At 55.3% G+C, this 227,157-nt stretch carries 221 protein-coding genes, 4 tRNA genes and 3 pseudogenes (2 of these 228 cut by a window edge); 105 read left to right on the top strand and 123 right to left on the bottom strand.

All coding sequences use genetic code 11. From position 1 onward, the window contains the following. From prfC to KGP25_RS03585, 4 genes are all read right to left on the bottom strand, one after another. On the bottom strand, positions 1-1,365 hold the 5' portion of the coding sequence (gene prfC, locus KGP25_RS03600; protein ID WP_008502076.1) for a peptide chain release factor 3. 225 nt of this gene lie to the left of the window's left edge; the window shows 1,365 of its 1,590 coding nt (coding positions 1-1,365); it begins with the start codon at positions 1,363-1,365; its stop codon lies off the left edge, out of view. A 91-nt stretch (positions 1,366-1,456) separates the two neighbouring features. Next, positions 1,457-2,134: a pyrimidine 5'-nucleotidase gene (gene yjjG / locus KGP25_RS03595; RefSeq protein ID WP_045907737.1), complete on the bottom strand. Its 678-nt coding sequence runs from the start codon at positions 2,132-2,134 to the stop codon at positions 1,457-1,459. A gap of 20 nt (positions 2,135-2,154) precedes the next feature. Next, a complete protein-coding gene (gene rimI, locus KGP25_RS03590) occupies positions 2,155-2,598 on the bottom strand; it encodes a ribosomal protein S18-alanine N-acetyltransferase (RefSeq protein WP_008502078.1) in 444 nt (147 codons plus the stop codon). Continuing rightward, a complete protein-coding gene (locus tag KGP25_RS03585) occupies positions 2,567-2,980 on the bottom strand; it encodes a DNA polymerase III subunit psi (protein ID WP_045907736.1) in 414 nt (137 codons plus the stop codon). Before KGP25_RS03585 ends, rimI begins: the two co-directional genes overlap by 32 nt. A gap of 102 nt (positions 2,981-3,082) precedes the next feature. On the opposite strand from KGP25_RS03585, the gene rsmC reads away from it, so the two are divergent. From rsmC to KGP25_RS03565, 4 genes are all read left to right on the top strand, one after another. Beyond that, positions 3,083-4,111 (top strand): 16S rRNA (guanine(1207)-N(2))-methyltransferase RsmC, encoded by a 1,029-nt coding sequence (rsmC, locus tag KGP25_RS03580; RefSeq protein WP_039265277.1) that lies wholly within the window; start codon positions 3,083-3,085, stop codon positions 4,109-4,111. A gap of 172 nt (positions 4,112-4,283) precedes the next feature. Beyond that, positions 4,284-4,370: transfer RNA gene (locus KGP25_RS03575), tRNA-Leu, on the top strand. 28 nt (positions 4,371-4,398) lie between these two features. Then, positions 4,399-4,485, top strand: a tRNA-Leu gene (locus tag KGP25_RS03570). 42 nt (positions 4,486-4,527) lie between these two features. Beyond that, a tRNA-Leu gene (locus tag KGP25_RS03565) sits at positions 4,528-4,613 on the top strand. Between the two features lie 38 nt (positions 4,614-4,651). Here KGP25_RS03565 and KGP25_RS03560 read toward each other — a convergent pair. Beyond that, the gene (locus KGP25_RS03560) at positions 4,652-4,921 is read right to left on the bottom strand and encodes a DUF1435 domain-containing protein (RefSeq protein ID WP_048028591.1); all 270 of its coding nucleotides are present in this window, start codon (positions 4,919-4,921) and stop codon (positions 4,652-4,654) included. A gap of 215 nt (positions 4,922-5,136) precedes the next feature. Between KGP25_RS03560 and KGP25_RS03555 the strand changes: the two genes are divergently transcribed. Together KGP25_RS03555 and fhuF are read left to right on the top strand one after the other, a co-directional pair. Further along, on the top strand, positions 5,137-6,201 hold the full coding sequence (locus KGP25_RS03555; RefSeq protein ID WP_223539988.1) for a GGDEF domain-containing protein: 1,065 nt from the start codon (positions 5,137-5,139) through the stop codon (positions 6,199-6,201). Between the two features lie 95 nt (positions 6,202-6,296). Further along, positions 6,297-7,085: a siderophore-iron reductase FhuF gene (gene fhuF / locus KGP25_RS03550; protein ID WP_048028595.1), complete on the top strand. Its 789-nt coding sequence runs from the start codon at positions 6,297-6,299 to the stop codon at positions 7,083-7,085. An 83-nt stretch (positions 7,086-7,168) separates the two neighbouring features. Here fhuF and KGP25_RS03545 read toward each other — a convergent pair whose 3' ends face one another. After that, a complete protein-coding gene (locus KGP25_RS03545; RefSeq protein ID WP_045907731.1) occupies positions 7,169-8,515 on the bottom strand; it encodes a PTS sugar transporter subunit IIC in 1,347 nt (448 codons plus the stop codon). 328 nt (positions 8,516-8,843) lie between these two features. Here KGP25_RS03545 and KGP25_RS03540 point away from each other — a divergent pair, with 328 nt between their 5' ends. Beyond that, on the top strand, positions 8,844-9,302 hold the full coding sequence (locus KGP25_RS03540) for a YbaK/EbsC family protein (RefSeq protein ID WP_223539987.1): 459 nt from the start codon (positions 8,844-8,846) through the stop codon (positions 9,300-9,302). 38 nt (positions 9,303-9,340) lie between these two features. On the opposite strand, the gene bglJ is transcribed toward KGP25_RS03540, so the two are convergent. Both bglJ and KGP25_RS03530 read right to left on the bottom strand, forming a co-directional pair. Further along, entirely contained in the window at positions 9,341-9,976 is a 636-nt protein-coding gene (bglJ, locus tag KGP25_RS03535; protein ID WP_048028597.1) for a DNA-binding transcriptional activator BglJ, read from the bottom strand. Beyond that, on the bottom strand, positions 9,973-10,710 hold the full coding sequence (locus KGP25_RS03530) for a LuxR C-terminal-related transcriptional regulator (RefSeq protein WP_223539986.1): 738 nt from the start codon (positions 10,708-10,710) through the stop codon (positions 9,973-9,975). Before KGP25_RS03530 ends, bglJ begins: the two co-directional genes overlap by 4 nt. Positions 10,711-11,118: 408 nt before the next feature. Here KGP25_RS03530 and KGP25_RS03525 point away from each other — a divergent pair, with 408 nt between their 5' ends. From KGP25_RS03525 to KGP25_RS03445, 17 genes are all read left to right on the top strand, one after another. Further along, on the top strand, positions 11,119-11,895 hold the full coding sequence (locus KGP25_RS03525) for a threonine/serine exporter ThrE family protein (protein WP_048028601.1): 777 nt from the start codon (positions 11,119-11,121) through the stop codon (positions 11,893-11,895). Continuing rightward, positions 11,886-12,359 carry a threonine/serine exporter gene (locus KGP25_RS03520; RefSeq protein ID WP_045907727.1) on the top strand — a complete coding sequence of 158 codons (474 nt, stop codon included), beginning with the start codon at positions 11,886-11,888 and terminating at the stop codon, positions 12,357-12,359. Before KGP25_RS03525 ends, KGP25_RS03520 begins: the two co-directional genes overlap by 10 nt. Positions 12,360-12,426: 67 nt before the next feature. Then, positions 12,427-13,068 (top strand): TetR family transcriptional regulator, encoded by a 642-nt coding sequence (locus KGP25_RS03515; protein WP_008502090.1) that lies wholly within the window; start codon positions 12,427-12,429, stop codon positions 13,066-13,068. A 41-nt stretch (positions 13,069-13,109) separates the two neighbouring features. Continuing rightward, on the top strand, positions 13,110-13,562 hold the full coding sequence (locus KGP25_RS03510) for a MarR family transcriptional regulator (protein ID WP_023293337.1): 453 nt from the start codon (positions 13,110-13,112) through the stop codon (positions 13,560-13,562). 84 nt (positions 13,563-13,646) lie between these two features. Then, positions 13,647-14,075 (top strand): organic hydroperoxide resistance protein, encoded by a 429-nt coding sequence (locus KGP25_RS03505; RefSeq protein ID WP_008502092.1) that lies wholly within the window; start codon positions 13,647-13,649, stop codon positions 14,073-14,075. A 148-nt stretch (positions 14,076-14,223) separates the two neighbouring features. Then, positions 14,224-14,769, top strand: coding sequence for a primosomal protein DnaT (gene dnaT, locus KGP25_RS03500; RefSeq protein ID WP_048225551.1), 546 nt, complete (start codon positions 14,224-14,226; stop codon positions 14,767-14,769). Continuing rightward, the gene (gene dnaC / locus KGP25_RS03495; protein ID WP_008502094.1) at positions 14,766-15,503 is read left to right on the top strand and encodes a DNA replication protein DnaC; all 738 of its coding nucleotides are present in this window, start codon (positions 14,766-14,768) and stop codon (positions 15,501-15,503) included. Before dnaT ends, dnaC begins: the two co-directional genes overlap by 4 nt. Positions 15,504-15,586: 83 nt before the next feature. Then, entirely contained in the window at positions 15,587-16,069 is a 483-nt protein-coding gene (locus KGP25_RS03490; protein WP_024908282.1) for a DUF2501 domain-containing protein, read from the top strand. A gap of 270 nt (positions 16,070-16,339) precedes the next feature. Continuing rightward, a complete protein-coding gene (opgB, locus tag KGP25_RS03485; RefSeq protein ID WP_223539985.1) occupies positions 16,340-18,631 on the top strand; it encodes a phosphatidylglycerol--membrane-oligosaccharide glycerophosphotransferase in 2,292 nt (763 codons plus the stop codon). Positions 18,632-18,811: 180 nt separating this feature from the next. Continuing rightward, positions 18,812-19,450: an EAL domain-containing protein gene (locus KGP25_RS03480; protein WP_048028608.1), complete on the top strand. Its 639-nt coding sequence runs from the start codon at positions 18,812-18,814 to the stop codon at positions 19,448-19,450. Between the two features lie 178 nt (positions 19,451-19,628). Next, a complete protein-coding gene (locus tag KGP25_RS03475; protein ID WP_045907722.1) occupies positions 19,629-20,123 on the top strand; it encodes a spore coat protein U domain-containing protein in 495 nt (164 codons plus the stop codon). 2 nt (positions 20,124-20,125) lie between these two features. Then, positions 20,126-20,902 carry a molecular chaperone gene (locus tag KGP25_RS03470; RefSeq protein WP_048028609.1) on the top strand — a complete coding sequence of 259 codons (777 nt, stop codon included), beginning with the start codon at positions 20,126-20,128 and terminating at the stop codon, positions 20,900-20,902. After that, entirely contained in the window at positions 20,823-23,111 is a 2,289-nt protein-coding gene (locus KGP25_RS03465) for a fimbria/pilus outer membrane usher protein (RefSeq protein ID WP_223539984.1), read from the top strand. Before KGP25_RS03470 ends, KGP25_RS03465 begins: the two co-directional genes overlap by 80 nt. Beyond that, positions 23,102-24,058, top strand: a complete 957-nt coding sequence (locus KGP25_RS03460) for a spore coat U domain-containing protein (protein ID WP_223539983.1) — start codon at positions 23,102-23,104, stop codon at positions 24,056-24,058. The genes KGP25_RS03465 and KGP25_RS03460 overlap by 10 nt, the downstream gene beginning before the upstream one ends. 126 nt (positions 24,059-24,184) lie before the next feature. Further along, positions 24,185-24,925 carry a winged helix-turn-helix domain-containing protein gene (locus KGP25_RS03455; RefSeq protein ID WP_045907718.1) on the top strand — a complete coding sequence of 247 codons (741 nt, stop codon included), beginning with the start codon at positions 24,185-24,187 and terminating at the stop codon, positions 24,923-24,925. Position 24,926: 1 nt separating this feature from the next. Continuing rightward, entirely contained in the window at positions 24,927-25,400 is a 474-nt protein-coding gene (locus KGP25_RS03450; protein ID WP_223539982.1) for a hypothetical protein, read from the top strand. Positions 25,401-25,429: 29 nt separating this feature from the next. Next, entirely contained in the window at positions 25,430-25,936 is a 507-nt protein-coding gene (locus tag KGP25_RS03445) for a GNAT family N-acetyltransferase (protein WP_048225731.1), read from the top strand. Between the two features lie 229 nt (positions 25,937-26,165). On the opposite strand, the gene tsr is transcribed toward KGP25_RS03445, so the two are convergent. Next, positions 26,166-27,830: a methyl-accepting chemotaxis protein gene (tsr, locus tag KGP25_RS03440; RefSeq protein WP_223539981.1), complete on the bottom strand. Its 1,665-nt coding sequence runs from the start codon at positions 27,828-27,830 to the stop codon at positions 26,166-26,168. Between the two features lie 83 nt (positions 27,831-27,913). Then, the gene (gene hpaR, locus KGP25_RS03435) at positions 27,914-28,354 is read right to left on the bottom strand and encodes a homoprotocatechuate degradation operon regulator HpaR (RefSeq protein ID WP_045907716.1); all 441 of its coding nucleotides are present in this window, start codon (positions 28,352-28,354) and stop codon (positions 27,914-27,916) included. A 270-nt stretch (positions 28,355-28,624) separates the two neighbouring features. On the opposite strand from hpaR, the gene hpaG reads away from it, so the two are divergent. From hpaG to yjiA, 14 genes are all read left to right on the top strand, one after another. Beyond that, the gene (hpaG, locus tag KGP25_RS03430) at positions 28,625-29,902 is read left to right on the top strand and encodes a 4-hydroxyphenylacetate degradation bifunctional isomerase/decarboxylase (RefSeq protein ID WP_223539980.1); all 1,278 of its coding nucleotides are present in this window, start codon (positions 28,625-28,627) and stop codon (positions 29,900-29,902) included. Further along, a complete protein-coding gene (gene hpaE / locus KGP25_RS03425; protein WP_223539979.1) occupies positions 29,899-31,365 on the top strand; it encodes a 5-carboxymethyl-2-hydroxymuconate semialdehyde dehydrogenase in 1,467 nt (488 codons plus the stop codon). The genes hpaG and hpaE overlap by 4 nt, the downstream gene beginning before the upstream one ends. Positions 31,366-31,367: 2 nt before the next feature. After that, entirely contained in the window at positions 31,368-32,219 is an 852-nt protein-coding gene (gene hpaD / locus KGP25_RS03420; protein ID WP_223539978.1) for a 3,4-dihydroxyphenylacetate 2,3-dioxygenase, read from the top strand. 9 nt (positions 32,220-32,228) lie between these two features. Then, positions 32,229-32,609: a 5-carboxymethyl-2-hydroxymuconate Delta-isomerase gene (locus KGP25_RS03415; RefSeq protein ID WP_069720117.1), complete on the top strand. Its 381-nt coding sequence runs from the start codon at positions 32,229-32,231 to the stop codon at positions 32,607-32,609. Between the two features lie 105 nt (positions 32,610-32,714). Then, positions 32,715-33,518, top strand: a complete 804-nt coding sequence (gene hpaH, locus KGP25_RS03410) for a 2-oxo-hept-4-ene-1,7-dioate hydratase (RefSeq protein WP_024908290.1) — start codon at positions 32,715-32,717, stop codon at positions 33,516-33,518. Between the two features lie 9 nt (positions 33,519-33,527). After that, positions 33,528-34,325, top strand: a complete 798-nt coding sequence (hpaI, locus tag KGP25_RS03405) for a 4-hydroxy-2-oxoheptanedioate aldolase (RefSeq protein ID WP_223539977.1) — start codon at positions 33,528-33,530, stop codon at positions 34,323-34,325. 21 nt (positions 34,326-34,346) lie between these two features. Next, complete coding sequence (hpaX, locus tag KGP25_RS03400; protein ID WP_048225531.1) at positions 34,347-35,699, top strand: 4-hydroxyphenylacetate permease; 1,353 nt, start codon at positions 34,347-34,349, stop codon at positions 35,697-35,699. Next, positions 35,671-36,561 carry a 4-hydroxyphenylacetate catabolism regulatory protein HpaA gene (gene hpaA / locus KGP25_RS03395; protein WP_044597194.1) on the top strand — a complete coding sequence of 297 codons (891 nt, stop codon included), beginning with the start codon at positions 35,671-35,673 and terminating at the stop codon, positions 36,559-36,561. Before hpaX ends, hpaA begins: the two co-directional genes overlap by 29 nt. Positions 36,562-36,756: 195 nt before the next feature. Beyond that, entirely contained in the window at positions 36,757-38,319 is a 1,563-nt protein-coding gene (hpaB, locus tag KGP25_RS03390; protein ID WP_014168483.1) for a 4-hydroxyphenylacetate 3-monooxygenase, oxygenase component, read from the top strand. A 17-nt stretch (positions 38,320-38,336) separates the two neighbouring features. Then, on the top strand, positions 38,337-38,846 hold the full coding sequence (locus KGP25_RS03385; protein ID WP_196365465.1) for a 4-hydroxyphenylacetate 3-monooxygenase reductase subunit: 510 nt from the start codon (positions 38,337-38,339) through the stop codon (positions 38,844-38,846). 177 nt (positions 38,847-39,023) lie between these two features. Beyond that, positions 39,024-39,941: a WYL domain-containing protein gene (locus KGP25_RS03380; RefSeq protein WP_045907709.1), complete on the top strand. Its 918-nt coding sequence runs from the start codon at positions 39,024-39,026 to the stop codon at positions 39,939-39,941. 191 nt (positions 39,942-40,132) lie between these two features. Beyond that, on the top strand, positions 40,133-42,286 hold the full coding sequence (locus KGP25_RS03375) for a carbon starvation CstA family protein (protein WP_223539976.1): 2,154 nt from the start codon (positions 40,133-40,135) through the stop codon (positions 42,284-42,286). Positions 42,287-42,382: 96 nt separating this feature from the next. Continuing rightward, entirely contained in the window at positions 42,383-42,586 is a 204-nt protein-coding gene (locus KGP25_RS03370; RefSeq protein WP_003856610.1) for a YbdD/YjiX family protein, read from the top strand. Between the two features lie 10 nt (positions 42,587-42,596). After that, positions 42,597-43,550, top strand: a complete 954-nt coding sequence (yjiA, locus tag KGP25_RS03365; RefSeq protein WP_063622614.1) for a GTPase — start codon at positions 42,597-42,599, stop codon at positions 43,548-43,550. Positions 43,551-43,618: 68 nt separating this feature from the next. Here the strand turns inward: yjiA and KGP25_RS03360 are convergent, their stop codons facing one another. Continuing rightward, positions 43,619-44,977 (bottom strand): esterase-like activity of phytase family protein, encoded by a 1,359-nt coding sequence (locus KGP25_RS03360; protein ID WP_223539975.1) that lies wholly within the window; start codon positions 44,975-44,977, stop codon positions 43,619-43,621. A 411-nt stretch (positions 44,978-45,388) separates the two neighbouring features. Here KGP25_RS03360 and KGP25_RS03355 point away from each other — a divergent pair, with 411 nt between their 5' ends. Further along, positions 45,389-45,934, top strand: coding sequence for a YfaZ family outer membrane protein (locus KGP25_RS03355; protein ID WP_223539974.1), 546 nt, complete (start codon positions 45,389-45,391; stop codon positions 45,932-45,934). Positions 45,935-46,109: 175 nt separating this feature from the next. On the opposite strand, the gene KGP25_RS03350 is transcribed toward KGP25_RS03355, so the two are convergent. Next, on the bottom strand, positions 46,110-47,480 hold the full coding sequence (locus KGP25_RS03350) for an NAD-dependent succinate-semialdehyde dehydrogenase (RefSeq protein WP_223539973.1): 1,371 nt from the start codon (positions 47,478-47,480) through the stop codon (positions 46,110-46,112). 151 nt (positions 47,481-47,631) lie between these two features. Here KGP25_RS03350 and KGP25_RS03345 point away from each other — a divergent pair, with 151 nt between their 5' ends. Together KGP25_RS03345 and KGP25_RS03340 are read left to right on the top strand one after the other, a co-directional pair. Next, positions 47,632-48,375, top strand: coding sequence for an AraC family transcriptional regulator (locus KGP25_RS03345; RefSeq protein WP_223539972.1), 744 nt, complete (start codon positions 47,632-47,634; stop codon positions 48,373-48,375). A 47-nt stretch (positions 48,376-48,422) separates the two neighbouring features. Continuing rightward, a complete protein-coding gene (locus KGP25_RS03340; protein WP_223539971.1) occupies positions 48,423-49,061 on the top strand; it encodes a LysE family translocator in 639 nt (212 codons plus the stop codon). A gap of 30 nt (positions 49,062-49,091) precedes the next feature. Here KGP25_RS03340 and KGP25_RS03335 read toward each other — a convergent pair whose 3' ends face one another. Both KGP25_RS03335 and KGP25_RS03330 read right to left on the bottom strand, forming a co-directional pair. Continuing rightward, positions 49,092-49,394 carry a BrnA antitoxin family protein gene (locus KGP25_RS03335; RefSeq protein ID WP_023293359.1) on the bottom strand — a complete coding sequence of 101 codons (303 nt, stop codon included), beginning with the start codon at positions 49,392-49,394 and terminating at the stop codon, positions 49,092-49,094. Further along, positions 49,381-49,667 (bottom strand): annotated as a pseudogene (locus tag KGP25_RS03330) (BrnT family toxin). The gene KGP25_RS03335 and the pseudogene KGP25_RS03330 overlap by 14 nt, the downstream one beginning before the upstream one ends. A 168-nt stretch (positions 49,668-49,835) precedes the next feature. On the opposite strand from KGP25_RS03330, the gene KGP25_RS03325 reads away from it, so the two are divergent. Beyond that, a complete protein-coding gene (locus KGP25_RS03325) occupies positions 49,836-51,107 on the top strand; it encodes a DUF445 domain-containing protein (RefSeq protein ID WP_063622629.1) in 1,272 nt (423 codons plus the stop codon). Here KGP25_RS03325 and KGP25_RS03320 read toward each other — a convergent pair. From KGP25_RS03320 to KGP25_RS03290, 7 genes are all read right to left on the bottom strand, one after another. Further along, positions 51,104-52,180: a DUF2955 domain-containing protein gene (locus KGP25_RS03320; protein ID WP_048028649.1), complete on the bottom strand. Its 1,077-nt coding sequence runs from the start codon at positions 52,178-52,180 to the stop codon at positions 51,104-51,106. The genes KGP25_RS03325 and KGP25_RS03320 overlap by 4 nt on opposite strands. Continuing rightward, positions 52,170-53,237: an HlyD family secretion protein gene (locus KGP25_RS03315; RefSeq protein WP_223540535.1), complete on the bottom strand. Its 1,068-nt coding sequence runs from the start codon at positions 53,235-53,237 to the stop codon at positions 52,170-52,172. The genes KGP25_RS03320 and KGP25_RS03315 overlap by 11 nt, the downstream gene beginning before the upstream one ends. Next, positions 53,234-53,704: a MarR family transcriptional regulator gene (locus KGP25_RS03310; RefSeq protein ID WP_024908312.1), complete on the bottom strand. Its 471-nt coding sequence runs from the start codon at positions 53,702-53,704 to the stop codon at positions 53,234-53,236. Before KGP25_RS03310 ends, KGP25_RS03315 begins: the two co-directional genes overlap by 4 nt. A 146-nt stretch (positions 53,705-53,850) precedes the next feature. Then, the gene (locus KGP25_RS03305; RefSeq protein WP_196347040.1) at positions 53,851-54,546 is read right to left on the bottom strand and encodes a winged helix-turn-helix domain-containing protein; all 696 of its coding nucleotides are present in this window, start codon (positions 54,544-54,546) and stop codon (positions 53,851-53,853) included. Continuing rightward, on the bottom strand, positions 54,539-54,916 hold the full coding sequence (locus KGP25_RS03300; protein ID WP_223539970.1) for an amino acid-binding protein: 378 nt from the start codon (positions 54,914-54,916) through the stop codon (positions 54,539-54,541). Before KGP25_RS03300 ends, KGP25_RS03305 begins: the two co-directional genes overlap by 8 nt. Next, positions 54,909-55,232, bottom strand: a complete 324-nt coding sequence (locus KGP25_RS03295) for an antibiotic biosynthesis monooxygenase (protein WP_048028659.1) — start codon at positions 55,230-55,232, stop codon at positions 54,909-54,911. Before KGP25_RS03295 ends, KGP25_RS03300 begins: the two co-directional genes overlap by 8 nt. Positions 55,233-55,384: 152 nt before the next feature. Then, the gene (locus tag KGP25_RS03290) at positions 55,385-56,800 is read right to left on the bottom strand and encodes an aldehyde dehydrogenase family protein (RefSeq protein ID WP_223539969.1); all 1,416 of its coding nucleotides are present in this window, start codon (positions 56,798-56,800) and stop codon (positions 55,385-55,387) included. A gap of 100 nt (positions 56,801-56,900) precedes the next feature. Here KGP25_RS03290 and KGP25_RS03285 point away from each other — a divergent pair, with 100 nt between their 5' ends. After that, the gene (locus KGP25_RS03285) at positions 56,901-57,803 is read left to right on the top strand and encodes a LysR family transcriptional regulator (RefSeq protein ID WP_223539968.1); all 903 of its coding nucleotides are present in this window, start codon (positions 56,901-56,903) and stop codon (positions 57,801-57,803) included. On the opposite strand, the gene KGP25_RS03280 is transcribed toward KGP25_RS03285, so the two are convergent. Further along, entirely contained in the window at positions 57,790-58,269 is a 480-nt protein-coding gene (locus KGP25_RS03280; RefSeq protein ID WP_014882392.1) for a carboxymuconolactone decarboxylase family protein, read from the bottom strand. The two genes, KGP25_RS03285 and KGP25_RS03280, sit on opposite strands and share 14 nt — an antisense overlap. Before the next feature lie 101 nt (positions 58,270-58,370). Here KGP25_RS03280 and KGP25_RS03275 point away from each other — a divergent pair, with 101 nt between their 5' ends. After that, a complete protein-coding gene (locus KGP25_RS03275) occupies positions 58,371-59,759 on the top strand; it encodes a PLP-dependent aminotransferase family protein (protein ID WP_223539967.1) in 1,389 nt (462 codons plus the stop codon). Positions 59,760-59,845: 86 nt separating this feature from the next. On the opposite strand, the gene KGP25_RS03270 is transcribed toward KGP25_RS03275, so the two are convergent. After that, complete coding sequence (locus tag KGP25_RS03270; protein ID WP_022650337.1) at positions 59,846-60,007, bottom strand: DUF1127 domain-containing protein; 162 nt, start codon at positions 60,005-60,007, stop codon at positions 59,846-59,848. A 176-nt stretch (positions 60,008-60,183) separates the two neighbouring features. On the opposite strand from KGP25_RS03270, the gene KGP25_RS03265 reads away from it, so the two are divergent. Next, a complete protein-coding gene (locus tag KGP25_RS03265; protein ID WP_111967172.1) occupies positions 60,184-61,599 on the top strand; it encodes a PLP-dependent aminotransferase family protein in 1,416 nt (471 codons plus the stop codon). Between the two features lie 91 nt (positions 61,600-61,690). Here KGP25_RS03265 and KGP25_RS03260 read toward each other — a convergent pair whose 3' ends face one another. Together KGP25_RS03260 and KGP25_RS03255 are read right to left on the bottom strand one after the other, a co-directional pair. After that, entirely contained in the window at positions 61,691-62,812 is a 1,122-nt protein-coding gene (locus tag KGP25_RS03260) for a cupin domain-containing protein (protein ID WP_063622639.1), read from the bottom strand. Positions 62,813-62,947: 135 nt separating this feature from the next. After that, positions 62,948-63,550, bottom strand: coding sequence for an ATP-dependent Clp protease proteolytic subunit (locus KGP25_RS03255; RefSeq protein WP_024909504.1), 603 nt, complete (start codon positions 63,548-63,550; stop codon positions 62,948-62,950). Positions 63,551-63,638: 88 nt separating this feature from the next. Here KGP25_RS03255 and KGP25_RS03250 point away from each other — a divergent pair, with 88 nt between their 5' ends. Continuing rightward, entirely contained in the window at positions 63,639-64,025 is a 387-nt protein-coding gene (locus KGP25_RS03250; protein WP_045908085.1) for a VOC family protein, read from the top strand. A gap of 180 nt (positions 64,026-64,205) precedes the next feature. Further along, entirely contained in the window at positions 64,206-64,823 is a 618-nt protein-coding gene (locus KGP25_RS03245) for a response regulator (RefSeq protein ID WP_048028672.1), read from the top strand. Between the two features lie 3 nt (positions 64,824-64,826). Here the strand turns inward: KGP25_RS03245 and KGP25_RS03240 are convergent, their stop codons facing one another. The 5 genes from KGP25_RS03240 to KGP25_RS03220 form a co-directional block, all read right to left on the bottom strand. Continuing rightward, positions 64,827-70,409: an AAA family ATPase gene (locus tag KGP25_RS03240; protein ID WP_223539966.1), complete on the bottom strand. Its 5,583-nt coding sequence runs from the start codon at positions 70,407-70,409 to the stop codon at positions 64,827-64,829. 9 nt (positions 70,410-70,418) lie between these two features. After that, complete coding sequence (locus tag KGP25_RS03235; RefSeq protein WP_008501346.1) at positions 70,419-70,799, bottom strand: response regulator; 381 nt, start codon at positions 70,797-70,799, stop codon at positions 70,419-70,421. A gap of 20 nt (positions 70,800-70,819) precedes the next feature. Next, positions 70,820-71,083, bottom strand: a complete 264-nt coding sequence (locus KGP25_RS03230; protein ID WP_024909507.1) for a XapX domain-containing protein — start codon at positions 71,081-71,083, stop codon at positions 70,820-70,822. Next, entirely contained in the window at positions 71,080-71,301 is a 222-nt protein-coding gene (locus tag KGP25_RS03225; RefSeq protein WP_024909508.1) for a DUF1427 family protein, read from the bottom strand. The genes KGP25_RS03230 and KGP25_RS03225 overlap by 4 nt, the downstream gene beginning before the upstream one ends. Before the next feature lie 61 nt (positions 71,302-71,362). Further along, a complete protein-coding gene (locus KGP25_RS03220) occupies positions 71,363-72,049 on the bottom strand; it encodes a hydrolase (RefSeq protein WP_008501349.1) in 687 nt (228 codons plus the stop codon). A gap of 218 nt (positions 72,050-72,267) precedes the next feature. Here KGP25_RS03220 and KGP25_RS03215 point away from each other — a divergent pair, with 218 nt between their 5' ends. From KGP25_RS03215 to KGP25_RS03200, 4 genes are read left to right on the top strand one after another with little or no spacing between them, the layout of a single operon-like run. Further along, positions 72,268-74,139 (top strand): amidohydrolase, encoded by a 1,872-nt coding sequence (locus KGP25_RS03215; RefSeq protein ID WP_223539965.1) that lies wholly within the window; start codon positions 72,268-72,270, stop codon positions 74,137-74,139. Then, entirely contained in the window at positions 74,139-74,546 is a 408-nt protein-coding gene (locus tag KGP25_RS03210) for a DoxX family protein (protein ID WP_223539964.1), read from the top strand. The genes KGP25_RS03215 and KGP25_RS03210 overlap by 1 nt, the downstream gene beginning before the upstream one ends. Further along, entirely contained in the window at positions 74,543-76,162 is a 1,620-nt protein-coding gene (locus KGP25_RS03205) for an MFS transporter (RefSeq protein ID WP_024909511.1), read from the top strand. Before KGP25_RS03210 ends, KGP25_RS03205 begins: the two co-directional genes overlap by 4 nt. 30 nt (positions 76,163-76,192) lie before the next feature. Further along, positions 76,193-77,014 carry an alpha/beta hydrolase gene (locus tag KGP25_RS03200; RefSeq protein WP_032675870.1) on the top strand — a complete coding sequence of 274 codons (822 nt, stop codon included), beginning with the start codon at positions 76,193-76,195 and terminating at the stop codon, positions 77,012-77,014. 41 nt (positions 77,015-77,055) lie between these two features. On the opposite strand, the gene KGP25_RS03195 is transcribed toward KGP25_RS03200, so the two are convergent. Both KGP25_RS03195 and KGP25_RS03190 read right to left on the bottom strand, forming a co-directional pair. After that, positions 77,056-78,450, bottom strand: coding sequence for an MFS transporter (locus KGP25_RS03195; protein ID WP_223539963.1), 1,395 nt, complete (start codon positions 78,448-78,450; stop codon positions 77,056-77,058). Positions 78,451-78,500: 50 nt separating this feature from the next. After that, positions 78,501-79,589, bottom strand: a complete 1,089-nt coding sequence (locus KGP25_RS03190) for a cellulase family glycosylhydrolase (RefSeq protein WP_223539962.1) — start codon at positions 79,587-79,589, stop codon at positions 78,501-78,503. Positions 79,590-79,774: 185 nt separating this feature from the next. Here KGP25_RS03190 and KGP25_RS03185 point away from each other — a divergent pair, with 185 nt between their 5' ends. Continuing rightward, positions 79,775-80,782: a LacI family DNA-binding transcriptional regulator gene (locus tag KGP25_RS03185; protein ID WP_223539961.1), complete on the top strand. Its 1,008-nt coding sequence runs from the start codon at positions 79,775-79,777 to the stop codon at positions 80,780-80,782. On the opposite strand, the gene fosA is transcribed toward KGP25_RS03185, so the two are convergent. Then, positions 80,768-81,193 carry a FosA/FosA2 family fosfomycin resistance glutathione transferase gene (gene fosA / locus KGP25_RS03180; protein WP_040020209.1) on the bottom strand — a complete coding sequence of 142 codons (426 nt, stop codon included), beginning with the start codon at positions 81,191-81,193 and terminating at the stop codon, positions 80,768-80,770. The two genes, KGP25_RS03185 and fosA, sit on opposite strands and share 15 nt — an antisense overlap. A gap of 199 nt (positions 81,194-81,392) precedes the next feature. On the opposite strand from fosA, the gene trpS reads away from it, so the two are divergent. Next, a complete protein-coding gene (gene trpS / locus KGP25_RS03175) occupies positions 81,393-82,394 on the top strand; it encodes a tryptophan--tRNA ligase (RefSeq protein WP_223539960.1) in 1,002 nt (333 codons plus the stop codon). 86 nt (positions 82,395-82,480) lie between these two features. Here the strand turns inward: trpS and KGP25_RS03170 are convergent, their stop codons facing one another. The 3 genes from KGP25_RS03170 to KGP25_RS03160 all read right to left on the bottom strand — a co-directional run bounded on the left by KGP25_RS03170 (position 82,481) and on the right by KGP25_RS03160 (position 83,878). Then, positions 82,481-82,744, bottom strand: coding sequence for a hypothetical protein (locus tag KGP25_RS03170; RefSeq protein ID WP_032649983.1), 264 nt, complete (start codon positions 82,742-82,744; stop codon positions 82,481-82,483). After that, the gene (locus tag KGP25_RS03165) at positions 82,719-83,249 is read right to left on the bottom strand and encodes a DUF2778 domain-containing protein (RefSeq protein ID WP_223539959.1); all 531 of its coding nucleotides are present in this window, start codon (positions 83,247-83,249) and stop codon (positions 82,719-82,721) included. The genes KGP25_RS03170 and KGP25_RS03165 overlap by 26 nt, the downstream gene beginning before the upstream one ends. 161 nt (positions 83,250-83,410) lie before the next feature. Further along, a complete protein-coding gene (locus KGP25_RS03160; protein WP_223540534.1) occupies positions 83,411-83,878 on the bottom strand; it encodes a SymE family type I addiction module toxin in 468 nt (155 codons plus the stop codon). A gap of 302 nt (positions 83,879-84,180) precedes the next feature. On the opposite strand from KGP25_RS03160, the gene KGP25_RS03155 reads away from it, so the two are divergent. Further along, entirely contained in the window at positions 84,181-85,050 is an 870-nt protein-coding gene (locus KGP25_RS03155; RefSeq protein ID WP_223539958.1) for a phosphorothioated DNA-binding restriction endonuclease, read from the top strand. A 54-nt stretch (positions 85,051-85,104) separates the two neighbouring features. Here the strand turns inward: KGP25_RS03155 and KGP25_RS03150 are convergent, their stop codons facing one another. From KGP25_RS03150 to KGP25_RS03135, 4 genes are all read right to left on the bottom strand, one after another. Beyond that, positions 85,105-86,283 carry a hypothetical protein gene (locus tag KGP25_RS03150; protein ID WP_047056614.1) on the bottom strand — a complete coding sequence of 393 codons (1,179 nt, stop codon included), beginning with the start codon at positions 86,281-86,283 and terminating at the stop codon, positions 85,105-85,107. 1 nt (position 86,284) lies between these two features. Then, the gene (locus tag KGP25_RS03145; RefSeq protein ID WP_223539957.1) at positions 86,285-88,315 is read right to left on the bottom strand and encodes an ATP-binding protein; all 2,031 of its coding nucleotides are present in this window, start codon (positions 88,313-88,315) and stop codon (positions 86,285-86,287) included. A 5-nt stretch (positions 88,316-88,320) separates the two neighbouring features. Next, entirely contained in the window at positions 88,321-89,580 is a 1,260-nt protein-coding gene (locus tag KGP25_RS03140; RefSeq protein ID WP_072056829.1) for a DNA cytosine methyltransferase, read from the bottom strand. A 462-nt stretch (positions 89,581-90,042) separates the two neighbouring features. Then, a complete protein-coding gene (locus KGP25_RS03135; RefSeq protein ID WP_223539956.1) occupies positions 90,043-90,840 on the bottom strand; it encodes a helix-turn-helix transcriptional regulator in 798 nt (265 codons plus the stop codon). Between the two features lie 342 nt (positions 90,841-91,182). Between KGP25_RS03135 and KGP25_RS03130 the strand changes: the two genes are divergently transcribed. Beyond that, complete coding sequence (locus KGP25_RS03130; protein WP_223539955.1) at positions 91,183-92,622, top strand: phospholipase D-like domain-containing protein; 1,440 nt, start codon at positions 91,183-91,185, stop codon at positions 92,620-92,622. 29 nt (positions 92,623-92,651) lie between these two features. Here KGP25_RS03130 and KGP25_RS03125 read toward each other — a convergent pair whose 3' ends face one another. From KGP25_RS03125 to KGP25_RS03055, 15 genes and pseudogenes are all read right to left on the bottom strand, one after another. Continuing rightward, positions 92,652-94,151 (bottom strand): DNA methyltransferase, encoded by a 1,500-nt coding sequence (locus tag KGP25_RS03125; RefSeq protein ID WP_223539954.1) that lies wholly within the window; start codon positions 94,149-94,151, stop codon positions 92,652-92,654. Positions 94,152-94,158: 7 nt separating this feature from the next. Then, positions 94,159-95,331 (bottom strand): DNA methyltransferase, encoded by a 1,173-nt coding sequence (locus KGP25_RS03120; RefSeq protein WP_223539953.1) that lies wholly within the window; start codon positions 95,329-95,331, stop codon positions 94,159-94,161. Positions 95,332-95,380: 49 nt separating this feature from the next. Next, entirely contained in the window at positions 95,381-95,563 is a 183-nt protein-coding gene (locus KGP25_RS03115; protein ID WP_105576963.1) for a hypothetical protein, read from the bottom strand. 90 nt (positions 95,564-95,653) lie between these two features. Continuing rightward, a pseudogene (locus KGP25_RS03110) lies at positions 95,654-95,895 on the bottom strand (restriction endonuclease subunit M); the annotation flags it as partial. Between the two features lie 103 nt (positions 95,896-95,998). Next, positions 95,999-96,340: a TA system toxin CbtA family protein gene (locus KGP25_RS03105; RefSeq protein WP_223539952.1), complete on the bottom strand. Its 342-nt coding sequence runs from the start codon at positions 96,338-96,340 to the stop codon at positions 95,999-96,001. 24 nt (positions 96,341-96,364) lie between these two features. Further along, positions 96,365-96,682, bottom strand: a complete 318-nt coding sequence (locus KGP25_RS03100) for a type IV toxin-antitoxin system YeeU family antitoxin (protein WP_223540533.1) — start codon at positions 96,680-96,682, stop codon at positions 96,365-96,367. A gap of 43 nt (positions 96,683-96,725) precedes the next feature. Then, positions 96,726-96,938, bottom strand: a complete 213-nt coding sequence (locus KGP25_RS03095) for a DUF987 family protein (protein WP_223539951.1) — start codon at positions 96,936-96,938, stop codon at positions 96,726-96,728. A gap of 19 nt (positions 96,939-96,957) precedes the next feature. After that, positions 96,958-97,437 carry a DNA repair protein RadC gene (gene radC / locus KGP25_RS03090; RefSeq protein WP_223539950.1) on the bottom strand — a complete coding sequence of 160 codons (480 nt, stop codon included), beginning with the start codon at positions 97,435-97,437 and terminating at the stop codon, positions 96,958-96,960. Positions 97,438-97,448: 11 nt separating this feature from the next. Continuing rightward, complete coding sequence (locus tag KGP25_RS03085; protein WP_223539949.1) at positions 97,449-97,922, bottom strand: antirestriction protein; 474 nt, start codon at positions 97,920-97,922, stop codon at positions 97,449-97,451. Between the two features lie 16 nt (positions 97,923-97,938). After that, complete coding sequence (locus KGP25_RS03080; RefSeq protein ID WP_223539948.1) at positions 97,939-98,193, bottom strand: hypothetical protein; 255 nt, start codon at positions 98,191-98,193, stop codon at positions 97,939-97,941. Further along, positions 98,193-99,011: a DUF932 domain-containing protein gene (locus KGP25_RS03075; protein WP_223539947.1), complete on the bottom strand. Its 819-nt coding sequence runs from the start codon at positions 99,009-99,011 to the stop codon at positions 98,193-98,195. The genes KGP25_RS03080 and KGP25_RS03075 overlap by 1 nt, the downstream gene beginning before the upstream one ends. A gap of 209 nt (positions 99,012-99,220) precedes the next feature. After that, complete coding sequence (locus KGP25_RS03070; protein WP_223539946.1) at positions 99,221-99,847, bottom strand: hypothetical protein; 627 nt, start codon at positions 99,845-99,847, stop codon at positions 99,221-99,223. Between the two features lie 4 nt (positions 99,848-99,851). Beyond that, positions 99,852-100,403 (bottom strand): hypothetical protein, encoded by a 552-nt coding sequence (locus tag KGP25_RS03065; RefSeq protein WP_223539945.1) that lies wholly within the window; start codon positions 100,401-100,403, stop codon positions 99,852-99,854. 308 nt (positions 100,404-100,711) lie between these two features. Continuing rightward, the gene (locus KGP25_RS03060; RefSeq protein ID WP_223539944.1) at positions 100,712-101,467 is read right to left on the bottom strand and encodes a GTPase; all 756 of its coding nucleotides are present in this window, start codon (positions 101,465-101,467) and stop codon (positions 100,712-100,714) included. A 207-nt stretch (positions 101,468-101,674) separates the two neighbouring features. Beyond that, on the bottom strand, positions 101,675-102,487 hold the full coding sequence (locus KGP25_RS03055; RefSeq protein WP_223539943.1) for a hypothetical protein: 813 nt from the start codon (positions 102,485-102,487) through the stop codon (positions 101,675-101,677). Positions 102,488-103,059: 572 nt separating this feature from the next. On the opposite strand from KGP25_RS03055, the gene KGP25_RS03050 reads away from it, so the two are divergent. Both KGP25_RS03050 and KGP25_RS03045 read left to right on the top strand, forming a co-directional pair. After that, complete coding sequence (locus tag KGP25_RS03050) at positions 103,060-103,269, top strand: AlpA family transcriptional regulator (protein WP_050863320.1); 210 nt, start codon at positions 103,060-103,062, stop codon at positions 103,267-103,269. A 743-nt stretch (positions 103,270-104,012) separates the two neighbouring features. After that, positions 104,013-104,633, top strand: coding sequence for an inovirus-type Gp2 protein (locus KGP25_RS03045; protein WP_223539942.1), 621 nt, complete (start codon positions 104,013-104,015; stop codon positions 104,631-104,633). A 185-nt stretch (positions 104,634-104,818) separates the two neighbouring features. On the opposite strand, the gene KGP25_RS03040 is transcribed toward KGP25_RS03045, so the two are convergent. The 6 genes from KGP25_RS03040 to rraB all read right to left on the bottom strand — a co-directional run bounded on the left by KGP25_RS03040 (position 104,819) and on the right by rraB (position 111,034). Beyond that, entirely contained in the window at positions 104,819-106,645 is a 1,827-nt protein-coding gene (locus tag KGP25_RS03040; protein ID WP_223539941.1) for an ATP-binding protein, read from the bottom strand. Between the two features lie 742 nt (positions 106,646-107,387). Further along, a complete protein-coding gene (locus KGP25_RS03035) occupies positions 107,388-108,659 on the bottom strand; it encodes an integrase arm-type DNA-binding domain-containing protein (protein ID WP_223539940.1) in 1,272 nt (423 codons plus the stop codon). 200 nt (positions 108,660-108,859) lie between these two features. Next, positions 108,860-108,944, bottom strand: a tRNA-Leu gene (locus KGP25_RS03030). A 106-nt stretch (positions 108,945-109,050) separates the two neighbouring features. Further along, complete coding sequence (locus KGP25_RS03025; RefSeq protein WP_060579855.1) at positions 109,051-109,773, bottom strand: hypothetical protein; 723 nt, start codon at positions 109,771-109,773, stop codon at positions 109,051-109,053. A gap of 30 nt (positions 109,774-109,803) precedes the next feature. After that, the gene (gene miaE / locus KGP25_RS03020) at positions 109,804-110,562 is read right to left on the bottom strand and encodes a tRNA isopentenyl-2-thiomethyl-A-37 hydroxylase MiaE (RefSeq protein WP_223539939.1); all 759 of its coding nucleotides are present in this window, start codon (positions 110,560-110,562) and stop codon (positions 109,804-109,806) included. A gap of 46 nt (positions 110,563-110,608) precedes the next feature. Beyond that, positions 110,609-111,034, bottom strand: a complete 426-nt coding sequence (gene rraB, locus KGP25_RS03015; RefSeq protein WP_023324077.1) for a ribonuclease E inhibitor RraB — start codon at positions 111,032-111,034, stop codon at positions 110,609-110,611. Between the two features lie 99 nt (positions 111,035-111,133). On the opposite strand from rraB, the gene KGP25_RS03010 reads away from it, so the two are divergent. The 3 genes from KGP25_RS03010 to xynR all read left to right on the top strand — a co-directional run bounded on the left by KGP25_RS03010 (position 111,134) and on the right by xynR (position 113,385). After that, positions 111,134-111,229, top strand: a complete 96-nt coding sequence (locus KGP25_RS03010) for a hypothetical protein (RefSeq protein WP_213014347.1) — start codon at positions 111,134-111,136, stop codon at positions 111,227-111,229. Next, positions 111,199-112,203, top strand: a complete 1,005-nt coding sequence (argF, locus tag KGP25_RS03005; protein WP_126817823.1) for an ornithine carbamoyltransferase — start codon at positions 111,199-111,201, stop codon at positions 112,201-112,203. The genes KGP25_RS03010 and argF (KGP25_RS03005) overlap by 31 nt, the downstream gene beginning before the upstream one ends. 423 nt (positions 112,204-112,626) lie before the next feature. Continuing rightward, the gene (xynR, locus tag KGP25_RS03000; protein ID WP_063158682.1) at positions 112,627-113,385 is read left to right on the top strand and encodes a DNA-binding transcriptional repressor XynR; all 759 of its coding nucleotides are present in this window, start codon (positions 112,627-112,629) and stop codon (positions 113,383-113,385) included. 4 nt (positions 113,386-113,389) lie between these two features. On the opposite strand, the gene KGP25_RS02995 is transcribed toward xynR, so the two are convergent. The 5 genes from KGP25_RS02995 to KGP25_RS02975 form a co-directional block, all read right to left on the bottom strand. After that, on the bottom strand, positions 113,390-115,000 hold the full coding sequence (locus KGP25_RS02995; RefSeq protein ID WP_223539938.1) for a glycoside hydrolase family 43 protein: 1,611 nt from the start codon (positions 114,998-115,000) through the stop codon (positions 113,390-113,392). An 11-nt stretch (positions 115,001-115,011) separates the two neighbouring features. Further along, positions 115,012-116,394, bottom strand: coding sequence for an MFS transporter (locus KGP25_RS02990; protein ID WP_223539937.1), 1,383 nt, complete (start codon positions 116,392-116,394; stop codon positions 115,012-115,014). Between the two features lie 226 nt (positions 116,395-116,620). Then, positions 116,621-118,588, bottom strand: coding sequence for a xylonate dehydratase YagF (gene yagF / locus KGP25_RS02985; RefSeq protein ID WP_223539936.1), 1,968 nt, complete (start codon positions 118,586-118,588; stop codon positions 116,621-116,623). Between the two features lie 14 nt (positions 118,589-118,602). Beyond that, complete coding sequence (gene yagE / locus KGP25_RS02980; protein WP_063622669.1) at positions 118,603-119,511, bottom strand: 2-keto-3-deoxygluconate aldolase; 909 nt, start codon at positions 119,509-119,511, stop codon at positions 118,603-118,605. 245 nt (positions 119,512-119,756) lie between these two features. Next, positions 119,757-120,209, bottom strand: a complete 453-nt coding sequence (locus tag KGP25_RS02975) for a YhcH/YjgK/YiaL family protein (protein WP_048027963.1) — start codon at positions 120,207-120,209, stop codon at positions 119,757-119,759. 675 nt (positions 120,210-120,884) lie between these two features. Here KGP25_RS02975 and arcA point away from each other — a divergent pair. From arcA to KGP25_RS02950, 5 genes are all read left to right on the top strand, one after another. Then, complete coding sequence (gene arcA, locus KGP25_RS02970; protein ID WP_223539935.1) at positions 120,885-122,105, top strand: arginine deiminase; 1,221 nt, start codon at positions 120,885-120,887, stop codon at positions 122,103-122,105. A 10-nt stretch (positions 122,106-122,115) separates the two neighbouring features. Further along, a complete protein-coding gene (gene arcC / locus KGP25_RS02965; RefSeq protein ID WP_223539934.1) occupies positions 122,116-123,027 on the top strand; it encodes a carbamate kinase in 912 nt (303 codons plus the stop codon). Between the two features lie 26 nt (positions 123,028-123,053). Beyond that, positions 123,054-124,058, top strand: coding sequence for an ornithine carbamoyltransferase (gene argF, locus KGP25_RS02960; protein WP_008501386.1), 1,005 nt, complete (start codon positions 123,054-123,056; stop codon positions 124,056-124,058). 46 nt (positions 124,059-124,104) lie between these two features. Then, entirely contained in the window at positions 124,105-125,508 is a 1,404-nt protein-coding gene (locus KGP25_RS02955) for a YfcC family protein (protein ID WP_045908063.1), read from the top strand. 80 nt (positions 125,509-125,588) lie between these two features. Beyond that, positions 125,589-126,068 (top strand): ArgR family transcriptional regulator, encoded by a 480-nt coding sequence (locus KGP25_RS02950; RefSeq protein WP_039024059.1) that lies wholly within the window; start codon positions 125,589-125,591, stop codon positions 126,066-126,068. Here the strand turns inward: KGP25_RS02950 and KGP25_RS02945 are convergent. Beyond that, a pseudogene (locus KGP25_RS02945) lies at positions 126,065-126,189 on the bottom strand (hypothetical protein). The gene KGP25_RS02950 and the pseudogene KGP25_RS02945 sit on opposite strands and share 4 nt — an antisense overlap. Between KGP25_RS02945 and KGP25_RS02940 the strand changes: the two are divergent. From KGP25_RS02940 to gbpA, 5 genes are all read left to right on the top strand, one after another. Then, complete coding sequence (locus KGP25_RS02940) at positions 126,169-126,273, top strand: pyrBI operon leader peptide (RefSeq protein ID WP_022646880.1); 105 nt, start codon at positions 126,169-126,171, stop codon at positions 126,271-126,273. The pseudogene KGP25_RS02945 and the gene KGP25_RS02940 overlap by 21 nt on opposite strands. A 34-nt stretch (positions 126,274-126,307) precedes the next feature. Next, positions 126,308-127,240: an aspartate carbamoyltransferase gene (gene pyrB, locus KGP25_RS02935; protein WP_032651472.1), complete on the top strand. Its 933-nt coding sequence runs from the start codon at positions 126,308-126,310 to the stop codon at positions 127,238-127,240. Between the two features lie 12 nt (positions 127,241-127,252). Next, positions 127,253-127,714 carry an aspartate carbamoyltransferase regulatory subunit gene (pyrI, locus tag KGP25_RS02930; RefSeq protein WP_045908062.1) on the top strand — a complete coding sequence of 154 codons (462 nt, stop codon included), beginning with the start codon at positions 127,253-127,255 and terminating at the stop codon, positions 127,712-127,714. Between the two features lie 73 nt (positions 127,715-127,787). Further along, positions 127,788-128,174 (top strand): 2-iminobutanoate/2-iminopropanoate deaminase, encoded by a 387-nt coding sequence (gene ridA / locus KGP25_RS02925; protein WP_008501391.1) that lies wholly within the window; start codon positions 127,788-127,790, stop codon positions 128,172-128,174. Between the two features lie 137 nt (positions 128,175-128,311). Beyond that, positions 128,312-129,763 (top strand): N-acetylglucosamine-binding protein GbpA, encoded by a 1,452-nt coding sequence (gbpA, locus tag KGP25_RS02920; protein ID WP_223539933.1) that lies wholly within the window; start codon positions 128,312-128,314, stop codon positions 129,761-129,763. Between the two features lie 85 nt (positions 129,764-129,848). Here gbpA and KGP25_RS02915 read toward each other — a convergent pair whose 3' ends face one another. Together KGP25_RS02915 and mgtA are read right to left on the bottom strand one after the other, a co-directional pair. Continuing rightward, the gene (locus KGP25_RS02915; protein WP_223539932.1) at positions 129,849-132,233 is read right to left on the bottom strand and encodes a family 20 glycosylhydrolase; all 2,385 of its coding nucleotides are present in this window, start codon (positions 132,231-132,233) and stop codon (positions 129,849-129,851) included. 199 nt (positions 132,234-132,432) lie between these two features. Beyond that, entirely contained in the window at positions 132,433-135,141 is a 2,709-nt protein-coding gene (gene mgtA, locus KGP25_RS02910) for a magnesium-translocating P-type ATPase (RefSeq protein WP_223539931.1), read from the bottom strand. A gap of 391 nt (positions 135,142-135,532) precedes the next feature. Between mgtA and treR the strand changes: the two genes are divergently transcribed. The 5 genes from treR to nrdG all read left to right on the top strand — a co-directional run bounded on the left by treR (position 135,533) and on the right by nrdG (position 142,807). Further along, complete coding sequence (gene treR / locus KGP25_RS02905) at positions 135,533-136,480, top strand: trehalose operon repressor TreR (RefSeq protein ID WP_223539930.1); 948 nt, start codon at positions 135,533-135,535, stop codon at positions 136,478-136,480. A 129-nt stretch (positions 136,481-136,609) separates the two neighbouring features. Next, positions 136,610-138,028, top strand: a complete 1,419-nt coding sequence (gene treB / locus KGP25_RS02900) for a PTS trehalose transporter subunit IIBC (RefSeq protein WP_223540532.1) — start codon at positions 136,610-136,612, stop codon at positions 138,026-138,028. Positions 138,029-138,080: 52 nt separating this feature from the next. Continuing rightward, positions 138,081-139,724, top strand: a complete 1,644-nt coding sequence (gene treC / locus KGP25_RS02895) for an alpha,alpha-phosphotrehalase (protein WP_223539929.1) — start codon at positions 138,081-138,083, stop codon at positions 139,722-139,724. Positions 139,725-140,098: 374 nt separating this feature from the next. Next, on the top strand, positions 140,099-142,237 hold the full coding sequence (gene nrdD, locus KGP25_RS02890; protein WP_223539928.1) for an anaerobic ribonucleoside-triphosphate reductase: 2,139 nt from the start codon (positions 140,099-140,101) through the stop codon (positions 142,235-142,237). 105 nt (positions 142,238-142,342) lie between these two features. Continuing rightward, complete coding sequence (gene nrdG, locus KGP25_RS02885) at positions 142,343-142,807, top strand: anaerobic ribonucleoside-triphosphate reductase-activating protein (protein ID WP_069720081.1); 465 nt, start codon at positions 142,343-142,345, stop codon at positions 142,805-142,807. 32 nt (positions 142,808-142,839) lie between these two features. Here the strand turns inward: nrdG and KGP25_RS02880 are convergent, their stop codons facing one another. Genes KGP25_RS02880 through KGP25_RS02835 form a run of 10 tightly spaced genes read right to left on the bottom strand, consistent with a single transcriptional unit; the run spans position 142,840 to position 151,414 of the window. Further along, positions 142,840-144,750 (bottom strand): PRD domain-containing protein, encoded by a 1,911-nt coding sequence (locus KGP25_RS02880; protein ID WP_223539927.1) that lies wholly within the window; start codon positions 144,748-144,750, stop codon positions 142,840-142,842. A gap of 19 nt (positions 144,751-144,769) precedes the next feature. Further along, a complete protein-coding gene (locus tag KGP25_RS02875; RefSeq protein ID WP_048027937.1) occupies positions 144,770-145,906 on the bottom strand; it encodes a lactonase family protein in 1,137 nt (378 codons plus the stop codon). Between the two features lie 25 nt (positions 145,907-145,931). Beyond that, positions 145,932-146,672, bottom strand: coding sequence for a KDGP aldolase family protein (locus tag KGP25_RS02870; protein ID WP_024907273.1), 741 nt, complete (start codon positions 146,670-146,672; stop codon positions 145,932-145,934). After that, the gene (locus tag KGP25_RS02865; RefSeq protein WP_048225365.1) at positions 146,669-147,787 is read right to left on the bottom strand and encodes a DgaE family pyridoxal phosphate-dependent ammonia lyase; all 1,119 of its coding nucleotides are present in this window, start codon (positions 147,785-147,787) and stop codon (positions 146,669-146,671) included. Before KGP25_RS02865 ends, KGP25_RS02870 begins: the two co-directional genes overlap by 4 nt. Then, on the bottom strand, positions 147,771-148,904 hold the full coding sequence (locus KGP25_RS02860) for an amidohydrolase/deacetylase family metallohydrolase (protein WP_223539926.1): 1,134 nt from the start codon (positions 148,902-148,904) through the stop codon (positions 147,771-147,773). Before KGP25_RS02860 ends, KGP25_RS02865 begins: the two co-directional genes overlap by 17 nt. 42 nt (positions 148,905-148,946) lie before the next feature. Further along, positions 148,947-149,588, bottom strand: coding sequence for a DUF4310 family protein (locus KGP25_RS02855; protein ID WP_003856081.1), 642 nt, complete (start codon positions 149,586-149,588; stop codon positions 148,947-148,949). 13 nt (positions 149,589-149,601) lie between these two features. Continuing rightward, entirely contained in the window at positions 149,602-150,378 is a 777-nt protein-coding gene (locus tag KGP25_RS02850; RefSeq protein WP_223539925.1) for a DUF4311 domain-containing protein, read from the bottom strand. A 22-nt stretch (positions 150,379-150,400) separates the two neighbouring features. After that, positions 150,401-150,700 carry a DUF4312 family protein gene (locus tag KGP25_RS02845; RefSeq protein ID WP_006810338.1) on the bottom strand — a complete coding sequence of 100 codons (300 nt, stop codon included), beginning with the start codon at positions 150,698-150,700 and terminating at the stop codon, positions 150,401-150,403. Positions 150,701-150,702: 2 nt separating this feature from the next. Next, positions 150,703-151,065 (bottom strand): SFCGS family glycine-rich protein, encoded by a 363-nt coding sequence (locus KGP25_RS02840; RefSeq protein ID WP_023293430.1) that lies wholly within the window; start codon positions 151,063-151,065, stop codon positions 150,703-150,705. Positions 151,066-151,075: 10 nt separating this feature from the next. Continuing rightward, positions 151,076-151,414, bottom strand: a complete 339-nt coding sequence (locus KGP25_RS02835; RefSeq protein WP_086374949.1) for a glycine dehydrogenase — start codon at positions 151,412-151,414, stop codon at positions 151,076-151,078. A 417-nt stretch (positions 151,415-151,831) separates the two neighbouring features. Between KGP25_RS02835 and KGP25_RS02830 the strand changes: the two genes are divergently transcribed. Further along, a complete protein-coding gene (locus KGP25_RS02830; protein WP_008501411.1) occupies positions 151,832-151,987 on the top strand; it encodes a Hok/Gef family protein in 156 nt (51 codons plus the stop codon). A gap of 69 nt (positions 151,988-152,056) precedes the next feature. Here the strand turns inward: KGP25_RS02830 and cybC are convergent, their stop codons facing one another. Continuing rightward, the gene (gene cybC / locus KGP25_RS02825; protein WP_008501412.1) at positions 152,057-152,443 is read right to left on the bottom strand and encodes a cytochrome b562; all 387 of its coding nucleotides are present in this window, start codon (positions 152,441-152,443) and stop codon (positions 152,057-152,059) included. Positions 152,444-152,484: 41 nt separating this feature from the next. Further along, a complete protein-coding gene (gene pmbA, locus KGP25_RS02820) occupies positions 152,485-153,837 on the bottom strand; it encodes a metalloprotease PmbA (protein ID WP_032643854.1) in 1,353 nt (450 codons plus the stop codon). A 95-nt stretch (positions 153,838-153,932) separates the two neighbouring features. Between pmbA and yjgA the strand changes: the two genes are divergently transcribed. Then, positions 153,933-154,484: a ribosome biogenesis factor YjgA gene (gene yjgA, locus KGP25_RS02815; protein ID WP_008501414.1), complete on the top strand. Its 552-nt coding sequence runs from the start codon at positions 153,933-153,935 to the stop codon at positions 154,482-154,484. Between the two features lie 77 nt (positions 154,485-154,561). On the opposite strand, the gene mpl is transcribed toward yjgA, so the two are convergent. Next, complete coding sequence (gene mpl / locus KGP25_RS02810) at positions 154,562-155,941, bottom strand: UDP-N-acetylmuramate:L-alanyl-gamma-D-glutamyl-meso-diaminopimelate ligase (protein ID WP_223539924.1); 1,380 nt, start codon at positions 155,939-155,941, stop codon at positions 154,562-154,564. Between the two features lie 197 nt (positions 155,942-156,138). Here mpl and fbp point away from each other — a divergent pair, with 197 nt between their 5' ends. Both fbp and KGP25_RS02800 read left to right on the top strand, forming a co-directional pair. Continuing rightward, complete coding sequence (fbp, locus tag KGP25_RS02805; RefSeq protein WP_008501416.1) at positions 156,139-157,137, top strand: class 1 fructose-bisphosphatase; 999 nt, start codon at positions 156,139-156,141, stop codon at positions 157,135-157,137. Positions 157,138-157,287: 150 nt separating this feature from the next. Then, the gene (locus KGP25_RS02800; protein WP_024907284.1) at positions 157,288-157,644 is read left to right on the top strand and encodes a LysR family transcriptional regulator; all 357 of its coding nucleotides are present in this window, start codon (positions 157,288-157,290) and stop codon (positions 157,642-157,644) included. Here KGP25_RS02800 and KGP25_RS02795 read toward each other — a convergent pair. The 5 genes from KGP25_RS02795 to ytfQ form a co-directional block, all read right to left on the bottom strand. Continuing rightward, positions 157,616-159,187: a methyl-accepting chemotaxis protein gene (locus KGP25_RS02795; RefSeq protein ID WP_223539923.1), complete on the bottom strand. Its 1,572-nt coding sequence runs from the start codon at positions 159,185-159,187 to the stop codon at positions 157,616-157,618. The genes KGP25_RS02800 and KGP25_RS02795 overlap by 29 nt on opposite strands. 93 nt (positions 159,188-159,280) lie before the next feature. Continuing rightward, positions 159,281-160,282 (bottom strand): galactofuranose ABC transporter, permease protein YjfF, encoded by a 1,002-nt coding sequence (gene yjfF, locus KGP25_RS02790; RefSeq protein WP_021240694.1) that lies wholly within the window; start codon positions 160,280-160,282, stop codon positions 159,281-159,283. Then, positions 160,269-161,294, bottom strand: coding sequence for a galactofuranose ABC transporter, ATP-binding protein YtfT (ytfT, locus tag KGP25_RS02785; RefSeq protein ID WP_181575560.1), 1,026 nt, complete (start codon positions 161,292-161,294; stop codon positions 160,269-160,271). Before ytfT ends, yjfF begins: the two co-directional genes overlap by 14 nt. Before the next feature lie 10 nt (positions 161,295-161,304). Further along, complete coding sequence (gene ytfR / locus KGP25_RS02780; RefSeq protein WP_045908045.1) at positions 161,305-162,807, bottom strand: galactofuranose ABC transporter, ATP-binding protein YtfR; 1,503 nt, start codon at positions 162,805-162,807, stop codon at positions 161,305-161,307. Between the two features lie 132 nt (positions 162,808-162,939). Continuing rightward, the gene (ytfQ, locus tag KGP25_RS02775; RefSeq protein WP_014882271.1) at positions 162,940-163,896 is read right to left on the bottom strand and encodes a galactofuranose ABC transporter substrate-binding protein YtfQ; all 957 of its coding nucleotides are present in this window, start codon (positions 163,894-163,896) and stop codon (positions 162,940-162,942) included. Between the two features lie 309 nt (positions 163,897-164,205). On the opposite strand from ytfQ, the gene ppa reads away from it, so the two are divergent. Then, positions 164,206-164,736 (top strand): inorganic diphosphatase, encoded by a 531-nt coding sequence (ppa, locus tag KGP25_RS02770; RefSeq protein ID WP_008501423.1) that lies wholly within the window; start codon positions 164,206-164,208, stop codon positions 164,734-164,736. Between the two features lie 134 nt (positions 164,737-164,870). On the opposite strand, the gene KGP25_RS02765 is transcribed toward ppa, so the two are convergent. From KGP25_RS02765 to tamA, 3 genes are read right to left on the bottom strand one after another with little or no spacing between them, the layout of a single operon-like run. After that, positions 164,871-165,215, bottom strand: coding sequence for a gamma-glutamylcyclotransferase (locus tag KGP25_RS02765; RefSeq protein ID WP_014830431.1), 345 nt, complete (start codon positions 165,213-165,215; stop codon positions 164,871-164,873). 2 nt (positions 165,216-165,217) lie between these two features. Further along, positions 165,218-168,994, bottom strand: a complete 3,777-nt coding sequence (gene tamB / locus KGP25_RS02760) for an autotransporter assembly complex protein TamB (RefSeq protein WP_223539922.1) — start codon at positions 168,992-168,994, stop codon at positions 165,218-165,220. Next, positions 168,991-170,724 (bottom strand): autotransporter assembly complex protein TamA, encoded by a 1,734-nt coding sequence (gene tamA, locus KGP25_RS02755; RefSeq protein WP_045908043.1) that lies wholly within the window; start codon positions 170,722-170,724, stop codon positions 168,991-168,993. Before tamA ends, tamB begins: the two co-directional genes overlap by 4 nt. A gap of 224 nt (positions 170,725-170,948) precedes the next feature. Between tamA and msrA the strand changes: the two genes are divergently transcribed. Continuing rightward, on the top strand, positions 170,949-171,590 hold the full coding sequence (msrA, locus tag KGP25_RS02750; RefSeq protein WP_048027915.1) for a peptide-methionine (S)-S-oxide reductase MsrA: 642 nt from the start codon (positions 170,949-170,951) through the stop codon (positions 171,588-171,590). Here msrA and KGP25_RS02745 read toward each other — a convergent pair whose 3' ends face one another. Next, positions 171,591-172,649 carry a LacI family DNA-binding transcriptional regulator gene (locus KGP25_RS02745; protein WP_048027913.1) on the bottom strand — a complete coding sequence of 353 codons (1,059 nt, stop codon included), beginning with the start codon at positions 172,647-172,649 and terminating at the stop codon, positions 171,591-171,593. 192 nt (positions 172,650-172,841) lie between these two features. Here KGP25_RS02745 and KGP25_RS02740 point away from each other — a divergent pair, with 192 nt between their 5' ends. The 8 genes from KGP25_RS02740 to KGP25_RS02705 all read left to right on the top strand — a co-directional run bounded on the left by KGP25_RS02740 (position 172,842) and on the right by KGP25_RS02705 (position 183,345). After that, positions 172,842-173,993 carry a Gfo/Idh/MocA family oxidoreductase gene (locus KGP25_RS02740; RefSeq protein ID WP_223539921.1) on the top strand — a complete coding sequence of 384 codons (1,152 nt, stop codon included), beginning with the start codon at positions 172,842-172,844 and terminating at the stop codon, positions 173,991-173,993. A gap of 16 nt (positions 173,994-174,009) precedes the next feature. Further along, positions 174,010-175,179 (top strand): Gfo/Idh/MocA family oxidoreductase, encoded by a 1,170-nt coding sequence (locus tag KGP25_RS02735; RefSeq protein WP_048225340.1) that lies wholly within the window; start codon positions 174,010-174,012, stop codon positions 175,177-175,179. 11 nt (positions 175,180-175,190) lie between these two features. Continuing rightward, positions 175,191-176,258, top strand: coding sequence for a Gfo/Idh/MocA family oxidoreductase (locus KGP25_RS02730; RefSeq protein ID WP_048027907.1), 1,068 nt, complete (start codon positions 175,191-175,193; stop codon positions 176,256-176,258). A 12-nt stretch (positions 176,259-176,270) separates the two neighbouring features. Next, positions 176,271-177,293, top strand: coding sequence for a Gfo/Idh/MocA family oxidoreductase (locus tag KGP25_RS02725; RefSeq protein WP_223539920.1), 1,023 nt, complete (start codon positions 176,271-176,273; stop codon positions 177,291-177,293). A gap of 79 nt (positions 177,294-177,372) precedes the next feature. After that, positions 177,373-178,920: an MFS transporter gene (locus tag KGP25_RS02720; RefSeq protein WP_045908036.1), complete on the top strand. Its 1,548-nt coding sequence runs from the start codon at positions 177,373-177,375 to the stop codon at positions 178,918-178,920. A gap of 364 nt (positions 178,921-179,284) precedes the next feature. Next, positions 179,285-180,106, top strand: coding sequence for a DUF4238 domain-containing protein (locus KGP25_RS02715; RefSeq protein WP_223539919.1), 822 nt, complete (start codon positions 179,285-179,287; stop codon positions 180,104-180,106). Between the two features lie 205 nt (positions 180,107-180,311). Next, positions 180,312-182,570: a hypothetical protein gene (locus tag KGP25_RS02710; protein ID WP_223539918.1), complete on the top strand. Its 2,259-nt coding sequence runs from the start codon at positions 180,312-180,314 to the stop codon at positions 182,568-182,570. Positions 182,571-182,778: 208 nt separating this feature from the next. Continuing rightward, the gene (locus tag KGP25_RS02705; RefSeq protein WP_130939675.1) at positions 182,779-183,345 is read left to right on the top strand and encodes a recombinase family protein; all 567 of its coding nucleotides are present in this window, start codon (positions 182,779-182,781) and stop codon (positions 183,343-183,345) included. 220 nt (positions 183,346-183,565) lie between these two features. Here KGP25_RS02705 and KGP25_RS02700 read toward each other — a convergent pair whose 3' ends face one another. From KGP25_RS02700 to KGP25_RS02690, 3 genes are all read right to left on the bottom strand, one after another. Then, positions 183,566-183,982: a lysozyme inhibitor LprI family protein gene (locus tag KGP25_RS02700; protein ID WP_029882383.1), complete on the bottom strand. Its 417-nt coding sequence runs from the start codon at positions 183,980-183,982 to the stop codon at positions 183,566-183,568. Positions 183,983-183,997: 15 nt separating this feature from the next. Beyond that, complete coding sequence (locus KGP25_RS02695; RefSeq protein ID WP_223539917.1) at positions 183,998-184,858, bottom strand: hypothetical protein; 861 nt, start codon at positions 184,856-184,858, stop codon at positions 183,998-184,000. A 186-nt stretch (positions 184,859-185,044) separates the two neighbouring features. Beyond that, positions 185,045-185,308 carry a helix-turn-helix transcriptional regulator gene (locus KGP25_RS02690; RefSeq protein ID WP_084833159.1) on the bottom strand — a complete coding sequence of 88 codons (264 nt, stop codon included), beginning with the start codon at positions 185,306-185,308 and terminating at the stop codon, positions 185,045-185,047. Positions 185,309-185,407: 99 nt separating this feature from the next. On the opposite strand from KGP25_RS02690, the gene KGP25_RS02685 reads away from it, so the two are divergent. Continuing rightward, on the top strand, positions 185,408-186,019 hold the full coding sequence (locus tag KGP25_RS02685) for a LexA family transcriptional regulator (protein ID WP_223539916.1): 612 nt from the start codon (positions 185,408-185,410) through the stop codon (positions 186,017-186,019). 1,275 nt (positions 186,020-187,294) lie between these two features. On the opposite strand, the gene KGP25_RS02680 is transcribed toward KGP25_RS02685, so the two are convergent. Both KGP25_RS02680 and KGP25_RS02675 read right to left on the bottom strand, forming a co-directional pair. Next, positions 187,295-187,453 (bottom strand): hypothetical protein, encoded by a 159-nt coding sequence (locus KGP25_RS02680; protein ID WP_223539915.1) that lies wholly within the window; start codon positions 187,451-187,453, stop codon positions 187,295-187,297. Positions 187,454-187,578: 125 nt separating this feature from the next. Further along, positions 187,579-188,778, bottom strand: a complete 1,200-nt coding sequence (locus KGP25_RS02675) for a tyrosine-type recombinase/integrase (RefSeq protein WP_130939679.1) — start codon at positions 188,776-188,778, stop codon at positions 187,579-187,581. Positions 188,779-188,997: 219 nt separating this feature from the next. Between KGP25_RS02675 and KGP25_RS02670 the strand changes: the two genes are divergently transcribed. After that, positions 188,998-190,335 carry a hemolysin family protein gene (locus KGP25_RS02670; protein ID WP_008501429.1) on the top strand — a complete coding sequence of 446 codons (1,338 nt, stop codon included), beginning with the start codon at positions 188,998-189,000 and terminating at the stop codon, positions 190,333-190,335. A 77-nt stretch (positions 190,336-190,412) separates the two neighbouring features. Here the strand turns inward: KGP25_RS02670 and KGP25_RS02665 are convergent, their stop codons facing one another. Further along, complete coding sequence (locus tag KGP25_RS02665) at positions 190,413-190,619, bottom strand: DUF1107 domain-containing protein (protein WP_008501430.1); 207 nt, start codon at positions 190,617-190,619, stop codon at positions 190,413-190,415. A gap of 324 nt (positions 190,620-190,943) precedes the next feature. Here KGP25_RS02665 and KGP25_RS02660 point away from each other — a divergent pair, with 324 nt between their 5' ends. Then, positions 190,944-191,501, top strand: a complete 558-nt coding sequence (locus KGP25_RS02660; protein WP_023617831.1) for a YtfJ family protein — start codon at positions 190,944-190,946, stop codon at positions 191,499-191,501. Here the strand turns inward: KGP25_RS02660 and cysQ are convergent. Then, complete coding sequence (gene cysQ / locus KGP25_RS02655; RefSeq protein ID WP_023617832.1) at positions 191,495-192,235, bottom strand: 3'(2'),5'-bisphosphate nucleotidase CysQ; 741 nt, start codon at positions 192,233-192,235, stop codon at positions 191,495-191,497. The two genes, KGP25_RS02660 and cysQ, sit on opposite strands and share 7 nt — an antisense overlap. A gap of 190 nt (positions 192,236-192,425) precedes the next feature. Here cysQ and KGP25_RS02650 point away from each other — a divergent pair, with 190 nt between their 5' ends. Then, positions 192,426-194,369: a bifunctional 2',3'-cyclic-nucleotide 2'-phosphodiesterase/3'-nucleotidase gene (locus KGP25_RS02650; protein WP_223539914.1), complete on the top strand. Its 1,944-nt coding sequence runs from the start codon at positions 192,426-192,428 to the stop codon at positions 194,367-194,369. A 98-nt stretch (positions 194,370-194,467) separates the two neighbouring features. On the opposite strand, the gene KGP25_RS02645 is transcribed toward KGP25_RS02650, so the two are convergent. Further along, the gene (locus KGP25_RS02645; RefSeq protein WP_023331869.1) at positions 194,468-194,854 is read right to left on the bottom strand and encodes a helix-turn-helix domain-containing protein; all 387 of its coding nucleotides are present in this window, start codon (positions 194,852-194,854) and stop codon (positions 194,468-194,470) included. 84 nt (positions 194,855-194,938) lie between these two features. Here KGP25_RS02645 and KGP25_RS02640 point away from each other — a divergent pair, with 84 nt between their 5' ends. From KGP25_RS02640 to KGP25_RS02630, 3 genes are all read left to right on the top strand, one after another. Then, on the top strand, positions 194,939-195,787 hold the full coding sequence (locus KGP25_RS02640) for an SDR family oxidoreductase (protein ID WP_223539913.1): 849 nt from the start codon (positions 194,939-194,941) through the stop codon (positions 195,785-195,787). A gap of 81 nt (positions 195,788-195,868) precedes the next feature. Beyond that, on the top strand, positions 195,869-196,693 hold the full coding sequence (locus tag KGP25_RS02635) for an AraC family transcriptional regulator (protein WP_223539912.1): 825 nt from the start codon (positions 195,869-195,871) through the stop codon (positions 196,691-196,693). Positions 196,694-196,768: 75 nt separating this feature from the next. Beyond that, a complete protein-coding gene (locus KGP25_RS02630; protein WP_048027884.1) occupies positions 196,769-197,734 on the top strand; it encodes a DMT family transporter in 966 nt (321 codons plus the stop codon). A 37-nt stretch (positions 197,735-197,771) separates the two neighbouring features. On the opposite strand, the gene KGP25_RS02625 is transcribed toward KGP25_RS02630, so the two are convergent. Next, positions 197,772-199,421 carry a methyl-accepting chemotaxis protein gene (locus tag KGP25_RS02625; protein ID WP_048027882.1) on the bottom strand — a complete coding sequence of 550 codons (1,650 nt, stop codon included), beginning with the start codon at positions 199,419-199,421 and terminating at the stop codon, positions 197,772-197,774. Between the two features lie 243 nt (positions 199,422-199,664). Between KGP25_RS02625 and ytfE the strand changes: the two genes are divergently transcribed. Next, complete coding sequence (ytfE, locus tag KGP25_RS02620; protein ID WP_063622702.1) at positions 199,665-200,327, top strand: iron-sulfur cluster repair protein YtfE; 663 nt, start codon at positions 199,665-199,667, stop codon at positions 200,325-200,327. Between the two features lie 86 nt (positions 200,328-200,413). Here the strand turns inward: ytfE and cycA are convergent, their stop codons facing one another. Next, positions 200,414-201,823 carry a D-serine/D-alanine/glycine transporter gene (gene cycA, locus KGP25_RS02615; protein WP_008502891.1) on the bottom strand — a complete coding sequence of 470 codons (1,410 nt, stop codon included), beginning with the start codon at positions 201,821-201,823 and terminating at the stop codon, positions 200,414-200,416. Positions 201,824-202,135: 312 nt separating this feature from the next. Beyond that, positions 202,136-202,756 carry an FKBP-type peptidyl-prolyl cis-trans isomerase gene (fklB, locus tag KGP25_RS02610; RefSeq protein ID WP_008502892.1) on the bottom strand — a complete coding sequence of 207 codons (621 nt, stop codon included), beginning with the start codon at positions 202,754-202,756 and terminating at the stop codon, positions 202,136-202,138. Positions 202,757-202,989: 233 nt separating this feature from the next. Here fklB and KGP25_RS02605 point away from each other — a divergent pair, with 233 nt between their 5' ends. Further along, a complete protein-coding gene (locus tag KGP25_RS02605; protein WP_045907977.1) occupies positions 202,990-203,634 on the top strand; it encodes an OapA family protein in 645 nt (214 codons plus the stop codon). Between the two features lie 68 nt (positions 203,635-203,702). Here KGP25_RS02605 and rplI read toward each other — a convergent pair whose 3' ends face one another. The 4 genes from rplI to rpsF are packed head-to-tail and all read right to left on the bottom strand — an operon-like array spanning position 203,703 to position 205,142. Then, entirely contained in the window at positions 203,703-204,152 is a 450-nt protein-coding gene (rplI, locus tag KGP25_RS02600) for a 50S ribosomal protein L9 (protein WP_008502894.1), read from the bottom strand. A gap of 41 nt (positions 204,153-204,193) precedes the next feature. Then, a complete protein-coding gene (rpsR, locus tag KGP25_RS02595; RefSeq protein ID WP_000135199.1) occupies positions 204,194-204,421 on the bottom strand; it encodes a 30S ribosomal protein S18 in 228 nt (75 codons plus the stop codon). Positions 204,422-204,425: 4 nt separating this feature from the next. Beyond that, positions 204,426-204,740 carry a primosomal replication protein N gene (gene priB, locus KGP25_RS02590; RefSeq protein WP_008502895.1) on the bottom strand — a complete coding sequence of 105 codons (315 nt, stop codon included), beginning with the start codon at positions 204,738-204,740 and terminating at the stop codon, positions 204,426-204,428. 6 nt (positions 204,741-204,746) lie between these two features. Beyond that, on the bottom strand, positions 204,747-205,142 hold the full coding sequence (gene rpsF, locus KGP25_RS02585) for a 30S ribosomal protein S6 (protein WP_014830397.1): 396 nt from the start codon (positions 205,140-205,142) through the stop codon (positions 204,747-204,749). Between the two features lie 338 nt (positions 205,143-205,480). Between rpsF and yjfY the strand changes: the two genes are divergently transcribed. Next, the gene (yjfY, locus tag KGP25_RS02580) at positions 205,481-205,756 is read left to right on the top strand and encodes a DUF1471 family protein YjfY (protein WP_045907976.1); all 276 of its coding nucleotides are present in this window, start codon (positions 205,481-205,483) and stop codon (positions 205,754-205,756) included. A gap of 141 nt (positions 205,757-205,897) precedes the next feature. On the opposite strand, the gene KGP25_RS02575 is transcribed toward yjfY, so the two are convergent. The 6 genes from KGP25_RS02575 to ulaA are packed head-to-tail and all read right to left on the bottom strand — an operon-like array spanning position 205,898 to position 210,305. Further along, positions 205,898-206,584 carry an L-ribulose-5-phosphate 4-epimerase gene (locus KGP25_RS02575; RefSeq protein ID WP_045907975.1) on the bottom strand — a complete coding sequence of 229 codons (687 nt, stop codon included), beginning with the start codon at positions 206,582-206,584 and terminating at the stop codon, positions 205,898-205,900. Then, positions 206,577-207,437, bottom strand: coding sequence for an L-ribulose-5-phosphate 3-epimerase (locus tag KGP25_RS02570; protein ID WP_045907974.1), 861 nt, complete (start codon positions 207,435-207,437; stop codon positions 206,577-206,579). The genes KGP25_RS02575 and KGP25_RS02570 overlap by 8 nt, the downstream gene beginning before the upstream one ends. Positions 207,438-207,446: 9 nt before the next feature. Continuing rightward, the gene (gene ulaD, locus KGP25_RS02565; RefSeq protein ID WP_008502901.1) at positions 207,447-208,097 is read right to left on the bottom strand and encodes a 3-keto-L-gulonate-6-phosphate decarboxylase UlaD; all 651 of its coding nucleotides are present in this window, start codon (positions 208,095-208,097) and stop codon (positions 207,447-207,449) included. Between the two features lie 12 nt (positions 208,098-208,109). Then, entirely contained in the window at positions 208,110-208,577 is a 468-nt protein-coding gene (gene ulaC, locus KGP25_RS02560; protein WP_050871444.1) for a PTS ascorbate transporter subunit IIA, read from the bottom strand. Positions 208,578-208,586: 9 nt separating this feature from the next. Next, the gene (gene ulaB, locus KGP25_RS02555) at positions 208,587-208,892 is read right to left on the bottom strand and encodes a PTS ascorbate transporter subunit IIB (RefSeq protein ID WP_003856022.1); all 306 of its coding nucleotides are present in this window, start codon (positions 208,890-208,892) and stop codon (positions 208,587-208,589) included. 12 nt (positions 208,893-208,904) lie between these two features. Further along, complete coding sequence (gene ulaA / locus KGP25_RS02550; RefSeq protein ID WP_032675818.1) at positions 208,905-210,305, bottom strand: PTS ascorbate transporter subunit IIC; 1,401 nt, start codon at positions 210,303-210,305, stop codon at positions 208,905-208,907. A gap of 358 nt (positions 210,306-210,663) precedes the next feature. Here ulaA and ulaG point away from each other — a divergent pair, with 358 nt between their 5' ends. Next, positions 210,664-211,728 (top strand): L-ascorbate 6-phosphate lactonase, encoded by a 1,065-nt coding sequence (gene ulaG / locus KGP25_RS02545; RefSeq protein WP_010427455.1) that lies wholly within the window; start codon positions 210,664-210,666, stop codon positions 211,726-211,728. A gap of 110 nt (positions 211,729-211,838) precedes the next feature. Further along, positions 211,839-212,594, top strand: a complete 756-nt coding sequence (ulaR, locus tag KGP25_RS02540) for an HTH-type transcriptional regulator UlaR (protein WP_045907973.1) — start codon at positions 211,839-211,841, stop codon at positions 212,592-212,594. Here the strand turns inward: ulaR and yjfP are convergent. Further along, complete coding sequence (gene yjfP, locus KGP25_RS02535) at positions 212,591-213,313, bottom strand: esterase (protein ID WP_048225304.1); 723 nt, start codon at positions 213,311-213,313, stop codon at positions 212,591-212,593. The genes ulaR and yjfP overlap by 4 nt on opposite strands. A 137-nt stretch (positions 213,314-213,450) precedes the next feature. On the opposite strand from yjfP, the gene bsmA reads away from it, so the two are divergent. The 3 genes from bsmA (at position 213,451) to KGP25_RS02520 (ending at position 216,308) form a co-directional block, all read left to right on the top strand. Continuing rightward, positions 213,451-213,780, top strand: a complete 330-nt coding sequence (gene bsmA / locus KGP25_RS02530; RefSeq protein ID WP_072052249.1) for a biofilm peroxide resistance protein BsmA — start codon at positions 213,451-213,453, stop codon at positions 213,778-213,780. A 148-nt stretch (positions 213,781-213,928) separates the two neighbouring features. Then, a complete protein-coding gene (gene yjfN / locus KGP25_RS02525; protein ID WP_008502907.1) occupies positions 213,929-214,204 on the top strand; it encodes a DUF1471 family protease activator YjfN in 276 nt (91 codons plus the stop codon). Positions 214,205-214,376: 172 nt separating this feature from the next. Continuing rightward, positions 214,377-216,308 (top strand): methyl-accepting chemotaxis protein, encoded by a 1,932-nt coding sequence (locus tag KGP25_RS02520; protein ID WP_223539911.1) that lies wholly within the window; start codon positions 214,377-214,379, stop codon positions 216,306-216,308. Here the strand turns inward: KGP25_RS02520 and KGP25_RS02515 are convergent. Then, entirely contained in the window at positions 216,305-217,927 is a 1,623-nt protein-coding gene (locus KGP25_RS02515; RefSeq protein WP_223539910.1) for an isovaleryl-CoA dehydrogenase, read from the bottom strand. The genes KGP25_RS02520 and KGP25_RS02515 overlap by 4 nt on opposite strands. A 193-nt stretch (positions 217,928-218,120) precedes the next feature. Between KGP25_RS02515 and KGP25_RS02510 the strand changes: the two genes are divergently transcribed. Further along, on the top strand, positions 218,121-219,395 hold the full coding sequence (locus KGP25_RS02510) for an MFS transporter (protein ID WP_223539909.1): 1,275 nt from the start codon (positions 218,121-218,123) through the stop codon (positions 219,393-219,395). Positions 219,396-219,428: 33 nt separating this feature from the next. On the opposite strand, the gene KGP25_RS02505 is transcribed toward KGP25_RS02510, so the two are convergent. The 9 genes from KGP25_RS02505 to rnr form a co-directional block, all read right to left on the bottom strand. Continuing rightward, the gene (locus KGP25_RS02505; RefSeq protein ID WP_048981741.1) at positions 219,429-220,592 is read right to left on the bottom strand and encodes a glutathionylspermidine synthase family protein; all 1,164 of its coding nucleotides are present in this window, start codon (positions 220,590-220,592) and stop codon (positions 219,429-219,431) included. A 2-nt stretch (positions 220,593-220,594) separates the two neighbouring features. Then, a complete protein-coding gene (locus tag KGP25_RS02500; protein WP_126534158.1) occupies positions 220,595-221,209 on the bottom strand; it encodes a DUF1190 domain-containing protein in 615 nt (204 codons plus the stop codon). A 9-nt stretch (positions 221,210-221,218) separates the two neighbouring features. Next, positions 221,219-221,611 (bottom strand): DUF350 domain-containing protein, encoded by a 393-nt coding sequence (locus KGP25_RS02495; protein WP_126534157.1) that lies wholly within the window; start codon positions 221,609-221,611, stop codon positions 221,219-221,221. A 19-nt stretch (positions 221,612-221,630) separates the two neighbouring features. Continuing rightward, positions 221,631-222,284, bottom strand: a complete 654-nt coding sequence (locus KGP25_RS02490) for a DUF2491 family protein (RefSeq protein WP_223539908.1) — start codon at positions 222,282-222,284, stop codon at positions 221,631-221,633. Next, positions 222,265-223,350: a potassium channel family protein gene (locus KGP25_RS02485; RefSeq protein ID WP_126534155.1), complete on the bottom strand. Its 1,086-nt coding sequence runs from the start codon at positions 223,348-223,350 to the stop codon at positions 222,265-222,267. The genes KGP25_RS02490 and KGP25_RS02485 overlap by 20 nt, the downstream gene beginning before the upstream one ends. Further along, on the bottom strand, positions 223,350-224,048 hold the full coding sequence (locus tag KGP25_RS02480; RefSeq protein ID WP_223539907.1) for a PspA/IM30 family protein: 699 nt from the start codon (positions 224,046-224,048) through the stop codon (positions 223,350-223,352). The genes KGP25_RS02485 and KGP25_RS02480 overlap by 1 nt, the downstream gene beginning before the upstream one ends. 15 nt (positions 224,049-224,063) lie before the next feature. Continuing rightward, entirely contained in the window at positions 224,064-224,465 is a 402-nt protein-coding gene (locus KGP25_RS02475; RefSeq protein WP_223539906.1) for a DUF2170 family protein, read from the bottom strand. Between the two features lie 124 nt (positions 224,466-224,589). After that, on the bottom strand, positions 224,590-225,321 hold the full coding sequence (gene rlmB, locus KGP25_RS02470; RefSeq protein ID WP_223539905.1) for a 23S rRNA (guanosine(2251)-2'-O)-methyltransferase RlmB: 732 nt from the start codon (positions 225,319-225,321) through the stop codon (positions 224,590-224,592). A gap of 66 nt (positions 225,322-225,387) precedes the next feature. Beyond that, on the bottom strand, positions 225,388-227,157 hold the 3' portion of the coding sequence (gene rnr / locus KGP25_RS02465; RefSeq protein ID WP_048027861.1) for a ribonuclease R. Its footprint extends 672 nt past the window's final position; only the last 1,770 of its 2,442 coding nucleotides appear in the window; its start codon lies beyond the right edge, outside the window; its stop codon occupies positions 225,388-225,390.

Raw genomic sequence — 227,157 nt, 5'->3', positions numbered from 1 at the left:
GCTCTTCAGGCGCGCAACGACCACGTCAAACTGCAGCACGCCGACCGCACCAACGATCAGATCGTTGTTCGCAATCGGGCGGAAGACCTGCACGGCGCCCTCTTCGGAGAGCTGAACCAGGCCTTTCAGCAGCTGTTTCTGCTTAAGCGGATCGCGCAGACGAATGCGACGGAACAGTTCCGGTGCGAAGTTCGGAATACCGGTGAACTTCATCATTTCACCCTGCGTGAAGGTGTCGCCGATCTGGATGGTGCCGTGGTTGTGCAGACCGATGATGTCGCCCGGATAGGCTTCTTCAACGTGCGAACGGTCACCCGCCATAAAGGTCAGCGCGTCGGAGATGACAACGTCTTTACCGATACGCACCTGGCGCAGCTTCATGCCCTTTTCATATTTACCGGACACCACGCGCATAAAGGCCACGCGGTCACGGTGTTTCGGATCCATGTTGGCCTGAATCTTAAATACGAAGCCGGTGAACTTCTCTTCTTTTGCTTCCACTTCACGGGTGTCGGTTTTGCGCGGCATCGGCTGCGGCGCCCACTCCACCAGACCGTCGAGCATGTGGTCAACGCCGAAGTTACCCAGTGCGGTACCGAAGAAGACCGGGGTAATTTCGCCGCTCAGGAACAGCTCTTTGTCGAATTCGTGAGACGCGCCCTTAACCAGCTCCAGCTCGTCGCGCAGCTGCGCGGCCAGCTCTTCCCCGACCGCCGCGTCCAGATCCGGGTTGTCCAGACCTTTCACGATGCGCACTTCCTGAATGGTGTGGCCTTTACCGGTCTGATACAGGTAGGTTTCGTCTTTATAGAGGTGATAAACGCCTTTGAACAGCTTACCGCAGCCAATCGGCCAGGTGATTGGCGCACAGGCGATCTTCAGCTCGTTTTCCACTTCATCCATCAGCTCCATCGGATCGCGGATGTCACGGTCGAGTTTGTTCATAAAGGTGAGGATCGGCGTATCGCGCAGACGGGTCACTTCCATCAGCTTACGGGTACGATCTTCTACACCTTTCGCGGCGTCGATCACCATCAGACAGCAGTCCACCGCCGTCAGGGTACGGTAGGTATCTTCGGAGAAGTCTTCGTGGCCCGGGGTGTCCAGCAGGTTCACCAGGCAGTCATGATACGGGAACTGCATCACGGAGGTGGTAATCGAAATACCACGCTGTTTTTCCATCTCCATCCAGTCGGATTTTGCATGCTGGCTGGAGCCACGGCCTTTAACGGTACCCGCAGTCTGGATCGCCTGTCCGAACAGCAACACCTTCTCAGTGATGGTCGTTTTACCGGCATCGGGGTGCGAGATAATGGCAAAAGTGCGGCGCTTGGCCACCTCTTGCAGATAAGGAGACAACGTCATAATTAAATCTTCTTTTATAAGCGCGGCAGCACGCCACGCATCATGGAATACAAAATTGCGGCTATTTTACCCATCAACGGGGGGCAGGCAATCATTGTTTACACAGGAGTTGCTCCAGTTCGTTCAACGACGTCACGGTCCAGGTCGGCTCGATGCCGTCAGGCTTCTCACGGCCATGCGCATTGAGCCACACAGTCGACAGACCGGCCTTCATGCCGCCCAGAATATCTGACTCTGCCGTATCCCCCACCATCAGGACACGATCGCGGTCGGGATTGCCGGCCTGCGCCAGCGCGTAGTCGAAAATTCGCGGATCTGGCTTCGGCACGCCAACCTCTTCCGAGATCACCAGCGCGTCAAAATGATCGCGCAGGCCGGTGCGCTCAAGGCGGATCTGCTGCAGGGCGGTAAAACCGTTGGTGATGATCCCCAGTTTCACCTTGCCTTTCAACGCATTCAGCAGGGAAACCGCGCCCGGCAGCGGCGCACAGATATCGGCCATGGCGTTAAGGAAAGCCTCGTTCAGCGTTCCCGGACTGACCTTTAAGCGTTCCGCCCAGACGTCAAAGCGCTGGTGCTGAAGCTGTAACGCGGTGATGGCACCGTTCTGGTAATCCACCCACAGCGGTTTGTTGACCGCCTGATAGTCCTGAAAATCTTCAGCGGTGAAGGTTACGCTATAGTCGAGAAACATCCGCTGCAGGCCGCCGAACGAGTCGAACGTAAACAGCGTTTCGTCGGCATCAAAGAAAATCCAGTCCCATTTCATCGTTACAACCTTATTTTTTATTATCCAATCGGCAGAGCCATTATGATGGCGTCTTCACGTCCCTCTGCGGTGGGGTAGTAGTTACGGCGGATTGTCGCCTCGTTAAAGCCTAAGCTTTCATAGAGCGCGATGGCGGCGACATTCGACGCGCGCACCTCCAGCCACAGGGTGAAAACGTCACGGGTTTCGAGCTCACGGATGAGGTGCTCAAGCAGTTCTCTTCCCAGCCCACGGCGCTGAAACGCGGGATCAACCGCGATATTAAACAGCGTCGCCTCATCAAGAACAACCTGCGTGATCGCGAAAGCGGCCATGGTGCCGTCAACGTCCAGGCGGTAGTTCAGATACCGTTCGCCCTGATTGCTGGCGAAGGTTTTTTCGCTCCACGGAAACGCGTGGGCGCGTGTTTCAATCGCGAACGCTGTGGACAGGTCAGGCGTCGTGAGGGAAGAAATCGTGTTCATATTCGCAGATTTGTTGCCATAGCGCGCTGCGCGCTTTTGGGTTGGCTTTCAGTTCGTCCAGCGCTGGCGAGCAGATCTGGCTCCCCTGAAGAGAGATCTCATTCGCCTCTCCGATACGCCAGCTGTTACAGCGACTATCAGGAGGCAGCATCGCGACACGCTCTGGCGTCAGCGGTAAAACCTGGTCGGCCGTCAGCTTCAGGCTGCGAAGGACATCATCGATCAGGGGGTCATTCAGGGCAGGCAGTTCTTCCGCCACCATCACCAGACGAACGTGCGCCGGGATGGAGATGGCGATTTCGCCCTGCAACGCCGTCGGGCGACGCAAAGCCCACTGGGTGATGCCCAGTTGCTGCAACTGCCAGTCTCGTCGGGATGTCATAGGGAAAACTCCTGTCTCTCAGGCGCGCAAATATAGCAAATGTGTCGAAAGTGCGCCATCTACCTACTATAATCCCCGCCTGAGTTTATTGAGGAACAATTCATGTCTGCATTTACCCCGGCAAGTGAAGTCTTGCTGCGTCACAGTGATGATTTCGAAGAAAGCCGTATTCTGTTTGCCGGAGATATGCAGGATGACCTGCCCGCGCGTTTCGACTGTGCTGAAAGCCGTGCCCACACCCAATACTACCACCACTGGCAGGTGCTGAGCCGCCAGATGGGCGAGCGCGCGCGCTTTAGCCTGGTGGCAGAGCAGAGCGACATCGCCGACTGCGATACGCTGATCTACTACTGGCCGAAGAATAAACCGGAAGCCCAGTTCCAGCTGATGAACCTGCTCTCCCTGCTGCCGGTCGGCTGCGATATTTTCGTGGTCGGTGAAAACCGCAGCGGCGTGCGTAGCGCGGAACAGCTGCTGGAAGGCTATGCGCCGCTGAACAAAGTCGACAGCGCTCGCCGCTGTGGTCTGTACCATGGCCGTCTGGAAAAACAGACAACATTTGATGCGCAGGCATACTGGGACGAGTACCAGCTTGACGGCCTGACCATCAAAACGCTGCCTGGCGTGTTCAGCCGTGATGCGCTGGATACGGGCAGCAAGTTGCTGCTTTCCACTCTGACGCCGCACACCAAAGGCAAAGTGCTGGACGTGGGCTGCGGCGCGGGCGTGCTCTCTACCGTGCTCGCCAGCCATTCGCCAAAGGTGCGCTTAACCCTGTGTGACGTGAGCGCCCCGGCGGTTGAAGCCAGCCGCGCAACGCTTGCCGCAAACGGCATTGAAGGCGAGGTGATTGCGAGCAACGTCTTCTCCGACATCACCGGTCGCTTCGACATGATCATCTCTAACCCGCCGTTCCACGACGGTATGGAGACCAGCCTGGAAGCAGCACAAACGCTGATCCGTGGTGCTGTCCGTCACCTCAACAGCGGCGGTGAGCTGCGTATCGTCGCGAACGCCTTCCTGGCGTACCCGAAAGTGCTGGATGAAACCTTTGGCTTCCACGAAGTTATCGCCCAGACGGGTCGCTTTAAGGTCTACCGCACCGTGATGACGCGTCAGGCCAAAAAGTAATCGCCTCCCCTGTAGGCCGGATACGCGAAAGCGCCATCCGGCTATACAGGGCGCGTCCATCGGCCATTTTTCCATCAATCAAGGCATCACGCGCACTTTTCTGTTGACGTAAAGCTGAAAACATCTAGAATGCGCCTCCGTGGTTACGATACTTTTACAGTATCGATGGTATGCGAAGGTGGCGGAATTGGTAGACGCGCTAGCTTCAGGTGTTAGTGTCCTTACGGATGTGGGGGTTCGAGTCCCCCCCCTCGCACCATAAATCACAATGATATTGCTCGCACTGGGCGAAGGTGGCGGAATTGGTAGACGCGCTAGCTTCAGGTGTTAGTGTCCTTACGGATGTGGGGGTTCGAGTCCCCCCCCTCGCACCAACGAGGCGATATCAACATAGCAATAAAAAGTAAGATGACTGTGCGAAGGTGGCGGAATTGGTAGACGCGCTAGCTTCAGGTGTTAGTGTCCTTAGGATGTGGGGGTTCGAGTCCCCCCCCTCGCACCAATTATCTTACAACCCCTCTGAATATCTTCTTTTCCCTGTTATTTCAAACTCATCAGTATCACCAGAATTCCACTGACCAGCGCGACACACGATGGCAGTAAAACAAAGTGACGCAGTTGCTTATGCCAGATCATGCCTGACGTGACTAACAGTCCTGACACAATGATGGCTTTCCAGGTATCAAGAGAGAGATCGGCAAACGTCAAACCGCCGAGAATGGCTCCCGGTAGCAATACCCCCCAACCGCTGCCCAGCGCCCTGTTCAACATGATCTGCCCTCTTTCAACGATAATGATAACTAATATCATATGACAGAGATTATCATTTGTCAGCTGAATGAATCAAAATCCATCGACCTTTACCTTTCCCGTAATGACAGGAATTGCCTAAGGTGATAAATTGCGCACCTGTTAACAACGTCTAAAGATTTTCTGATAATTACTCTTTGCGCTTTTTGCATATTTTATTGCGAAACGACATCTATTTATTTGTTTTAATTAAATTTTAATAAAAACACACGACTATGACATCACAATCCTGGCGGTCTTTGGTTCACAGAAAATATCAATTATCGTTACGTTTATTTTTATTTCTGAACGCAACCTCGGCTGTGTTCTCGGTAACAAACCCGCTCAATTCTGTACGCCTGTTTTCCGCCCCTCTGATTGCTATTTTCTCCATCAGTACCGGCCTGTTCATCTGGCACTGGAGAAAGCGCGCGCGGAAGATAAATATTCCTGTCGTTTCAGGGATCTTCGGTATTTTGTGGGCCTGGCAAATTGTCTCCAAATCCGCCTTAATTACCCATGATCATGCGACGTATTTGTTAATCGCGCTTTTAACGGTGCTTTTTATCGGCACGCTGGCGTTCGCCAGTAATATCAAAGCCTTTACGCTGCATTCACTGCCCACCTTTATTGTCTGCCTGTGGTTAAGCGATCACGATATATGGCTGAGAATGACCTATTCTTTCGCACTTCCTGTGGTGGCAATTGCTATTCATAACATTTTGCAAAGACGCAACGACCGTTTCGCTCAGGAGCTGCTCTCTCGCCTTCTGGAAGAACGAGAAACCCTTACCGATCTCAGCATGATGGACCCGCTTACCGGGCTCTATAATCGTCGCGGTCTGCAAAGCCGTCTGGAGAATCTGCCCACGGTAGAAAATGGCGAGCACTTTGTCCTGCTGATGGATATCGACCACTTCAAAGCCTATAACGACCATTACGGCCATATGATGGGCGACCAGGCGCTGAAGCGCGTCTCTGCAGCAATCCGCGATGCCGTGCGTTCTCGCGATATTGTGGCGCGTTTTGGTGGGGAAGAGTTTATGGTGCTGCTGACCAACATTTCACTCGAACACGCCCGCCAGACGGCCGAGCGGATCCGTCAGAAAGTCTATGATTTGAAAATCCCGCATCTGTTTAACGAAAGCGTCGCGACAAACGTCACCATCAGCATTGGTATCGCCATTTTCGAGGATGAAGACGTGGAAGGCGCGCTGGAAAAAGCGGACAAAGCCCTCTATGAAGCAAAGCATATGGGACGCAATAACATTCTGTTAAGTGAAGAGATTCAGACGGCGTAGACATAACGACGATGTCACCCGGACAAAAGTCTTGCCATTGGTATGAGCAATAGTTAGGATTGGCAATCATTATCATTTAGATTTCTATCTATACTATGGCCACGCATACTGCACACATTGTCGAACCTCTCCTCTGGCGAGCGCCGCTCACCAGCGGGAATGCTTCGCTTGCAGATGCGATACGGGACAAAATTGCGGAAACGCGCGCCCATCTGCTGGATTTTATCCGGCTTGATGAAGCGCCCCCGTCCCATGCAATGACACTCTCAGAGTGGCGACAGCCGTCAAAGCTGCAATCGCTGCTGGCCACCTATTCCGACCATATCTATCGCAATCAACCCACCCTTACGCGGGAAAATAAACCCCTGCTCTCTCTCTGGGCGCAGTGGTATATCGGGTTGATGGTGCCGCCGCTCATGCTGGCGCTGTTAACACAGAAGAGCATGCTGGAACTCTCGCCGGATAATTTCCATGTTGAGTTTCACGAAACCGGACGTGCTGCCTGCTTCTGGATTGATCTCCACGAGAACCACAGCGCTGAACCCCTGACGGCTCAGGAACGTATGGAGCAGCTCATCACCCAGACTCTGATCCCGGTGGTGGAAGCGCTGGAAGCGACGGGAGAGATTAACGGGAAGCTTATCTGGAGCAATACGGGCTATTTAATCCACTGGTATTTAACGGAAATGAAGCCGCTTCTCGGTGATGAGAACGTTGAGGCCCTGCGTCAGTCCTGTTTCTTTGCCAGGCAGCTTTCCGATGGCCGTGACAACCCGCTATTCCGCACCGTTGTACTCCGTGACGGGCTTCTGGTTCGCCGCACCTGCTGCCAGCGTTATCGCCTGCCGGACGTTAAGCAGTGTGGAGATTGCACGCTGAAGTAGAGCAGTGAATTGCCCGGTAGCGCTTCGCTTACCGGGCCTACAAAAACAAAAAACGGCAACCTGCGTTGCCGTTTTGTTTTCACCTATGCCACCTGTTGATTGTCCTCTTCCGCGCTACGCTGCGCTTCTTCCGCTTCCTGCTCCAGCAGCTGCTTCTCATACACTTTGAAGAACGGGAAGTAGATGATCGCCGATACGCAGGCCAGAACCACAACCAGAATCGCCGCGCGGAAGTCCCAGCCCAGGGCCCACGCAGCCCCTATCGGCGCCGGTGCCGTCCAGGGAACGACCGAGATGACGCGCCCAATCAAATCAAACGTCATCGCCGCCCACGCCAGCACGGCGTTGACCATTGGTGCCAGCAGGAACGGAATAAAGAACACCGGATTCATTACAATCGGTGTACCGAAAATAACCGGCTCGTTGATGTTAAAGAAGCTGGGAACCACGCTCAAACGGCCAATAGAGCGTAAATGCGCTGAACGACTGCGCAGATAACAAATCACCAGCCCCATCGTGGCGCCCGACCCGCCAATCACGATAAAGAACGTCCAGAACGCCTCCATGAAGATATGCGGCAGAGGCTGGCTGGCGGCCAGTGCGGTCTGGTTAGCGCCCAGGTTAGTCAGCCAGAACATCTGCAACATTCCGGAGACGATGGCAGCGCCGTGGATACCGGCGAACCACAGCAGATGACCAATCAACACGGCCAGCAGGATCGCAGGCAGAGAATCCGCCGCGGAAACCAGAGGTTTAAAGACCGACATAATGGCCTGCGGGATCAGCATGCCGAACTGAGACTGAATCACCAGGCTCAGAGGATAGAGGGTCACCACCACCACCAGCACCGGGATCAGCAGATCAAAAGAGTTTTTGATCATCGGCGGGACCTGGTCCGGCAGGCGAATGCCGATGTTATGCGCTTTGAGGAAACGCATCATTTCAACGCAGTAAATCGCCACCAGAATCGCGGTAAAAATGCCCGTTCCCCCCAGACTGTCGACAGGGAGCGTGCCTTTGGTTTTGGGTGCCGCGACCAGCAGAAACGCCATCAGCGACAGCATGGCGCACATAAACGGGTCCAGCTGATGAGATTTGACGTAGTGTTTGCCAAGGTTATAGGCAATGGCCGCACAGATATAAATGGACATAATGCCCATTGTCATATCAAACGGCGTCAGGATTTGGCCCTCAAACTGCTTCGCCATATCCAACCAGGCACGGGCGAAACCCCAGGTGGTATCAGGCGAAAAAGGTGGGTAAGCGAACACTAACAAAAACGAACCCACAATCATAAATGGCATCGCGGAGATGAACCCGTCACGAATAGCCATAACATGACGCTGGGACGAGATCCGCCCGGCTATCGGGCTGACGTAATTTTCGACGAAACGGAATATCAGGTTAAACGCAGCATGGTTGGCAGACATGGCAGATCTCCTGTCAGACGTTTGTTACGGGCACATACGCGCCGCACGTTGTTCCATACATCAGCTTCACAACCTTGCTGGCTTGCCAACCAGCGGTACTGCTCAGACGAAATGGTTTCATATTTGGCTCTTATTATTGGATACAGGGGACGTTACGTACTCAGTATTAATCTACGCTTCCCGCTCTGCAACCGGTTACTGTAACCGGTTTCTGTGATTGTGAAGAGGATCCAGAAATCAGCCGTTTGGGATATTTGTTACTTAAGAGATATTTACAGAGCATAATTTCTTATGACAGATTACGCAGGATATTTGTCAGGAGGAAACAATGAGTTTGCAGTCTGTACAGCAGTTTTTTGCCGACAACGCGCCGGATATAGACGTTATTGAGCTTAGTCAAAGTACTGCTACCGTTGCGTTGGCTGCTGCCGCCCATCGTGTCGAGCCGGGACAAATCGCCAAGACCCTGTCACTCAAGATTAAAAATGAGGTGATTCTGGTCGTGGCGAAAGGCGATGCGCGTCTGGATAACAAAAAGCTGAAAGACACGTTTGGTGCGAAAGCGCGCATGCTCAGCAGTGATGAAGTAGTGACCATCACCGGTCATCCCGTTGGCGGCGTGTGCCCGTTCGGGCTGGAAAACCCGCTCGCGGTGTATTGCGATGTCTCTTTAAAGCAGTACGCCGAAGTGCTGCCTGCCGCAGGCGCAATTCACAGCGCTGTGCGCATTTCACCTGACAGAATGGCAGAGCTGACTTCCGCAAAATGGGTGGATGTCTGTATCTGATTGACGCGCCAGAGCGTATCTGGCGCGCAAAAAACGCTTTATAAAAAGGTGGGCGTGAGGAGAGTCAAACATTGCGGCTCTCTTGCAGGAAGATGCGTAATAATATCTGCCGCATCGAGTAACCCTACGTCTGAATTCACGCCCAGTTTCACCATCGCATTAAACTTATGTGCCCGGATGGTCTTAATATTCCGTTCAAGATGTGCCGCGATTTCAGGGATGGAATACCCGCAGGACATATAACGCAATATTGCCCTTTCTGTGGGGCTCAGCATCCTGTTTTGGCTCCGGTACCAATGATTCAGCATATTGTCATTGATACGCAGCGTTTCGCTCAGCAACTCCACGAGTTCCTTCTGCAGATGCTCAAGCGTCACCGATTTACTGACGACACCGTGCAGGCGTGATGGAGAAAGATGACTAATTAGCCGTGCTTCCATCTCGTCAGAAACCAAAATGATGCGCTGGATATGGCCGTGCGTAAACGCAAGGTCCCGCAGGTGCGCCAGGCAGTTACGACGCTCCTCTCGCGCATCGGAAAGGGAATAGATCAGCGAGAAAAAATTAACGTGACGAAGTGCATTCTTAAAGCTGTCAAATTCACTAAACAGGTGTAGTTGGTAATGGCTCAGGCCGGGCATGGCAAAAAGATGCTTTAGCCCGACAGCCGTCATCGTGCAACTTTCGATGATGGCGATATGTCTTGTTGAATCGGTTTTTTCCATTCCTCGAACTCTCCATAGGCTGACAACAAACTCAGCTCTCTCACTCCCTGTGTACTGTTGATCCAGGCGTACATATCCGCATTGCTGCGTAATGAAAGCCGTCGCATCGCACTGTTTTTCTGCGCACTGATGGTTTTATTGCTCTTCTTAAGCAATGTGGCGATTTGGTTAATCCCCCATCCTTTCCCTAACAGACGCAGGACCTTACGTTCGGAGTGCGTAAGCGCGATAACGTGTTCGCTTTCATCCTCCGTGCCCTGAGGCTCCGGGGTTAATAACGTCTGGCTTATCCGCTCTGCCCGCTCACTCCCTGCCCGAATCGCGTTAACCACGCCTTCAATGGGTTCCATATCAGAAAGCAACGTACTTTCCGGGCGCATAAGTAACTCAACCGCAATAGGGTAAAGCGGACGCGAGACTAAAAAGATCCAGTGAATGTCCCGGTATTGATTCAATAAACTGTAGTATTCTTCAAGCGCACCCCGAGGATTCCTGTATTCGCCTGAAATATCGGCAATAATGACGTCCGCGCGGCGTAACTGGAGCAGCGTTAATTCCTGCAATGAGCGGCAATAGCTCAATTCAAAATCGGGGAAATGACGTGCCATCACGCCCCCTAACCCGTTTTGCATCACGGGCATCCGGCTAATGACAACGCCATGCTTACCATGCAATGACAACATAGACCCTCCGTGTCCATTTTTCATTTGATGAGTAACGTTAAAACACATCAACGTATGACTATTTCGTCCCTGAGTGTAAGACTGGTTAATACAAGCAGAAGATGAGATGTATGCTTAGTTTAAGAAATGCCTAAACAGCAGTAATATCTCACAAAGCGAAATAAAATTTAATTGTGGAGTCATTAAAATAACGACAATTTAAAATTAGAATAACTAAATACAAATATTTTATATTTTGATATTAATAATTCACGGCATTAATAAATTAATCCCACCCCCTTTCACGTCACCGCCAGCCACTGTTTGCACAAACCTTGATCTGGCCCACAGCAAGAGGGACTGCACTTTGTGCTAAAAGTACTCATTATGAGCTAACCGGCAACCTCTCCATCTTTTTCAGGACACGACATGCAGGCAGAGCGGTCAACGCAGCGTGCTATCACGCGGCTATGTATTCAGTGCGGTCTTTTTCTGCTTCAGCACGGCGCGGAAAGCGCGCTGGTTGAGGAGCTTTCCACCCGGCTGGGGCTGGCGCTAGGGATGGACAGCGTCGAAAGTGCCATCTCATCTAATGCCATTGTGCTGACCACGATTAAAGACGGTCAGTGCCTGACCTCCACGCGCAAAAACCATGACCGCGGCATAAACATGCACGTCGTGACCGAAGTGCAGCACATTGTCATCCTCGCTGAACATAAGCTTCTCGATCTCAGGGAGATTGAAAAACGGTTCAACCAGATCAAGCCATTACGTTATCCGCGCTGGCTCGTCGTGTTGATGGTAGGGCTCTCGTGCGCCTGCTTTTGTAAGCTCAACAAAGGCGGATGGGACGGAGCAATCATCACCTTTTTCGCCAGCAGTATCGCCATGTATGTTCGCCAGTTGCTGACGCATCGGCAGCTGCACCCGCAAATTAACTTCTGCATTACCGCATTTGTCGCCACCACGGTTTCTGGCCTGCTGCTGCGTCTGCCGCAGTTTGCCAACACCCCGACCGTTGCCATGGCCGCCAGCGTGCTTCTGCTGGTTCCGGGCTTTCCGTTGATCAACGCCGTCGCCGACATGTTTAAAGGGCACATCAATACCGGTCTGGCACGCTGGGCTATCGCCAGCCTGCTGACGCTGGCGACCTGCATCGGCGTGGTCATGGCCATGACACTCTGGGGGCTACGCGGATGGGCGTGATCGATTTTCTGCTGGCACTGGCGCAGGACATGCTTCTGGCCGCGATTCCGGCCATCGGCTTCGCGATGGTATTTAACGTCCCGCAACGCGCTCTGCCGTGGTGTGCCCTGCTGGGCGCGATTGGCCATGGCTCACGCATGGTGATGATGACGGCGGGTTTTAACATCGAATGGTCGACATTTATGGCCTCCATGCTGGTCGGCAGTATCGGCATTCAGTGGTCGCGCTGGTACCTGGCACATCCCAAAGTATTCACCGTTGCCGCGGTGATCCCGATGTTCCCGGGCATATCGGCCTATACCGCAATGATTTCCGCGGTGAAAATCAGCCATTTCGGCTATACCGAGCCTCAGATGATCCTCCTCCTGAGCAACTTTCTTAAGGCGTCCTCCATCGTCGGCGCGCTCTCCATCGGGCTGTCGATCCCCGGCCTGTGGCTGTACCGCAAACGCCCACGCGTTTGATATTTGTGTTATTTCGCTGCCGTGGAGATAATCCGTCTGGTCCGTTTGGTGAAAATAAGGAAAGGATGTGGCTAACCCTGGCAGCGAACACCCCGAGCACAGTGAAGAATCCAGCCTGAAAGAGAAAATCTTTCAGAGCGCCATCGCGCTTTTTGCCGAGTATGGATTGAACGGTGCACGGATGGAGCAGATCGCAGAGAAAGCGGGCACCACCAAACGCATGGTGGTTTACCATTTCAAGAATAAAGAGAACCTCTATCTCCTGGTACTGGAACATGTTTACACCCAGATTCGCGCCAGTGAAAAAGCGCTAAGCCTGACGGGAATGCCCCCGGTCGAAGCGCTGGTCAATCTGGTTGAAGCCACTTTTGACTATCATGCCGACCACCCTGACTACATCCGGATTATCTGCATGGAAAACATGCAGCGCGGCCGCTTTATGCAGCAGTCGAGCTATCTCCGCCAGGTCAACCGCAGCGCGCTCGACCTGCTGGAGGAGATCCTGCGCCGGGGGAAAGAAAAACAGCTCTTCAGTGAGACGGTAGACGCCCGCGATCTTCATCGTCTGATAAGCAGCTTCAGCTTTCACTACGTTGCCAACAGCTACACCTTTACGCTGCTGTTTGAAGAAGGCGCAGACGAACAGGCGCAGCGCCAGCACTACCGCAAAATGGCCGTTCAGGTGGCGCTCCGTTACACCTGCCCATAAAATTGCTTGCAATTAAATCGTACACTATCTATATTCATCTCATGAACGCGAAAACGAACGATGCAACCGCTGCGCTCAAGCTGGATAACCAGCTCTGCTTTGCCCTCTATTCGGCAAATCTGGCGCTTAACAAGCTGTACCGGCAGCTGCTGGCACCGCTGAACCTGACCTACCCGCAATATCTGGTGATGCTGGTGCTGTGGGAGCAGGATGATATGACGGTGTCGGACATCGGTGAACGGCTGTTCCTTGACTCTGCGACCCTGACGCCGCTGTTGAAGCGTCTGGAAAGCGCCGGGCTCATCAACCGCCACCGTTCACGCAAAGACGAACGTCAGGTCGCCGTCACCCTGAGTGAAGCGGGACGTGAGCTCCAGCAGCAGGCTTTGGGTATCCCCCATGCGGTAGGGTGCGCAGCGCAGTGTGATACTGACACCCTGCTGGCGCTCAAACAGCAGCTCGAACTTTTGCGACAACAGCTACACCGCGCGTAACGCTATACTTTACGCGTTATTATTTATCCATATATATCGCACGCTATTTAATAGTACACATTAAAACAAGATGAGGAACCTGCCATGTCTTTAGAAAAAGTTGTTTATACCGCCAAAGCAAAAGCCACCGGTGGCCGTGACGGTCGTGCCACCTCCTCCGATGGCGTACTGGACGTCAAACTGGGTGTGCCAAAAGAGATGGGCGGCATGGGGGGAGACGTGACCAACCCTGAGCAGCTGTTTGCCGCGGGCTACTCTGCCTGCTTCCTGGGCGCGATGAAATTCGTGGCCGCACGCGACAAATTTACCCTGCCTAAAGATGCTTTTATTGAAGGCGAAGTGGGTATTGGCCCGCTGCCTACCGGTTTTGGTATTGAAGCAAAACTGAACATCCATGTTGAAGGTATGGATCCTGCGGAAGCTAAAAAGCTGGTCGATGCGGCGCACATTGTTTGCCCGTACTCTAATGCAACCCGCGGCAACATCGACGTCACGCTGAACATCATCGCGTGATAACGGCCCGGCGGCGCTGCGCTTATCAGGCCTACAACTGTAGCCCCGGGAAGCGCAGCGCCGCCGGGGAAATCCCCTCCTTCCCTTTCCCCTCTCTGTGCTACCATAAGCCCATATCACGCCCGTAGTCATCAGTAGAGTAAGCGTTATGTCCTCCAGAATTCTGACCACCAGCATTGCTGGTATTGATGCCTTTATGCGCGACCCTCGCGGTGTGTTGACCCACGCCGAAGGGGGCACGGTTGCGGTTTTTGCCGACAACGCGCCAGCGTTTTACGCAATCACACCGGAACGTCTGGCACAGCTTCTGGAGATCGAAGCGCAATTGTCACGCCCGGCAAGCGATGTCACGCTGGATAACCAGTTCTTTGATGAACCGGTTAACGTTCCCGTGACCGTTCCGATGGGTAAATTCGCCCTCTATGCGGGCTGGCAGCCGGATGCAGATTTTCAGCGGCAGGCCGCGCTGTGGGGCATTGCGTTAACCCAACCCGCCACCGCGGAAGAGCTTGCCGCGTTTACCGCCTGGTGGCAGGCGGAAGGGAAAGTGTTCACCCATATTCAGTGGCAGCAAAAGCTCGCGCGTCATCTCCAGATTACCCGCGCCGGCAACAATGGCCAGCCAAAACGTGATATCAATGCGTTTTCAGAACCGGATAAACAGATCCCCAGCGGATTCCGAGGTGCGAAATGAAGAACGTCGGCGACCTGATGAAACGTCTGCAAAAAATGATGCCTGCCAACGTGAAGCCTGCTTTCACCACCGGTGAAGAGCTGCTGGCGTGGCAAAAAGAGCAAGGTAAGATCCGCGCCGCCGCGCTTGCCCGCGAAAATCGGGCGATGAAAATGCAGCGCACCTTTAACCGTTCCGGTATTCGTCCCCTGCACCAGAACTGCTCGTTCGATAATTATAAAATTGAGACCACCGGGCAGATGAACGCGCTGGCCGCCGCGCGGCAGTACGTGGATGAATTCGACGGCAATATCGCCAGCTTCATCTTTAGCGGCAAGCCGGGCACCGGCAAAAACCACCTGGCTGCCGCCATCTGCAACGAGCTGCTTCTGCGCGGTAAATCGGTCCTGATCATCACCGTGGCCGATATCATGTCCGCGATGAAAGACACCTTCAGCAACCGCGAAACCAGTGAAGAACAGCTGCTTAACGATCTGAGTAATGTCGACCTGCTGGTCATCGACGAGATTGGCGTTCAGACGGAATCCCGCTATGAAAAGGTGATCATTAACCAGATTGTCGATCGCCGCTCCTCATCCAAACGCCCCACCGGCATGCTGACAAACCACAACATCGACGAGATGACCCGCTTGCTGGGGGAACGCGTCATGGACCGCATGAAGCTGGGCAACAGCCTGTATGTCATCTTCGACTGGGACAGTTACCGCAGCCGCGTCACCGGGAAAGAGTATTAAGACAGTTCCAGGAATCGCCGACAGGTCGCAGGTATATACTGGAACCCCTTCGGCCCAAAACGGACCTTTTTGAGAGAGCCATGATGAAAAAACAGATTCTAATCAGCACCTTTTTAGGTGCGCTGCTGGTAACCGGTGCAGCGCAGGCGGCGTCCTGGCAGGAGTCCCTGTCAAGCGCAGCAAACGAGCTGACCAAAGAGAGCAGCAGCACGCAGGGCGGACTCTCCGCCTCTTCCCTCACCAGCCTGCTGGGCAACAGCGGTCAGAGCCTGAGCGCGGGCACGATGAACAACGCGGCGGGGATTCTGGAATATTGCGCGAAGCAAAAACTGGCCTCCGTGACCGACGCGCAAAACGTGAAAAACCAGGTGCTGGGTAAACTGGGTCTGGATACCCAGGAGCAAAAAGCGGACACCAACTACATGGACGGCATTCAGGGCCTGCTTAACGCGCAGAACGGGCAGCAGCTTAACCTGAGCACCCTCGGCAACTCTTCTCTGGCCAAACAGGTGAAAACCAAAGCCTGCGATCTGGTGCTGAAACAAGGCGTTAATTTCATCTCCTGATCCACCCCATTTTCTGCCACAACACGCCGCGTTTAATGCGATAGTCTTGCAGCGCGGCGCTAAATGAGCGTTTTTCCTGCCTGCCACCGTCTCAGCGTCCGTTTGTCAGGATGTGCACGTCTTCATAAAAACGATTTTCTAAACCAAATCCTAACAACAGCACACTTTCGTGACACTAAAATTGCAGCTTAACGACATCGCAATTACATTGTATGACCCAAAAAATAAACAGTTAGCCAGCAAAGCATCTGGCGTCACGAGGATATGCTGTTGTCTGAATTCCTGTCTCTTATCCTTTTTCTGGCTTCTGTCGGCGTTTACGCCTGGAAAGCCGGCCGTCACACCTGGTGGTTTATCGCCACGCTGGTGGTGCTCGGCATTTTTATTATTTTAAACATTACCTTATACGCCAGCGATTACTTTACCGGTGACGGCATTAACGATGCGGTGCTCTACACGCTAACAAACAGCCTGACGGGCGCGGGTGTAAGCAAGTACATTCTGCCGGGGCTCGGCCTTGTCGTTGCGCTGGTCACCATTTTTGGCGCACTGGCCTGGGTGCTGCGTCGACGTCGCCATCATCCGCACCATCATGGCTACAGCCTGCTGGCGTTATTCCTGGCGCTGGCCTCCGTCGACGCCAGCCCGGCGTTCCATCAGATTACCGAACTGGTGAAATCCCAGTCGCGCGACGGCGATCCGGATTTCGCGGCTTACTACAAAGAGCCGTCGAAAACGATCGCTAACCCGACGCTCAATCTGGTCTATATCTACGGTGAAAGTCTGGAGCGCACGTACTTTGATAACGATGCCTTCCCGGACCTGACGCCAGATCTGGGTGCGCTGAAAAATGAAGGTCTCGATTTCAGCCACACCATGCAGCTGCCCGGTACGGATTACACGATTGCCGGTATGGTTGCCTCCCAGTGTGGTATCCCGCTGTTCGCGCCTTTTGAAGGTAACGCCTCAGCCTCCATGTCGACCTTCTTCCCGCAGAATATTTGCCTCGGCGATATCCTGAAAAACTCCGGCTACGAAAACTATTTTGTGCAGGGAGCAAACCTGCGCTTCGCCGGAAAAGATGTGTTCCTGAAATCCCACGGTTTTGACCACCTGTACGGCTCAGAAGAGTTAAAAACGACGGTTGCCGATCCGAGCTACCGCAACGACTGGGGCTTCTATGACGATACGGTACTCGACGAAACCTGGAAGAAATTCGAGGAGCTGTCCCGCGCGGGCAAGCGTTTCTCTCTCTTTGCGCTGACGGTGGACACTCACCATCCTGACGGGTTCGTCTCGCGCACCTGCAAGCGCAAAAGCTATGACATTGATGGTAAAAACAATAAATCATTTAGCGCCGTCACCTGCAGTCAGGAGCACATTGCCGCGCTGGTCGAGAAAATCAAAGCCTCGCCCTGGTTTAAAAACACCGTCATCGTCGTCTCGTCTGACCATCTGGCGATGAAAAACAGCGCGTGGGACCAGCTCAACAAGCAGGATCGCAGCAATCTGTTCTTCGTCCTGCGCGGCGACCAGCCGCAGCAGGAGGAGATCGCCACCAAACGCAACTCCATGGATAACGGCGCCACCGTGCTAGACATCCTGGGCGGCGACAACTTTATTGGCCTGGGCCGCAGCACGCTGTCGGGGCAATCCCTGTCGGAAGTGTTCCTCAACATGAAGGAAAAAATCCTCGCCTGGAAGCCCGACATCATCCGTCTGTGGAACTTCCCGAAAGAGATGAAGGACTTCACCGTCGATCGGGATAAAAACACCATTGCCTTCTCGGGCAGCAACTTCCGCCTGCCGCTGCTGGTACGCGTGTCGGAGGGTCGCGTTGAGCCGCTGCCAGAAAGCGAGTATTCCGCGCCGCTGCGCTATCAGCTGGCCGATTTTGCGCCACGCGATAACTTCGTCTGGGTCGACCGGTGCTACAAAATGGGCCAGCTCTGGTCGCAGCCGCTGGCGCTCTCTACCGACTGGTGTGTTTCTCAGGGCCAGCTCGGCGGCGAGCAAACCGTGCAGCACGTGGATAAGGCAAACTGGAAAGGCAAAACCGCCTTCAACGATACGGTGATTGATACCGCGCGCTATCAGCGTAACGTCGACATGCTGAAAATCGTCGACAACGATATTCGCTACAAAGCGGACAGCTTTATCTTTAACGTGGCCGGCGCGCCGGAAGAAGTGAAACAGTTTAGCGGCATCTCGCGGCCGGAGTCCTGGGGACGCTGGTCCAACGCGCAGCTGGGCAATGAGGTGAAAATTGAGTACACCCATCCCCTGCCGGAACAATTCGACCTGGTGATCACCGCCAGGGCCTATGGGCCGAATGCTAACAAGCCCGTCCCCGTGCGCGTGGGCGATCGGGAGCAGACGTTAACGCTTGGAAACGACGTGAGCACGCACACGCTGCATTTTGAGAATCCTTCACGCAGCAATACCCTGGTCATCGTGCCGCCGGACCCGCAGTCCACGAACGAGGGGAATATCCTTGGGCATTCACCGCGCGAGATCGGGATCGGCATGGTCGAAATCAAAATCATCAGCAAAGCGGGTTAATGCGCGTCGCGCCCGGCGTTCTGCCGGGCGCTTATGAAAATAAATAATCCTATATAATTCTTATAAATTAGATAAAAACACCTTATATAAGCCATTTTTATCTATAAATATCCCGCCAAAAACCAAATCCATAAAATGTGCAGCTCCTGAAATCACCACGGAGCGTTACGCACGTTTATCATGCTAACCGGCTATAAGTTCGAATCCATCCGGGCACTGCGCAGTGAAAATGTGATTGCCTGGGAGGTATTGTCCACGGCAAAGCCCAACGTCAATCTTGAAGATTACTTTGGCTCGATGTCGGCGACGCAGCGTAAAGCGCACTTCTTTGCGCAGCTTCGTCACGCCATGTTTTGCAAGGATGGCGACAAGTATTATCTCAATGCGACATCGGATTTACTGCTGGAAACGGACTTCCTCGACAGGCTAAAAGAAGAAACCCCGTGCCCGGAGAGACTTGCTATCGAGATCACCGATCTCCATACGATGGTCCAACTCGACGATACGCAAAGCCGGGTGCTGCAAAAATGCATCGCGACGCTCCATCAGTGGGGGATAGAAGTGTGGGCAGACGATGTCTGCGAAGACCTTCTTCCCGACCTGCTGACCAGCCAGATCCGCTTCTGCGGCATCAAAATTGACAAACATACCTTCTGGAACGGACGGACCGAGCAGGCGAAGTTTCTGCATCTCACCCGCGAGTGCAAGCGCGTCGCCAGCAAGGTCCTGATCGAAGGCATCGAAACCGCGGGTGATTTCGCGCTGGCCCGCGCCAGCGAGGCCGATTACGGCCAGGGCTATCTGTGGGGGAGAAAATGACCCCTTTCATTCCGAATGCTGGCGATCGGGTCATCGTTTTGCGCGGCAACGCCTGTTTATGGCCCTGCCCCACTTTTTGCTGCCACAACCTGGCGAAATGCCATCAAAAACGCTGCCTGCTGGACGCTCAGTCATTCGCTTTGTAATTGCACTGTTACTCACGTCAGGAAATAAGATCATGAAAATTATTCCCACCGTTGTATGTTGTTCCGCTCTCCTGCTTCCTGCTGCTGCGATCGCCGCAGACAGTACCGCAAGCGCGACGATGCACGTCTCACTTGAGGTCGTGAAGTCGTGCACCCTCAAAGCCAACGATCTTAACTTCTCGCGTCACGGCTCCGATGAGTCGAGTGAAATCCAGGCCAAAACGCAGGTCGATATCGTTTGTACCAACGGCACGCCGTTCACCCTCACCGCCACCAGCAACGACGGCGAAAACGGTACCTTCTGGCTGAAGCCGGAAAATGGCGAAACGGGCGCGCAGAAGATTGCGTGGAAGCTCTTTGCTGACGAAGGCAAACAGACGCAAATCACCGGTACGAATGGCCTGGACGATACCGGCAACGGAGCGGAACAGGAGGAAACGCTGTATGGCGTCATTGACGCCGGGGCGCTGACAACCGCCCAGGCAGGGAACTACAGCGACGATATCACGTTAAAACTGGAGTATTGATCGTGCGTCGTTACCTTCCCTGCTTCATTTTGTGGCTCATGATGCTGGCGCTGCTGTCGCGCTACGCGCTGGCCGCCACGCTTCAGGTGGCCCCGGTAACGCTCGATCTGCAGAGCGACCAGCGGGCAGCGGCGGTCTATCTCACTAACAGTGGGAAAGCGGCTATCCATGCGCAGATTCGAGTATACGAATGGACGCAAAAAAACGGTAAAGATGTGCTGGTGGCCACCGGGGAGGTGGTCACCAGCCCGGCGATGACATCACTGGCGCCGGGCCAGCAGCAGCTGGTGCGCATTATCGTCATGCAGCCCGGCAACCGTGCGCAGGAACAAAGTTACCGGCTGGTCATCGACGAACTGCCGGACGCCGCGTCCCGTGCCGCCAACCCCTCCGCGGTACACTTCCTGCTGCGCTACTCGATTCCGGTGTTTATTGCCGGGAACCAGAGCGCGCCCGTCAGCCACGATGCCCTGAGCTGTGAGCAGGCAGACATACCGGCCACTCTCCGCTGCTTTAACGCCGGAAACCGCCACATCCGCCTGAGCCACCTTGAGGCCCTGACGGCCGATGGGAAAGTTGTAGGGTCGATTAAAGGCCTGGCGGGCTATGTGCTCCCGGGACAAACCGCCCTTTTATCGCTCAAGCAGCCCACACGTCACGCGCTCAGCACGCTGCGCGTCTATCTCAATGATGACCATCATGCCAGCCAGATACCTCTGCGCCCGCTCGCTTCTCGCGCTCCTGTTTTGGCTACCGCTCATGCTGTCAGCCCGGACTGACCCCGCCGACACCGTGCAATGGCTGGCCATTACCGTGAACCACGCCCCGCGAGGCGAACTTTGGGCCTGCCGGGTGGTGGATAATGCGCTATGGATAAGCCGCAGCGACATGAAAAAGCTGGGGCTTCACGCCCCGGAGGATCGCGCCGGGTGGGTTGAGCTGACCTCCCTGCCGGGCCTGAAGGTCAATCTCGACGTGCTGTCCCAGCAGGTGTCAATTACCGCAGAGGCCGACGCGCTCGAAGGCCAGCAGCATCTGACCGTCTCAAAGCCCGCGCCGATGTACCGCTATCCCGATGCGCAGCCCGTCAGCGCCTATACGCTCGGATACGCGCTCTACGCCAGCGACGTACAGGGGAAGCGCCAGCTTAACGCCCAGACCATGCTGACCGCGTCCGGCGGGCTGCCCGGAACGTTCAGCAGCAGTTTTTCAAGCCATGCCGGGGAGGAAAACAGCGCCGGTCGACCGACCCACACGCGTCTCGAAACCCGCTGGCAGTGGGACAACACTGACTCGCTGACCACGCTGGCGCTGGGCGACAGCGTCACCACCGGCACCCGCTGGAGCCGACAGGTGCGCTTTGGCGGGCTGCACTGGGCACGTAACTTTGAACTCAATCCCCAGCTCAATACCGAACCGCGCAGTCGCTATAGCGACACCGCCGTGCTGCCTTCCACAGTCGATCTGTATATCGACGGCCTTAAGCAGAGCAGCCAGCGCGTCACGCCGGGAGACTTTCTGCTGGATACCCTGCCCTCCTTCACCGGAAGCGGGCAGGCGGAGGTGGTCATTACCGATATCAACGGCCAGCGTCGCGCCGTACAGCTCGATCTCTACGGCGCGCCGGGCATGCTGGCGGAAGGGCTCAGCAGCGGTTCGCTGGACATCGGCTGGATGCGCGAAAACTACGCCCTGCACTCCGACGACTATGCCGCCTCGCCGCTGCTGGACGCGGGCTGGCGCTATGGGGTGAATAATCACCTGACGCTGGCGCTGCATACGGAGCAGCAGCGTAGGCTGCACAACGTGGGCACGGGTGCTGACTGGCTGGTCTCTCCCGCCGTAGGGGTGGTCAGCCAACACGTTGCCGTGAGCGACAGCCCTTACGGTCAGGGCATTCAGTGGGGCCTCGGCTGGCAGTGGAACGGCAGAGGAACGGGCATTTCTGCCAGCACCGTCCGTACCGAAGCGGATTTCGCCGACAACGCCCGCATGAGCGGTGCCGCGCCCGTCAGGCGCAGCGACAGCGTGTGGGTAAGCCAGTCCATCCCCCATTTCGGTACCGTGGGCGCGGGCTGGGTACAGCAGAACATTCAGGGCAGCACAGAGCGCTACCTCAACGCCTCCTGGTCGGTGTCGCTGCCGGCACACATCTCCACCACGCTGAGCTACACCCGCTCGTTTACGGATGCGTCGAGTCACGTTCAGCTGCTGTTTTCCGTCCCATTGGGTCGCGAGGACACGCTCTCCGCTCAGGCCAGCCGGGATACGCCGCGCATGGATTACCGCCACCAGCCGGACGATGAGGCCGGCGGCTGGTCATGGGAGTTGGGCCAGGGCTTTGGCGAACGACGTGAAAAATATGCGGACGTAGGCTATCTGGGCCGCGCGGGCGAATGGCACGTTGGGCTGCAGCAAGGTGCCAGCCAGGGCAACCAGTACGCCTCCGCCGAAGGTAGCCTGACGCTGCTCGACGGCAGCCTGCACGCGCTGCGCTACATCCAGCAGGGCATGGCGCTGGTCTCCACGCACGGTATTGGGCACGTACCGGTGATGCTGGAAAACCGCCCGGCCGGTGAAACGGATGAGGACGGTTATCTCCTGCTGACCGATCTGCCGCGCTACCACAACAGCAAAGTCAGCATTAACCCGCTCGATCTGCCCGCCGATGTGATCGCCCCCGTCACCGACATGCATGCCAGGCCGGGCAACAGCAGCGCGGTCAAAGTCGAGTTTAACGTCCATCACGCCGTCACGGTTCAGGCCCGGCTGGTCGACGGCCGCCGCAGGCCGCTCCCGCTGGGCAGCGTCGTGTCAACGCCGCAGGGTGCCACCATCGTGGGACGCGACGGCTTTATCTGGCTTGAAGATCCGCCCCTGCCGGGTGAGCTGGTGGTGAAGACCGGTGAGGGGGAGTGCCGGGTCACGCTTCCGGCGCCGCGCACCGGGTCATCTATACAGAATATCGGAGAACAATTGTGTCATTAAAAGCACCGTTATTATTGCTGCTCGTCCTGTCCGTGAAGGCGATGGCGGCAGCCTGCTGGATAACCTCCATGCCCGCCATTAACTTTGGCAACGTCGTGGCGGGCAATACCACCTCCGTCAACACCGAGGTCAAGTTTAGCTGCCAGGCCGACAACGAGGGCAAGACGGAATATCTCAACGTCTGCCTGAGCAGCGTAGACGCCCCGCCCTTTGAGATGATCTCGCCGGGGGATCAGGAGGGGAAACAGTACACCCTCCTCTTCCGCCTGCTGAACGGTGCAGCGCGATCTCAGGAGCTGGGGCCTGCCAGCAGCGGGAACCTGATTCAGCAAACCCTGGCCGCGGAAAGCAATGCCAACGTCAGCGGTACCTTTCCGCTTATCGCTACCATTCCGGCAGGGCAAAGCCAGCTTCCGGCCTACCACTATTACAACTACAACATGAATCTGCGTATCGCCTGGCACAGCGCCCTGCGTCAGGATGCCCTGCAAAACTGCTCGGACGGTTCCGCAGAGGGGGAGCAGGTGCAGGGCGGCACCAGCGCGCAGGCCGAAATCAGCCAGGGATGCTACATCGAGCGCGTGACGCCCCTTAACTTCGGCACCCTGACCAGCACCGCGACCCTGCATCCGACGCGTTCCACCGCCACCCTCACCACGCGCTGTCCGGCCGGAACCGCGTTCACCCTTGCCATGGGCAAAGGCAACCATGCCAGCGGTAACCAGCGGCAGCTCTGCAACAGCGAGGGCCAGTGCCTGCGCTACGGGCTCTGGCAGGATGAGGCGGCCACGCAACGCTGGGGAGATCAAAGCAGCGGCGATGCGCTGCAGGTCACCAATCCCGCAGGCGGCACCCAGAACTACACCGTTTACGGCGAGGTCCCGGCGCAGCCGCTAACCGGTACCGGGGAATTTATTGATGACGTGATTATCACGCTGACTTATTAAACCACCCAAAATCCTGCCTGGATCAATGTTATCGGTAACAGTGGCGTTAAAATAGCCAGCAATGCAGCCCGGAAGGCGTAGGCCTTCTCTTTTTATTTTTTATCTCTGTTTTTATTACAAGAACTTATGAAATACCTGCTTGCTGACGCCATCGTCTACAACGACGAGGACGGTTCTGTTTCTCTTATCAATGCGCCGGACGAGGATGCGCAGCTCCTCACCTGTACGGCCAATACCATCATGAAGCTGCTGGTTCAGCATCATGGGAACGTGGTTGAACGGGAAACCTTTCTCCAGGAAGTCTGGGATCGGCGAGGGCTCCAGGGGTCTAACAACTCCTTAAACCAGTACATCAGCATTCTGCGCAAAATGCTGGCGACCCTGCTTCCCGACGCGCTGTTTATCGTTACCGTACCGAAAACGGGCTTTATGCTCAGCGCAGACGTCACGGTCACTCCGCTGGAGGAGGCCCCACCGACCGCCGAAACGGCGAAACCTGCATGGCGCGTTCGCCCGGAATGGCTGTTCTGCGGCGCGCTCACGCTGGTCGTCGTTGCGCTATGCCTCTGGATCGCGCTCATCAAGCCGGAAAATTCACAGCGGGAGATCCATCTGCTGACGCATATTGGCACCTGTCCAGTCTACACCTTTACGCCGCTGGCGGACGTGTTTCACGGGAAGGCGATTACGCTGGCGCAAACGCTTCAGAAGGACGGCCATCTTCCGTGCCTGAAAAATTCAATTTTCTACATGCACATTCAGAGAACGCTTTTCTACGGCCACGAAGGGCGGCTGGTGCTCTCCCAATGTTCCCTCACGCAGGGTAAAGCCAGCGCCTGTCGTACGCTTTACTATTACGAGTGGTGATATGAGACACAAAAAAGTTTGGCTAATCCTGCTCCTCAATCTGCTGCTGCTGGGCACCGTGCTGGCGTGGTACTTTTACACACCCCCGCTGTCGGTGGCCTGTGACGGAAACCTGACCTTCTCCGACCGGCGCGACAGTCACGATTTCACCTTTGACGGTGAGATCATTATGCGTTTTCATCCCGACAAAACGGGGTACATCACGGTTAACGGCAGTGTGGTGAATGCCCCGCGCAGCTGGGAGGTTTCCCGCCAGGAGATGTTTAAATGGCGTCACGTGGAAGGCGAACTGTATGAGATCGTTATTCAAAAAGTGGAGCGTTTTAGCCATGACGCCATGCCGCCCGGGGTCTTTGAAAAATACGTTGCCGGCCTGACGCTGGGCAATAAAAGGCTTCTGACGATCGAGCGCACGCCGGAAGACGCGCTGGTGATCAGCAATTTCTATTCGCCGGTGCTGATCTGCTCGGAATAATGTCGACGAGTCAGGTTATACTTGCCGCCATGACTATTCGCATTCGCCCCACCACTCTCAACGACGTTGCCGCCCTGCCCGCCATTGAACGCGCGGCGGCCGGGCGCTTCCGTGACTTCCCGGAACTCGCCTGGCTTGCCGACGGCGAGGTCATTTCCGCTGAGCAACACCTCGGCTATGTCGAACGCGGGCTAAGCTGGCTGGCGCTGGCAAACGACCACCCCGTCGGGTTTATCCTTGCCGAAGCCCATCCGTCATCACTGTTTATTGTCGAACTCTCGGTTGATCTGGACTGGCAGGGAAAAGGGATCGGCAGGCAGCTCATCGCCTGCGTGGCAGACCATGCCCGTAACAGAGGGCTGACAGCGCTGACGCTGACGACGTTCAGGGACGTCCCGTGGAATGCGCCGTTCTATGCGCGGCTGGGGTTTGAAAAAATGACGACGCTGACGCCTGAACTGCGTCAGAAAAGGGAAGAAGAGACAGCGCACGGTTTCGCATATGAAACGCGCTGCGCCATGCGCCTGCCTCTGTAATATCGCCCGGTGGCGCTGCGCTTACCGGGCCTACAAAACCCTGAACCGTAGGCCGGGTAAAGCGCAGCCGCCACCCGGCAAAACCAAGAACCGTAGGCCGGGTAAGGCGCAGCCGCCACCCGGCAAAAGCCACGAACCGTAGGCCGGGTAAGGCGCAGCCGCCACCCGGCAAAAGCCACGAACCGTAGGCCGGGTAAGGCGCAGCCGCCACCCGGCACAACATACGGCGTTAGAAGGTTTCCCAGTTATCACCTGCATCAGCGGTAACCGTTTTACGCGCCATCGCCGGTACTGCAACGGTTTTCGCAGAAGCGAATTCGCGCGCTTTCATCTGCTCCTGCTGAATGCGGAACACCGCCACGGCCTGCGTCAGACGGCTTGCCTGCTCTTCCAGTGCGGCTGCCGCTGCGGCAGACTCTTCCACCAGCGAGGCGTTCTGCTGGGTCACGCGATCCATCTCTGCCACCGCCAGACCGACCTGGTCGATACCGCGGCTCTGCTCGTCAGATGCAGAGGCGATTTCACCCATGATGTCCGTGACGCGGGTGACCGCATTCACGATCTCACCCATGGTTTCACCGGCGCTTTCGACCAGCGTTGAACCCACTTCCACGCGCCCCACGGAGTCTTCGATCAGGCTCTTGATCTCGCGTGCCGCCTGGGCGCTGCGCTGGGCCAGGTTACGCACTTCACCTGCTACCACCGCGAAACCACGGCCCTGCTCGCCCGCACGCGCCGCTTCTACCGCCGCGTTCAGTGCCAGGATGTTGGTCTGGAAAGCAATGCCGTCGATCACGCTGATAATGTCGGCAATTTTCTGCGAACTGCCCGCGATATCGCGCATGGTCTGCACCACGTTATCCACCACCTTGCCGCCTTTCTGCGCGGTTTCAGAGGCGCTCAGCGCAAGATGGCTCGCCTGACGGGCGTTCTCGGCGTTCTGCTTAACGGTCGCCGTCAGCTGCTCCATGCTGGCAGCGGTCTCTTCCAGGGAAGCGGCCTGCTGTTCAGTACGGGAGGAGAGGTCATTGTTGCCCATCGCGATTTCACTCGCGCCGCTGTAGATCGCATTCGCGCCGTTACGCACGTCGCCAACGGTACGCACCAGCTCGCCCTGCATATGGCGCAGCGAGTCGGCCAGTTCACCCATCTCGTTGGTGCCCTGAACTTCAATACGCTTCACCAGATCGCCGCTGGCGATATGGCGAATGTTGTCGATCAGACGATTCAGCGGGGAGATCAGCGTCTGCTTGATGTTCAGCCAGACGGCCACGATCACCACCAGCACGGCAATCAGGACGCTGATCAGCACCCAGATAGCCTGGCTGTAGGAGCTGTTGCTGTCTTCGACCGCCATCTGGTACAGCTTGTCGTTCTGCTGCAGGTAGCTCACGTACTGCTTCTCAAAACCGTCCTGGTAACTCTGGGTCGGCTGGTCGAAGAAGGCGTTGATTTTGCCCGCGCCCAGCAGCTGGATCAGCTCCGCCAGCGCGCCGTGGTAAATATCATAGTTACGCTTGATCTCCATGGCATCCGCATCGCTTTGACGCGGATCGCGCGGCAGGGCTTCGTAGGCAGCCCAGTTTTTTTCCGCCTGTTTCAGAGACACAGAGGCGATTTGCATCAAATCGTTCACGGTCGCGCCGCTGCCGATATTGCTCTGATCCATCATGTAGCGGATACCCGCGCGGTTCAGGGTATTACGGGTTTGCAGCAACGCTACCCAGCTGGCGTTCAGCGTGGACTGTTGCTGGCGAATGGTTTGCAGGACGGTGAAATTCTCTTTGTCATTCTTCAGAGCATTAAAGAAAAGACCACCGGATGTGAGTTGTAAAAGGCCAAATATCGCTAAAACCAGCATTAAGCTGGTGACAATCTTGATACGGTTTAACATGTTTTCTCTTTCCTCAGACAGATACAGAATTTTCGGCCTGGAAAGGGAAAACTTTACGAAATTCATCCTGGAATTTGTGGTTTTTACTCTTCATCCCGCGCTGCGTTATGACGGTTTCCGAGTTCAATAAACTCTTCCAGCAGCGCCGTCAGCTGTTTCATCTTCTCCGGCGTATATTCCGCCTCAATCTGCTGATACGCCTCTTCCACCTGCGCCTGGGCGTGCTCATACAGCGCATTGCCCTCTTTGGTCAGCGAAACGTACAGCTTGCGCTGGTCGTTCACCGGCTTTAAGCGCAGCACCAGACCGTCGCGCTCCATGCGCGTCAGGATGCCGGTCAGGCTCGGGCGCAGGATGCAGGTGCGAAACGCCAGATCGTGAAAATCCATCGACGGATGTTCAGCCAGCACGCGCACAATACGCCACTGCTGCTCGGTAAGATTATGGCGCTTCACAATCGGGCGGAAGTAGGACATCGCCGCTTCCCGCGCCTGCAGCAGCGCGATGGTTAATGAATCATGCATAGCCTGTTCCCTTCACATCATTAACAAGTAAACAAACACTAAAAGATATTTTTATAAACAACACGTTTTCTTCCAAAAAGTCTAACAGAAACCCATTAATTTTATTAACCACCTGATTTTACTATACATAAAAAAGAATATGTAAATTTATTGTTATTCATATCACAAATTTTTCACTTCTGATTGCGAAATAAACAGCAAAAGCATAAAACCAGATCATTAACATATTAATGAAATCCAAACCGGACATCCGGCCTGAGGAGTATGTGAATGAAAGGTACCGTTTTTGCCGTCGCCCTAAACCATCAAAGCCAGCGCGAAGCCTGGCGTGAGGCGTTTGAAAAAGCCCCCTACAACACGCCGCCGAAAACGGCGGTGTGGTTTATCAAACCGCATAACACCGTGATTCGCGCGGGCGAGCCCATTCCGTTCCCGCAGGGGGAAACGGTGCTGAGCGGCGCCACGGTGGCGCTGGTCGTGGGCAAAACCGCCAGCAAGGTGCGCGTGGAGGACGCCGCGGAATATATTGCGGGATACGCGCTCGCCAACGAGGTGAGCCTGCCGGAAGAGAGCTTCTACCGCCCGGCCATCAAGGCCAAATGCCGGGACGGATTCTGCCCGCTTGGCGAACCGGTCGCCGTTGATCACGTGGACAACCTGACCATCATCACCGAGATCAACGGCCGCGAAGCGGACCACTGGAACACCGCCGATCTGCAGCGTAACGCTGCCGAACTGCTGAGCGCCCTGAGCGAGTTCGCCACCCTTAACCCCGGCGATGCGATCCTGCTCGGTACCCCGCACAGCCGCGTTGAGATCCGCCCGGGCGATCGGGTGCGTATTCTGGCGGCAGGTTTTCCGCCGCTGGAAAACCCGGTGGTAGATGAACGCGACGTCGCTCACACGCACCGCACGCCGCCGCACGCCACGCTGTTTGCCCTCGGTCTGAACTATGCCGATCACGCCAGCGAGCTGGACTTCAAGCCGCCCACCGAGCCGCTGGTCTTTATCAAAGCGCCAAACACCTTCAACGGCGACAACCAGACGTCGGTGCGCCCGAACAATATCGAGTACATGCACTATGAAGCGGAGCTGGTGGTGGTCATCGGCAAAACGGCGCGTAAGGTGAGCGAAGCCGAGGCGATGGACTATGTTGCGGGCTACACGGTCTGCAACGACTACGCCATTCGTGACTATCTCGAAAACTACTACCGCCCGAACCTGCGGGTAAAAAGCCGCGACGGGCTGACCCCCATCTCCCCAAACATCGTGCCAAAAGAAGCCATTCCCGACCCGCACAACCTCGCCCTGCGCACCTTCGTCAACGGCGAGCTGCGTCAGGAAGGCACCACGGCGGATCTGATCTTCAGCATCCCGTACCTGATCGCCTACCTGAGCGACTTTATGACTCTGCAGCCGGGAGACATGATTGCCACCGGCACGCCGAAGGGGCTGTCCGACGTGGTGCCGGGCGATGAGGTGGTGGTGGAAGTGGAAGGCGTGGGACGCCTGGTGAACAGAATTGTGAGTGAGGAGACGGCAAAATGAAAAAGATTAACCACTGGATCAACGGTAAAAACGTCGCGGGCAGCGACTACTTCCACACCACTAACCCGGCCTCCGGCGAGGTCCTGGCAGAAGTGGCCTCCGGCGGTGAAGCCGAAATCCATCAGGCCGTTGCCGCCGCCAAAGAGGCGTTCCCGAAGTGGGCCAACCTGCCGATGAAGGAGCGCGCGCGCCTGATGCGTCGTCTGGGCAATCTGATCGACCAGAACGTGCCGGAGATCGCCGCCATGGAAACCGCCGATACCGGGCTGCCGATCCACCAGACCAAAAACGTGCTGATCCCGCGCGCCTCGCACAACTTCGAATTTTTCGCCGAGGTGTGCCAGCAAATGAACGGCAAGACCTACCCGGTCGACGACAAGATGCTCAACTACACCCTGGTGCAACCGGTGGGCGTCTGCGCGCTGGTGTCGCCGTGGAACGTGCCGTTTATGACTGCCACCTGGAAGGTCGCGCCCTGTCTGGCCTTAGGTAATACCGCGGTGTTGAAGATGTCTGAACTCTCCCCGCTGACCGCCGACCGTCTGGGCGAACTGGCCCTCGAAGCGGGTATTCCGGCGGGCGTGCTGAACGTCGTTCAGGGCTACGGCGCGACGGCAGGCGATGCGCTGGTGCGGCATCACGACGTGCGCGCCGTCTCTTTCACCGGCGGCACCGCCACCGGGCGCAACATCATGAAAAACGCCGGGCTGAAGAAGTACTCCATGGAGCTGGGCGGCAAATCCCCGGTACTGATTTTTGAAGACGCGGATATCGAGCGCGCGCTGGACGCCGCCCTGTTCACCATCTTCTCCATCAACGGCGAGCGCTGCACCGCCGGCTCGCGCATCTTTATCCAGCAGAGCATCTACCCGGAATTCGTCAAGCGCTTTGCCGAGCGCGCCAACCGCCTGCGCGTGGGCGACCCGACCGATCCAAATACCCAGATTGGCGCGCTGATTAGCCAGCAGCACTGGGAGAAAGTCTCCGGCTATATCCGCCTCGGCATCGAGGAAGGCGCAACCCTGCTGGCGGGCGGCCCGGACAAACCGGTCGATCTGCCTGCACACCTGAAAGGCGGCAACTTCCTGCGCCCGACCGTGCTGGCGGATGTTGATAACCGCATGCGCGTGGCGCAGGAGGAGATCTTCGGGCCGGTGGCCTGCCTGCTGCCGTTCAAGGACGAAGCAGAAGGGCTGCGCCTGGCCAACGACGTGGAGTACGGCCTGGCGTCGTATATCTGGACGCAGGACGTCAGCAAAGTGCTGCGCCTGGCGCGCAACATCGAAGCGGGCATGGTGTTCGTCAACACCCAGAACGTGCGCGACCTGCGCCAGCCGTTTGGCGGCGTGAAGGCCTCCGGCACCGGCCGCGAGGGGGGCGAGTACAGCTTCGAGGTTTTCGCGGAGATGAAGAACGTCTGCATCTCCATGGGCGACCATCCGATTCCAAAGTGGGGGATCTGAAAATGGGTAAATTAGCGTTAGCGGCAAAAATCACCCACGTGCCGTCGATGTATCTCTCCGAGCTGCCGGGTAAAAACCACGGCTGCCGCCAGGGCGCTATCGACGGACACAAAGAGATCAGCAAGCGCTGCCGGGAGCTGGGCGTCGATACCATTATCGTCTTCGACACCCACTGGCTGGTGAACAGCGCCTACCACATCAACTGTGCGGACCATTTTTCGGGCGTCTACACCAGCAACGAGCTGCCGCACTTTATCCGCGACATGACTTACGACTACGACGGCAACCCGGAACTCGGCCAGCTGATTGCCAACGAGGCGGTGAAGCTTGGCGTGCGCGCCAAAGCGCACAACATTCCGAGCCTGAAGCTCGAGTACGGCACGCTGGTGCCGATGCGCTACATGAACGCGGATAAGCACTTCAAAGTGGTCTCTATTTCGGCGTTTTGCACGGTTCACGACTTCGCCGACAGCCGCAGGCTGGGCGAGGCCATCGTCAGCGCCATTGAAAAATACGACGGCACCGTGGCAGTGCTCGCCAGCGGCTCGCTGTCGCACCGCTTTATCGACGACCAGCGCGCGGAAGAAGGGATGAACAGCTACACCCGCGAGTTCGACCGCCAGATGGACGAGCGCGTCGTGAAGCTGTGGCGCGAGGGTCAGTTCAAAGAATTCTGCAGCATGCTGCCGGAGTACGCCAACTACTGCTACGGCGAGGGCAACATGCACGACACGGTGATGCTGCTGGGCATGCTCGGCTGGGACAAATACGACGGCAAGGTGGAGTTTCTCACCGAGCTGTTCGCCAGCTCCGGCACCGGCCAGGTCAACGCCGTTTTCCCCCTGCCCGCGTAAGGAGCCACCATGCCGCACTTTATTGCTGAATGTACCGACAACATCCGCGAGCAGGCAGACCTGCCGGGGCTGTTCGCCAAAGTGAACGAGGCGCTCGCCGCCACGGGCATCTTCCCTATCGGCGGTATCCGCAGCCGCGCCCACTGGCTGGACACCTGGCAGATGGCCGACGGAAAACACGATTACGCCTTTGTCCATATGACGCTGAAGATTGGCGCGGGGCGCAGTCTGGAGAGCCGGGAGGCCGTGGGGGAGATGCTGTTTGGGCTTATCAAAGCGCACTTCGCGGAGCTGATGGCGAGCCGCTACCTGGCGCTGTCGTTTGAGCTCGACGAGCTGCACCCGACGCTCAATTACAAACAGAACAACGTGCACGCGTTGTTTAAGTAGCCGTCTGCTTGCCCGGTGGCGCTGCGCTTACCGGGCCTACAACGGCTCGAACGTAGGCCGGGTAAGCGCAGCGCCACCCGGCAACAGCCGCATAAAGGATACGCCATGCTCGACAAACATACCCATACCCTGATCGCCCATCGTCTGCATCAGGCGGAACAGTCCCGGGAGCAGATCCGCGCGATCTCGCTGGACTATCCGGAGATTACGATTGAAGACGCCTACGCCGTCCAGCGCGAATGGGTGAGCCTCAAGATCGCCGAAGGCCGCGTGCTGAAGGGCCACAAGATCGGCCTCACCTCCAAAGCGATGCAAGCCAGCTCGCAGATCAGCGAGCCGGACTATGGCGCGCTGCTGGACGACATGTTCTTCCATGACGGCAGCGACATTCCCGTCGATCGCTTTATCGTCCCGCGCATTGAAGTGGAGCTGGCGTTCGTGCTGGCAAAACCGCTGCGCGGCCCGAACTGCACGATCTTCGACGTCTATAACGCCACGGATTACGTCATCCCCGCGCTGGAGCTGATCGACGCCCGCTGCCACAACGTCGACCCGGAGACCCAGCGTCCGCGCAAGGTCTTCGACACCATCTCCGATAACGCCGCCAACGCGGGCGTGATCCTCGGCGGCCGTCCGATTAAGCCCGACGAGCTGGACCTGCGCTGGATCTCCGCCCTGCTCTACCGCAACGGCGTGATCGAAGAGACCGGCGTGGCCGCAGGCGTCCTGAACCACCCGGCCAACGGCGTGGCGTGGCTGGCCAACAAGCTTGCGCCGTACGACGTGCAGCTTGAGCCTGGCCAAATCATTCTCGGCGGCTCGTTTACCCGTCCGGTGCCCGCCAGCAGAGGCGACACCTTCCACGTCGACTACGGCAATATGGGCTCCATCAGTTGCCGCTTTGTCTAGGAGAGCACGATGCAAAACGCATTTAAAGCGGCGCTGAAAGCAGACCGTCCGCAAATTGGGTTATGGCTGGGACTGACCAGCAGCTACAGCGCCGAGCTGCTGGCCGGAGCAGGCTTCGACTGGCTGCTGATCGACGGCGAGCACGCGCCGAACAGCGTGCAGACCGTCTTAACCCAGCTGCAGGCTATCGCCCCTTATCCCAGCCAGCCGGTGGTCCGCCCGTCGTGGAACGACCCTGTGCAGATCAAACAGCTGCTGGACGTGGGTGCGCAAACCCTGCTGGTGCCGATGGTGCAAAACGCCGACGAAGCGCGGCTGGCGGTACGTGCCACCCGCTACCCGCCTGCGGGCATTCGCGGGGTGGGCAGCGCCCTGGCACGCGCGTCGCGCTGGAACCGCATTCCCGATTACCTGCAGCAGGCCAACGACGCCATGTGCGTGCTGGTGCAGATTGAAACCCGCGAGGCGCTGAAAAACCTGCCGCAGATCCTGGATGTAGAAGGCGTCGACGGCGTGTTTATCGGCCCGGCGGATCTGAGCGCCGACATGGGCTTTGCCGGCAATCCGCAGCACCCGGAAGTGCAGGCCGCCATTGAGCAGGCGATCGCGCAGATACGCGCTGCCGGTAAAGCTCCCGGCATCCTGATGGCGAATGAACCGCTGGCAAAACGCTATCTTGAGCTCGGCGCGCTGTTTGTTGCCGTCGGGGTCGACACTACCCTGCTTGCCCGCGGCGCGGAAGCGCTGGCGGCACGCTTTATCGAAACACCGGTTACGTCAGTTCATAACAATAAATCCGTCTACTAAACGTAAGATCTGGAGCGCACCATGACGACCTCTACCCTGCAAACCCATGATAATAAAGCTGTTGAACATCGCGTCATTCACAAGCTGTTCCGACGCCTGATCGTCTTTCTCTTTATCCTGTTTGTCTTCTCGTTCCTCGATCGCATCAACATCGGCTTCGCCGGGCTGACAATGGGTAAAGATCTCGGCCTCACGTCAACCATGTTTGGCCTGGCTGCGACGCTGTTTTACGTCACCTACGTGCTGTGCGGCATCCCGAGCAACATCATGCTGGCGAAGATCGGCGCACGCCGCTGGATCGCCGGGATCATGGTGGTGTGGGGTGTGGCCTCCACCTGCACCATGTTCGCCACCAGCCCCGAAACCCTTTACGTCCTGCGCATGCTGGTGGGCATTGCCGAAGCCGGTTTCCTGCCGGGTATTCTGGTCTATCTCACCTGGTGGTTCCCGGCCTATCACCGCGCCCGCGCCAACGCGCTGTTTATGATTGCTATGCCGGTCACCATGATGCTCGGCTCGATCCTCTCCGGGTACATTCTGGCGATGGACGGACTGTGGAACCTCAAGGGCTGGCAGTGGCTGTTCCTGCTGGAAGGACTGCCGTCGGTGGTGCTCGGCGTGGTGACCTGGTTTTACCTCAACGACACGCCGGATCAGGCCACCTGGCTGGATGAGGACGAAAAGCAAGCGCTCAAAACGATGATCGCCCGCGAGCAGGAGGTCGCGATTGCCCAATCCGTCACGCCGCGTTCGACGCTGCGCGAGGTGCTGACCCCGGCGGTGCTGCTCTACACGCTGGCCTACTTCTGCCTGACCAATACACTGAGTGCGATCAACATCTGGACGCCGCAGATCCTGCAAAGCTTCAACACGGGCAGCAGCAACATCGTCATCGGCCTGCTGGCGGCGATCCCGCAGTTCTGCACCATCCTCGGGATGATCTGGTGGAGCCGCCGTTCCGACAGGCTGAAAGAGCGAAAAAAGCACACCATCCTGCCGTACCTGTTCGCCGCGGCGGGATGGATGCTGGCCTCCGCGACGGATCACAGCCTGATCCAGCTGCTTGGCATCATCATGGCCTCAACCGGATCGTTTACCGCCATGGCGATATTCTGGACCACGCCGGATCGGGTTATTAGCCTGCAGTCCCGCGCGGTGGCGCTGGCGGTGATCAACGCCATCGGCAACGTCGGCTCCGCCGTCAGCCCGCTGCTGATTGGGATCCTGCGCGACGCGACCGGCAGCTTCAGCTCGGGGCTGTGGTTTGTGGCCGGGCTGCTGGTGGTCGGCGCGCTGGTGCTGACGCGCATTCCGATGACGCAGCGGGATCAACAGAGGAACGATCATGTGCCAGAACCCTATCGCCAACATTGATATCAGCAAGGAGTACGACGAAAGTCTGGGCACCGACGATGTGCACTACCAGTCGTTCGCCCGCATGGCGGCCTTTTTTGGCCGCGACATGCAGGCGCATCGTCACGACCAGTACTTTCAGATGCACTTTCTCGATACCGGGCAAATTGAGCTCCAGCTCGACGATCACCGCTATTCGGTGCAGGCGCCGCTGTTTGTCCTCACGCCGCCGTCGGTGCCGCACGCGTTTATCACCGAATCCGACAGCGACGGTCACGTGCTGACGGTGCGCGAGGATCTGATCTGGCCGCTGCTGGAGGTGCTCTACCCCGGCACGCGGGAGGCCTTTGGCCTGCCGGGGATCTGCCTCTCGCTTGCCGACAGGCCGGACGAGCTGGCGGCGCTGAAGCACTACTGGCAGCTGATTGCCCGGGAATCCACGGAGCAGCTGCCCGGGCGCGAGCATACCCTGGTCCTGCTGGCGCAGGCGGTGTTTACCCTGCTGCTGCGCAACGCGAAGCTAGACGACCACGCCTCAGGCGGCATGCGCGGCGAGCTGAAGCTGTTCCAGCGCTTTACCCAGTTGATCGACACCCACTACCACCAGCACTGGACGGTGCCGGAATACGCCAGCGAGCTGCACCTGACCGAATCCCGACTGACCGATATCTGCCGCCGCTTCGCCAACCGCCCGCCAAAACGCCTGATCTTCGACCGCCAGCTGCGGGAGGCCAGGCGCCTGCTGCTCTTCTCCGACAGCACCGTCAGCGAGATTGCCTGGCAGCTGGGGTTCAAAGATCCGGCCTATTTCGCCCGCTTTTTTAACCGCTTAGTGGGGTGCTCGCCCAGCGCATACCGGGCGCAGAAAGTACCGGTTTCCTGAACGCATCACGGTTCGTAGGGCGGGTAAGCGCAGCGCCACCCGCCGAAAAGCCGCCCAGATCACAAAACCACATCCCACCCGAAAAGTACCCGTCGTTGTCCCAATCGTCCCTTCACGTTACGTCCCTCTCAGGCTTCAATTAAACAACAAAAACAAAACATAAATTTAACAACCCTATTCCGATACGAGGTCCCTATGAAGCCTGAAGATTTCCGCGCAGACGCCAAACGCCCGTTAACCGGTGAAGAGTATTTAAAAAGCCTGCAGGACGGACGCGAGATTTATATCTACGGCGAGCGCGTCAAAGACGTCACTACCCATCCGGCGTTTCGCAATGCGGCGGCCTCCATCGCGCAGATGTATGACGCGCTGCACAAGCCGGACATGCAGGACACGTTGTGCTGGGGCACCGACACCGGCAGCGGCGGCTATACCCACAAGTTCTTCCGCGTGGCGAAAAGCGCCGACGACCTGCGCCAGCAGCGCGATGCCATCGCCGAGTGGTCGCGTCTGAGCTACGGCTGGATGGGCCGCACGCCGGACTATAAAGCCGCGTTCGGTTGTGCGCTGGGCGCCAACCCGGCCTTCTACGGCCAGTTCGAGCAGAACGCCCGGAACTGGTACACCCGCATTCAGGAAACCGGCCTGTACTTCAACCACGCCATCGTTAACCCGCCGATCGACCGCCACAAGCCAGCGGACGAGGTAAAAGACGTCTACATCAAGCTGGAGAAAGAGACCGACGCCGGGATTATCGTCAGCGGCGCGAAAGTGGTGGCGACCAACTCCGCCCTGACCCACTACAACATGATCGGCTTTGGATCCGCGCAGGTGATGGGCGAAAACCCGGACTTCGCGCTGATGTTCGTCGCGCCGATGGATGCCGAGGGCGTGAAGCTGATCTCCCGCGCCTCCTACGAGATGGTGGCAGGCGCAACCGGATCCCCGTACGACTATCCGCTCTCCAGCCGCTTTGACGAGAACGATGCCATCCTGGTGATGGATCACGTGCTGATCCCATGGGAAAACGTGCTGATCTACCGCGATTTCGACCGCTGCCGCCGCTGGACGATGGAAGGCGGCTTTGCGCGAATGTACCCGCTGCAGGCCTGCGTGCGCCTGGCGGTGAAGCTCGACTTCATCACCGCCCTGCTGAAGAAATCCCTGGAGTGCACCGGCACCCTGGAGTTCCGCGGCGTGCAGGCGGATCTCGGCGAAGTGGTGGCCTGGCGCAACATGTTCTGGGCGCTGAGCGACTCCATGTGTTCCGAAGCCACGCCGTGGGTCAACGGCGCGTATCTGCCGGATCACGCCGCCCTGCAGACCTACCGCGTGATGGCCCCAATGGCCTACGCCAAGATCAAGAACATCATCGAGCGTAACGTCACCTCCGGGCTGATCTACCTGCCGTCCAGCGCCCGGGATCTGAACAACCCGCAGATCGACCAGTATCTGGCGAAATACGTGCGCGGCTCCAACGGCATGGATCACGTCGAACGCATCAAGATTTTGAAACTGATGTGGGATGCCATCGGCAGCGAGTTTGGCGGCCGTCACGAGCTGTATGAAATTAACTACTCCGGCAGCCAGGATGAGATCCGCCTGCAGTGTCTGCGCCAGGCGCAGAGCTCCGGCAACATGGACAAGATGATGGCGATGGTCGACCGCTGCATGTCCGAATACGACCAACACGGCTGGACGGTGCCGCACCTGCACAATAACAGCGATATCAACATGCTGGATAAGCTGCTGAAATAGCGCAGCGGGAGGTTTTCATGCAATCAGAACAACGCCTGCGTTTTCGCGACGCGATGGCCAGCCTGTCGGCCGCGGTCAATGTTGTCACCACCGAGGGTGAGGCCGGACGCTGCGGCATCACCGCCACCGCCGTCTGCTCGGTCACGGACACCCCGCCGTCGGTGATGGTATGCATCAACGCCAACAGCGCCATGAACCCGGTATTCCAGGGCAACGGCAGGCTGTGCGTTAACGTGCTGAACCACGAGCAGGAGATTATGGCTCGCCATTTCGCCGGGATGACCGGTATGACGATGGAGGATCGCTTTGCCCTCTCCTGCTGGCAGAAAGGGCCGCTGGCGCAGCCGGTACTCAAGGGCGCGCTGGCCAGCCTTGAAGGCGAAATAAGCCAGGTGCAAACCATCGGCACGCATCTGGTTTATCTTGTTGAAATTAAAAACATCATCCTGAGTGATGCGGGCCATGGCCTGATCTACTTCAGGCGACGTTTCCACCCGGTCATGCTGGAGACGGAAGTCGCCGTGTGATCTCCCTCGCGCTGGCCTTTTTTCCGGCCAGCGCCGCTTTCTGCAAAAACTCCTAAGGTTTCCGCTAAATCACGCCGTTATATACCCATAAGAGAAATTTTCTGTGCCTGAATACTGACAGGTTGTGTCAGTGCACCCGCATCATTCAGCGCATGCCTATATATACAGGATGACCTTATGGCTAAAACGACGCGGAGCCGCTCGGCTGAACGTCTGGTCGATATTCTCCTTGAGCTACATTTAAACGGTGTGGTAAACCGCAGTGCGCTAATGGAGAAATTTAAAATTACCGAGCGCACCGTCTATCGGGATTTAAATGCACTCTCTCCCATTGTTGAACATACCGGTAACGGGCTATATCGTCTGATTCATTCTGCACAATCGCCCGGCGGACAAGGATTGCACCACACTCTGGCTAACTTTCTGAATGCCGACAGCTTTTTCCCTGAAAGAAATACGGAATTCTGGCAAAAGCTTGAAACGCGCGTAGACGAAAACCATATTCTTATTCTTGGTAATGAAGCGGAACACACGTTAGAACGCGATATTCGCCGTCATTTAACGAAAGTCGAGAAATCGATTAAAAACCATAATGTTTGCCAGATCGTTTATAAGGGCAAAACCCGCCTGATTAATCCCTATAAACTCATTAACAAAAAAAATATATGGTATTTACAAGCCACCGAAAATAGCCGGCTGAAATCCTTCTCATTAAGCCAGATTAGCTGGTTTGATATTCAGAAAACGACCTTCACTCCCGAAGAAAATGTCCTTGAGCTGCTGGAAAAAAGCCTTGATCCCTGGGTGTCCGAAGATACTTTCGCGGTGAAAATATTCATTAAAGATAATATTTCACATTACTTCCTGCGCCGCGATCTTCTGCCGGAACAGGAGCTGCTGGAGGAGCAACAGGGCGGCGTCACGCTGCGCTGCCAGGCGGCCCACGAGAACCAGATCCTGCCGCTGCTGTTCTACTGGCTGCCTCATATTCAGATACTGGAACCGAGCTGGCTGAAGGAGAAGCTCATCAGGACGCTGGAAAGCTATCTGGCCGTGGAGCGTACCCCGAATAATCAAGTGATCTCAATCACATAATTTCGCCCCCCGGCGGCGAGCCGGAACCGCTCGTCGCCCCCTTTGACCGCTCACCTGTCACTTTCAACCACTCATTCATTTACCGTCCTTTACGCGCGCGGGGATCTGGCACGATCGCTCCAGCATTAATCAATACCTCCTCACAACGAACCCTGACCCTTTTTTCTTTACATAAAAAACCAGGTCTTACTATGGATACTAAAAAACTACTGAAGCACGTGCCCTGGGCCTTACTCGGGATCCTCGGCGCTTTTTGTCTGGCGGTTGTCGCATTACGCCGGGGCGAACACGTAAGCGCCCTGTGGATCGTGGTCGCGTCGGTTTCCGTCTATCTTGTGGCTTATCGCTACTACAGCTTATACATCGCGCAGAAGGTCATGAAGCTCGACCCGACGCGTGCCACCCCGGCGGTCATTAACAATGACGGCCTGAACTACGTGCCAACCAACCGCTACGTGCTGTTTGGTCATCACTTTGCCGCGATCGCCGGTGCGGGCCCGCTGGTCGGCCCGGTACTGGCCGCGCAGATGGGCTACCTGCCAGGTACGCTCTGGCTGCTGGCGGGCGTGGTGCTGGCGGGTGCGGTGCAGGACTTCATGGTGCTGTTTATCTCTTCTCGCCGTAACGGCGCCTCTCTGGGTGAGATGGTCAAAGAGGAGATGGGCCGCGTGCCGGGAACTATCGCCCTGTTCGGTTGCTTCCTGATCATGATCATCATCCTTGCGGTGCTGGCCCTGATCGTGGTGAAAGCGCTGGCCGAAAGCCCGTGGGGTGTCTTCACCGTCTGCTCTACCGTACCGATTGCGCTGTTCATGGGGATCTACATGCGATTCCTGCGTCCGGGACGCGTGGGTGAAGTGTCGGTGATTGGTATCGTGCTGCTGGTCGCCTCCATCTACTTCGGCGGCGTGATTGCGCACGACCCGTACTGGGGCCCGGCGCTGACCTTCAAGGACACCACTATCACCTTCGCGCTGATTGGCTATGCGTTTATCTCCGCGCTGCTGCCGGTCTGGCTGATTCTGGCCCCGCGTGACTACCTGGCCACCTTCCTTAAAATCGGCGTTATCGTCGGTCTGGCGATCGGCATCCTGCTGATCAACCCGGATCTGAAAATGCCTGCGGTAACGCAGTACATCGACGGTACCGGTCCGCTGTGGAAAGGCGCTCTGTTCCCGTTCCTGTTCATCACCATTGCCTGCGGTGCGGTCTCCGGCTTCCACGCCCTGATCTCCTCCGGTACCACGCCTAAGCTGCTGGCGAACGAGAAAGACGCACGTCTGATCGGCTACGGCGCGATGCTGATGGAGTCCTTCGTAGCGATCATGGCGCTGGTTGCCGCGTCCATCATCGAACCGGGTCTGTACTTTGCGATGAACACCCCACCGGCGGGTCTCGGCATTACGATGCCTAACCTGCATGAGATGGGCGGCGACAACGCGGCGCTGATTATGGCGCAGTTGAAAGACGCCAGCGCACACGCGGCGGCGACCGTCAGCTCCTGGGGCTTCGTGATTTCGCCTGAGCAGATCATGCAGACCGCGAAAGACATCGGCGAACCGTCCGTGCTGAACCGCGCCGGTGGCGCACCGACGCTGGCCGTCGGTATCGCACACGTGTTCCACAAAGTGCTGCCATGGGCGGACATGGGCTTCTGGTACCACTTCGGTATTCTGTTCGAAGCGCTGTTCATCCTCACCGCGCTGGACGCCGGTACCCGTGCGGGCCGCTTCATGCTGCAGGACCTGCTCGGTAACTTCGTGCCGTTCCTGAAGAAAACCGACTCTCTGGTGGCGGGCATTCTGGGTACGGCGGGCTGCGTCGGCCTGTGGGGCTACCTGCTGTATCAGGGCGTTGTCGACCCGCTCGGCGGCGTGAAGAGCCTGTGGCCGCTGTTCGGTATCTCTAACCAGATGCTGGCTGCCGTGGCGCTGGTGCTCGGCACCGTGGTACTGGTGAAGATGAAGCGCACCAAATACATCTGGGTCACCGTGGTTCCTGCGCTGTGGCTGCTGCTCTGCACCACCTGGGCGCTTGGCCTGAAGCTGTTCAGCGCCAACCCGCAGCTGGAAGGCTTCTTCTTCATGGCTAACCAGTACAAAGAGAAGATTGCCGCAGGCGGCGCAGACCTGACTGCCCAGCAGATTGCCAACATGAACCATATCGTGGTGAACAACTACACCAACGCGGGTCTGAGCATTCTGTTCCTGGTGGTGGTGTACAGCATTATCTTCTACGGCATCAACACCTGGTTGAAAGTGCGTAACGCTGAAGGCCGCACGGATAAAGAAACCCCGTACGTGCCGGTGCCGGAAGGCGGCGTGAAGACTTCTTCACACCACTAACACAATGGCGGGTGGCGCTGCGCTTACCCGCCCTACAACGGTACTGTAGGCCCGGATCGCTGCGCGCCACCGGGCTTTTTCTTATCAGGACACGTTATGTTTGGTAACTTAGGCGAAGCAAAAAAATACCTCGGTCAGGCGGCGAAAATGCTGATTGGCATTCCGGACTATGACAACTACGTTGAGCATATGAAGACCAACCATCCGGATAAGCCGTACATGACCTACACCGAATTCTTCCGCGAGCGTCAGGAAGCGCGCTACGGTGGAAGTGGAGAAGGCGGCGTCCGCTGCTGCTAAAGGAGAGACCATGACCCCGATTGCCGTTACCCTGCTGACCGGTTTCCTCGGCGCCGGTAAAACCACCCTGCTGCGCCACATTCTGAACGAGCAGCACGGCTTCAAAATCGCCGTCATCGAAAACGAATTTGGCGAAGTCTCCGTAGACGACCAGCTGATTGGCGATCGCGCCACGCAGATCAAAACCCTGACCAACGGCTGCATCTGCTGCACCCGCTCTAACGAGCTGGAAGACGCCCTGCTGGACCTGCTCGACAGCCGCGATCGCGGTGAAATCGACTTTGACCGTCTGGTGATCGAGTGCACCGGCATGGCTGACCCCGGCCCGATTATTCAGACCTTTTTCTCTCACGAAATCCTCTGCCAGCGCTACCTGCTGGACGGCGTCATTGCCCTGGTCGATGCGGTCCACGCGGACGAGCAGATGAACCAGTTCACCATCGCCCAGTCTCAGGTGGGCTACGCCGACCGCATCCTGCTGACCAAAACCGACGTGGCGGGCGAAAGCGTTAAGCTTCGCGAGCGCCTGACGCGCATCAACTCCCGCGCGCCAATTTACACGGTGACGCACGGCGATATCGACCTGTCTCAGCTGTTCAACACCAACGGCTTTATGCTGGAGGAGAATGTCACCGCGAAACCGCGCTTCCACTTTATGGGAGACAAGCAAAACGACGTGGCGTCAATTGTGGTGGAGCTGGATTATCCGGTGGATATCAGCGAAGTCTCCCGCGTAATGGAGAACCTGCTGCTGTCGTTTGCCGACAAGCTGCTGCGCTACAAGGGTATGCTGTGGATTGACGGCGAGCCCAACCGCCTGCTGTTCCAGGGCGTGCAGCGCCTGTACAGCGCCGACTGGGACCGACCGTGGGGCGATGAACCGCCGCACAGCGTGATGGTGTTTATTGGTATACAGCTGCCGGAAGAGGAGATTCGGGCGGCGTTTGCGGGTCTGAAGAAATAGCCTCCCCGCTTAACTATGCGCTCCGAACAATCCCCTCTCCCCTATGGGGAGAGGGGTGAGCGGTAAACTTATTTCACCGCCTCCGGCAGCGTCACAATCCACAGCTCGCTGTCGGACTCCGGCTTCTTCAGCGGCTTCACGCTGAGCGTGGTTTCCACCGGTTTATCATCCAGCGTCAGCTTGCCTTCCGCGTTTACCCGGTAATCCTTGAGCTTCTTGCCCTCGACCGGGTTTTGCATCGCGACCTTCACGCCAAAATCGTTATCGTTCGCCACCGCAAGCGTTTTGCTGTCGATCAGCGCCAGCCCTTCAGCCTTCTCCTGCTGCCAGCCCAGCGCGCGGAGATCGACCACCTGCGTTTTTGACGCAAGGGTAATGCCGCGCTGCGCCAGGGTTTTCTCATCATCAAACTCTGGGTACTCGCCCGGCTTGTCAAAGGCGGAAAGATCGCTCGCCTTGCTGAGATCCACCTTGTAAATCAGGTTACGCATTCCGTCGTTTTTATCGCTTCCCTGCTCAATCAGCAGGATGTGCTGATTATCGAGCGCCACGATGTCGCCGATTTTGGCGTCGCTGTTTTTGTCGTAGGCCGCGCTGTCGATAGGGTAACCGTACATCGCGGTTTTGCCGGTCGCCGGGTCAAAGCTCACCAGACGGGTGAACAGCGCCTGCTTTTTGCTCTTACCGTCGATGTCCAGCGTGCTTTGCACGGCGGCGATAATGCGTCCGTCCGGCATCCGGGTCAGGCCTTCAAAGCCCCGGTTGGGCTGGCGCCATTTGATGATGTTTGGCAGACCGCCCGCGATGGATTTTTCCCCTTCCGCGGCCTGCGGCCCGTGGATCGCGAGGATCTTGCCTTTGCTGTCGACGTTAATCAGGAACGGGCCGTACTCGTCGCACAGCCAGTAGCCGCCTTTGCCGTCCGGCGTGATGCCTTCCGTATCCAGTCCGCGATTGTCACCCTTGAGCGTCTTTAAGGTATCGCTGAACGCCACTTCATTGGTGGAACCAATCACGCCGCTTTGCAGCGGCAGACCGTTAATCTCGCCTTTATCGTCATGCAGCGGGCGGGCATCACCCGCCTCCGCTTTGCCGTTCTGGACGCGAATGGTCATCAGCAGCGGCGCGAAATCTGGCGTGACAAATATTTTGGCTTCGTTTTTACCCATTTTGGGCGCATCGGCGTTGGGACCGCGATCGGTCACGGTCGCAAACGTCAGGGCATCGCCCTGCTTGCCCGTAAACAGCAGGCCAGAGCCAATCCCCACCGGGAGCCCGTTCGGGAACGCATCGGCAAACGCGCCGCTGTATTTCACATGGGAACCCTCGGGGAAGCTGACGACATAGCGCTCAGCGGTAGGCTGTGCCGCCAGGCCAGAGAAAGAGAGCGCACAACCGATAAGCACAGGAATAATTTTTCTTTTCATATTGTTAGCATCCAGTAAGTGAAGCCAACAACGTAAAGAATAAACGTGTCAGAAAAATGACATGGAAAGGCAATCGGCATGGGCGAGTGAACGTATATTCATTGCCCGGAAATGTAAGGTTATGTTGTATTGTGTGTCATCTGAAATACTTTTGGAAATTATTAGAAACTCAATTAATTCGCCTCTAATCACTATCCCTTCCTCGTTCAGTTTATGTTTAGTCAAAAAATTAAACGATGCCTAAACGTCCAAACATCACGCATTGACACCTCGACAATCAAACATCGATGCAACATTTCAAATAAAAAAGTTAACAATATCAGTATAAAACAGCGACCTTCATCACATTTGCAGTCATAAACATCGCTTGTTAAGGTGCCCCCAGATGAATTTAATGACGAGGCATAAAACATGAAAAAACTGAATATCCTTCTTCTTTCTGCTCTGACCGCCCTCTCGGGTTCAGCTCTGGCAATGGGTGGCAGCATTGAGCAGGGTAAAAACTTTACCAACCTCAACCTGGAAATGGGGAAATCCTCATCCGGCCTGTATGCCGAAAGCAACTGGCTTAAAAACACCGATGACGGTACCCAGACCGGCGGCGTGGGCGCAGGCTACAACCTGGAAGTAGGCCCGGTAATGCTGAATGCGGGTGCCAAAGCCATCTACATCGGTCCGAAAAAAGGCGATAACGGCGTGGCGTTCCCGATCGGCGGCGGCGTAAACATTGCCCTGACCGACAGCATCCACGTGTACGGTGAAGGCTACGTTGCGCCAGAAGGGCTGAACAACAGCGTGAAAAACTACGTGGAAGCCAACGGTGGCGTAAGCTGGACGCCGATCGCGCCGGTGACCCTGAAAGTGGGCTACCGCCACGTGAGCGTTGATGGTAAAGACGGTCGTCCGAACCACACGCTGATTGACGGCGCATATGTAGGTGGTGGAGTGTCCTTCTAAGCCTGTTTGTGCATTTCGCCAGGCGGCGCTACGCTTGCGCGGGCCTACAATGAAAGGGGCAATATATTAAAATTGTTGCACATTGTAGGCCGGGTAAGCGCAGCGCCACCCGGCAAGAAAAGCGATGACATTGTTCATAGTAAACCTGCCGGCTGGCAGGTTTTTTTATGATCTCTTACTGACGCACCACCACCAGCTTCTGGTTCACAAACTCTTTGATCCCCAGATCCGACAGCTCGCGTCCGTAACCGGAGCGCTTCACGCCGCCGAACGGCAGTTCTGGCGCGGTATCGGTAAGCCAGTTGATGTACACCATCCCGGTCTCGATCCGCGACGCCATTTTCTTCGCGCGCTCGATATCCTGGCTGAATACCGCCCCGCCCAGGCCGTAGTGGGAGTCGTTCGCCAGCGCAACTGCCTCGTCGTCGTTTTTCACCACGTACATCTGCGCTACCGGGCCGAAGAACTCTTCGAAGTACGCCGGGTTGTCGCGCGAGATATTCGTCAGGATCGTCGGTTCAAAAAAGCTCCCGTCGCGCTGCACCGGCTTGCCGCCATAGTGCAGCGTCGCGCCGTTTTTCACCGCCTCGTTAACCTGTTTGGTCAACGTTTCAAGCGCATCTTTCGACGACAGCGGCCCCAGCGTGGTGCTTTCGTCCAGCGGATCGCCAATCTTCACCTGCTTAAACGCCTCGGTGAATTTGCTCAGGAAGGCGTCGGCGATCTTTTCATGCAGGATAAAGCGCTTCGCCGCGGTACAGACCTGCCCGGCGTTGTTAAGGCGCGCATTCACGCCAGTCTTGACGGCTTTGTCCAGGTCCGCATCGTCCAGCACCACGAACACGTCGTTACCGCCCAGTTCAAGGGTGGATTTCTTGATGTGCTTCGCCGCCTGCGCGGCCACCACGCTGCCGGCTTTTTCGGAGCCGGTTAATGCGGCACCCTGCACGCGATCGTCGGCAATGATGTTCGCCACCTGCTCGGACGAGATAAACAGGTTAGTCCATGCGCCTTCCGGCGCCCCCGCCTCGCGCACCAGGTGGGCAAAGGTCTCGGCGCAGTGCGGCACGATGCTGGCATGCTTGGCGATCACCGGGTTGCCCGCCGCCAGGTTTGGTGCCAGGACGCGCATCAGTTGGTAATACGGGAAGTTCCACGGCTCAACGGCCATCAGCACGCCGATGGGATGATGCTCCACCCACGCTTCCCCGAGTTCGGATTGATACTTCACCGGAGCCAGGAACTGCTTCGCGTTGTCAGCGTAATAGCGGGCGATCTGCGCGCACAGCTTCACTTCGCCGCGGCTCTGTTCGATGAGCTTACCCATCTCCTTACTGGCAATTTTCGCCAGCTCCTCGGTGCGCTCGTCGATCAGATCGGCAAGCTTATGCAGCACCGGCAGGCGCTGGCTGATGTCGCCTTTCGCCCAGTCCGAATGGTAAAGCGCATCGGCCGCCTTCAGCGCCGCTTCGATATCCGCGTCGGTATGTGAGGGGTATTCTTTGATGAGCTGGTTAGTGGCAGGATTTACTGTCTGATAAGCCATGTCGAATCTCCTTGTTTTACCGCTTAGGGTATTAAGGGTAGTCAACATGACTGGCCGTGGACGTAAAGTTGGGTATATCCGGAAGGTTCTTAATGAAGCGCTGCCAGACGGTTCGCTGACGTGGTATAAAAAACGTCCAGAAGGAGGGCTTATGACCGATACCCGACACATCCGTCAGACTTTTCAACGCGCCTCAGGCCTTGAGCTGCGCAGCACGTGGCAGAGCACGCAGGCGTACAAACGCCACAGTCACCCTCAGCTCTCTATCGGCGCGATTATGGAAGGCCAGACCTGCTGCATTTGTCATGACAAAGAATACATTCTTAACCCCGGGGACCTCATTGTGATCCCGGCCTCTGCGCCGCACAGCTGCAACCCCGTCGCCGGGCAACCGCGCAGCTACCATATGCTCTATATCGACACCGATATTCCTCTGGCGCTCCAGGTGATTCGCGACCCTACGCTGTTTAAGCGCTACCTTGATATTGTTGAGATGATGTCGCCTGTATCCGTGGACAGGCTGCTTTCAGCCCTGCCCCGCTGCGTGGAAAACGCAGATGCGCTTCGCTCAACCAGTCAGCACGTGCGGCAGGCGTTTCTTGCCGACCTGACCGCACCGCCTTCCCTCGACGAACTTGCCCAACGATTCTCGCTGCGCAAGGAGACGCTGATCCGCACCTTCCGGCAGGATACCGGCCTGACGCCGGGCAGCTTCCTCAACATCTCCCGCGTGGAGTTCGCCAAAGCGCGGCTACGTGCCGGGGACGACATCGCCGACGTCGGCTACCAGAGCGGCTTTGCCGACCAGAGCCATTTTCATAAGACCTTCGTCAGCTATACCGCCGCCACGCCGCGCCAGTACGCGACGGGCCGATCAATATCAGACAATAAATAACGTTGGCATCACCGTAGCCTGACCTCAGATTGTTAACCGAGGTTGCTATGGAACTGTTCTTCCCTTCTGCTTTTCTCGCCCTGGCGCTGGCGCATTTTGTTGCGCTGTTGAGCCCGGGTCCGGATTTTTTCCTGCTGGTGGGCTACGCGGCGCGCTACCGACTGCGCGGCAGCGCTGGATTGTGCGTCGGCATCGCTGCGGGCAACGGGCTGTATATCTTACTGGTGATTATCGGCTGGAGTGCACTGCGCCAGTTTGCATGGCTGTTTACGCTCATCGAGTTATCCGGCGCACTGTACCTGCTGTGGATCGGCTCGCATCTGGTGCGCAGCCAACCGCAGGCGATGAGGCTGAATGAAACCCATCAGGGCTGCCCTTCGCTGCGCAAGCAGATCCTGCTGGGGCTCGGCTCGGCGCTGCTTAATCCGAAGAACGCGTTGTTCTATCTGGCGCTGATGACGGCGCTACTGGGGCCGGACGTGACGCTGCTTCAGCAGGCAACGTGCGGCGTCTGGATGGTGATGGTGGTGCTGGCGTGGGATCTGGCGCTGGTATCGCTGATGGGGCTATCGTCGGTGCAACAGAAGCTCAGCCGTGCGCTGTGGCTGATAGAGCGCACGGCGGGGGTGGTGCTGATGGGGTTTGGCGGGTGGGTGCTGTGGCGGCTGCTGGAAAATATACGCTGAGATAGCGGGCAGCCAAACGCTGCCCGCTATTTATTTTTTGTTTTGATCGCGCAGCATTGCTTCACGCAAAATGGCATTGAGCCGCGTCTGATAACCTTTCCCAGGCCGTTTAAGCCACTCCATCACATCGGCGTCAATGCGTACAGATGCCTGAGTTTTGAGTGGTCGATAGAACTTCCCTCGCACCGCCCCTGACCACTGTTCATCGTCCGTGGCAGGAATATCGCTGTAATCAATCTCCGCATCTGGTTTTTCAGCTAATGCTTTGAGCTCAGCCACACGACGAGCACTTACCTCAGGCGCACTACCTCGTTTATGTTTAACGATGCTCATAACGGCTCCTCTCTTTACGGTCCGCCTTTCGTGCGCTAATGATACGGATGATTTCTCCTCCGCTTTCAAAACGTACCGTATGTGCGACCAAAATAACAAGAAGGCCTTGCACAAGGCCGATGGTTTGCCAGCGAAATTCACCGTTTTCATAGCGATCCTGAACAGACAAATGATAAGGATCGTCGAAAACCATAACCGCATCCTCAAAACGTATGCCATGTTTTTGCAGGTTATTTTCGCCTTATTGCTATCCCACTCATACTCCATTGGCATAGTGTACCCTTCCCTGATTGTATATACAAAAAAGCATATACAAATTGCACAATGATTAAACCAAATATGTAAAAAGGTGTTTAATTCCGGAAGGTAGATTCCAGAAGCGGGAATGACATAACGCTCCCTGCTTTGCACATTCCCCCCGTATCCCTCTATCCTTAACCCATGGAAAAAATTGCTGAACTCAAACGCGCCAAGCTGTTGGCGCTGTCGCTGCTGCTGGTTGCCGCCGCGGCCTTTATCACCACCCTGTTCCTGCCGCAGACCTTCTGGGTGCGCGGCGTCAAGGCCATTGCCGAGGCGGCAATGGTCGGCGCGCTGGCTGACTGGTTTGCGGTGGTCGCGCTGTTCCGCCGGGTGCCGATTCCCTTTATCTCCCGCCATACGGCGATCATCCCGCGCAATAAAGACCGGATCGGCGACAATCTCGGCCAGTTCGTGCAGGAGAAGTTTCTGGATACCCAGTCGCTGGTGGCGTTGATTCGCCGCTATGAACCTGCCCAGATGATTGGTGCCTGGTTCAGCAAGGCTGACAACGCCCAGCGCGTCGGGCTGCATCTGATGCAGGTGATGAGCGGTTTTCTCGAGCTGACCGACGACGGGCGCATTCAGCGCCTGCTCAAACGCGCGGTGCATAAGGCCATCGACAAGGTCGATTTCACCGAAACCAGCGCCGTGATGCTGGAGAGCATGACCAAAAACAACCGCCACCAGGTGCTGCTGGACACCATCATCAACCGGCTGATTACGCTGATTCAGCGGGAAAGCACGCGGGACTTTATCGCCGACCAGATCGTCCACTGGCTCAAAACCGAGCATCCCCGCAAAGCGATGGTGCTGCCCACCGAGTGGCTGGGCGATCAGAGTGCGGAGATGGTATCGAACGCGGTCAACACGCTGCTGGACGATATCAGCCACGACCGCACGCACCAGATCCGCCAGGCGTTTGACCGCGCCACGCTGAAGCTTATCGACAACCTGAAAAACGATCCGGACATGGCGGCCAAAGCCGACAACATCAAGCATTACCTGAAAAACGATGAGGCGTTTAACCGTTATCTGGGCGAGATGTGGGCCGATCTGCGCCAGTGGCTGAAGGCGGATATGCAGAGTGAGGACTCGCGCGTGAAGCAGCGCATCGCCAACGCCGGGCTGTGGTTCGGTGAAACGCTGACGAACGACGCGAACCTGCAGGCCTCGCTGAACGAGCATCTGGAGCAGGCCGCGCACCGCCTCGCGCCGGATTTTGCCGCGTTCCTGACACGCCACATCAGCGACACGGTGAAAAGCTGGGATGCCAAAGACATGTCCCGCCAGATTGAGCTGAACATTGGCAAGGATCTGCAGTTTATCCGCGTCAACGGCACCCTGGTGGGCGGGACGATTGGCCTGATCCTGTTTTTACTCTCGCAGCTGCCTGCCGTGTTGGGACATTAATCCGCTTTGGGCGGCGCGATGACGTAGCGCGTCGCCTCGAAGCGGTTCAGGATCAGGTGCACCAGAAAGACCATCGTCAGCGTCGCCACCAGCGAAAAGGTAACGGAGGTGATGCGGTACAGATCGCTGAACACCAGGTCAGTGTCCGGGTGCATGTTCTGCCCGAACATTATCCCGATGGTGGTGATGCTGGAGAAGCCCACGCCCGCCCCCACCTTCTCCATCACGTGGAGTCGCGCACCAAACGCCAGCCCAAGGCCGATCAGCGGCATCATCAGCAGCATATGGCTGCTGTGATCGTAGAGGATCAGCTGCACCACCAGAATATAGAGACAGCCCAGCACCACGCCGACCACGCGCCAGATGGAGCTCATCACCGCGCCGCGATAGTGCATCGGGAACAGGATCAAAATCCCTGCCATCAGCGCCGAAAGCGAATCGCTTAAGTCGCTGATCTGAAAAACGACGAATATCAGCGTCGCGACGGTACCGGAGAGCAGCGACTCGTGGCGCACGCGGGCGTCATCTTTCTCAATCAGCGGCGGCGGCTTGCGGGGTTCCACATCCGGCAGAAGATAGTTCATCAGCGCGCTCAGGCACACCGCCATTACGCTCGCTTCGATGTTGGAAAACAGCAGCGTGTGCCAGTTGGTGGTGGGGTAGCTCATAAAGTTGAGCATCACGCTCTGGCACACCACGCCCATCGAACCGAACAGAAACAGCGGGCCTTTACTCATAAAGCGAAAGCGCATCACGTACAGGGCAAAGACCACCAGCGTCATGATGATCGGCCATTGCGACAAATAGCCGATGATAATCACCATTTCGACGCAGTTGAGCGATGCGCTGAAGATAAACTGCTTCGCCACGTGGCGGTTAAACACCGGCACCAGCGAAAGCAGCATGATCGGATAGACCACGAAAAAGACGCCGTAGCTGGTGTTATAGAAACTGGAGATGCTGAGCGCAATCATCCCGGCAAAGACGATGCGCAGGGTCTGGCGAAAGTCGTTTGCCGTATAGACGATGTTGCCGTGCGGGGTAAAGACCCGCGCCAGGGTACTAATAGACATAGTGAAGCAGGCTTACCAGGTGGATCTGCATCCCGGAGAAGAAGCGCGCAAACGGCCCTTCGCTGTTGTAGAGCTGCACGGTCGCGCGGGCGCCGGTCGGCAGATGCTTCGGCAGCGCCTCGTCCAGCGTCACGTGAATGCGCATGCGCTGGGCGTCGCGCACCCAGCGGTTGGAGGTTTCCGGCTCGGAGAGTTGGCCGTTAACGGCCTCCTGACCTGCCAGGATCCCCGCGTCGCTGCTGGTGACGTGGGCGCGGAAAACGTGTCCCGGGAAGGCGTCAAACACCACGGCCGCATCGGTGCCCTGATGGGTATGGCGCAGGCTCTTCTCACGGAAATCGGCCACGATATCGGTCTGGTTGTTCACCAGCGCCAGCGCGGCGGAACCGGATGAAGCGTAGAAGCCGGGGCTCAACTGCAGGTTACTGACCGTGCCGTCCGCCTGGGCGTAGACCTTCGTCCAGCCGAGGTTCAGCTCTGCTTCATCCAGCGCGTTACGGTATTTTTGCAGCGTCACGTTGCGGTGCTCGTCCCGCTCGCCGCGCTGGATACGCAGGTTCTGAATGTTGGCCTGAATTGAGCTGACGGACTGTTCGCTGCTCTGCCAGGTGGTGCGGACTTTATCCAGATCCGCCTGCGAGACGTTCTGCAGCGTGCTCAGCTTCTGGTAGCGATCAAAAGTCACTTTGTCGTTACGCGCGGTCAGCACGGCGGTTTTCAGGCTGGCCTGCGCGGCGGCGATCTGCGCATCCAGCTGTTCGTTGGACAGGCGTGCCTGCCCGAGCGCAATTTGCGCCGCTTCCACCTTATTGCGAAACGGCGTGTCATCGAGCTCAAACAGCAGATCGCCTCTCTTCACCTGGCTGTTGTTGTGGACATGTACCGCCGCCACGTAACCGGAGACGCGCGGAGACACCGGCGTCACCACGCGCATCACGGTGGAGTCCGGCGTCAGCGGGATCCAGATATCCGCGACGATAAAGTAGACAAACATCAGCAGGAAAGAGGCAATACTCACCCTTACCCAGCGGGCAAACTTTTGTTCAGGGGTCATTATTTTTCGGTCTTGTTATCTTCTTCGCGGATTGTCCGCAAATTGCAGGCGATTTGATTCAACGTGGCGCTGAAAATGTCGAGATGTTCCGGCGCGATGTTTTGCGATACGCGCGCCTGATACGTCTCAATGACCTGAGTGAGCCTTTGTAACAGGGCTTTTCCCTCAGGCGTCAGCGTCAGAAGCCGGATGCGCTTGTCATAAGGCGATACAGCGCGCAGCAGGTACCCCTGCTTTTCCAGCTGTGTCAGGGTGCGCATCAGCGGCGGCAGTTCAATGCCCTGCACCTCCGCCAGCTCACTCATTGAGACGTTATCCCCGAGCTGATGAAGCTGCATCATCACCGTCCAGCTCGACTGGGTTAACCCGGTATCGAGAATGGCCTCGTCGATGACGGCACGCCACTGGCGCACGATCATCGCCATCCGCATGCCCATCGGCCTGCGGCAGAACAGTTCTTCTTCACTCATGGGGAAACCTCTCGTCACACGCGGTCAAGATAATAGTTATCAGGGTAACTATCAAGAAACGAGAGGCGAAAGCGCAGGAATTGCGAAAGGTGTTACTGGAGGCGATGTACGCGTAGGCCCGGTAAGCGCAGCGCCACCGGGCGTTTTTAGCGGCTAAAAAGCCTCTTTACAGCGGCCTTCCCCGACGCCGTCACCACCACCTCCCGATATCCCGCCACACGCTGGATCCAGCCTTTATTTTCCAGATGGTCGAGCAGCAACGCGCCGGCTTCTCCGCCCAGGTGAAACCGCCGCTCGCTCCAGTCCAGGCAGGCGCAGCAGACCTTCCGGCGCGGATGCGCGCTTAACGAAATGCCGAGCGTCAGGAACTGCTCCCGGCCATAGAGTGTCAACGCTGAACCGTCAGCCTCCAGCCAGCCTTCCGTCTGCATGAAATCATAAATCTGCACCGCCACCGCGCCTGCGAGATGGTCATAGCAGGTCCGGGCTTCACGCATGGCTTTCGGTGCGGTGGTTTCCGGCGGGGTAATGCGGCTCCACGAAAGCCCCATCATCTGCTCCACCAGCGCCGCCACGTCGTGCCCGGCAAGACGATAATAGCGATGCCGCCCTTGCGACAGGCAGGTTATCAGTTGCCCTTCAAGCAGTCGGGCGAGATGCCCGCTGGCGGTCGACGGTGCGACATCTGCCGCCGCGCTCAGTTCGGTGGCCGTCCACGCCCGTCCGTCCATTAGCGCACAGAGCATCTTCACGCGCGACGGATCGGCCATTGCAGCCGCCACCGCGGCAATCGCCTTTTCCAGCATCGCGCTGTTATCAGGGGGTAAACTCGTCTTAAGCATGGGTCGCCCAGGGTTCGGTGATCTCTGCGGCCAGCTTATCATCATCCGTCAGCAGAATAAGGTGATTCGCATGGTCGCTGTACTGAGTCAGGATAGACACACCGCGTGCCGCCAGCGCCGCTGCGATCTCGCCCAGCTCGCCAGGGCGTTCCTGCTTAAGCTTTCTGATCACCGGCTTTCGCACCGCCTGCACGGTAAACCCGGCGTCGAGCAGCACGCGTCGCGCTTTTTTCCCGTCTTCCACCAGGAAATGGGCATGTGTACCAAATACGCCACCGCCCTCTAGCCCCACGCCGTTGCGGCCCAGCAGCTGCCCAAAGCGCGCCAGTTCACCCGGGATATCGCGAAAAATGACATGAACGTCATACATCGGCGTGTCCTCCGGTTTCAGAGGTATATTCCCGCACGACCTGCGCCACCCGAATGCGGTAGTACGCAAAAATTGACTCCCGTCCTTCGGCCTGCGCCGCCTGATGGAAGACGTTCTGCTTCCAGCGGCGGACGGCCTCTTCATCCCGCCACCAGGAGAGGGAGAGGATTTTGCCCTCGGTGGTCAGGCTCTGGAACCGTTCGATATCAATAAAACCGTCGATGTCCGCCAGCAGCGGCTTAAGCTCTGCGGCAAGCTGAAGATAGCGCGCCTGATGGGCAGGCGCGGCTTTGGCTTCGAAAAGGACTGCGATCATGGCTTTCTCTCCGTTGTGATGTTGGGGAGAGAATGCAGGAGGGAAAAGCACAATGCTTCGGCAAGGAGCGAAGCGTTGTGCCGGATGGCGCTGCGCTTATCCGACCTACGGGCTCATGTAGGCCCGGTAAGCGCAGCGCCACCGGGCGGGTTTTATCCCACCATCGACCTCGGCTCCATAAACGCCCGAATTCCCCACTCACCCATCTCGCGCCCCAAACCGGAGTGCCTGAAGCCACCGAACGGCGCTTTCGGTTCATGGGCCAGGGTGTTCACCAGCACGCGACCGGCAACAATCTGCTGCGCCACGCGTCGTGCGCGGTCCACATCGCCGCCCAGCACCATCGCGCTCAGGCCGTAGTCGGTGTCGTTGGCAATGGCTATCGCCTCCGCCTCGTCACGATAGGGGATCACGCACAGCACCGGACCGAAAATCTCGTCGCGGGCAATCGTCATCCGGTTGTTCACGTCGGCAAACAGCGTCGGACGCACAAACCAGCCGTCCTGCGTGCCGTCCGGTCGTCCTTCACCGCCCGCCAGCAGGCGTGCCCCCTCTTCGAGGCCTTTACGGATATAGCCCTGCACCCGCAGCCACTGCTTCTCGCTGACCATCGGGCCGACGTCTGTCGCACTGTTGCGCGGGTCGCCGGATTTCACCGCCGCCACGGCCTGCGCCAGCGCGGTTTCGATCTCCACCTTGCGCGAGTAAGGCACCAGAATGCGCGTTCCGGCCACGCACGCCTGTCCGCTGTTCATAAACCCGGCCTGGATCACCAGCGGGATCGCCTGCGCGAGATCCACATCATCCAGCAGGATCGTCGGCGATTTACCGCCCAACTCCAGCGTCACGCGCTTAAAGCTTTCCGCCGCGTTGCGCAGGATCGCCTTGCCGGTATTCGTGGAACCGGTGAACGAGATTTTTGCCACGTCCGGATGACGGCTAATCGTTTCGCCGACCGTCTCGCCGCGTCCGGTGACGATATTAAATACCCCTGGCGGTAATTCAGCATCGCGCAACGCTTCGGTGACAATCTGCGTTTGCAGGGCGCTCATTTCGCTCGGCTTGATCACCGCCGTGCAGCCCGCAGCGAGCGCGGCCGCCAGTTTGCCGCAGATAAACCCGGCATCGCTGTTCCACGGCGTAATCAGCCCGGCCACGCCAAGCGGCGTCATCTGCACCGTTGCGGCACCTGCGGGGGTGACAAACTCAAACGCCTCAAGCGCCTCGATGGCCTGCGTAATCACCTCTGCCGGATAGCTTGCCATCCACGCGGAGCGCGAGGCGGGCGCACCGTACTCCTCGACAATGGCGTCCAGCATCGCATCGTGACGGGCGGCCACGGCGGCGTGCATGCGCTTCAGCGCGGCGATGCGTTCCTGCTTTGTGGTCTGCGACCATGCCGGAAACGCCGCTTTTGCCGCCGCGATAGCGCGTTCAGCGTCAACCTCATCCGCCAGACGAACCTGGCCGATGACCTGCGCCGTCGCCGGATTGTACAAATCAAACCGCTCGGTACCGTGCGGGGTAACAAACTCGCCGTTAATAAAGATCTGTTCGATAGTGTGCATATAACCCTCCTCAGGCTGTGTGAGACCAGTCTGTCACGTCTTCTCCGTTGCGATAATCCACGCTATGCTGCAATGGTTGTTTCGATTTTCAGGATAATCTATGCATCGTTCAGGTCTGACAGAGCTGGAAGTGGTGATGGCGGTGGTGCGGCGCGGCAGCTTTCGCGGTGCGGCGCAGGAGCTGGGGATGTCCGCCACGGCGGTCAGTAACGCCATCGCCGGGCTGGAGAGCCGCCTTGAGACGCGGCTTTTCAACCGCACCACCCGCAGCGTGGCGCTCACCGACGCCGGGCAGCGCTACGTTGCGCGCATTGGCCCGGCGTTGCAGGAGATCCGTCTCGCTGGGGAAGAGATCCACAGTGACACCGGGGAACCTGCCGGCACGCTACGGCTGAACGTGCCGAACCATATCGGCACGCTGTTTCTGGACCAGCTGCTGATCGACTACATGATCCGCTACCCGAAAATGCGCGTGGAAACGGTGAGTGAAGCGAGGATGATCGACATCGTCGCCGAAGGTTATGACGCGGGGATCCGTCTCGAAGAGTCCGTTCCGCAGGACATGATCGCCGTGCCGCTGACCGGTGAGATCCGCCAGCTCGTCACCGCCACCCCGGACTATTTCGCCCGTCACGGCATACCCGAGACGCCGGACGATCTGCTTTCACATCAGGGGATCGGCATGCGTATGGCGCACGGTGGGATCTACCGCTGGGAGCTGGCCCGTCGGGGGGAAACGTACGCGCTTGCCGTGCCGCCGCGCTTTGCGACGTCCGATCTTTTTGCCTCGATCCGCGCCGTGAAAGCGGGATTAGGGGTGGGATTTTTACCGGAACTCTATATTCGGGACGAGCTGAAAAGCGGGGAGCTGGTGAGCGTCTTAAACGACTGGACGCAGCCGTTTGCCGGGCTGCGCCTGTACTACCCCGGCCATCGCCACATCCCGCCAGGGCTGCGGGCGCTGGTGGCGATGATCCGCGAGCGCGGAATTATTCCAGGTTAGCTTTATTCAGCCCGTACGCCGCATCCAGCGAACCGGGCGCCATGCGGGAGGTGATCCCCAGACGGTTCCAGGCGTTGATCGCCACGATGGCGAAGTTCAGCTCTGAAATCTCCACGTCCGAGAAGTGCTCCGCCACGCTGCGGTACAGCGCGTCACTCACCCCGTGAACGCCAATCTGGGTCAGCGCTTCGGTGAAGGCCAGCGCGGCTTTTTCACGGGCGCTGAACAGCGGGGACTCGCGCCAGGCCGCCAGATGGTACAGGCGCAGTTCGCGCTCGCCGGCGATTTTCGCCTCTTTTGAGTGCATATCCAGACAGAACGTACAGCCGTTCAGCTGCGACACGCGAATGTCGATCAGGTGCTTCAGCGCCGGATCGATGGAGGTTTTTGCTACCTCCATGCTCAGGGCAGACAGCGCGTTGGCGAGGGCAGGTGTAACTTTATGGTGGTTAACGCGAGTGCTCATGGTCTTTCCTCTTTTTGTGCGGCATATGCCGTGCGATGAGGCAAATCTACGCCGTTCATGACATAGTAAAAAGATACAAAAAGCGTGAAATGAGGTAGGACATGAAGCCGGGCTATCACGAGATTTATTCCCGCTACCGCGACAACATCATGCGCGGCGTGCTGAAGCCGGGCGACAGGGTGCCTGCCATCCGCGTGCTGGCGGAAGAGCTGAAGGTGGCGCGTAAAACCGTCGAAACGGCGTACGCCATTCTGACGGGTGAAGGGTATCTGGTGAGCCAGGGCGCGCGCGGCACGCAGGTTAACCCGGATTTACTGCTGCCGGATAAGACTGCCCCTGCGGAGCAGCCCACCGGAGCGCTTCCGGCCTCGCTCATCAGCCAGCGCGAGCGGGCTGGGTTTCTGCGCCCCGGCATTCCTGCCCTCGACAGCTTCCCGTATAAAAAATGGCTGCTGCTGGCGGGCCAGGCGACGCGGGCTATGCGACAGGAGGAGATGCTCAACCCGCCCGTTCTGGGCTGGTATCCGCTGCGCCAGGCCATCGCCAGCTACCTCAACATCTCACGCGGGCTCTCCTGCACCGCTGAACAGGTGCTGATCACCAGTGGCTACAGCGGCAGCCTGCGGCTGATCCTCGACACCCTCGCCAGCCGCAGCGACAAGGTGGTGTTTGAAGATCCGGGCTATTTTATGGGCCAGCAGCTGCTCAAGCGGATCGTGCCGCGCCTGCACACCGTGCCGGTCGACCGTTCAGGTATCGATACGGACTACCTGCTGCGTCACCATCGCGACGCCCGATTTGCCATCGTCACCCCGTCGCACCAGAGCCCGCTGGCGGTCACGCTCTCCCTGCCGCGTAAACAGCAGTTGCTCGACTGGGCCAGCCAGAACGAGGCGTGGATTATCGAAGACGATTACGACGGGGAGTTTCACTACACCCGCAAGGTGCTGCCGTCGCTGAAAAGCCTCGACCATCACGACCGGGTGATTTTTATGGGCACCTTCAGTAAAACCATCATGCCGTCGCTGCGCATGGGCTACGTGGTGATGCCCGCCAGCACCGTCGGAGCCTTTACCGACTGCGCGGACATCACCACCAGCGGCCAGCCGGTACTGACGCAAAAGATCCTCACCGCGTTTCTCAACGAAGGGCATTTTTTCCGTCATCTGAAAAAGATGCGCGCGCTGTATCAGACCCGCCGCGACTGGATGATTGCCGCCCTGCAGGAGGTGTATGGCGATCTGTTTTTCACCGAGCAAAACGACGGTGGGATGCATATCGTGGCGTTCCTGACCAAAGGAAGCCGTGACTGGGAAGTGGCGCGCTGCTGGCAGGAACAGCAGCTGCAGGTCAATGCGCTCTCGGAGTGGTATCGCGGGTCGGGCAAACGTTACGGGCTGGTGATGGGCTATAACAACGTGCGGTCGTATGAAGAGGCGGTTGAGCTGCTGGAAAGGCCGAAGCGGCAGACGTTTGCGCTGTTGCGCTGAAAATCGCCCGGTGGCGCTACGCTTACCGGGCCTACGGGATCGAGTAGGCCGGGTAAGGCGCAGCCGCCACCCGGCGACGACGTGGATCACACATCATAACGCGATAACCCAACGTCCTTGAGTTGCTCGTCGCTCATCTGGCTCAGGATGCGGCGGGTGCGGTTGATGCGATACCAGTTACGCAGCGTTTTTGCGATCCAGACAAACACAATAAACGGACGTTTTGAACGATTCTCGTAGAATTCCATGATGCTCTCCTCACTGTGTCAGTGGGGTTATCATCCCGGAAATCCACCCGTGCAATACAGATGCAAAAACAACTTTTGTTTAACATACAGATCCGCTAAAACAGTATCTGCATGGCAATTTTCGCAGCAATCTGTACTGGTTTTATAATCTGTATGGTGAAAACAAAGGATACAGCATGACACGCTACCAACATCTGGCCAATCTTCTGGCTGAACGCATTGAGCAAGGGCTGTATCGCAGCGGCGAACGTCTGCCGTCGGTGCGCACGCTGAGTCAGGAGCACGGCGTGAGCATCAGCACCATACAGCAGGCCTACCAGATCCTCGAAAACCTCCAGCTGATCACGCCTCAACCGCGCTCCGGCTATTTTGTCTCACCGCGCAAAGCCCAGCCGCCCGTCCCGGCGATGACGCGCCCGGTGCAGCGCCCCGTGGACGTTACCCAGTGGGATGAGGTGATGATGCTGCTGGACGCCCGCGCCGACAAAGAGATGATCTCCTTTGGCGGCGGTTCGCCGGACATTAACCAGCCGAGCCTGAAGCCCCTGTGGCGCGAGATGAGCCGCATCGCGCAGCATAACCCTGGCGAGATGCTGAGCTATGACGTGCTTGACGGGCGCCTGGAGCTGCGCGAGCAGATCGCCCGTCTGATGCTGGACGGCGGCTCCACCGTCTCGGCAAGCGACATTGTGATCACCAACGGCTGCCACGGCGCGCTGTCGATTGCCCTGCTGTCGGTATGCAAACCGGGGGATATCGTGGCGGTGGAATCGCCGTCGTTTCACGGCACCATGCAGATGCTGCGCGGGTTTGACATCAAGGCGATTGAAATTCCCACCGACTCTGAAACCGGGATCAGCATCGAAGCGCTAGAGCTGGCAATGGAGCAGTGGCCAATCAAGGCGGTGATTCTGGTGCCCAACTGCAATAACCCGCTCGGGTTTATCATGCCGGAGGCGCGGAAAAAGCAGGTGCTGGCCCTCGCCCAGCGGCACGATATCGTGATTGTCGAGGATGATATTTACGGCGAGCTGGCGGCGGAGTACCCGCGCCCGCGCACCATTCATTCGATGGATATCGACGGCCGCGTGATCCTCTGCAGCTCGTTTACCAAAACCGTGGCGCCGGGCCTGCGCGTCGGCTGGATTGTGCCGGGACGCTACTACGACCGGGTAATGCACATGAAATACGCCGCCGGCGGATTTAACGTGCCGGGCACGCAGATGGCGGTGGCGGCGTTTATTCGCGACGGTCATTACCATCGCCACGTGCGCCGTATGCGCCAGATTTATCAGCAGAATATGGAAACCTACACCTGCTGGGTGCGGCAGTATTTTCCGGCAGAGATTTGCGTCACGCGCCCGCAGGGCAGCTTCCTGCTGTGGATTGAGCTGCCGGAGAAGGTCGATATGGTGTGCGTCAGCAAGCAGCTGTGCCGGCTGAAGATCCAGGCCGCGGCCGGGTCGCTGTTTTCCGCCTCCGGGAAGTACCGTAACTGCCTGCGGATCAACGTGGCGCTGCCGCCGACGGAGAAACATCGCGAGGCGTTGAAGAAGCTGGGTGAAGCGATTGTGATTGCGATGGAGGAGTAGTGTTTTGCCGGGTGGCGGCTTCGCCTTACCCGGCCTACGTTCTTGCCGTTGTAGGCCCGGTAAGCGCAGCGCCACCGGGCAACAGGCTGCACTACTCGTCGAAGTACCAATACCCCTGGTTAATCAGCCCGGTGAGCTCCTCGACAAACGCCGGGTTTTTCAGCGCATCGCCCAGCTCGGCCTGACCGAGTTCGGTGTAGCGGCACAGCGCATCCGCCGCCTTCGCGTCTACCGTCTCCAGCTGTTCGCTGTTGATGAAGAAGCTGCCGTTGATGTTCAGCACGCGCAGGCCGCTCAGGCGAGACAGCGTTTCGCCGCCCTGCAGCGCGTCCAGCACCTCTTCCGGCGCGTACGGCGGCTCGGCGGCGGCAATATCCAGCTCGTGGCGCGGCGTGGAGACAAAACTGCCGAACCATTTTGTGAAATCATCTGGCTTGGCGATCATGTCGATCATCATCTGACGAATGCGATCGAGCTCGTACTGCTCCACGCGGCCCGGGTGTTCACGGCAGGTCAGATCCGGATCGCTGTAGTGCTCGCCGCCCAGATCGTTTTCCAGCGCATAATCGGCGAAGCTGCTGATCAGATCGCGGCCATTTGGCCCACGGAAGCCGACGGAGTAGTTAAGCGCCGTTTCATGGGTAAAACCGTCGTGCGGGAATCCAGGCGGAATATAGAGAATATCGCCCGGCGCCAGATCTTCGTCGATGATCGGCTCGAACGGATCCACATGCAGCAGCGCCGGATGCGGGCAGAACTGACGCATCGGCAGCTTGTCACCCACGCGCCAGCGGCGGCTGCCCATCCCCTGAATGATAAACACGTCGTACTGATCGATATGCGGACCCACGCCGCCGCCCGGTACGGAGAAGGAGATCATCAGATCGTCCAGACGCCAGTCCGGCAGAACGCGGAACGGACGCACCAGCTCCGCCGCGGGCATATGCCAGTGGTTCACCGCCTGCGCCAGCAGCGACCAGCCGGTTTCGCCCAGATCGTCAAAGTGCTCGAACGGACCATTGCTGGCCTGCCATTTACCGTTGAAATGGCTCACCAGACGGCTATCGACCTCCGGCTCCATCGCCAGACCCGCCAGCTCGTCTGGGGTAATCGGGTCGACAAAATTCGGGAAGGCATTTTTCAGCACAACGGGTTGCTTTTGCCAGTATTTCTCAAGAAATTCCGGCCAGTTCAGGTTCAGTTGATACGCCATGGGTAGCACCAGTGAGAAGGGAAACAGGCGCGATTATAGGCAAGAAGGCAGAGGGGGAACTTGTCATGGGTCAAACCAGCACGTGTAGGTCGGGTAAGGCGAAGCCGCCACCCGACACAAACACGCCGCGAAAACTTAATCCAGCTTCAGCTCGTCATAATGGGTAATCAGTTTACCCACGATACCATAGTCCAGCGCTTCCGCCGGGGACATCCAGAAGTTGCGGTCGGTGTCTTTTTTTACTTTTTCCAGCGGCTGGCCGGTAGCGTCGGCGATCAGCTTGTTCACGCGATCCAGCATGCGGATGATCTCGCGCGCTTCGATCTCAATATCCGTCGCCTGACCGCGCACGCCGCCCAGCGGCTGGTGGATCATGAAGCGGGTATTTGGCAGCGAGTAGCGGTGCTCTTTTTTCGCAGCCAGGAAGATGGTGATCCCGGCGCTCGCGACCCAGCCGGTGCCGATCACGTGCACTTCCGGGCGAATGAATTTGATGAAGTCGTGGATGGTGTCGCCCGCTTCTACGTGGCCGCCCTGGCTGTTGATGTACAGCTTGATCGGATCGTTGCTGACGCTTTGCAGCAGGATCATCTGGGTGATCACTTTCTGCGCCAGCTCCTGGTTGATCTCACCGGAGATCACAATCGAACGAGACTCCAGCAGTTTTTGCTGCAGAGCGCCCGCGCCGTTTGACCCTTCCGCTTTTTCCTTGTCGCTTTCTTTCAGTGTGTAGTGCATTGTTATTTCCTCAGCTTGTCGCGCTCAAAACCAGAGTGTAGCCTGTTTTACCGATCAAAGTCCTCACAGACAAATCACGAGGGAGCTTATGCATATTGCCCATGTTGCACTGTGGACCCGAAACCTGAACGCCCAGGTTCAGTTCTGGGAAACGGTTTTTAATGGCCGCAGCAACGAACGCTACGTCAGTAAAAATCGTCCCGGGTTTGAATCACACTTTATTACGCTGAATGACGGACCGACCATCGAGCTGATGACGCTGCCGGACCTGCCCGCAGCCCCGTCACATCCGGAGTTTATCGGCTGGGCGCATATTGCCATCAATGTCGGCAGCAAGGCGCAGGTGGACGACATGGCCGAACGGGCACAGGCCAGCGGCACGCTGCTCAGCGCCCCGCGCATGACCGGAGACGGCTTCTATGAAGCGGTGATCGCGGACCCGGACGGCAACCGGATTGAGCTTGTCGGTGCATAATATCAGCGTTTCGTTCCTGAACTCGCCCGGTCACGGATCGCTATACTTCATATGATTATCATATTGTTAAATGATAATTATATTTAATGTGTTAAGATGAAAGTCAGCATAAACAGTCCCTTACGTCACTCCTGGGGGCTGTTTGCATCCTCGACATGTAAAACAGCACCGGGGCGGTGAATGGAACACATTGTGTATGTGGTTGATGACGATGACGCAGTCAGACAGTCCGTAATCGGGCTGCTGGAATCCGCAGACTTAAACGCCATCGGCTTTTCATCGGCAGAAGCGTTTCTTCAGCACCGCTTTGAAGAGCTCCCCTCGTGCGTGGTCCTCGATATGCAGATGCCCACCATCTCGGGTTTTGAGGTGGCAGATGCCCTCAAGGACAGCGGGCGTGAAATCCCGATTATCTTTCTCACCGGCCACGGCACCATTCCGATGTCGGTGCGCGCCATAAAAGGCGGCGCTTACGAATTTCTCACCAAGCCTGTCGAATCCACCGCGCTTATCGACGCCATTGAGTCCGCGCTGCAGCTGGCGGAAAACAACGCCGAGCGCAATAAAGAGCACTACGCCCTGAAGCAGCGCCATCTCTCCCTCACGCCGCGCGAACACGAGGTGCTCACGCTGGCGATAAGCGGCATGCTGAACAAGCAAATTGCCGCCGAGCTGGGCGTCAGCGAGATCACGGTGAAAGTGCATCGCCGCCGCGTAATGGAGAAAATGCAGGTGCGCTCCGTGGCAGAGCTGGTCAGGGCCGTTGAGCGCCTGACCAAAAGCCAGCCTGCGGAGTAACGTTTACCCTTCCTGTACCGCCAGCGGCAGCGCAAAGGCAAATACCGTGCCGTAAGGCTCCCGGCGGCGCGCGCTCAGCTTCCCGCAGTGGCGCTCAATGATGCTGGCGCTGATGGTCAGCCCCATCCCCATCCCCTGTGGCTTGGTGGAGTAGAACGAGTCAAAAATCTGCTCCAGCCGCTCGGGCTCAATGCCGCTCCCGGTATCGGCGATCTCAACGATCGCTTTCCCGTCCGCGTTGCTGGTGCTGAGGGTGATGGTGCAGGCGCGATCCTTCACCTCGGCCATCGCCTCAACGGCGTTCATCACCAGGTTAAGCAGCACCTGCTGGATCTGCACGCTATCGCCGGTGATAAAGCTGTCCTGCGCCTTCAACAGGTAATCAACGCTAATGTGTCGCTGCTCCAGCTCGCTGCGGGAGAGCGCGATGATATGGTGGATCAGATAGTGCAGATCGATGCGCGAGAAGGTGGGATCCTGCTTGCGCGTCAGGGACTGGATGCTGCGAATGATCTCCCCCGCCCGAGCGCCTTCCGCGGCGATCTCTTCCAGCCCTTCCCGCACTTTATCCAGCCGGGCCGGCTCCCGGCTGAGCCAGCGCAGGCTCGCTCCGGCGTTAGAGACGATCGACATCAGCGGCTGGTTGATCTCATGGGCGATGGAGGAGGTCAGCTGCCCGACGGTGGTGGCGCGGGACACCCTCGCCAGATCCGCCTGCGCCACCCGCATGGCATCCTCTGCGGCGCGCTGGCTGGTGATATCGGTGATGATGCCGTAATACTCATTCACCTCGCTGCCCACGCCCACCGGATCGCCAATCCCGAGGATATAGCGCGTTGAACCGTCGGTACGCTTCACCCGAAACTCCGCGCGCATGGAGAGCCCTTCGCGCACGCTCTGCGTGACGATGGTGCTGATGCGGGCGTAATCGTCTTCATGGACGAAGGTCAAAAACTCCGCCATGGAGATCATCTTTTGCTGCTCGGGCAGGCCGAGGATGCGGGCGTACTCCTCCGAGACAAACATCAGATCCTGCTCCAGCTCCCAGCGCCAGCTGCCGGTGTGGCTAATCTGCTCGCCCAGCATCAGCGAGGTCTGGCTGGCGCGCAGCTCTTTTTCCACCCGACGGCGCTGGATGTTCTCCCCCAGCAGCTCGGCGTACAGCCGCGCCGTCTCCAGGGAGACCGCGGCCTGCGCCCCCAGCAGGCTCACCACGCGGGAATGCTCGGCGGTGAAAACCTCCGGCATCAGGCGGTTTTCCAGGTAGAGCACGCCCACCAGCCGCGCCTGTTTGAACATCGGGACGCACATGACGGCCGCCCCCGAGGTGACCAGATAGGGATCCTGGCTGAAGGGGTGAAACTCCTCCGGCTTGCCGGTACGGATCTCCTGCCCGGTGCGGATCACCGCCGCCAGCACCGACAGGGGCATGTCGGTCGCCGTCGGCACGTCTTTCAGGATCCGCACCCGTACGCCGTCGGTGCTGGTCCAGGCGCTGGCCTCGATCTCCGGGATCAGGTTATCACTCACGCGAAGCAGCAGGCCGCGCTGCGCCCCGGCGCGTTCGAGGAGGATCGTCATCAGGTTTTCGATTAAGCGCTCAAGATTGATCTCTTCCGACAGCGCGCGGGAGGCTTTGATGACGCTCTGCAGATCGCGGATCGTCTCGTTCTGGGCGAACGCCACCGTGTCATAGGCGCTCGCCTGCCCTGAGGCCAGCAGATGCGGGAAATCCTGCTCCAGCTGGCGCACCTTGGCCTGCGCGCCCGCCCGGCCCCAGGCGGCAATTGCGCCACGGAAGTGTGCGTCCGAGGCGGTTGGATAGCCGCAGGCCAGCGCAAAGCGGCCCGCCAGCTCGTGGGCCAGGGCATTAATTGGATTAAACCCGCCCTCGCGGGAGAGCCGGACCGCCTTCTCATACTGCTCAAGCGCGATGCTGTTCATCCCGTCCAGACGCACGATTTCGGCGTAGATCAGCGCCTCTTTATCCGCGAACGTGCCGGGATTAATGCGCGCCCAGAGGGCGATTTTGTCATAGTGAGCGTGAATGTTGCGACGGTGGTTCGCCGAGAAGGTCTCCGGCGTTAACTGACGCGAAAGCGCCAGCGCGCTGTAAAGATGGTAATCCAGCAGATGGATGTGCCCCGGCGCAGACCACGCGTACCACCCCGCCATCTCCAGATCCGCCTGCGCGTCGGCATACTCCCCACAGGTAAAATGCGCCATGCCGCGGTAGAGCCAGTACCAGAACAGCATGGTGGAGGTCTGCTCCGGTGCCTGCTCTGGCGACGCGGGCAGCAATGCCTCCGGCAGCACCTGCGATGCGGTCCAGGTACCGATAACCGGCGTGCGCAGGAACTCTACGTAGCCGCGCTGGACCATCAAAATGGTCTCCACGTCCTGGAAGTGGGTTTTACGCACGAACGCCAGGCCGCGATCGATGCTGGTCAGCACCCCGTCCAGGTGATCGCCCCGGGAGAGGAAATTAATGACCTGGTGGCAGGCCGCAAAGCAGGCCATCGTCATATCGCCGTGGGTCACCGCCGAGGTAAAGCAGGCTTTCGCGCACTCGATGGTAAACGATAAGGGCTGGGTCCAGACGCTGAGCTGGTCGAGCGGCAGCAGGGTTTTAGCTTCGAATGCGTCGTAGCCGTGGCGATTGACCAGTTCGCGGGCCAGGGTGCCGTACTGGAAGCCGAGGCGGTACTCGGCGTAGCGGTGGCCCATCAGCACGCCAAACCAGGCCATCGCCGTGGTGGAGGCGCCGGTAATGCCGTGGTCGAGCGTCAGGTGCATCATGCGGCAAAGCAGTAAAAAGTGCAGGCGCGGACAGATGAAGCTGGCGCAAATGCTGGCGCTGTAGAGCAGGTTCATCACCGCTTCGGTTTCCGGGTTATCCATCCGCGAGAGCGGGGCAAACAGGGTTTGCGGCGCGTCGCCCGCGCGGTTACAGAAGTGTTCCCAGGCCTCGTCGCAGTCGGCATCTTCCGGATAGCGGCCGATCTGAATGCCAAAGACCCCCAGCCAGCAGAGCGCTGCTTCCAGCGCCAGACGGCTGTCCGACTGGCGAATGTACACTTCCACCAGCAGATTGGCCGCCAGCGCCTTTTCGGTCAGCCCGCCGGGGCACCCGAGAATGGCGTCACACAGCTCGCGGGTGCGCGCCAGGTGCCCCAGCGCAAACTCGCAGCCCGCCTCTTCGATATCGAGCATAAAGTCTGACACCGTCCCGGCGTTGCCCAGCGCTCGGGCAGTCTGGATATAGCTCAGCGCCGAGAGATAATCCCCCGAGCGTTTCGCGCGTCGCGCGGCCAGCAGGCTCAGCTCGCGGAACATCTGGCGCTGCGGGGCGGGCTGGATGCTGTCCAGCGCGGCCGTGACGTGATGTACGGCGCGGAACAGCAGCTCGTTCCCCGCCGCCTGGCGCGCGGCGTCGGCCAGCAGGCTGGCGGTGGTCAGATGAAGATGGCTTTTCTCATGCCGATCCAGCAGCGCAAAGGCGGCCTCCTGCACCCGGTCATGGGTGAAGGAGTACGCTTTTTCCGTCAGCACGATCAGCTGCGCCATGACCGCCGGATGCAGCGCGTAGCGCATTTCCGCCATCGATATACCGACCACGCGGCAGATCATCTCCATTTCGCCCGTGCCGCCGAGGCAGGCAAGGCTGCCCAGCAGGCGACGCGTCTCGTCGGGCAACTCTTCCAGCTTCTCCAGCACCAGGGTGACGACGTTTTCGGTGTAATGCCGGGCGCGGATCGCCTGCAGATCGTAGTGCCACTTGTCCTGATATTTGTTGTGCACCACCAGCCCGTCATCGACGATGCGGCGGAAAAATTCGTGTACAAAGAGCGGGTTGCCTCCGGTCTTTTCATGGATCAGCGTGGCGAGGTCGGTCGTCGCCGTGCTGCGGGTACGAAATACCGTCCCCAGCCAGCGGGACACGGCTTTGACAGAGAGTGCCTGCGGGACAATTTCGCTCGCGTGCTGTGCCGCCTGCGGCAGGCTCGCCAGCTGCTGTTGCAGTGTGGGTTCGGACAACGAACCGATGTCGCGGTGCGCCACAACCACCAGCAGCGGGATCGCGCCGCAGTTCACCAGCAGATAGTTGAGCGTATGCAGGCTGGCGGCGTCGCTCCACTGGAGATCGTCGAGTACCAGCACCAGCGGGCAGCCCTGCGAGGCAAAGGTTTTCACCAGCGCCAGCACCATATGGCTGAAGCGCGCCCGGGCATCAATGGAAAACGTATCCGCCGGGAAGCGCGGCTTGCTCTCAAGCAGCAGGCCCAGCTCGGGCACCAGGCTGACGGCCAGTTCTTCATAGCCTTCCAGGGCGCGCGAGAGGCGGATTTTCCATTTCGCCACCTCGTCTGCCGGCAGGCCCAGCAGGTGCAGGGTCAGGGGGCGGAATGCGGAGCTTAATACGCCGTAGGGCAATGACGGTGAAAACTGATCCACTTTGCCCACCGCCAGCAGCACCGTACGCTGCTGGAGCGTTTTTAACGCCGTCGCAATGATGGAGGATTTGCCGATCCCCGACGGCCCGCCGATCGTCACCAGCTCCGGCACGCGGTTCTCCCCCACCCGCTCAAACGCGGCAATGACGTCATTCGCCTGCGGATGCGTCGCGAACAGCGAGTCCGCCAGAAGAATCGCCGGGGTGCGGTCCTGCTGGCCGGGGGTAAAGGCAACGATCTCGCCCTCACCGGTCAACGTCGCCTGGCAGCGGCGGAGGTCGGCAATCAGCCCGTCAACCGTCTGGTAGCGGTTATCGGGGTGCTTCTCCAGTAGCTTCAGGATGATGGTCGACAGCATTCCCGGCACGTCCGGGCGTATCGCATCCGGGGCCAGCGGCGCCGAGGCAATATGGTAGTGCGCCCAGTTGGTCCGATCGTCCTCCCCTAGTTCAAACGGCAGGCGTCCGGTCAGGAGTTCATACAGCACCACGCCGAGGCTGTAGAGATCGCTGCGGCCATCGACGGGGCGCTGGGTGCGGGAGGTGTGCTCCGGGGACATATACGCCGGCGTGCCGCCTGAAACGGCAAGCCGGGTCTGCACGAAGGCGCCAGAGAGGCTGCATGAAAGGCCAAAGCTGCCCAGACGGCAGGTGGCATCGTGATGAACAAAAATATTGCCGGGCTTGATATCGCCGTGGATCAGGTTTTGCAGATGCATCTGGCGCAGCGGAACGCAGATCTGGATCGCCAGCTCGATAAAGCGCGCGATCCCCGAGATCGCCCTGCCCGCGCGCCGCGCCAGCAGCTCAAAGGAAAACGGGGCGTACACCAGCGCGAAGCGTCCCCGGTACTGGGTGGATGCGACGGCGCGAATGGCCCAGCTGTCCTGCAGCGCGTCACGCAGCGCAAACTCGTTTTTCAGCAGCCGGGTGGCCCGCTCTTCCTCTTCGTCGCTGACCGCGGTGGCGATAATGAACGAGCCGCCGGAATGAGGATGTCGCGCGTGCATCCAGGCAATTCCGCCCTCCTGCGCCAGCACGGTAAAAATCACATCCTCTTTAAGGACAAAAACCCGCCCCTGGTGAAGATTCCCCTGGGCGGGCCAGAATGCAGGCTGCTCGTGTTCGTTCATCCGCGATCCTTATTGTCGGCGGGCCAGCTCCCGCTGAATATGATCCAGCAGAATATCGATGTTAATCGGCTTACGCAAAAAAGCAGCGGCGCCCAGACCGAGAGCGTACCGCTGCATATTTTCATCAGCATGACCGGAGATAAAGAGCACGGGCGGAGGCGGTACGGCCAGCAGCCGCAGCTTGTCAAACAGCTCAAGGCCGCTCATGCCCCGGAGCTTGATATCGGTGATCACCAGCGCCGCGCCGGACAGGGCAAGCGGATGGCTCAGAAATACCTCTGCCGAATCAAACGTATCGGTTGAATAGCCTTCCGACTCCAGGAGATTACTCAACCCGCTGCGGACGGAACGTTCGTCATCAATGATGGCAATGCGCCACGGCAGCGTCATGCTGTTATTCCTCTAACCAGTCATTTAACGTCGCGAGGGTCCTTCGCGGGCGCAGGGGGCGCCGTGCCGCTGATTTTCGGTACGCATTCGTGACGAAACCAGGCGAGGGTGAGCGGTTCGCGACTCAGTAAACGTCGTCCCACCGGGATAAGCTGTTCGCCCACCAGCATGCCAAACAGGCCAAGCAGGGCGACAACCGGCGGTGCCGGGGAATGGACGTCGAGCAGAGCGTAAATTACCCCAGCAACCACGCCGCACACCAGCGAAATTATCCATGCTTTCATGATGACGCTCCCGTCTGCGATGCCGCCTGCGGAACGGTCACCTGAGGAGGTGGGGCGCCGTCGCGGGATAAGAGATGGCGCGTCGCCTGTTCACCCGCCAGCATCCCCAGCAGACCAATCAGCGCCAGCGCGGGCGGCGCGGGGGAGCGCACCTTCAGCACGGCATACATCAGGCCAATCAACACGCCTGCCGCAAGGGATATCAGCCCAGTACTCATCGTGAACTCCAGAGAAAGAGGCAGCGGCGAGCCGGATGAGGGACCAGCCCGCCGACGGGACTTAGCGAGCCGGGACCGGCGCTAAGGTGCGGTGCTCGCTCTTCTGGCGAGACGGCGCTTTGTGCACCATGGTGTAGGCGTAATCCACGCCCATGCCGTACGCGCCGGAATGCTCGCGCACGATGTCCATCACCGCGGTGTAGGTCTCTTTACGCGCCCAGTCGCGCTGCCACTCCAGCATTACCTGCTGCCAGGTTACCGGGATCACGCCCGCCTGGATCATGCGCTGCATCGCGTAGTCGTGGGCTTCTTTGGAGGTGCCGCCGGACGCGTCCGCCACCATATAAATTTCGTAGTCGCCTTCCAGCATCGCGCACAGGGCAAAGCTGTTGTTGCACACTTCGGTCCACAGACCGGCAACCACGACCTTCTTCTTGCCGTTGGCCTTCAGCGCGTCGCGCACCTTCTGGTCGTCCCAGGAGTTCATGGAGGTGCGCTCCAGAATGTCCTGACCCGGGAACACGTCCAGCAGCTCAGGATAGGTGTTACCGGAGAAGCTTTCGGTCTCTACGGTGGTGATGATGGTCGGGATGTTGAACACCTTAGCCGCTTTCGCCAGCGCCACGGTGTTGTTTTTCAGCACCTGGCGGTCAATCGACTGCACGCCAAACGCCATCTGTGGCTGGTGATCGATAAAGATGATCTGACAGTTCGCAGGGGTTAACACTTCGAGCTTTGAAGAGGTCATAGCATTTTCCAGTGGTTAAGGGTAGAAATCGCCGCGAGTGCCACGGCGATAAAGTCACCCTCATCCTGCGGTTTTCCTTCTCCGCGCGTAATTATCTCTTCGTATAGTTAACCTTAGGTATAGTTATACTTTGGTATACCTATCCTATTGTATAACTGGATCTTTGCCGAAACCGGTTCCCATAATCCTGACCATTCCCCTCTCAGTCAGGAGCAGTTATGGTTACCCTCGGTAAAGCCGATCTCATTCTGGTTAACGGCCAGTTTCACACCGTCGATCGCGAGAATCCTGTCGCGGAAGCCGTTGCCGTGCGCGACGGAAAATTTCTGGAAGTGGGTACCGTCGCCGAGGTGATGCAGCACCACGGCGACGGCACCAAAGTGGTCGACTTAAAAGGCCACACCGCCATCCCCGGCCTCAACGACTCGCACCTGCACCTGATCCGCGGCGGGCTGAACTACAACCTCGAGCTGCGCTGGGAAGGCGTGCCCTCCCTGGCCGATGCCCTGCGGATGCTGAAAGAGCAGGCGCTGCGCACCCCGTCGCCGCAGTGGGTGCGCGTAGTCGGCGGCTGGACCGAGTTCCAGTTTGCCGAGCGCCGCATGCCAACCCTGGACGAAATTAACGACGCCGCGCCGGATACCCCGGTCTTCATCCTGCACCTGTACGACCGCGCCCTTCTCAACCGCGCCGCGCTGAAGGTGGTCGGCTACACCAAAGACACGCCAAACCCGCCGGGCGGAGAGATCCAGCGCGACGCCAACGGCAACCCGACCGGGATGCTGATCGCCCGTCCGAACGCCATGATCCTCTACGCCACGCTGGCCAAAGGGCCGAAGCTGCCGCTGGAGCAGCAGGTCAACTCCACGCGTCAGTTCATGCGCGAGCTTAACCGTCTGGGGCTGACCAGCGCCATCGACGCGGGCGGCGGCTTCCAGAACTACCCGGAAGATTACGAGGTGATCGCCGAGCTGCACGAGAAAAAGCAGATGACCATCCGCATCGCCTACAACCTCTTTACCCAGCGTCCGGGCCACGAGCTGGAAGACTTTGAAAAATGGACCGACATGCTCACGCCGGGCCAGGGCAGCGACTTCTTCCGCCACAACGGCGCGGGCGAGATGCTGGTCTTCTCCGCCGCCGATTTTGAAGATTTCCTCGAGCCGCGCCCGGATCTCGCGCCGGGCATGGAGGACGAACTGGAGCGCGTGGTGCGCCATCTGGTGGAGCACCGCTGGCCGTTCCGCCTGCACGCCACCTATAACGAATCCATCAGCCGCATGCTGGACGTGTTCGAGAAGGTGAACCGCGACATACCGTTCAACGGCCTGCACTGGTTCTTCGACCATGCGGAAACCGTAACCCAGGCCAACATTGAACGCATCAAAGCGCTCGGCGGCGGCATTGCCGTGCAGCACCGCATGGCCTTCCAGGGGGAGTACTTTGCCGAGCGTTACGGCATCGAAGCCACCCGCCATACGCCGCCGGTGGCGAAAATGCTCGAGACCGGCGTGCCGGTGGGCCTGGGAACGGACGCCACCCGCGTGGCGAGCTACAACCCGTGGACCGCGCTCTACTGGCTGGTCTCCGGCCGCACCGTCGGCGGGATGCAGATGTACGATCACAGCGCCCGTCTGGACCGCGATACGGCCCTGATGCTCTGGACCCAGGGCAGCGCGTGGTTCTCCAGCGAGCAGAACCAGAAGGGGCAGATTAAAGTCGGCCAGCTCGCCGACCTGGCAGTGCTGAGCAAAGACTATTTCCGCGTGCCGGAAGAGGAGATCAAGGGCATCGAGTCCGTTCTCACGGTGGTCAACGGCGATATCGTCTACGCCGCGGGCAGCTTTGGCCCGCTCGCGCCGCCGGCCATCCCGGTCCTGCCCGAGTGGTCACCGGTGGTCAAGGTGCCGGGCCACTACCGCAGCGCGCCGCCGCAGGCTGCCCGCGTGGGTATGAGCGCCGTCCACCACTGCAGCGGGCCGTGCGGAGTTCACAGCCACCAGCACGATTTCGCCCGCACGTCAGCGATGCCGGTGTCCGACGATAACGCTTTCTGGGGGGCGCTGGGCTGCAGCTGCTTTGCATTCTGATGAAAAACACCATTATGCCGCCCCGGATCGACCTGGGGCTGTTCTTCCTGCGCCTGACCGGCAGCCTGCTGCTGCTGTACGTGCACGGCCTGCCGAAGGTGCTGCACTTCAGCGAAGAGCTGACGCGCATTGAAGATCCGTTCGGCTTCGGGCCTTACGCCAGCCTGATCCCGGCGATTGTCGCCGAGGTAATTTGCCCACTGTTTATCATTGCGGGCGTGTACACCCGCCTGGCGTGCCTGCCGATTATCGCCGTGCTGCTGGTGGCGATGCTGGCGGTCCACCCCAACTGGTCGATTGCCGAAGGGCAGTTTGGCTGGCTGCTGCTGATTATCTTCACCACTCTCGCCCTCACCGGGCCGGGCCAGTGGCGGCTGCAGCGTAAGGCAACGGAGAGGTTCGCATGACCCAGGTTAACGACGTTCGCGACGCACACGTCGAGACGACGCCCGCACCGACGGTTTCACCCTGGCAGCCGCTGAGCCAGCCGGTGTTCCGCATGCTGTGGATCGCCACGGTGGTCTCTAACGTCGGCTCATGGATGAGCGACGTCGGCATCAACTGGAGCATGCTGACCCTGAGCGCCGACCCGCTGGATATCGCGCTGGTGCAGGCGGCAAGCAGCCTGCCGATGTTCCTCTTCGCCCTGCCGTCCGGGGTGATGGCGGACATCGTTGACCGGCGTAAATACCTGCTCTTCTCCCAGCTGTGGGTGTTCATCGCCGCCGCCGGGCTGACGGCGCTCTCCTTCACCGGACACGTCACCCCCACCGTGCTGCTGGTGGCGACGTTTCTGCTGAGCGTGGGGGCGGCGATGAGCTCGCCGCCGTTCCAGGCCGTGGTGCCCGATCTGGTGAGCAAGCCGGAGCTGGGCGCCGCCGTGGCGCTGAACTCGCTCGGGGTGAACATCAGCCGGGCGATTGGCCCCGCGCTGGGCGGTTTCCTGCTGTCGCTCGCCGGGCCGTGGATGGTGTTTGCCCTGAACGCGCTGTCCGTGGTGGGCGTGGCGTGGGTACTGTGGCGCTGGCGTCCGGCCCCGTCCATTCAGCGTCTGCCGCCGGAGCACTTCTTCTCTGCGGTGCGCACAGGCATCCGCTACGTGCACGCCGCCCCGGTGCTGCGCAACGTGCTGGTGCGTACGGTGGCCTTCTTCGTTTTCGGCAGCGCGGGCTGGGCGCTGCTGCCGCTGGTGGCGCGCCGCGAGCTGGGCCTGGGCCCGGCGGGCTACGGCGTGATGCTGGCGTGCATTGGCCTGGGGGCGATTGCCGGGGCCATCCTGCTGCCGCGCCTGCGCCAGCGGCTGAATGCCGACCGGCTGATGGTGGCCGCGAGTCTGGTCTTTGCCCTCACCATGCTGGCGCTGGCGTTTGTGCGCCACGTCTGGCTGCTCAACCTGTTTGAGTTCTTCACCGGCTTCGCGTGGATTGCGGTGCTCTCGACGCTGAACCTCGGCGCCCAGCGCAGCGCCGCCCGCTGGGTGAAGGCCCGCGCGCTGGCGGTCTACCTGACGGTGTTCTTCGGCTCGATGACCACGGGCAGCGCCATCTGGGGGCAGATAGCCTCCCGGTTCGGCACCCCGACCGCGCTGGTTGTCGCCACGCTGGGGATGGTGCTGGCAAGCGCCACCGTGTTCCGCTGGAAGCTGGAGAAAGACCCGGAATTAAACCTCGACCTGAGCGGCCAGCCGCTGGACGGCGTGGAGATCGACCTGCCGAACGAGCGTGGCCCGGTGCTGGTCTCGCACGAGTACATCATCGACCCGCACAACGCAAAAGCCTTCCTGGAGGCGGTCCACGAGCTGCGCCGGGTGCGACGCCGCGCCGGGGCGATGAGCTGGGCGGTATACGAAGATATTGAGCGCCCCGGCCTGTTTATCGAGACCTTCCTGATGGGCTCCTGGATTGAGCATCTGCGCCAGCAGGAGCGCCACACCATGAATGACCTCCTGCTGCAGAGCCGCGTTCTGGCTTTTCATCAGGGCACAACATCACCGGCAATTCGTTATCTGGTCGCGCCGGTATAACCATAACCATCACCTGCACAGGAACACACTATGGCAACGTTTAAGGCAAAAGACGGCACGCAGATTTACTACAAAGAAGGCGGCGCGGGCAAACCGGTTCTCTTCAGCCACGGCTGGCCGCTGGACGGCGATATGTGGGACAGCCAGCTGAACTACCTGGCCGAGCGCGGCTTCCGCGCCATCGCCTTTGACCGCCGCGGCTTTGGCCGCTCGGATCAGCCCTGGAACGGTTACGACTACGACACCTTTGCGTCCGACATCAACGACCTGATTACCACCCTGGACCTCCAGGACGTGACGCTGGTGGGCTTCTCCATGGGCGGCGGCGACGTGACCCGCTACATCAACAACTACGGCAGTGCGCGCGTGGCCGGTCTGGCGCTGCTGGGCGCGGTCACGCCAATCTTCGGCAAATCCGACTCCTTCCCGCAGGGTGTGGATCAGAGCGTGTTCGACGGCATTCGCGACGGACTGCGTAAAGATCGCGCCCAGTTCATCAGCGACTTCGCCACCCCGTTCTACGGCACCAACGCCGGACAGACCGTTTCCGCCGGTGCCCTGACCCAGACGCTGAACATCGCCCTGCTGGCGTCCCTGAAGGGCACCATCGACTGCGTGACCGCCTTCGGCGAAACCGATTTCCGTCCGGATATGGCGAAAATCGATGTGCCGACGCTGGTGATCCACGGCAGCAACGACCAGATCGTGCCGTTTGAAAGCACCGGCAAGCTGGCGGCAGAGATGATCAAAAACGCCACGCTGAAGGTGTACGACAACGCGCCGCACGGCTTCGCGCTGACCCACCAGGACCAGCTCAACGAAGATCTGCTGGCGTTTGTGAAGTCGCTGTAAGTCTTAAAAAGCGAAGCCTGATGGCGCTTCGCTTATCAGGCCTACAAGGGCTGGTCCTGTAGGCCGGGTAAGGCGCAGCCGCCACCCGGCGCTTTCGCAGACGCGTTGCGCTCCGCCAGCAGCCGACAAATCTCCGCGTGCTTCTCCTCGGTAAAGGTAAAGCGCGACATGAAGCCCATGCGGATCAGCGACCCTATCGCCGGCAGCAGGCAAATCCCGAAGAACAGCCCCGACAGCACGCTCTCGCTCTGAATTTGCGCCTGCGGCACGTAGCCGATCATCGTCAGGAACACGCCGATAAGCCCGCCGCCTACCGCTACCGACATCTTGCCGGTAAAGGTCTGGCCGGAGAAGGTGATCGCCGCGCAGCGCTTGTGGGTGTGGTACTCCGCGTACTCGATGGTGTCGGCAATCATCGACGAGGTGAGGATGTTAGTCATCATCACGAACAGCGTGCTCAGGCCGAGCAGAATAAACAGCATCGTCACCTGCTGATAGCCGACAAACCACATCACCACGCGCACCGCCACGTCCAGCCCGCAGAGGATCATAAACAGCTTCCGCTTCTGCATCCGGCGCGTCAGCATCGGGGCGACCAGGCACAGCACCGCCGCGACTATCCCCATCACGCCAATCGCCATCTGCAGGCTGCCGTCGCCCAGGTTGTTGATAAAGAAGTAGATATAGAGCCCGCCCGCCACGTTGTGGAACACGCAGAAGAAGAACGACAGCAGGACGATAAACAGCGGCTTGTTCTGGCGCAGGTTGTGGAAGGTGTCGCGGATGGTCACCTTTTCCGGGCTCGGCGGCACGCGCTCTTTGATCTGCATGAAGCCGTTAAGCATCAACGGCAGGCCCACCAGCATCATGACCAGCGCCGCCATAAAGTAGCCTTTGTCATTGCTGTACTGGGCGAAATAGGCCGCCAGCTTCGGGAAGAAGATGTTGGCGCAGGCAATCCCGGCGTTCACCCCGAGCATCGCCGCCGTCACCGCGCGGGTGCGCTGCCCGGAGTCGTTGGTCATCACCGACGACATCGACCAGAACGGGATATCGGAGATGGCGTACAGCGTCCCCCACAGGATATACGTCACCCCGGCGTAGAGGATTTTGGTGGTCATGTCCGCTTCGATTTTATAGAACGACAGTAGCGTGACGCCGGTGATCAGCAGCGGGGCGATCAGCAAAAAGTGGCGAAACTTGCCGAACCGGCTGTTAAAGGTATCCATAATGCTGGCAAACAGCGGATCGTGAACCGCGTCCCACGCGCGGGCAATCAGGAAGATAGTGCTCGCCGCCAGCGCCGAGATCCCCAGCACGTCGGTGTAAAAATAGTTAATAAACGAACCCACTAAACCAAAGCTAAAACACTGACCTAAACCATAACCAAAATAAGACCACAGCTCGCGAGACGGTATTTTCATTGTCGTTGCCATTGTTATATGCCTGCCTGGTTGCCCGGCGGTGGACCGCCGGGTCGATATTATTAGTCCTGCGCCTGTGGGGCGATCTTGCGCAGCTGCTGCATCAGAGCGATTTCACGGCGCGAGAACGGAATGCCGTTCTCCTCAAACACGTCGTGGAACCAGAGGCGGCAGTAGTCCGTGGACTCCTTCATCACCACCGGCCACGGCAGCCACGTCTGGGTTTTGCCGCGCACCAGCCCCCACTGGTACGGCGCGACCTTCGCCGCGTACATCAGCGGGAGCTGCTCTTCGATGGTGCTGCCCACGTGGCGCGCCAGCCATTCGGTACAGAACAGCGGTCGACCGAGCTGTTGCAGCTGCTGGATAATCGCCGTCATGCGGCCAGTGTGGGTGTAGGCGTGGAAGCTCACCACGTCCGAGAGCGCCAGCGCGGTCTGGTCCAGCGGATGCTGGAAGAACGTCTCGCCCTCCTCTTCCGGCGGCAGGCGCCACGCGCAGACAGTGAGCGGCTGGGTAGGGTCTTCTTCACGCACCCACTGGAATGCGAGCTTCATCAGCGCGTGGGCGCAGGTCTCCAGCTTCGCGTCGTACTGCACCTCCTGCGTGCCCGTCGCGAAAATGCCGCGGTTGCCCGGCTCGTTGTAGAGATCCCACAGCAGCACGCGCTTATCGTCGCGGAACTGGCGGACAACGTCGCGGATATAGCGCTCAATGTCTGCCCAGCAGTCCGGATCGCACACCTTGTCGCGCCCCGGGCTCGCCGCCGCCTGGCTGTTGTGTTTGCCCGGCACCGGCGGCTTTTGCGGGCCGAGGTACGGCTCGTCGCCGGAGAAGCCGCAGTCGTCCATCAGGGTCAACATGGTGCTGAACCCGTGGCCGTCGGCAATCGTTAAAAAGCGGTCGATGCGCGCCATCAGCCCGTCGCGGTCGTGCTCCCAGACGATAAACGGCAGGTTGATGCGCAGGGTGTTGTAGCCCGCCTCCGCCGCCCAGCCCAGCTCGCGGTCAATCGTCCCGGCGTCGAAGGTCTCCGCCTGCCAGATATCGGTCCAGTTCACCGCCGTCGACGGCAGATAGTTAAACCCGCACAGCCAGCCCTTCTGCTGATACCACGCCTGTGCCTGCTCCCTGCTCCACTGCTCTTTCATTACGCGTCCTCTTACTGATAATATTTAGCTAATAAATATTAGCCGCGGGATAAATGCGCAATTTCCCGCACGAAGAAAAGCGATGCCCCTCACAAAGTTCGCGCTTCGATGAATGAGAAACGTGATCGACGGCGCGTAAGCGTGCGGTTAGGGTATGATGCGAATTCGCGAAAGGGAGAGGACGGATGAAGCGAAAAACAAAAGTGACGATGAATGATATTGCGCGGGCGGCAGGGGTGTCGCAGGCGACTGTATCGCTGGTGCTTAACCAGTCCCGTAACATCAAGCTCAGCGACGACACCCGCCAGCGGGTGATTAACGTGGCTACCGAGCTCGGCTACGACCGCCTCCCCGCCGTTCACGCCCCGCGCAACCAGGAAGAGATCGCCCTGCTGGTCAGCTCCATGCAGAGCTTCGACCCGTTTATCGACGCCATCAGCCAGGCGCGGGAAGCGGCGTGGCGCAACGAAACCCTGCTCACCGTCTACGACTACGGCGATGACATCGAGCTGGCGCTGAACATCATCCGCCAGCTGGAGAAGCGCAACTGCATCGGGATTATCCTTGCCTCCCCGATCACCACGCTGGTGGACATGACGGCCTTCCAGGACTGCACCCGCATCCCGCTGGTGCTGCTCAACCAGCGCGACCCCGGCTCGCCGCTGCTGCCGTCGTTTATCCCGGACGATTACGCCAACGCTTTCCAGGTTACCAGACACCTCATCGCCTGCGGGGCCACGCGCATCGCCCACATCACCGGCGAGAGCTGGATGGAGGCCTCGCGCCAGCGTCTGGCGGGCTACCAGGCCGCGCTGCAGCAGGCCGGACTCGCGTGCGACGACGGCCTGGTGCGCCAGACCAACTGGCAGTTCAGCGAGTCCTTTACCGCCACCACCTCCCTGCTGGAACTGGCCGAGCGCCCGGACGCCATCTTCTGCGCCAGCGACTGGCTGGCGATTGGCTGCTATCAGGCGCTGGCGGTGAACGGCGTGCGCATCCCGCAGGACATGCTGCTGGCGGGCTACGACGACCAGAAGATTTCCGAACAGCTCACCCCGCCGCTGACCAGTATTCAGTTGCCCTACAGCGAGCTGGGACGCCTCGCGGTGGAGTACCTGTGTAATCAGGAAGATGCTGCCACGCACGTGACGCTGGCGGGCAGGCTGAAGGTGCGCGCCTCAAGCCCCGTCTGAGGTAAACACCATGCCCGCATAGGGCTTCTCGCGACACGCCGCCAGCCGCGCGGCGAGGCTGCCCACGTGCAGCTCCAGCTTGTGACCGTCCGGATCGAGAAAATAGAACGACGCCCCCTCGCTTTTGTTCTGCTTCCAGACGGTAACGCCCGCCTGCTCAAGCCTTTGCGAGAACGGTTCAAAATCCTCTTCCGCCACGGTAAACGCGTAGTGGGTGTAGTCGCTCTCCTGCGGCGGCACATACTGGCGCGCCTCGTCGTACGACAGACAGACCCACAGGTCGCCGCAGGTGAGATAGGCCCCGGTATTCCAGCGGGCGTGCAGCGCCAGCCCCAGCAGCTCGTGCCAGAAGGTGACGCTTTTTTGCAGGTCGCTGACCGCGAGGGTCAGGTGGTTGAGTGATTGCAGCATGACATGCCCTTTTGTTTTTCGCGCCGGACGTGATACGGTAAAAGCATGAACATAAACCACGCCGTCCTCACCGTAAACCGCTGGTGGCTGCCTTCTTAAAGGCGGCACGGAGTAGTTTTCCCCATTTTCAGATAGCCGCCGAAAGGCGGCTTTCACTTTTCTAAGACCCCTTTCGGCAACTGCCCATTAAGGAGTCTTTATGAACGCACCAACTATCCTCACCGGCGACCGCCCAACCGGCCCGCTGCACCTCGGCCACTTCGTCGGTTCGCTGCGCCAGCGCGTGGCGCTGCAACAAACGCACAACCAGTTTGTGCTGATTGCCGACCTGCAGGGGCTGACCGACAACGGCAGCAACCCGCAGAAGATCCGCGATAACATCCCGGAAGTGCTGGCCGACTACCTCGCCGCCGGCATCGACCCGAACCTGACCACGATCTGCCTGCAGTCCGCCCTGCCCGCCCTCGCCGAGCTGACGATGCTGTATATGAACATCGTCACCGTCGCCCGCGTGGAGCGTAACCCGACTGTGAAAAACGAGATTGCGCAGAAGGGGTTCGCCCGCTCGCTGCCGGTCGGGTTTATGGCCTACCCCATCAGCCAGGCGGCGGACATCACCGCGTTCAAGGCCGAGTGCGTGCCCGTCGGCGACGACCAGCTGCCGATGATTGAGCAGACCAACGAGATTGTGCACAAGATGAACAGCCTGCTGCCCGCCCCGGTGCTGCGCCACTGCAAGGCGATGCTGAGCGACACCAGCCGCCTGCCCGGCATCGACGGCAGCGCCAAGATGTCGAAATCGCTGGGCAACACGCTGCACCTTTCGGCCAGCGAAGAGACGATTCACCGTGCGGTCAGCGCCATGTACACCGACCCGAACCACCTGAAGGTGAGCGACCCGGGGCAGATTGAGGGGAACGTGGTGTTTACGTACCTCGACGCGTTTCATCCGGACAAGGAGAAAGTGGCGGCGATGAAGGCACATTATCAGGCGGGCGGGCTGGGGGACCGGGTTTGCAAGAACGAGCTTGAAGCGTGCCTGCAGGAGTTGATTGCGCCGATGCGGGAGCGGAGGGCGATATACATGCAGGATAAGGGGGAACTGATGGCGATGCTGAAGCGCGGGACAGAGCGGGCGCAGGGGGTGACGCAGGAGACGTTGAGGGAGGTGAAGGTGGGGCTGGGAGTGCCGGTGTTTTGATGAGGTGAGTTGATTGAGGTTGGGCGGCGGAGTGTGGGATTGGCATGACGCCGCTTAATTGTTTTAGAAAGCGGCTATGAAATATTTCATCCCTGCTTCAGGTTGCATATCTTTCTGATGATGCTCATCAGTAATACGGTAACGACGACCATCATCCCCCCCAACACCCACAGGAATGATGGGTCTGCTTCACCATCAGCAAACCCCAGACCGGTACGATTTAAAAACTCATTGCTGACTTGAGATAAGTAATCGAGCAAACCTCCCAGAGGAAACAGGACGATAAAGAAGGAAGCAATGAGGCACGCCAGGCCAATCAGGATATTATTTTTTAACTTTGCATGAAGCATAATCAGCCCTTCCTGTCACATCAATACGTCCATATGCCATCAACCCTTTACCACCAGGAACACGAACCTTCTTACGTGCAAGCAAAGATTGTCTGACCAGTTGAAAATCAGGGATATTATAGAACGTTATGCATCCCCACGACTCTCCTTCACCATTCGGTCTCAATGGATGAAGTCGAAATGAGCCTCTGTCGACCCCATTTACAAATACGTTATCAGCCATGGTCGATGCATTAAACAAGCCGAACCATTCAGAATGATCGGTCCCGTTCTTGAAGTCTTTTACAAACCGCTCAACCCGATTAGCAATACTGCCTTCCGGCGCATCAACGATCCAGTACGTACCCACAGGTAATGCTGCATTCCTGATAAAGGCGCACTCTGCAATATTGGTTACGGGTTCTATCCCTGAAAAAACGGGAAACGTCCCAACGCCATAAACGTGTAGTTTCAGCCTTCTTCCATCGGCTGAGACATCGTTGTAATCCATCCTACAAATCTGCATAGCAATCCTCCCTGTCGCTTTGCGGAGAATTTTACAACCGATTTATAGAATGCACCAGCGGAGTTAGATAATTCATGTAAAAAACAAAAAATACGGACATGTGTATTCACGTCCGTATTAACTCATCCTTTTACAGGATTAATGAAAGGAGATTTTAGATATTATTCTGCCCGACCATTTCCGCGCTTCACAATAGGTATATCTCCCGTATCATTCAACGCCCCCGGAAACGTTTTTAACCACTGCGCGACTTTCTGCTTATTGATATTCACCACGCTCATACCTTCCAGACATCCCCATAATTCTCTTGTATGCTGTGGAGTAATCACAATGCAGTCTTTCATGGCGCGGATTTTCACCGGCATACCGTTGATAAAGCCTGCACGGTTTAACCAGTCTCCGCCCAGCAGAAGATATTTCATGTCTATGCGCGCATACAGTTCGCAGCAGGCGGCACTGTCCTGCGGTGTCTCCGCTCGCGGATGGACGGGCGCCGCGTTGGGCGGGTTGCCGTGAAGTCGGCGGGCGCTTTTTTTGCGGACCAGCTCGCGGTTTTCAATCATGCCGGTGAAAGCGTCTGATTCTGTTTTGCAAACAGTAAACTCTGGCTTAAAATTCGTCGCAGCCATTTTCAACTCCTCGATAGTTGGTTGTGGTTAGCGGTATGGGGGTGTTGCAGCACCTTCATATCGCGAATTCTTCGTTAAATATTCCTTGATACTTCCTTTCGCCGTTTGGCGTAATTTCTGGTGCTCATTATACAGGGCTGAATATAAATACAGCGGTTTGGTGTGGGGTAAATTTGGAATTTGCGAGGGGGATTCAGGAAATAACGTAGTGTGCGGTAAGGTCATGTTTTTTGTTGATTGTGGGTTGCCTGTCCTGAGTTTTGCGAGCATCATCGCAATTATTTACCTTCTTCCGTAACGCGATGGCTTCCAGCAAAACTCTTGAACAGGCAATTGCCGACATCACTATCTGGCGCAAAGGCGAACAGCGTGCGCCGCATAAGCCTTTATTGCTTCTGTACGTGCTGGCGAACTATCAGCAGGGGCATGCGCGACTGTTTGATTATGGAACCGAAGTCCACGAACAGTTGCTTAGCCTGTTAGAACGCTTTGGCCCACAGCGGAAGGCGCATTACCCAAATATGCCCTTCTGGCGGCTCAAGAGGGACGGGTTTTGGGATCTTCAGAATACTGAATTCTGTTCAACTACTGGCAGTAAACAACCGCCCGTTAAAGAACTTGTGGAACATAACGTCGCAGGCGGGTTTGATGAAGAACACTTTTCTCTGCTGAGTAAGAACAAAAACCTGATCGGCTCGCTGGCGCAGCAGATCCTTGAAGCGCATTTTCCTGAAAGCATTCAGGAAGAGATCGCGGATGAGATGGGTTTTGATATCCAGCAGATTCGTAAGGTTCGCGATCCGCTATTCCGCCAGCAGGTACTGCGTGCTTACAACTACGAGTGTGCCATCTGCGGATTTAACATGCGGCATGATAACGCCTCCGTTGGACTTGAAGCCGCGCATATCAAGTGGAAGCAGTTTGGTGGACCGTGTGAGGTCCCGAACGGACTGGCGCTGTGTGCGATTCATCATAAGGCGTTTGATAAGGGATCGATTGGGCTGGATGACAGTATGCGGGTACTGGTGTCTGAGGCGGTGAATGGCAATGGGATCGTTGGGCGGTTGTTCTGGGATTTTGCCGGGAAGCAGATTGCACTACCAGTGATAAAAGAAAATTATCCATGCGAATGTTTTATTGGTTGGCATCGAAATGAAGTTTATAAAAAATAATATTAAAAAAGAGCCCCTAAAAGTAATCAGGGCTCTACAATTGATGCTGTCAGCTTAAGCTAAAATACATTTATACCCAAATTTTTCATTCATAAACTCCTTATAACCAGACACATCATAGCCACAACTCTTTAATAGTTCCATCATTTCATTTGCATATTTTTCAAGCTCATCAGGCTTATCATCTAAATATGTATCCACGTCGAGAGTGTTACTAAGTTTTTCGATTGCTGAAGAGGCTAAACTTCTATAATCGATATCAATATTCTTGCTATCTCTGACAGGCACAACTCCTATGCAGTCTGGGAAAAACTCTTCCGGTTTTTCGAAAGAAAAAACAAAAGAATGCATGTCTGAGTCTCTATTGAAAAGATCAACTGAATATTTAAAGCTACTTTTTAGCTCTATTTTGTTTTTAAATGCTATCGCTGCTTTAAGAACCCACAGAACTAAACAAATTTGCAAAATTTGATTGACCAAAATTTTATTATCAGAACTATTTAAATTCTCTATTGTGCGCATGCACTCATAGGCTTCATTAAAGCAAGATTTAATTTTGTCCGTTAACTCTCCCCCATGTATAATCTCATCAATTACAACTTGAAATTTATCCATGATTTCTTTATTTGCACTATCTTTATTTAATCTTGTTGTAATACAGAGCAACCATGGAACACCGACAGCTTTTTGCATTTGATATAAAAGCAAATAATGAAGCGAGGGAAGCGTTTTATCAGTCAAGACATTATTACAGAAATCTAAATTTATAAAATGATAAGTCCCGAAATTCTTAATTCTAGCCCATGCTGCAGAGTTATTATTATTTAAATCCTCAAAATTAAAATTATCTAAGCGGGACTGATCAGATATATCATCCATATCTAGGAGTTTGGTGAATTCACCTTGTGCCTTATTAAAATCTTCAACATTATCTATTAAACCGTGAAAACCTAATTTTTTCCCCTTATAATCTGAAACACGACTCAACCCTTTATGAATATAATTTATATCAAGAAGATCGCCGCCAGGCAAACCGAAATAATTTATTGTATCAACATGTCGAAATTGACTACGCCTAATCAGGCGAATCAAATGGCTAACCCACTGCTTATCGCGAATATATTGTTTACGTGGCTTATGCCAAGGCATAAATTCATTTTTAGTGAACTGCGAAACCTTGCCCGCAACGTCATCAACAGTAAATAATGAATCGTCAGTATCGAAAAGCCCCATATTATATCTCCACGCTCAGCACTTCGATTAAATCCAAAACTAGACGTTCCTGTTTCTCTATCGTTAGATTTTCCAATAAATTATATGACTCTAGAATTTGTAAAATTGCTTGAGATCTAGAAATAAGATTTTTTTGCTTATTTTTTTGTCTTTTTATTGGATTTAATACCTTATCTAACTTGGACTTAGTGACAATAAAGCTATCGTATACTTCATCCAAAGATTTTATTACGCCATCATCATCTTTATTATTATCTCCACTATACGACTCATCCACTTTTTTTGTTTTATCATCGACAAGAACTAGATTAGATCTTTCAAGTGGATCCTTGAGATTGCTTTTATAGGAACGCTCAACTATTTCATTTAAAGAGGTTGTAAAAGCATCCTCGCTGTCGGTATTGATACTAGACTGAACATCTTTTTTTATTTGCTTATATTTATTTACAACCTGCCTTATAGCGCTATGTAACCATCTCATAACTATCTGATAATGAGGATGAGCAATATTGAAAGATTCCCTATCAATATTCAAAGCCGAATCTAGACCTTTGCTAACAAATATCTCAGCAGTAAGTTGACTTTTTATTGTATGTTCTGCAACCTGATGCTTCATAAAAGTCTCATCAAATAAAATACCTGATGCATCATGTATTCTAATTAATGACCCATTATGATCTTTTGGGCTTACCTTTGGCGTCCAAAATACGTATGCTTCAAATTCTAAATCCTCTCCCGAATCCGTAACATCAACTCCATTAAGATTTGGTTTATATTTCCCGACAAACATGATCGGCTTTTTAACCATGGCTTTGGATAACGGAAGGTCCGTATATTTAATCGGTCTGAATAGTTTTATCCCATCAACATATACATTAAAATCATATTTTCTTTTGTGCGCTTTAAAACCCAAAGCATCACCAATTGAAACATCATCTTCTAATTGATTATAGATGTCATCAGCTTGGCCTTTATTTTTATTGCTTAATGCATAAATATCGGGAATCTCACTTTTAACAAGTTCAAAAGGATGTTTCTCAATATATTGCAATGGAATTGAAAGACCTAGTGTCCAAATCATATTTAGATAATTATCTAATATTAGATTCAATTTTGGACTTACGGCATTTTTTGTTTTACTTAAAATAGCTTCATATAAATTTAAAAATTTTTCATCGGGATTGGTATGTTCGTCCCAAGGTAGTAAGGGCTTTCGATCTGAGTTGCTAGTATAAGTAGCCGTGCCATCATTGTCATTAGAAAGATAGCCAACATGAAAATCAGGCAATATTGCTTTTGATGAGTCAAGGGAGTCATTTTGCTGATCATCTGGAATGGTTTCATTTTCGATTTGCCCCCATACATCAACACTTCTTAATTGATCTTGAGCGCTTTTTTTTATGTTGTGAAGTAATATATCTGTACCGTGAGCATCTATATTAGTAGTTTTTTCTATCCAAATATCCACATTCCCTGTTTGGAAACTTTTACCCCTCTCTCCTTCTGATTTTTTTTGACTAGGTATTTCATCAGAGTAATTAAATAGTTGAACCTTAGCTCTAAGATAAAAGTCATTTCCTTTTTGCTTAGTAATAATTTCAAAATCTCGGGTTAGTTGGGCAACACTGAAAAGACCAATACCAATTTTTCCAATTAACTTTCTCTTTTTAATTGCGCTTAATGATGTATCATTATCATCTGTAACTTTAAGAGATATACCTCTTTCAGTTCTTTTAGCACTTCCGCCAATATGTCTCAACATATTAACTAATGTATTAACAGACATTCCACTTCCATCATCTCTGATAGTCATAGAATTAAATCGAGGCACATCAGTTTCTACATAAACATTTTCTGCATCTGCATCATAAGCATTGGAAATCAATTCTCTTATTGCCGAACCTGGAAGCCTATATATTCCATCAGTTACTCTTGCCAGAACTTTATCATCAGTCTCCAGCTTAGTAGACTGATGTTTTCCTTTAGTAATATTTTCTATGAGCTCCTGCTCAATTATATAATCACTACTCATTATATTTATTCCTTAATAATAGAATCTATTTTTTTTATTAAAAAACCGAGAGCTTCCCCAAGCAAAGGAGGTACAGCATTCCCAACCTGAGTATATCGAGGACACTCTTGGGTTCTTCGTGAACCGCCTGTTGTGTACTTTCCTAAAATATCGAAATCATCAGGAAATGACTGTATTCTTGCCATTTCTCTGACTGTTAGGATTCTTGGCTCACTATAATGCAAAAGGTCATCAGGTAATGTAGTTAATGTTTTTGAAGGTTCATTTGCATTAAGAACTGTAATAGCTTGTTTTTTAGTTCCGATTTGTAACCGCATATTATCATTCAAACTTACGCCCGGCTTACAAATACTCTGAATTAATTTGAATTTCTCGATAGTTTGAGTTTTATGTCTTGCAAGTCGAAGGCTATTTGGGATCTTTTTGTTATCGTTTTTTCTAATGTGTTTTAAATAAGAGTTTTGCAAAGCAGGAACTGAATAATTAATTTTTTTAAAGCCTTTTTCTAAAGTTCCTGAATGAAATACGACGTCATTTTTGCTTATCAAAAGATCATCAATAGCATCACTAACTTTAATTGATTCTAACGGTAATTTATTTTTTATTAAAAAATCCATGCGCAAATTTGACAATATATCAAAGGGATTTATCACATTTCCTTTAAGGAGGGATTTTTTTATTCCAACCATAATAAATCTCGTCCGATTTTGGGGAACTCCAAATTTTGAGCTGCACACAAAATCAGAATATATCTCATACCCTAACTTCTGAAGTTTTCTTTTAACTAACATAGAATAAGGTTGTTTTGCTTTTTCTCCATCATTTGACTTAAACGATGAGCTAAAACCTCTAACATTTTCCAATAGAATATATTTTGGTTCAATTATCCTTACCATTTTAATATATTCATGCGAAAGTTTATTACGAGGGTCTTCAATATTTCTACGACCAGCTAAAGAAAAGCCTTGGCATGGCGGTCCACCTGCAATTAAATCAATTTTACCTTTTAGATGAGAAAGTTCTTGAGGGTATTTAGATAAAATATCCTGAATTGTAGTTGCTTCTTTTGGTAACCACTCAGGCCATTTAAAATGAGAACGTTCATTTTCTATAAGATTATGTGAGAAAGTCTTAAATGCCATATCATCCTTTTCAACTGCAAAGAGCCCTTCCCAGCCGGCTTGCCCTAAGCCCAAGGAAAGTCCACCACAACCTGAGAAAAGATCAATGTATAATTTTTTGTTGTTTTGTAGATTACATAGCATTTACAATCATTCTCTCACTATCGATTTTAATATAGAACATGAACCTAACCACTCAAAACATAACCAACTGATTTTAATGAGATTTTAAATTATATTAATGTTCTGCAGTTTAGATATGTATTAATTATATATAATTAGATGCAATTTTCAGCATTTAATGCTGGTAGGTAGTCTGCACAACCAAAGAAGCATGCATCCACAATAATTTACCTTCAAAATTAAAAGGCTTTAAAGGATATAACGTCTTGATATCAATCATATACTAGATAAGGGATGCATCAAATAAAAAAAGCCGCCTTAAGGCAGCTTCTCTTGTTCAACATCACATTTTTTGGTGCGAAGGCCGCACCGCGATTTACGCCATAACCATTTGAAATAAATGAATTTATAAAAATAAGAGATCACGGCGTATACTCACATGTATACTCAACGCGATTCCCTGTGAATACAGCTAGCTAAAAACTATTCTTCATCTTCTTCCACAGGCTCCAGCGCGTCAAGTACGACTCGCACCATGGCAATAGAACCAATACGGATAAAAGCATCTTCTCCATCTTCGTCGGTTAACATATAACGATCTGTGGTTTCAGGCTCGCAGTCCAGTTTTTCAAAGAACGCATTCAACTGACCGATATCATCCGCCTCTTCGTTTTGCGGCGCATCAGGCTCAACGCTCAGCGGAATCACTGGGCCACCGTTCACCAAGGTGATACGGACATTAAAATAATCGTCTTCGTAATCATCATCTTCTTCAGCAATGATTGGCGGTAGACCATCAGACAAGAACTGGTGAAATACTACTTCGCGCATATTTAACGCATAGCGATACTGGTCCGAGTCAAAGACAAAGAACCGCTCTATATTCGGGCTAGCTGTTTCCTGAAAATAATAATAAAACCTCCGCTTATCCGCAGCTGAAATGGGCAACAACAAATACTCCTGCTGTCCCTGAAGCCAAAGCTTTACGGTCCAGAGACCACTGTCCATTTCAATGCCGCTTGTGGCTATCGCTTCAAGATCTTCATCGGTTTTACGACGCTTCTTGCGGAAGTCGTTTATCAACCGATCGCTTTCCGGGAACACGACATTTAGAGGCTTATCCAGGGCATTGCATATTGCCTGTGCAAGACCCAGCTTTGCAGCAACCTTCCCGGTTTCGATACGCTGAATTTGCTGCTGGCTGGTGCCAACCATAAACGCCAGCTCGCGTTGGGTGATCGACAGTTGAGTACGAAGCTGTTTGATGTTGTTCTGTAACATGGCATCCATCCTTCAGACAGGGGAAGAAAATGCCATCAAAACACATTTAAGAGTAAAAAACACAAAAATGAGTTTCAATTTGACGGGTAATCACTAATGAACAGATGTCATTGTCACGAAGTTCTTAGTGAACCGCATCATCATCGAGTAACACTTTTCGGACTTCCAAAGGTTCATACCGAGTCAGCTGTACATCGGTGACCGGATACGTGGTCAATCAGGCGAACTAAAACATTATCGGCGTGTTGGTGATTGTACTGAAGGGCGAAACGGTAGGTATCTAGTTAAGGCTTCATTATTAATGTGATTATTGTTGGCGTAACCTCTGACTGGTTATGTATCATGTTTTTCGGTGCAATGAGCGCTACAGATTATGAAAATAGGGAGAAGGGAAAAATGAGGTATTATGATTCTGGACTGCGCCAGCGCGAGAATACTCTCGCTTATTGGCTGGAAACAGCGATAAGTGGGCCTGTAGCTGAGCTTCGTTTTCAGACGGTTTTTTTTTCACTGGACGGTCTAGGATTACTTCTTCCTGCCCTCACTCATTGCAAAGTTAACAATCTTCCAACAAATATTCTCCTTGGCTCGAATGATTCAAGCACCCTTAAAAGTGATGTTGAAAGATTAATTGAAATCATGGGCATACCACGAGGTGGAGCTCAGTTGGGAATTGTCAGTTTCAAAGGGGGCTACTTTCACCCTAAAACTTATCATATTCGCCGAGAGGATGGTTCACAGGCCGCCTTTGTGGGATCAGCAAACCTTACTGCATCAGGTCTTGCTCTGCATGTTGAGGCAGGGATTTCTCTTGATACAAACGAAGGAGATGATCCCCAAATTCTAGACCAAATTGCTACCGCGATTGATCGCTGGTTTGTTCAAGAAACAGATGGTCTTACTATAGTATCAGATGTTTCGGTTCTAAACAGTTTAGTTGAAAATGATGTCCTTGCACTTGCACCGCCACCTCGAACCCTTGCCCAAGGAAGTGCTGATATACACCAATCCAATGTTAAGAAACGCCTACGCCCCATAATTGAGATCCCGAAAGTTGCTGGTTCAGTAACAACAGGCGAGGATAAAGTAACCAACTCTAATACGCCTTCAATTATTACTCAGTCCCGTCAGGATGCAACGTTATCGACAGGGCCATTATTTACGCAGCGTGAAGGATTTCCTCCATATATTCTATTTGCAACAGACGCTACTCAGGCTACTACTGACTATGGAGCCATAACCGGAATACCACTACCAAAGGGGGCCACAGGGCTTATTATTCAATTAAATCGCGACAGCGCGCGTCATTTTGCTGGCGGGACAGGAACAGCAAATATAAGCATACCCGTTGTATCTGTCCAGACTTTAAAATTTGGCCCTTTTGGTAAACATAATAGACCTCGTGCTCAATTTAACCTTAGGTTACGTTATTTAAGCGACAATATTACCATTGATGGCGGAACTGTTAGTACGAACGTTATGGGGTATGGGTTTACGCCAAGCGAAACAGGTCATAGTGATATTCGTATGCTTGTGCCTGCTTCAGTAAATACCTTAAGCAGTTTGATAATTGCTGAGGGGCTGAATGTACCTGTGGATGGCGATATGGCACTTCTAGAATGGCCGACCTCGACAGAGCCTTCTTTTCGTCTCAGTTTCCTTGATAACAATTCAGGGATTTCACAACAGGCAGCCGCCTTGTTCAGGGACGCGGCGGAACAGGGCGAGCTTGCCGGGAATGGAGCCTGCTGGCTACCTCCAGACTACTCGCCAGCATGGTGAGAAAGTCAGTAACAACGTGTGAGCTGAGTCTAGTTACTAGCTGCTGCTTTAAGGACTATAAGTGCTTCTGTTGTGGTTGCATTGTTTTGATGTAAACCGTAGCGCTTGTAGGTTTGAAGTGGTATGGTTTCCACATGCTGCCATCCACGTGATACTGCAAGATTTGCCAGATGTTGTGGGGTATTAATGTCAAAACGTGTACCACCAAGCACTGTATGATTACCACCAACGATAAGACCAAAAGGTGCATCTTCTTTTACAACACCTCTGACAGAGGCAAATACATCCGACATGGCTGAAAAGTATCGATAAAGCAGACGGGGAACCGCTTGTCTTCTAAAACCATCAGTTTCAGATAAGGCTTGCTGTAATTGAAGGCAAAAATGGGCTTCCGTTTCCGGCAGTCCATCTTCATTCTTTTCCAGATGTGCCAGCAGGTTCTTTTTTCCCGCTCCGCGAATCTCACGACTACCAACAAGCTCGGCTTCTAATAACTTCACCTCTGAAGGCGTTAATAATCCAAGCCATACAAGACTAAGCCTTTGAGTATCAATATAAGGCAAAGCTGTTGCATATGGCGGACTGGTTAGAGCTAAGTCAAAAGTATTGGCACCAAGGCCATCATGCCCCATTGCATTTTTGCAGTCGATATTGATTGCCCTTTGCTTTATTTCAACAACTCCCACATTACGTTGAAAATCTGACAGTTTTTTGCAAAACGCCTCTAGAGCCTCCCTGTAAGCTTGAAAAAAACTCTTTTCAGGAAAAGGAGACTTTCTACGTCTGATGCGCAAATCATGAGGTTCCTGTAATGAATAATCACGCAGTAGGTTTGATGCAATTACCAGCATGATATTAGTACTGGCACTACCTGACTGTTTAATGGCTATTCTCAGCTTTTCAATTTGCTGTAAATAATCCATAGGGAACCACGACTGCAAGTAAATATCTCGTTCATCACCAACAAAATGGATGCAAGAATATTTTTCTGCATCAATGAGGCATGATATTCCATCCCTAAGAAGCCTCTCAGCAGGGATTTGCAGGGAACGTAATTTGGCATTAGCAATAAATACTGCCAATGGGTTAATATCTGTCCCAATAGCATCAATACCCAGATGGGCACATTCTACTAAAGAAGTTCCACTTCCACAAAAAGGATCAAGTACAGTTTGTCCAGGTTTTGCTGCAAAGATGTTCAATATTGCTTTTGCAACTTGAGGATTAAACTTGCCTTTGTACTCATGCAATCCATGTGCTGAGTAGCGGGTAGCCTGTCGACTCGTATTGCTGCCATTCACTTGTTCCAGAATACGTTGCATCGTATTTACTGGTGGTAATCCAAGTTCATTAGTATAACCTGCAAAATAGACTAGTCGTTGAGCCATTTCAGGTGCTACAGGATGCTTTACATTTACCCCTTTTTCACTAACCTCGATTAAATCAGGTGTCAGAAGACTCTGTATCTCACGCAGTGCGAGATCTTTTTCATATGGGTAGTATTTATAGTTGTGCCATGTTAATTGCATATCTAAATTATCTTTTCTGAAACACAAGTACGGTTTCCGTCTTTATGTTTGCATGTGAGAGATTGAAAGATTTTCTGTTTGCGTTTATAACGCGATCAAAACGAGATACACGCTCCAACCCTATTTCAGAAGCAACCAGATCAATGATGTCCCCATTATTGATAATCTTTCCGTGAATCTTTGACCGCCCCACTACGAAGCAGACAAAACCCTTTTCGACTAATACATTATCAATGAGAGAAAATACCCCTCGCATTTGATCAATAAACAGCTCTGCAGTGTGATGATTTTTTTTGAAAAAGTGTGCGCGTGCTCCGATCTCCTTTTCCTTCACTGAAAGGGGATCAAAGCCAAGCCACCACATCCGATATTTATGATAAAGCCAGTATTCATAGGCATTAGGATAAGGAGGAGAGGTAACGACCAACCCAATCGGGATATTGATATCTTCTGGCTGAACCTCAAGCGTATTTGCTTCTATAATTTGTGCTGTAGGTAAATCTTCTTTTCGCGTCGTCAACGCCTTCATAATTTTTACTGCTGAGGCACGGAATAATTTAAAAACATCCTCATAAGAAATATTTTTATCGATAGCAGCGTACCGGGTATCGCTATCTTGATTTGAAACACGAACCAGTATTCCTGAAAGTGCCAAACGAAGCTGATCCAGCCAAGGAAGATAAACCTCGTCCGCAATCGTTGCAGCGAGAGCTCCGACGGCTAACTGGATATCTGCTTTAAACCAGTGGTCCACGTTTGGTATGTCGGGCGTTGCCAGCGAGGTAATATTGCCTGAACGTCTGATAACGTCTTCAACAGCATCAATAAAGCCATCCGATAAAGGACTGGTTTTGACCCGAGATATCAGGCAGGCAATTGGATTGAGATCGATACCAACAGAAGGGATACCTGCCTGTTGAGCTTCAACTAGTGTTGTTCCTGAGCCTGAAAATGGATCAAGTACGCCGGTTCCCGCTGGAAGAGGTAGAGCGTTCATGAGTGCGCGGGGAATGTCACCAATAAATTTTGCGGGATATGGGTGAATCGTTTCGATTGTGGGAGTTTTTCCTCGATCCTGGAACCCCCAATCCACCTCAGCAAGTTTTTGCTGAATAGCATTGCTTCCGGTCTCAAGCTCTTGTGCTGCAACACGTGTTGAACGTTCTAAAATGGATCCCATTACTTTCTCATTTTTCAAGTTACAAAGTTTTTATTCTTGATTGATAAACTTAAATTTTATCAATTTTCTCCAAAAGTGTGGGAGGTTTATAATTGCCTTCCAGATACTGCTCTGCATTTCTCAGGAACCATTCTTTAAGTGATATGCCTTCGCTTGCCAATGCAGAGTAAAGTCTGCGCTTTACCTCTGGTTTTACTTCTATAACAATACGACCGCTGTTACCTATGCTCATGTAATAACCCGCGATAATTTATGTGACATATGTGACATTACATATGTACTTATCCTACGCCAGACAACCAGATTCGTACAGTTTTTTCTTGACTAGCATCGCTTTCTCTACAGGTTGCACCAGCCGGTAGTCGAACGCATGGCCCTGCCGCATCACCCAATGACTCGCTATGTCGTCGCCAATTTCTGAAGTGGGCCGGGAAACGTCATTGAGCTGATAATCAACTTCTCAATCTGTTTCAGCTCAGCATCATGTCCTGTAACGATACTCTCAGCACTGGTCGAGCAAATCAGCTCATTATGATCGGTTAAAACTTCAGCTTCTGTTTGCATATTTTTCGTCCGTCGCGCTCGCCGGGAATGGCAGGCGCATTATGCATTGAGTTAATAAGGAAGAAAGGTCGGGAATAGAAAACAGGAAAGCTGCTCGCAGAATTCAGAGCGACGGGGTGTTATGACGATATCGCAACAGACCGGTTGCCTGCCGCGCCCGCAAAATATCCACTGCGCCCAGATAAGGTGACTGCTCCTGACAATTAACCCCCCTGCGATCAATACGCACCAGTTCGTACTTTTCCACTAGAAAGTTAACGGCATCAGCCAGTGTGATACCGGCGTTGATATGTTCCTGAATAACGGTTTCATCGCTGAACAGCGTGTCATTCAGGGTAAGGCCATAATGTTGTTCCAGCAGGCGGGTAAGCAGCATCTGCCAGACCGTCACGGGAGACGGGCACGGCTTAGTCGCCCGCTGAGTTGTTACAGGTAAGGTTTTCATTTTTTTATCGCGAGTGAAAAAGGTTTAACGTTGAGTGGGATAAATAACGATGTAGACGTACCCACAACTGCCGAGAGTATCGGCTTCACAGGTGAAAGCATTGTGGTACAAAGTAACGCAGTGGGCATGACGAGCTTTTAGTTCACCAGTGTTCAGCGACAATTCAATCTGGCGGATAAAATGCGGAAATGCTTCTTCCAGCTTCAGACATTCAGCATCACCAAATATACCGGTGATACTGGCCCGGTCAGCCATGTAGTGCAGTCGGTTGCCCTCCTGCACCAGACGAGCGCCAAAACACGGGATGGCTGCAGGCTTAAGTCCCCACCAGGGGTCAGCGATATCATGGACGAATGGGAGTGTTTTATTCGACAATTTTACCTCCTTAAATTTGAGTTAATTGAGCGTAACGCTGCGTACGGTCCTGGCGTCGCTCAGCGAAGACCGCGAGCACACCGCTGATATCCTGCACCTCCCGACCGGCATAATGGCAGATGCTGCCGGACCAGTGATACCGCCCGGAACAGAAGCGAAACAACCGGGACTGCGGATGCTGCCGGTATATCGCCATAGCCTGACGTTTGCTGATAATTTTCATCGTTGCCTTCTCCTTTGCTTTACAGCCAGCCACGTTCCGAAAACGAAACGATATCCATCCCGCCGACCACCAGGTGGTCCAGCAGACGAATATCAACCAGTTCAAGTGTCTGCTTCAGACGTCCGGTAATCAACCTGTCGGCGTGACTGGGCTCAGCCTCTCCCGACGGGTGGTTATGGGCCAGTATCGCAGCCGCAGCATTATGCTTCAGGCCCACTTTAACAACCTCACGCGGGTGTACGGTGATGTTGTTGATTGTTCCGAGGAACAGCGTGTCGTGGGCTATCAGGCGATGCTGATTGTCGAGCCAGAGAACCGCGAGTGCTTCTCTTTCCAGTGTGGCAAGCTGCAGGCGAAGCCAGTCGCGCACGGCATGGATGGAGGTAAATGCCGCACCGGGTTCGCGTAACTGTCGCTCCAGCAGGGATAACGCTTCCTGGATGGTGTGTTGTGCGGTCAGCGGTAATTCACGGGCAAACAGCGGTAACTGATGTTCCATAGCAGCTGACCTCAGTCGATGATATGCATGATGGCGTTGGATTCCGCATGGTTAAGCGCGTAATCGCGCAGGCGGTAATAGTGCTCCGTCATGGCGTCGCATTCGGTGCGCATGGCGTGGTGGCTGTAAGTCATCAGGCAGACCGCGATCCCGGCAGCCTCGGCGCTGAGCTCACCGCCGTTACCGTTCAGGGGGTTGAACAGCGACCAGAGTTTATCGCTCTCCGCTTCCGGGGCCATAAACGCGCCGCCGTTGCTGAGCGTGTAAAACTGCCAGATACCGCCGTGGTAGTCTGTGCAGAAGCGGTCCATCCACGCGAAGACTGTCGGTTCGAGGATTATCCACTGCGGGATGCTGCCGAAGTGCCCTGGCCAGAAGCTGATGCGCTGCTCGTCCTGTACGAGTGTGGCGGTCAGCGCTGGCGAAGAACTGGCAGGTTGTGGCGGTAACGGGAGGGTATCGTTAAGGTTAATAATATCGGTCATGCTGGTTTTTCCTTGTTTATTTATCGGGTTGGAGATGTTGGTTCAGCCGGAGTGACGGGCAGGACTGCGCATAGCCGTCCTCATCACAGAGAGAGGGCCAGTGGCCCTCCGGGAGGATTAAGCGGCACAGGCTGAGTTCACCGGGACGATAAAGAAGGTGTGAGCACCAGGCGCACAGGTCGTCATCGGAGATGGAGCGGCTGCAGGGATTGTTCTCCAGGGCGGTCGGATAAAAGGTTGCCTGGTGGGCGTTATCAGGTAGCGGTGGCATCAGCTCAGCGCCTGCTGAAGTTCTTCCGCCATCACCCAGAGGGCGCGGTTGAGCTTAACGTCGCCGTCTATGCCTTTAACCGCGCGAGTATGGCTGCGTTTGCCTTTGGCGGTACGTCCTGGCAGACCCCCTTTCAGCAGGTTCTCCTGGCAACGATTGAACACTGACCACAGGTCGTCCTGACGGTCTTCATAACGGCGGGGCGTCAGTATCTGGGATGCCGTCACCGGCTGGTGCTCTTCCCCGAAGCGATACGTCAGCGCGGCTCTGGCAAAAGCCTGCTGTGCCGGTGGGGGAAGTAGCAGTGACTGCATGACATCCCGTTTTTCTTCAACCCGGTCAAATATCCCCAGCACCTCATAAGCCCCTTCAATGACTTTCTCCACCACATTACCCTTATGCGGCACGCGCACCTCCCCAAAGGTTTCGCCACAGACAAGCCCGTTCTGGCAGACAAAGCGAAACAACCCCGGCAGCATCTGGTATGAGCTGGAGCCGTCGTGACTGTTAAGTAGAATGATTTCGGGTACCTGTTTACCGGTAATCTGGCCTTCACGCCTGAGGCGCAGCATGTGCTTTGTGTGGTCGCGTTTTTTCAGGTCGCGCACGCGTGTCTGGCAGGCAAAGAACGGCTGGAAGCCTTCCCGCTGCAGGTTATCCAGCAGGGTGATGGTCGGGATGTACGTGTAACGCTCGCTGCGGGATTCATGTTTTTCTTCGCTGAAAACGCTGGGAACGACCTGGATCAGTTCTTCACGGGTTAACGGACGGTCACGGCGTATCTGGTTAATCCGGCCAAAGCGGCTGGCTAAACGCATGGGTAACTCCTTTGATTACATAAATGAAAAGGCCATACCTCCCGAAGGAAGTACGGCCTTTTAGTGAACAAAAATAACGGGGTTAATGTCTGTGGGAATACGGTCAGTACCAGGGATGCCAGACGAGCAGGCTGTATCCCAGAACAAGGATCAGGACATAAACAATGCAGGATGTCAGACAGATAACGCCTGCTATCATGTCAGTATCCTTACTGATGGTCGGCCAGACGCGCGAGGGAGGCAATACGGGTTTCACCCTGTGCCAGGCTGCAGTTATTGGCCCTGGCGGATACCAGTGCGCCAGCGAGCGCCGGGGCCAGTTTTGAAGCCGGATATTGCCAGCTCCATGCCAGTGGACCGTGATCGGATATGCCGTCATTTTCATAGAAATGGAACACAAAGCTTCCCTTTTTATAATCCAGCATGCGTGACGCTGCACGTGTAAAATCCGGTGAGACCTGGCTGTCAAACAGTGTCACTGGCTGTTCAGCATGAGCCGTCATCTGATGCTCCCCCTCCGGGTAATACTGGATGGTCATACCTGTTGCGCCTGATGCCTTGCCACCGGTGATATCTTTCAGCCAGTAGAGAATGTTCAGGCGCTTTTCCGGACCGTTACAGGTAAGAATAAACTTCTGCGTTTCCTTACCTTTTGTGGCGCTAATGATAAAATCATCCACGCCATCCATGATGTGGTCATGCATGACCTGTACATTTCCTGCCACCTCGCCTGTGATGAGAACGGGTTTAATGTCATATGCAGCAGCGCGGCTCACCTGAGTCCATAACACCGCGACGACAATCAGCAGCCGGGCGATAACGTTTACCGTTTTCATTTTTTCACTCTCTCGCTTCGGGTAAAACGACATAAATATCCCGGCCCCTGACCTCAATGGTCACGGGCTCCTTTACACCGGTATTCAGCAATGCCTGTGCCCGCCAGAAACGACCACTCACTTCTTCCTGCATGTCTGTCACGCGGATACAGCGCTCATCACTCCCCTCTTTATGCAGGATTTTTGTCACGACGGCACAGGCATTCTGCGCCAGATTTTCATCACCCGAGGTTTTCTTAAACTGATATATCGCCACGAATGACAACACTGTACAAAGCAACCAGACCTGCAGAAGCCGCCACGGTTTGCCCTGCATCTGGTCGCGCTGGCGAAGGTAGACAAAATTCAGAGGAAACCACAGCCATGAAGGTGGGGTGATGCCCTGCTTCATCAGGTTTGTCCGGTCCAGTAGCACCCAGACCAGGGCAACGACCATATAAATGACAAGTGCGATAGCCTGCGGAAAATTCAGGACCAGGACAATCCAGAGCGCCGGGAGCACAACCGCCAGACACCAGGCAAAGAGGTCCTGACGTAATAATGGGTATGATTTCATCGCTGACTCTCCTGATTGATATGAATGCCAGAAGAGACGAACATAGAGACACACATAAGAATATTCCTTTATAAACAGTGGATTAAATGTGATGAATAACAGTGGATAACTTAACATTCCGCACAGATCGTACTGGCTAATCAGAAGGTGGGATAATGGTTAATTCAGATCGATACGCGCAAACCGATCGTTAATATCTATCAATTATGGCGATCAATAAGGATTAATTGATAGCTATAGACTATTTAATTTCACTATTTCGATCGTCGAAACAGATCGAAAAGGTGCAGAGAAAAGACACGATAAAATCAGAACAGGAGATGCCAGACGGCACGGGCAACAGTCAATAACCGGTGGCGGAGCTGGTGAAGATAGCGAACCAGCATCCCGGAAGTCTTCAGGGCGTTCACTGCCTCATCAAATATCTCCCCGGTCACGCGGACAAATCCCTCACGCGCGGTCTCCCTGACCGTGTCGGTCCGTAGTTCGGGGTGCAGATGTCGGGAAACAGCGCTGCCGCTGTGTACCGGTAACGCCAGTATCAGGGCCTCCACCCAGCGATGAAGGTTGTAGTGCTCTGCAGCAGAGACGGCAATGACCGGGTGGGCGGTGGCAAAAAGGGTTTCAGCCAGTCGTGTTTTGGTCTGCAGGTTCTGTTGCTGCTGCGGTGAAGGCCGGTGATTCTGCCCATCCCATTCCCGGCAGGGCTCCATTTTGTCCGCCTGACTGAGTACAAACATAAAGCGCTCCGGTACTGCCCCGCTGCGGAGTAACTCTCGGTAACAGCGTATATCCTCGTTCCAGGCCCGCTCATCGGCTTTGAGTACCCAGACAATGAGGTCCAGTCTGCCGGACCACGCCTGATAGATACGCCGGTAAACACTGTCCAGCTCCGGGGTTTCGCCCGTGCCCGGAAAATCTACCAGGGTCAGGGTATGTGTGCCGTGAGTGACCCGATAGCGCTGAACGGTGCGGGTGCAGCCGCTGATGGCATCAACCCTGGCGGGAGGTGGACTGAACAGTGTATTGCAGAGGCTGGATTTTCCTGCACCACTTTTTCCCATCAGTCCGATACGGGGTTCATAACTTATGATACTGCCGAGTTGACGGTATATCTTTTCTGTCACATCACCAGGCAACCGCGAAAGGAGCTGCTGTAGTGGCATTATTTTAGAGGATTCATTGTTCATATTTCACCTGTGATAAAAAATATTTTTCAATATCACAGGAGTAATATAGGTCTGAAAAAATTTACAACTCAATCACCTGTGTTAAGGTTTCATCAGATGCCTTTTCTTCTGGCTTTCATTCATGGTTTTAAACTTCAGACGTTCTTTGCTAAAAGAAATATCAACACCTTTGATCACCACAGATCCAGGTGACTTCTCCCCAGGAAAGTTTTTTTGTAAAGTTAACACCGGTATAAAAAATGCTCCGGTTGTATCCGTCCGGCGTGATTCAGCGATCTTACAGAGGCCTCTGGGTATTCTTCTTTCTGCTTTAGCTACAGCTTCGTATTTTATATAGCGTACGTTTTCAAAATCCAGCACCCCGCCATATTTGTCCCATTCATTCCTGCTGACAGTAATCATCCTGCACGTTGCAGTAAACGTTCCGGAGTACAAACCTGGGACAGTACTGATATTACAGTAATAACACACCACATATGTCTTCAGCACAATCCGAAACGACTTGTCGTTAACTTCGTGACCATGATTGCTAAAATGATTAGCAACGTGTTCAAGAATTTTATCGTCAATTGTTTCCATCAAAGTTTTATGGTTTTGCCGTATCAGAGAACTTTCTCCTTTATGAGGGTGATATACATCAGACAGCCCGAAAAACTCAACCGAACCATTCACACTGAATTCCTTTGAATTAACATATTCGGGAAAAAGCTGAACCGGAACGGGTTTATCTTTGATGTCATTATTAGCCATCAGACTTTCTCTCTCTTTTGTGACCAGAGAGTAAAGATAATGAGACACACTTTTTTTTCCATTCGACTTCACCGCTTTGTCATGAAGAAACGCTTCAGTCTCCTCATCAGAATAGTACATCGTTGCTTTGTATTTATACGCCATACATCCCCCCAGGCTGTTCCTGATCTCTCTGCATTTACCTGCTGGTTTACCTTCCTGCTCCGGAAGTTCACCCGTCACTATCGCACAACTAATTTACCCTAGTTTGAAAATAATTAAAAAAATAAAAGTACCCTAAATTTAATAAATTAAGGGTGTTTATTACATATATTGAAATGAAAAAGTGACCTATGAAAGTAGGTTACTTTTAGTTTTAATATTTAAATTCATGGCATTAACTAAAATGCAGTCGTTTCAGAAATCTACCAGGTATCCTCTACTCAGAAGGTACTTTTTACCTTGAGGATCTCACGGAACCGGAAGTGAGTTAAAAATTACTGAGACAACAATCTTCTCAGACGCTGCCCGCCATACCCAATGGACCGCTATGGCATGACATCCGCTCCGGGTCAAAGAAGTAACGTTTTTGAATCTCTTACGCGACGGAGGAAAGTGGGTACCAGCCTGCTTCATTAATTTTTTACACGGCCTTCCATCCCCTGAGGAAGGCTGCAACACAACACAGAGAACCAGTCGTTCCTCCTTTTCACATTCAACGTAAAGGAGATATCCCCATGAATACATCACCTGCTCTGCTGAACGACCAGCTTGTCGATATGGCATTCATCACTACCTATACTGAAATGACGGACAAATGGTTCTACAAACTCATCAGTGAAGGACTCTTCCCTAAGCCAATCAAACTGGGTCGCAGCTCGCGCTGGCTAAAGAGTGAAGTGGAAGCCTGGGTGCAGCAGCGCATAGCAGACTCCCGGGGTAACTGAGCATGGCTGTAAAAGAGTGGAAGCAAGGCTTAGCGCCTGGTGGCCTGGCAGAAGCAAAAATAGATAAAAGAAATGTTGTCCATGAGCACTTCCGAATGTCCTGATTATCTCATTTTTATTTATATTCTGAATTGCTAACCCTGGAGTAAATTCTGAGCGCCAAAAATATAAAACCCCGCATATGGAAAGACTTTGGTATATATCAGCCATCTTCCATTGTACAGTATATATATTATATACAAAGGGGTTTACATAAACAGTAAGATTAAATACATAGAGATTTGTATATAATTGATTAATGTATGGAATCCCAGGTAGGCAAGCTAACGTCATATGCAGGTAGATATGTGGATGGATATGCGAAGTGATTTAAAATGTATTCCGGTGAGTGTGTGTTTTTTTAGTGTGGAACATGGGCTCTGGCTGGTTAAATATAAGGCAACAGAATATATGTGGGTTTTTTGTTAATTTTATCCGCATGCATCATTTTAATTAAAATGCCTTAATACACATTCAGGAGGTAACGTATTAAATATCAAAGGAAAGAAAGGTCTTATCTCACAAAAATCAATCGCACTGTTCATTTCTCAGTAATAGCCATCAGCGAATAATATCCTGAGATAACAAACCTCTCCCTGCATCCAGGCAATGCATAAATATCAGGAAACGAACGCATTCATTACTGCCATTCGCTCTGGCAGGGGCTTCGCTCGCCTGAAATAAACTCAAAGGAAGTAATACTTGTGACTAACACTAAATTTGGGGAAATCAATCCGGATTATATGAATCGTATTACGGATATCATCAACTTCGCGACAACAGCCCACGCCAGGACATCCGTATTCACCTTCGTACTCAGACTGCCTGAGCATCGAGATACAGGCGACAGCATTGCCTGTTTCCCTGACCTGAGTTCAGGATTGATGGAACGAGTAACCGGGGCACTGAAAGCCCGTCTCACAGCCCACCAGAAACGACGTAAGCGGGAAGGCCTTCAGGTGTGTCCAACGGACTTGAGACACGTCTGGGTACGTGAGGTGGGAACCAGCGGTAAATCTCATTACCACATGGCGATCTTCGTCAACAAAGATACGTTCAATGGATTAGGGAATTATTCGAAAGAAGAGCATAACCTGGGGAGTTACATCTGCGAGGCCTGGCTAAGTGCATTAGGCCTGCTCGAGTTTCCGGAGTACAGGACGCTGGTTGCCTTAAACAACAAGCCACACTACCTTGAGCGTCTTAGGGTGGACCGCTACGCACAGCAGTTACTGACACTACGGGGCCATCTGGAATACTTTGCCAAAGAAGAAACAAAGTCCTGCAACAAGGAAGAACGCTCATTTGGGGGAAGTATCAGATAAGCCAGTACAACACTGAATGGAGACATTTAATTAAACGGATGAAGACGTTACCAGTTAATCATTCTCCATGTTGGGAGGCACACCGTTTGTCCCGGGAAAGGATCGGGGTGGTGCAGTGTGCTATCCGGGTTATCGCTGGCTCCAGCCAATCGTAGAACAGAAAGCGCTATCTGGGTGTCCCGGCATCACTGAAGCATGTCACGTATCCTCCGCATCCAGCCGAGGACTTCACCCTCAGGATCGCGCTCATGGATGCGGGCGGCAGTCATCAAAGGGAACGCCCGTTCTGCCAGACGTGCCTTGGCAGGGTTATCTTTCATCACACCATCAAAGCCCTGAGCCAGCGAATAGGCTTCTGCAAACACTTTAGGGGTAGCTTTACCCTCGGCAGGATGGTCGGTGACGTCGATCATCACCCCAAACGCTTCGTGAATGGCATCGGGATGAAGATAACTTTCGACTTCATGTTTCAGCGTCTGTGCTGCCCAGCATCCGTTGGCACGTGCATTAACGACATTGACTGCTTCGGCATAAGCAGGAACATCTCGATCGTAGATATGAATTTCCCTGCGGTTCAGGGCGCGTAGATAATTTTCATTGACCCAGTGCTTGAGCGTACCGCCACCCAGTACGATAAACGCCACACGTTCATCATTCTCCAGATCGGGAAGGGTGTTGTCTTCTGCGTGCAACGCTTTACTGAGAGCTTTAAAGGCGGCGACATCGGTTGGTCCTTCGACACAGAACAGTAGTCTGACCCTGTTGTCTGGTGTAACGCCCAGCGCATCCGTGACGATGCCGAAAACATCAGCGCCAGCCTGAATGGTCGGTTGCCCGGTAGAGGCATCACGGGACACAAAGCGGATGCTGTCCCCTGGTAGCTCTGCAGCAAAGCCCGGACTGTGCGTGGTAAGGATAACTTGGCAGCCGGTTTCGAGGGACAGGGATTTAAATGACTCAATCAGGATCCGCTGGTAATTAGGGTGCTGTGAGGTTTCGGGCTCTTCAATGGCGTAGATGATACTGCGACGATTACTGGATTTCAGACGTCGTTCCGCTTCGGCTTTAAAAAAGCTCACCAGCACCAGACGACGGACACCACTGCCACGCTTATTCAGCGGGATCCCTCCGTCAGTGTTCAGACCAACAGAGAACAGTCCCTGCCATTTTGCCGGTGTGGGAGGGGTAAATTCAGGTGTAAGCTCGCTTGCCAGGCCTGGCTCAATGGTCTTCAGCGCTTCATGTGTGTTTCGGGCAATCTCTTCTGCCTTTTGCTGGACCTTCAACTGGATCCTGGCGATGTCGTCCTGGACTTCTGCCAGAGCAGCCGTGATGGCGGCCTTCATCGGACTTTGTACTTCATCGTCGGAATCCCGGCTGCTTCTGTCGCTCTGGAAGAGTGCGAACATGGGCAACCAGCTCTCGATTTGCTCCCAGATACGCTTTGTGTCCTCTTTGGCTTTGCTGACGGGAAGCTGTGTTTCCGTCAGTTGAAGATCTGCTGAGGCGGCCCATATAGCTTTTCGCATCCCGGGATTTCCCTTAAGCGAAACATTGAGCCCCAGTTCTTTCACCCTGGCCTGAAGTTCTTTTTCCTTCAGTTCCAGAAGGTTCTCAAAACCAGCAGCCGTAGGATGGTTTGCAATGACAAAAATCTCGGTGGTCGGCTTTTTGTTACTGCAGTTAAAGATCTTACGGATTTTCAGTGAGCCGTTGCCCGTCAGCAGAAACTCTTCATGGAGGGTAGTTTCCGCGCCAGAGTCGAGCGTGAGGGAAGGGGGAAGCTCGATAAACTCACAGGTGATCACCACATTGTCCTGTCCGCTGTGAATACAGGCATCGCCTTTTTCGATAGAGACCACACTGTTGTTGAAGAAGATCTCCAGTGCTTCAAGGATTGTCGATTTGCCAATATCGTTGCGTCCGACAAAAGTTGTCAAATCATCGAACTCCACACTTACTTCCTGTGCATAACAGCGAAAATTTTTAACTGCCACACTTTTCAGTCGCATGTCTTTTCCCTTTTGCTGAAACAGCTCAGTTGAACTGCCCGTTATTTTACCAGGCACATGAACATTTTTATTGACGGCTGTTTGATTTATCTCCTGATTTAAGCGAACTGCATCGTGAAGGGTAGCGACTTTAAAAAGTATTGATACAAATCAATTAATTAATCATTTTTTTAATAACGCTCCGTGCTTTGTAACGTTCCAGGCATAAATATTCAGCTTTTTGTGGGCAGGCTAGTGCGTTTTGCTGAGGTTAAGTAATAATCAGCCGTTAATAACCAAAATAAAATTCATAATAAATAAAAATATCTAATTTAAAGATCTGCATATTTGATTTTTAGTAGACCATAATACTATTTTCTCCGGTAAGCCACGTTGCCTGGTTTGAGTGGGCTAGGCAATAAACGTCGGAATGACGAATCAAATGGCACAGGATTATCTGAAGCACGACCTGCACACGGATGCGGTGAGCAAGGAGATGTATTCAGGGGTTCATATGAATGAGGATAACCATTGAGCAGAATACGCATGCAACAGAGAAGGTTCATTCCCTGCAGCCCCCGTGCCTGCACACTGAGTGCACCTGCCTTCCTGCCGACATTACGTTCACTCGCACGGTCAGAGCCAGATTGCGTGCATATCGTAGTCTTTTGTTATTCTTCTGATTTTGGGTTTTGAAAGGTAAAAAGGCGTCCGGAATTTAACTTCCGGATGCCTTCTGTATGTAATTGGTGTTCTACACGATTTACCTGCTTAGCATCGGGTTATTGAGTTTTGCATAATCAAACGGGCTAATTGTTTCCTCCCGGTTCGCATCCAGAAAATCCGCCCACCACTGCAACATCAGCTTGCGTTCATCCAGATGTTCCGCTTTATGGATATACGCAGCCCGCACTGAGTTACGTTCTATATGGCTCATCTGCCGCTCCACCGCATCCTTCGACCATAGTCCTGACTCAATCAACGAACTACAAGCCATTGTGCGAAAGCCATGACCACAGACTTCGACTTTAGTGTCATAACCCATGACACGCAGCGCACTGTTCACCGTGTTCTCACTCATGGGTTTACGCGGATCGTGATCGCCAATAAAAATGAGCTCGTGCTCTCCGCAAAACTGTTTTATCTGCTTCAGGATCGCCAGCGCCTGCTTTGAAAGCGGCACCAGATGAGGTGTACGCATCTTTGATCCTCGCTGAGAATGTTTCACGCCGGGAATAGGTTCGCGCTCAGGCGGGATAGTCCACATTGAGGTTTCAAAATCGATCTCTGACCAGCGAGCAAAACGCAGCTCACTGGATCGAATAAAAATAAGCAGAGTAAGTTCGGTTGCCCAACGGGTTAGTGGCCTGCCGGTGTAGTCATCTATTTTCTGGAGTAATTCAGGGATGCGCTTTAACTCCAGCGCCGGACGATGCTGCCGATTACTGGAAGCTACCGCCCCCGCCATTTCTTGCGCCGGGTTATAATCAATTAGACCGCTTTGTACCGCATAACGCATGATGGCCGTGGTGCGCTGTTGAAGACGGGAAGCCACTTCAAGACGTCCAGATATCTCCACGGCTTTAATGGGAATTAATAGATCGCGGGTGCCCAGTTCAGCAATATTGCGAGCACCAATTACCGGGAAGATATTGTCCTCCAAGCTCTTTTTTACGCGATGAGCATGATCTTCCGACCATTTTTGGTTGGTCATGAGCCACTCTCTGGCAACCTTCTCGAAAGTAATAATCTCTTTCGCCTGCTCTTCTTTCACAGCACGTTTATGCTCACGAGGATCGATACCAGCAGCTACCAGCTTTCTGGCCTCTTCCCTTTTCTTCCTGGCATCCGCCAGCGAAACATCCGGGTAAACGCCGAACGCCATCAAATGTTGTTTACCACCAAAACGGAAACGAAATCGCCAATACTTTGAACCGCTAGGTTTTACAAGTAGGGACATGCCGTCGCCGTCAACAAGTGAATACTCTTTCTCCTCAGGTTTCGCAGAACGAACTTTAGTATCCGTTAGGGCCATAATGGTCCTCCTTCCATTGGTATCTCGTGAGTATACAAGCAATATCGAATCGGCAAATATACTCATTAGTATACTCACAAGCTTGTTGATGTGGGTTGAGTTAGGTTGACTTTAGTTGAGGAGGAAAGCGGGTAAAGCCTTGTGGTGCGCGGATTACAGGCATAAAAAAAGACGTCGATTGACGTCTATTTATATACTTTTGGTGCCGAAGGCCGGACTCGAACCGGCACGTATTTCTACGGTTGATTTTGAATCAACTGCGTCTACCGATTTCGCCACTTCGGCACTGAAGGGGATGCGGAAACGTTGTGGATTATACCTGTCGCGCGCCGCCATGCAAGCGACGACGCGCGAAACCCACGCTAAGTGCCCAAAAAACCAGCGCCCTTTGTCACTCCAGCTCAGACACCGCCAGCCGAATCACCCTCGCCGCCTTCTGCTCCGGCAGCGCCAGCACCTTCGCCCACATCTCCTGCACCATATCGCAGGAGAGCTTCTCTTTGCCCGCCGCCTTTTCCGGCATCTGCAGCAGCTGGATGTCCTCGCCGTACTTATCGGCTAGTTGCTTCATAATCGGCCGCACGTCTTCGACAGCCGCCTCGCGTTCGGCCGGGGTCACGGTGTGGCGGTTTTTGCCGTAGGCCGCGCGCATCATATCGGCGTCGGCCTGCATGCGCCGCGTCATCAGGTCTTTATCCAGCATGCGCATCGGGTTCACGCCGCCCTTCACCATCGGGTAGAGGAAGCGGAAGCAGGCGTCGTCGCTCACCTTCTGGATGGCGGCGGTCTGCTCCATGTTGATGGTCATGTAGTTCACCACGTTGGCGTCCGGGGCGTTCTGCAGGCGCGACATCTGCAGATGCAGGATCTGCGGCTGGATGGTGTCGATAATCTGCTGCTCTGGCTCGCCCGCTTTTTGCAGGGCGGCCATCTGGTCGAGGATGCGCTGATGCAGCGCGGGCTCCTGCTCCTTAATCACCTGCCAGGCGGGCATCGCGTTGAGGGTGGTATCAATCTGGTGTTCCGGAGCACGCTGCTTATCGAAGAATACCCAGAACGCCACGGCGGCGGCCGCAACGACGACAATCACAATACGGGTCCACGTTTTATTCATCTCGCATCCTTATCCTTTCGCTATGCCGGTTTACACCGGCACGCCGCTGTGGAAGCGAAACTCGTTGTCCGGTGTCGAGATAAGTGTGGCTTCAATTTCGCCAAAAAGCTGTATGCGCGGTGAGATATCGTCGTCGCTGACCTGTTGCGCCAGCGTCAGGTAGTCCTGATAGTGGCGCGCTTCCGAGCGCAGCAGCGAGAGATAGAACTTCTGCAGGTCGTCGTCGAGGAACGGGGCCAGCGCGGCGAAGCGTTCGCAGGAGCGGGCTTCGATGTAGGCGCCGCAGATGAGCTTGTCGATCAGCGTCAGCGGTTCGTGAGTGCGCACTTCCTTCAGCATTCCTTTGGCGTAGCGGCTGGCGGTGATTTTGACGTACGGAATGTCGCGGGCCAGCATCGCCTCGCGCACCTGCCAGAAGTGGTGAAGCTCCTCTTTAATCAGCAGCACCATGCTGTCGATAAGCGCCTGGCCCCACGGGTCGTCGGTTTTGGGCATCACGCTTTTGCCAATCTGCCTGTGCAGGGCGATGAAGTCCGGCTCCGGGCCGTCGCGGAAGGTGAACTGTTCGTAGGGTTTGAGCCAGTCGAGCAGCGCGTCGGCACCGCTTTCGTCGGCGACGTATTTACGCACCAGCAGCAGCGCGGTCTGGGCGGCCTTGAGCTCGCACACCATGTGGTCGGTGAGCAGCAGCGGCAGGTTCGCCGGGTCGCGGGCTTTATCAATCCATGCTTGCGGGGTCGGGCACTGGAGGAAGTTAAGTATGGGGGCGAGTATCTGCGGGTAATCCATGGTTCTGCCTTGAAAAAGCGGTGGCGCGGGCCACCGCCTGAATCACTTAGTGACGCACACCGTCGTCGTCTTCGTCGATGTAATCTTCGTCGTCACCTTCTTCGCCGTCTTCACCGTTCGGATCTTCGAAGTAGGTTCCCCAGCCGTCGTATTCCACGTCAAACTTCTCGGCCAGGTTCATCAGCTGTTCGACCTGCGCGTCGATCAGCTCCGCCTTCAGCGCGCCTTCGCTCAGGATGTCGCAGCAGATGACGGTGTCGCCCTCTTCCACTTCCAGCTCTTCCGGCTCGGTCACTTCGTAACCCAGCTTGAAGGCTTCCACGGCCATTTTTTCCAGCGCGTCGAAATCATCCGCAGAGAAATGGTGCTCGATGGTGTACAGCGCGTCCGGATCGCTACCGTCTTCCAGCAGCTCTTCAATAATCAGACGCGTCTCTTCGCGTTGCTCTTCCAGTAATTCCGGGTTTGCCATGGCTCAATCCTCTTTAAAGTGCGGCAGATACTTCTATTTTCACACACGGACGGGTTTGCCTCCACCTTTGTTGGAAAGATTTGTGAAACGGGGTTGCAAATGAATAATTACACATATAAAGTGAATTTTAATTCAATAAGTGGCGTTCGCCATGTGAGGATAAAATGTCTGATCTGTACAAGAAACACTTTCTGAAATTGCTCGACTTTACCCCTGCACAGTTCACTTCTCTGCTGACCCTTGCCGCACAGCTCAAAGCCGATAAAAAAAATAGCAAGGAAGTACAAAAACTTACCGGTAAAAACATCGCGCTCATCTTCGAAAAAGACTCAACCCGTACACGATGCTCTTTCGAAGTTGCCGCATTTGACCAGGGCGCGCGCGTTACCTATTTAGGGCCGAGCGGCAGCCAGATTGGGCATAAAGAATCAATTAAGGACACCGCGCGCGTGCTCGGGCGGATGTACGACGGCATTCAGTATCGCGGCCATGGCCAGGAAGTCGTCGAAACGCTGGCGCAGTATGCGGGCGTGCCGGTGTGGAACGGGCTGACCAACGAGTTCCACCCGACCCAGCTGCTTGCGGACCTGCTGACCATGCAGGAGCACCTGCCGGGCAAGGCGTTTAACGAGATGACGCTGGTCTATGCGGGCGATGCGCGCAACAACATGGGCAACTCGATGCTGGAAGCGGCGGCGCTGACCGGGCTGGATCTGCGCCTGGTGGCCCCGAAAGCCTGCTGGCCGGAAGAGAGCCTGGTGGCGGAGTGCAGCGCACTGGCGGAGAAGCACGGCGGGAAGATCACCCTGACGGAAGACGTGGCGGCGGGCGTGAAGGGCGCGGACTTTATCTATACCGACGTGTGGGTGTCGATGGGTGAAGCCAAAGAGAAGTGGGCGGAGCGTATCGCGCTGCTGCGTGGGTATCAGGTGAACGCGCAGATGATGGCGCTGACCGGCAATCCGGACGTGAAGTTCCTGCACTGTCTGCCAGCGTTCCATGACGACCAGACTACGCTCGGCAAGCAGATGGCGAAGGAGTTCGATCTGCACGGCGGGATGGAAGTAACGGACGAGGTGTTTGAGTCGGCGGCGAGCATCGTGTTCGACCAGGCGGAAAACCGGATGCATACGATTAAGGCGGTGATGGTGGCGACGCTTGGGGAATAATTGGGTCCTCTGCGGTCTGGTGCCCTCACCCCGGCCCTCTCCCTCAGGGAGAGGGAGAAAACCCAGCCCGTAGGCCCTTGCAAGCGAAGCGCCGCCGGGCGAATCAGGCGGTGATGCGGCCTGGTGCCCTCACCCCGGCCCTCTCCCACGGGGAGAGAGAACACCCAACCCGTAGGCCCGTGCAAGCGTAGCGCCGCCGGGCGAATCAGGCGGCGATGCGGCCTGATGCCCTCACCCCGGCCCTCTCCCACGGGGAGAGAGAGAACACCCAACCCGTAGGCCCGTGCAAGGGCAGCGCCGCCGGGCGAATCAGGCGACGATGCGGCTGATGCCCTTTCTCCCACAACCCGCTCTACTCAATTGATTTTTCACCCCGAAAAAGGTACGTTTTCGCCTTAATTCCAGCGTGGACATGCCAGCATTATGCCGATTATTCAGTCTGTTGAACGTGCGTTGCAGATCCTCGACCTGTTCAACGAGCAGGCCACCGAGCTTAAGATCACCGACATCAGCAAACTGATGGGGCTGAGCAAGAGTACCCTCCACTCGCTGCTGAAAACTCTGCAGCTTCACGGCTATATCGATCAGAACCCGGAGAACGGCAAATATCGCCTCGGCATGAAGCTGGTCGAGCGCGGCCATTTTGTCGTGGGCTCCATCGATATTCGTCAGAAGGCGAAAGGCTGGCTGACGGAGCTGTCCCAGCGGACCGGGCAGACCACCCATCTGGGGATCCTGGACGGGCGTGAAGGGGTCTATATCGAGAAGATTGAAGGCAAGCTGGCCGCCATCGCCTATTCGCGCATTGGCCGCCGCCTGCCGGTTCACGCCACCGCCATCGGCAAGGTGTTGATTGCCTGGCTGGGCGAGGCCGAGCTGAACGCTCTGCTTGAGGGCTATCAGTACACCACCTATACCCCTTCCACCCTCGCCTCTCGTGAAGCACTAATGAGCGCCCTGACGCAGACCCGCGCGCAGGGCTACGCCCTGGATAGCGAAGAGAACGAGCAGGGCGTGCGCTGCGTGGCGGTGCCAGTGTGGAACCATGAATCCCGCGTCATCGCCGCCCTGAGCCTGTCGACGCTGACCTCGCGCGTGGACGACGCAGAGCTGGCTGATTTCCGCGAGCAGCTTCAGCAGGCCGGGCTCCAGCTCTCACGCGCGCTGGGCTACCCGGCCTGAGCCGTTAGGCCGGCTCGTAGGTGAAGTAGTCGAAGTCCGCGTGGCAGCCGTCTCCGCTGATGTCCTCGCAGTGCAGCCCCACAAACGCGCCGGTAAAGAAACCGCGCCCGCCGATGTAGTCGTCCGACAGTTTCCACGCCTCATACGTTACCGGCACGGTGTGCCACGTCTCGCCGTCGAACGAGTAGCTGTAGCGGTAAACCAGCGTATCCACGTCCACCCGCAGCCAGACGCTCTCCGCATGTTCCGGCACCGGAATCGGCTGCTCGTGCAGCGGCCACGACGGCACGTTGTGGTCGAGCTGGATCACTTTGATGGTTCTCCCCTGCCCCTCCTCGTAGTCCACAAAGCAGTAGCTCCAGTTTTTGCTGTTGTAGTAGCAGGTCAGCCCCGCGCTCTGCTGGAAGTGGACCGGCGAGAACTGCATCCGCGTCTCCGCCCGGAAGGCAAAGTGCTGCCAGCGGCGCGCCACGGTCGACTGGGTAAAGGTCGAGTTGAGCGAGTCGTTGCCGTAGAGCCGTAAGTAGCCCGGGCGCGCGGTGAGCGAGCCGAGGGTGTCGTCGAACGGAATGCGCAGGGTCTGCAGTTCCGGGTCGAGAGAACTCGCGTCGAAATCGTCCCGCCAGCTGCCCTGAACGGCTGCAGGCTGCTCCGCCACCTGCGGGCCTTTCACGGTCAGCTGCGCGTGCTTGCCGCCTTCCACGTACGGCCAGCCGTCGCGCCACTCAATGCGGGCGATGCCGGTCTCGCGCCCCAGCGGGCAGTAGCCGCGCCCGCCGGAGGCCAGCAGCGGCACGCCGGGCAGGCGCAGCGGCCGACTGGTGAGGTAGGCCATGAACCACTCCCCCGTGTGGGTCTGCAGCAGCGAGCCGTGGCCGCTCTTCTGCAGCGGATTCTCCGGCAGGTGCCAGCTGGTCATCATCGTCACCTCCGGGTGCAACTCGTACGGCCCGTCGATGTTTTTGGAACGCAGCACCACGACGGCGTGCTCGTAGCTGGTGCCGCCTTCGGCGACCATCAGGTAGTACCATCCCGCGTGGCGATAAAGATGCGCCCCCTCGGTGTAGCAGAGCGGCGTGCCGGTAAACAGGGTTTTGCGCTCGGGCGAGAGCGTGCCGGTCTGCGGGTCAAACTCCTGCATCACGATGGTGTTGTGCGGGTTGCTGTGGTGGCGCGGCCCCCACGGGCGGTAGAGGTAATATTTGCGTCCATCGTCGTCGTGGAACAGGGACGGGTCAAACCCGCCGTTGCCCATCGGGATCGGCTCGCTCCACGGCCCCTCAATGGACGGCGCGGTGACGAGGAAGTTGCGGCCATTTTTCCACGGCGAGTCGACAATCTTCACGTCGGTGTAGAGCAGCCAGAATTTACCGTCGGCGTAGCTCAGGCACGGCGCCCAAATGCCGCCGGAGTCCGGGTTGCCCTTCATGTCCAGCATCGACACGCGGTTCAGCGGGGTGCTGACCAGCGACCAGTTTTTCAGGTCGCGGGAGTGGTAGATGCGCACGCCGGGGAACCACTCGAAGGTCGAGGTGGCGATGTAGTAGTCTTCGCCCTGACGGCACAGGGAGGGGTCCGGGTTGAAGCCGGTCAGAATAGGGTTAGTGATTTCCATATTGCCTCCGGTTAATGGGATGCGGCTGTCGCGGCGTCGGGAACGGCCTCGCCCTGCGCCGCGCGGTGCTTGATCAGCTGCTGGCTGATGGCCTCCACGCGGGCGTCGGTGAGCTTGTAGAACGACAGCATGATGAACATGCCCGCGTAGAGCACCACCGGCACCACGCAGAACAGAATTTTGATGGTGGTGAGCACTTCCACCGGCTGCACGCTGCTGCTGGCGGAGTAGTTGACGTACGCCAGGATCCAGCCCACCACCGCCCCGCCAATCGCCAGGCCAATCTTCAGGCTGAACAGGTAGGTGGAGAACACCAGGCCGTCGAGGCGGCGCCCGCTGCGGCTCTCCTCGTAATCCACCACGTCAGAGGCCATCAGCCACTGCAGCGGCGTGGTAGTGTTAAAGACGAACAGGAACAGGATGTTGAGGGCGAAAATCAGGGCGATATGTTCCGCCGGGGTGACGAAAATCAGCAGGCTGATGAGCGAGTAGGCGACGATGATCCACTTGAAGGCGGTGACGCGGTCGAAGCGCCCCAGCAGGCGGGAGGAGCAGAGCGAGCCAAACATGGTGGCGAGGCTGCCGTAGAGTAAGAACTGGGTCGCCATCTCCGGGTGATCCATCACGTATTTCACGAAGTAGAGCGTCGCCCCGCCGCGCACCACGTTGGAACAGGTCGCCATCATCTTGAACGCGCACATTATCCGCCACTGGCCGTTGCCGAGCAGCAGCTTGAGATCTTTTGCCACCGACGAGCCCGGCTGCACCTCAAAGGTGTAGCGCTCTTTGGTGGTGAAGAAGCAGACGTAGAGCAGCACCACGCCGGTCAGGCCCAGCACGCACATGGCGCCGAAATAGCCCACCTTCTCGTCCCCTTTGCCGATGATGCTCACCAGCGGCAGGGCAATGCCGCTGATGGCGAGCGATCCCGCCGCCGCCAGGAAGAAGCGCCAGGACTGCAGGGCATGACGCTCTTTCGGGTCGGCGGTGATGACGCCGGGCATGGCGCAGTACGGCACGTTAACGAAGGTGTAGACCAGGGTCAGAAGAATGTAGGTCACGCAGGCGTAGATGATTTTGCCCTGCGCGGAGAAGTCCGGCGTGTAGAAGGTCAGCACGCAGACGATGCCAAACGGGATGGCGCCCCACAGCAGAAACGGGCGGAACTGGCCGTGCCGCGTGCGGGTGCGGTCGACCAGCAGCCCCATCAGCGGGTCGGTCACGGCGTCGAGCACGCGGGAGATTAAAAACAGCGTCCCCATAATGCCCGCCGACAGGCCGAAGACGTCGGTGTAGAAGTAGGCCAGCAGGAACATCGTGGCCTGCCAGACGAAGCCGCAGGCGGTGTCACCCAGCCCGTAGCCAATTTTGTCTTTCATGGTTAATTGCGTCATCAGAATTACACCCTTATGTAGTGTGCTGAATTACAACATCGTGTTAATGGAGTGTAATGAGCTGTTCAATTAACCAGCAATGGTCATATCTTATTTCTGAATTACGTTATTTTGCTTTTGTGACGCCAACGATATATCACAACCCATTGTTTAAATTAATAAATTATAGACACGCGAAAACCGTCCGCGGAATATTTCCCGTAGACGGTTTTATCTCAGAAAATAATTAAATACCGAGCGCTTTTTTACCGGCGTTAATTACCTCGATAATTTTATCGGTGTCATAAATACAGCCTTTCCAGGTGCCACCGCTGACCGACTGTAATGCTGCCCACAGGCGGGTGTCGTCCGGCAAAAAGTCGTGGGCGTGCAGGTCCGGGTGCGTCTGCCGCATTGCCAGCTCGCGCGCGCCCTCCTCCGGCGTCAGCGGGTTGTCCGCGGTGCCGATAAAGTTCACGCTACCTGTTAATGTCAGCCGGTCGACGGCTATCTCGATAATGTCGTTATCGCGCAGCTTGCCAATCGGCCCGCCCGCCAGCGCCTCCGGCGACACGTGGCCGAAGCAGGCGCCTGTCGACACGCCCGAGAAGCGCGCATCGGTGATTAACGATACCGTCTTGCCCCACGAGATATGCTTCAGCGCGGAGGTGAGCTGATAGGTCTCTTCCATGCCTGTGCCGGACGGCCCGCCGCCGATCACCACCATGATATCCCCCTGCTTGATTTCTTCCCGCTTGATGGCCTTGATCGCCTGCGCTTCCGAGACAAACACCCGAGCCCGGCCGGTGTGGCGGTAAACGCCATCTTCACCGACGACCGATGGGTCGATCGCCGTGGCCTTGATCACCGATCCTTCCGGCGCGATGTTGCCCGTCGGGAAGCAAACCGTCGAGGTCAGCCCTTTCGCTTTTGCCTTCTCCGGCGGCAGGATCACGTCATCCGGATCCACGCCATCCTGCTCGCGCAGGCACTGGCGGAAGCGCGCACGGCGCTCGGACGCCTGCCACCAGTCGAGGTTCTCGCCCACCGTCTGGCCGGTCACGGTCATGGCGTCCAGATGCAGCAGGCCAAGATCGCGAAGGTGGAGCATCACCTCCGGCACGCCGCCGGCGAGGAAGGCGCGCACGGTCGGGTGATAGTCCGGGCCGTTGGGCAGCACGCTGACCAGGCGCGGCACCTTACGGTTAACGCGCGTCCAGTGCTCTACGTCCGGGATTGTGCAGCCCGCTGCGTGGGCGATGGCCGGAATGTGCAGCAGTAAATTGGTGGAGCCGCCGAACGCCGCGTGGATCACCATGGCGTTTTCGATGGCTTTGTCGGTGAGGATATCGTGCGTGGTGATGCCGCGGTTATCCAGCTCGCTCACCGCGCGTGCCGACTGGCGGGCGATCTCCAGCCACACCGCCTGCCCGGACGGGGCCAGCGCGGAGTGCGGCAGCGCCAGACCCAGCGCCTCCGCGACCACCTGAGAGGTGCCCGCCGTGCCGAGGAACTGACACCCGCCGCCCGGCGAGGCGCAGGCGCGGCAGCCCAGCTCAGCGGCCTCCTGCAGGGAGAGTTCGTGGTTGGCAAAGCGCGCGCCAATGGTCTGTACCTTGCCCGCGTCTTCCCCCACGGTTGGCGGCAGCGTCGCCCCGCCCGGCACCAGAATGGTCGGCAGGTCGTGCATCGAGGCCAGGGCAATCATGGTGGCGGGCAGCCCTTTATCACAGGTGGCGACGCCGATCACCGCCCGACGCGTCGGCAGGGAACGGATCAGGCGGCGAAACACGATCGCCGCGTCGTTACGGTACGGCAGGGAGTCGAACATGCCGTGCGTGCCCTGAGAGCGCCCGTCGCAGGGATCGCTGACGAAGGCCGCAAACGGGATCCCGCCGTTGCGGGTGATCTCCTTCGCCGCCGCCTGCATCTGCATGCCAATCTCCCAGTGCCCGGTGTGGTAGCCCAGCGCGACCGGGCGTCCGTCCCCGGCGCGGATGCCGCCCTGGGTGCCGATAATCAGCACCTCTTTGCCGGTCAGCTTGTTGGCGTCCCAGCCCATCCCGGCGTTCTGCGTCATGCCGAACAGGTTGCCGCTGGGGGATTCCATCAGCATCTGCGGGGTCAGCGGCAGCGCGCCCTGCGGCCCCGCCGCGTGGGTGATCACCGCATAAAACGCATCGTCCTGTGGGGTGAAAATCTTCTCGATGGTCATGGTTATCGTCCGGCTCAGCAGAGCTTGAGCTGTTGCAGCAGGGTTTTCAGCTGCGCCTTGCGCGGCGCGTCCAGTGGTGACGCGGGCGGCAGCACGTGCGTGGAGATCGGGCGGCCGCAGAGCACAATCGCCTCTTTAATCACGTTCACAAACGGCGTATCCAGCTGATACATCTGCGGGATTTGCAGCAGGGTCTGATGATACTCAGCCGCTTTCGCCACGTCTTTATCCCGCCAGGCTTTCAGAAGATTCACCGACACCTGCGGAGCAAAGTTGACGCTCGCCGAAATCGCCCCGTCGCCGCCGAGCAGCAGGGTATTGAACAGATGATCGTCGTAGCCGCAGAGCACGGTGAAGTGCGGGTGAGCGGTTTTGACGGTGTGGATCATGCTGCGCAGGTGGGCAACGGAGTCGATGGTGTCTTTGATGCCGACGATGTTACTGCGCGAGTCGGCCAGGGTTTTCACCAGCGCCGGGGTCAGATCCTGCCCGGTCAGCGCCGGGAAGTTATAGAGCATCACCGGCAGCGTGACGCTGTCGGCCACCTGCTCGAAATAGCGGATCAGGTTCGCTTCCGACACTTTCCAGTAGTAAGGGTTGATCACCACGATGCCGTCTGCCCCCGCCTGCTGCGCGTGTTGGCTGAGCGCAATGGTTTCCCGGGCGTTGGTGCCGCCGGTGCCGATCAGGACCGGTACGCGACGATCGACATGATCGATAGCAAATTGGGCAATGGTTTTACGCTCTTCGGCGCTAAGCTGGGAAAACTCGCCGCCGCTGCCCAGGAAGAACAGGCCGTCAACGCCTGCCGCGATCAGATCGTCGATCAGCGCGGCGGTGCCCTGCTTATCGAGCTGGCCATCGGCGGTAAAAATGGTGGAGACAGGGGGAATGATTCCCGTGAACAACGCGGACTGCGGCATGAGATCTCCTTGCTGAATCATTTTGTTCTACATTATAGAACAGCGTTCGTTAAATTAACGATCATACTATGACGCAGGAAAAGCGCAGGTAAATGAGAGATGGAGAGGGAGTGCGGGAAATTTAAGCTGGATCACATATTGTCCCCCCCTCACCCCGGCCTCTCCCCAATGGGCGAGGGGGGAAAAGACGGCTCGGAGCAGTCCCCTCTCCCCTGTGGGGAGAGGGTTAGAGTGAGGGATAAGGGTTACTCTACAAGCATCTTCACCACCACTTTCCTGACCTTAGCAGGCGCACCCACCGCGCACAGCGGCTTGTGCACCTCACCCGGCCAGAACACCACAAAATCCCCTTCGCTCAGCACCACGGTTTTCTCCTGCTCACCTTCCGGCAGGAAGGCGATGTCTTTGTCCGCCAGCCAGTCGGTGTCCGGCGTGCCGGGCGGCAGGGTGCTGAAGGTCATCCCTTCCTGACCCTTCATCACAATCTGAATATCCAGATAGCGCGCGTGGTACTCGGCGCGACGCTCGGCGAACGGCTGGGTTGTATCTTCAGAGACCAGATAAAACAGGCTGTTGCCGTTGATGTCGTGCTTGCCGAGCGGCGTCGCGTCGGTGACGTGGGCTTTAACATGCTCAATGGCCTGTCGCAGTTCGTCAGGCAGCCAGGAGTGCAGATGGTGGATGTTGCCGATAATCATCAGAATACCCTCGATATAAAACAACGTTTCATTTTTATCTTTTATACGAGAATCCTGGCTGCCATACCAGCGCTTTTTAGACGGGTTTTGCGCGAACGCATGTTTATCGGGAATGGTGTTAATTTGCTGTTAAGCCCTCGCAGGCATTTATGCAGCCATTATGCATATCTTCAGTTCTTCGTTATCACGGCCTTGCGCTAACTTACTGATCGTCATGCCTTAACAACAAAACTCGCTACAGCTTCACATTTTATCACTTTGATAATTTGCTATTAAATTCAATAAATATTTATTGATTTTCCTTAAGCCAAAAATAGTTAATTAGCAATATTGCATAGCCATTCCCCGCCACCTTTAAACACAATTAAAATCAATGGCTTAACAAAATATTTCAAAGCATGAAATTCTACAAAACACTAACAACTGCAAATAATGACAACGGATAATGCTTAGCTATTCACCTCGCCAGAATAGCCAATTAATCATTATCTGATGCGAATCATGCAAATGAAAACAAACCTCTTAATATCCATTTTCGCGTGAGCAACATCACAATACGGATTATTTAACTGCCTAGTATGAATTACGAAATCAATTGAGCTTATCCGCCATGAAATTAAATGCATCACATGGCGCATGCCCTTTTTATTCTGAAAAACAGTTAAAGGAATAATTATGGAAAAGCATTACGTCGGTTCTGAAATTGGTCAATTGCGTAGCGTTATGCTGCACCGCCCAAATTTAAGTCTGAAACGTTTAACGCCATCGAATTGTCAGGAGCTGCTTTTCGATGACGTGCTCTCGGTTGAGCGTGCGGGTGAGGAGCATGACATCTTCGCCAACACGCTGCGCGAGCAGGGTGTGGAAGTCCTGCTGTTGACCGACCTTCTGACACAAACCCTTGATATTGCAGAGGCGAAAGCCTGGCTGCTGGAGACGCAAATCTCTGATTATCGCCTCGGCCCTACCTTTGCCGGCGACGTTCGCGGCTGGCTGGCGGATATGCCGCACCGCGAACTGGCGCGCAGGCTGAGCGGCGGATTAACCTACGGTGAAATTCCGGCGGCCATTAAAAATATGGTGGTGGATACCCACACGGCGAATGATTTTATTATGAAGCCGCTGCCAAACCATTTATTTACCCGCGATACCTCCTGCTGGATCTATAACGGCGTCTCTATTAACCCAATGGCCAAACCGGCCCGTCAGCGTGAAACCAATAACCTGCGGACAATATATCGCTGGCACCCGGCGTTCGCCGACGGCGATTTTATTAAGTATTTCGGCGATGAGAATATTAATTACGACCACGCCACCTTAGAAGGCGGTGACGTATTAGTGATTGGCCGCGGCGCGGTATTGATCGGCATGTCCGAACGCACAACGCCGCAGGGCGTGGAGTTCCTCGCCAACAGCCTGTTCAAACACCGTCAGGCCGAGCGCGTGATCGCCGTTGAGCTGCCAAAACACCGCTCCTGCATGCACCTCGACACCGTCATGACCCACATCGACGTAGATACCTTCTCTGTCTACCCGGAAGTGGTGCGCAAAGACGCCCAGTGCTGGACGCTCACCCCGGACGGACGCGGCGGCCTGCTGCGCACCCAGGAAACCGACCTGCTGCACGCCATCGAGAAAGCGCTCGGCATTAACCAGGTACGTCTGATCACCACCGGCGGCGACGCCTTTGAGGCCGAACGCGAGCAGTGGAACGACGCCAATAACGTGCTGACCATCCGCCCCGGCGTGGTGATCGGCTACGAGCGCAACGTCTGGACCAACGAGAAGTACGACAAAGCGGGTATCACCGTGCTGCCCATCCCGGGCGACGAACTCGGACGCGGCCGCGGCGGCGCGCGCTGCATGAGCTGCCCGCTGGAACGCGACGGAATTTAAAGGAGCCATCATGGAACGAAAACCCACTCTGGTTGTGGCCCTGGGCGGCAACGCGCTGCTCAAGCGCGGCGAGCCGCTGGAAGCGGAGATCCAGCGCCAGAACATCGAGCAGGCCGCCCGCACCATCGCCGGGCTGACGGCACAGTGGCGCGTGGTGCTGGTACACGGCAACGGGCCGCAGGTCGGGCTGCTGGCGCTGCAGAACAGCGCCTACGACAAAGTCACGCCCTACCCGCTGGACGTTCTCGGCGCGGAAAGCCAGGGAATGATCGGCTACATGCTCCAGCAGACGCTGAAAAACAATCTGCCGCAGCGCGAGGTGAGCGTCCTGCTCACCCAGGTAGAAGTGGACGCCGCCGACCCGGCCTTCAGCAACCCGACCAAGTACATCGGCCCGGTGTACAGCGAAGCCCAGGCAAAAACGCTGGCGGCGGAGAAAGGCTGGGTGTTTAAGGCCGACGGCAGCTACGTCCGCCGCGTGGTGCCCTCTCCGCAGCCGAAGCGCATCGTTGAGAGCGACGCCATCACGGCGCTGATCCAGCGCGACCACCTGGTGATCTGCAACGGCGGCGGTGGCGTACCGGTGGTGGAACACGCCAACGGCTATCGCGGGATCGAGGCGGTGATCGACAAAGACCTCTCCGCCGCCCTGCTGGCGCGCCAGATCGAAGCCGATGCCCTGCTGATCCTCACCGATGCCGACGCGGTATACCTCGACTGGGGCAAACCGACCCAGCGTCCGCTGGCGCAGGTGACGCCGGAACTGCTCAGGGGCATGCAGTTCGACGCCGGATCGATGGGGCCGAAAGTGGCCGCCTGCCGCGAGTTCGTAGAAGCCTGTAACGGCATTGCCGGGATCGGCGCACTGGCCGACGGCGCGGAGATCCTCGCAGGCGAGAAAGGCACGTTGATTCGTAACTGAACACTCATTTTAAAAAGGATTTAGCCATGACCATCAACCTGAAAAACCGCAACTTCCTGAAACTGCTGGACTACACCCCGGCGGAGATCCAGTACCTGATTGACCTCGCCATTGAGCTCAAGGCCGCCAAAAAAGCCGGGCGCGAGAAGCAAACCCTGGTCGGGAAAAATATCGCCCTGATCTTTGAAAAAACCTCCACCCGTACCCGCTGCGCCTTCGAAGTGGGCGCGTTCGATCAGGGCGCGCAGGTGACCTATCTCGGCCCAAGCGGATCGCAGATTGGCCATAAAGAGTCGATGAAAGACACCGCCCGCGTGCTGGGCCGCATGTACGACGGCATCGAATACCGCGGCTATGGTCAGGCCATCGTCGAAGAGCTGGGCGAGTACGCAGGCGTGCCGGTGTGGAACGGCCTGACCGACGAGTTCCACCCAACGCAAATCCTCGCCGACCTGATGACCATGCTGGAGCACTCCCCGGGCAAAACCCTGCCGGAGCTGAGCTTTGCCTATCTCGGCGACGCGCGCAACAACATGGGCAACTCCCTGATGGTGGGCGCGGCCAAGATGGGGATGGATATCCGCCTCGTCGCGCCGAAATCCTTCTGGCCGGAAGCGGGGCTGGTTGAGCAGTGCCGCGCCATTGCGAAAGAGACGGGCGCGCGCATCACCCTCACCGACGACGTGGAAGAAGGCGTGCAGGGGACCGATTTCCTCTACACCGACGTGTGGGTCTCCATGGGCGAGCCGAAGGAAGCCTGGGCCGAGCGCGTCAGCCTGATGAAGCCGTATCAGATTAACGCCCAGGTGATGAAGGCCACCGGCAACCCGAACGTCAAGTTCATGCACTGCCTGCCGGCGTTCCACAACGAGCACACCAAAGTGGGCCGCGAGATCGAGATGGCGTACGGGCTGAAGGGGCTGGAGGTGACGGAAGAGGTCTTCGAATCACCGAACTCCATCGTCTTCGACGAGGCAGAGAACCGCATGCACACCATTAAAGCGGTCATGGTGGCGACACTCGGCGACTAATCACCGCCCGGCGCGCCGCGGGTGCGCCGGGTTTAAGGAGAACATCATGGGCAAGTTTAAGTTTCCCTCCGCTTACACCATTCTCTTCTTTCTGATTGCCGTTGTGGCGGCGCTGAGCTGGGTCGTTCCCGCCGGTCAGTACCAGATGGCGATGAACGACACCCTCGGTAAAGAAGTCCCGATTGCCGGAACGTATGCGCACGTGGCGGCACATCCGCAGGGGCTGGTTTCCGTCCTGATGGCGCCCATCGCCGGGCTGTACGATCCGGTTTCCGGCCAGGCCGGGGCGATCGACGTAGCGCTGTTTATCCTGATCATCGGGGGATTTCTCGGGATCGTCACCAAAACCGGGGCGATTGACGCCGGGATCGAGCGCGTCACCACCCGGCTGCGCGGACGCGAGGAGTGGATGATCCCGATCCTGATGGCGCTGTTTGCCGCGGGCGGCACCATTTACGGCATGGCCGAAGAGTCGCTGCCGTTCTACACCCTGCTGGTGCCGGTGATGCTGGCCGCCCGGTTCGATCCGGTTGTCGCCGCCTCCACCGTGCTGCTCGGCGCGGGGATCGGCACGCTGGGTTCCACCATTAACCCGTTTGCCACGGTCATCGCCGCCAACGCCGCCGGGATCCCCTTCACCAACGGCATCGCCCTGCGCGTGGCGCTGCTGGTCATCGGCTGGATCATCTGCGTGGCGTGGGTGATGCGCTACGCCCGCAAGGTGCGCAAGGATCCCTCGCAGTCGATCGTTGCAGACAAGCAGGAAGAGAACCTCGCCCATTTCCTCGGCAACAAGGGCGAACAGTCGCTGGAATTCACCCCGGTGCGCAAAATCATCCTGGTGATTTTTGCCCTCGCCTTCGCGGTGATGATTTACGGCGTGGCGGTGCTGGGCTGGTGGATGGCGGAGATCTCCGCAGTGTTTCTCGCCAGCGCGATTCTCGTCGGCCTGATTGCCCGCATGAGCGAAGAGGAGCTGACGTCGACGTTTATCAACGGCGCGCGAGATTTGCTGGGCGTCGCGCTGATTATCGGCATCGCGCGCGGTATCGTAGTCATCATGGATAAGGGCATGATTACCCACACCATTTTGCACAGCGCGGAAGGGCTGGTCAGCGGGTTGTCCACGGTGGCGTTTATCAACGTGATGTACTGGCTGGAGGTCGTGCTGTCGTTTCTTGTGCCTTCTTCATCCGGCCTGGCCGTTCTGACGATGCCGATCATGGCACCGCTTGCCGATTTCGCTAACGTCAACCGCGACCTGGTGGTCACGGCTTACCAGTCGGCCTCCGGCATCGTAAACCTCGTCACGCCGACCTCAGCGGTGGTCATGGGCGGGCTGGCTATCGCCCGGGTGCCCTACGTGCGCTATCTGAAATGGGTGGCGCCGCTGCTGGCGATCCTGACGGTGGTGATTATGGTGGCGTTAAGTCTGGGGGCGTTGTTGTAATTTGCCGGATGGCGCTGCGCTTATCCGGCCTACGGATCGGTGCGGTGTCACCGGTTATTTCGGGAACTGATATGGGAAACATGATGGATTACGAAGAGTACTCTCCCAAAGAACAACTGCAGCTCACGGTGTGCCAGCGTTTGATCGCCGAAAAGAGTTATCTTTCGCAGGAAGAGATTCGCCGCGACCTGCAGGAGAGAGGGTTTGACAGCATCAGCCAGTCGACCGTTTCACGATTGCTGAAGTTGCTCGGAGTCATAAAAATTCGAAATGCCAAAGGGCTAAAGATTTATTCGTTGAATCCTCAACTGCGCCCTGCCCCTGATGCCGCGCGTACCGTTTCGGAAATGGTGGTGAGCGTCGAGCATAATAGCGAGTTTATCCTTGTCCATACCGTCGCCGGATATGGCCGCGCGGTGGCGCGTATTCTGGATTATCACCAGCTTCCGGAAATATTAGGCGTGGTGGCCGGTAGCAGTATTGTCTGGGTCGCCCCCCGGGTGGTGAAGCGCACCGCGCTGGTGCATAAGCAAATTAATTATTTACTCAGAACGAATTAATATTCATAAAGAACCGTTTGCATTGAGTAAAGCGTGCATTAAATCGCTTGATCCGAAAAGCGAGCTGCGTATAATGCCCGACAATTTGCCGGGAGGAAGCATGGTCAAGCGTGTACGACATAACGTCTTACCGCGTCTGAAATCAGACGCTGGCCTGCCGTTTTTCTTCCCGTTGCTAAACCTATTCCCAGAGCCCCTCATTTGAGGGGCTTTTTTTTGCCCGGCGTCAGGAGATAAACATGAATCCGCTTTATCAAAAACACATCATTTCCATAAACGACCTCAGCCGCGAAGAGCTGGAACTGGTTCTGGAAACCGCGGCAAAACTGAAGGCCAATCCGCAACCGGAGCTGCTGAAGCACAAGGTGATTGCGAGCTGCTTCTTTGAAGCCTCAACCCGCACCCGCCTCTCCTTTGAGACCTCCATGCACCGCCTGGGCGCGAGCGTGGTGGGTTTCTCGGACAGCAGCAACACGTCGTTGGGTAAAAAAGGCGAGACCCTGGCGGATACCATTTCAGTCATCAGCACCTACGTCGACGCGATTGTGATGCGTCATCCACAGGAGGGCGCGGCGCGTCTGGCGACCGAGTTTTCCGGCGGCATTCCGGTGCTGAACGCCGGTGACGGTGCCAACCAGCACCCGACGCAGACCCTGCTGGATCTGTTTACCATTCAGGAGACCCAGGGCAAGCTTGAGAACCTGAACATCGCCATGGTTGGCGACCTGAAATACGGCCGCACCGTTCACTCCCTGACCCAGGCGCTGGCGAAATTTAACGGCAACCGCTTCTACTTCATCGCCCCGGACGCGCTGGCGATGCCGCAGTACATCCTCGACATGCTGGATGAGAAAGGCATTGCGTGGAGCCTGCATGCCAGCATCGAAGAGGTGATGAGCCACGTGGATATTCTGTACATGACCCGCGTGCAGAAAGAGCGTCTGGACCCGTCCGAATACGCCAACGTGAAGGCGCAGTTCGTGCTGCGCGCCAGCGACCTGGAAGGCGCACGCGACAACATGAAGGTCCTGCACCCGCTGCCGCGCATCGATGAGATCACCACAGACGTGGATAAAACGCCGCACGCCTGGTACTTCCAGCAGGCCGGAAACGGCATCTTCGCCCGCCAGGCGTTACTGGCACTGGTTCTGAATCGCGAATTAGCTCTGTAAGGGGAGACGACCATGACACACGATAACAAACTCCAGGTTGAAGCCATCAAGCGTGGCACCGTGATTGACCACATCCCTGCGCAGGTGGGCTTTAAGCTGCTGACGCTGTTCAAACTGACCGAAACCGACCAGCGCATCACCATCGGCCTGAACCTGCCGTCGGGCGAGATGGGCCGCAAGGACCTGATTAAAATCGAGAACACCTTCCTGACCGACGAGCAGGTTAACCAGCTGTCGCTGTACGCGCCGGACGCCACCGTCAACCGTATCGACGAGTATGAAGTGGTCGGCAAATCCCGCCCGAGCCTGCCGGATCGCATCGAAAATGTGCTAGTCTGCCCGAACAGCAACTGCATCAGTCATGCTGAGCCGGTTTCCTCCAGCTTTGCAGTGAAAAAACGCGCCGATGACATCGCGCTCAAATGCAAATACTGCGAAAAAGAGTTTTCTCATTATGTGGTGCTGGCCAACTAATTGAGGTTGGTAATGAAATCCCGGCTGTTATAATGGCCGGGAACATTCTTAACGCTGTAATTCTGGAGAAAACATGAGCAAAGTACTCGCGACGGAAAATGCACCAGCCGCTATCGGCCCTTACGTTCAGGGCGTTGATCTGGGCAGCATGATCATCACTTCAGGTCAGATCCCCGTAAACCCAAAAACCGGCGCGGTGCCGGAAGATGTCGCGGCGCAGGCGCGTCAGTCGCTGGAAAACGTGCAGGCTATCGTTGAATCTGCTGGCCTGAAAGTGGGTGATATCGTGAAAACCACCGTGTTCGTGAAGGATCTGAACGATTTCGCGACCGTTAATGCCACCTACGAAGCGTTCTTCACCGAGCATAACGCCACCTTCCCGGCGCGCTCCTGCGTGGAAGTGGCGCGTCTGCCAAAAGACGTGAAAATTGAAATCGAAGCGATTGCCGTTCGTCGCTAATGCATTTCAATATTTAGAGGGCAGCTGAGGCTGCCTTTTTTATTTCGACCATTTTTACTCCCGGTACTCAATGACGTCGTGAGCTGTCCATTAATAGACTGACGCTGCCTTGTTATATTCTAATTAATGGACGAAAAATGAAGCTCTCTAAAATTGCGCTGGCCGTTGCCACATTAACGGTTGCGTCTTCAGCACTTGCACATGGATATATAGAATCCCCCGCCAGTCGCGCTTATATGTGTAAGCTGGGTCAAAATATTGACTGCGGCTCCGTACAGTATGAGCCACAGAGCGTAGAAAAAACCTCCGGTTTCCCGACCGGCGCCATGCCTCCTGACGGCCAACTCGCCAGCGCAGGCATTGCCAACTACTCCCAGCTTGATAAGCAGAGTCTCAACGCATGGACCAAAAATCCCATGACGGCAGGTCCACACGACTTCGTCTGGCACCATACCGCCCCGCATAAAACCACCAACTGGCGCTATTACATCACCAAACAAAACTGGGATCCCAATAAACCCCTGACCCGCGACCAGTTTGAATTAACGCCGTTCTGTACCATTAACGGAAATGGTCAGGCACCGGCCATGACAAAATCCATGACCTGTAATGTCCCCGAGCGTACGGGCTATCAGGTTATTTACGGCGTGTGGGAAATTGCGGATACCTCAAATAGCTTCTATCAGGCGATTGACGTTGATTTCGGCAATGGCGGCAACGTTACCCCGGACGAAACGCCTGCCATCGTATCCGAATGGAGCAAAACCCTGAGCGGCCAGATAGCCGGTAACAATCTGAACGCGGGCGACAAGGTGATTGCTCGCTTCTTCGACGCCAGCGGTGAAGTGACCGCCATGCGTACCGAGATGACCATCGGCTCTGCTGAACAAGGCGATGCTAACCAGTGGTCTTACGATCTGGCGCAGAAGATCAACACCGCGCAGCACGACGTGCGCGTCGGCGTGAAGGATGAGGCCGGTGAAATCAGTCCGATTCACGGCGCGAACAGCGTCTTCGTGAAAGACGGCAGCACGCTGCAGTCCGTTGCCATTTCTTATGAAGAGCAGAAGGCGCAGGTGAGCGAGACCATCGCCGTTTCCGGTCTGCAATACAGCAAAATTGAACATGGCCATGCGACCGTGACCTTCCACGTGAATACCCACGGTAACGTGAATTTTGAAGCGCACGTGATGAACCACAGCGGTGCGGAAAAAGGGTATCTGAAGCAGGACATGAACAACGCCAGCCAGGACGTGACCATGACGCTGAATGACGTGACCGCGGGCCACCATATGCTGAAATACTACGCGACCAATAAAGACGGCACGCTGTTCGCCCAGGACGTCCTGAACCTGATGCTGGAGAGCGATGCCGCTGCGGATAGCACCGGGCAACACGACTTTATCTTCCCGGACAATATCGCCTCTTACCAGGCCGGTACCGTGGTGCTGCAGCCTAAAGACGGTAAGACCTACGAATGTAAGCCATTCCCGTACAGCGGCTACTGCGTGCAGTACAGCCCGTATGCCAACCAATATGAGCCGGGCGTCGGCACACACTGGAAAGAGGCGTGGGTGTTGAAGAACTGAGTTGCCTTTACGCCCGGCGGCACTGCGTTTGCCGGGCCTACACGTCACGTAGGCCCGGTAAGCGTAGCGCCACCGGGCGTTTTTGCTACTGATTCCGCGTTGCTCTCAGTAGCGTCTCCAGCGGATAAACCGCCGCAATCACCACTTCGTCCTGCACTTTCGCCGCGTTATCCAGCTCGCTCTGAATCGAGGCGATCTCTTTGTCATCCAGCGTGCCCTGACGCGCCACCAGATCCGTCAGGCGCAGGCCAATGGAGGCCAGCTTATCCACCTCCTGGATCACCGGCTTCATTGCCTTCAGCTGATAGCTGTTTTCGCTTAAGGCCAGCGCGTCGCTGGTGTTGCTCTGCCAGCGGTTAAAGACGTGGCGCAGGGCGTCGGCGCTTTCCGTGTCTTCCGCATCGCTCACCAGACGGTCCGCCCATTTGTGCATCTGGCGCACGGTGGCGCTTTCCGCGTTCAGCGCATCCGCAAAGCGGTTGAGCGGCTCGAACTGATGATAGTTTCCGGCCTGGAACTTCAGGTGCTGGCGGGTGTAATACTGAGCCGGTTCAATCGCCTGAGCGAGGATCTGCAGCGGCAGGGTGTCGGCATTACCGGCGAGGCGCGTGAACTGCACCTGCTGCTGGGTATGCTGCTGCAGCCCGACCGACACCGTCGACCAGCTGTCCATCGCCTGCAGGCGGGTGTACATGTTGTCGACATCGTTGACGTCCTGCGCGGACCACAACCGCTCCGCCACCGCAAACGTACGCGGCCACAGGCGGATATCCAGCACTGGCGCCACCACGTTTTCCGCCCACAGCGCCGCTTCGCCGCCGAGCAGGTTGGCCTGGTTCGCCACGTCCGGCACGACGGGCGGAACGCCTTTCGGCACGTCGTCCAGACGCGTGCCGCTAATCGGGTAGCGCGTATTCCCGACAAGGAAATAGCCGGAGAGTTTGTCGTTATCGACGGTGACGACCGGGCGCGTTTCGCCCATCCACGTATCGACGGTAAACGTGACCTGGCTGTCATCGCGCCACTCGATGTTCTGCACCGCACGGCGCGATTTCCCGGCAAAATCAATAAACCCGCGCCAGCCGGCATCCCCTTTCACCAGGGTGAAGCTCCCCTCCACCGGCTTGCCCTTCAGGCGCGGCATGGAGAAGGCCCAGCTCTGGGCGCTGTCGGTGTCGGCTATCACATCCACGCCGTTTAACCCCTGCGGGACGATCTCGTTGCGGTAGTGATAGGCGGTGGACTGGGGCTGGTCGAGATAAAAGCCGGTCGACAGAATGCCCTTGTAGCCGTTCTGCGCCACCTGCCCCAGCGCGTCCTGCCCCTGCCAGGACTGGATCAGAATGCTTTTCGGCAGGTCAGGATGGTAGATCTCGTCCCAGCCGACCATCTGGCGGTGATGCTTCTCGAGGATCGTTTCCAGCTTGCGGTTGAAGTAAGCCTGCAGCGCGTGGCTGTCCGCCAGCCTGTTGTCGCGCATAAACTGCTGGATGCCCGGGTTCGCTTTCCACTGGCTGTCGTCCACTTCGTCGCCGCCGATGTGCAGATACGGATCGGGGAAGATCGCCGCCAGTTCGCTGACCATCGCGTCAGCAAAGGCGTAAGTCGCCTCTTTGGTGGGATCGAGAACCGGCTTCAGCACGCCCCAGTGGCGTTCCATGGCGTACGGCCCCGGGGCGCTCATCAGCTCCGGGTAGGCCACGGCAATCGCCGAGGCGTGGCCCGGCATGTCGATCTCCGGCACCACGCGAATGCCGCGCTCGGCGGCGTAACGCACCACCTCACGCATCTGTTCAGGCGTGTAGAACAGCCCGTCGCTGGCAAGCTGCGTCAGCTTAGGGTAGCGCTTCGAGCTGAAGCGCCAGCCCTGGTCGTCGGTCAAATGCCAGTGCAGCACGTTGAGCTTCGCCGCAGCCATGCCGTCGATCTGGCGTTTGATATCCGGCAGCGGGATAAAGTGACGTGCCGAATCGAGCAGCAGCCCGCGCCACGGGAAACGCGGCGAATCTTCAATGGTCACCCACGGCAGAGAGGTATTTTCCGCCCCGTTCTGCATCAGCTGGAGCAGGGTTTCCATGGCGCGCAAGGCACCGAAACGGGTGTTGGCAGAGATGTTCACGCCGTTGGCATCCACCGTGAGCTTATAGCTTTCGTCGCTGTCCGGCAGAGGCTGCGGCTTCACCTTTTTGGCAATCGCGATGCGGATGGTCGGTTTGTCTGGCTTTTCAGCCTGAGGCTGCAGCGTCCAGCCGGTTTGCAGGGCGATGCGCTGGCGCAGGCGGTTGACAGCGTCACCGAGATCGTCCCCGCTGACGCTAATGGATACGTTGTTGCTGAGCACCAGTGCGCCCTGGGTCGTCGGGCGTTCGACCTTCGCAGGCCAGGGCATTAAAGGGAGATCCCCTGCCGGGGCGGCAAAGGCAGAGGCGCCGAGCATCAGCCCGGCGGTTAAGAGACTGTACCGTAACATGAATGTTCCTTATCTGACGGGCCAAATAAAGGCAAAACATTCTGTTAACATGCGCTCAATTTGTCGTCAAGCGAATGCGCCGACGGAGATCACAGGTTGTTGAATTTGGGAGGAAAGCCAGTGCCGGGTGGCGGCTTCGCCTTACCCGGCCTACGTTCTGATCGTAGGCCCGGTAAGCGCAGCGCCACCGGGCTTGCCGTTACTGCCAGCCATACCGACGCGCATAGAACCCTTTCACCATCTGCGTCAGCACCATGTAACCCGCGAGGATCGCCACCAGCCACGGGAAGTAGCTCAGCGGCAGCGCCTGCAGCTGCAGGTAGCTCGCCAGCGGTGAGAACGGCAGCGCGATGCCGAGCGCCATCACAATGCCCGTCATCACAATCAGCGGCCATGCGGCACGGCTCTGGATGAACGGAATGCGGCGCGTGCGGATCATATGCACAATCAGCGTCTGCGACAGCAGCCCGACCACGAACCAGCCGGACTGGAACAGCGTCTGGTGTTCCGGGGTGTTGGCGTGGAACACAAACCACATCAGGCAGAAGGTCAGAATGTCGAAGATAGAGCTGATCGGGCCAAAGAACAGCATAAAGCGCCCGAGATCTGCCGGGTTCCAGTGCTGCGGCTTCTGGATCTGCTCGTCGTCCACGTTATCAAACGGGATCGCCACCTGAGACACATCGTACATCAGGTTCTGGATCAGCAGGTGCAGCGGCAGCATCGGCAGGAACGGCAGAAACGCGCTCGCCACCAGCACGCTGAAGACGTTACCGAAGTTGGAGCTGGCGGTCATCTTGATGTACTTGAGCATATTGGCAAAGGTACGGCGCCCTTCGATGACGCCCTCCTCCAGCACCATCAGGCTTTTTTCCAGCAGAATGATGTCCGCCGCCTCACGGGCAATATCGACCGCTCCGTCTACGGAGATACCGATATCCGCCGCACGCAGGGCGGGCGCATCGTTGATGCCGTCGCCCATGAAGCCCACCACGTGCCCTTCACGCTTAAGCAGGGTGACGATGCGCTCTTTGTGCATCGGCGTCAGGCGGGCAAACAGCGTGGTGCGCTGGGCAAGCTTCGCCAGCTCGTCATCGGAGAGATGTTCAATCTCGCTCCCGACCACCACGTCACCCGCGTCCAGCCCCACCTCGTGGCACACTTTCGCCGCCACCAGCTCGCTGTCGCCGGTGAGGATTTTCACGGTAATACCGCTCGCCTTCAGCGCTTTGAGCGCCGGTGCGGTGGTCTCTTTCGGCGGATCGAGGAAGGCGATGTAACCCTCGAGGATCAGATCGGATTCGTCGATACGCTGATAGTCCCCCTCGCGCGCCGGCAGGAACTTGCTCGCCACCGCCACTACGCGCAGCCCCTGACGGTTCAGGTTGTCGGTGACGCGCTTGATGCGGCGCAGCATGGTATCGTCCAGCGGCACGATGTCGCCGTTATAGCGTACCTGCGTCGACACGTTGAGGATCTCCTGCAGCGCCCCTTTGCAGATCAGCTGATGCACATCCGTCTGCTCGCTCACCACCACCGACATGCGGCGGCGCTCGAAGTCGAACGGGATCTCATCCACCTTCTGCCAGTGGCCGGAGAGCGTGCGGGCGGACTCTTCATCCACCCCTTCCAGCACCGCAACGTCGAGCAGGTTTTTCAGCCCGGTCTGATAATGGCTGTTCAGCCACGCGCTGTGCAGCACGCGCTCGCTGGTTTTGCCGGAGATATCAGTGTGGTTCTCCAGCACGATTTTGTCCTGCGTCAGGGTGCCGGTTTTATCGGTGCAGAGAATGTCCATCGCGCCAAAGTTTTGAATGGCGTCGAGGTGTTTGACTATCACCTTCTGTTTAGAGAGCTTCACCGCCCCGCGCGCCAGCGTAGAGGTGACAATCATCGGCAGCATTTCCGGCGTTAAGCCGACGGCCACGGAGAGCGCAAACAGCGCCGCTTCCCACCAGTCGCCTTTGGTGTAGCCATTGATCAGCAGCACGATCGGCGTCATCACCATCATAAAGCGGATCAGCAGCATGCTGACGCGGCCAATCCCCTTCTGGAAGGCATTCGGCTCGCTCTCCTGCTCGCTGACGCGCCCGGCAAGCTGACCAAACCAGGTGTTGCCCCCGGTGGCGGTGACAATCGCCTGCGCGGTGCCGCTGACGACCGTGGTGCCCATAAAGCACAGGGTGTCGCACTCGAGCGGGTTCATCTGCTGCGGGTCGCGGCTGCGCGCCACCTTTTCCACGGGCAGGGATTCGCCGGTCAGGGAGGCCTGCGCCACAAACAGATCGCGTGCCTGGATGATGCGTAAATCCGCCGGGATCATGTCCCCCGCGGCCAGCTTCACCAGATCCCCCGGCACCAGCTGGTCGATAGGCAATTCCACCCAGGCGTTTTCGCCGAGATCGTTGATCACGCGCGAGACGGTCGCGGTGTTGCTGACCATCGCCTTCAGGGCGTCCGCCGCTTTGGTGGAGCGGGCCTCCTGAATAAAGTTCAGCAGCGTGGAGATGCCCACCATCAGGGCAATCACCCCTGCGGCAAACAGATCTTCCGTCGCATAGGAGATGAGGCCGAGCACGGTCAGCAGCAGGTTGAACGGGTTGCGGTAGCAGAGCCACAGATGCACCCACCACGGAGACGGCTTTTGCGCCGGAATGAGGTTATCGCCATGCACGGCGCGGATTTTTTCCACTTCTGCCGCGTTCAGCCCTTCCGGGTGCCCGCCAAAAGCGCGCCAGACTTCGTTTTCATCCATCGCCGCCACGTTCAGGCAGCGTTCGGTCAGGGACGCGGGGATCGCCGCCCCCGCCATGTTTTTGGCATTGGGCAGCGGGTCGCGCTGAACAAGACGGTGTGGCAGGTGGCGGCTCAGCAGGGCCTGCAGCTGCCGGGTGATATTTTTAAACATAGTCATTCCTCCGCATCCGCAAACGCGGACGCAGCTTTTCCTTCAGGCGTGGCAAAGCCGTACCTGAGAGGCACTCAATTTTTCAAGCAGGAACGTTTGGGACGTTGCTGCCTCACATCACCGGTGAGTCAGCAACAGGCTGGCTTACCGGAAAGAACGCATTCTCCCGTTCAGGAGAGGTGTGGGATCGGGATCCATGAAGCCTCCGGTAAGTAAAAAGTAGGGTGTCGCCGCGCAGTATAAGGATTTAAGCGTACCCTTTGTGACGATTCGGGCGGTATTATACCCCCCTGCAAATAAACCGAACGTAAACCAGACTTTGCCCATAGCGAAATCGCGCTATAGCATTAGGCTCAATTGACCATTTTGTCGTTGTTACAGGGAATACAGCATGCAGAACCGCCTTACGATTAAAGACATCGCGCGTTTAAGCGGCGTGGGGAAATCAACCGTCTCACGCGTGCTGAACAACGAAAGCGGCGTCAGCGAACGCACCCGCGAGCGCGTTGAGGCGGTCATGAATCAGCACGGTTTTTCCCCTTCCCGCTCCGCGCGCGCCATGCGCGGACAGAGTGACAAAGTGGTCGCCATCATTGTCTCGCGTCTGGATTCTCTGTCTGAAAACCTTGCCGTGCAGACTATGCTGCCCGCCTTCTATGAGCAGGGATATGACCCGATCATGATGGAGAGCCAGTTCTCGCCACAGCTGGTGGAAGAACATCTGGGTATGCTCCAGCGGCGCAACATTGACGGCGTGGTGCTGTTCGGCTTTACCGGCATCAAAGACGAGATGCTAAAACCCTGGCAGCCGTCGCTGGTGCTGCTGGCGCGCGATGCCCACGGTTTTGCCTCCGTCTGCTATGACGACGAGGGTGCGATTATCACCCTGATGCAGCGCCTGTTTGACGAAGGCCATCGCCACATCAGCTTCCTCGGCGTACCGCACGCGGACGTCACCACCGGCAAGCGCCGCCATGAGGCCTATCTGGCCTTTTGCAAAAAGCACAACCTCTCCGCCGTGGCCTCCCTGCCGGGGCTGGGCATGAAGCAGGGCTACGAGCAGGTCGCCAGCGTCCTGACGCCGCAAACCACCGCGCTGGTGTGCGCCACGGATACGCTGGCGCTGGGCGCGAGTAAATATCTGCAGGGGCAGCGTATCGATAACCTGCAGGTGGCGAGCGTCGGCAGCACGCCGCTGATGAAGTTTTTGCACCCGGAAATTATTACCGTCGACCCGGGTTATGCCGAGTCCGGCAGACAGGCCGCCGCGCAGCTGATCGAGCAGATCAACGGGCGCGCTGAGCCGCGTCAGATCGTTATTCCAGCCCACCTTTCTTAACCCCCCGCTCAACGGTTTATTGTGATCTTCGCCTGATTTCGGGAACGTTCCCATTTCCGCCGTCACGCTGAAGGAGTAGGCTTGCGCTCAGGTCATTACACCCCTCACCATCTGTCATGAGGTTTCATGATGAGTAAAGTCAAACAAGCAGATATCGATCAGTTGATCGTCCTGGTCGGCGGCCGCGAAAACATCGCTACCGTCAGCCATTGCATTACCCGCCTGCGCTTCGTGCTGAACGATCCGGCCAAAGCCAACCCGAAGGCCATTGAAGAACTCTCCATGGTTAAAGGCTGCTTCACCAACGCCGGTCAGTTCCAGGTCGTGATTGGTACCGAAGTGGACGATTACTATCAGGCTCTGCTGGCAACGACCGGGCACTCCTCCGCCGATAAAGAGCAGGCGAAGAAGGCCGCGCGCCAGAACATGAAGTGGCACGAGCAGCTGATTTCCCACTTTGCGGAGATCTTCTTCCCGCTGCTGCCAGCGCTGATCAGCGGAGGCTTGATCTTAGGCTTCCGTAACGTCATCGGCGACGTGCCGATGAGCGACGGCAAAACCCTGGCGCAGATGTATCCGGCGCTGAAAACCGTGTACGACTTCCTGTGGCTGATTGGCGAGGCGATCTTCTTCTATCTGCCGGTCGGGATCTGCTGGTCCGCCGTGCGCAAGATGGGCGGTACGCCGATCCTCGGTATCGTACTCGGCGTCACGCTGGTCTCTCCGCAGTTAATGAACGCTTACTTACTTGGTCAGCAGGTGCCTGAGGTGTGGAACTTCGGCCTGTTTACCATCGCCAAAGTGGGCTATCAGGCGCAGGTCATTCCGGCCCTGCTGGCGGGGCTGGCGCTGGGCTTTATTGAAACCCGACTGAAGCGCATCGTGCCGGATTACCTTTATCTGGTGGTGGTGCCGGTGTGCTCGCTGATTCTGGCGGTCTTCCTGGCGCATGCCTTTATCGGTCCGTTTGGCCGCATGATTGGCGACGGCGTGGCCTTCGCAGTGCGTCACCTGATGACCGGCAGCTTCGCCCCGATTGGCGCCGCGCTGTTTGGCTTCCTGTACGCCCCGCTGGTGATCACCGGCGTGCACCAGACCACGCTGGCCATTGATATGCAGATGATCCAGAGCCTCGGCGGCACACCGGTCTGGCCGATTATCGCCCTGTCTAACATTGCTCAGGCGTCCGCGGTGACCGGCATCATCATCGTCAGCCGCAAGCACAACGAACGCGAGATCTCCGTTCCGGCGGCCATCTCCGCCTACCTGGGCGTCACCGAACCGGCGATGTACGGTATCAACCTGAAATACCGCTTCCCGATGCTCTGCGCGATGATCGGTTCCGGTCTGGCGGGCCTGGTGTGCGGACTGAACGGCGTAATGGCAAACGGGATTGGCGTCGGCGGCCTGCCGGGCATCCTCTCCATCCAGCCCGCTTACTGGCAGGTGTTCGCCCTGGCAATGGCCATCGCGATTATCGTCCCAATGGCGCTGACTACCGTGGTTTATCAGCGTAAGTTCCGTCAGGGCTCGCTGCAGATTGTTTAATCTCTCTCTTTCGGGGCGCAGTTGCGCCCCTTCGCATTTGCAGGAACACACTATGAATACCCTTCCTCACTGGTGGCAAAACGGCGTTATCTACCAGATTTACCCCAAGAGTTTCCAGGACACCACCGGCAGCGGCACCGGCGATTTACGCGGCGTGACGCAGCGTATGGACTACCTGAAAACCCTCGGCATCGACGCCATCTGGCTGACGCCGTTTTATATCTCCCCGCAGGTGGATAATGGCTACGACGTGGCGAATTACACCGCCATCGACCCTGCGTACGGCACGCTGGATGATTTCGACGAACTGGTCGCCGAGGCGCACCAGCGCGGCATTCGCATCGTGCTGGATATGGTGTTCAACCACACCTCAACCCAGCACCCCTGGTTCCGGGAATCGCTGAACAAAGCGAGCCCGTACCGCCAGTTCTACATCTGGCGCGACGGCACGCCTGAGCAGTTGCCCAACAACTGGCGCTCCAAGTTTGGCGGCAACGCCTGGCGCTGGCACGCGGAGAGCGAGCAGTATTACCTGCACCTGTTCGCGCCGGAGCAGGCGGACCTCAACTGGGAAAATCCGGCGGTGCGCGCCGAGCTGAAAAAGGTGTGCGAGTTCTGGGCCGACCGCGGCGTCGACGGCTTGCGCCTCGATGTCATTAACCTGATTTCGAAAGATCAGGATTTCCCGAATGATGAGACGGGTGACGGTCGCCGCTTCTACACTGACGGGCCGCGCATCCATGAATATCTGCAGGAGATGAGCCGCGACGTCTTCACCCCGCGCAACCTGATGACGGTAGGCGAGATGTCCTCCACCTCGCTGGAGAACTGCCAGCAGTATGCTTCTCTCGATGGCCGCGAGCTGTCGATGACCTTTAACTTCCACCACCTGAAGGTGGACTATCCCGGCGGCGAAAAGTGGACGAAGGCGAAGCCAGACTTCGTGGCGCTGAAAACCCTTTTCCGCCACTGGCAGCAAGGGATGCATAACAAAGCCTGGAACGCGCTGTTCTGGTGTAACCACGACCAGCCGCGCATCGTGTCGCGCTTCGGTGACGAAGGAGAATACCGGGTTCACGCCGCGAAAATGCTCGGCATGGTGCTGCACGGTATGCAGGGCACGCCGTATATCTATCAGGGCGAAGAGCTGGGGATGACGAACCCGCACTTCAGCCGCATCACCGATTACCGCGACGTGGAAAGCCTGAACATGTTCGCCGAACTGCGCGCCAACGGCCGCGATCCGGATGAATTACTGGCGATTCTGGCGAGTAAGTCCCGGGATAATGGCCGCACGCCAATGCAGTGGGACGCGTCACACAATGCGGGCTTTAGCGAGGGCGAACCGTGGATTGGCGTCTGCGATAACTACGAAACCGTGAACGCCCGCTCGGCGCTCGACGATGCGGATTCCGTCTTCTATACCTACCAGTCGCTGATTAGCCTGCGCAAAACCCTGCCGGTGCTAACGTGGGGGGATTATGAGGATCTCCTGCCGGAACACCCTTCTCTGTGGTGCTACCGTCGCCAGTGGCAGGGACAGACCCTGATCGTTGCGGCGAACCTGAGTAATACGCCTCAGGAATGGCAGACAGACCTTCTCAGCGGTAAGTTGCAGGTGTTGATGAGTAACTACCCGACACCGCAAACGACGTCGCTGCGTCCGTTTGAAGCCGTCTGGTGGTTGCAACAGTAACCGCCCTGCCGGGTGCAGCCCTGCATCCGGCTTACTTTACTGTTTTTGTTGAATAATTAATCAGATTTTTCTCTTCCACCTTTACAATCTCTGAAGCGCCCGTCGTTTGTACTCTCGTCTTTTTACTTTGTTCTGAATCAAATAAATCGCAAACATGTTTGATGCAAATCACTATATGTAGCACTTAAAATGCACGCCGACCCAACATCTTGTATTTATCGTCTACTATTCCAACAACAAGACGGCGCTTACGCTGGCCGGAATTGTGGATAACACGAGCTGGGAACGCGGGAAGTCTTTGGCCTGGCGGGAAATGCGTCCGGTGAATACTTCTCCACCTCTGTGGATAACCTGTTTTCAAAAATGGAGTGATCATGACACCGCATGTGATGAAACGTGATGGCTGTAAAGTGCCGTTTAAATCAGAGCGCATCCAGGAAGCCATTCTGCGTGCAGCTAAAGCAGCGGGAGTCGATGACGCAGATTACTGCGCCACCGTCGCAGAAGTCGTTAGCAGCCAGATGAATGAACGCAGCCAGGTTGATATCAACGAGATCCAGACCGCGGTTGAGAACCAGCTCATGGCAGGGCCTTACAAGCAGCTGGCGCGCGCCTACATTGAGTACCGCCACGATCGAGACGTGCAGCGCGAGAAGCGCGGCCGCCTGAACCAGGAGATCCGTGGCCTGGTGGAGCAGACCAACTCCGCCCTGCTCAATGAAAACGCCAACAAAGACAGTAAAGTGATCCCCACCCAGCGCGATCTGCTGGCCGGTATCGTCGCCAAACACTATGCCCGTCAGCATCTGCTGCCGCGCGACGTGGTCTCGGCGCACGAGCGCGGCGAGATCCACTACCACGATCTCGACTATTCGCCGTTCTTCCCGATGTTCAACTGCATGCTGATCGATCTGAAAGGCATGCTGACCCACGGTTTTAAAATGGGTAACGCGGAGATTGAACCGCCTAAGTCGATCTCCACGGCCACCGCGGTCACGGCGCAGATTATCGCCCAGGTCGCCAGCCATATTTACGGCGGCACCACCATTAACCGCATTGATGAAGTGCTGGCCCCGTTCGTGACGGCGAGCTTCAACAAGCACCGTAAAACGGCTGACGAGTGGCAGATTCCGGACGCGGACGGCTATGCGCATTCCCGTACCGAGAAAGAGTGCTACGACGCCTTCCAGTCGCTGGAATATGAGGTGAACACGCTGCACACCGCCAACGGCCAGACGCCGTTTGTAACCTTCGGCTTTGGCCTGGGCACCAGCTGGGAATCACGCCTGATCCAGCAGTCGATCCTGCGCAACCGTATTTCCGGCCTCGGCAAAAACCGTAAAACCGCCGTGTTCCCGAAACTGGTGTTCGCGATTCGCGACGGCCTGAACCACAAGTTTGGCGATCCAAACTACGATATCAAACAGCTGGCGCTGGAGTGCGCGAGCAAGCGCATGTATCCGGACATCCTGAACTACGATCAGGTGGTGAAGGTCACCGGTTCGTTTAAAACGCCAATGGGCTGCCGCAGCTTCCTCGGCGTGTACGAGGATGAAAACGGCGAGCAGATCCACGACGGGCGCAACAACCTCGGCGTGATCAGCCTCAACCTGCCGCGCATCGCGCTGGAAGCGAAAGGCAATGAAGACGCCTTCTGGGCGCTGCTGGACGAGCGCCTGCAGCTGGCGCGTAAGGCGCTGATGACCCGTATTGCCCGTCTGGAAGGGGTCAAAGCCCGCGTCGCGCCGATCCTCTATATGGAAGGGGCCTGTGGCGTGCGCCTGAAGGCGGACGATGACGTGTCTGAGATCTTCAAAAACGGTCGCGCGTCGATTTCGCTGGGCTACATCGGCATTCACGAAACCATCAACGCGCTGTTTGGCGATACGCACATGTACGACAGCGAAGCCCTGCGTGAGAAAGGCATCGCCATCGTTCAGCGCCTGCGCGACGCGGTAGACCAGTGGAAAGAGGAAACCGGCTACGGGTTCAGCCTGTATAGCACCCCAAGCGAGAACCTGTGCGACCGCTTCTGCCGTCTGGACACCGCCGAGTTCGGGATTGTGGAAGGCGTGACCGACAAAGGGTACTACACCAACAGCTTCCACCTCGATGTGGAGAAGAAGGTGAACCCGTACGACAAGATCGACTTCGAAGCGGCGTATCCGCCGATCGCCAGCGGCGGCTTCATCTGCTACGGCGAGTACCCGAACATTCAGCACAACCTGAAGGCGCTGGAGGACGTGTGGGATTACAGCTACCAGCACGTGCCGTATTACGGGACCAACACGCCTATCGACGAGTGCTACGAGTGCGGCTTTACCGGCGAGTTTGAATGTACGAGTAAAGGCTTTACCTGCCCGAAATGCGGCAACCACGATGCGGCCCGCGTCTCCGTGACCCGCCGCGTGTGCGGCTATCTCGGCAGCCCGGACGCCCGTCCGTTTAACGCTGGCAAACAGGAAGAGGTGAAGCGCCGCGTGAAGCATCTGGGGAATGGACAGATCGGTTAATCCGCTGCCACGTTAATGCCCGGTGGCGCTGCGCTTACCGGGCCTACGGACCGCTCTCTTTTGTAGGCCGGGTAAGCGCAGCGCCACCCGGCGTGGTTATTCGCGATGAACTATCACCAGTACTACCCCGTCGACATCGTCAACGGCCCCGGCACCCGCTGCACCCTGTTCGTCTCAGGCTGCGTCCACGAATGCCCCGGCTGCTACAACAAAAGCACCTGGCGCCTGAATTCCGGCAAGCCGTTCACCACGGAGATGGAAGATAAAATCATCAGCGACCTGAACGACACGCGCATTCACCGCCAGGGAATTTCGCTCTCCGGCGGCGATCCGCTGCATCCGCAAAACGTGCAGGATATTTTGAAGCTGGTGAAGCGCATTCGCCGCGAGTGCTCGGGAAAAGATATCTGGGTCTGGACAGGCTACAAGCTGGATGAGCTGAACGCGCAGCAAATGGAAGTCGTGGATCTGATTAACGTGCTGGTCGACGGCAAGTTCATGCAGGATTTAAAAGACCCGGCGCTCATCTGGCGCGGCAGCAGCAACCAGGTTGTGCATCATTTGCGTTGATCAAAGGCGGATGTTATCCATCCGCCCTTATCTCAAAAACGACTCAAACTCTCCATCGCCACCGCCTTAAAGCCGGCAAAATCCTCGCAGCTACAGAGACGTGACATCGCCCGCTCGCGCAGGAAGGTGACGAAGATATCGTAAATCGCCATCGCCTCTTCGTATTCGCTTTTGCTGATGGCAAGCAGGAAGATGACGTGCGCGGTTTCGTCGCCCCACTGCACGCCGTGCGGAGCCAGCACGGTGTAGACCACCGTTTTCTGCGCCAGCAGGCCGAGGGAGTGCGGCAGCGCGATGCCGTCGCCGAGCATGGTGCTGACGATAGCTTCACGCTCAACAACCGAATCCAGAAACTCCGCGCCAACAAAGCCTTCGGCCTCAAGCTGTTCACACAGCTCGCGGAACAGCGTCTGCTGATCGATCGGCTTGTCGATAATGCGGAAGTGGGCCGCGTCGAAGTATTTATCCAGCATCCACGGGCGGGTGCGGTCCACCAGCACCAGTTTGCCAATCTGTTCTAACTGATAGTCGGTCGGGAACGGAGCGATCATCACCACCGGTTTTGACTTTTCGCTGACGCGGGCGGTGGCGATCACAAAGTCTTCGCCAATCGTTTCCGCCAGCTCGTACTCGCGCAGGGTGAGCGTGCGCGTTACCTCAATCTGCGGGTATTTACGCTGCAGCACCGCCTCAATCATGCGCACCATCGCATTACCGGCGTCGCATACCAGCAGCACGCGCGGCTGACGCTGATAGCCAATGTTGTAGTGGCGCTCCAGTCCGACACCAATATGCAGCACCAGGAAACCAATCTCGTTTTCGCTGATCACATACGGCGTGTATTTGCCCCAGCTCGACACCGCGGCCAGCGTCATGTCCCACGCCATCGGGTAGTGCTGCTTGATGTTATCCAGCAGCGGATTGGGGATCATGATTTGATACCGCACGCGGGTGATCATGGTTTTAATATGCGTCAGCAGATCCGCGTGCAGCTGCGCGTCGCTAAGCAGGTTGTAGTTATAGTGGGTGTTGATGTAGCGCAGGATGTAGTTGACCAGCGCTTCATCGTCATCGGCATTAATCGCGCTGGGCGCGATCTCCTGGATCTGCCGCGCCGCAATGTGCACGCACAGCCAGCTCTCCTCCGACGGCGAAAGCGTTTTGCCCGCCAGCTGCTGGATGGTCACCGCGATATCCTTCGCCGCCTCGAGCACGTTCTCTTCCACGTCTTCGGCATGGAATTCCGGCAGCGGGTAACCTTCGCTGATGCGACGTACCGACACCGCGCAGTACAGGCGCAGGAACAGCTCGCCTTCATCGGTCAGGCGAATGTGATGACGCGTCAAGGCGTCGTGCAGCACCGGCACCATCTGCTCCGCCACGCCCGCATTCAGCGCCACGTCGGTCACCAGCGGGTTCAGGCTGTCCTGCTGCGCCAGCTCCCAGAGCAGATCGGTCAGGCACGCGCGGGTCGACATCTCGCTGCCAAACAGCTTCATCCCATGGCGCGGACGGGTTTCCAGCGTCAGGTTGTAACGATGAAACCACTCGCGTACCTCCGCCATGTCGCTTTGCAGCGTGGCGCGGCTGACGAACCACTCGTCCGCCAGATCCTCCAGCTTAAGCGAAAACGCCGAGGTGAGAAAACGCACCACCAGATAATGCACGCGCTCCGGCCCGGTCCGTGGGATACGCAGCGCGCGCGGGTGGGATGCCTGAAGCTGCTGATAGCGCTCGGCATCCTCAATTTTGAGCTGGTAGCCGTTGCCCCGGCTCAGGATAAACTGCGCGCCGTGGCTGGCCAGCAGCGCGTTCAGGGCGGTGATATCCGCACGGACGGTTCGCGTGGAGACCGACAGCCGCTGCGCCAGCTCGTCCTGCGGCAGCGTCTCGTTTTGCAACAGATCGAAAAGTTGCGCTAAACGTTGGTTCGGAAATCGCACGTCGTTGTCCTCTAACAGCTTAAGGTGAAATGACCATCTGGGATGGGCTGCCGACCGGGGTATAGTCCGGTTCGAAGCTCAATTTCCCGTCCTGCGCCACGCGGAAACGGGTAATGTTGTCGCTGCGCTGGTTCATGACGTACAGCCAGCGTCCCTGCTTATCGAGCGTCAGGGTGCGGGGATAATCACCACGCGTCCACACGTCATCCTGATGCGTCAGCGTGCCCTCTGCTGTTACGGTAAAGTGCCCGATGCTGTTATGCAAACGGTTAGCCACATACAGCTGTTTGCCATCGGCGCTTAATGCGAGCCCGGCAGCAAAGCTGGTGCCTTTGTAACCTTCCGGCAGGGCAGAAACCGTTTTATCCTCTTTCAGGGTGCCGTTGGCGTTCACGGTATACCGGGTGAGCGTAGACGCCTCTTCGTTAATCAGCCACAGGGCATCGCCCTTCGGCGTAAAGACAAAGTGGCGCGGCCCGGCGCCTTTCGAGGAGGCGCTGATAAACGGCGGGTCGTTCGGCGTCAGCTTTCCTGTCCGATCGTCAAAACGGTACTGATAGATGCGATCCAGCCCAAGATCGGTGGAAAACACGTATTTCCCGCTCGGATCGGCGGCGATCATGTGCGCATGGGGGCCGTTATGATCGCTGATCGCGAAACTGCCCTCCGCAGCAGCTTCGGGCTTCGCCGCGCCCGGTTCGCCTTGATCCTGATGTTTGTCCGTGGCTTCACCCAGGCTGCCGTCTGCGTTGACGGGTAAAACGGCAATTGAGCCGCTGACATAGTTCGCCACCAGCAGATGCTGGCCGTTCGGCGTCAGGGAGAGATACACCGGCCCGGCACCGCCGGAGGCCACCTGATTGAGCTCGCGCAGCTCACCGTTATCACCGACGCGCAGCGCCTGCACCACGCCCTGCTCCACTTCGCTTGCCAGATACAGCGTTTTGCCGTCCTGTGAAAGGGTCAGCTGCGCCGCATTCGGCAGTTTGCTCACCAGCGTTTTATCGTTCAGCGCGCCGGTTTGCGGGTTAACAGTAAAACGGTACAACCCTTCACCGTTCGGATTATAGGTACCCACCCAGGCATATTGCGTCTGGGCGACAGCGGCGGTGGCGAGCATCGAGAGTGAAGCGACAAGCAAGGTACGGGTGTGCATGGTGGCTCCTGTATATATGTGAGTTCTACTTCACCAGCTTCTTCGTCATCGCCAGCAGGGTACGCACATCTTCCGGACGCGTATCACCGCTGGCTTTGTCGATAATCGAGCTGTAGATATGCGGGATGATTTTGCTCACGCCCGCGTCGAGGGCGATCTGCAGGATCTCCTCATAGTTTTCCAGATCGATACCTCCGGTCGGCTCCAGCCAGAAGTCGTGACGGGCGCAGGCTTCCGCCACCGCTTTGTACTCGTCACGGCACTTCAGGCCGCCCATCGGGAAGTATTTGATAGAGCTGCCGCCGAAATCTTTCAGCAGGGCAATCGCCGTTTCAACCGGCACGATGCCGTCCGGCGCTGCGCTGCTCAGCGGGCCGGTGGAGATTTTCACCATTCCGACGGTGCCGGTCGGGGAGACCAGACCGTTGACCACGGACTCGTTCTGCCCCAGCAGCGCGCGGCTGGTAGCCACGCCGGTAAAGACCTGGTTGACGTGCTGCGGCTGCACCTGACGGGAGATCTCGCTCACCATCGCCGACTGGTTCGGGTCGCCCGCGCCCAGCCCAACGGAGAGCGCGTTATCAATCAGCGCCGCGTACTCGCGCATATCCGCTACCGCGCTGGCCACGTCCGGGTAATTTTTGGAGAGCACGCCCACCAGCACATGACCTTCCGCCGCCTCGTAGATGGCGCTGGCGTTGGCTTTCGACCCTGCCAGCACGTTCAGACAGACGCGGTCACGGTAAAAGTTGGGGGTCAGTTTCATGCGTTTTTCTCCTGTCCTAACACTTCGCTAATGCGGCGGTACACGATGTTCAGCTGATCAGCATTCACGCTGCGCACATCCGCTTCGATAATCCCTTCGTTGGCCTTGTAGCCACGGAAGTAAATGGCGTATTCGCCCTGCTTCAGCTTCGCCACCAGGTCACCCGTGCCGACGCCGGTGGTGGCTTCGTCAAATTTAATCTCGGTGCGGGCGATGTCGCGTCCGGCGCTGTCCCAGACCACGCGCGCGGTCACACCGTTCAGGGTGTTGAGCGCCTCGATAAACGGCGTCATTTTCGCTACCATCTCGGCGCCGCTCTCTTTGGTGGCCGTCAGATAGTGTTCGATGGCGCAGGTCAGGCCAAGAATGCCCTCTTTACCCACCTTCATGGCGCGGCCAATCCCCGCCGTCTGGCGTTTGACCCACTCAACATACTGGGTTTTGCCGATCACCAGCCCGCTGGTTGGGCCTTCGATCGCCTTCGCGCCGCTGTAGATCACCAGGTCCGCGCCGGAGCGGTAGTAAACATGCAGATCTTCTTCCGCCGCGGCATCAACGATGAGCGGCAAGTCGTGTTTACGCGCGACAACGGCCGCCTGCTCGACGCTGAGCATGCTTTTCTGCACGCAGTGGTGAGATTTGATATAGAGGATCGCCGCCGTGCGCGGGGTGATCGCCGCCGCTAGCTGATCGGCGGAACATTCGTTGGCGTAGCCCGCCTCCACCAGCCTGCCGCCGCCCAGCGCGACCATGGTGCCCACCGGCGCGCCAAAGTTCACGTTGTGGCCTTTCGGCAGCACGATTTCGTTGTTCTCAATCGGGGTGATGTGCAGATTTTCCAGCAGCCAGTCGCTGTCTTTGACCAGCACCGCCGCAACGGACTGGGCAATGCCCGCCGACGCGCAGGAGACGACCGTCGCCCCTTCCACATCCAGCAGCTTCGCGATGTACTCCCCGGTTTTATTGACCAGATCCTTCATCTCGAAATAGTGATTCATGCCGTCCATCGCCGCCTGTACCACCTCCGGACGCGGCGTGGAGACGCCCAGCGCCGTCATGCGGCCAGAGGTGTTGATAACCTGCTTTAAGCGGTACTTCTCATAAATCGAAGGCATTTTCCGTGCTCCCTTGTTCGGTCATGTAGCCCTTGCCCGCGCGGATCGCGGCAAGCGGCACCAGAATGTGTTCAGCCTGCAGGCTGTCGTTTTCGGCATCCGTCAGCACCGTCGGCTGACGTTTGAGGATGAATAGCGTCAGGTCGGCGTCGAGACCCGGCTGAATGCGGCCCTTGCGCGTCAGGCGCAGGCCGTCGGCGGCGTTCGCCGTGACGCAGTCAATCACCTGCGGCAATGACATGCCGATGGCGAGAAACTTCGACATCACGCTTGCCAGCGAGCCCACCGGGCCGTTGATGCGGTTGCGGCAGTAGATATCTGAGCTGATGGTGTGCGGCAGAATGCCCATCGCGATAGCGCGTTTTGCCACCTCAAAGCTAAAGCTCGCCGTGCCGTGCCCCACGTCCAGACGCACGCCGCGCTTCAGGGCAGAGGATATGGAGGCGCGCAGCTCGCCCGAGGGCGTCAGAATGCGGTTAGGCTTGCCGTTATAGCAGTGGGTAATGATGTCGCCGGAACTCAGGAGTTCGGCGATTTCGTCGAGATTTGGCGGGTTGTTGCCGATGTGCACCATCAGCGGCAGGTCGCCGTTCTCTTTCTGAATCGCTTTCGCGCGCGCCAGCGGCGTGATGCCGTTTTCACCGACCACGCTGCTGCTCATACGCGCCTTCAGGCCGACGATAAAATCAGGGTGGCGCTTCACCGCCTGCTTCACCGCGTCGGCATCAACATTGGCCATATTGGCCAGCTCGTTCTGGGCAATCAGCCCCACGCGGGAGATGTTCAGCAGAGCAAAAACCTCGGTGGAGGCCTTGCGGGTGATCTCATAGAAATCGTCCACATCGTCGGCGCCGGTGCTGCCCGCGTCCACTACGGTGGTGACGCCGGTGGCAACGCCCACGCTGTCGGGTTCGTCGTGGTAAATCGGGGAATTCGGGTAGCAGTGTACGTGGGAGTCAATCCAGCCTGCGCTGACGAACACTTCACCGTTCAGCTCAACCGTTTTATGCGCGGGCGCGTTAATCTCGCCCAGCGCCGCGATTTTCCCGTCCTGAATGGCGATATCGGTCAGGGTATCGTCGGTGAGGCGCGCACGGCGCAGGAGTAAATCAAACATGAGGATCTCCTGATAAGGCGGGCGCCAGCGCGCCCGCGGGTATTAAAGGGCAACCGGGAACAGCCAGCCCAGAATCATCGCGCCGAGGATAGCGCCACCGGTAATCGGCTTCTGCCAGATGTAGAACAGCAGCGCACCCACCAGCGAGCCGACGCCGATCGGAATGGAGGCGGTCATGGCGCTGAGGATGATCAACGGCCCGAGGAAGCGGCCGGAGGCGTTGCCCGCGCCCATCATCACGTCTGCGCCGTAGGTGGAGTTGCTCTGGTTGATGGTGAACTTACGCGCCAGGATGATGACGTAGCCAATCGCCAGACCAATCACCAGGCCGGTGATCAGCGAAGCAATGAAGTTGGTCACCGGGAACATGATCCCCGCGCCCAGCAGCAGCGCCGGTACGCCGAGGCCTACGCCGGTCTGGATCGCCCCGCCAATGTCGAGAATACCGACCAGCGACCCTTCGATAATACGGGCGAACAGGAAGCTCGCGCCAAACGCCGCCACCGCGCCGTAAACGCCGGTATCAATACCCGCTTTCAGCATCGCCACGAAGGCCACTTCGTTAAACGCGCCGATGCCGTAGAGGTAGTACATGTGCGTCCCGGCAAACACGCCGGAGGAGAGCAGGCCAACGAAGATCGGGAACGACCAGTCGGCATACCAAAAACCTTTATTCTGTTCCATTTAGAGGCTCCTGTTATTTACCGCTGAGCGAGTTGTGGATCATGTCGAGCCAGTTCGGCACGGTCAGATGGAAGGATTCGATCATCTTCATGTCGAAGCCGCGGAAGAAGCCGCTCAGCACGAAGAGCAGCACGATAGCCGCCATCATCACTTTGGTGACGTGGTTCCAGCCGCTCTCTTCCACGCCTTTCCCGATCAGGATCCCCAGCACCAGGCCCGGTACGGCGTTGCCCATAATCAACTGCGCCGCGCCGCCGAAGATGGTGGCCCAGAAGCCCGATTTTTTACCCGCATCGATGGCTGCCAGCCAGAAGATCACCGGCATCACGGTGTTCACCAGCAGGTTTGCCGCCGGCACCAGCACCTTCACGGCGGTGACCTGAAGCGCTGCGGGAACGGAGGAGGCGGTCAGGTTAAGGAAGGTCACGACGATCATGCCGATCACGCCGCAGGCAATCGCCATTTTGCGGGGATCGTGCAGCGTTTCGCCGACGTTACGGTTTTTGATCATCAGTGCAGCCGCACCCCAGTTCGGGATGATGCGGTGGTCAACGTCCTGTGTGAAAGCCCCTGCGGCCACGGAAGAGGCCCAGGCGTTAAAGAAGAAACCTAACCCAAAGGAGAAGTGGGACGCCGGATCCCCTTCACAGGAGTTCAGTTCCCCCAACGTACGAAACGCGCCCATACCCTGAGTGGTAGGCGCATGAAACATGCGTGCAGCCCCGGCGCCCACACCGACGCCAACCAGGCCGCCAATGATGAGCGATTTCATTAATATAATTAAGAACATCAGTCTGCCCTTTTATGAATAATCAGCGTTGCGTGACGAAATCCACCTGGTCGAGATTGATGGCTGTCACGTTGACGGTCACATCCAGCTCCACGCTGTAGGTGCGTCTTTCCCGGCGCAGAAAGAAGAACAGAAACGCTTCTTTACGCACCGCTTCTTGCGCCTGAACGACCTGCACATCCTGTGGCTCAATACGCAGTAAGATATGCGGTGAGGCTTTCATCACCGCGGCCTGAACGTGGTTGAGCGCGTCGGCAAAGGCGCGCGCTTTGGCGTCGCCCTTCCCCTTCACTCTCACCGTGGTTGTGAACTGTTCTTTCATGCTTATGCGCCGTATTTCTTCTGCCACGCCTGTACCAGACGCTCGCCAAGCTCTTCTTTATCCATAAAGCCAAAGCCCAGCACGTTGCAGCCTTCGTTGATGGCAGTCACGCCCTCTTCCACGGAACGCATGCCGTATTTGGCTTTGTAGCCATACTTGGTCTGGGCGGTGATGGCACCCGCGCCGCCGCTGCCGCAGAAGGAGATGCCGAAGGTGGCGTTTTCCGCTTTCATTACGTCGCCCAGCTTCATGTCTGCCGCCATGCCCGGTACGACAACCGCGCGTCCACCTGCTTTTTCCACACCGGCAGCCACTTTCTGACCTTTACCCAGGCGATCGCCAATCACGACTGTAATCTGTTCCATGTGTTGCTCCTTAAAGGTTGTCTTTTGCGACTTCAAAGTGAACGGAGAGCAGCCAGGCTTCTTCATCAGGAAGGTTGCCAAACTGCGCGACCACTTCACGGGCAAGCCGCATTGAATCCGGTGAAATTTCGTCAAACAGCTCTGCTTCAACCTCCGGTAGCGGCTCGCCGGTCACGGACCGGTGCGCCATGGCGCGCACGTGGGAGGTGAGCATCTGCTCCTGTACTGCATTGGGGATGATGTTGTTCCGGGCCAGCAGGGCATAGACCTGCTGCAGCATGGTGTTTGCGAGTTGATCTGTTTGCACCGCCTGTTCCCCAACGTCGTTCATTACCGCTCCGTTAATCACTGGTCTTACCCCGTTAATGGCTCTGGATTAAAACTAACGGTGGGAGGGACGGGTTTGTAGCGAGTTGTTTTCCACTTCGAAGTGGAAAGGCGAGCCGCAGCAGTGATCTGTGCCACATAAATGCGCCGAATCTGGATAAATCAATGTATTCGCGTGATGAATATCACGCTATTACGCGGGAACGAACGGGTAAGCAGAGTGGAAAAGATTCCGAGCAGGCTCGTAGAAATGTGACGTGGATAAGGTTTTCTTATGGGGATTGGGTAGAGTGGCGGCGGGTGCTTGAGACTGACCGTCTCAGGCATGGGACGGAAAGTGGAAAGCCCCGCCTGATAGAAAATCAGGGCGGGGGCTCGAAACGACACGTCACGACCGTGGAGTTCGCTACCTCGCCCGCTTTAAAGCAAGGAGGCATCCATGAAACGCCAATCCCCAAGTATCGGGGTTTTGATGATTATTGCTTTGACAATAATCATCTTAACGCTGGTGACGAGGAAAACACTGTGCGAAATCCGTTTTCGAAACGGCTCGCTTGAAGTGACAGCGCGGATGGATTGTCGCTCCGGCCAGTAGGGAGCAAGGATGCGGGGGCGCGTCATGCGCCTCCGCATACGGGGAAGGACGTACAGCTCAGGCACCCAATTAACGATACTTTTTGTGGTACGTATTGCGCGTGGTCACAAACTGCTCGGCCGCCGCCTGGGCTTCCTTCACTTTGCCTTCGTTAGCGAGCTTCAGCGCGCCGTCGATCTGGCCGACCAGCACGTCAAAGCCGTGGCGGTAGTCTTTCATCTCTGCACTGTCTGCCGCTTTGCTTTCCAGCTTCGGCGGCGTCGCTTTTTGGGCGTCCAGCGCCGCTTCACGCATTTTGGTCAGCGCGTCTTTCATTTCCGCCGCATTGTCAGTTTTCTGCACCACCTTCAGGTTTTGACCGAGGATGCCCATGTCGTCTTCAAGATCGGCAGCAAACGCAGAAGAGCCAAGAACCAGCGTTGAAGCTGCGACGATCGCTAACAGATGTTTACGCATTGCTCACTTCCTTTTTTATTATTGAAACGCCTTTACGGGTATTACTGACCGGCGATTTTCATTTCCGGAAGTAATACAGAACCACACTGTATATTGCTGCGTGTTTCAATATCGTTACCGACCGTAACGATATTGCGCCACATATCCTTCAGATTGCCAGCGATGGTAATTTCGCTCACCGGATACTGGATTTCACCGTTTTCCACCCAGAAACCCGCCGCACCGCGAGAGTAGTCTCCGGTGATGCCGCTGACGCCCTGCCCCATCAGCTCGGTCACCACCAGACCGGTGCCCATCTCCTTCAACATCTGCTCAAAGTTGAGGCCCTGTCCGGCAATGCGCCAGTTGTGAATGCCGCCCGCGTGCCCGGTGCTTTTCAGCCCCAGCTTGCGCGCAGAGTAGTTGGTCAGCAGCCACTGGGTCAGCACGCCGTCTTTGACAATGTCACGACGCTCGGTGCGCACGCCTTCGCTGTCGAACGGCGTGGAGGCCAGCCCTTTCAGCAGGTGCGGATGTTCTTCGATGGTCAGCCATTCCGGCAGGATCTGCTTGCCCAGCGAGTCGAGCAGGAAGGTTGATTTACGGTAAACGGAGCCGCCCGCAATCGCGCCCACCAGATGGCCAAACAGACCGGTCGCCACTTCATTGGCAAAAATCACCGGGGCTTTCATGGTGGAGAGTTTACGCGGCGACAGGCGAGACAGCGTGCGTTCAGCACATTCTTTGCCTACCCACTCCGGAGACTGCAAATCCCCCAGCGCACGGCCAATGGTGTAGGCGTAGTCGCGCTCCATGTCACCGTTCTCTTCGGCGATGACGCAGCTGGAGAGCGAGTGGCGGGTAGAGCAGTAGCCCTGCAGCATGCCGTGGCTGTTGCCAAAGACTTTGATGCCGTAATGGCTATTGAAGCTGCCGCCTTCGGTATTGGTGATGCGCTTATCGGCCTGCAGGGAAGCCTGCTCGGCGCGCGCGGCCAGTTCAATGGCTTCGTCCGGGGTCACTTCCGCCGGGTGGAACAGATCGAGATCCGGCGCGTCAAACGCCAGCAGGTCTTTATCGGCCACGCCGGCGTAAGGATCCGGCGAGGTGTAACGGGCGATATCCAGCGCGGCCTGCACCGTACGGGCGATGGCATCCGGACTGAGATCGGTGGATGACGCACTGCCTTTGCGATTCTGGTGGTATACCGTGATACCCAGCGCGCCGTCGCTGTTGAATTCAACATTCTCCACTTCGCCATAGCGGGTGCTCACGCTAATGCCGGTGGTTTTGCTGACCGCCACTTCGGCGCCATCTGATTTTTCTGAAGCAAGCATCAGCGCGGTGGAGACGGCTTCTTCCAGAATCTTACGCTGCGCTTCAACTTGTGAGGTTACTTTCATCGCAAATGCCATACTGTAAGAGAGAGTTAACTGAAGTCTAACAGAGAACCGTTTTTCAGTGCGCGTCTTAACTGGTAACATTAGCCTCTTTTTTTAAGGAGCCTGACATGACTAAGCAGCCCGAAGACTGGCTCGACGACGTTCCCGGTGATGACATCGAAGACGAAGATGATGAGATCATCTGGGTCAGTAAAAGTGAAATTAAACGTGACGCCGAAGAGTTAAAACAGCTTGGCGCGGAAATGGTAGAACTGGGTAAAAACGCGCTGGATAAGATCCCGCTCGACCAGGATCTGCGCGATGCCATTGAACTGGCACAGAAAATCAAAAAAGAAGGCCGTCGTCGCCAGCTTCAGCTTATCGGGAAAATGCTGCGTCAGCGCGATGTTGATCCGATCCGCCAGGCGCTGGACAAGCTGAAAAACCGCCACAACCAGCAGGTTGCACTGTTCCACAAGCTGGAGCAGATCCGCGATCGTCTGATTGAACAGGGTGATGACGCCGTACCGGAAGTGCTGAACCTGTGGCCGGATGCCGACCGCCAGCAGCTGCGTTCCTTGATCCGCAACGCGAAGAAAGAGAAAGAAGGGAATAAGCCGCCGAAGTCTGCGCGCCTGATTTTCCAGTATCTGCGCGAGCTGTCTGAGAACGAAGAGTAATCCGTTCCCCTCACCCCGGAGGGGCGAGGGGGAAAAGAACGTAGGCCCGGTAAGCGCAAGCGCCACCGGGCTTTTTTTTACTCGTCGGCGGCCGCTTCCGCTTTCTTCGCCAGCCCGTCCAGCAGCTTCTGATGGATCCCACCAAAACCGCCGTTGCTCATCACCAGAATATGGTCGCCAGGCTGAGCGGCTTTCACCACCATATCCGCGAGCGCATCCACATCTGCACTCCAGTGTGCCGGCTGAATGCAGGCATCGGCCACTTCCGCGACCTGCCACGGAATATGCTGCGGCTGCAGCAGGAAGACTTCATCGGCACGTCCTAACGACGGCGCGAGATCGTCTTTGCAAATGCCCATCTTCATGGTGTTCGAGCGTGGTTCCAGCACCGCCAGAATGCGCGCGGTACCGCCAACTTTGCCACGCAGGGCGGCAAGCGTGGCCAGAATGGCCGTTGGGTGGTGCGCGAAATCGTCATACACGGTGACGCCGTGAGCTTCACCGCGCAGTTCCAGACGGCGGCGGGCATTGATAAACGAGCCCAGCGCATTCGCCGCATCCGCAGGCTGAACGCCCACGTGACGCGCTGCAGCAATCGCCATCAGGCCGTTGTGCATATTGTGTTCGCCCACCAGGCCCCACTTCACCTCACCCACCTTTTCACCGTCGAGCAGCACTTCCCACTCGGAGGCATCGGCATTGAGTTTCTTCGCCTGCCAGTGGCCCTGCTCGCCCACCAGCTCCTGCTCGCTCCAGCAGCCCATTGCCAGGGTCTGCTTCAGGTTAATGTCGTTTTCCGGCAGGATGATGCGGCCCTGGCCTGGAACAATGCGCACCAGGTGGTGGAACTGTTTCTGAATGGCCTTCAGGTCGTCAAAAATATCCGCGTGGTCAAACTCAAGATTATTGAGGATCAGCGTGCGCGGGCAGTAATGCACGAACTTAGAGCGCTTGTCGAAGAACGCGCAGTCATACTCGTCGGCTTCGATCACAAAGAACGGGCTGTCCCCCAGGCGCGCAGAAACGTCAAAGTTGCCCGGTACGCCGCCGATGACGAAGCCCGGCTTATAGCCGCAGGCTTCGAGGATCCAGGTCGCCATGCCCGCGGTAGTCGTTTTGCCGTGTGTACCGGCAACGGCAACTACCCAGCGGTCACGCAGGACGAAGTCATGCAGCCACTGCGGACCGGACATGAACGGGATATTGCGTTCCAGTACCGCCTCAACGCACGGGTTACCGCGGGTCATGGCGTTGCCAATGATCACCAGATCCGGCTCAGGATCCAGCTGGCTGGCATCGTAGCCCTGAATTAAAGCGATGCCCTGTTTCTCCAGAAGTGTGCTCATTGGCGGATACACATTGGCGTCCGAACCTGTCACCTCATGGCCCAGCGAGCGCGCCAGCATTGCCAGTCCGCCCATGAAAGTGCCACAAATCCCCAATATATGAATGCGCATACGTCACTATCCTTCTTCAATGTGGCGCACATTTTACTCACATGTCAGCGGGTGTGAAACGCATTTCAGGAAAATCCGTATCCTGCTGGCGCGATTCACCTCTGCGCTACTATTTGAATATTTGTTAAGATTGTTGGGCTTTAGTCGTTTTAGTGAACATACAATCGCTCTACTCACAAAGATGCAGGGAAAGTGTTATGAAAACGTTAGGTGAATTTATTGTCGAAAAGCAGCACGAGTTCTCTCATGCTACCGGTGAACTCACTGCTTTGCTGTCGGCAATAAAGCTGGGCGCTAAGATCATCCACCGTGATATCAACAAGGCCGGTCTGGTCGATATCCTGGGTGCCAGCGGTGCCGAGAACGTTCAGGGCGAGGTTCAGCAGAAACTCGATCTGTTCGCAAATGAAAAACTGAAAGCTGCACTGCGCGCGCGCGACATCGTTGCGGGTATCGCCTCCGAAGAAGAAGATGAAATTGTTGTTTTCGAAGGGTGTGAACACGCGAAATACGTTGTTCTGATGGATCCGCTCGACGGCTCCTCCAACATCGACGTTAACGTTTCTGTCGGTACCATTTTCTCCATCTACCGCCGCGTCACGCCTGTTGGCACGCCGGTGACCGAAGAAGATTTCCTGCAGCCGGGCATTAATCAGGTTGCTGCTGGTTACGTGGTTTATGGCTCTTCCACCATGCTGGTGTACACCACCGGGTGCGGCGTACACGCCTTTACGTACGATCCTTCCCTGGGCGTTTTCTGTCTGAGCCAGGAACGCATGCGCTTCCCGGAGAAGGGTAACACCTACTCCATCAACGAAGGCAACTACATCCGCTTCCCGAACGGCGTGAAGAAGTACATCAAATTCTGCCAGGAAGAAGATAAAGCGACGCAGCGCCCTTACACGTCCCGCTATATTGGCTCCCTGGTCGCGGATTTCCACCGTAACCTGCTGAAAGGCGGCATCTACCTCTACCCAAGCACCGCCAGCCACCCGGACGGGAAACTGCGTCTGCTGTACGAATGCAACCCGATGGCGTTCCTGGCCGAACAGGCGGGCGGCAAGGCGAGCGACGGTAAAGAGCGTATTCTGGAGATCGTGCCGGAAAGCCTTCACCAGCGCCGTTCATTCTTCGTCGGCAACAACCACATGGTTGAAGATGTCGAACGTTTCATCCGTGAGTACCCGGACGCATAATCCCTCTCTTCAGGGGAGCCGATCCGGCTCCCCTGGTCATTTATATATTTTACCGTATAAGTGTTTATAAAAAACATGCTTTAATCTTCGCCACTGCTCCTGCATTATTTCCATAACAGTTTGACAGATATTTCGTGGAGCAGAATCGCAATGAAAAATTATTCCCGTGCTAATACCGGTATTGATTTAAATCTTATCCCTGTATTTATTGAAATCGTCCGCTGCGGCAGCATGGCAAAGGCCTCTTTGCGTCTGGAGATGTCCCGTCCTGCGGTGAGTCTGGCATTAAAGCGTTTTAATCAACTCTTTGATGAGCCGTTATTTTTCCGTAAAGGTTTATATCTTGAACCGACTGAAAAAGCGTTAGCCTTAACCAGTTCGCTGGAAATATTAATGGGTGAAATTCACGATAATATCGGGGCGCTTAATTCCGGAAGGAATAAAACCCCGGCACAGAACGTACCGGGGCTGGGTAATATTATGCCGCGTTCTGAGTCGTCACTTTGAATGATGACATGGCTTCCATCAGCTGACGCGACTGCTCCTCAAGGGAGCGGGTCGCGGCAGAGGATTGCTGCACCAGCGCCGCATTCTGCTGCGCGGTTTCGTCCATCTGGTTCACCGCAATATTCACCTGCTCAATGCCGCGGCTCTGCTCATGAGACGCGGTCGCAATCTCACGCATCAGTTTGGTCATACGCAGCACTTCGGTTGCGATCTCGTCCATCGTTTCGCCAGCCTGCTGGGCCAACTCGCTGCCCTCGTTAACGTGGGTCTGCGAGTCGCCGATAAGCGTTCGAATCTCTTTCGCCGCGTCGGCGCTGCGGCTGGCAAGGTTGCGCACCTCGCCCGCGACGACGGCAAAACCGCGCCCCTGCTCGCCCGCACGCGCCGCTTCCACGGAGGCGTTAAGCGCCAGAATATTGGTCTGGAAGGCAATGCCGTCGATGACGCTCAGGATGTCAGCGATACGCGCCGAACTGCCGGAGATATCGCGCATTTTTTCAATCACGTAGCAGACCATTTCACTGCCGTGATCGGCCGTGTCGGACACCGATTTCGCCAGCTGGTGCGCCTGCTCGGCGTTATCGGCGTTGAGCTTCACCGTGGCGGTGATCTGTTCCATGCTGGCCGCCGTCTGCTCCAGCGACGTGGCGGTGGATTCCGTACGCTCGGCAAGATCCCGGTTTCCCAGCGTCAGCTCGCGGCTGCCGGTGTCAATCTGCGCGCTGGCATCGCGTACCCGCAGAACCGAGTTCATCAGCGACTGACGCATCTCCTCTATCACCGCGTTAAGGCGGTTAAACTCCTGGCTCGCGGGTGCAGCCAGCGTATGGGTTAAATCGCCCGCTGCTACATTCTCCAGTTGAGCAATCGACGCCGAGAGCGGCTTGAGCAGCATATGGCGCAGCGCCAGCCAGGCCAGCACAATAATGCCCGCCGTCAGCAGCGCCGCCACGATAATCAGGATCAGGACGCGGGTTTTGCTCGCCTGCACGGCACTCACTTCCGCCAGACCTCGCGCTTCGCTCCATTTCTGAAACGCCTGCATGTCATTATCGAACGTTGACGCCAGCGGGATCAGCGTCTTCTCCAGCAGATCGTAATACCCGTCCGCGCTCTGGTCATTGAGGGTTTTCAGCATCGGGTTGATCCCCTGCTGGGTATACGCCCCCAGGCTGGCCGCCACCTTATTGAGCAGCTGTTGCCCCTGCTCGTCAGCCACGCCGCCGTCGATCACGCCCTTCAGCATTTTCTGGGCCAGGGCGACTTCCTGGTTGATGTTTTTTACCGCGTTGGCCGCATCGTCCAGCATGCCGATTTCCATCATGCGGACGGCCTGACCCGCTTCATTGCGCGCGCGGAGGATCAGCGTATAGCCTGAATTAAGCTGCACCATTTGCTCACCCTGAAGGTGATTAATACGCTGCAGCGAAGAAGAACTCTGTGTGAGGGCATAAATGCCAATGCCGCTGACAATCAGCAGCAGAAGGGTCATAACGGCCAGTAAAGAGAGCAAGCCGGTACGAATCGATAGCGTTTTCAGCATGATATTATTTCCGGTAGCGAGATATTTCTGGGCATAAAAAAAGAGTATCGGCCGCTACCGGAAAATGTTTAGACTTTAAGCAAATTCAGCGTGTTATCGCTCTGTTACCGATGTGTTCACGCGGGTAACAGGCGAGCTTTGACGGTTCTCCCAGAGCACCGTCAGACCACGCTGTAGGGCAATAAAAATAAACAGCAGAATGCCGATGGCGATCTTCGTCCACCAGGAGCTGAGCGTGCCGTCAAAGTTGATATAGGTTTGTATCAGCCCCTGAATCGCCACGCCGAACAGCGTCCCCAGCACCGTCCCCACGCCGCCGCTGAGTAGCGTGCCGCCGATGACCACAGAAGCAATCGCATCCAGCTCAACGCCCACGCCTGCGAGGGCATAGCCCGCCTGGGTGTATACCGAGAAGACGATACCCGCCAGCGTCGCCAGGCCGGTCGAGAGCATATAGATGCGGATGGTGGTGCTGCGGGTCGAGATCCCCATCAGGTTGGCCGACGTGGCGTTGCCGCCAATGGCGTAAACCTGATTGCCAAACCGGGTACGGTGAGCAAGGAAGATGCCAATGACGACCACGCCCAGCATCAGCAACCCCATCGCGCTCAGGCGGCCGCCGCCGGGGATTTTCCACGCCAGGCTGGAGAGCGTGTCGTACACCGGATGGTTAATCGGAATCGACTCTTCCGACACCAGGTAGCTCACCCCACGGAGGAAGAACATTCCCGCGAGGGTAATAATAAACGCCGGAATCTTTAACGCGTCGATCAGCAGCCCCATAAAGGCGCCAAACGCGCAGCCCATCACCAGCACCAGCGGAAACGCCACCAGCGGCGAGATGCCCCAGAAGCCGATCGCCTTTGCGAGGAATACGCCCGTAAACGCGATCACCGAGCCGACGGAGAGGTCGATCCCGCCGGAGAGGATCACAAAGGTCATGCCGACGGCGATGATGCCTAAAAAGGCGTTATCGGTCAGGATATTGCAGATCACGCGCGTCGAGGCAAAGCCGGGGAACTGCGTCAGACAGTAGAGGTAGCCCAGCACAAACACGCCCAGCGTGATCATTAGCGGTAAATTACGTTTTATCATGGCCACGGATCCCCTTAATGATGCTGACAAAGCGCGGCGACTGGACGATCAGCACGCAGAGCACGACCACCGCTTTCACCACCTGGTTGAGTTCCGGCTGGAAACCGGAGAGCAGGATCCCGGTGTTCATGCCCTGAATGATCAGCGCGCCGATCACCGAGAGCAGCAGGTTAAAGCGTCCGCCCATCAGCGACCCGCCGCCGATGACCACCGCCAGGATCGCATCCAGCTCCAGCCAGAGCCCGGCGTTGTTGGCATCGGCTCCGCGGATATCCGCCGCGACGATCACCCCGGCGATGGCGGCGCAGATACCGCTCAGCACGTAGGTCAGCATCACCATCAGCCGCGTGTTGACCCCGGCGTTGCGCGCGGCGCGGATGTTGATCCCGACGGCCTCAATGAACATGCCCAGTGCCGTTTTGCGGGTGAAAAGCCAGAACACCACTAACGTCACCAGGGCAATAATCACTGGCGTCGGGAAGAACAGAAGGTTGCCGCTGCCGAGCCACGCCAGGCTCGGTGAGTTGAAGGTAACAATCTGTCCGGAGGTAATCAGCTGCGCGACGCCACGCCCGGCTACCATTAAAATCAGCGTGGCGACAAAGGGCTGGATTTTCAGCACCGCCACCAGAATACCGTTCCATAACCCGGCCAGCACGCCGGTACCTAAGGCTGCCAGCAGGACCACCGGCAGGCTGTGCCCGGCCACGGTCATGGAGGCGGCCGTGGCCCCGGCGATAGCCATCACCGCGCCGACGGAGAGGTCAATCCCGCCGGTGGCAATCACCAGCGTCATCCCGATGGCCAGCAGCGCCACGGGCGCGGCACGGTTTAAAATGTCTATCGGGCTGCCAAACAGGCGGCCATCCTGCACGATGATCTGGAAGAAATGCGGGGCAACCAGGCTATCAACCAGCAACACCACCAGCAGCGCCGCGATTTGCGGCGTGCCGGTCGGCCAGCTGAAGCGGCGCTTTGACTCACCGGTTTGCGAAAGCGAACGGGACATCACGATTCACTCCTTATGCCGCGATGGCATTCATGATCGCCGGAACGGACAGCTTATCCAGCGGGATCTCTGCCACCTGTTTACGATCGCGCATGATGATGACGCGATCGGCATAGCCCACCAGCTCTTCCAGCTCGGACGAAATGACCAGCAGCGCCAGACCGTCCGCACACAGCGTTTCGATAAGCCGGATAATTTCGGCGTGCGCCCCCACGTCAATGCCGCGGGTCGGTTCGTCGAGGATCAGGAACTGGGGTTTGGTCAGCAGCCAGCGCGACAGCAGCACTTTCTGCTGGTTACCGCCGGAGAGAAATTCAATGGGCTGTTCCGCGCTCGGGGTGCGGATGCCGAGCTGGCGGATAAACCGCTCGGCAATGGCGTTCTGCTCTTTGCGAGGGATAGGCCGCAGCCAGCCGCGCTGGGCCTGTAGCGCCAGAATGATATTTTCCCGCACCGAGGCCGCGGCAATAATGCCGTCCGTTTTCCGGTCCTCCGGGCAGAAGCCGACGCCGAGACAGGAGGCCTGATGCGGCGATCGCAGGGTTTGCGGTTTGCCCTTGATCAGCGCGCTGCCGCTGTCGGCCGGCTTGATCCCAAAGATCACCTCGGCGGTCTCGGTTCGACCCGAGCCTAACAGGCCCGCCAGCCCGACAATTTCGCCTGGCCGCACCTCAAGGTTAAACGGCGAGATGACCCCTTTTTTACCGTAATCGCTGAACGCGGCGACCGGCTTCTCGCTCAGCAGCGTGCGGCCCGCGCGCTGAAGGGCGTTGGTCTCCAGCTCACGGCCCAGCATCATTTTGACCAGCTCGATCTGCGGCAGCTCGCGGGTTTCGCGGCAGCCGACAAAGCTGCCGTTGCGCAGCACCGTAATGCGATCGCTCACCTCATACACCTGATCGAGGAAATGGGTAACGAAGATCAGGCTGACGCCCTGATCGCGCAGCTGGCGCATCAGGGTAAAGAGCATCTCCACCTCCTGGGTATCGAGGCTGGCGGTGGGTTCGTCGAGGATCAGCACCTTTGCGGAGAGATCGATGGCGCGACAAATGGCGACGATCTGCTGCATCGCCACGGAAAAGCGGTTCAGCGGCTCGCGGACGTCGAGGGAGAAGCCGTAGGATTCCATCAGCGTTGTCGCCCGCGCCTCCATCTCTTTACGGCGCAGCAGGCCAAAGCGTCGTGGCTCACGGCCAATAAACAGGTTATCCGCCACCGACATATTCGGCAGCAGGTTCACTTCCTGATAGACCGTCCCGATCCCCAGCTGCTGGGCATGGGCGGTGTTTTTGGGTGAAATGGCGTTGCCTTCCAGCCAGATGGTGCCGCGGTCAGCGTGATAAACACCGGTCAGGGATTTAATCAGCGTCGATTTTCCCGCGCCGTTTTCGCCCAGCAGCGCCATGATCTCCCCGCGCCGCAGGCTGAAATCAACGTTATCCAGCGCCTTTACGCCGGGAAAGAATTTACTCAAGCCCTCTGTGCGGAGGATTTCCTGGTGTTGTTCAGTGGTCATGGTTTCCCCCTCACCCTGACCCTCTCCCCGGAGGGGAGAGGGGATTGATCGTGCCAGTTGTTAATATCCAGCTCCGCCCTGCCTTTCTCCCTCTCCCCTCCGGGGAGAGGGCTGGGGTGAGGGGCGCGGGTCTTAGTAGCCCATATTTTTCTTCTTCTCTAACTCTTCTTTCGCCGTATCAGGCAGGTAGAGGGTGGACTTGGTGACCGTCACTTTCTCCGGCATCGTGCCGTCTTTCTTGAATTTCTCCAGCGCGTCGAATGCCGGGCCCGCCATGTTTGGCGTCAGCTCCACGCTGGCGTTGGCTTCGCCGTCGATCATCGCTTTGTAGATGTCCGGCACGCCGTCGATAGAGCCGGTGAGGATATCTTTGCCCGGCTTCAGGCCCGCTTCTTTAATGGCCTGAATCGCACCGATCACCATGTCATCGTTGTGGGCGTAAACCATGCAGATGTTCTTGCCGTTGTTTTCAGCCTTAATGAAGCTCTCCATGACCTCTTTACCTTTGCTGCGGGTAAAGTCGCCGGACTGAGAGCGGATAATCTTGATGTTTGGCGCTTTCGCGATGGCTTCAGCAAAGCCTTTTTTACGGTCGATGGCCACGCTCGCCCCGACGGTACCCTGCAGTTCAACGACGTTACACGGCTTGCCGTCGACCTGTTTTACCAGCCAGTCACCAATTAACTGCCCTTCCAGCACGTTGTTGGCCGTCACGGTGGTCATATAGAGAGATTTGTCTTTGACGTCGATGGAACGATCGAGGAGGAAGACCGGGATCTCAGCGTCTTTCGCTTCCTTCAGGACGGGTTCCCAGCCGGTCGCCACGACGGGGGCAATAAAGATGGCATCCACGCCCTGGGCGATAAAGGAGCGCACGGCTTTGATCTGATTCTCTTGTTTTTGCTGACCATCGGCGATTTTCAGGGTAATACCGCGTTTCTGAGCTTCGCTTTTCGCCACGTTGGTTTCTGCCGCTCGCCAGCCAGATTCAGAGCCGACTTGCGAAAAACCTACGGTTAAGGGAGCGGCCATCGCCATAGACGACATGGCTGCCGAAACGGCTGTGACCAGGAGTAAGCGCTTCCACATATGAACGTCCTCGTAGGGTGAGTTATTGTTGGTTAAAAGATGTTCTGCGGAATGACTATAGCCCATGAAATATGTAACGAATTGCGTTACATCACACTTCAGAAAAGTGAATAAAACGTTAATCACAAGTTTGTAATCGCTTTCATTTCTCCATGAAAAATGCGGCTGAGTTTATGGATTTTTCTGTCATGGAATCGGTCTGAAAAGTGGGAATAACGTGGAGAGAAGGCGAAAACAGGCGGAGACATTCAGCGCGAGTTGGCTATAATACCTGCCACTTGTTTACCATCCATTTTAAAGGACACCGACATGAGCTTACTCAACGTCCCAGCAGGTAAAGAACTGCCAGAAGACATCTACGTAGTTATCGAAATCCCGGCTAACGCAGATCCGATCAAATACGAAGTGGACAAAGAGAGCGGCGCCCTGTTCGTAGACCGTTTCATGTCTACCGCGATGTTCTATCCGTGCAACTACGGTTACATCAACCACACCCTGTCTCTGGACGGTGACCCGGTTGACGTGCTGGTCCCAACGCCATACCCACTGCAGCCAGGTGCAGTGATTCGCTGCCGTCCTGTTGGCGTGCTGAAAATGACCGACGAATCCGGTGAAGATGCGAAGCTGGTTGCGGTACCGCACACCAAGCTGAGCAAAGAATACGATCACATCAAAGATGTGAACGACCTGCCAGAGCTGCTGAAAGCGCAGATTACTCACTTCTTCGAGCACTACAAAGACCTCGAAAAAGGCAAGTGGGTTAAAGTTGACGGCTGGGACAACGCAGAAGCAGCGAAAGCGGAAATCATCGCCTCTTTCGAACGCGCTGCTAAGAAGTAATTCTTACTGCCGATTAAAAAAAGCCCCGCATGCCGGGGCTTTTTTGTGGCTGGAAATGTAGGCCGGGTAAGCGCAGCGCCACCCGGCAAGAGGCGTAAAAAAACAACGCCACCTCACGGTGGCGTTGTTTTTTTTCAGTACTGGTCTCTGTCTAACCAGTTACCGCTTACAATCCGCGTTAACCCTTCGACCGGACGCTGGTAGACATACATCCACGCACTTCCGTACGGCGTCTGGATCAACTGGCGCGCGTATTCACCGCCCCTGGTGCGCAAGGCATCAAGTTCGGCAAGTGTCGCGTTATCAATACGATAAACTTCACCCTGTACTGTTCCTTCGCCGGGAACCGCGCCTGGATAGTGGCCCAGGCTGTACAACTGGTAGTTCTCGATATTGTAATTCCCCAGCAGCAGGGCATTGGTCATCCAGTGACTGTTGCCTTGCTTGGTTCGTAAACTGCCGTAGACAAATATTCGCATTGCTAAAACTCAAACTGATAGAGCAGATCAAGTGCCTGGTCTACGCCGGACACTGCTTCCAGATATAGCTTAGGCATCAGGCGATAGCGTAACGTGAGTGTTGCCAGTGAGTCAAAGATCCCCACACCATATTTTACCTGCAGACCCGGCAGTACATAGCCGCTGACCACCACCTGCGAGGAGTCACCCACGCCCTGGGTGTCCAGCGCCAGATTGCTTACGCCGAACGTCTCGCCGATTTTACCCACAACCTGCCCACTTTGTGCAACCCCCAGCCCTACTAACATCGAGGTCATCGCCGCACTGTCGCTCTGACCGCTGTCGAGACCTTGTCCACGCAGCAGGTAAGAGAGGGCTTCCTGCTGGGACATCGCCGGGTCAGAGAAGATCTCCGCCTTCGGTTCGTCAGCAGAACCGGTGACGCGTACCCCAGCAATGACGTCGTTTTCCGTCGCTTCCGGGTTACGAATCGCTTCGATGTTCAGCAGAGGCTGATCCGGTGGACCGGAGAACAGCAGCTCGCCTTTACGGACAATCAGATCCTGACCATAAGCGTGGAAACGCCCTTCAGGAATATTGATTTGCCCGTTCAGGCCTAGCCCTTGTTTATCCTGCGCCACCTTCAGGTCGCCCGTAAGCCTCGCCTTCAGCCCAAACGCATCCAACCGCACGTTATTCCCCACGTGCACGATAAGGTTACTATTAATCGGTATGCCAGCGCTCTTCTGTTCGACAGGTTTCAGATTTTCATTGAGCATAACTTCATCACTTGAGACGCCGACCGCACTTTCCGGCACATCGTGAACCACGATGCGCGCCCACGGCACGTCGACGCGACCGTCAAGCGTGAAGAGGCTTGGCGTGGCTTCAAAGACCACATCAGGCGAGACGTCCAGACGCACCATCGGCGGTACGGTGATGCGCACCTTACTGCCTTTCGCGGCAATACGGGCGCGCCAGTTATCGAGCTGGCTCCAGTCCGCGTCGCCGCTCAGGTTGATTTGCCCTTGCTGCGTCAGTACCGAGCCGCTTAGCGTCGAGCTCATGCCGTTGAAGTTCATGGCGATCTGGCTGGGCTGCATGTCAAACGGCATAAAGTTGCCGTCAATATCCACGCCGCTGAGCCGCAGCTGGCCGAACAGCTGAGGGCTTTGCGCATTGCCCGCCAGGCGCAGGTTGGCATTCACCATGCCCTCGGCTTTTTCCCCGCGTGCGAAAATCGGGTTCACCATCGCCAGGTTGAAGTTGCGGATAGTGACGTTGCCACCCAGATTTCGCCGTCCCTGTGGGTCGGTAATTTGAACCTTCCCGTCAAACTGACCGTTATTGGTAAGGCGAATCAGCCACCCCAGCTCCGCACGGTTGTTATGCAGGTCAGCGCTCAGGTTCAGGGTGTCGAAGGCCACCGGCAGCGGCGCGTCATTCACCTCCTGCGTCACCTTCACGTTACGCCCGGACAGCGTGATGCTGCCCTGAGGCAGGCCCTCTTTGGTGGTGTCCCAGGCGACATCGGCTTTCCCGCTGAAGACGCCGCTCGCCTGCGTGGTCTCCGGCATAAACGGTTTTAGCATCGCCAGATCGAAGCGGTTGAGGTTGATCTGCGCGCGCCCTTCCGCGCCCGCATCGATGGTCTGCGGCACGCACAGTTCCGCATTCGGGTTGGTCCAGCAGTGCGGCCCAATGCTGATCTTCTGCTCGGCGTTGCGGTAGTCCAGAGCAATGGCGCGCGACAGCGCCAGCGGCCCGACCGGCGTATTGAAACGGGTGTTATCCAGCGTCCCTTTCCAGCGCTCCTGTTTGCGGTCGAAGCTGCCGGTCAGGTGAAGCTGGCCGGAGACCGGCTCGCCCTGCACCCGTAGCTGCAGGTCGTGCTGCTTCTCGTTCCCTTTAGCGTCCAGGGTGACCAGGCTGATGTTCACGTCCGGCTGAGAAATACGCTCCACGCGCAGGTTCAGGTTACCGCCGATCTGGTCGGTGGATTTCACATCCCCTTCCACGCGGACGCGGGCAACGCTTAGCTCTTGCCAGCGCAGGTTATTGGCGGTGATATCCGCCAGCAGCTGCGGTGCGTCTACCGTGCCGCGCACCTTCACGAGTCCTTTCGCCGTACCGCCAAGCCCCGGCAGGGCGTTATCCAGATTCGGCGCGTCGATGGTGGCATCCAGATTAAGATCTTTCACCCCCAGCTCGCCTTTGATATCCGCCGTGTTGCGCCCCAGGGCCACGTGCAGGCCCGGGATAACCCACTGCAGATAACTGTTGCCTTTCACCGAGCCTTCAACGTTTACCTTGTTCTGCTTCACGTTCCCGGTGAGCTTGATCTCCGGCACGTCCATCTGCCACGTGCCGCCGTACAGGCTGCCGCGGGTTTTGATCAGACCATCGAGCTTCGACGGCCAGTCCGGCACCTCTTTGGCGGTGTTAATGCCCGTCAGCTTCAGCTCGCCGCGCCAGCTGATCGCCTGCTGCCAGTCGAGCAGCGCGGTCAGCTCGGTTTTACCTTCCAGCGCCGCGACGGTCAGCTTGTCGAGGTTGACCTGCTGTTCGTTGCCCTTCGCATCCAGGGTGATGTTCGCGGGCGGCACGCCCTGCCCCTTCACCGCGGTGCGGAACGAGAGCGTGTAGTCGGTCATCTTGCCGCTCAGCTTCAGCTTCAGGTCATCGGCCTGGAACTGCTTTTCGCCGGTGAACGGCCAGGAAAGCTGCTTGCTGACAACCTCAAGATTGAGCGGCAGCCCGGCTTCCGCCAGCTGGGTTTGCGCACGCAGGGCCATATCCACCGGGCCGGAGAGATTCACGCCAACATCGAGCTTATCGCGCAGCGCCCCGCCCACCTTGACCTTCACTTTCTCGCCTTTCAGCGGGTCGATGTTCAGGGTGCTATTCAGCGTGATATCCACCGGCCAGCTGTCGCGCAGCAGGGCATTACCTGACGCATTCACCGAGCCCTGGTTGGTGTCGATATCCAGCGCGTCGAGCTTCATGTTGCCGTCAATGCTGCTGACCTTCAGCAGCATGTTATAGACCGTCAGGTCGGTATCGCCCGTCAGACGCAGCTGTTCGCCTTTGAATTCCTCAATGTTAAGGTTCAGCGGCAGATGAACGTCGGTCATTTCCGGCAGCACAGGCTTCGAGAAGAGGTCTTTCAGCGTTTCGCCCAGCGGCTTCTCTTCCGGCTGCGGGTTCTGGATCTTCGGCTCGACGATCTCTTCCTGCGCCACGTCGGCCACTTTCGGCAGCGCGATCAGCAAGCCCTGCAGGGACGTTGGCGTCAGAGTGAGGTTTTTCTCCTGCCAGCGCAGGCCGGAGGTGAAATCCATCACGGACACGGTGGTGTCGTCGATTTTGATATTGATGTTATCGAGCGCGACCCGATAAAGCGCGATCGGGTACGGCGTGGAGAGATTCAGTGGGCCGCTGTCCTCTTCTTCAACCGGCGCAGACTTCGGCATTTTCTTCGAGTCTATCGCCACGTTGACATCTTTTAGCGACAGATCGTTGACGCAGAGCTTGCTGTCCCGCAAACAGCCCAGCTTCACCGCCAGGTGAAACTCCCCGGCGTTAACCGCCACGCCCGGCTGCTCATAGCGGATGTTCTTCAGGCGCAGGTCACGCCAGCCGCCCGTCACCTGGCCAATTTCCAGCCCCGGTACCCAGCGGTTCGCGGCGTTAAACAGCAGATGCAGCCCGGTCGTCGTTCCTACCAGAAACGCCACCGTACCGAGCAGCAGCACGATAAAGATCAGCACTCCGAGGCTTATTTTCTTCCATAAACTCATAATTCAGGCCCCAGACCGATGTAAAACTGTAATCCGTGTTCATCTTTGTCACCCACCGGCACGGCGAAATCGAGCTTGATGGGCCCGACGGGTGACTGCCAGCGCACGCCGACGCCCGCGCCGGTTTTAAAGTCGCTGCGGCGGATATCGTTCACCGCTTCACCGCCGTCAACAAACATGGCGCCCCACCACTTTCCGCTGACGTTGTACTGGTACTCCAGCGAGCCCGTCGCCAGTTTTGACGCACCGGTCAGCTGGCCCTTTTCGTTCTCAGGTGAGATCGATTTGTACTTATACCCGCGAATGCTGCGGTCGCCCCCGGCGAAGAAGCGCAGATCCGGCGGAACGCGCTCGAAGTCTCCCGTTTCTATCCAGCCGAGATTGCCGCGCATCACAAAGCGATGTTTATCGTACAGCGTGCGGATCCAGACGTTTTGCGCCTGAAAGACGGAGAAGTCCACGTCGGAGCCCCAGGCGGTGTTGGAATAATCGATGGAGTAGCGCTGTGAGTCGCCCCAGGTCGGCATCAGGCCCCCGCGCGAGCGGGTGCGGCTGATCATCACCCCCGGATAAAGCAGCATAGTGGTGTTGGTGACGTTAGCCTGGGTAAAGTGATCAAGGCTCCAGCGCAGGTTAATGGCGCGCTGCCAGCCGCTGGAGAGATCCCAGAAGCGGGAGACCGCAAGCGTCGTCGAGTCCTGCTCGGTGTCGTTCAAATCGGTGCGCTTAAAGCCGCCCTGCAGAAGGTAATACTGCTCAAGCGGATTTTTCAGCAGCGGCATTTTGTAGCTGAAATCCAGCTGCTGCTCGGGCGCAGAGAGGCTCAGGCTGGTGGTCAGGCTGTGGCCGTACGAGTTCACCCACGGTTTTTTCCACGAGGTTTTCACCCGTGGCCCCACGTCCGTCGAGTAGCCCACACCGGTCTCAATGGTGTTCTCGGTGCGCGGCGAAACAACGCCATGCAGCGGCAACACCTTGGTTTTGCGTGACTTATCAAATTCCGGTGCGACAACCACGGAGTTAAACCAGCCGGTAGCGGAGAGGCGTCGGTTCAGCTCTCCGAGGTCGCTCGACTGGTAGTAGTCCCCTTTTTTGAAGGGCACGAGGTTTTGCAGGTACTCTTCACGAATTTGCGAACCTTCGAACGTCACGTCGCCAAAGCGGTAACGTTCTCCGCTGTCGTAGTCGATATCCCAGAAGGCCTGACGTCGCGCCAGCGCAATGCCCAGCTGGCTTTTGTTGAACTGGCTGTCAAAGTAGCCCTTACGCAGGGAAACGCTGGTCAGCTCTTTTTTGAAATGGTCGTAGTCGCCGTGGTTAAGCACGGTACCGATTTTCGGCCGCGTGCTGAGCAGGTCCAGGTAATCCCGGTCGGTACGCGCCCCGCCGCGCAGGATAACGTTCGTGCCGCCAATCAACACCGGCTCGCCCGGCGAAACGCGGGCAATAAGCACCTGGCGCCCCTTCTTTGGAGGCGGACGGAGGTCAAAATCAATGGTGGGTTCGTAATAACCCAGCGCTTTCAGCCCCTCGCGGATCGCATCATCGACACGCGCGCGAAAACGCCGGTCCGGCGTCACCTCATCACTCTGGATGGTCGATAACTGCGCACGTACGTTTTTTTGTAGCGCCCCGGATAACCCCTCAACCTGCAAACGGACATTCGCCGCGCTGGCAATCCCGCTTGTCAGCAACACACTGACTAAACATAACTGGCGGATTTTTGTCACGTTTTCTCCTGAATATCCCTGTTTCCACCCTGGAAGCAAATGAAGTGCCGCTCCGCGGCAAAATACGGCCTGATGGCCAAAAACCCGAATCGCGGGTTGAAAATGGGTGTAACACCCAAATATTTCTTATGATTAAATCTAGTCTCATTCAGCGCATTTATTGTGTTCAATTAAACGCTTCGTGACAACCTTAACTGAAACATCGCACCCCGGGAGGCCCCATCGTGAGTTTATTCGACAAAAAGCATCTGGTTTCACAAGCAGATGCATTACCGGGACGCAACACCCCTATGCCTGTAGCGACCTTACACGCCGTCAATGGCCATTCTATGACCAACGTGCCCGATGGCATGGAAATCGCCCTGTTCGCCATGGGCTGTTTCTGGGGCGTTGAGCGCCTCTTCTGGCAGCTGCCTGGCGTTTACAGCACGGCAGCCGGCTACACGGGCGGTTACACGCCAAATCCAACCTACCGCGAAGTCTGCTCCGGCGAAACCGGCCATGCGGAAGCGGTACGCGTGGTCTATGACCCTGCGGTAATCAGCTACGAACAGCTCCTGCAGGTCTTCTGGGAGAATCACGACCCGGCGCAGGGCATGCGTCAGGGCAACGACCACGGCACGCAGTATCGTTCGGCTATCTATCCGCTCACGCCTGAGCAGGATGCCGCCGCGCGCGCCAGCCTGGAGCGTTTCCAGCAGGCCATGCGTGAAGCGGGCGATACGCGCGAGGTGACCACGGAAATCGCGACGGCGAAACCGTTCTACTACGCCGAGGACGATCACCAGCAGTATCTGCATAAAAACCCGTACGGCTACTGCGGCATTGGGGGCATCGGCGTTTGCCTGCCGCCACAGCTGGCCTGATCACTGATCCAGCGCCACGCGAGCCGCGTGGCGCGTGGCATTGCTGACCGAGCCGTAATCCATCACTTTGCCCTGCAACAGCAGGTTAAAGACCGGTGCCTGCGGTCGGTTGAGCCGCGTTTGCAGCAGATGGACGGCCTCAATACCCAGCTCGCGGCAGGGCACCGTCACGCCCGTGACCGGTTTTTCCAGACGGTGCGCTAAATTCCATGCAAAATCGGTCGTGATGAGCGAAATGTCTTCCGGAATCCGCAGCCCGTGTCGCGTCAACGCCCTTACCACCCCTTCCGTCATGCTGGTACTGTTCGGGAAAATCACCTCCGGCCACTGCGAGCGGTCATGATTCACTAACCACGCATCCAGCGCCTGCTCGGCCTCTTCTGCGGTAAACCACTCCGTCACGAGCAAATCGCGCTGGGGATCGAAGGCGACATGAAAATGACGGTACGCCTCTTTGATGCCGTCCAGACGCGCGTACAGCGTATCCCGCCGCAGGCAGGTGAGCGTGAGCACGCGGCGATGCCCCTGCTCGAAAAGGTACTGCATGGTGGTGAAGCCGATCGCCCGGTGATCGGGTGACACGGAATCCAGTACCCGATCCCGGTCAACGGAATTAATTAACACGCAGGGCTTATTCAGGGTGCTTGCCAGTTTAAATATGGTGGAATCATCAGTGCCAATAATAATTATCGCGTTAATATTCTTATGGCTGGCCTTTTCCATAAAGACTTTCACATCGGCGTGCTGCTCTTCTAAACCACAGCACGTGACCCACACATTATGCCGCGCGCAGGCTTCAGCAATTCCTTTCGTCACTTCCAGATAAAAAATATCCCCGCGTCCCTGAAAGGTTCTTTCCGGTGCAAAAACAGCGATACCGTTAATGAGCAGTCTTCCGCTCGCCATAGACTCCAGCACACCGAGCTCCCGCGCGGTGCGAACGATCGCTTCCCTGGCTTTATCGCTGGTGTAAGACTTGCCGCTTAATACCCGCGAAACCGTGCTGACGGAATAGCCCGTCAGGGCCGCAATTTCCTCCATTTTTAACTTGCCCGGCATAGTGTGACCTCGCTCTCATTCAGTTTTTGCAAATATTTGCAGAAACAGTCCTTTGATTTTAAAACCAAATTTCAAAACGCCTGGAGATTACTTAATCACCTTGCGAGTATTCTCACAAAAACACATTGTCGCTACCGCTCCCCTTTCCTATTTTCCGGTCATCACTCATTTCAACTGAAATTAAGGTGTGACATGGAGAAGGTACGTTTTGGCATTATTGGAATAGGTAATATCGGTACGGTCCACGCGCGTTATTTACTGGCGGGTACGGTCAGCGACGCCTGCCTTGCCGCAGTTTGTGATAATGCGCCGGAAAAGCATCCGGCCATTCGCCAGCTGGTCGGCACCCTCCCCGTGTTCAGCGACGCGCAGGAGATGCTCCAGAGCGGGCTTATCGACGCGGTGATTGTCGCTACGCCGCATTACGAGCATCCGCGCCTGTCGATGCTGGCGATGCGCAACGGCATCCACACCCTGTGTGAAAAACCGGCGGGCGTGTATACCGCCCAGGTACAGGAGATGAACGCCTGCGCCCAGGCGTGCGATGTGGTGTTCGGCATCATGTACAACCAGCGCCCGAACCCGCTCTACCAGAAGGTGAAAGATCTGATCGACAGCGGCGAGCTGGGTGAGATCCGCCGCTCCAACTGGATCATCACCAACTGGTATCGCTCGCAGAGCTATTACAACTCCGGCGGCTGGCGCGCCACCTGGAAAGGAGAAGGCGGCGGCGTGCTGCTCAATCAGGACCCGCACCAGCTCGATCTCTGGCAGTGGCTGGTCGGTATGCCGGTCCGTCTGCGCGCGTTCTGCCAGTTCGGCAAGCATCGCGATATCGAAGTGGAAGACGACGTCACCGCCTATGCCGAATATGCCAACGGCGCGACGGGCGTGTTCATCACCACCGTGGCGGAAACGCCGGGAACCAACCGGCTGGAAATCGTCGGCGATCGCGGCAAGGTGGTCGTCGAAGAGGGCAAGCTGCGCTACTGGCGGCTGCGGGAATCTGAAACCGCCTTCAACGCCCGCTGGCAGAACGGTTTTGGCGAGCCTGAATGCTGGGAGGTCACGCTTCCCGTGGCCCCGGAATGCAGCGAACACCACGTCATTACCACCAACTTCTGTGCCGCCATCCTGCGCGGCGAGCCGCTCATTGCGCCGGGTCTGGAAGGGATCCACGGGTTGACGCTCTCCAACGCCATGCACCTCTCCACCTGGACGGACGACTGGGTCGAGTTCCCGCTCAACGAAAAACAGTATCTGCGCCTGCTTCAACAACGCATCAGCACCTCAGTGGCTAAAGAGACAGCCAGCGTCACGCTGGACGCCTCAGGCACCTGGTAACTCCGGAGAAGAATGAATGTTAAATGTCGCTATTGTGGGAACAGGGAATATCTCGCACAACCATATTCAGGGCTATTTGCAGTTTGGCCAACGCTGCCGGATCGTCGCGCTGGTTGATATTTATCCGGAAAAAGCCCACGAGAAAAAAGCGCGCTACGGCCTGACGGACGCCCGCGTGTATGACAGCCACCAGCAGATGCTGGCGTCAGAACCGGATATCGATATCGTCGACGTCTGCACGCCGCCCTACGTCCACGCAGAGATCAGCATTGATGCCCTGAACGCGGGCTGCCACGTGCTGTGCGAAAAACCGATGGCCGCCTCGCTGGAGGAGTGCGACGCGATGATCGCCGCACAAAAGGCCAGCGGCAAAATGCTCTCCATCATTGCCCAAAACCGCTTTACCGATGCCTTCTGGCGCTTAAAAGCAGCGCTGGATTCGGAGCTTGCGGGCAAGGTTTGCCACGCGCAGGTGGACTCCTTCTGGTGGCGCGGACACTGCTATTACGACCTGTGGTGGCGCGGCACCTGGGAAAAAGAGGGCGGCGGCTGCACCCTTAACCACGCGGTTCACCACATCGACGCCATCCAGTGGATGCTGGGCTTTCCGTCCGAGGTGGTGGCGATGATGACCAACGTGGCGCACGACAACGCTGAAGTCGAAGACCTTAGCGCCGCAATCTTCAAATACCCCAGCGGTGCGCTCACCCAGCTTACCGCCTCGGTCGTGCACCACGGGGAAGATCAGAAAATCATTATTCAGGGTGAGAAGGCACGCATCTCCGCGCCGTGGCAGGCCTTTGCCAGCGTCAGCGCCGATAACGGCTTCCCGCAGGAAACCCACGACCAGCAGCGCGAAGCGCAGCTCGACGCGGTGTTTAAGCAGACGCCGAAGCTCGAGTGGACGCTGCACGCCGGGCAGATTAATGACCTGCTTTCTGCCATCGAGCACGGCACGGCACCGTTAGTGGATGGGTTACAGGGCAAACGCTCGCTGGAACTGATCGCCGCGATCTATAAATCCGCCATTACCCGCACCGTGGTCTCGCTGCCGATTCAGCGCGACGACCCGTTTTACCGTACCGGTGGGACGAGCGCCCTTGCTCCCCGTTTTTATGAAAAATCCGCAAGCGTCGCCAACTTCAGCGAAGTGGGTGCGATTCCCCTTGGCAAAGACCTGGATTAAGGAGTGACACCATGAACAAAAATGACGGAATGAACTACGCGCCGGTGGGTAAACCTCAGCCGGTTGTCCGCGAGGGGGAGTTTGTTTTTGCCGCTGCCGCGCTCGACCACGGCCATATCTACGGCATGAGTAACGGCCTGATTGAAGCCGGGGCCACGCTGAAGTGGGTGTACGACCCCGATCCGGCAAAAGTGGATAAATTTATCCAGCAATACCCGCAGGTCAACGTGGCGGAGTCGCTGGAGGTGATACTCAACGACGACGAAGTGCGCCTGGTGGCCGGTGCGGCCATCCCGTCAGAGCGCTGCGCGCTGGGGCTAAAAGCGATGGCGGCCGGCAAGGACTACTTCACGGATAAAGCCCCGCTCACCACCCTTGAACAGCTGGCGGATGCCAAAGCGATGGTTGAGAAAACCGGCCGGAAATACGCCGTGTACTACAGCGAACGTCTCCACGTGGAGAGCGCGGTGTTTGCCGGACAGCTGGTGCAGCAGGGGGCCATTGGCCGCGTCGTCCAAACCCTGGGGACAGGCCCGCACCGGGAAGGGACCGGCCGCCCGGACTGGTTCTACGATCGTCGCTACTTCGGCGGCATTCTGTGCGACATCGGCAGCCACCAGATTGAGCAATTTCTGTTTTACACGGGCAACCGTAACGCCACCGTGGTCGCCAGTCAGGCACGCAATTTCAACCATCCGCAGCATCCGGCATTTGAAGATTTCGGTGACGCAACAATCAGGGGCGAAAACGGCGCCAGCGGTTATTTCCGCTGCGACTGGTTCACCCCCGACGGACTCTCAACCTGGGGCGATGGACGTCTGACGCTGCTCGGCACCGACGGGTATATCGAGATCCGCAAATATGTCGATCTCACCCGCGGCGAGCAGGACGTGGTTTATCTCGTCAATAAAGAGGGGGAATTCCGCTATCCGGTCGCCGGACAGGTCGGGTTCCCGTTCTTTGGCGAACTGATCCTCGACTGTCTGCATCGTACCGAAAACGCCATGACGCAGGCGCACGCCTTCAAAGCGGCCGAGCTCTGCGTGAAGGCCCAGATGCTGGCCAACGCGACGGAATAACGGGAGGCGACAATGACGATCCTGAACACGGCGGTTATCGGTGCCGGAGCGATTCACGGCTGCCATGTGAATGCGTTGCGCCTGCTCCCCAACGTCGCGCTACGCGCGCTGGTCGACATCGACAGCGTCAAAGGGCTGGAGCTGGCAATGCGCTATCAGTGCCGCTTCTATCAGGATTACCGGGAAATGCTGCTGGATGATGCCATTGACGTGGTCCACATCTGCACGCCGCATTTCGAGCATAAAAGCATGATCCTGGCGGCGCTCGCCGCCGGGAAGCATGTTTTCTGCGAAAAACCGGTGGGCATGAACAGCAGCGAACTCGTGGATATCACCCGCGCCGCCGAACAGGCGTCGGGTCTGCTCGGCGTGTGCTACCAGAACCGCCTCAACCCCACCAGCCTGCGCATTCGCCAGATGCTGGAGGAGGGCGGGCTGGGAAAAATGCACAGCATTAAGGCCGTGCTGACGTGGTCACGCTCGGGCGCGTACTACACCGAAAGCCCGTGGCGCGGGCGGCTGTCAACGGAAGGCGGCAGCCTGCTGATCAACCAGGCCATTCATACCCTCGACCTGATGCAGTGGTTTGCCGGTGGCGTAACGCGCGTGAAAGGCGTGGTGGACAGCGGCGAGCTGGCGGACGTGACCGAAGGGGAAGACAGCGCAATGGCCACGCTGCACTTTGCCAACGGCGCGCGCGGCCTGTTTTACGCCAGCAACTGCAATACCACCGATTCCCCGCTTCTGATGGAGATCCACTGCGAAAAGGGCTCGCTGCTGCTGCATAACAACGTGCTCTGGTGCATCACCCGCGGCGAGCGCCTCAGGCTGGCCAGCGATGACTCTCCCGACGGCTCGGTCAAAAGCTACTGGGGACTGGGGCACGAGCAGGCGATCCGCCGGTTTTATCACGCCATCACCCACCCGGGGCACACGGATTACACCAACATCCGTGAAGCCGGACATTCACTCACGCTTGTGGAGGCTATTTACCGCTCATCTCAATTAAGACAATGGATAGATATCAATAACTAGAACGTAATTTGTATTCCAGCACTCAATAAAAAAACGACCCGAAAAACGGGTTAATCATTACCCTACACTGGATATTATTATGGTCAAACCAACTGAACGTAGAGTGGGTTATGGCGTAGCACTCGGCTACGGCGTAACCGATCTTTTTGGCGGAGGCGCTTTCGCCATTATCGGCACCTGGCTGTTATTTTTTTACACCACCTATTGCGGACTCTCGGTCATTGAAGCGGGATCGATATTCGCCATTGCCCGCGTGATTGATGCGCTATTAAGCCCGATAATGGGTTATATCACCGATAACTTCGGGGATACCTGGCTCGGGCGTAAATTTGGCCGTCGCCGCTTCTTTTTATTACTCAGTTCACCGCTCATGTTTTTGTATGCCCTGTTATGGCTGACGGACATGGGTTACTGGTACTACCTGGGCACCTACCTCTCTATTGAGCTGCTGTCGGCGATGGTGCTGGTCCCATGGGAGACCCTGGCGGCTGAGATGACGAACCGGTATGAAGAGCGTAGCCGTCTGTCCGGCGTGCGGATGATCTGCTCCCAACTGGGCGGTTTTCTTGCGGTATCCGTTCCCGGGGTGATTATGCAGTTCACGGGGAAAGATAATCCGTTTACCTATACCCTCACCGGGCTGATATTTTCCTGCGTGTTCTGCCTTGCGGTATTTATTACCTGGTACACCACCTGGGAAGCGAAGGATGTGCAGCAGGAATCCAGTTTTAAAGTGGATAACCAGCGCAGCGGCGGGCTACTGAATCACCTGAAATATCTGGTGCTGGATCTCTTTTCCTCCTTCCGTATCCGCGCGTTCCGCCTGCATATTATTATTTATATCTTTTCGTTCACGGCGATGGACGTGTTCGGTTCGGTCTTTACCTATTATGTCGTGTACTGTCTGAGCCAGGATGCGGCTGCGGTATCCGGCTGGCTGAGCATTGCGGCCTTCGCCTCGGTACCCGGCACCTATGGGTTTATGCTGCTGCTGAACCGGCTGAACGTCACGCCGTCTGCCGCCCTGCGGCTCTCCTACGGCTGTATCTTCCTGGTGCTGGCCTTCCTGTTTACGGTCTACCTCACCAAAACGCAGGTACCGACGCTGCTGTTCTCCGCGGTCTTTATTCTGCTCGGTGCCGCCCGCTCTGGCCTCTACTATATTCCGTGGAATATCTACAGCTTCATTCCGGATATTGACGAGATGGTGACCCAGCAGCGCCGCGAAGGGATTTTTGCCGGGGTGATGGTCCTGACCCGCAAGAGCACCGTGGCGATTGCCATCATGATTATTGGCCTGGTGCTGCAGGAATCCGGCTTTGTGAAGGGCAGCGGCGCGCAGCCTGAAAGCGCGCTGGGGGCGATTATCGGCCTGATGATCTTCGCCACGGCAGCCCTGCTGGCGGTAAGCTTCTTCACCACCTACAGGTTCAAGCTCACCCGTGAGACGCACAAGCTGCTCCTCAAGGAGATTGCGCGCCGTAAGCTGGGTGGCGATTACCGCGACTGCGATGCCAGCACCCGCGTGGTGATTAAACAGCTCACGGGCTATGAATACGATCAGGTATGGGGAGGCGATGCCACCCGTCGGGCGGTGGGCGATGTCCGCCTGTCTACCGTGAAATAACGTGATGTACCGGACAGCGCCCGCTGTCCGGTCTGTTTTATGCCAAAAATGTGACCTCTGGCAGATTTACATCTCTTTACGCTATACTACCCGCTGAAATAATCGGCTCAACGCTACGAGCTGGTGTTCAATGTGTTTCCACACAAATGGTATCAACTCCCCTTCTGAGGATCTGGCGAGAAGCCGGATAAACTATGTTAAACAGCCATTTTGAATCCACTTTACTGGGGCAGTATGTCAGTGTTGGTGCGAGTTTGATGGAATTTGGACCTTAGCTATAACTATTGAAAAGATCAAGATATTATGATTAAAGTACGGGTCGGTAGAAGATATAATTTTCTTACTTTTCAAGGGAAGAAACCTGATGAGTTATCCCAAAAAACATCATTACATCCCTGCATGCTATCTGAAAGGCTTTACCAATCAAGGTAAAAGGACATCTTTATTCTGGGCATTTCCAAAAAATAAGCCTGGATTTAAACATGGTACAAACCCTAATGATGCATGTGTGAGCAATAATTATTATAAATTAGAAGAAAATATACGTCCGTTCCTAATTGAAGAATGGTACGGTAATACAGTCGAGACACGTATAGGTGAGTTTTTAGAGACCATAGATACGAGTAAAGGAATTAATTCCGAAGATGAAGGTTTAATCTGGTTGTTATCGTCTTTATTTTTAAGAAACCCACAACATAGAAATAATATCGAAACACCTCTAAGGCAAGAACGAAAAATAGTCGAATCAATGAAAAAAGATCTTAATCAAAGGAATGTTACCTTAGGCATGTCAGTGAGGGATTACATTATCGATGACATTATTGAATATGAACTCAAACAAACCAAAATTGCCTCTTATTACCTTCCTCAATTCAATTACTCACTAATCAAAGCACCAAATAAAATTAATACCATCACAAGTGACTCACCTTTTATTTTATCTCATAATCGATTGCAAACATATGGATTAGCTACTCCAGGGTCAATGATATTAGCCCCGTTAAATAAAAATACATTTCTTTTTGGATGTAAAGAAATGAAATTAAGTCCAATTCATAACGCAACAGATAAAACAATCGCAGATTTAAACACAATGATAATGCTTTCCTCGAATGAAAAGTGTTTTTCTAATAACGATCATTTTTTCATACTTGATGCACAAGATAATATCGCAAGGTATCCATGATCAATTTATAATCTAAAGAACACGCATTAACTATAAATTTATATATGTAAACATATCACTTGGCAACCATATGAGTACTCCCATTCAAAACTGGTAGCCGATTATTGCTAAAAAATGACGCACCACTAATTTCTATAAAATTCAGCTTTACATATAACTTCAAAATACGAGACAATTATAAAAAGTAACGATTTTGAGAGGGATTATGAATAGTTATGATTTTTCCAGACTTAATGATAAAGACTTTGAAGACCTGGTAATTGATCTAATTAAAATTGAAATGCCTGGTACTAATATAGAAAGATTTATGCCTGGACGAGATAGCGGTATGGATGGTAGATTTTATATAGGTGGGAATAAGGTCATTATCCAAAGCAAACATTATGTTAACTCAAGCTACTCTGCTTTAATTAATAATTTGAAAAAAGAAGCAGCAAAGGTTGCAAGAATCAATCCTTCACGTTATATATTGGCTATCGGACAAGGATTAACAGATGTTAGAAAGAATGAGATAATCAGTATATTTGGAAGTAGATATCTCCGGAGTGATGATATATTTTCAATTGAAGATATAACACATAAATTATCTCAATATAAAAATATCGAACGTAAGTACTATAAGCTCTGGCTTAACAGCACTTCTGTTTTAACATCAATATTGCATAATGACATTATTGGAAAAAGTAGTCATATTCTTGAGCAAATAAAAATAAATTCAGAAAAATACGTAGAAACACGAGATTTCGCCACAGCTAAGAATAAAATTGAACATTTCAACACCCTTATAATTACCGGCGAGCCAGGTGTTGGAAAAACAACTCTTGCGGAACAATTATGTCTTAATTATATATTAGAAGGATATCAGTTAGTTTATATAGAAAGCGACATAGAGGAAGGTGACAAAATCATTGAGCCAGATACAAAACAACTTTTCCTTTATGATGATTTTCTTGGAAGAAACTATTTAGAAGCATTAAGAAACAAAGAGGATTCAAAGATAGTTAGATTTATAAATAGAATCCGTTTCAAACCCGAAAAAAAATTAATTCTTACCTCCAGAACGACTATACTAAATCAAGGAAAAGCATCAAGTGAATTATTTTTTATTAATAACACTGAAAAGCATGAATATGAGGTTGAGGTAAAAAACCTTGATATAATAGATAAAGCTAAAGTTCTTTATAATCACTTGTGGTTTAGCGAACTGCCAGAGGAATTCAAAGAATGCATTTGGAAAGAAAAAAGATATAGAAAAATAATTTCGCATAAAAATTATAACCCCCGGTTAATTTCATTTATTACAGATTATGATAAAGTTTCGCATCTTGAGCCAGAACATTACTGGGAATATATAGTTGAGAGTTTAGACAATCCCACAGCTATTTGGGATTATATGCTTACGAAACAAGTACCTAAATGTGTATTTTATTTAACTTATCTCGTATCGCTAAATAACGGAAAAATATCTGAAAAGGAGCTAAGTGAGAATTATGATAATTTGTTAGAAATAATAAATTTCGATCGCTCACGAAATGATTATCTTGATTTTAAATCCTGCATATTACATGCAGTTAAATCAACATTACAACGCAAATTGGAGGAAGGCAAAGACGCGATATACGATGTGCTAAACCCATCAATTTCTGATTATTTAATTGCTAAAATAAATGATAACCTATCGCTTATACCATCATTTTTCTTAGCACTCTCATCTATACAATCACTTAACAATTTAAACACATTACTAAATAAAAAAATTGCACCAAATGATGCGAACAAAATCGCAGATACCTTATTAAGTAACATTCATAGCAACAAAACTGAAGACTATATCATTGAACTTATTGAATTAATGATATCTAATAATAATTTATCACATAGTGTTAAATTAAAAGCAGCAAGGATTTTAAATACAGATACCCTCCCCTTAAGCAAATATTTTACAAAATATAATTATAGGATTGCAAAAATAATTCATTGGTTATCTTTAAATGATATAGATTGGATAGGTTATAAAAAAACACAAGAATACACAAAGTTAACGTTACTAACCAGTGGCGACGATCTTGATTATGAAGATTTAAATATTTTAAGCCATATTTCCAATGTTATCAGTGACGATGAATTACTGGGTGATATCCGTACCTCTTTATTAGAGTATTGGTATGATTTTGTGCATGAATTTATTTCAGAAAGTAATGAATTTAGCGAGTATTATGATGAGCAGGAGAGTTATTTAATTAAATCGAAAGCAAAGGATATGGTTAAGGATATGTTATCCGAAAGCTCGATAGTTTTTAACGAAAGTGAAATTGATGACATTATTGATAATATTGATGTACAATCAATAATAGAGAGCAATATCGAAAATTATTCTGATTGGGATGGACAAGAATATACTCAACATGGTGGATATCAGGATAACGGGTTTGATGGTGTTGATGACATATTTTCAAGGGAGTAATTGTTAGCCAGAGATTATGCCACTCACCTCACTTTTATCCGCATACTGATATGCTACTAAAATATAGTGTAGCGATTAAGCATCCTTAATCGCTACACATCAAATATCCCTTTAAGCCTGATTAGATGTAGCGATCTGCCTTGATTTTTCATCGCTACACTCTATAATAAATCGCAACATATAAATCGATACACCAAGAGATTTTGACATGGCACACGTCGCTTATATTCGCGTATCCAGCTTGCAACAAAACAGTGATCGACAATTAGCAGATACTGGGATCACCTTTGACAAAACATTCACTGAGAAAGTAAGTGCGAAAGATACCAATCGTGAAGCATTCTTAGCGATGATGGAGTACTTACGCGAGGGGGATACTTTACATGTGCATGACATCAGCCGCCTTGCCCGTAATACAGCAGATCTTCTATCAACCGTAGATGCATTGACTAAACGAGGTGTCGCGATCCAGTTTCATAAAGAAGGAATTAAAACAGGGGACAACTCCCCAACAGGTAATCTTGTTTTAACGTTACTTGGGGGAATCGCTCAAATGGAACGTGAGCAAATGCTACTTCGTCAGCGTGAAGGGTATGAAGCGGCTAAAGCTGCTGGGCGTATTTCCGGGCGGGGAAATGGCAGAAGCATCCCGCGTACTGAAATCATTGCGGCATTGACATCTGGCGGAAGTGTTCGCTCTGTAGCTGCTGAATTCTGTGTAAGTACCAATACCATCAGCCGAATAAAGAAAGAAATGAACAGTGTAGTGGCATGAATGAGAAATGAAAAAATGAATGCCTTCACAAAAACAGAACGTACTTTGCATGACTTAATGCATAAGTATTTTAATACTGGAACAGAAGATTACTTTATGTTCGGCATTTTGCTGTGTGAATGGAGTGATGAAAGTACTTCAAGAATTATTAATAGCGGTTTTCCACCAGCCCTGACTCATCGATGGCAATAAAAAAGGTAGCCTACGCTACCTTTTAACATCAGCCACCAAGATTTGTACTATTCCTGAGTCGATAAAGATCTAATGTTTTATCGCGGATGATATTCATTTTGCTTTCAGCCGCAATCAAACTCCAGATAGTACCCTCTTCTTTTTGATAAAAGGCCTCAATTCCTTTATTATACGAATCTCTGTATTTTATCCATTGCCTTTGTGAATCTCTTAGGGCAGCACGCACATTTTCAGGCTGATCTTTCATTAGCAGTTTATATTGATTCCCAAGCTCAGTATCCCACGCTGTAGTAGCTTTAATATAGCAATTCTGTGAGTCAATAGTACTAACAGCATCCATCTTGCATTTTTGTAATGTGCTATCAATATTTTGCTTAAGTTCATCAGCAGAGGCCGATAAACACAATAGCAAACTTAAACTTATAACAACCGCTTTGAAATACATAATCCTGAATCCATTTCAATTATCAGTTTGTACTGTAACACGATGTTCTATCTCGTTAAGATGAGCTATACCACAATTTTCTAATTGAGAACGGGCAAATCTAATATCATTGCTGGTTCTCTGGATGTCAGGATCGGTTGTAGGACTCCTCCCCCCTGCAAATGGCGAAACACCCGACCGTGTTAAAGAATCAGAGGTTTCATTGCAGTACTCAATGGCTTGCTCAGACGCTGCATTAGCAGCCAACAGTCGATTGAATTCACGTGAGCATGCCTTCTTTTGAACAGCAATGTAATCATCGACCCAAACACCATGTTGCTTGTAGATATTTTCAGCTACTAAGTACTTACCACTACTCTTGTCGAGACTATTAATCTTACTTTCGATGTAGTCTTTGTTATTTTTTTCTAATGTTGCAGCGGTGGCTTCTTTATCGGCTAATTTTATTAACTCATCTTGCTTAGCTTTAACCTCAATCCACTTTTCTCTGTTAAAGATCCCGGCACTCTTCGCTTCAGAGAATTGATCTTCGATCATAAAACCAAGATTCTTTCCTTGTAGGTTCATCATATATACATTAGCTTGCCCAGCTATCAATAATAAAATGACAATGATGATAGGTAGAAGAAAGTTATTAAAAAACTTTGGAAATTTTTGCGTTAATGCGGGGTGGTTTTCTTGTATAGATGGAATGGCTATAATTGACCACCAAAATGAGATGATCATAACCATACTCCAAAATGCTAAAGTAACTAATGCAAGTAATACTGTAGCAAATGACATCCCTGGTTCATTGAATGTACTAAAATAACTATAAACCATGGACGCCATGATTAAACCGAATCCCATATAAACAAAAAACTGTATTTTCTTCATTTTTATTTTCCCTTGTTATTTTAATACTCGTTTTATATTACCGAGAGAGTCAACTTCTACTCTGATAAGTTTTCTACATGCTCCGCACGAACCTACACCTGTACCACTGCTTTTTATTCCCGTGTTAACTGTCGTAGTACTTCCACAATGCGGACAAACCACTGTATATGTTGCGTATGCCACAATTTATTCCTCACTATTGCTGTAACGTTCGGGCCAGATTTCTTCTCGGGTGACCCCAATATAATCGGCAATGATCTGCTCACCTTTTGGCCAATGCCTCTCAAGGGCGTTGTATAGCGTTCGTTCATGTAAGCCGTTGTCTCGGGACAACTTAGCCAACGAACTACCTTTCTTGCGTATAGCTGCAAGTACATCGGCCCGATGCCAGTTTCGAGTACTGGCATTTGATTCCTTTTTTTGAGATCCTTCTTGTTTATGATTCTTCATTATGATCACTCATTACTTAATCATGAACATGATTGATCAATAAAATGAACAAGTCAAATCGAATCAGGAATACAATTCCTTAAGTTGAATGGCGATAGAATGAACAATAAAAAGCAGAGTACTAAAGAGTTCAGTGAACGCTTAAAGCACGTCATAGCAGAACTTGGAACAACGGGTAGAGAGTTCTCAAAACGTGCGGGTATTGGCTATAGTACTGTTCACAACTACATGCACGGTTCATCAAGCCCTACACTGGATAACTTGGTACTCTTGGCAAAAGCAGGCAATGTCTCTATTGAGTGGCTGGCTACAGGCCAACAATCGAGCATGGGCGTCACTGATTCAGATGTCATATGTGTACCTTTTATTGATCATGCCGATGAAATGTTGAAACTTGATGCTCAACTGGTTGAGGTGAAGGGTTTACACTCTCTGCGTGCCATCAGGGTCAATACCGATGTAATGACTCCTACTTTTCTTACGGGTGCAGTGCTACTCATTGATACTAACGATACAGATTTAACCGATAACAAACTTGTTGTATTAAAACAGAGCGGGAATTATTTGTTTAAGAGAGTACAGGTGCTCATGGAGGGAGTACGCTTACTGAGTGATAATGACAATTATCCGTCAATCGCAGTCGCTTTTGAAGATATGAAAAGTATCAATGTCATTGGTGCTGTAGTGATGATTATTAACAAAGTTAATTAGCACAATTAGTACTTCCACCAATCACCGTTAACAAACCTACCCAAGGTAGGGAAAGGTGGAAGTTCTCGCTATAGTACATAACCCAATTAATCAGGAGAACATAGCAAGAAGTCGCTATAAGCAGAGATCATCCGCTTCAATCCTAACGATATCTAACTGAATTAATACTTCCATTTAATGCATTTTTTGACTGTCCCGCTTTACAAGCGAGCCAGGAATTTCATTCGATTGAATCTCACGGCGTTCGCTTCAACTCGAATATCAATTCATTGGATATTATTTTTTTGATAGGACATTTATTGATGTACTGATTAGCTTTAACAGCATTACTCCTTGACGGGATTTCTTTGATACATTTCGATCCCCCACTGAGGGAGGAAGAAATTCAAGATATACAATTAGTTTGTATTTCTTGACGCTGATACTTATCAACATTTCATACAGCGAATTTTGAATACAACTATATTGTACTCAAGCGGAAGCGGGTTGCCCTGTTTCTTCCTATCGCCATTCTCTGCAACGGTCGTAGTTCATCACTACTCTTCTTATAAAAGCTGTATGAATAACTCCTATAAGCGTCTAAGTACTTCTCAAATTCTGGACGGATCTATATTGTATAAATTCGCCACAGAATCTATTAGAAGTAATAGACTCCCTTATACCATTTGGTAAGGATTGGCCTTATATGTCTATCAAGGGAATCTACGGGGTATTATCCGATTCCTTTATAGTGCCACATTGCCGTGACTCCTGCGTTTTCGTCTTTTTTGTCTGGAATTTACGCTCGGGAAATTTGCACGGGTTTCATTTGCACTGCGTTCTGTTGAACAACTCATCTGCCATCTACTTGTCGATAGGATCAGGTTTTAATTTATTATACCAAGGATAATGACGCTCTTATCATTAACCCACGACTAACGGGTACACCAACAGGATTTTTAACTATACATATAGTATAGGACATTATTTAAATTCATTTCATTTTTTTCTTCTCTCCCTATAAATATCTACCGATATTTATAGGGAAAGAAATATGTGTTTTTTAGTACATTTATATTTAATGGGTTGTATTACTAAGTGTTGCTAAGTAACCCGCCTTTAGATTATGGAATAATAGCAACGCACCTGTTTCTATTGTAAAAGATAAAAACTAAGGAATCGGTTACCCATTGAAAATATGATGTAAATTTCAACATTATAACCAAAGAATAAAAATAAACAGTGACAAAAATATTCAGCACATATAAAAACTCATAAAATAAAAATGAATGTGGATTATTTTTTAGCATTGCTTATATTTGATTTTATTAACAACTTCTTATTGCTGTCTTTAGAAAAGACTCTTTCCTCATTCTTTATAATACATTCATACTCTTCTTCTAATAACTTATAATAAGATAGTGCCTTATCATAATAATATTCTTTCATTCTCATAATTTAAACCTCACATTTTTATAAATTCATTACCCCTTTTAGTATAGGATATAAAGGGAAAGAATTTCACGAATGATTTAAAGTAATGTACCTCCCGATAACACATCCATGTGCTTGCTTTTAATTCAGATACGATCAATCACTTGTTTCATTTGCAGAAGTGGTTGTTTACTCCTGTATGTTCTATCCGTCATTGTTCGATGAGCATGTCCAAGTATCGAGAATCTTATATGGTCTGGTACTTCTTGAAGATCTCTCAATCGGTCTGACAAACCATATCTATAGTCATGTGCTGTATGTTTCATGCCTGCTTTTTTGAAAGCCTTGCTTACGGCATTACTTGCAGATGAATTATTAACCCAATGATATATTGGTTTCTCTTCCCATATACCAGCCTTTAGAAGACTATCACTTAAAGGTATATCGCGAATTGACTCGTTATTCTTAACGGTTTTAGTACCCGCATCATTAATGCTGATACATTTGATGAGTATTCCTTGGTCTTCTTTCTCAATATAATCATTTGAAGAGATTTGGATCGCCTCACCGATACGTACTCCTGTGTAAAAAAGTAGGTTTAGTAACCACCATAAGGATCTGGTATTGCCAACATGCTCAGAAGAAATTATTTTTTGATGCTCCCTTAATGAAACACCCGTTTTAATACTCACATTTTCAACATTCTTATAGTTCATCCCCAAAAAAGGATTCTTCACGATGTAATCACGTTGCTTCATAGCAAAATTGAACATCGCAGAAACCTTAATAATGGCATCTTGTCTGGATCGAGGTGACTTACCCGACTTATCAAGAAACTTTTTATAAGTACTCACCGTCTTTTTCGTAACTGAAGCAACTGGGATATCCCCACACCATTCCAGGAAACCATTCACCGTTCTCTCATTAAGCACTTTGGTACTTTTCGCCCAATCAGAACTCATCTCCTCAAGCCACTCATTAAGTACTGATGACAATAAAGGGGAAATGCTCTTTTCTTGTATTACTGGATGCGGCGAGACATGACATGCAGATACAGCGGATAAAAATTCATCCTCTATTTGCTTATCTCTGGCCTTTAGAAGCGTTTCACGAATCAATAGTGGATTTGTATTTCCCATTAGCTGAGAGAGCCTTATAAAGGCTTCAGTGAGCTTTACGGCACGATACTGAGCCACATTTCTGTCCTGAGTGCGTAGGCTAACTCGAAGAAGTTTCCCAGCTAATCGACGCTGCCACATAAAAGAGCGTTCAGAGGAAGCTGTCCTGTCTAAAAAACGCACATTTTGCTGTATAAAGATTGGATAAAGATCTGGTAAAGATTGCATGAAAACCCTCTTTAAATGAGAATGGTTCCCATCAATTCCTAAGCACAACACTTCTCGGTACTTAAGCGTCAAAATGTGACCTCTGGCAGATTTACATCTCTTTACGCTATACTACCCGCTGAAATAATCGGCTCAACGCTACGAGCGGATGTTCAATGTGTTTCCACACAAATGGTATCAACTCCCCTTCTGAGGATCTGGCGAGAAGCCGGATAAACTATGTTAAACAGTATTTTAGTAATACTTTGTCTGATTGCCGTCAGTGCATTTTTCTCGATATCCGAGATCTCGCTGGCCGCGTCCCGTAAAATCAAACTGAAGCTGCTTGCCGACGAAGGCAACATCAACGCCTCACGCATTCTCAAAATGCAGGAAAACCCCGGTACGTTCTTTACCGTGGTGCAAATTGGTCTGAACGCGGTGGCCATCCTGGGTGGTATCGTGGGCGATGCGGCGTTTTCCCCGGCGTTTTATAGCCTCTTTGCGCAGTACATGTCCGCCGAACTGGCCGAACAGCTGAGCTTTATCCTCTCCTTCTCGCTGGTGACCGGGCTGTTCATCCTCTTCGCCGACCTGACCCCGAAACGCATCGGTATGATTGCGCCAGAAGCTGTGGCTTTGCGTATCATCAACCCGATGCGCTTCTGCCTGTTCGTGTTCCGCCCGCTGGTGTGGTTCTTCAACGGCCTGGCAAACGTCATTTTCCGCATCTTTAAGCTACCGATGGTGCGTAAAGACGACATCACCTCTGACGATATTTATGCGGTCGTGGAAGCCGGCGCGCTGGCCGGGGTGCTGCGCAAGCAGGAACATGAGCTGATTGAGAACGTATTCGAACTGGAATCCCGTACCGTGCCCTCTTCCATGACGGGCCGTGAAAGCATTATCTGGTTCGATTTACATGAAGATGAGCAGAGCCTGAAGAACAAAGTGGCGCAGCATCCACACTCTAAGTTCCTGGTCTGTAATGAAGATATCGACCACATCATCGGTTACGTCGACTCCAAAGACCTGCTGAACCGCGTGCTGGCGAACCAGAGCCTGGCGCTGAACAGCGGCGTGCAGATCCGCAATACCCTGATTGTGCCGGACACCCTGACGCTCTCAGAAGCGCTGGAAAGTTTCAAAACCGCCGGGGAAGACTTCGCGGTGATCATGAACGAATACGCGCTGGTGGTGGGTATTATTACCCTCAACGACGTCATGACCACGCTGATGGGCGACCTGGTAGGCCAGGGGCTGGAAGAGCAGATTGTTCAGCGTGACGATAATTCATGGCTGATTGATGGCGGCACGCCGATTGAAGACGTGATGCGCGTGCTGGATATCGACGAGTTCCCGCAGTCCGGAAACTACGAGACCATCGGCGGCTTTATGATGTTTATGCTGCGTAAAATCCCGAAACGCACCGACTCGGTGAAGTTCTCCGGCTACAAGTTTGAGGTGGTGGATATTGATAACTACCGCATCGACCAGCTGCTGGTGACGCGTATCGACAACAAACCGACCGTACTGGTGCCGAAGCTGCCGGATGCGGAAGAGAAGGTGTCGGCGTAACGTTCCTGCCCCCACAAACATCAACGGCTCCCATCGGGAGCCGTCTTTTTATCTACTACTACTGCATAGCACGTTGGTTAAGCCATCTCAGTTTGCAGACGCATAACCTGACGGTTGACTTCGGACATCACAGACAGGTGCTGTTTGTCCTTCACTTTTGGGACAAGGATTTTGCCCTTATCAAACTCAAAAGCGCCAACATCCTTGATGTACAACCGTCCACGGAACAGGATCTTCACGTACTTCGCCACCTGAAGCGGGTTGTAGCGTTGGAAAATTTTCATTCTTGTATCTCCTGCGAATCATACGCTCTTGCGGTGCCACAATCGGCCCGACTGTCCTGAGCGCAAATTTTAATGCCCAATGACTATAGACCAGAACTACGGTGTTACCCAGTGTGCATAAGTTTATTTACCGTTTGATTACAATTATTCAGAATAATCTTTGCAAAGCGTGACTGAGCGCAGTATAAGCCGTCGTTTTTTCATGGATATGTGCGTTCACCCGCAAACTGGCATCGGGATTGCGGGAAAACCACATTGATCGCACTTATCATTAAAAGCGTATGACCAAGTGGTCGGATCACCTGCAAACAATAAGGAAACGCCATGACCCTACGTAATATCCTTGCAGCAGCCTGCCTGCTGCTGCCCCTGTGGGCGAGTGCTCACAACATTGAAAAAGGACAACGTGTACCGCCAGTCGGCATTGCTGACCGGGGAGAATTGATTCTCGACAATGATAAGTTTAGCTACAAAGCCTGGAATAGCGCGCAGCTCGCGGGCAAAGTGAGAGTTGTACAACATATTGCCGGTCGTACATCTGCAAAAGAGAAAAATGCCAGCCTGGTGGAAGCGATCAAGGCCGCAAAATTCCCTCACGACCGCTACCAGACCACCACGATCGTGAATACCGATGACGCCATTCCGGGTTCCGGGATGTTTGTGCGCTCAAGCCTTGAGAGCAATAAAAAGCTCTACCCGTGGTCGCAGTTTATCGTCGACAGCAACGGCGTCACCCGTAAGGCCTGGCAGCTGGAGGAAGAGAGCTCCGCGATTATCGTGCTGGATAAAGAAGGTCGCGTACAGTGGGTAAAAGACGGGGCGCTGACCCAGGAAGAGGTGCAGCAGGTGGTCGACCTGCTGCATAAGCTGCTGGCTCAATAAATAGAGACGCGGAAGCCGGGGTTGAGGAAGGATTCGCGCGGGGTGTAGTCCAGCGGCTTGCCCTGCCAGTCATGAACATGCGCCCCGGCGGCCGCAGCAACCGCATGCCCCGCGGCGGTATCCCAGACGTTCGTCGGTCCAAAGCGGGGATAGAGCTGAGCCTGTCCTTCCGCCACCAGGCAGAATTTCAGCGATGAGCCAATCGAGGTGGTCTGGTGTTCACCCAGCTGCTGCAGGTACTCCTGCAGCTCGCTGTCGCTGTGCGAGCGGCTAATCACCACCAGCGGCGGACGCGCATCGCGCACCTGGATCTGCTTGCGCACGCCGCACTCTTCTTTCCACGCCTTCCCTTCTGCAGCACTGTACATCACCTTCATGACCGGCGCGTAGACCACACCCAGCACCGCTTTACCCTTCTCAATCAGGGCGATATTGACGGTGAATTCACCGTTGCGCTTGATGAACTCTTTTGTCCCGTCCAGGGGGTCCACCAGCCAGTATCGCTGCCAGTGCTGGCGTTCGTCCCAGCTTTGCGGCGCTTCTTCTGACAGGACGGGGATGTCCGGCGTTAAGGCCTGTAACCCTTTCAGGATCACCTTATGCGCCGCGATATCTGCCGCCGTGACCGGAGAGTCGTCCGCTTTGCTGACGACCTCCATAGGTTTAATACCGTCATACACCTGCATGATGGCATCTCCCGCATCCCGTGCGAGCTGACAAATTTTATCTAGCATTTTCCACCTCTTTGTTAACGCAGTGAGGTTAACTCTTTGTTTTAGTTATATCGTAATGTGAACAATTCCGCTATCTGTGAAGCAATTCCGGTTTCAGGTTACATTTTTCTGTCAGGATTCACATTTCTGTAAGCAACAAGCTATAGATACATACTCTTTTGTGGTCTGCATCGAAAAAAGGACTCCTCTGATGATTAAGTTTAGTGCAACGCTTCTGGCGACGCTGATTGCAGCGAGCGTTCAGGCGGCGACGGTAGATCTGCGTATTCTGGAAACGACCGATCTGCACAGCAACATGATGGACTTCGATTACTACAAAGATACCCCGACGGAAAAATTCGGACTGGTACGCACGGCAAGTTTGATCAATGCCGCACGTGGCGAAGTGAAAAATAGCGTGCTGGTCGATAACGGCGATCTCATTCAGGGCAGTCCGCTCGGGGATTACATGGCGACTAAGGGGCTGAAAAAAGGCGAGGTCCATCCTGTTTATAAAGCGATGAACACCCTGGACTATACCGTGGGTAACCTTGGCAACCATGAATTCAACTACGGTCTGACATACCTGCACGATGCCCTGGCAGGTGCAAAATTCCCGTACGTTAACGCCAATATCATCGACGTTAAGACCCAAAAACCGCTCTTTACCCCTTACCTGATTAAAGAGACCGAGGTTGTCGATCGGGACGGGAAAAAGCAGACGCTGAACATCGGCTATATTGGTTTTGTCCCGCCGCAGATCATGACGTGGGATAAGGCCAACCTCGACGGTAAGGTGACCGTTAACGACATCACCGAAACCGCGCGCAAATACGTGCCGGAAATGCGTGAGAAAGGCGCCGATCTGGTGGTCGTTGTCGCCCACTCGGGTCTCTCCGCCGACCCGTACCAGGCCATGGCAGAAAACTCCGTTTACTACCTGAGTGAGGTTCCGGGCGTCGATGCGATCCTGTTCGGCCACGCCCACGCGGTCTTCCCGGGCAAAGACTTCGCCAGCATCAAAGGGGCGGATATCGGGAAAGGCACGCTCAACGGCGTGCCGTCGGTGATGCCGGGCATGTGGGGTGACCATCTTGGCTTGGTGGATCTGGTGCTGAATAACGACGGCGACCGCTGGAAGGTGACGCAGTCAAAAGCCGAAGCGCGTCCGATCTACGACGCGGCAGCAAAAAAATCACTGGCGGCGGAAGATAAAAAACTGGTCGACGTGCTGAAGCACGATCACGACGCCACGCGCGAATTCGTCAGCAAGCCGATCGGTAAATCCGCCGACAACATGTACAGCTTCCTGGCGCTGGTGCAGGACGATCCGACCGTCCAGGTCGTCAACATGGCGCAGAAAGCCTATGCCGAACACTTTGTGCAGGGCGATCCGGATCTGGCGAAGCTGCCGGTCCTGTCCGCCGCTGCGCCATTCAAAGTGGGCGGACGTAAGAATGACCCGGCAAGCTATGTTGAGGTCGAAAAGGGCCAGCTCACCTTCCGTAATGCCGCCGATCTCTATCTCTATCCGAATACGCTGGTAGTGGTTAAAGCCACAGGGAAAGAGGTAAAGGAGTGGCTGGAGTGTTCTGCCGGACAGTTTAACCAGATTGACCCGCGCAGCAGCAAGCCGCAGTCGCTGATTAACTGGGACGGCTTCCGCACCTACAACTTCGACGTGATCGACGGCGTGAACTACCAGATTGACGTCACCCAGCCGGCGAAATATGACGGTGAATGTCAGGCGATCAACCCGCAGGCGGAGCGCATTAAAAACCTGACCTTCAACGGCAAGGCGATCGACCCGAATGCCACCTTCCTGGTGGTGACCAATAACTACCGCGCCTACGGCGGCAAGTTTGCCGGTACGGGAGATAGCCACATCGCCTTTGCCTCGCCGGACGAGAACCGCTCGGTGCTGGCGGCGTGGATCAGCGCGGAGTCGAAAAAGGCCGGCGAAATTCATCCGGCAGTGGATAACAACTGGCGTCTGGCGCCGATCCACAGCGATACGCCGCTGGATATCCGTTTTGAAACGTCACCGTCCGACAAGGCAGCCGCGTTTATCAAGGAGAAGGCGCAGTATCCGATGAAACAGGTCGCGACGGATGATATTGGGTTCGCGATTTATCAGGTAGATTTGAGCAAGTAAAAGCAAAACGGCAACGCACGTTGCCGTTTTTGGTGTTTGTTCCCTCTCCCTGTGGGAGAGGGCCAGGGTGAGGGCATCAGGCCGCACATACCCGGCTTTTACGCCGCGCGATCGTCCCTGTTCGCCATCACCTTCGGCGTATTTACCTCAATCCAGTCCGCCAGCGCGGCGACTTTTTCGCTGACCTCGATACCCATCGGCGTCAGGCTATACTCTACGTGCGGCGGCACGACCGGATACGATACGCGATCGACAAACCCGTCCTGTTCCAGCGCCTGAAGCGACTGGGACAGCATCTTTTCGCTCACCCCGCCCATTTTACGGCGCAGATCGCTAAAGCGATGCGTCCCCTGGCGCAACGCCAGCAGAATCAGTACCCCCCAGCGGCTGGTCACGTGTTTGAGCACCTCTCGTGAAGGGCACTGTTCCGCGAAAAGATTGCCATCGCGCATTTGTTCGCTGAGCGTCGGTATCGTTGTTTTCATACTTACCTTTTTGTACGTACTTACTAAAAGTTAGCTATGGTGCTAGTGTGCCACAACACCAGACAAACACGAAGGAGATTCATCATGATCGCGATTACCGGCGCCACCGGCCAGCTTGGCCATCTCGTTATCGAACAGCTGTTGAAAACCGTACCGGCTAACCAGATTGTAGCTATCGTACGTAACCCGGCGAAAGCGCAAGCCTTAAGCCAGCAGGGAATTGTGGTTCGTCAGGCGGACTACACGGATGAAGCCGCCTTCGCCGCCGCGCTGAGCGGCGTGGATAAGCTGCTGCTGATCTCGTCCAGCGAAGTCGGCCAGCGCGCGACCCAGCACCAGAACGTCATTAACGCCGCCAAAACGGCTGGTGTGAAATTTATCGCCTACACCAGCCTGCTGCACGCGGACAAATCACCGCTCGGTCTTCACGTGGAACACGTTGCCACTGAAAAAGCGCTGGCGGCGTCCGGCATTCCTTATGCCCTGCTGCGCAACGGCTGGTATACCGAAAACTATCTGGCGAGCGCGCCACCTGCGCTGGAACACGGCGTGTTTATTGGTGCGGCAGGCGAAGGCAAAATTGCCTCAGCCACCCGCGCAGACTATGCCGCGGCGGCAGCCAAAGTGATCGCTGAAGAGGGCCACGCGGGCAAGGTGTATGAACTGGCGGGCGACCACGGCTGGACGCTGAGCGAACTGGCGGCTGAACTCAGCAAACAGAGCGGGAAGCCGGTCACCTACCAGAATCTCAGTGAAGCGGATTTTGCCGCCGCGCTGAAGAGCGTCGGCTTGCCTGCCGGTCTGGCCGATATGCTGGCGGACTCCGATGTCGGGGCCTCCAAAGGCGGGCTCTTTGACGACAGCCATACGCTGAGCAAACTGATCGGACGCGCCACCACGCCGCTGGCGCAGAGCATTAAAGACATCCTGTAATTGTTACGGGATGGTTATTTTTTGTGGCATCCCCTCTGGTCATCTTTGATAATGAAAAGATGACCCACGAGGAGGCTTACCGTGCAAGGCGTACCGGAACAGTTTAATGATGAAAGAGACAGCGCGCGCTTTCGCCATCTGGCGCAACTGCCGGGCCTGGAGCTTTATCATGCCCATATTTCTGACTACGCCTTTGAGCCTCACACCCATGAAGCCTTCGGGATCGGCACGATTGAAACCGGTGCCGAACGCTTTCGCTATCGCGGTAGCCAGCATCTCGCGGCGGAAAAATCCGTCGTTACCATGAACCCGGACGAGATCCATACCGGCGAATCCGCCACCGAGGGCGGCTGGCGCTACCGGATGGTCTATATCGAACCCGATCTGCTGGAAGAGGTGACCGGTCTGCGGCACTGGTGGTTCAGCGACGTGACCCGTCATGACCCGTTGCGCTCACAGCAAATCGGCAGGCTTATTTACGGCTTGTGGCACACGGACGATCCGCTTGCGCAAAAAGGATTACTGCTGGATCTGATTGAGACCTTCCAGCCGCTTGCCCACCACGCGCCACGGGTTCAGGAAGGCGCGCACCGCTTCGAACGGGTACGCGAGTACCTGCACGACAACTATATGCGCGCTCTGACGCTGGACGAGCTGGCTGGCGTCGTTTCACTTAGCCCGTATCATTTCCAGCGCCAGTTCAAAGCCCATTTTCACGTGACGCCGCATCAGATGCTGATGGCGATTCGTCTCTGGCGCGCCAAAGCGTTCCTCACCCACGGCATGCCCGCCGCAGAGGTCGCCGCCGCAACCGGACTGACCGATCAGTCGCATCTGACCCGCGCGTTTACCCACCGCTATGGCATTACCCCCGTGCGCTACCAGAAGCAGGTCACCCGGCGCTAATGCGCAACCTCATACAATACGCGCGCATTTGCCCCTCCTACACTGAGAACAAAGTAAATACCTGTGGATGGAAAAATGATTAGTGGAGTGTTGTATGCCCTGCTGGCCGGGATGATGTGGGGGCTGATTTTTGTCGGCCCGCTGATCGTGCCGGAGTACCCGGCGATATTGCAGTCGACCGGACGTTATCTGGCGCTGGGGCTGATTGCCCTGCCCCTGGCGTGGCTGGGGCGCGCGCGCTTGCGTCAACTCAGCCGTCAGGACTGGGGCACCGCGCTGGCGCTGACCATGATGGGCAATCTTATCTATTACGTTTGCCTCGCGAGCGCCATTCAGCGTACCGGTGCGCCGGTATCGACCATGATTATCGGCACGCTGCCGGTCGTCATCCCCGTCTTTGCTAACCTGCTTTACAGCCACCGCGATGGCAAACTGGCGTGGTCAAAAATGGCCCCGGCGCTGGTCTGCACTGCTCTGGGGCTGATATGCGTCAATATTGCCGAGCTGCGTCATGGGCAGGGGGATGTTGACCTGTGGCGATACGGCTCTGGCATTCTGCTGGCGTTCATTTCCGTGGCGTGCTGGGCCTGGTATGCCCTGCGCAACGCGCGCTGGCTGCGAGAGAATCCGGACAAGCACCCAATGATGTGGGCGACGGCGCAGGCGCTGGTCACGTTGCCCGTATCCGTCGTGGGGTATCTCGGCGCATGCCTCTGGCTGGGCCATCAGCAGCCGGACTTCGCCCAGCCCTTCGGGCCAAGACCGTGGGTGTTTATCGGCCTGATGGTGGCGATTGCGGTGCTGTGTTCATGGGTGGGCGCGCTGTGCTGGAATATTGCCAGCCAGAAGCTGCCGACGGTGATCTTAGGGCCGCTGATTGTCTTCGAAACCCTGGCCGGACTGCTGTATACCTTCCTGATGCGCCAGAGCGTGCCGCCGTTGTTCACGGCCTGCGGGATCGTGCTGTTGGTCGTGGGCGTGGTGATGGCGGTGAGAGCGAAGCCGGAAAAACCGAGGGTTGTTCCGGCGTCGGAGATGTGATTTTTGCCGGGTGACGTCAGCGCCACCCGGCGTGATATTAAAACGTTTCCCAGTTCGCTTCAGGTGCCGTCGCTACGGGCTGCGCTTTTGGCACATAGGTTTTCACCGGCGCCGCTTTAACCGCCTGGTTGCGGGTGATTTTGAACACCGCCACCGCTTCGTTCAGACGTGCAGCCTGATCTTCCAGCGCTGCCGCTGCGGCCGCAGACTCCTCCACCAGCGAGGCGTTCTGCTGGGTCACGCGGTCCATCTCGGCTACCGCCTGGCCCACCTGGTCGATACCACGGCTCTGCTCGTCAGAGGCCGAGGCTATTTCGCCCATGATGTCGGTGACGCGGGTAACCGCATTGACGATCTCGGCCATCGTGGCCCCGGCTTCGTTAACCAGCTGCGAACCCGCATTCACGCGTTCGCCGGAGTCGTCGATCAGCGCTTTGATCTCTTTCGCCGCCTGAGCACTGCGCTGGGCAAGGGTACGCACTTCCCCTGCCACCACCGCAAAACCACGGCCCTGCTCGCCTGCACGGGCCGCTTCCACCGCCGCGTTGAGCGCCAGAATATTCGTCTGGAAAGCAATGCCGTCGATCACGTTAGTAATTTGCGCGATCTTGCTGGAACTGGTGGCGATCTCATCCATCGTACGTACGACGCCTTCCACCACGTTACCGCCCTTCTTCGCCGTTGAGGAGGCATCCAGCGCCAGACGGGACGCCTGACGCGCGTTATCGGCGTTCTGCTTCACGGTTGCCGTCAGCTGCTCCATGCTGGCTGCCGTCTCTTCCAGAGACGCGGCCTGCTGCTCGGTGCGGGAAGAGAGATCGTTACTGCCTGCAGATATTTCGCCTGCACCGGTGTAAATGGTATCTGCGCCTTCACGCACTACGCCCACGGTGTTCGCCAGCGAAGTTTGCATCTCCTGCACGTTGCGCGCCAGGATAGCCATTTCATTTTTACCGTCGGCCTGAATCGGCTGGGTGAGATCGCCTGCCGCAATGGCGCGAATATGGTTAATCACCTCTTCCAGCGGCAGCAGCAGCACGCGGCGCATCGCAATCCAGCTGGAGATAATCACCACAATCACCAGCAACATGACCGCAGAGAGGATCCACAGGATGCGCTTGTAATCACTTTCGTTATCCTGAATGCCTTTATCCGTGAGCGCAGCCTGCGCTTCACGCCATTCACGATACACCGTCTGCATCGCGTTCTGTTTTTGTTCGGCATTCTGCTTGAACATATCTTCCAGATTGCCCTGGCTCAGCAGAACGTTCATTTGCGTTAGCGTTGCAGAGTAAATGCGGTACTGCTCTTCGAGTTGGTTAGTCAGGCTCTCATCCAGGCCTGGCGTATTCGGCAAGGCATAGTATTTATCGTAATGAACCTGCGCTTCAGTCAGCAGATTTTTCGCCGTGGTCACCAGCTCATTCAACTGACCGCCGTTAATTTGCGAGGCCATGCTGCTTTGCAGGCGCAGCATCCCGCGGTTCAGGGTGACGCGCGCCTGGTTCAGACTGATCCACGCATCGGTAAACTCCGCCACGTTCTTGCTGGAGAGCTGCGCCACGGTGAAGTTGTCTTTATCGTTGTTCAGGGCGTTGATAAAGATACCGGCGGAAATCACTTGCATGATGCCGAGCACAAGCAGCACCGAAATCAGAAGGGTAATGACTTTTATACGTTTAAACATGCGTTGCCTTTGTTATATGCAGGTTTGTCTGACGTGGATATATCGGCAGGCACAGCGGGTTGTTTACTGTTTCTCCACCTTTAAAAAGTTTCGAAACCACTTTCCTGAGCTCATTCAGAGAGTTAAATCGGATATTTTTTGTGATCTGCTTCTCATTTTTACCCGTCCCTCTAAAGGGTTATAGCGCCACCGTAAAGATGCATTTAACATGCATCTTATATTATTGAGAATGAGGTAACTGCTATGGCCTTTCGCGACCAACCCCTCGGCGAGCTGGCGCTCTCCATTCCTCGCGCTTCTGCGCTGTTCCGTAAATACGATATGGACTACTGCTGCGGCGGTAAGCAAACCCTGGCGCGTGCGGCGTTACGCAAAGAGCTGGACGTTGAGGTGATTGAAGCCGAGCTGACGCAGCTGGCCGCACAGCCCATCGACAAAGACTGGCGAACCGCTCCGCTCGCGGAAATCATCGACCATATCATCGTGCGTTACCATGACCGTCACCGTGAACAGCTGCCGGAGCTGATCCTGCAGGCGACCAAAGTCGAGCGCGTCCATGCCGACAAACCGTCCGTACCGCGCGGTCTGGCGAAATACCTGACCCTGCTGCACGAAGAGCTTTCCAGCCATATGATGAAAGAAGAGCAGATCCTCTTCCCGATGATTAAACAGGGAATGGGAAGCCAGGCGATGGGGCCCATCAGCGTGATGGAAAGCGAGCATGATGACGCGGGCGAACTGCTGGAGGTGATCAAACATACCACCCACAACGTCACGCCGCCGCCAGAAGCGTGCACAACGTGGAAAGCGATGTACAACGGCATTAACGAAACGATCGACGACCTGATGGAGCACATCAGTCTGGAGAATAACGTTCTGTTCCCGCGGGCATTGGCGGGGGAATAAAAAAGCCCGGTGGCGCTAGCGCTTACCGGGCCTGCAACGTCCTCGAACGTAGGCCGGGTAAGCGTCAGCGCCACCCGGCAACATGCTTAACGCATGCCAGCCATACGTTTCTTACCGATAAACATCCAGCCCAGCCCCAGCGCGATAAACCACAGCGGCGTGACGATCAGCGCCTGACGGGTATCATCTTCCAGCGTCAGCAGAACCAGCACGAAGACGAAGAACGCCATGCACACCCAGCACATCAGCTTGCCCAGCGGCATCTTGTAGATCGATTTTTCATGCAGGTGTGGGCGCTGTTTGCGGTACACCAGATAGGAGCAGAGGATGATGGTCCAGACGAACATAAACAGGATCGCAGAGACCGTGGTGATCATGGTGAATGCGCCAATCACGCTTGGGTTCACGTAGAGCATCACCACACCACCCAGCAGACACATGCAGGAGAAGGTCAGCCCTTTTGCCGGTACGGCACGCTTAGAGAGCTTGGCGAACGCGCTCGGCGCCACGCCTTCCTGCGCCAGACCAAACAGCATACGGCTGGTTGAGAACACGCCGCTGTTTGCGGAAGAAGCCGCAGAGGTCAGCACCACGAAGTTAATCAGGCTCGCTGCCGCAGGCAGACCTACCAGCACGAACAGCTCAACGAACGGGCTCTTGCTTGGCACCACCGAGCTCCACGGCGTCACGGACATAATGATAATCAGCGCGAAGACGTAGAACATGATGATGCGCACCGGGATGGAGTTGATGGCGCGCGGCAGGGACTTCTCCGGATCTTTGGTTTCCGCAGCGGTCGTTCCGACCAGCTCAATCCCTACAAACGCGAACACCGCAATCTGGAAGCCGGCAAAGAAGCCGCTGATGCCTTTCGGGAACCAGCCGCCGTCATTCCACAGATGGGTAAACGACGCCTGAACGCCGGTTGGTGACTGGAAGTGGGTGAGCACCATTACCAGGCCCACCACGATGAGCCCGACAATGGCCACAATTTTGATCATTGCGAACCAGAACTCCATCTCACCGAACATTTTAACGGTGGCGAGGTTAAGGCTCAGCAGCAGAACGATGACCGCCAGCGAGGCCACCCAGTCCGACAGCCCCGGGAACCAGAACTGCGCGTAGGCGGTAATCGCCACGACATCCGCCATACCGGTCACGACCCAGCAGAACCAGTAGGTCCAGCCGGTAAAATAGCCCGCCCATGGTCCGAGCAGGTCTGAAGCGAAGTCGCTGAAGGATTTGTATTCAAGGTTCGAGAGCAGCAGTTCACCCATTGCACGCATCACGAAGAACAGCATAAAACCGATAATCATATAGACGAATATGATTGACGGTCCGGCGAGACTGATGGTTTTGCCTGACCCCATAAACAACCCGGTACCGATGGCACCCCCGATGGCAATGAGCTGAATATGACGGTTTGTGAGATTGCGCCGTAGCGACTGTTCAGACGACGCCTCTTCGTCGGCGACGACTTTGACCTGATCTACCATGTGATATTTTCCTGTTTATGCCTGTCTGTGTTGTTAAGGCTCTTCTGGCCTTTAAATACGTCAAAAAAATGACGTTCCCTTGTAAGGGCTAATCGATATTAGGTAAGAATCGGCGGGATGAATACTATGATTTAGATATTATGTTAATAATATGTTGAAAGTGAGTGTCATATCACTCATACAGCGCGAAACAGCTCACAAAAATACACGCAACAGTTTCGTTTGCAAGATAAAATATTGATTCCGGCTTAACTATAGGTTTTCACGCTATTTTCCCCTCCCCAGCCGGGGAGAGGAGATAAGAAAAGTCGATTACAGAATTTCCAGCAGCTCGACTTCAAAGACCAGGGTACTGAATGGCGGGATGGACGCGCCAGCGCCGCGCTCGCCGTAGGCCAGGTTGTGCGGAATAGTCAGTTCCCATTTAGAACCAACTGGCATCAGGGTCAGCGCTTCGATCCAACCTGCGATAACGCCATTCACCGGGAACTCAGCCGGTTCGCCGCGCGCCACGGAGCTGTCGAAGACGGTACCGTCGATCAGCTTACCGGTATAGTGTACGCGAACGTGGTCGGTACGCGCCGGGATCGCGCCATCACCCTGATTGATCACGCGGAACTGCAGACCAGACTCGGTGCTGTTCACGCCTTCACGCTCACGGTTCTCTTCCAGATATTTCACACCTTCGGCGGCCATCTCTTCAAAACGTGCGCGACGCACGGCGTCAGCACGTTCGTGGATTTCACGCAGCGCACGGTGCACAACGTCAACCGGAACGGCAGGCTGTTTACCTTCCAGCGCGTCAGCGATACCCGCCACCAGCGCTTCGGGTAACAGACCTTCCAGGCCGGATTCGCTCAGCTGCTGTCCTACCTGCAAGCCGATACCGTAACTTGCCTGCGCTTCGATAGTGTCAAAAGTCGGGGTGGTCATGGGTTTTCCTTCCATCACATTTAAAGTAGCGGGCAGCATATCAGCCATGCCCTTATGGGTAAAACTTTGTCTGAAGTTAAGGTGACAAACCGCGACGAAACAGAAACAATAGAGAGAACCAGGATTAATCCCGAACTGATGTCACGGATGTCGGGTTTACTACGCCGTTCAGGCAGTTAGCAAACTATACTTCGGGGCACAGGATAAAAAATACGCGGAGCAGGAGGAGTGCCATGCCCGGGCGATTTGAACTGAAACCTACCCTGGCGAAAATCTGGCAGGCGCCGGACAATTTTCGCATCATGGACCCGCTGCCGCCTCTGCATCGCAGAGGGATCATCATTGGTGCGCTGATGGTGATTGTGGGCTTCCTGCTTCCTTCCGGTGGCGATGATGTTGATACCGCCCCCGTCACCCGCAATGCTCAGCTGGATATTCAGTCGCAAACCCGACCGCAGCCTGACGCACAGCCGATGCAGACGCAGCTCGTCACCCCGTCTAACGACCCGGGTCAGGTCGCGCCGGTTGAGCCAGAGCCCATTCAGGACGAACAGCCGCAGGAACAAGCCGCCGCCCCGTCTCAGCCTCAGGCGCAACAGCCCACCGGCATTGAGCAACAGTGGCGTTCCTATCGCGTAGAGCCGGGTAAAACGCTGGCGCAGCTGTTCCGTGACCACAACCTGCCGCCGACAGACGTGTATGCCATGGCGAAAGTGGAAGGTGCGGGTAAGCCGCTCAGTAACCTGCAGAATGGCCAGATGGTGCAAATACGCCAGAATGCCAGTGGGGTGGTGACAGGTTTAACGATTGATACCGGAAATGGACAACAGGTGCTGTTTACCCGACAGCCAGACGGCAGTTTTATCAGGGCACGTTAAGGACTGGGATCTGTAAAAAGCAAAACGCCGGCACAAGGCCGGCGTTTCAACGTGAGCAGAGTAAAAAATTACTCAGCTACAACGTTAACAACCAGTTTAGCGAACACTTCGCTGTGAACCTGGAAGTCAACTTCGTGCTCACCAGTGGTACGCAGAACGCCGTTCGGCAGACGAACTTCGCTCTTAGCCACTTTAACGCCTGCTGCAGAAACTGCATCAGCGATATCGCGGGTACCGATGGAACCGAACAGTTTACCTTCGTCGCCAGCTTTGGACGCGATGGTAACGGTGCCCAGTGCGTTGATTGCTTCAGCGCGAGCATTAGCAGCCGCCAGAACGTCAGCCAGTTTGGCTTCCAGTTCAGCGCGACGTGCTTCGAAAAACTCTACGTTTTTCTTGGTAGCTGGAACAGCTTTACCCTGTGGAACCAGGAAGTTACGAGCGTAGCCCGCTTTAACGTTTACCTGATCACCCAGGCTGCCCAGGTTTGCTACTTTATCAAGCAGAATAACTTGCATTACCTTATCCTCTTAAAGTCGTATTAATGGACCGTGCCCGATTACTGATGACGATCAGTGTACGGCAGCAGGGACAGGTAGCGAGCGCGTTTGATAGCGCGAGCCAGCTGACGCTGATATTTTGCACGAGTACCGGTGATACGGCTTGGGACAATCTTACCGCTTTCGGTGATGTAGTTTTTCAGCGTTGCGATATCTTTATAGTCGATCTCTTGAACGCCTTCCGCGGTGAAACGGCAGAACTTGCGACGACGGAAATAACGTGCCATATGGCTAGTCTCCAGAATCTATCAAATCAATCTGCTCGGCATGCAGAACCATTTTGCTCAGACCGTTCTTTGCCTTGTGGCAAGAGATGAACCCCTGAACGATTACTGCACTACCGACCGTTAAACTGTGAGTAATGGCCTGGTTTTCGTGTCCGCTAATAATAACGGGCATTTGGCACCACGCCTGCCGGTGAAACCCGGCTTCCTCTTGCACAGAACGATGCTCAAGCACGAACTGGCAATGCGGAATTCCTGATGGACTGACCTTTCGAAGGGGAGCCCTGCATACGATGCCGGACAACGCCAGACGGTTGGTCATCAGAAATTACTCTTCAGAATCCCCAGCATCAGAATCATCTGCGGTTTCGTTTGCGAAATCATCGCGACGCTCACGGCGCTCGTCTTTCGCTTTAACCATCGGAGATGCTTCGGTAACTGCGTGTTTAGTACGCATAACCATGCTGCGGATAACGGCATCGTTGAAGCGGAAGTTAGTTTCCAGCTCATCGATCACTTCCTGCGGCGCTTCAACGTTCAGCAGAACGTAGTGAGCTTTGTGCAGTTTGTTGATCGGATAAGCCAGCTGACGGCGGCCCCAGTCTTCCAGACGGTGGATCGTGCCCGCTGCTGCAGTGATTGCACCAGTGTAGCGCTCGATCATACCCGGAACCTGTTCGCTCTGGTCAGGATGGACCATAAAAACGATTTCGTAATGACGCATCGAATTGCTCCTTACGGATTATTCAGCCTCCTGTCTGGGTCAGCCGAGGCCCGGGGAGGCAAGGAACGTGTTAAAGGTCGGCTGAAAAATTGACGCGTCATAATACTTGCGCGCCCCCGGAAACTCAAGCTGATTGCACAAATAATTCGCACAAAGCGCGAAGCGGGTCTAAGTGGGTGATTTAAAATTACTCACACCCGGAAGCGGTGTTTTTTTGAACAACTGCATCAGAAATGGTCACGCTTCCCCGCCGGAGGAATGATTACACTTTAATCAGAGATCACCTGAACAGAAGAAGGAGTCCCCCTCTCAGAGCACGCAGTCGTGGAGCGCATATCATGAAACAAATCGCATTAGCCCTAATGGCAGCGCTTTTGCTCAGTGCAAACGCGATGGCAGCCATCAAGATAGACAGCCGACAGGCCAGAAACATGGATGATGTGCAAAGCTTGGGCGTCATTTACATCAATCATAATTTCGCCACGGAAAGTGAAGCAGATCAGGCACTTAATCAAGAAACCGATGCACAGGGCGCAACCTATTACCACGTGATGTTAATCCGTGAGCCCGGCAGCAACGGCAATATGCACGCCAGTGCAGATATTTACCGATAACGCGTTAACGCTAGCACCAGGAAAGCCAACAACGAGAACATAGCCATAGTTGACGTTGCCCCCTGCCCGGGGGCTTTTTTTTGTGAATGGCTCCGGAATACCACCGGTTACAACTGTTTTTCGGTATTCCAGAGCACTTATTCACTTCTGCCCGTAATAGGCATTCGGGCCGTGCTTGCGCATGAAATGCTTATTCATCAGATAATCATCAATCCCCTGAAGCTGTGGGTTGATTCCGCGGGCAATCCACGCCATGCGTGCCACTTCCTCCATGACAACCGCATTGTGAACGGCGTCGTGGGCATCTTTTCCCCAGGCGAACGGACCGTGCTGATAGACCACAATACCCGGCGTATGCAGCGGTTCGCTTTCACCCAACGTTTCGATGATGACCTTCCCGGTGTTGAGCTCGTATTCGCCTTCCACTTCAGCCTGCGTTAATGCGCGCGTGCAGGGGATGTCGCCAAAGAAGTAGTCCGCATGCGTTGTTCCCAGCGCCGGAATCGCCAGCCCCGCCTGTGCCCAGGCCGTGGCATGGGTCGAGTGGGTATGCACAACGCCGCCGAGTGAGGGATAACGACGATAAAGCGCCAGATGGGTCGCCGTATCTGAAGAGGGACGCCATTTTCCCTCCACGACGTTTCCGTCGAGATCCAGCACTACCATGTCGTCAGCGTTCATGGTGTCATACGCCACACCGCTCGGCTTAATCACGATCAGCCCCTGCTCGCGATCGATAGCGCTGACGTTACCCCAGGTGAAGGTGACCAGGCCATAGCGCGGCAGATCCATGTTGGCTTCAAAGACCTGCTGTTTAAGCTTAAGCATGTTCAGCCTCCAGTAATCCCGCGCGCGCCATACGCTCGCGCACCCAGTCCCGCGCCTTTGCTACTTCCGCCGCAGGGTTTTCCGACGTTTCGCTCCACATCTCAATCAGATAAGGCCCGCAATAGCCGGTCTGCCTGAGCGTCTCGAAGCACCGTTCGAAATCCACCACCCCGGTGCCGAACGGTACGTTTTTAAACACGCCAGGACGGGTATCTTTGACGTGCACCGCCACGATATGCCCCATACCTGCCTGCAGTTCCATCTGCACATCGTTATCCCATGCCGACAGGTTGCCGATATCAGGATAAAGCTGGAACCACGGGTTATTCAGATAGTGCGCGTAGCCCAGCGCCTTGCTGATGGAGTTCATCAACGGGTAGTCCATGATCTCCATCGCCAGCGTGACCTGCGCACGGCTGGCCATCTCAACGCTCTCCTTCAGCCCGTCACGGAAACGACGGCGCGTTTCATCGTTGGCTTCCTGGTAATAAACGTCATAACCCGCCAGCTGGATCACGCGGATACCCACGTCCTGCGCAAAGCGAATGGCTTTACGCATGATCTCCAGCCCCTGAGCGCGCACAGCATCATCTTCGCTCCCGAGAGGGAACCGGCGGTGGGCGCTCAGGCACATCGACGGCACGCGTACCCCCGTTTCGGCGATGGCGCTCACCAGCGCCAGGCGCTGTTCACGGCCCCAGTCGAGACGAGAGAGGCGTTCGTCCGTCTCATCCACGGACATTTCGACAAAATCGAAGCCCAGCTGTTTTGCCAGCTGTAACCGCTCCAGCCAGCACTCCCCCGCAGGGAGTGCCTTTTCATAGATGCCAAGCGGGACCTGTTTGGACAACATACCCGCTCCTTAGCCCCAAAGCTGAGCGATTGAGCGTTTGAACTGACGCGCCGCTTCCACCGGAGACGCCGCATCACGAATGCTGCGACCGGCAATAAAGACGTGAATCGGAATGCCCTTGAACAGCGGCAGATCTTCCAGTGCCAGACCGCCGGTAACGGTGACTTTAAAGCCCATATCCGCCAGACGTTTGATCGCGCTGATATCCGCTTCGCCCCACGCCACCCCTGCAGCCTGCGCGTCGCGGCTGCGGTGATACACCACCTGCTGAATACCCGCATCACGCCACTCCTGAGCCTGCTCCCAGGTCCAGAAGCCGGTCAGCTCAATCTGCACGTCGCCGTTAAACTCTTTTGCCACGTCCAGCGCGCCTTTGGCAGTGTTGATATCCGCACAGCAAATGACGGTGACCCAGTCAGCGTTGGCTTCGAAGCACATGCGGGAGAGGATTTTGCCTGCGTCGGCTATTTTGGCATCTGCCAGCACGATTTTGTGCGGATAAAGCGCCTTCAGGTCGCGAACGGCGCGAACGCCCTCGCCCACGCAGAGAATGGTACCCACTTCGATGATATCGACTTCTTCCGCAATCAGACGGGTCGTTTCATAAGCGTGGGACAAGGTCTGGTTATCAAGCGCAACCTGCAACATGGGTAATGACATTTTCAATTCCTCTTAAACAGCCGCCGCTGTGGCGTTATCAATTAAATCCAGCACGTCCTGCGCGGTACGGCAGGCGCGTAAACGGTCGAAATTGGCCTCGTCATCAAACAGATTGACGATCTGCATGATGCCCACCTCCTGGTGGGTGTTAGCGTCAACAGCGGCCATGGTGATCAGGATGTCGACCGGGTCGTTATCTTCGTGGTTAAAGGCCAGCGGCGTTTTCAGCGTCACCAGCGCGAAGCCGGTTTTCTTGACGCCCTCTTCCGGGCGGCCATGCGGCATCGCCAGGCCTGGCGCAATCACAAAGTAAGGGCCATGCTGCGCCACACCATCCAGAATGGCCTGGTAGTAACGCGGCTCGACAACGTCAGCCTTAACCAGCAGATCCACGCTCAGCTTTACCGCTTCCTGCCAGGTGCTGGCCTCAGCCTGTAAAAGGATGGAGTTATTCTCTGCCAGCGAATCACGTAGTTTCATATGGCGTCCTTACTTCACGTCTTGTGGAAAGTGCTCTTTAATCACTTCCAGCAGTTTTGGTCCGAAATCCGCAGGCGACAGCATGTTGCGCACGCCCACCACGTATTTATTACCCGACACACTGATTTCGCCGGCGATATGAGTAGAGGCGATGATGATGTCCGCGCCGTTCAGCTCACTTTTGTATTCACCCACTGCGCAGCTGTTCACCGTGTGGTCGATGTTGGACTGGGTTAAAAACTGGTCCACTTTCATCTTCATGATCATGGAGCTGCCTTGCCCATTACCACACACAGCCAGGATACGTACGGTCATAATCGAAACTCCTTAATGAGCAGAGACTTCTGCTGTTTGTTTTTCCGCGTCTTCTTCTGCTCGCAGCGAACGGCCAGCGAAGAACATATAAGCCAGAGCAATCAGGATGATGATGGCCATAAAGACCAGCCCGATGGAGGCAAAGCCCTGCATCATCGGCGGTGCCAGAATTGACCAGTCCGCCATGCCCATCCAGGCGCTCATACCGGTGAGCTTGACCGCCCACACGCAGCCGAAGATTTCCACCATGCCCATCACCAGGCAGATTTTGAGCGCCGCACGCCAGCCGCCGAAGTGGTTAGCGAATACGCCGATGGTGGCGTTGGAGAAGAACATCGGGATAAAGCCTGGAATAATCAGGATTGAGGAGCCGCAGCCGACCAGAATGCCCACCGCAATCAACTGGCCGATAGTGCCCCACATAAAGCCCCAGACCACCGCGTTTGGCGCGAAGCTATAGATAGCAGCACAGTCGATGGCCAGCACCGCGCCAGGGATCAGGCGCTGGGAGATACCGTTGAACGCTTCCGACAGTTCGGCAACGAACATACGTACGCCCTGAGTGATGATGAAGATCGCCACCGCGAAGGAGAAACCGGTCTGCAGGATGTAAACCGTCCAGTGGGTTTTGCCTGCCATCGCCTGCACCACGTCAATACCGAAGGAGAGCAGAATGGCCCCGAAGAAGATGGTCATGACAATTGCGGTCGAAACGATGTTGTCGTGGAAGATATTCAGCCAGCCAGGCAGCTTGAGGTCTTCAACGCTCTCTTCTTTTTTGCCCAGGTATGGCGCAACTTTATAGGCAATCCAGGAAGCAAACTGCTGCTGATGGCCGATGGAGAAACCGCAGCCGTCCGTCACTTCCTGAGTCGGCTTGTACATCATGTTGGAGGTGATACCCCAGTAGAGCGAGACCAGCACCGCGGTGCAGATAATCGTGGTCCACATTGGGTAACCGAAGATATAGAGAGAAACCGCGATCAGCCCCGCCTGCTGGAACATGATGTGCCCGGTGAGCATGATGGTGCGAATGCCGGTAATACGGCGCAGGAGAACGTAGATGATGTTCAGCGCCAGGGCGAGCAGCACTGCATACCCCACCCAGCTATAGGCATCACCCATGCGCTCGATGGTGGCCATCATTGAGGCGTAAGTGTCAGAAATCGCACCGTTGATGCCATACACTTCGGACATTTTGGCGACGACCGGCTTAAAGGTGCTGGTCAGAATGCCAGACCCCGCCTGTAACAGCATGAAACCGATAATGGTTTTGATGGTGCCTTTAATAATCACGCTGACGCTTTTGCGCAGCAGGATATAGCCCAGACACGTCACGATACCCAGCAGCAGCGGGGCGTTGGTCATTACCTGATTAAAGAACACGGTAAAGACGTTGTAGAGGATCTCCATAACTCTCTCCAGAAATGAGAACACGAGGGGTAATCCCTGTGCGGTTGGTGTCATCACTCTATTAATCACAAATAATCACCACAAGATTGCATTTGATTATTTGTGACGTATCACGCAATTTATTTCCATGCAGTTAATAATGATTTTCACTACTGCATTGCAAAAACAAATTAATCCTTATAATTCATCAAATTAATGAGTTGTGCGTACTACTATAACAAGTAAGAAGCGGAGAATCTGTGAAGTTGAACGGATAAAAATCCGCATTTTTACCATTGCAAAGCGCGTCAAATGGTGCCAGCATTAATCACAACAAATCACCAAGTGATTACTTTTGATTAAACCAGGAGTCAAAACGATGAGTAAAGTGAACACCATCACCCGTGAGTCATGGATTCTGAGCACCTTCCCGGAATGGGGCAGCTGGCTGAATGAAGAGATCGAGCAGGAACAGGTTGCTCCTGGTACCTTTGCGATGTGGTGGCTGGGCTGCACCGGTATCTGGCTGAAATCAGAAGGCGGCGCCAATATCTGCGTCGATTTCTGGTGCGGCACCGGCAAGCAGAGCCACGGCAACCCGTTGATGAAAAAGGGCCACCAGATGCAGCGCATGGCGGGTGTGGAAAAACTGCAGCCGAACCTGCGTACCACGCCGTTTGTGCTCGATCCGTTTGCCATTCGCCAGATAGACGCCGTGCTCTCCACTCACGATCACAACGATCATATCGATGTGAACGTGGCGGCAGCGGTGATGCAAAACTGTGCTGACGATGTGCCGTTTATCGGGCCGCAGACCTGCGTGGATCTGTGGATTGGCTGGGGCGTGCCGAAAGAGCGCTGCATCGTGATGAAGCCTGGCGACGTGGTGAAAATTAAAGATATTGAAATCCATGCGCTGGATGCCTTTGACCGTACCGCACTGATTACCCTGCCTGCCGATCAGAAAGCCGCGGGTGTACTGCCGGACGGTATGGATGAGCGCGCGGTTAACTATCTGTTTAAAACCCCTGGCGGCTCCCTGTACCACAGCGGCGACTCTCACTACTCCAACTACTACGCGAAGCACGGTAACGAGCACCAGATCGACGTGGCGCTGGGCTCCTACGGTGAGAACCCGCGCGGCATTACCGACAAAATGACCAGCGCCGACATGCTGCGCATGGCGGAAGCGCTGAATACCAAAGTGGTGATTCCGTTCCACCACGATATCTGGTCAAACTTCCAGGCCGATCCGCAGGAAATCCGCGTGCTGTGGGAGATGAAGAAAGACCGCCTGAAGTATGGCTTCAAGCCGTTCATCTGGCAGGTCGGCGGCAAGTTCACCTGGCCGCTGGACAAAGATAATCTTGAATATCACTACCCACGTGGTTTCGATGATTGCTTCACCATTGAGCCAGACCTGCCGTTCAAGTCCTTCCTCTGATTGTGCAGCCACATCGCCAGACTTGATGTCTGGCGATGTCATATTTCTTTTAGTAATTTCACGCTATTTCAAATATCATCTTTTCAAATCAATTCTTATCGGAATAGCTCATGACGGAAGCGCAACGGCATCAAATTCTCCTGGAACTCCTGGCGCAAACCGGGTTTATCACCGTCGAGAAAGTGATCGAACGTTTAGGGATCTCCCCGGCAACGGCGCGGCGGGATATCAACAAGCTGGATGAAAGCGGCAAGCTGAAAAAAGTCCGCAACGGCGCGGAAGCGATCAGCCAGCAGCGCCCTCGCTGGACACCAATGAATATTCATCAGGCGCAAAATCATGATGAAAAAGTGCGGATTGCCAGAGCCGCGTCGCAGCTGGTGAATCCCGGTGAGAGCGTCGTGATCAACTGCGGTTCCACGGCATTTCTGCTGGGCCGTGAAATGTGCGGCAAGCCGGTGCAAATCATCACCAACTACTTACCGCTCGCCAACTATCTGATCGACCAGGAGCATGAGAGCGTGGTGATCATGGGCGGGCAGTACAACAAAAGCCAGTCCATCACCCTTAGCCCTCAGGACAGCGAAAACAGTCTCTATGCCGGGCACTGGATGTTTACCAGCGGCAAAGGCCTGACGGCAGATGGCCTGTATAAAACCGATATGCTGACCGCGATGGCGGAACAAAACATGCTCAACGTTGTGGGCAAGCTCGTTGTGCTGGTCGACAGCAGCAAAGTGGGCGAGCGCGCTGGCATGCTGTTCAGCCGTGCCGAGCAGATCGACATGGTGATCACCGGCAAAGGCGCCAACCCAGAGATCCTCCAGAAGCTGGAAGATCAGGGCGTAAAAGTGCTGCGCGTTTAAAGGTGCTGGCGGAAAAACGCCACCGTAGCGTCCAGCGCCGTGGGCGTGATGCGGTGGCGGACGCCCGCTTCCCACAGACAGGTGAGATTACCGTCCAGGCCTGCATTCATTAACGCCTGCTGTAGTCGGAAGGTTCCCTCAGGCGGGACCACATCATCCGCGTCGCCGTGCCACAGCAGCAGCGGGCGATCCGCCAGGCGCGGCAATGCCCGGGTCACGTCCCACTCTTCGAGCGTCGCGGTGATTTCCGCTAAATCCTGAGGGGGAAAGAGCGTCTTCGCCAGCGACGTAAAATAGCCCGAGCCCATCAGGCAGGCGACCGACTTCACTTCCGGATGATGCGTCATAATCCCCAGCGCCGTCATACCGCCCATCGACGCCCCGGCCACGGCCAGACGATTCTCTGCCACCAGCCCTGCCTCATAAAGCGCATCGCGCAACCCGGCAAACTCGGTCAGGCTCCCGTGCAGAATGTGCCAGAACTGCCCAAGACGCGCCTGTTCGTTACCCATAAAGCGGGCGCCGTGGTCAGGCGCATCCGGCATCACCACGCGAAACCCCGCCTGCGCCAGCGCAACCGCAAAATAACTGTAAACCAGCTTCGATGAGGTAAACCCGTGATAAAAAACCACAACAGGCAGCGGTTTATCACGTTTACCCGCTGGCATAGCGTGTAAAATTTCATGGTCGCCGAGGTGGCGTATTTCAATTTCAATCATTGTCGACCCTGTACGAATGTATGATTCATAATGTTGAGAACTGGGTTACGCTTTCACATCATTTTCATTCGAAATATACGTCCCAGATAACACTTCGGGAACATTCCCCCAAAACTAAATTCACAGACAACTACACTATGGCTATCAGGAAACGAGATATGGTTATGCGCAGGTTTGCTGCTTTAGTGCTGGTGTTTCTGCTCAGTGGCTGTAGCGCGCTGCAGGGAACGCCGCAACCCGCTCCACCGGTCGCCGATCATCCACAGGAGATTCGTCGTAATCAGACGGAAGGATTACAACGAATGGGCACCGTCTCCGCGCTAGTTCGCGGCTCCCCGGATGACGCAGAAGCGGCAATCAAAGCACAAGCCGTCGCCGCCAAAGCAGATTATTACGTCATCATTATGATCGACGAAACCATCATAACGGGACAGTGGTATTCACAGGCCATTTTGTACCGTAAATAATGGTTTTCCTTTGAACGAGATTTACACTGCTTTGCGTCCATAGACATTTTCCTGTCCACAATAAACTCCATGCCCGCGTCAATGGAAGGGAGTTTATTCGCGAAGGATTGCCCGGCGGATACCGGAGATATGTGAAATGGAGCTGACGATGAAACGAACTCTTGCTTTGACCTCTCTGTTGCTCTCAGCAGGCCTGGTGAGCACCACTGCGCAGTCAGCAGAATTCGCCAGTGCTGACTGTGTAACTGGCCTGAATGAAATTGGCCAGATCTCCGTGAATAATATCTCGGGGAGCCCGCAAGACGTTGAACGCGTTGTGGCATTAAAGGCCGATGAGCAGGGTGCTTCATGGTATCGCATCATCCAGATGCAGGAAGATAACCATATCGACCACTGGCGGGTACAGGCCATTCTCTACGTGTAATATTCCTCCTGATAAAAGCCACTTATTTTTAGTGGCTTTTCGCTTTTGCAAATTTTTTATCTAATCAAAAACCAATCAATAACAACAAAATAACATTTTGTTACATTAATCCAGTAAACGTAATCCCCGCTCTGCCGTTGAAGAACCATACCTTTTCAATGATGAGCAATTTATGATCAACGTTTTTCGCCGTGCAGGCCTGGGGGCGAAGCTGTCGCTGCTTACGGGCGTCAGTGTCGCCACGCTGTTTCTGCTTTTCACTTTTCTGCTCAGTCAAAAAGCCAGCCAGCAGCTTGAAGCCCTTGCGGTAGAAGACCTGCATAATCAGTCCACCGGCATGGTCGACATGGTGCAGATGTTTAACACCAGCCTGAGTGAAGAGGTTGAGAGTTATACCCGGCTGTTTACTACCTTTTTACCGCAGCCACTAAATAGTGATCCTTCCCAACCCCAGACGATCAACGGGCTCAGCGTCCCGCTTCTGAAAGGCGGCGACACCGGGCTACATGAAAATAACACCCTGTCGGACGACTTCCTGAACCGTACGGGAGCCATCTCGACGCTGTTTGTACGCAGCGGAAACGACTTTGTTCGCGTAGCGACCTCCCTGCGCAAAGAGAATGGCGAGCGGGCAATGGGCACCGTGCTGGATACTTCCAGTCCGGCCTTTGCCGCCGTCAACAAAGGTGAAGTCTACCGCGGCCTCGCGCTGCTGTTTGGCAAACGCTACATCACCCAGTATCAGCCCGTAAAAAACGCCGAAGGACAGGTCATTGCGATCGTCTTTGTCGGGGTGGACATCACTCACTCCTGGAACGTCATGCGCGAGAAAATTCTCAACCGCCGCCTGGGTGAGAGCGGTCACTTCTTCGTGCTGGATCGCAGCAACGGCAAAACGCGCGGGCAATACCTGTTCCATGCCGGTGAAGAGGGACAGCTGCCGAAGTGGGACGACGCGACGCAGCAGCAGCTTCTGGGTGAAAAGCCCGGCACGCTGGAACGCGTAAGCGACGACGGCCGCACGCTTAAAATGGCGTATACCCCGCTGCCAGGCTGGAACTGGACTATCGTGGGCGAAGTGGATAAATCGGTGCTGCTCGCAAGCGTCAACGCCATGCGCGATCGCTTCCTGCTGGCCGGCGTGGTCTTATCTATCCTGTTTGCTGGTCTGTTCGTGGTCCTCATTCGCCGCGTGCTGACCCGACCGCTGCGCAATGTGATCCATCTTGCCCGGCAATATGCCGCAGGGGATCTCCGTTCCAGCCTGCCCGTGACGCGCCAGGACGAAGTCGGCCAGCTGATCGACGCTATCAACGGCATCGGTGGCGGCCTGCAAAAAATTGTCCTGCAGGTCCGCGAGGCCGCAGGCGAGATCCATTTGGGCACCAACGCGCTGGCCGCCGATACCGGCGAGATTTCTGAGCAGATCAACAAGCAGGCCAGCAGCGTGGAAGAGACCTCCGCCAGCATGGAGCAGCTGGCCGCCACCGTGCAGCAAAATGCCGCCAACATGGAGCAAACGCAGCAACTGGTGGGTGAAACCTCGCTCGCGGTGCATCAGGGCGGTGAGACGGTCACCCACGCGGTGTCGACGATGGACGACATTCGCGAAGCGTCAAAACGCATCGAAGACATCACGCGCGTGATTGAGTCTATCGCTTTCCAGACCAATATCCTGGCGCTGAATGCGGCAGTGGAAGCGGCCCGCGCGGGCGAGCATGGGAAAGGGTTTGCGGTAGTCGCGCAGGAAGTTCGCGCCCTGGCAGGACGCAGCGCTAACGCGGTGAAGGAGATTGAACAGCTGATTGGCGATACGCTCAGGAAAGTGAGCGAAGGCCATGCGCTGTCTGAAAAGACGCGCCTGGCGATGGATGACATTATCATTCATATCGATAACATCAGCCAGCTGGTCACCGAGATTAACCATGCTTCACGCGAGCAGTCCGCCGGGATTGGCCAGGTGAATCTCGCCATGACCCACATTGGCGAAGCGTCGCATATTAATGCCGATCGTATCTCACGCAGCGAACAAACGGCTCAAACGCTGCGTGAGAAGGGATCACATCTGGCCCAACTGGTGAGCCTGTTCCAGCTAAAAGGTTAACCGACTCTGCCCGTCGCACGCAGCAGCAGGTCACTTTGCACCTGCTCGCTCATCAGCGTGCCGCCACGGGTATCCAGCATCATGCGGCACCACGCCTGCGCCACCGGGGGCGATGCGTGCCGCAGCATTTCGCTCCCGGCACCCAGCAGGAAAAGCTGCTGCGCAATTTCCCGCCCCTGCGCCTCCTGCGGTTTACGCAGTTTTTGCTGAAGCTGTCGCCAGCTGCGATCGAAGTGTCTGTCCTGCCCTTTTACCTGTGCAAACTCATCGGCAAGCAGATCGTGAATACCCGGCTGCTTCGCTAGCACGCGCAGCACGTCCAGGCACATGATGTTGCCGGACCCTTCCCAGATGCTGTTCACCGGCATCTCGCGATACAGGCGGGGAAGTTCGCTCTCCTCGCAGTACCCGACTCCGCCCAGCACCTCCATCGCTTCAGCCACAAACGGGATGCCCGCTTTGCACACACTAAATTTCGCGGCCGGGGTAAACAGCCGCGCCCATGCCGCCTCCTGCGGATCCGCGCGTTTATCCCACGCCCGCGCCAGGCGGAACAGCAGCGCCGTTTGCCCCTCCAGCACCAGCGCCATCCGGCTTAGCACTTCGCGCATGAGCGGCTGATCGATAAGATTTTTGCCGAAGGTCTGGCGCTGATGCGCATGGTACAGCGCCACGGACAGCGCACGGCGCATCAGTCCGTGGCTGCCCAGCGCGCAGTCAAAGCGCGTCAGACCGCCCATTTTGAGGATCTGCCGTACCCCTTCGCCCTCTTCCCCCAGCAGCCAGCCGGAGGCATCAAGAAACTCCACCTCGCTGCTGGCGTTGGAGCGGTTCCCGAGCTTGTCCTTAAGGCGCTCCAGCCGGACGGCGTTGCGCTGTCCGTCAGGCAAAAAGCGCGGCACAAAAAAGCAGGACAACCCGCCCTTCGCCTGCGCCAGCACGAGATGCGCATCGCTTTGCGGGACGGAGAAAAACCATTTATGCCCCACCAACCGGTAGCTGCCGTCGCCGCATTTTTCCGCTTTGGTGGTGTTGCTCAGCACGTCCGAGCCGCCCTGCTTTTCCGTCATCCCCATACCGATCAGCAGGCCGCGCTTTTGCGCGCCAGGCGCCAGATGCGGATCGTAGCGATCGCTGAGTAGCGGCGTTAGCCAGTCATGAAATATTTTGGGAAGCGCCTGCTGCAGAAGCGGCGTGGCGGCAAACGTCATGGTGACCGGGCAAAGCGTGCCCGCTTCCACCTGAGCATGAAGCACAAAGCGTGCGGCCCGCGCGACAAACGACCCTTTACGCGCCTCCTCTTCCCATGCCAGGTTATGTACCCGATTGGCACACAGCCCCTGCATCAGCAGGTGCCATGCCGGATGAAAGCGGACGTCATCCAGTCGCTCTCCGGTGGCGTCATAGCGAAGCAACTCCGGCGGATTAACGTTCGCCAGCCTGCCCAGCTCCAGCGACTCTGCGGTGCCTAACTGCTGCCCGATGCTGGCGAGCAACTCGATATCCCACTCGGCACCCTCGCGCGAAACTGCATCACGCAGTGCGCAGTCCGAGAGAAAAAGGTTGCTGTTAGAGAGTGGTGCGGGTTGATTGAAAACGGTATGGGTCTGCCAGTGCATACTGTCTCCCTCCTTCAGTGGCAATGACGATAAGTATGGACAGACCGCGCACACGCTGCATGGGAGGGGAGTCACACGTTCACGATCCCGCTGATATCATTCGTGAAATAGCTCACAGAACATAAGAATAAACTATTTCATGCCTTCGCTTTTGTTGAATAATTTATTCTTACCCTTTTCAGTGAGGATCGTTATGCAACCGGATGCGCACAAGCGAGCATTAATTGCCGGCTCCATTGGTAACTTCATCGAGTGGTATGAGTTTGCGGTCTACGGTTTTCTGGCGACCGTCATTGCGAAGAACTTCTTCCAGCTTGAAGGGGACGCGGGGCTTACCAGCCTGATCCTCACCTACGCCTCATTCGCCATCGCCTTCTTCTTCCGTCCGCTGGGTGCGGTGGTGTTTGGACGCATCGGCGACCGAATTGGCCGTAAGCCGACGCTCATTATTGTGCTGGTGCTCATGACGCTCGCTACCGCCGCCATCGGCATTGTGCCGGTCTATGCCAGCATCGGGATTGCCGCACCGCTGATCGTTACGCTGCTTCGCATCCTGCAGGGGCTGTTCGCGGGCGGCGAGTATGGCGGTGCGGTCTCGCTGATGACGGAGTTTGCTCCGCGCGGCAAGCGTGGGCTCTATGGTGCGTGGCAGTCCTTTACCGTGGCGCTGGGGCTGTTAGCGGGTGCAGGCATCGTGGCGCTGCTCTCTGCCCTCCTCACGCCTGAGGCCCTGCACGACTGGGGCTGGCGCATTCCTTTCTTCCTGGCGCTGCCCATGGGCGTCGTTGCGCTGTGGCTTCGTGTCAGTATGGAAGAGACACCCAGCTTTGTGCAGCAGCAGGACAAACCGGCTGTCGCTCAGGCGGATATTGCCGCCACGCTCCGGGCCATCGTGATGGGGATTGGCCGCGTGATGGTCTGGTCTGCGGCGGGGTACACTTACCTGGTGATTATGCCGACCTATCTGCAGTCGGCGCTGCACACCGGGTTTAACCAGGCGCTGCTGATCGCGGTGATCTCGAACGTTGGGTTTGCGCTGACCATCATTCCGTCGGGGATCCTGAGCGATAGGATCGGGCGTCGCACGGTGATGATTATCGCCACCGCGCTGCTGCTGATCCTCGCCCTGCCGCTGCTGAAACTTCTGCAGGCGGAGTCCAGCACGCTGGCGGTGAAAGCGATAGTGGTATTGATTGCGGGCGGTCTGGTGGGCATGCTGGCAGGGCCGGGCCCGGCGATGCTCTCTGAGATGTTCCCGACGCGCGTACGCTATACCGGGCTGGGGCTGGCCTACTCGTTATCGAACGCGATTTTCTCGGGCTGTGCGGGATTAATCATTACCGGGCTGATTAAAGAGACGGGCAATCTGGATATACCGGCGTACTACGTGATGGCAACGGCGGTGGTGAGTATTTTCGCGCTGATGACGCTGAGGAAGGATGACCATTTACGGTCTCTGGAGGAGTGAGCCTCAGAGCTGGGGTTTTCACCCCAGCTTAAATTAACCCGCTATATAGTGCGGGATAAAACGCGAAGTATCTTTCGTGATCAACGATCCGTCTTCACGAATACCGATTCCCGCAGGTTCATCATCAATCACCCAACTTCCTATCAAGGTATAGCTGTTGCCAAAACGCGGTAACGCCTGGAAACCCTGATAAATCATAGGTTCGTTTGCATAATCCCCTGCTTCACTCTCAATGATATTGCGCTGTGCGTCGAAAATAGTCACATTTCCCCCTTCCCGCGAAAACAAGGGCTTACGAACTATCGGAACGCCTTTTGGAATCGACGTTAACTCATTTTCAAACCACGCAGGAAGAAGGTTGGGATGGCCCGTAAAAAAGCGCCACAAGAGGGGCAAAATACCCTTATTACTAATGATGCTTTTCCAGAGCGGCTCCAGCCACTGTTCTCTTCTGGCGCAGAGAAGTGGACCATTTTCATCACGCATCATCCACTCCAGAGGATAGAGCTTAAACGCACGACGGATCACGTTATCGTCAATGTCTGTTAAAAATCCGCCGGTGCCCAGGCCAATATCATCCATATAGATAAAGCGGGTGTTCAGCCCGGCCTGGACGGCACAATCCTCCAGATAAAGAAGCGTGCCGCGATCCTCCTCACTCTCTTTGCAGCAGCAGAAGTAAAGTGGAATATCTGTAGCTAATTCTTCAAAGCGAGCAACAAGCTTATCCTGAATGGAATTAAACTGATCGGCGTCTCGCGGAATGATCCCGGAGCGACGAGCGTCCTCCATCCATTGCCACTGAAAGTAGGCTGACTCATACAAGGACGTCGGCGTGTCGGCATTGTATTCCAGCAGTTTGACGCTACCTTCTTCAGTCCAGACAAAGTCCATACGGCCATACAGTGAAGGATCCTGGCTGTGCCAGCTTTCCGCAATGGCATCCCAGTAAAGTGGCGGGATGGCTAACTGCGTCATCAGTTCTTCACTTTTTACCGCACGATCCACCACATCCAGACACATTTGATGGAGTTCAGCCGTGGGTTTTTCTATTCGTTCTTCAATTTGCTGTAACGTAAAACGGTAGGCACGGCTTTCATCCCAGTAAATTTCATCGTCGATGATATGAAAATGAAAACCATGGTCGTGGGCAATTTTGTCCAGCCCCGGACGAACAGGAACATCATGACGTAACATAATTATCCCCCCCAACTTCCACGAGCACTGGATGAGCGCCCATATCCACCACGAGAAATTGTTGATACGCGCTTTGTTGTATAGCCCATTTGACTACTGGCCTGCTTACCGGAGCGCCAGACATAGGATGAAGAGCTTCGCCACACAGGACGGGAAGAGTAAAATGAACCTCCGCTTGTATACCTGTATCCTTCATCAGCGTCTTCTCTGACTTTTTTATTAAGTAAGAATCCTGACAGAACCGGTATCCAGCTATTTTCGATATTGTCGTAATAGCAGTTCTCGAATTGACGTATACAGTCTTCCCTGGACATATTTTTCGGCATATCTGCTTCAAATTTAGCTTTCGCATTGTTCCATGCATCGCTGCAAACCTGAGCACTATTGCCATCGTCAACGCACGCTTGCGGCGATGCGTAAAACACGCCATCACCGTCATTATCATCAGCCGAACTATCGCACCCCTTCAGGGCGATAAATGCAGCTCCGCCCATAATTGCCAGCGTCAAATACTTCCCGCTTTTGCGCTTTGAGGGCGAAGAGCGGAACGCTGCATTTTGGCTACCTAATGCAGATTGAATCGGATTAGACTTCCGTGTTTTTTTCTTTTTAGCCATGTTCATTTATTACCATGTCATGCAGGCAGCATTTAAGATTCCGCCAGCCAGTGCTGCCATCCCCATAAATAAACCTGCGGCGTAGTGGCGGTTAACGATTTTTTCACTGATGTTCGGCATATAAATGCGTACGCAGCCATACACCAGTAACTGCACGACTAGCGCAACGCATCCCCATATCAGGTAATCCGGCATGCTAACCGAGTTTACGGCAGCGCTGGACAGAGGAATCACATACCCCAATAGCGTGCCACTGAATGCTGCTGCCGCCGCCAGGTTATTTTCTTTAATCAGTATCCATTCATCATGTGACGTTATTCTTGAGTAGATGAATAAGAATATGACGGTCATCGCCAGACCGGTTAAGAAGTAAGAAAGAAAAGCAAATAATGAACCCAGCATGGTTTAGATCCCCAGAAATTTAACCAACAATATTTAGCGAAGTGAGTGGAGTATCCACACCTACGGCATACGAAAAGATCCACTCTGGCTCGCTATTATCACAAAATGTCTCTTCGCCAGTTAGCAAAAGGTACTCATACAGATCGGCAGTCGCCTCCCTCTGATATGCCATCATGAAATTATGCACATCCCATTTTTCGTTCTGGTTATTTTCAACGTGTTCCAGAAGGTAAACCGGTTCAACGTTCCCCACCTCATTCTCGTTAAATATTCTTTTCCAGTCTCGTTCATTCCATTGCAGACTGGGCCTGCCAATTAAAGCGGCACCAATCTCTTTTTGCCATTGTTTCTCCGAAGTAATACCAAAGCTATCCTGATAAATAAAAAGCTTAATATCATCAATATTTTCCCTTTCCATACCACCAGTAGTATTTATCTGCAAAAACTCATCACCAGACGTGTAATAACGATAAATACGACAACCTGCGCCAACTTCAATCACGCTGCTCGCTGCAATGGTATATTCCTCTTCTGGTATTTGAGTCAAAAAACGGGCGGAAAGTCGAAATGTCAGCGTATCAAGTGTAAACGCCGCACGTTGATGTAATCCCAATGGGCCACGCATCACTGGCTGACCTGTTTTATTAAATAAATTAAAAAATAAGTTCCGCATGACTTTTCCCTATGTTCTGCCAGCACACCTCATTCGACGAAATGCGACTATTGCCGATTAAATGCAACCACATTCCTCCTCTAACCTCTGTGGAGATCACAGGGTTAAGCTCCATACCACGACCATTTTTACAGTGGCTAATCCCCAGCACCGTCGCATCATGTTGCAGTTTCATGTAATGCATTAACGCACCATAAGGTATACAGGAAACCGATGTGGGTACCATCAGCGCGTAACCTGTATCACCCAGCATCGGGTTCATGATTGATGCTACGGATTGTGAAGAGCCAGGATCCTGGATCGAACGGGAAAGCTGTTCGGCTGAAAGATTGCGAACAATCTCTATTGTCGGACAATGGGTCTCCAGTAAGCTTGCGTAGCGTTCATCCTCAAGATAAGCAACGATATGGCAATGCGCTGGCGCATCATTTACCAGCGAGAGTGTGGCCGTAAAGGTTTGTTCATCGGAGCTGGCAAAAATGACTACACATGAACAATTTACTAACCCCATCCGTTTTTGCTCTTTCGGATCGCTGTAGTTACTTACTTTGAGAAAATCGACATATAAATTATCGGATAAAGGATGCGCTATATCCTGGTGCTCACACAACACTACGCGACTAAATACCCGCTGCTCATCATAAAGCAGCAATGAGATCATTTTCTCTGTCTGATGACCACGCCAGCCAATCACCAAAACATGATTACGTAGAGAATGAAAATTGCCCATTCCTGCTATTCCTTTAGCTAATAATCCCTGCACCAATGCAATGATTTTGCCCATCAGCGCGCCGAAAAGGCCAACGCCAATAGGGATTTGCCAGAGAGCTGTGAACAACTTCCCTGCTTCGCTCTGAGGACTCAAATCGCCAAAGCCAATCGTCGCCCCAACCACTGAGCTGTAATAAACAAAATCACTTATCCGGCCAACGAGGGTCGTCTCTCCCAACCAACGAAAGACAATAAAGCAAAGCAAATAATGCCCGGCAAACAAGCACAGCAGCGCTGTCCAGGTAAGCCGGAATAAATGTTGCCTGCAAACATTCACGACCCAGGAGAGAAACATTACGGAGCCGGCGTAAGTTTTAACCGTTCAAGAACCGCCTGTGCGGAGCTTGTTCCTGAGGTACCCACGCCTGCCTGCGCGAGTTTCTCTTCAAGCTCACGTCCATCAGCCACTTTTTCCAGTTGCGCTGCCGCATCAAGTCTGGCCTGACGTTCAGCCTGACGCGTCTGAAGTCTTTTTAAAGACTCTGCGGCCGTCGTTACGTTCGATGTTGCTCCGACCGTTGACGTCGTTACGGCCTGTTGCGCCCGCTGCATGGCTTCCGTGGCTTTAACAACCTCGAGCTGCTGTTCAAACTGATTAATACGTTGTGATGTAATAGCTACGGCTTTTTCAATATTATTTCTTGAGGTTTCAAGAGAGTCCAAAACCTGTGCTTCACGAGTAATGGTATTCTCAAGTCGGGCGATTTCTTCTGCAACCTCGTTTAGCAGCGCAGCATCAATATTCTTGCTCATTCCTTCTATCGCTCGTGACTCAAGGTATTGCTTCCGCTCCCGCAACTCGGAAAGCTTGTCATTACTGAGCTTCACCCGGGCAAGCAGATCAACCCGGGATTTGCCTGCTTTATCAAGCTCAGCTTTTGCATCCCGGATGTGCTGCTCCAGCATCCGAACGCCCTGCGCTTCTTCTATCGCTTCATCGGCCTGATTGAGTAGTGATTTACCCAGTGTAAAAAGATTCTTCAAGATGCCCATACCTTTCCCTACCTGTTAATTTATAAATTCTTGTGTAAGCTCAGCCAAATCCAGCGCATTCTCCGCAAGGGTTGTGATTTCCAGAATAATATCCTCAAGAGAAGAACTTACGGATAAGGCACCAAAAGCGACATAATATTCATCATGTTGAATTTGCGAAATTCCAACAGAAGATAAGGGAAGCATTTTTTGATTACGTAATAAGAAGAGATTGAAGTCAGCCTGGCGCTTAATGTCATTAACAGGACATATATAGGTTTCAATGATAACTTGCTGGGATGTAATAAAAATACTTAATGGCAAATCGCCATATTCATTCATTTTTATAATAAGTACATCATTGTTATTTTTTAAATCAATATAAATATCGCGCCGGCGTGACAATTCATCGGCAAGCGATGAGAGAGACCATCTCATAATTTCATCCATGTGTTAGTTTTAAAGATATTTATAAAAGCCGGTATCATTTCGGCCATTATATTACCAGCCAGGGCATAAAAAAAGCCACCCGAAGTGGGTGGCTTTTTTTATAGTTTACTCATTAGCTACGCTGACGCACCGCTTCAAACAGGCAGATGCCTGTCGCAACAGACACGTTCAGGGAGGACACGCTGCCTGCCATCGGGATGCTGATCAGCTCGTCGCAGTGCTCGCGGGTCAGACGACGCATGCCTTCACCTTCCGCCCCCATCACCAGCGCCAGACGGCCGGTCATTTTGCTCTGGTACAGAGTATGATCCGCTTCACCGGCGGTACCGACGATCCAGATGTTCTCTTCCTGCAGCAGACGCATGGTGCGCGCCAGGTTAGTCACGCGGATCAGCGGAACGTTTTCCGCCGCGCCGCAGGCCACTTTCTTCGCCGTCGCGTTCAGCTGCGCGGAGCGATCTTTCGGCACGATCACCGCATGCACGCCCGCCGCATCCGCGCTGCGCAGACACGCGCCGAGGTTATGCGGATCGGTGACGCCATCAAGGATCAGGAAGAACGGATTCTCCATCCCAGCGATCAGATCCGGCAGATCGTTCTCCTGATACTGACGGCCCGGCTTCACGCGGGCAATAATGCCCTGGTGCACCGCCCCATCACTTTTTTCATCCAGGGACTGGCGGTTCGCCAGCTGGATCACCACGCCCTGCGCTTCCAGAGCGTGGATCAGCGGCATCAGACGTTTGTCTTCACGCCCTTTCAGAATAAACACTTCCTGAAAACGCTCCGGTGCGCGCTCGAGAAGGGCCTGCACCGCGTGGATGCCGTAAATCATTTCACTCATTGATGGTTCTCGTAATAAGTATTTCCCCTCTCCCGGTTAGGGAGAGGGTCAGGGTGAGGGGAGAATTTACTCCGCCTGCTTTTTCTTAGCCGCGCGCTTCGCTTTGGTGGCGGCCGCTATTTTCTGTGTCTTCGCGGAAGGTTTCTTCGCTGAACGGGCTTCTTTCTTCGCCGCCTTCGGCTTCTGCTTCTTCTCGCCGCGGAACGCGCTGTCCGGCTCGAAGTTCACCTTCTTACCGGCCTGACGGCGCTTGCCGCTCGTTTTGCCGTTTCCGCCTTTTTTCGCTCTTTCGCGCTCGGTTTTACCGACGTTACGCGGGGCGCGCTCGCTGGAGATCAGGCTGAAGTCGATTTTACGGTCGTCCATATTCACGGCCTCAACCTTCACTTCCACACGGTCGCCCAGACGATAGGTCTGGCCGCCAGATTCGCCGATCAGACGCTGGCCGACCTGGTCGAAGCGGTAGTAGTCGTTATCCAGGCTGGAGACATGCACCAGACCGTCGATAAACAGCTCGTCCAGACGAACGAAGAAGCCAAAGCCGGTCACGCTGGCAATCACGCCTTTGAAGACGTTACCCACCTGGTCCAGCATAAAGTCACACTTCAGCCAGTCCGCCACGTCGCGGGTGGCTTCATCGGCACGGCGTTCGGTCATGGAGCAGTGCTGACCCAGTTGCAGCATCTCTTCCATCGAATAGTGATAGCCACCGGTTTCGGTGGTGTTCCCTTTATGTCCCTGCTCCTGTGCCAGCAGATACTTGATCGCACGGTGCAGAGAGAGGTCAGGGTAACGACGGATCGGCGACGTAAAGTGGGCGTAAGACTGCAACGCCAGGCCGAAGTGACCGCGGTTTTCCGGATCGTAAATCGCCTGCTTCATTGAGCGCAGCAGCATCGTCTGCAGCATTTCTGCATCAGGACGATCGCTAATGGATTCCAGCAGCTCGGCGTAATCGCGCGGCTCTGGCTTGTTGCCGCCCGGCAGCTCCAGGCCCAGTTCGGCTAGCACGGAGCGGAACGCGGTGATGGCTTCCGTCGACGGTTTATCGTGAATACGGAACAGCGCCGGTTCTTTGGCTTTTTCGACGAAGCGTGCCGCCGAGATATTCGCCAGAATCATACACTCTTCGATCAGCTTGTGCGCATCGTTACGCTGGGTCTGTTCGATACGCTCAATGCGGCGCTCGGCGTTGAAGATAAACTTCGCCTCTTCGCTCTCAAAGGAGATCCCGCCGCGCTCTTCGCGCGCCTGATCCAGCGTTTTGTAGAGGTTATGCAGCTCTTCGATGTGTTTGACCAGCGGCGCGTACTGTTCGCGCAGATCCTGGTCGCCCTGCAGCATATGCCAGACCTTGGTATAGGTCAGACGCGCATGCGAGCTCATCACCGCTTCGTAGAACTTGTAGCCGGTTAAGCGCCCTTTGTTGGAGATGGTCATCTCGCACACCATACAGAGGCGGTCAACCTGCGGGTTGAGGGAGCACAGACCGTTAGAGAGCACTTCCGGCAGCATCGGTACAACCTGCGACGGGAAGTAGACCGAGGTACCGCGGCTGCGCGCTTCGTTATCCAGCGGGGTGTGCGGACGAACATAGTAGCTTACGTCTGCAATCGCTACCCACAGACGCCAGCCGCCACCGCGTTTTTTCTCGCAGTAGACGGCGTCATCGAAGTCGCGGGCGTCTTCACCGTCGATCGTGACCAGCGGCAGGGAGCGGAGATCCACGCGGCCCACTTTGGATTCTTCCGGCACTTCTTCACGCAGGCTTTCGATCTGCTCTTCAACCGCTTTCGGCCAGATGTACGGAATTTCGTGGGTGCGCAGCGCCATATC

Source organism: Enterobacter sp. JBIWA003 (assembly GCF_019968825.1).
Taxonomy (GTDB): Bacteria; Pseudomonadota; Gammaproteobacteria; order Enterobacterales; family Enterobacteriaceae; genus Enterobacter; species Enterobacter quasiroggenkampii.
Note: the sequence above shows the minus strand (reverse complement) of the source record. Positions and strands in the feature narration are given on the sequence as shown.

What these genes read in the sequence shown, in the direction of transcription:
- KGP25_RS02845 (WP_006810338.1), bottom strand. Translation starts at nt 150,700, where the DNA reads ATGAAAGAACAGTTCACAACCACGGTGAGAGTGAAGGGGAAGGGCGAC.
- hpaE (WP_223539979.1), top strand. Translation starts at nt 29,899, where the DNA reads ATGAAAAAGATTAACCACTGGATCAACGGTAAAAACGTCGCGGGCAGC.
- KGP25_RS02710 (WP_223539918.1), top strand. Translation starts at nt 180,312, where the DNA reads ATGAATAGTTATGATTTTTCCAGACTTAATGATAAAGACTTTGAAGAC.
- KGP25_RS02725 (WP_223539920.1), top strand. Translation starts at nt 176,271, where the DNA reads ATGACGATCCTGAACACGGCGGTTATCGGTGCCGGAGCGATTCACGGC.
- KGP25_RS03230 (WP_024909507.1), bottom strand. Translation starts at nt 71,083, where the DNA reads ATGAAAGCATGGATAATTTCGCTGGTGTGCGGCGTGGTTGCTGGGGTA.
- KGP25_RS03445 (WP_048225731.1), top strand. Translation starts at nt 25,430, where the DNA reads ATGACTATTCGCATTCGCCCCACCACTCTCAACGACGTTGCCGCCCTG.
- hpaG (WP_223539980.1), top strand. Translation starts at nt 28,625, where the DNA reads ATGAAAGGTACCGTTTTTGCCGTCGCCCTAAACCATCAAAGCCAGCGC.
- yagE (WP_063622669.1), bottom strand. Translation starts at nt 119,511, where the DNA reads ATGCCGCAGTCCGCGTTGTTCACGGGAATCATTCCCCCTGTCTCCACC.
- tsr (WP_223539981.1), bottom strand. Translation starts at nt 27,830, where the DNA reads ATGTTAAACCGTATCAAGATTGTCACCAGCTTAATGCTGGTTTTAGCG.
- KGP25_RS03105 (WP_223539952.1), bottom strand. Translation starts at nt 96,340, where the DNA reads ATGAAAACCTTACCTGTAACAACTCAGCGGGCGACTAAGCCGTGCCCG.
- KGP25_RS02850 (WP_223539925.1), bottom strand. Translation starts at nt 150,378, where the DNA reads ATGTTCTTAATTATATTAATGAAATCGCTCATCATTGGCGGCCTGGTT.
- rpsR (WP_000135199.1), bottom strand. Translation starts at nt 204,421, where the DNA reads ATGGCACGTTATTTCCGTCGTCGCAAGTTCTGCCGTTTCACCGCGGAA.
- KGP25_RS03170 (WP_032649983.1), bottom strand. Translation starts at nt 82,744, where the DNA reads ATGCTTCATGCAAAGTTAAAAAATAATATCCTGATTGGCCTGGCGTGC.
- ulaR (WP_045907973.1), top strand. Translation starts at nt 211,839, where the DNA reads ATGACGGAAGCGCAACGGCATCAAATTCTCCTGGAACTCCTGGCGCAA.
- xynR (WP_063158682.1), top strand. Translation starts at nt 112,627, where the DNA reads ATGCCGATTATTCAGTCTGTTGAACGTGCGTTGCAGATCCTCGACCTG.
- KGP25_RS02495 (WP_126534157.1), bottom strand. Translation starts at nt 221,611, where the DNA reads ATGCTGGGTTCATTATTTGCTTTTCTTTCTTACTTCTTAACCGGTCTG.
- KGP25_RS03475 (WP_045907722.1), top strand. Translation starts at nt 19,629, where the DNA reads ATGAAAATTATTCCCACCGTTGTATGTTGTTCCGCTCTCCTGCTTCCT.
- KGP25_RS03205 (WP_024909511.1), top strand. Translation starts at nt 74,543, where the DNA reads ATGACCCAGGTTAACGACGTTCGCGACGCACACGTCGAGACGACGCCC.
- yjfN (WP_008502907.1), top strand. Translation starts at nt 213,929, where the DNA reads ATGAAACGAACTCTTGCTTTGACCTCTCTGTTGCTCTCAGCAGGCCTG.
- KGP25_RS03220 (WP_008501349.1), bottom strand. Translation starts at nt 72,049, where the DNA reads ATGACCTCTTCAAAGCTCGAAGTGTTAACCCCTGCGAACTGTCAGATC.
- KGP25_RS03155 (WP_223539958.1), top strand. Translation starts at nt 84,181, where the DNA reads ATGGCTTCCAGCAAAACTCTTGAACAGGCAATTGCCGACATCACTATC.
- treC (WP_223539929.1), top strand. Translation starts at nt 138,081, where the DNA reads ATGAATACCCTTCCTCACTGGTGGCAAAACGGCGTTATCTACCAGATT.
- KGP25_RS03165 (WP_223539959.1), bottom strand. Translation starts at nt 83,249, where the DNA reads ATGCAGATTTGTAGGATGGATTACAACGATGTCTCAGCCGATGGAAGA.
- KGP25_RS03295 (WP_048028659.1), bottom strand. Translation starts at nt 55,232, where the DNA reads ATGATCGCAGTCCTTTTCGAAGCCAAAGCCGCGCCTGCCCATCAGGCG.
- yjjG (WP_045907737.1), bottom strand. Translation starts at nt 2,134, where the DNA reads ATGAAATGGGACTGGATTTTCTTTGATGCCGACGAAACGCTGTTTACG.
- KGP25_RS03190 (WP_223539962.1), bottom strand. Translation starts at nt 79,589, where the DNA reads ATGAAAGAGCAGTGGAGCAGGGAGCAGGCACAGGCGTGGTATCAGCAG.
- KGP25_RS03120 (WP_223539953.1), bottom strand. Translation starts at nt 95,331, where the DNA reads ATGGGATCCATTTTAGAACGTTCAACACGTGTTGCAGCACAAGAGCTT.
- rlmB (WP_223539905.1), bottom strand. Translation starts at nt 225,321, where the DNA reads ATGAGTGAAATGATTTACGGCATCCACGCGGTGCAGGCCCTTCTCGAG.
- KGP25_RS03465 (WP_223539984.1), top strand. Translation starts at nt 20,823, where the DNA reads ATGCCAGCCAGATACCTCTGCGCCCGCTCGCTTCTCGCGCTCCTGTTT.
- arcA (WP_223539935.1), top strand. Translation starts at nt 120,885, where the DNA reads ATGGAAAAGCATTACGTCGGTTCTGAAATTGGTCAATTGCGTAGCGTT.
- KGP25_RS03085 (WP_223539949.1), bottom strand. Translation starts at nt 97,922, where the DNA reads ATGACCGATATTATTAACCTTAACGATACCCTCCCGTTACCGCCACAA.
- KGP25_RS03255 (WP_024909504.1), bottom strand. Translation starts at nt 63,550, where the DNA reads ATGCACTACACACTGAAAGAAAGCGACAAGGAAAAAGCGGAAGGGTCA.
- KGP25_RS03250 (WP_045908085.1), top strand. Translation starts at nt 63,639, where the DNA reads ATGCATATTGCCCATGTTGCACTGTGGACCCGAAACCTGAACGCCCAG.
- KGP25_RS03145 (WP_223539957.1), bottom strand. Translation starts at nt 88,315, where the DNA reads ATGAGTAGTGATTATATAATTGAGCAGGAGCTCATAGAAAATATTACT.
- KGP25_RS03130 (WP_223539955.1), top strand. Translation starts at nt 91,183, where the DNA reads ATGTTTTTCGGTGCAATGAGCGCTACAGATTATGAAAATAGGGAGAAG.
- KGP25_RS03055 (WP_223539943.1), bottom strand. Translation starts at nt 102,487, where the DNA reads ATGGCGTATAAATACAAAGCAACGATGTACTATTCTGATGAGGAGACT.
- hpaH (WP_024908290.1), top strand. Translation starts at nt 32,715, where the DNA reads ATGCTCGACAAACATACCCATACCCTGATCGCCCATCGTCTGCATCAG.
- KGP25_RS03275 (WP_223539967.1), top strand. Translation starts at nt 58,371, where the DNA reads ATGAAGCCGGGCTATCACGAGATTTATTCCCGCTACCGCGACAACATC.
- gbpA (WP_223539933.1), top strand. Translation starts at nt 128,312, where the DNA reads ATGAAGCTCTCTAAAATTGCGCTGGCCGTTGCCACATTAACGGTTGCG.
- KGP25_RS03235 (WP_008501346.1), bottom strand. Translation starts at nt 70,799, where the DNA reads ATGACGCTGCCGTGGCGCATTGCCATCATTGATGACGAACGTTCCGTC.
- nrdD (WP_223539928.1), top strand. Translation starts at nt 140,099, where the DNA reads ATGACACCGCATGTGATGAAACGTGATGGCTGTAAAGTGCCGTTTAAA.
- KGP25_RS02940 (WP_022646880.1), top strand. Translation starts at nt 126,169, where the DNA reads ATGGTCAAGCGTGTACGACATAACGTCTTACCGCGTCTGAAATCAGAC.
- KGP25_RS02660 (WP_023617831.1), top strand. Translation starts at nt 190,944, where the DNA reads ATGACCCTACGTAATATCCTTGCAGCAGCCTGCCTGCTGCTGCCCCTG.
- KGP25_RS02705 (WP_130939675.1), top strand. Translation starts at nt 182,779, where the DNA reads ATGGCACACGTCGCTTATATTCGCGTATCCAGCTTGCAACAAAACAGT.
- KGP25_RS03455 (WP_045907718.1), top strand. Translation starts at nt 24,185, where the DNA reads ATGAAATACCTGCTTGCTGACGCCATCGTCTACAACGACGAGGACGGT.
- ulaA (WP_032675818.1), bottom strand. Translation starts at nt 210,305, where the DNA reads ATGGAGATCCTCTACAACGTCTTTACCGTGTTCTTTAATCAGGTAATG.
- arcC (WP_223539934.1), top strand. Translation starts at nt 122,116, where the DNA reads ATGGAACGAAAACCCACTCTGGTTGTGGCCCTGGGCGGCAACGCGCTG.
- ytfE (WP_063622702.1), top strand. Translation starts at nt 199,665, where the DNA reads ATGGCCTTTCGCGACCAACCCCTCGGCGAGCTGGCGCTCTCCATTCCT.
- cysQ (WP_023617832.1), bottom strand. Translation starts at nt 192,235, where the DNA reads ATGCTAGATAAAATTTGTCAGCTCGCACGGGATGCGGGAGATGCCATC.
- KGP25_RS02695 (WP_223539917.1), bottom strand. Translation starts at nt 184,858, where the DNA reads ATGAAGAAAATACAGTTTTTTGTTTATATGGGATTCGGTTTAATCATG.
- KGP25_RS02505 (WP_048981741.1), bottom strand. Translation starts at nt 220,592, where the DNA reads ATGTTACGTCATGATGTTCCTGTTCGTCCGGGGCTGGACAAAATTGCC.
- rsmC (WP_039265277.1), top strand. Translation starts at nt 3,083, where the DNA reads ATGTCTGCATTTACCCCGGCAAGTGAAGTCTTGCTGCGTCACAGTGAT.
- hpaI (WP_223539977.1), top strand. Translation starts at nt 33,528, where the DNA reads ATGCAAAACGCATTTAAAGCGGCGCTGAAAGCAGACCGTCCGCAAATT.
- KGP25_RS02730 (WP_048027907.1), top strand. Translation starts at nt 175,191, where the DNA reads ATGAACAAAAATGACGGAATGAACTACGCGCCGGTGGGTAAACCTCAG.
- KGP25_RS03505 (WP_008502092.1), top strand. Translation starts at nt 13,647, where the DNA reads ATGTCTTTAGAAAAAGTTGTTTATACCGCCAAAGCAAAAGCCACCGGT.
- KGP25_RS02740 (WP_223539921.1), top strand. Translation starts at nt 172,842, where the DNA reads ATGGAGAAGGTACGTTTTGGCATTATTGGAATAGGTAATATCGGTACG.
- miaE (WP_223539939.1), bottom strand. Translation starts at nt 110,562, where the DNA reads ATGGATTACCCGCAGATACTCGCCCCCATACTTAACTTCCTCCAGTGC.
- yjfF (WP_021240694.1), bottom strand. Translation starts at nt 160,282, where the DNA reads ATGATAAAACGTAATTTACCGCTAATGATCACGCTGGGCGTGTTTGTG.
- KGP25_RS03560 (WP_048028591.1), bottom strand. Translation starts at nt 4,921, where the DNA reads ATGATATTAGTTATCATTATCGTTGAAAGAGGGCAGATCATGTTGAAC.
- KGP25_RS03525 (WP_048028601.1), top strand. Translation starts at nt 11,119, where the DNA reads ATGCAGGCAGAGCGGTCAACGCAGCGTGCTATCACGCGGCTATGTATT.
- KGP25_RS02865 (WP_048225365.1), bottom strand. Translation starts at nt 147,787, where the DNA reads ATGCCTTCGATTTATGAGAAGTACCGCTTAAAGCAGGTTATCAACACC.
- dnaT (WP_048225551.1), top strand. Translation starts at nt 14,224, where the DNA reads ATGTCCTCCAGAATTCTGACCACCAGCATTGCTGGTATTGATGCCTTT.
- KGP25_RS02875 (WP_048027937.1), bottom strand. Translation starts at nt 145,906, where the DNA reads ATGCACACCCGTACCTTGCTTGTCGCTTCACTCTCGATGCTCGCCACC.
- fklB (WP_008502892.1), bottom strand. Translation starts at nt 202,756, where the DNA reads ATGACCACCCCGACTTTTGACACTATCGAAGCGCAGGCAAGTTACGGT.
- ulaB (WP_003856022.1), bottom strand. Translation starts at nt 208,892, where the DNA reads ATGACCGTACGTATCCTGGCTGTGTGTGGTAATGGGCAAGGCAGCTCC.
- KGP25_RS02995 (WP_223539938.1), bottom strand. Translation starts at nt 115,000, where the DNA reads ATGGAAATCACTAACCCTATTCTGACCGGCTTCAACCCGGACCCCTCC.
- KGP25_RS02630 (WP_048027884.1), top strand. Translation starts at nt 196,769, where the DNA reads ATGATTAGTGGAGTGTTGTATGCCCTGCTGGCCGGGATGATGTGGGGG.
- KGP25_RS02765 (WP_014830431.1), bottom strand. Translation starts at nt 165,215, where the DNA reads ATGCGAATATTTGTCTACGGCAGTTTACGAACCAAGCAAGGCAACAGT.
- KGP25_RS03245 (WP_048028672.1), top strand. Translation starts at nt 64,206, where the DNA reads ATGGAACACATTGTGTATGTGGTTGATGACGATGACGCAGTCAGACAG.
- KGP25_RS03260 (WP_063622639.1), bottom strand. Translation starts at nt 62,812, where the DNA reads ATGGCGTATCAACTGAACCTGAACTGGCCGGAATTTCTTGAGAAATAC.
- ytfR (WP_045908045.1), bottom strand. Translation starts at nt 162,807, where the DNA reads ATGACCACTGAACAACACCAGGAAATCCTCCGCACAGAGGGCTTGAGT.
- KGP25_RS03060 (WP_223539944.1), bottom strand. Translation starts at nt 101,467, where the DNA reads ATGGGAAAAAGTGGTGCAGGAAAATCCAGCCTCTGCAATACACTGTTC.
- KGP25_RS02795 (WP_223539923.1), bottom strand. Translation starts at nt 159,187, where the DNA reads ATGCTGAAAACGCTATCGATTCGTACCGGCTTGCTCTCTTTACTGGCC.
- KGP25_RS03215 (WP_223539965.1), top strand. Translation starts at nt 72,268, where the DNA reads ATGGTTACCCTCGGTAAAGCCGATCTCATTCTGGTTAACGGCCAGTTT.
- yjfY (WP_045907976.1), top strand. Translation starts at nt 205,481, where the DNA reads ATGAAACAAATCGCATTAGCCCTAATGGCAGCGCTTTTGCTCAGTGCA.
- KGP25_RS03240 (WP_223539966.1), bottom strand. Translation starts at nt 70,409, where the DNA reads ATGAACGAACACGAGCAGCCTGCATTCTGGCCCGCCCAGGGGAATCTT.
- KGP25_RS02690 (WP_084833159.1), bottom strand. Translation starts at nt 185,308, where the DNA reads ATGAAGAATCATAAACAAGAAGGATCTCAAAAAAAGGAATCAAATGCC.
- KGP25_RS02870 (WP_024907273.1), bottom strand. Translation starts at nt 146,672, where the DNA reads ATGAAACTGACCCCCAACTTTTACCGTGACCGCGTCTGTCTGAACGTG.
- KGP25_RS02645 (WP_023331869.1), bottom strand. Translation starts at nt 194,854, where the DNA reads ATGAAAACAACGATACCGACGCTCAGCGAACAAATGCGCGATGGCAAT.
- KGP25_RS03345 (WP_223539972.1), top strand. Translation starts at nt 47,632, where the DNA reads ATGACCGATACCCGACACATCCGTCAGACTTTTCAACGCGCCTCAGGC.
- KGP25_RS03300 (WP_223539970.1), bottom strand. Translation starts at nt 54,916, where the DNA reads ATGTATGACGTTCATGTCATTTTTCGCGATATCCCGGGTGAACTGGCG.
- KGP25_RS02720 (WP_045908036.1), top strand. Translation starts at nt 177,373, where the DNA reads ATGGTCAAACCAACTGAACGTAGAGTGGGTTATGGCGTAGCACTCGGC.
- KGP25_RS03125 (WP_223539954.1), bottom strand. Translation starts at nt 94,151, where the DNA reads ATGCAATTAACATGGCACAACTATAAATACTACCCATATGAAAAAGAT.
- KGP25_RS03450 (WP_223539982.1), top strand. Translation starts at nt 24,927, where the DNA reads ATGAGACACAAAAAAGTTTGGCTAATCCTGCTCCTCAATCTGCTGCTG.
- hpaA (WP_044597194.1), top strand. Translation starts at nt 35,671, where the DNA reads ATGTGCCAGAACCCTATCGCCAACATTGATATCAGCAAGGAGTACGAC.
- rimI (WP_008502078.1), bottom strand. Translation starts at nt 2,598, where the DNA reads ATGAACACGATTTCTTCCCTCACGACGCCTGACCTGTCCACAGCGTTC.
- nrdG (WP_069720081.1), top strand. Translation starts at nt 142,343, where the DNA reads ATGAACTATCACCAGTACTACCCCGTCGACATCGTCAACGGCCCCGGC.
- KGP25_RS03350 (WP_223539973.1), bottom strand. Translation starts at nt 47,480, where the DNA reads ATGGCTTATCAGACAGTAAATCCTGCCACTAACCAGCTCATCAAAGAA.
- KGP25_RS03040 (WP_223539941.1), bottom strand. Translation starts at nt 106,645, where the DNA reads ATGCGACTGAAAAGTGTGGCAGTTAAAAATTTTCGCTGTTATGCACAG.
- radC (WP_223539950.1), bottom strand. Translation starts at nt 97,437, where the DNA reads ATGGAACATCAGTTACCGCTGTTTGCCCGTGAATTACCGCTGACCGCA.
- yjgA (WP_008501414.1), top strand. Translation starts at nt 153,933, where the DNA reads ATGACTAAGCAGCCCGAAGACTGGCTCGACGACGTTCCCGGTGATGAC.
- priB (WP_008502895.1), bottom strand. Translation starts at nt 204,740, where the DNA reads ATGACCAACCGTCTGGCGTTGTCCGGCATCGTATGCAGGGCTCCCCTT.
- KGP25_RS03135 (WP_223539956.1), bottom strand. Translation starts at nt 90,840, where the DNA reads ATGTTACAGAACAACATCAAACAGCTTCGTACTCAACTGTCGATCACC.
- KGP25_RS02605 (WP_045907977.1), top strand. Translation starts at nt 202,990, where the DNA reads ATGCCCGGGCGATTTGAACTGAAACCTACCCTGGCGAAAATCTGGCAG.
- rraB (WP_023324077.1), bottom strand. Translation starts at nt 111,034, where the DNA reads ATGGCAAACCCGGAATTACTGGAAGAGCAACGCGAAGAGACGCGTCTG.
- KGP25_RS03380 (WP_045907709.1), top strand. Translation starts at nt 39,024, where the DNA reads ATGGCTAAAACGACGCGGAGCCGCTCGGCTGAACGTCTGGTCGATATT.
- KGP25_RS02650 (WP_223539914.1), top strand. Translation starts at nt 192,426, where the DNA reads ATGATTAAGTTTAGTGCAACGCTTCTGGCGACGCTGATTGCAGCGAGC.
- KGP25_RS03290 (WP_223539969.1), bottom strand. Translation starts at nt 56,800, where the DNA reads ATGCACACTATCGAACAGATCTTTATTAACGGCGAGTTTGTTACCCCG.
- ulaD (WP_008502901.1), bottom strand. Translation starts at nt 208,097, where the DNA reads ATGTCATTACCCATGTTGCAGGTTGCGCTTGATAACCAGACCTTGTCC.
- hpaD (WP_223539978.1), top strand. Translation starts at nt 31,368, where the DNA reads ATGGGTAAATTAGCGTTAGCGGCAAAAATCACCCACGTGCCGTCGATG.
- argF (WP_126817823.1), top strand. Translation starts at nt 111,199, where the DNA reads ATGTCTGATCTGTACAAGAAACACTTTCTGAAATTGCTCGACTTTACC.
- yjiA (WP_063622614.1), top strand. Translation starts at nt 42,597, where the DNA reads ATGACCCCGATTGCCGTTACCCTGCTGACCGGTTTCCTCGGCGCCGGT.
- ulaG (WP_010427455.1), top strand. Translation starts at nt 210,664, where the DNA reads ATGAGTAAAGTGAACACCATCACCCGTGAGTCATGGATTCTGAGCACC.
- KGP25_RS02640 (WP_223539913.1), top strand. Translation starts at nt 194,939, where the DNA reads ATGATCGCGATTACCGGCGCCACCGGCCAGCTTGGCCATCTCGTTATC.
- KGP25_RS03010 (WP_213014347.1), top strand. Translation starts at nt 111,134, where the DNA reads ATGAATAATTACACATATAAAGTGAATTTTAATTCAATAAGTGGCGTT.
- ulaC (WP_050871444.1), bottom strand. Translation starts at nt 208,577, where the DNA reads ATGAAACTACGTGATTCGCTGGCAGAGAATAACTCCATCCTTTTACAG.
- KGP25_RS02575 (WP_045907975.1), bottom strand. Translation starts at nt 206,584, where the DNA reads ATGCTTAAGCTTAAACAGCAGGTCTTTGAAGCCAACATGGATCTGCCG.
- KGP25_RS03050 (WP_050863320.1), top strand. Translation starts at nt 103,060, where the DNA reads ATGAATACATCACCTGCTCTGCTGAACGACCAGCTTGTCGATATGGCA.
- KGP25_RS02670 (WP_008501429.1), top strand. Translation starts at nt 188,998, where the DNA reads ATGTTAAACAGTATTTTAGTAATACTTTGTCTGATTGCCGTCAGTGCA.
- KGP25_RS03340 (WP_223539971.1), top strand. Translation starts at nt 48,423, where the DNA reads ATGGAACTGTTCTTCCCTTCTGCTTTTCTCGCCCTGGCGCTGGCGCAT.
- KGP25_RS03320 (WP_048028649.1), bottom strand. Translation starts at nt 52,180, where the DNA reads ATGTCTATTAGTACCCTGGCGCGGGTCTTTACCCCGCACGGCAACATC.
- ridA (WP_008501391.1), top strand. Translation starts at nt 127,788, where the DNA reads ATGAGCAAAGTACTCGCGACGGAAAATGCACCAGCCGCTATCGGCCCT.
- pyrI (WP_045908062.1), top strand. Translation starts at nt 127,253, where the DNA reads ATGACACACGATAACAAACTCCAGGTTGAAGCCATCAAGCGTGGCACC.
- KGP25_RS03270 (WP_022650337.1), bottom strand. Translation starts at nt 60,007, where the DNA reads ATGGAATTCTACGAGAATCGTTCAAAACGTCCGTTTATTGTGTTTGTC.
- KGP25_RS02950 (WP_039024059.1), top strand. Translation starts at nt 125,589, where the DNA reads ATGATGGATTACGAAGAGTACTCTCCCAAAGAACAACTGCAGCTCACG.
- fhuF (WP_048028595.1), top strand. Translation starts at nt 6,297, where the DNA reads ATGGCCACGCATACTGCACACATTGTCGAACCTCTCCTCTGGCGAGCG.
- KGP25_RS02475 (WP_223539906.1), bottom strand. Translation starts at nt 224,465, where the DNA reads ATGAGATGGTCTCTCTCATCGCTTGCCGATGAATTGTCACGCCGGCGC.
- KGP25_RS03325 (WP_063622629.1), top strand. Translation starts at nt 49,836, where the DNA reads ATGGAAAAAATTGCTGAACTCAAACGCGCCAAGCTGTTGGCGCTGTCG.
- KGP25_RS03285 (WP_223539968.1), top strand. Translation starts at nt 56,901, where the DNA reads ATGCATCGTTCAGGTCTGACAGAGCTGGAAGTGGTGATGGCGGTGGTG.
- KGP25_RS02500 (WP_126534158.1), bottom strand. Translation starts at nt 221,209, where the DNA reads ATGGCTAAAAAGAAAAAAACACGGAAGTCTAATCCGATTCAATCTGCA.
- KGP25_RS02700 (WP_029882383.1), bottom strand. Translation starts at nt 183,982, where the DNA reads ATGTATTTCAAAGCGGTTGTTATAAGTTTAAGTTTGCTATTGTGTTTA.
- mgtA (WP_223539931.1), bottom strand. Translation starts at nt 135,141, where the DNA reads ATGTTTAAAAATATCACCCGGCAGCTGCAGGCCCTGCTGAGCCGCCAC.
- KGP25_RS03225 (WP_024909508.1), bottom strand. Translation starts at nt 71,301, where the DNA reads ATGAGTACTGGGCTGATATCCCTTGCGGCAGGCGTGTTGATTGGCCTG.
- KGP25_RS02715 (WP_223539919.1), top strand. Translation starts at nt 179,285, where the DNA reads ATGAGTTATCCCAAAAAACATCATTACATCCCTGCATGCTATCTGAAA.
- KGP25_RS02480 (WP_223539907.1), bottom strand. Translation starts at nt 224,048, where the DNA reads ATGGGCATCTTGAAGAATCTTTTTACACTGGGTAAATCACTACTCAAT.
- KGP25_RS02570 (WP_045907974.1), bottom strand. Translation starts at nt 207,437, where the DNA reads ATGTTGTCCAAACAGGTCCCGCTTGGCATCTATGAAAAGGCACTCCCT.
- KGP25_RS03025 (WP_060579855.1), bottom strand. Translation starts at nt 109,773, where the DNA reads ATGAATAAAACGTGGACCCGTATTGTGATTGTCGTCGTTGCGGCCGCC.
- KGP25_RS03510 (WP_023293337.1), top strand. Translation starts at nt 13,110, where the DNA reads ATGAACGCGAAAACGAACGATGCAACCGCTGCGCTCAAGCTGGATAAC.
- KGP25_RS02860 (WP_223539926.1), bottom strand. Translation starts at nt 148,904, where the DNA reads ATGTTTGATTTACTCCTGCGCCGTGCGCGCCTCACCGACGATACCCTG.
- yagF (WP_223539936.1), bottom strand. Translation starts at nt 118,588, where the DNA reads ATGACCATCGAGAAGATTTTCACCCCACAGGACGATGCGTTTTATGCG.
- hpaX (WP_048225531.1), top strand. Translation starts at nt 34,347, where the DNA reads ATGACGACCTCTACCCTGCAAACCCATGATAATAAAGCTGTTGAACAT.
- KGP25_RS02800 (WP_024907284.1), top strand. Translation starts at nt 157,288, where the DNA reads ATGAAAAATTATTCCCGTGCTAATACCGGTATTGATTTAAATCTTATC.
- KGP25_RS03310 (WP_024908312.1), bottom strand. Translation starts at nt 53,704, where the DNA reads ATGAGTGAAGAAGAACTGTTCTGCCGCAGGCCGATGGGCATGCGGATG.
- KGP25_RS02685 (WP_223539916.1), top strand. Translation starts at nt 185,408, where the DNA reads ATGAACAATAAAAAGCAGAGTACTAAAGAGTTCAGTGAACGCTTAAAG.
- KGP25_RS02735 (WP_048225340.1), top strand. Translation starts at nt 174,010, where the DNA reads ATGTTAAATGTCGCTATTGTGGGAACAGGGAATATCTCGCACAACCAT.
- KGP25_RS02745 (WP_048027913.1), bottom strand. Translation starts at nt 172,649, where the DNA reads ATGCCGGGCAAGTTAAAAATGGAGGAAATTGCGGCCCTGACGGGCTAT.
- KGP25_RS03385 (WP_196365465.1), top strand. Translation starts at nt 38,337, where the DNA reads ATGCAATCAGAACAACGCCTGCGTTTTCGCGACGCGATGGCCAGCCTG.
- KGP25_RS03545 (WP_045907731.1), bottom strand. Translation starts at nt 8,515, where the DNA reads ATGTCTGCCAACCATGCTGCGTTTAACCTGATATTCCGTTTCGTCGAA.
- KGP25_RS02675 (WP_130939679.1), bottom strand. Translation starts at nt 188,778, where the DNA reads ATGCAATCTTTACCAGATCTTTATCCAATCTTTATACAGCAAAATGTG.
- KGP25_RS03160 (WP_223540534.1), bottom strand. Translation starts at nt 83,878, where the DNA reads ATGGCTGCGACGAATTTTAAGCCAGAGTTTACTGTTTGCAAAACAGAA.
- KGP25_RS02485 (WP_126534155.1), bottom strand. Translation starts at nt 223,350, where the DNA reads ATGTTTCTCTCCTGGGTCGTGAATGTTTGCAGGCAACATTTATTCCGG.
- KGP25_RS03150 (WP_047056614.1), bottom strand. Translation starts at nt 86,283, where the DNA reads ATGGGGCTTTTCGATACTGACGATTCATTATTTACTGTTGATGACGTT.
- KGP25_RS03375 (WP_223539976.1), top strand. Translation starts at nt 40,133, where the DNA reads ATGGATACTAAAAAACTACTGAAGCACGTGCCCTGGGCCTTACTCGGG.
- KGP25_RS03555 (WP_223539988.1), top strand. Translation starts at nt 5,137, where the DNA reads ATGACATCACAATCCTGGCGGTCTTTGGTTCACAGAAAATATCAATTA.
- KGP25_RS03530 (WP_223539986.1), bottom strand. Translation starts at nt 10,710, where the DNA reads ATGTTGTCATTGCATGGTAAGCATGGCGTTGTCATTAGCCGGATGCCC.
- KGP25_RS02490 (WP_223539908.1), bottom strand. Translation starts at nt 222,284, where the DNA reads ATGCGGAACTTATTTTTTAATTTATTTAATAAAACAGGTCAGCCAGTG.
- bsmA (WP_072052249.1), top strand. Translation starts at nt 213,451, where the DNA reads ATGGCTATCAGGAAACGAGATATGGTTATGCGCAGGTTTGCTGCTTTA.
- treB (WP_223540532.1), top strand. Translation starts at nt 136,610, where the DNA reads ATGAGTAAAGTCAAACAAGCAGATATCGATCAGTTGATCGTCCTGGTC.
- KGP25_RS03195 (WP_223539963.1), bottom strand. Translation starts at nt 78,450, where the DNA reads ATGGCAACGACAATGAAAATACCGTCTCGCGAGCTGTGGTCTTATTTT.
- KGP25_RS03035 (WP_223539940.1), bottom strand. Translation starts at nt 108,659, where the DNA reads ATGGCCCTAACGGATACTAAAGTTCGTTCTGCGAAACCTGAGGAGAAA.
- trpS (WP_223539960.1), top strand. Translation starts at nt 81,393, where the DNA reads ATGAACGCACCAACTATCCTCACCGGCGACCGCCCAACCGGCCCGCTG.
- KGP25_RS03280 (WP_014882392.1), bottom strand. Translation starts at nt 58,269, where the DNA reads ATGAGCACTCGCGTTAACCACCATAAAGTTACACCTGCCCTCGCCAAC.
- pyrB (WP_032651472.1), top strand. Translation starts at nt 126,308, where the DNA reads ATGAATCCGCTTTATCAAAAACACATCATTTCCATAAACGACCTCAGC.
- cycA (WP_008502891.1), bottom strand. Translation starts at nt 201,823, where the DNA reads ATGGTAGATCAGGTCAAAGTCGTCGCCGACGAAGAGGCGTCGTCTGAA.
- rpsF (WP_014830397.1), bottom strand. Translation starts at nt 205,142, where the DNA reads ATGCGTCATTACGAAATCGTTTTTATGGTCCATCCTGACCAGAGCGAA.
- KGP25_RS03075 (WP_223539947.1), bottom strand. Translation starts at nt 99,011, where the DNA reads ATGCGTTTAGCCAGCCGCTTTGGCCGGATTAACCAGATACGCCGTGAC.
- hpaB (WP_014168483.1), top strand. Translation starts at nt 36,757, where the DNA reads ATGAAGCCTGAAGATTTCCGCGCAGACGCCAAACGCCCGTTAACCGGT.
- KGP25_RS03210 (WP_223539964.1), top strand. Translation starts at nt 74,139, where the DNA reads ATGAAAAACACCATTATGCCGCCCCGGATCGACCTGGGGCTGTTCTTC.
- KGP25_RS02840 (WP_023293430.1), bottom strand. Translation starts at nt 151,065, where the DNA reads ATGGAACAGATTACAGTCGTGATTGGCGATCGCCTGGGTAAAGGTCAG.
- KGP25_RS03080 (WP_223539948.1), bottom strand. Translation starts at nt 98,193, where the DNA reads ATGCCACCGCTACCTGATAACGCCCACCAGGCAACCTTTTATCCGACC.
- ppa (WP_008501423.1), top strand. Translation starts at nt 164,206, where the DNA reads ATGAGCTTACTCAACGTCCCAGCAGGTAAAGAACTGCCAGAAGACATC.
- dnaC (WP_008502094.1), top strand. Translation starts at nt 14,766, where the DNA reads ATGAAGAACGTCGGCGACCTGATGAAACGTCTGCAAAAAATGATGCCT.
- KGP25_RS03095 (WP_223539951.1), bottom strand. Translation starts at nt 96,938, where the DNA reads ATGAAAATTATCAGCAAACGTCAGGCTATGGCGATATACCGGCAGCAT.
- KGP25_RS02955 (WP_045908063.1), top strand. Translation starts at nt 124,105, where the DNA reads ATGGGCAAGTTTAAGTTTCCCTCCGCTTACACCATTCTCTTCTTTCTG.
- KGP25_RS03520 (WP_045907727.1), top strand. Translation starts at nt 11,886, where the DNA reads ATGGGCGTGATCGATTTTCTGCTGGCACTGGCGCAGGACATGCTTCTG.
- KGP25_RS03415 (WP_069720117.1), top strand. Translation starts at nt 32,229, where the DNA reads ATGCCGCACTTTATTGCTGAATGTACCGACAACATCCGCGAGCAGGCA.
- KGP25_RS02830 (WP_008501411.1), top strand. Translation starts at nt 151,832, where the DNA reads ATGAAACGCCAATCCCCAAGTATCGGGGTTTTGATGATTATTGCTTTG.
- KGP25_RS02510 (WP_223539909.1), top strand. Translation starts at nt 218,121, where the DNA reads ATGCAACCGGATGCGCACAAGCGAGCATTAATTGCCGGCTCCATTGGT.
- KGP25_RS03370 (WP_003856610.1), top strand. Translation starts at nt 42,383, where the DNA reads ATGTTTGGTAACTTAGGCGAAGCAAAAAAATACCTCGGTCAGGCGGCG.
- KGP25_RS03585 (WP_045907736.1), bottom strand. Translation starts at nt 2,980, where the DNA reads ATGACATCCCGACGAGACTGGCAGTTGCAGCAACTGGGCATCACCCAG.
- KGP25_RS03185 (WP_223539961.1), top strand. Translation starts at nt 79,775, where the DNA reads ATGAAGCGAAAAACAAAAGTGACGATGAATGATATTGCGCGGGCGGCA.
- KGP25_RS02990 (WP_223539937.1), bottom strand. Translation starts at nt 116,394, where the DNA reads ATGACGCAATTAACCATGAAAGACAAAATTGGCTACGGGCTGGGTGAC.
- mpl (WP_223539924.1), bottom strand. Translation starts at nt 155,941, where the DNA reads ATGCGCATTCATATATTGGGGATTTGTGGCACTTTCATGGGCGGACTG.
- KGP25_RS02680 (WP_223539915.1), bottom strand. Translation starts at nt 187,453, where the DNA reads ATGAGAATGAAAGAATATTATTATGATAAGGCACTATCTTATTATAAG.
- KGP25_RS03065 (WP_223539945.1), bottom strand. Translation starts at nt 100,403, where the DNA reads ATGAAATCATACCCATTATTACGTCAGGACCTCTTTGCCTGGTGTCTG.
- cybC (WP_008501412.1), bottom strand. Translation starts at nt 152,443, where the DNA reads ATGCGTAAACATCTGTTAGCGATCGTCGCAGCTTCAACGCTGGTTCTT.
- KGP25_RS03265 (WP_111967172.1), top strand. Translation starts at nt 60,184, where the DNA reads ATGACACGCTACCAACATCTGGCCAATCTTCTGGCTGAACGCATTGAG.
- pmbA (WP_032643854.1), bottom strand. Translation starts at nt 153,837, where the DNA reads ATGGCATTTGCGATGAAAGTAACCTCACAAGTTGAAGCGCAGCGTAAG.
- KGP25_RS03305 (WP_196347040.1), bottom strand. Translation starts at nt 54,546, where the DNA reads ATGCTTAAGACGAGTTTACCCCCTGATAACAGCGCGATGCTGGAAAAG.
- KGP25_RS03200 (WP_032675870.1), top strand. Translation starts at nt 76,193, where the DNA reads ATGGCAACGTTTAAGGCAAAAGACGGCACGCAGATTTACTACAAAGAA.
- KGP25_RS02625 (WP_048027882.1), bottom strand. Translation starts at nt 199,421, where the DNA reads ATGTTTAAACGTATAAAAGTCATTACCCTTCTGATTTCGGTGCTGCTT.
- ytfQ (WP_014882271.1), bottom strand. Translation starts at nt 163,896, where the DNA reads ATGTGGAAGCGCTTACTCCTGGTCACAGCCGTTTCGGCAGCCATGTCG.
- bglJ (WP_048028597.1), bottom strand. Translation starts at nt 9,976, where the DNA reads ATGACGGCTGTCGGGCTAAAGCATCTTTTTGCCATGCCCGGCCTGAGC.
- KGP25_RS02520 (WP_223539911.1), top strand. Translation starts at nt 214,377, where the DNA reads ATGATCAACGTTTTTCGCCGTGCAGGCCTGGGGGCGAAGCTGTCGCTG.
- hpaR (WP_045907716.1), bottom strand. Translation starts at nt 28,354, where the DNA reads ATGCATGATTCATTAACCATCGCGCTGCTGCAGGCGCGGGAAGCGGCG.
- KGP25_RS03360 (WP_223539975.1), bottom strand. Translation starts at nt 44,977, where the DNA reads ATGAAAAGAAAAATTATTCCTGTGCTTATCGGTTGTGCGCTCTCTTTC.
- tamB (WP_223539922.1), bottom strand. Translation starts at nt 168,994, where the DNA reads ATGAGTTTATGGAAGAAAATAAGCCTCGGAGTGCTGATCTTTATCGTG.
- KGP25_RS03115 (WP_105576963.1), bottom strand. Translation starts at nt 95,563, where the DNA reads ATGAGCATAGGTAACAGCGGTCGTATTGTTATAGAAGTAAAACCAGAG.
- KGP25_RS03335 (WP_023293359.1), bottom strand. Translation starts at nt 49,394, where the DNA reads ATGAGCATCGTTAAACATAAACGAGGTAGTGCGCCTGAGGTAAGTGCT.
- treR (WP_223539930.1), top strand. Translation starts at nt 135,533, where the DNA reads ATGCAGAACCGCCTTACGATTAAAGACATCGCGCGTTTAAGCGGCGTG.
- KGP25_RS03070 (WP_223539946.1), bottom strand. Translation starts at nt 99,847, where the DNA reads ATGAAAACGGTAAACGTTATCGCCCGGCTGCTGATTGTCGTCGCGGTG.
- KGP25_RS02855 (WP_003856081.1), bottom strand. Translation starts at nt 149,588, where the DNA reads ATGGAACAGAATAAAGGTTTTTGGTATGCCGACTGGTCGTTCCCGATC.
- KGP25_RS03355 (WP_223539974.1), top strand. Translation starts at nt 45,389, where the DNA reads ATGAAAAAACTGAATATCCTTCTTCTTTCTGCTCTGACCGCCCTCTCG.
- KGP25_RS02975 (WP_048027963.1), bottom strand. Translation starts at nt 120,209, where the DNA reads ATGATTATCGGCAACATCCACCATCTGCACTCCTGGCTGCCTGACGAA.
- KGP25_RS03540 (WP_223539987.1), top strand. Translation starts at nt 8,844, where the DNA reads ATGAGTTTGCAGTCTGTACAGCAGTTTTTTGCCGACAACGCGCCGGAT.
- argF (WP_008501386.1), top strand. Translation starts at nt 123,054, where the DNA reads ATGACCATCAACCTGAAAAACCGCAACTTCCTGAAACTGCTGGACTAC.
- KGP25_RS03140 (WP_072056829.1), bottom strand. Translation starts at nt 89,580, where the DNA reads ATGCTATGTAATCTACAAAACAACAAAAAATTATACATTGATCTTTTC.
- KGP25_RS03480 (WP_048028608.1), top strand. Translation starts at nt 18,812, where the DNA reads ATGCTAACCGGCTATAAGTTCGAATCCATCCGGGCACTGCGCAGTGAA.
- fosA (WP_040020209.1), bottom strand. Translation starts at nt 81,193, where the DNA reads ATGCTGCAATCACTCAACCACCTGACCCTCGCGGTCAGCGACCTGCAA.
- fbp (WP_008501416.1), top strand. Translation starts at nt 156,139, where the DNA reads ATGAAAACGTTAGGTGAATTTATTGTCGAAAAGCAGCACGAGTTCTCT.
- KGP25_RS02665 (WP_008501430.1), bottom strand. Translation starts at nt 190,619, where the DNA reads ATGAAAATTTTCCAACGCTACAACCCGCTTCAGGTGGCGAAGTACGTG.
- yjfP (WP_048225304.1), bottom strand. Translation starts at nt 213,313, where the DNA reads ATGATTGAAATTGAAATACGCCACCTCGGCGACCATGAAATTTTACAC.
- KGP25_RS02515 (WP_223539910.1), bottom strand. Translation starts at nt 217,927, where the DNA reads ATGCACTGGCAGACCCATACCGTTTTCAATCAACCCGCACCACTCTCT.
- rplI (WP_008502894.1), bottom strand. Translation starts at nt 204,152, where the DNA reads ATGCAAGTTATTCTGCTTGATAAAGTAGCAAACCTGGGCAGCCTGGGT.
- KGP25_RS02915 (WP_223539932.1), bottom strand. Translation starts at nt 132,233, where the DNA reads ATGTTACGGTACAGTCTCTTAACCGCCGGGCTGATGCTCGGCGCCTCT.
- KGP25_RS03490 (WP_024908282.1), top strand. Translation starts at nt 15,587, where the DNA reads ATGAAAAAACAGATTCTAATCAGCACCTTTTTAGGTGCGCTGCTGGTA.